General features: G+C 47.8%; 206 protein-coding genes, 4 tRNA genes, 1 other RNA gene and 10 pseudogenes (1 of these 221 cut by a window edge). 112 read left to right on the forward strand and 109 right to left on the reverse strand.

Translation table 11 applies throughout. The features are described 5' to 3' along the window. The first annotated feature begins 11 nt into the window (after nucleotides 1-11). Complete coding sequence (locus IQE94_RS00005) at nucleotides 12-449, forward strand: hypothetical protein (RefSeq protein ID WP_212721296.1); 438 nt, start codon at nucleotides 12-14, stop codon at nucleotides 447-449. A gap of 100 nt (nucleotides 450-549) precedes the next feature. After that, the gene (nadB, locus tag IQE94_RS00010) at nucleotides 550-2,229 is read left to right on the forward strand and encodes an L-aspartate oxidase (protein ID WP_212721298.1); all 1,680 of its coding nucleotides are present in this window, start codon (nucleotides 550-552) and stop codon (nucleotides 2,227-2,229) included. Between the two features lie 14 nt (nucleotides 2,230-2,243). Here the strand turns inward: nadB and hisA are convergent, their stop codons facing one another. After that, nucleotides 2,244-3,014 carry a 1-(5-phosphoribosyl)-5-[(5-phosphoribosylamino)methylideneamino]imidazole-4-carboxamide isomerase gene (gene hisA, locus IQE94_RS00015; RefSeq protein ID WP_212721300.1) on the reverse strand — a complete coding sequence of 257 codons (771 nt, stop codon included), beginning with the start codon at nucleotides 3,012-3,014 and terminating at the stop codon, nucleotides 2,244-2,246. Nucleotides 3,015-3,102: 88 nt separating this feature from the next. Beyond that, the gene (locus IQE94_RS00020) at nucleotides 3,103-3,486 is read right to left on the reverse strand and encodes a DUF4346 domain-containing protein (RefSeq protein ID WP_194017595.1); all 384 of its coding nucleotides are present in this window, start codon (nucleotides 3,484-3,486) and stop codon (nucleotides 3,103-3,105) included. Here IQE94_RS00020 and ilvC point away from each other — a divergent pair. From ilvC to ssrA, 3 genes are all read left to right on the forward strand, one after another. Beyond that, entirely contained in the window at nucleotides 3,455-4,621 is a 1,167-nt protein-coding gene (gene ilvC / locus IQE94_RS00025; RefSeq protein WP_370630492.1) for a ketol-acid reductoisomerase, read from the forward strand. The genes IQE94_RS00020 and ilvC overlap by 32 nt on opposite strands. A 106-nt stretch (nucleotides 4,622-4,727) precedes the next feature. Next, nucleotides 4,728-4,958 (forward strand): NifU family protein, encoded by a 231-nt coding sequence (locus tag IQE94_RS00030; RefSeq protein WP_190598882.1) that lies wholly within the window; start codon nucleotides 4,728-4,730, stop codon nucleotides 4,956-4,958. A 203-nt stretch (nucleotides 4,959-5,161) separates the two neighbouring features. Then, nucleotides 5,162-5,560: a transfer-messenger RNA gene (gene ssrA / locus IQE94_RS00035) on the forward strand. Nucleotides 5,561-5,582: 22 nt separating this feature from the next. Here ssrA and IQE94_RS00040 read toward each other — a convergent pair. Then, nucleotides 5,583-6,380 (reverse strand): radical SAM protein, encoded by a 798-nt coding sequence (locus IQE94_RS00040; protein ID WP_212721304.1) that lies wholly within the window; start codon nucleotides 6,378-6,380, stop codon nucleotides 5,583-5,585. A gap of 188 nt (nucleotides 6,381-6,568) precedes the next feature. Continuing rightward, entirely contained in the window at nucleotides 6,569-8,656 is a 2,088-nt protein-coding gene (gene fusB, locus IQE94_RS00045; RefSeq protein WP_212721306.1) for an elongation factor G, read from the reverse strand. A gap of 526 nt (nucleotides 8,657-9,182) precedes the next feature. Between fusB and IQE94_RS00050 the strand changes: the two genes are divergently transcribed. Then, entirely contained in the window at nucleotides 9,183-9,704 is a 522-nt protein-coding gene (locus IQE94_RS00050; protein WP_212721308.1) for a GNAT family N-acetyltransferase, read from the forward strand. Here the strand turns inward: IQE94_RS00050 and hisD are convergent. From hisD to IQE94_RS00070, 4 genes are all read right to left on the reverse strand, one after another. Then, nucleotides 9,701-11,005, reverse strand: coding sequence for a histidinol dehydrogenase (gene hisD, locus IQE94_RS00055; protein ID WP_212721310.1), 1,305 nt, complete (start codon nucleotides 11,003-11,005; stop codon nucleotides 9,701-9,703). The genes IQE94_RS00050 and hisD overlap by 4 nt on opposite strands. Nucleotides 11,006-11,040: 35 nt before the next feature. Then, on the reverse strand, nucleotides 11,041-11,391 hold the full coding sequence (locus IQE94_RS00060) for a YbaB/EbfC family nucleoid-associated protein (protein WP_190598043.1): 351 nt from the start codon (nucleotides 11,389-11,391) through the stop codon (nucleotides 11,041-11,043). 209 nt (nucleotides 11,392-11,600) lie between these two features. Further along, a complete protein-coding gene (gene grxD / locus IQE94_RS00065; RefSeq protein WP_010871706.1) occupies nucleotides 11,601-11,924 on the reverse strand; it encodes a Grx4 family monothiol glutaredoxin in 324 nt (107 codons plus the stop codon). Between the two features lie 128 nt (nucleotides 11,925-12,052). Next, a complete protein-coding gene (locus IQE94_RS00070; protein ID WP_223342447.1) occupies nucleotides 12,053-12,310 on the reverse strand; it encodes a BolA family protein in 258 nt (85 codons plus the stop codon). 260 nt (nucleotides 12,311-12,570) lie between these two features. Here IQE94_RS00070 and IQE94_RS00075 point away from each other — a divergent pair, with 260 nt between their 5' ends. The 4 genes and pseudogenes from IQE94_RS00075 to thyX all read left to right on the forward strand — a co-directional run bounded on the left by IQE94_RS00075 (nucleotide 12,571) and on the right by thyX (nucleotide 15,409). Further along, the gene (locus IQE94_RS00075; RefSeq protein WP_212721314.1) at nucleotides 12,571-13,293 is read left to right on the forward strand and encodes a 1-acyl-sn-glycerol-3-phosphate acyltransferase; all 723 of its coding nucleotides are present in this window, start codon (nucleotides 12,571-12,573) and stop codon (nucleotides 13,291-13,293) included. A 94-nt stretch (nucleotides 13,294-13,387) separates the two neighbouring features. Then, the gene (locus IQE94_RS00080; RefSeq protein WP_028948731.1) at nucleotides 13,388-13,525 is read left to right on the forward strand and encodes a photosystem II reaction center protein K; all 138 of its coding nucleotides are present in this window, start codon (nucleotides 13,388-13,390) and stop codon (nucleotides 13,523-13,525) included. 198 nt (nucleotides 13,526-13,723) lie between these two features. Further along, nucleotides 13,724-13,993 (forward strand): annotated as a pseudogene (locus IQE94_RS00085) (FAD-dependent thymidylate synthase); the annotation flags it as partial. Continuing rightward, nucleotides 13,991-15,409, forward strand: a complete 1,419-nt coding sequence (thyX, locus tag IQE94_RS00090) for an FAD-dependent thymidylate synthase (protein ID WP_223343180.1) — start codon at nucleotides 13,991-13,993, stop codon at nucleotides 15,407-15,409. The pseudogene IQE94_RS00085 and the gene thyX, both read left to right, overlap by 3 nt. Nucleotides 15,410-15,441: 32 nt before the next feature. Here thyX and IQE94_RS00095 read toward each other — a convergent pair whose 3' ends face one another. The 3 genes from IQE94_RS00095 to galE all read right to left on the reverse strand — a co-directional run bounded on the left by IQE94_RS00095 (nucleotide 15,442) and on the right by galE (nucleotide 19,213). Beyond that, nucleotides 15,442-17,049 (reverse strand): CocE/NonD family hydrolase, encoded by a 1,608-nt coding sequence (locus tag IQE94_RS00095; RefSeq protein WP_223342448.1) that lies wholly within the window; start codon nucleotides 17,047-17,049, stop codon nucleotides 15,442-15,444. 234 nt (nucleotides 17,050-17,283) lie between these two features. Then, complete coding sequence (locus IQE94_RS00100) at nucleotides 17,284-17,619, reverse strand: hypothetical protein (RefSeq protein ID WP_212721324.1); 336 nt, start codon at nucleotides 17,617-17,619, stop codon at nucleotides 17,284-17,286. 598 nt (nucleotides 17,620-18,217) lie between these two features. Beyond that, nucleotides 18,218-19,213 (reverse strand): UDP-glucose 4-epimerase GalE, encoded by a 996-nt coding sequence (gene galE / locus IQE94_RS00105; RefSeq protein ID WP_212721326.1) that lies wholly within the window; start codon nucleotides 19,211-19,213, stop codon nucleotides 18,218-18,220. A gap of 63 nt (nucleotides 19,214-19,276) precedes the next feature. On the opposite strand from galE, the gene IQE94_RS00110 reads away from it, so the two are divergent. Together IQE94_RS00110 and IQE94_RS00115 are read left to right on the forward strand one after the other, a co-directional pair. After that, nucleotides 19,277-19,888 carry a hypothetical protein gene (locus tag IQE94_RS00110; RefSeq protein ID WP_212721328.1) on the forward strand — a complete coding sequence of 204 codons (612 nt, stop codon included), beginning with the start codon at nucleotides 19,277-19,279 and terminating at the stop codon, nucleotides 19,886-19,888. Nucleotides 19,889-19,971: 83 nt separating this feature from the next. Next, the gene (locus tag IQE94_RS00115; protein WP_212721330.1) at nucleotides 19,972-20,292 is read left to right on the forward strand and encodes a DUF2605 domain-containing protein; all 321 of its coding nucleotides are present in this window, start codon (nucleotides 19,972-19,974) and stop codon (nucleotides 20,290-20,292) included. Between the two features lie 211 nt (nucleotides 20,293-20,503). On the opposite strand, the gene IQE94_RS00120 is transcribed toward IQE94_RS00115, so the two are convergent. Beyond that, nucleotides 20,504-20,686 (reverse strand): NblA/ycf18 family protein, encoded by a 183-nt coding sequence (locus tag IQE94_RS00120; RefSeq protein WP_194017426.1) that lies wholly within the window; start codon nucleotides 20,684-20,686, stop codon nucleotides 20,504-20,506. Nucleotides 20,687-20,772: 86 nt separating this feature from the next. Next, on the reverse strand, nucleotides 20,773-20,961 hold the full coding sequence (locus tag IQE94_RS00125) for an NblA/ycf18 family protein (RefSeq protein WP_212721336.1): 189 nt from the start codon (nucleotides 20,959-20,961) through the stop codon (nucleotides 20,773-20,775). Between the two features lie 234 nt (nucleotides 20,962-21,195). Between IQE94_RS00125 and IQE94_RS00130 the strand changes: the two genes are divergently transcribed. Next, entirely contained in the window at nucleotides 21,196-21,366 is a 171-nt protein-coding gene (locus IQE94_RS00130; RefSeq protein ID WP_223342449.1) for a hypothetical protein, read from the forward strand. A 177-nt stretch (nucleotides 21,367-21,543) separates the two neighbouring features. Here the strand turns inward: IQE94_RS00130 and IQE94_RS00135 are convergent, their stop codons facing one another. Both IQE94_RS00135 and IQE94_RS00140 read right to left on the reverse strand, forming a co-directional pair. Continuing rightward, a complete protein-coding gene (locus IQE94_RS00135; RefSeq protein ID WP_223342450.1) occupies nucleotides 21,544-21,780 on the reverse strand; it encodes a ribosomal protein L7/L12 in 237 nt (78 codons plus the stop codon). A gap of 95 nt (nucleotides 21,781-21,875) precedes the next feature. Next, the gene (locus IQE94_RS00140; protein ID WP_212721339.1) at nucleotides 21,876-23,552 is read right to left on the reverse strand and encodes a M14 family metallopeptidase; all 1,677 of its coding nucleotides are present in this window, start codon (nucleotides 23,550-23,552) and stop codon (nucleotides 21,876-21,878) included. A gap of 34 nt (nucleotides 23,553-23,586) precedes the next feature. On the opposite strand from IQE94_RS00140, the gene IQE94_RS00145 reads away from it, so the two are divergent. The 7 genes from IQE94_RS00145 (at nucleotide 23,587) to IQE94_RS00175 (ending at nucleotide 29,440) form a co-directional block, all read left to right on the forward strand. Next, a complete protein-coding gene (locus IQE94_RS00145) occupies nucleotides 23,587-24,582 on the forward strand; it encodes a glutaminase (protein ID WP_212721341.1) in 996 nt (331 codons plus the stop codon). An 87-nt stretch (nucleotides 24,583-24,669) separates the two neighbouring features. Beyond that, complete coding sequence (locus IQE94_RS00150; RefSeq protein WP_212721344.1) at nucleotides 24,670-24,912, forward strand: hypothetical protein; 243 nt, start codon at nucleotides 24,670-24,672, stop codon at nucleotides 24,910-24,912. Further along, the gene (locus tag IQE94_RS00155; RefSeq protein ID WP_212721347.1) at nucleotides 24,899-25,351 is read left to right on the forward strand and encodes an HNH endonuclease; all 453 of its coding nucleotides are present in this window, start codon (nucleotides 24,899-24,901) and stop codon (nucleotides 25,349-25,351) included. The genes IQE94_RS00150 and IQE94_RS00155 overlap by 14 nt, the downstream gene beginning before the upstream one ends. A gap of 77 nt (nucleotides 25,352-25,428) precedes the next feature. After that, nucleotides 25,429-26,268, forward strand: coding sequence for a prephenate/arogenate dehydrogenase (locus tag IQE94_RS00160; protein WP_223342451.1), 840 nt, complete (start codon nucleotides 25,429-25,431; stop codon nucleotides 26,266-26,268). A gap of 122 nt (nucleotides 26,269-26,390) precedes the next feature. Continuing rightward, a complete protein-coding gene (locus IQE94_RS00165; RefSeq protein ID WP_223342452.1) occupies nucleotides 26,391-28,025 on the forward strand; it encodes a cbb3-type cytochrome c oxidase subunit I in 1,635 nt (544 codons plus the stop codon). Nucleotides 28,026-28,081: 56 nt separating this feature from the next. Beyond that, nucleotides 28,082-28,678, forward strand: coding sequence for a cytochrome c oxidase subunit 3 (locus IQE94_RS00170; protein WP_212721354.1), 597 nt, complete (start codon nucleotides 28,082-28,084; stop codon nucleotides 28,676-28,678). A gap of 96 nt (nucleotides 28,679-28,774) precedes the next feature. Next, nucleotides 28,775-29,440: a Uma2 family endonuclease gene (locus IQE94_RS00175; protein ID WP_212721357.1), complete on the forward strand. Its 666-nt coding sequence runs from the start codon at nucleotides 28,775-28,777 to the stop codon at nucleotides 29,438-29,440. A gap of 54 nt (nucleotides 29,441-29,494) precedes the next feature. Here IQE94_RS00175 and hslO read toward each other — a convergent pair whose 3' ends face one another. Then, nucleotides 29,495-30,403: an Hsp33 family molecular chaperone HslO gene (gene hslO / locus IQE94_RS00180; protein WP_223342453.1), complete on the reverse strand. Its 909-nt coding sequence runs from the start codon at nucleotides 30,401-30,403 to the stop codon at nucleotides 29,495-29,497. Nucleotides 30,404-30,451: 48 nt separating this feature from the next. Beyond that, nucleotides 30,452-32,641, reverse strand: coding sequence for a catalase/peroxidase HPI (gene katG / locus IQE94_RS00185; RefSeq protein WP_223342454.1), 2,190 nt, complete (start codon nucleotides 32,639-32,641; stop codon nucleotides 30,452-30,454). Between the two features lie 399 nt (nucleotides 32,642-33,040). Between katG and IQE94_RS00190 the strand changes: the two genes are divergently transcribed. From IQE94_RS00190 to IQE94_RS00225, 8 genes are all read left to right on the forward strand, one after another. Further along, complete coding sequence (locus IQE94_RS00190) at nucleotides 33,041-34,417, forward strand: cytochrome c biogenesis protein (protein ID WP_212721382.1); 1,377 nt, start codon at nucleotides 33,041-33,043, stop codon at nucleotides 34,415-34,417. A 55-nt stretch (nucleotides 34,418-34,472) separates the two neighbouring features. Beyond that, nucleotides 34,473-35,759: an extracellular solute-binding protein gene (locus IQE94_RS00195; protein ID WP_223342455.1), complete on the forward strand. Its 1,287-nt coding sequence runs from the start codon at nucleotides 34,473-34,475 to the stop codon at nucleotides 35,757-35,759. A gap of 115 nt (nucleotides 35,760-35,874) precedes the next feature. After that, nucleotides 35,875-36,942, forward strand: coding sequence for a mechanosensitive ion channel family protein (locus IQE94_RS00200; protein ID WP_223342456.1), 1,068 nt, complete (start codon nucleotides 35,875-35,877; stop codon nucleotides 36,940-36,942). Between the two features lie 3 nt (nucleotides 36,943-36,945). Further along, nucleotides 36,946-37,839, forward strand: coding sequence for an IS630 family transposase (locus tag IQE94_RS00205; RefSeq protein ID WP_223342457.1), 894 nt, complete (start codon nucleotides 36,946-36,948; stop codon nucleotides 37,837-37,839). A 22-nt stretch (nucleotides 37,840-37,861) separates the two neighbouring features. Next, entirely contained in the window at nucleotides 37,862-38,011 is a 150-nt protein-coding gene (locus IQE94_RS00210) for a hypothetical protein (protein WP_223342458.1), read from the forward strand. Between the two features lie 400 nt (nucleotides 38,012-38,411). Further along, the gene (gene ilvB, locus IQE94_RS00215) at nucleotides 38,412-40,277 is read left to right on the forward strand and encodes a biosynthetic-type acetolactate synthase large subunit (RefSeq protein ID WP_212721401.1); all 1,866 of its coding nucleotides are present in this window, start codon (nucleotides 38,412-38,414) and stop codon (nucleotides 40,275-40,277) included. A gap of 170 nt (nucleotides 40,278-40,447) precedes the next feature. Beyond that, nucleotides 40,448-41,053: a Uma2 family endonuclease gene (locus IQE94_RS00220; protein ID WP_255611333.1), complete on the forward strand. Its 606-nt coding sequence runs from the start codon at nucleotides 40,448-40,450 to the stop codon at nucleotides 41,051-41,053. A 203-nt stretch (nucleotides 41,054-41,256) separates the two neighbouring features. Beyond that, nucleotides 41,257-42,732, forward strand: coding sequence for a S8 family serine peptidase (locus IQE94_RS00225; RefSeq protein ID WP_223342460.1), 1,476 nt, complete (start codon nucleotides 41,257-41,259; stop codon nucleotides 42,730-42,732). Between the two features lie 53 nt (nucleotides 42,733-42,785). On the opposite strand, the gene IQE94_RS00230 is transcribed toward IQE94_RS00225, so the two are convergent. The 3 genes from IQE94_RS00230 to sixA all read right to left on the reverse strand — a co-directional run bounded on the left by IQE94_RS00230 (nucleotide 42,786) and on the right by sixA (nucleotide 45,949). After that, nucleotides 42,786-43,955: a pyridoxal phosphate-dependent aminotransferase gene (locus tag IQE94_RS00230; RefSeq protein WP_212721407.1), complete on the reverse strand. Its 1,170-nt coding sequence runs from the start codon at nucleotides 43,953-43,955 to the stop codon at nucleotides 42,786-42,788. Between the two features lie 122 nt (nucleotides 43,956-44,077). Further along, a complete protein-coding gene (locus IQE94_RS00235) occupies nucleotides 44,078-45,271 on the reverse strand; it encodes a citrate synthase (RefSeq protein WP_212721410.1) in 1,194 nt (397 codons plus the stop codon). Nucleotides 45,272-45,454: 183 nt separating this feature from the next. Beyond that, nucleotides 45,455-45,949 carry a phosphohistidine phosphatase SixA gene (gene sixA, locus IQE94_RS00240; RefSeq protein WP_212721413.1) on the reverse strand — a complete coding sequence of 165 codons (495 nt, stop codon included), beginning with the start codon at nucleotides 45,947-45,949 and terminating at the stop codon, nucleotides 45,455-45,457. Nucleotides 45,950-46,003: 54 nt separating this feature from the next. Between sixA and IQE94_RS00245 the strand changes: the two genes are divergently transcribed. The 4 genes from IQE94_RS00245 (at nucleotide 46,004) to IQE94_RS00260 (ending at nucleotide 49,354) form a co-directional block, all read left to right on the forward strand. Further along, a complete protein-coding gene (locus IQE94_RS00245) occupies nucleotides 46,004-46,807 on the forward strand; it encodes an alpha/beta fold hydrolase (protein WP_223342461.1) in 804 nt (267 codons plus the stop codon). 48 nt (nucleotides 46,808-46,855) lie between these two features. Beyond that, entirely contained in the window at nucleotides 46,856-48,052 is a 1,197-nt protein-coding gene (locus tag IQE94_RS00250) for a saccharopine dehydrogenase family protein (protein ID WP_212721427.1), read from the forward strand. A 31-nt stretch (nucleotides 48,053-48,083) separates the two neighbouring features. Then, the gene (gene thiS, locus IQE94_RS00255) at nucleotides 48,084-48,299 is read left to right on the forward strand and encodes a sulfur carrier protein ThiS (protein ID WP_212721429.1); all 216 of its coding nucleotides are present in this window, start codon (nucleotides 48,084-48,086) and stop codon (nucleotides 48,297-48,299) included. 74 nt (nucleotides 48,300-48,373) lie between these two features. Further along, on the forward strand, nucleotides 48,374-49,354 hold the full coding sequence (locus IQE94_RS00260; RefSeq protein WP_212721453.1) for a ribonuclease Z: 981 nt from the start codon (nucleotides 48,374-48,376) through the stop codon (nucleotides 49,352-49,354). On the opposite strand, the gene IQE94_RS00265 is transcribed toward IQE94_RS00260, so the two are convergent. From IQE94_RS00265 to purU, 4 genes are all read right to left on the reverse strand, one after another. Continuing rightward, nucleotides 49,336-50,025: a helix-turn-helix domain-containing protein gene (locus IQE94_RS00265; protein WP_212721456.1), complete on the reverse strand. Its 690-nt coding sequence runs from the start codon at nucleotides 50,023-50,025 to the stop codon at nucleotides 49,336-49,338. The genes IQE94_RS00260 and IQE94_RS00265 overlap by 19 nt on opposite strands. Nucleotides 50,026-50,072: 47 nt before the next feature. Beyond that, complete coding sequence (locus IQE94_RS00270; protein WP_212721458.1) at nucleotides 50,073-51,284, reverse strand: pentapeptide repeat-containing protein; 1,212 nt, start codon at nucleotides 51,282-51,284, stop codon at nucleotides 50,073-50,075. A gap of 21 nt (nucleotides 51,285-51,305) precedes the next feature. Next, complete coding sequence (locus tag IQE94_RS00275) at nucleotides 51,306-52,307, reverse strand: glycosyltransferase (protein WP_223342462.1); 1,002 nt, start codon at nucleotides 52,305-52,307, stop codon at nucleotides 51,306-51,308. Between the two features lie 93 nt (nucleotides 52,308-52,400). Then, nucleotides 52,401-53,255: a formyltetrahydrofolate deformylase gene (purU, locus tag IQE94_RS00280; RefSeq protein ID WP_223342463.1), complete on the reverse strand. Its 855-nt coding sequence runs from the start codon at nucleotides 53,253-53,255 to the stop codon at nucleotides 52,401-52,403. Between the two features lie 178 nt (nucleotides 53,256-53,433). Here purU and IQE94_RS00285 point away from each other — a divergent pair, with 178 nt between their 5' ends. After that, nucleotides 53,434-54,138, forward strand: a complete 705-nt coding sequence (locus IQE94_RS00285) for a carbonic anhydrase (RefSeq protein ID WP_223342464.1) — start codon at nucleotides 53,434-53,436, stop codon at nucleotides 54,136-54,138. Nucleotide 54,139: 1 nt separating this feature from the next. On the opposite strand, the gene IQE94_RS00290 is transcribed toward IQE94_RS00285, so the two are convergent. The 5 genes from IQE94_RS00290 to ilvN form a co-directional block, all read right to left on the reverse strand. After that, nucleotides 54,140-54,910 carry a peptidase gene (locus IQE94_RS00290; RefSeq protein ID WP_212721469.1) on the reverse strand — a complete coding sequence of 257 codons (771 nt, stop codon included), beginning with the start codon at nucleotides 54,908-54,910 and terminating at the stop codon, nucleotides 54,140-54,142. Between the two features lie 26 nt (nucleotides 54,911-54,936). Continuing rightward, nucleotides 54,937-58,566: a HEAT repeat domain-containing protein gene (locus IQE94_RS00295; protein ID WP_223342465.1), complete on the reverse strand. Its 3,630-nt coding sequence runs from the start codon at nucleotides 58,564-58,566 to the stop codon at nucleotides 54,937-54,939. 243 nt (nucleotides 58,567-58,809) lie between these two features. Continuing rightward, nucleotides 58,810-59,364, reverse strand: a complete 555-nt coding sequence (locus IQE94_RS00300) for a glutathione S-transferase family protein (protein WP_212721487.1) — start codon at nucleotides 59,362-59,364, stop codon at nucleotides 58,810-58,812. A 100-nt stretch (nucleotides 59,365-59,464) separates the two neighbouring features. Beyond that, nucleotides 59,465-60,421, reverse strand: a complete 957-nt coding sequence (locus IQE94_RS00305; protein WP_223342466.1) for a hypothetical protein — start codon at nucleotides 60,419-60,421, stop codon at nucleotides 59,465-59,467. Between the two features lie 101 nt (nucleotides 60,422-60,522). Beyond that, nucleotides 60,523-61,041, reverse strand: a complete 519-nt coding sequence (gene ilvN, locus IQE94_RS00310; RefSeq protein WP_014407139.1) for an acetolactate synthase small subunit — start codon at nucleotides 61,039-61,041, stop codon at nucleotides 60,523-60,525. Between the two features lie 381 nt (nucleotides 61,042-61,422). On the opposite strand from ilvN, the gene IQE94_RS00315 reads away from it, so the two are divergent. From IQE94_RS00315 to chlG, 5 genes are all read left to right on the forward strand, one after another. Continuing rightward, nucleotides 61,423-61,611, forward strand: a complete 189-nt coding sequence (locus tag IQE94_RS00315) for a DUF3285 domain-containing protein (RefSeq protein WP_212721492.1) — start codon at nucleotides 61,423-61,425, stop codon at nucleotides 61,609-61,611. Between the two features lie 4 nt (nucleotides 61,612-61,615). Then, nucleotides 61,616-62,155, forward strand: a complete 540-nt coding sequence (gene ybeY, locus IQE94_RS00320) for an rRNA maturation RNase YbeY (RefSeq protein WP_212721504.1) — start codon at nucleotides 61,616-61,618, stop codon at nucleotides 62,153-62,155. Nucleotides 62,156-62,220: 65 nt separating this feature from the next. Further along, complete coding sequence (locus IQE94_RS00325) at nucleotides 62,221-62,751, forward strand: diacylglycerol kinase (RefSeq protein WP_212721507.1); 531 nt, start codon at nucleotides 62,221-62,223, stop codon at nucleotides 62,749-62,751. A 41-nt stretch (nucleotides 62,752-62,792) separates the two neighbouring features. Beyond that, the gene (locus IQE94_RS00330; RefSeq protein WP_212721508.1) at nucleotides 62,793-63,383 is read left to right on the forward strand and encodes an aminodeoxychorismate/anthranilate synthase component II; all 591 of its coding nucleotides are present in this window, start codon (nucleotides 62,793-62,795) and stop codon (nucleotides 63,381-63,383) included. Between the two features lie 109 nt (nucleotides 63,384-63,492). After that, a complete protein-coding gene (gene chlG / locus IQE94_RS00335; protein ID WP_212721510.1) occupies nucleotides 63,493-64,467 on the forward strand; it encodes a chlorophyll synthase ChlG in 975 nt (324 codons plus the stop codon). A 147-nt stretch (nucleotides 64,468-64,614) separates the two neighbouring features. On the opposite strand, the gene IQE94_RS00340 is transcribed toward chlG, so the two are convergent. The 4 genes from IQE94_RS00340 to IQE94_RS00355 form a co-directional block, all read right to left on the reverse strand. Next, nucleotides 64,615-65,442, reverse strand: coding sequence for an amino acid ABC transporter substrate-binding protein (locus tag IQE94_RS00340; RefSeq protein ID WP_212721512.1), 828 nt, complete (start codon nucleotides 65,440-65,442; stop codon nucleotides 64,615-64,617). Nucleotides 65,443-65,599: 157 nt separating this feature from the next. After that, a complete protein-coding gene (pipX, locus tag IQE94_RS00345; protein ID WP_212721515.1) occupies nucleotides 65,600-65,866 on the reverse strand; it encodes a transcriptional coactivator PipX in 267 nt (88 codons plus the stop codon). A gap of 154 nt (nucleotides 65,867-66,020) precedes the next feature. Beyond that, on the reverse strand, nucleotides 66,021-67,208 hold the full coding sequence (locus tag IQE94_RS00350; RefSeq protein ID WP_212721517.1) for an AI-2E family transporter: 1,188 nt from the start codon (nucleotides 67,206-67,208) through the stop codon (nucleotides 66,021-66,023). Nucleotides 67,209-67,255: 47 nt separating this feature from the next. Then, complete coding sequence (locus IQE94_RS00355) at nucleotides 67,256-67,681, reverse strand: hypothetical protein (protein WP_212721519.1); 426 nt, start codon at nucleotides 67,679-67,681, stop codon at nucleotides 67,256-67,258. 180 nt (nucleotides 67,682-67,861) lie between these two features. Between IQE94_RS00355 and IQE94_RS00360 the strand changes: the two genes are divergently transcribed. Then, nucleotides 67,862-68,185 carry a phasin family protein gene (locus IQE94_RS00360; protein ID WP_194018135.1) on the forward strand — a complete coding sequence of 108 codons (324 nt, stop codon included), beginning with the start codon at nucleotides 67,862-67,864 and terminating at the stop codon, nucleotides 68,183-68,185. A gap of 61 nt (nucleotides 68,186-68,246) precedes the next feature. On the opposite strand, the gene IQE94_RS00365 is transcribed toward IQE94_RS00360, so the two are convergent. Further along, nucleotides 68,247-68,319, reverse strand: a tRNA-Ala gene (locus tag IQE94_RS00365). Between the two features lie 26 nt (nucleotides 68,320-68,345). Between IQE94_RS00365 and IQE94_RS00370 the strand changes: the two genes are divergently transcribed. The 3 genes from IQE94_RS00370 (at nucleotide 68,346) to IQE94_RS00380 (ending at nucleotide 70,924) form a co-directional block, all read left to right on the forward strand. Next, complete coding sequence (locus IQE94_RS00370) at nucleotides 68,346-68,651, forward strand: hypothetical protein (protein ID WP_212721521.1); 306 nt, start codon at nucleotides 68,346-68,348, stop codon at nucleotides 68,649-68,651. Nucleotides 68,652-68,732: 81 nt separating this feature from the next. After that, nucleotides 68,733-69,830, forward strand: coding sequence for a patatin-like phospholipase family protein (locus IQE94_RS00375; RefSeq protein WP_223342467.1), 1,098 nt, complete (start codon nucleotides 68,733-68,735; stop codon nucleotides 69,828-69,830). Between the two features lie 422 nt (nucleotides 69,831-70,252). Next, a complete protein-coding gene (locus IQE94_RS00380; RefSeq protein WP_212721525.1) occupies nucleotides 70,253-70,924 on the forward strand; it encodes a hypothetical protein in 672 nt (223 codons plus the stop codon). A gap of 23 nt (nucleotides 70,925-70,947) precedes the next feature. Here the strand turns inward: IQE94_RS00380 and IQE94_RS00385 are convergent, their stop codons facing one another. The 3 genes from IQE94_RS00385 to grpE all read right to left on the reverse strand — a co-directional run bounded on the left by IQE94_RS00385 (nucleotide 70,948) and on the right by grpE (nucleotide 75,104). Beyond that, nucleotides 70,948-71,982, reverse strand: a complete 1,035-nt coding sequence (locus IQE94_RS00385) for an AI-2E family transporter (protein WP_212721528.1) — start codon at nucleotides 71,980-71,982, stop codon at nucleotides 70,948-70,950. Nucleotides 71,983-72,030: 48 nt separating this feature from the next. Continuing rightward, nucleotides 72,031-74,109 carry a molecular chaperone DnaK gene (gene dnaK / locus IQE94_RS00390; RefSeq protein ID WP_212721531.1) on the reverse strand — a complete coding sequence of 693 codons (2,079 nt, stop codon included), beginning with the start codon at nucleotides 74,107-74,109 and terminating at the stop codon, nucleotides 72,031-72,033. Between the two features lie 251 nt (nucleotides 74,110-74,360). After that, complete coding sequence (gene grpE, locus IQE94_RS00395) at nucleotides 74,361-75,104, reverse strand: nucleotide exchange factor GrpE (RefSeq protein WP_212721534.1); 744 nt, start codon at nucleotides 75,102-75,104, stop codon at nucleotides 74,361-74,363. A 220-nt stretch (nucleotides 75,105-75,324) separates the two neighbouring features. Between grpE and IQE94_RS00400 the strand changes: the two are divergent. The 5 genes and pseudogenes from IQE94_RS00400 to IQE94_RS00420 all read left to right on the forward strand — a co-directional run bounded on the left by IQE94_RS00400 (nucleotide 75,325) and on the right by IQE94_RS00420 (nucleotide 81,744). After that, a pseudogene (locus IQE94_RS00400) lies at nucleotides 75,325-77,350 on the forward strand (GspE/PulE family protein). An 82-nt stretch (nucleotides 77,351-77,432) separates the two neighbouring features. Then, complete coding sequence (locus tag IQE94_RS00405) at nucleotides 77,433-78,587, forward strand: class I SAM-dependent RNA methyltransferase (protein ID WP_212721538.1); 1,155 nt, start codon at nucleotides 77,433-77,435, stop codon at nucleotides 78,585-78,587. Nucleotides 78,588-78,712: 125 nt separating this feature from the next. Then, complete coding sequence (locus tag IQE94_RS00410; RefSeq protein ID WP_212721541.1) at nucleotides 78,713-79,144, forward strand: cupin domain-containing protein; 432 nt, start codon at nucleotides 78,713-78,715, stop codon at nucleotides 79,142-79,144. A 196-nt stretch (nucleotides 79,145-79,340) separates the two neighbouring features. After that, a complete protein-coding gene (ftsY, locus tag IQE94_RS00415; protein ID WP_212721543.1) occupies nucleotides 79,341-80,864 on the forward strand; it encodes a signal recognition particle-docking protein FtsY in 1,524 nt (507 codons plus the stop codon). Between the two features lie 7 nt (nucleotides 80,865-80,871). Continuing rightward, entirely contained in the window at nucleotides 80,872-81,744 is an 873-nt protein-coding gene (locus IQE94_RS00420; RefSeq protein WP_212721545.1) for a lysophospholipid acyltransferase family protein, read from the forward strand. Nucleotides 81,745-81,795: 51 nt separating this feature from the next. Here IQE94_RS00420 and plsY read toward each other — a convergent pair whose 3' ends face one another. Continuing rightward, nucleotides 81,796-82,464, reverse strand: coding sequence for a glycerol-3-phosphate 1-O-acyltransferase PlsY (gene plsY / locus IQE94_RS00425; protein ID WP_212721548.1), 669 nt, complete (start codon nucleotides 82,462-82,464; stop codon nucleotides 81,796-81,798). Between the two features lie 173 nt (nucleotides 82,465-82,637). Here plsY and IQE94_RS00430 point away from each other — a divergent pair, with 173 nt between their 5' ends. Beyond that, nucleotides 82,638-84,425, forward strand: a complete 1,788-nt coding sequence (locus IQE94_RS00430; RefSeq protein WP_223342468.1) for a GldG family protein — start codon at nucleotides 82,638-82,640, stop codon at nucleotides 84,423-84,425. 449 nt (nucleotides 84,426-84,874) lie between these two features. Here IQE94_RS00430 and psaJ read toward each other — a convergent pair whose 3' ends face one another. Both psaJ and IQE94_RS00440 read right to left on the reverse strand, forming a co-directional pair. Then, nucleotides 84,875-84,997, reverse strand: a complete 123-nt coding sequence (psaJ, locus tag IQE94_RS00435; protein ID WP_010872732.1) for a photosystem I reaction center subunit IX — start codon at nucleotides 84,995-84,997, stop codon at nucleotides 84,875-84,877. Nucleotides 84,998-85,097: 100 nt separating this feature from the next. After that, nucleotides 85,098-85,595: a Photosystem I reaction center subunit III gene (locus tag IQE94_RS00440; RefSeq protein WP_190597904.1), complete on the reverse strand. Its 498-nt coding sequence runs from the start codon at nucleotides 85,593-85,595 to the stop codon at nucleotides 85,098-85,100. A 310-nt stretch (nucleotides 85,596-85,905) separates the two neighbouring features. On the opposite strand from IQE94_RS00440, the gene tsaD reads away from it, so the two are divergent. From tsaD to IQE94_RS00460, 4 genes are all read left to right on the forward strand, one after another. Continuing rightward, nucleotides 85,906-86,952 (forward strand): tRNA (adenosine(37)-N6)-threonylcarbamoyltransferase complex transferase subunit TsaD, encoded by a 1,047-nt coding sequence (gene tsaD, locus IQE94_RS00445; RefSeq protein ID WP_223342469.1) that lies wholly within the window; start codon nucleotides 85,906-85,908, stop codon nucleotides 86,950-86,952. 187 nt (nucleotides 86,953-87,139) lie between these two features. After that, complete coding sequence (gene rimM, locus IQE94_RS00450; RefSeq protein ID WP_212721559.1) at nucleotides 87,140-87,685, forward strand: ribosome maturation factor RimM; 546 nt, start codon at nucleotides 87,140-87,142, stop codon at nucleotides 87,683-87,685. Between the two features lie 103 nt (nucleotides 87,686-87,788). Next, a complete protein-coding gene (locus IQE94_RS00455; protein WP_212722097.1) occupies nucleotides 87,789-88,718 on the forward strand; it encodes a UDP-glucuronic acid decarboxylase family protein in 930 nt (309 codons plus the stop codon). Between the two features lie 124 nt (nucleotides 88,719-88,842). Further along, on the forward strand, nucleotides 88,843-89,082 hold the full coding sequence (locus IQE94_RS00460; RefSeq protein ID WP_223342470.1) for a DUF4351 domain-containing protein: 240 nt from the start codon (nucleotides 88,843-88,845) through the stop codon (nucleotides 89,080-89,082). 50 nt (nucleotides 89,083-89,132) lie between these two features. Here IQE94_RS00460 and rsmI read toward each other — a convergent pair whose 3' ends face one another. From rsmI to IQE94_RS00490, 6 genes are all read right to left on the reverse strand, one after another. Next, the gene (gene rsmI / locus IQE94_RS00465; RefSeq protein ID WP_223342471.1) at nucleotides 89,133-89,972 is read right to left on the reverse strand and encodes a 16S rRNA (cytidine(1402)-2'-O)-methyltransferase; all 840 of its coding nucleotides are present in this window, start codon (nucleotides 89,970-89,972) and stop codon (nucleotides 89,133-89,135) included. Next, a complete protein-coding gene (locus IQE94_RS00470; protein ID WP_223342472.1) occupies nucleotides 89,972-90,193 on the reverse strand; it encodes a hypothetical protein in 222 nt (73 codons plus the stop codon). The genes rsmI and IQE94_RS00470 overlap by 1 nt, the downstream gene beginning before the upstream one ends. A gap of 73 nt (nucleotides 90,194-90,266) precedes the next feature. Beyond that, on the reverse strand, nucleotides 90,267-91,178 hold the full coding sequence (gene miaA, locus IQE94_RS00475) for a tRNA (adenosine(37)-N6)-dimethylallyltransferase MiaA (protein ID WP_223342473.1): 912 nt from the start codon (nucleotides 91,176-91,178) through the stop codon (nucleotides 90,267-90,269). 6 nt (nucleotides 91,179-91,184) lie between these two features. Continuing rightward, nucleotides 91,185-92,300: a Gfo/Idh/MocA family protein gene (locus IQE94_RS00480; RefSeq protein ID WP_223342474.1), complete on the reverse strand. Its 1,116-nt coding sequence runs from the start codon at nucleotides 92,298-92,300 to the stop codon at nucleotides 91,185-91,187. 56 nt (nucleotides 92,301-92,356) lie between these two features. Further along, nucleotides 92,357-93,268 carry a gamma-carotene 1'-hydroxylase CruF gene (gene cruF / locus IQE94_RS00485; protein WP_223342475.1) on the reverse strand — a complete coding sequence of 304 codons (912 nt, stop codon included), beginning with the start codon at nucleotides 93,266-93,268 and terminating at the stop codon, nucleotides 92,357-92,359. A 109-nt stretch (nucleotides 93,269-93,377) separates the two neighbouring features. Continuing rightward, nucleotides 93,378-94,280, reverse strand: coding sequence for a cytochrome c oxidase subunit II (locus tag IQE94_RS00490; RefSeq protein ID WP_223342476.1), 903 nt, complete (start codon nucleotides 94,278-94,280; stop codon nucleotides 93,378-93,380). Nucleotides 94,281-94,359: 79 nt separating this feature from the next. Here IQE94_RS00490 and IQE94_RS00495 point away from each other — a divergent pair, with 79 nt between their 5' ends. Then, the gene (locus IQE94_RS00495) at nucleotides 94,360-95,142 is read left to right on the forward strand and encodes a pantothenate kinase (protein ID WP_223342477.1); all 783 of its coding nucleotides are present in this window, start codon (nucleotides 94,360-94,362) and stop codon (nucleotides 95,140-95,142) included. Between the two features lie 43 nt (nucleotides 95,143-95,185). After that, on the forward strand, nucleotides 95,186-96,355 hold the full coding sequence (hpnI, locus tag IQE94_RS00500) for a bacteriohopanetetrol glucosamine biosynthesis glycosyltransferase HpnI (RefSeq protein WP_223342478.1): 1,170 nt from the start codon (nucleotides 95,186-95,188) through the stop codon (nucleotides 96,353-96,355). Here hpnI and IQE94_RS00505 read toward each other — a convergent pair. Beyond that, entirely contained in the window at nucleotides 96,345-96,806 is a 462-nt protein-coding gene (locus IQE94_RS00505) for a hypothetical protein (RefSeq protein WP_223342479.1), read from the reverse strand. The genes hpnI and IQE94_RS00505 overlap by 11 nt on opposite strands. Nucleotides 96,807-97,304: 498 nt before the next feature. On the opposite strand from IQE94_RS00505, the gene murA reads away from it, so the two are divergent. The 5 genes and pseudogenes from murA to IQE94_RS00530 all read left to right on the forward strand — a co-directional run bounded on the left by murA (nucleotide 97,305) and on the right by IQE94_RS00530 (nucleotide 101,788). Beyond that, a complete protein-coding gene (gene murA / locus IQE94_RS00510) occupies nucleotides 97,305-98,621 on the forward strand; it encodes a UDP-N-acetylglucosamine 1-carboxyvinyltransferase (RefSeq protein WP_212721577.1) in 1,317 nt (438 codons plus the stop codon). 107 nt (nucleotides 98,622-98,728) lie between these two features. Continuing rightward, entirely contained in the window at nucleotides 98,729-100,165 is a 1,437-nt protein-coding gene (gene fumC, locus IQE94_RS00515; protein ID WP_212721579.1) for a class II fumarate hydratase, read from the forward strand. Between the two features lie 56 nt (nucleotides 100,166-100,221). Then, nucleotides 100,222-100,359, forward strand: a pseudogene (locus IQE94_RS00520) (flagellar assembly protein H); the annotation flags it as partial. Nucleotides 100,360-100,468: 109 nt separating this feature from the next. Beyond that, nucleotides 100,469-100,864, forward strand: coding sequence for a helix-turn-helix domain-containing protein (locus IQE94_RS00525; protein ID WP_223343181.1), 396 nt, complete (start codon nucleotides 100,469-100,471; stop codon nucleotides 100,862-100,864). 84 nt (nucleotides 100,865-100,948) lie between these two features. Then, nucleotides 100,949-101,788, forward strand: coding sequence for a transposase (locus IQE94_RS00530; protein WP_255611392.1), 840 nt, complete (start codon nucleotides 100,949-100,951; stop codon nucleotides 101,786-101,788). 157 nt (nucleotides 101,789-101,945) lie between these two features. On the opposite strand, the gene IQE94_RS00535 is transcribed toward IQE94_RS00530, so the two are convergent. Both IQE94_RS00535 and IQE94_RS00540 read right to left on the reverse strand, forming a co-directional pair. Continuing rightward, nucleotides 101,946-102,599 (reverse strand): ribonuclease D, encoded by a 654-nt coding sequence (locus IQE94_RS00535; RefSeq protein WP_212721583.1) that lies wholly within the window; start codon nucleotides 102,597-102,599, stop codon nucleotides 101,946-101,948. A 38-nt stretch (nucleotides 102,600-102,637) separates the two neighbouring features. Further along, nucleotides 102,638-103,492, reverse strand: a complete 855-nt coding sequence (locus IQE94_RS00540) for a DUF3747 domain-containing protein (protein WP_249214020.1) — start codon at nucleotides 103,490-103,492, stop codon at nucleotides 102,638-102,640. A 312-nt stretch (nucleotides 103,493-103,804) separates the two neighbouring features. Here IQE94_RS00540 and IQE94_RS00545 point away from each other — a divergent pair, with 312 nt between their 5' ends. Continuing rightward, nucleotides 103,805-105,025: a 4-hydroxy-3-methylbut-2-enyl diphosphate reductase gene (locus IQE94_RS00545; RefSeq protein ID WP_212721595.1), complete on the forward strand. Its 1,221-nt coding sequence runs from the start codon at nucleotides 103,805-103,807 to the stop codon at nucleotides 105,023-105,025. Here the strand turns inward: IQE94_RS00545 and IQE94_RS00550 are convergent. Next, the gene (locus IQE94_RS00550; RefSeq protein WP_212721598.1) at nucleotides 105,008-105,646 is read right to left on the reverse strand and encodes a DUF3318 domain-containing protein; all 639 of its coding nucleotides are present in this window, start codon (nucleotides 105,644-105,646) and stop codon (nucleotides 105,008-105,010) included. The two genes, IQE94_RS00545 and IQE94_RS00550, sit on opposite strands and share 18 nt — an antisense overlap. Before the next feature lie 305 nt (nucleotides 105,647-105,951). Between IQE94_RS00550 and IQE94_RS00555 the strand changes: the two genes are divergently transcribed. Then, on the forward strand, nucleotides 105,952-107,148 hold the full coding sequence (locus IQE94_RS00555; RefSeq protein WP_212721601.1) for a class I SAM-dependent methyltransferase: 1,197 nt from the start codon (nucleotides 105,952-105,954) through the stop codon (nucleotides 107,146-107,148). 27 nt (nucleotides 107,149-107,175) lie between these two features. Here IQE94_RS00555 and IQE94_RS00560 read toward each other — a convergent pair whose 3' ends face one another. Next, entirely contained in the window at nucleotides 107,176-108,216 is a 1,041-nt protein-coding gene (locus tag IQE94_RS00560; protein WP_212722101.1) for a hemolysin family protein, read from the reverse strand. A gap of 105 nt (nucleotides 108,217-108,321) precedes the next feature. Here IQE94_RS00560 and IQE94_RS00565 point away from each other — a divergent pair, with 105 nt between their 5' ends. Both IQE94_RS00565 and IQE94_RS00570 read left to right on the forward strand, forming a co-directional pair. Continuing rightward, nucleotides 108,322-109,674, forward strand: a complete 1,353-nt coding sequence (locus IQE94_RS00565; RefSeq protein WP_223342481.1) for a four-carbon acid sugar kinase family protein — start codon at nucleotides 108,322-108,324, stop codon at nucleotides 109,672-109,674. Nucleotides 109,675-109,822: 148 nt separating this feature from the next. Beyond that, nucleotides 109,823-111,337, forward strand: a complete 1,515-nt coding sequence (locus IQE94_RS00570; protein WP_212721606.1) for a cryptochrome/photolyase family protein — start codon at nucleotides 109,823-109,825, stop codon at nucleotides 111,335-111,337. Between the two features lie 47 nt (nucleotides 111,338-111,384). Here the strand turns inward: IQE94_RS00570 and IQE94_RS00575 are convergent, their stop codons facing one another. Together IQE94_RS00575 and IQE94_RS00580 are read right to left on the reverse strand one after the other, a co-directional pair. Beyond that, complete coding sequence (locus tag IQE94_RS00575) at nucleotides 111,385-114,177, reverse strand: A-adding tRNA nucleotidyltransferase (protein WP_223342482.1); 2,793 nt, start codon at nucleotides 114,175-114,177, stop codon at nucleotides 111,385-111,387. A gap of 187 nt (nucleotides 114,178-114,364) precedes the next feature. Then, entirely contained in the window at nucleotides 114,365-115,144 is a 780-nt protein-coding gene (locus IQE94_RS00580) for a photosystem II S4 domain protein (protein WP_212721615.1), read from the reverse strand. 130 nt (nucleotides 115,145-115,274) lie between these two features. On the opposite strand from IQE94_RS00580, the gene IQE94_RS00585 reads away from it, so the two are divergent. Next, nucleotides 115,275-116,075, forward strand: a complete 801-nt coding sequence (locus IQE94_RS00585) for an ABC transporter permease (RefSeq protein ID WP_223342483.1) — start codon at nucleotides 115,275-115,277, stop codon at nucleotides 116,073-116,075. A 261-nt stretch (nucleotides 116,076-116,336) separates the two neighbouring features. After that, nucleotides 116,337-117,464 (forward strand): annotated as a pseudogene (locus tag IQE94_RS00590) (IS701 family transposase); the annotation flags it as partial. A 150-nt stretch (nucleotides 117,465-117,614) separates the two neighbouring features. Here IQE94_RS00590 and drmA read toward each other — a convergent pair. From drmA to IQE94_RS00645, 11 genes and pseudogenes are all read right to left on the reverse strand, one after another. Continuing rightward, the gene (gene drmA, locus IQE94_RS00595) at nucleotides 117,615-120,929 is read right to left on the reverse strand and encodes a DISARM system helicase DrmA (RefSeq protein ID WP_223342485.1); all 3,315 of its coding nucleotides are present in this window, start codon (nucleotides 120,927-120,929) and stop codon (nucleotides 117,615-117,617) included. Next, nucleotides 120,811-121,764 (reverse strand): hypothetical protein, encoded by a 954-nt coding sequence (locus tag IQE94_RS00600; protein ID WP_212721620.1) that lies wholly within the window; start codon nucleotides 121,762-121,764, stop codon nucleotides 120,811-120,813. Before IQE94_RS00600 ends, drmA begins: the two co-directional genes overlap by 119 nt. Then, nucleotides 121,716-122,534, reverse strand: coding sequence for a type IIL restriction-modification enzyme MmeI (locus IQE94_RS00605; protein ID WP_212721623.1), 819 nt, complete (start codon nucleotides 122,532-122,534; stop codon nucleotides 121,716-121,718). The genes IQE94_RS00600 and IQE94_RS00605 overlap by 49 nt, the downstream gene beginning before the upstream one ends. Beyond that, on the reverse strand, nucleotides 122,535-122,885 hold the full coding sequence (locus IQE94_RS00610; RefSeq protein WP_212721625.1) for a type II toxin-antitoxin system PemK/MazF family toxin: 351 nt from the start codon (nucleotides 122,883-122,885) through the stop codon (nucleotides 122,535-122,537). It abuts the gene before it with no gap. After that, complete coding sequence (locus IQE94_RS00615; protein WP_212721626.1) at nucleotides 122,885-123,157, reverse strand: ribbon-helix-helix domain-containing protein; 273 nt, start codon at nucleotides 123,155-123,157, stop codon at nucleotides 122,885-122,887. Before IQE94_RS00615 ends, IQE94_RS00610 begins: the two co-directional genes overlap by 1 nt. A 51-nt stretch (nucleotides 123,158-123,208) precedes the next feature. Continuing rightward, nucleotides 123,209-123,988, reverse strand: coding sequence for a hypothetical protein (locus IQE94_RS00620; RefSeq protein WP_223342486.1), 780 nt, complete (start codon nucleotides 123,986-123,988; stop codon nucleotides 123,209-123,211). Then, nucleotides 123,985-124,689 (reverse strand): helicase-related protein, encoded by a 705-nt coding sequence (locus IQE94_RS00625; protein ID WP_223342487.1) that lies wholly within the window; start codon nucleotides 124,687-124,689, stop codon nucleotides 123,985-123,987. Before IQE94_RS00625 ends, IQE94_RS00620 begins: the two co-directional genes overlap by 4 nt. Before the next feature lie 187 nt (nucleotides 124,690-124,876). Continuing rightward, nucleotides 124,877-126,004 (reverse strand): annotated as a pseudogene (locus IQE94_RS00630) (IS701 family transposase); the annotation flags it as partial. 24 nt (nucleotides 126,005-126,028) lie between these two features. After that, nucleotides 126,029-126,985, reverse strand: a complete 957-nt coding sequence (locus IQE94_RS00635) for a hypothetical protein (protein WP_223342488.1) — start codon at nucleotides 126,983-126,985, stop codon at nucleotides 126,029-126,031. Nucleotides 126,986-127,100: 115 nt separating this feature from the next. Beyond that, nucleotides 127,101-129,116 carry a DUF262 domain-containing protein gene (locus IQE94_RS00640; protein WP_223342489.1) on the reverse strand — a complete coding sequence of 672 codons (2,016 nt, stop codon included), beginning with the start codon at nucleotides 129,114-129,116 and terminating at the stop codon, nucleotides 127,101-127,103. A 161-nt stretch (nucleotides 129,117-129,277) separates the two neighbouring features. Next, nucleotides 129,278-129,874, reverse strand: a complete 597-nt coding sequence (locus tag IQE94_RS00645) for a rhomboid family intramembrane serine protease (protein WP_212721633.1) — start codon at nucleotides 129,872-129,874, stop codon at nucleotides 129,278-129,280. A 103-nt stretch (nucleotides 129,875-129,977) separates the two neighbouring features. Here IQE94_RS00645 and IQE94_RS00650 point away from each other — a divergent pair, with 103 nt between their 5' ends. Beyond that, complete coding sequence (locus IQE94_RS00650) at nucleotides 129,978-133,097, forward strand: DEAD/DEAH box helicase (protein WP_223342490.1); 3,120 nt, start codon at nucleotides 129,978-129,980, stop codon at nucleotides 133,095-133,097. Between the two features lie 240 nt (nucleotides 133,098-133,337). Here the strand turns inward: IQE94_RS00650 and apcB are convergent, their stop codons facing one another. Further along, entirely contained in the window at nucleotides 133,338-133,847 is a 510-nt protein-coding gene (gene apcB / locus IQE94_RS00655) for an allophycocyanin subunit beta (RefSeq protein ID WP_212721644.1), read from the reverse strand. 209 nt (nucleotides 133,848-134,056) lie between these two features. Further along, entirely contained in the window at nucleotides 134,057-135,256 is a 1,200-nt protein-coding gene (locus IQE94_RS00660; RefSeq protein ID WP_223342491.1) for a chromate transporter, read from the reverse strand. Between the two features lie 152 nt (nucleotides 135,257-135,408). Here IQE94_RS00660 and IQE94_RS00665 point away from each other — a divergent pair, with 152 nt between their 5' ends. Both IQE94_RS00665 and IQE94_RS00670 read left to right on the forward strand, forming a co-directional pair. Further along, on the forward strand, nucleotides 135,409-135,672 hold the full coding sequence (locus IQE94_RS00665; RefSeq protein ID WP_223342492.1) for a DUF3782 domain-containing protein: 264 nt from the start codon (nucleotides 135,409-135,411) through the stop codon (nucleotides 135,670-135,672). Nucleotides 135,673-135,708: 36 nt separating this feature from the next. Continuing rightward, nucleotides 135,709-135,987, forward strand: a complete 279-nt coding sequence (locus IQE94_RS00670) for a hypothetical protein (RefSeq protein ID WP_223342493.1) — start codon at nucleotides 135,709-135,711, stop codon at nucleotides 135,985-135,987. A 22-nt stretch (nucleotides 135,988-136,009) separates the two neighbouring features. On the opposite strand, the gene IQE94_RS00675 is transcribed toward IQE94_RS00670, so the two are convergent. From IQE94_RS00675 to IQE94_RS00695, 5 genes are all read right to left on the reverse strand, one after another. Beyond that, nucleotides 136,010-137,077, reverse strand: coding sequence for a sulfate/molybdate ABC transporter ATP-binding protein (locus IQE94_RS00675; RefSeq protein ID WP_223342494.1), 1,068 nt, complete (start codon nucleotides 137,075-137,077; stop codon nucleotides 136,010-136,012). A 73-nt stretch (nucleotides 137,078-137,150) separates the two neighbouring features. After that, the gene (gene cysW / locus IQE94_RS00680; protein WP_223342495.1) at nucleotides 137,151-137,981 is read right to left on the reverse strand and encodes a sulfate ABC transporter permease subunit CysW; all 831 of its coding nucleotides are present in this window, start codon (nucleotides 137,979-137,981) and stop codon (nucleotides 137,151-137,153) included. Then, nucleotides 137,968-138,828 carry a sulfate ABC transporter permease subunit CysT gene (gene cysT / locus IQE94_RS00685; protein WP_223342496.1) on the reverse strand — a complete coding sequence of 287 codons (861 nt, stop codon included), beginning with the start codon at nucleotides 138,826-138,828 and terminating at the stop codon, nucleotides 137,968-137,970. The genes cysW and cysT overlap by 14 nt, the downstream gene beginning before the upstream one ends. Nucleotide 138,829: 1 nt before the next feature. Next, complete coding sequence (locus IQE94_RS00690; protein WP_212721655.1) at nucleotides 138,830-139,123, reverse strand: NIL domain-containing protein; 294 nt, start codon at nucleotides 139,121-139,123, stop codon at nucleotides 138,830-138,832. 36 nt (nucleotides 139,124-139,159) lie between these two features. Continuing rightward, nucleotides 139,160-140,218, reverse strand: coding sequence for a sulfate ABC transporter substrate-binding protein (locus tag IQE94_RS00695; protein WP_223342497.1), 1,059 nt, complete (start codon nucleotides 140,216-140,218; stop codon nucleotides 139,160-139,162). A 228-nt stretch (nucleotides 140,219-140,446) separates the two neighbouring features. On the opposite strand from IQE94_RS00695, the gene IQE94_RS00700 reads away from it, so the two are divergent. Continuing rightward, nucleotides 140,447-141,232 carry a Crp/Fnr family transcriptional regulator gene (locus IQE94_RS00700; protein ID WP_212721659.1) on the forward strand — a complete coding sequence of 262 codons (786 nt, stop codon included), beginning with the start codon at nucleotides 140,447-140,449 and terminating at the stop codon, nucleotides 141,230-141,232. Nucleotides 141,233-141,296: 64 nt separating this feature from the next. On the opposite strand, the gene IQE94_RS00705 is transcribed toward IQE94_RS00700, so the two are convergent. Then, nucleotides 141,297-142,040, reverse strand: a complete 744-nt coding sequence (locus tag IQE94_RS00705; protein ID WP_223342498.1) for a hypothetical protein — start codon at nucleotides 142,038-142,040, stop codon at nucleotides 141,297-141,299. A gap of 117 nt (nucleotides 142,041-142,157) precedes the next feature. Between IQE94_RS00705 and IQE94_RS00710 the strand changes: the two genes are divergently transcribed. Both IQE94_RS00710 and IQE94_RS00715 read left to right on the forward strand, forming a co-directional pair. Continuing rightward, nucleotides 142,158-142,964, forward strand: coding sequence for an inositol monophosphatase family protein (locus IQE94_RS00710; RefSeq protein ID WP_223342499.1), 807 nt, complete (start codon nucleotides 142,158-142,160; stop codon nucleotides 142,962-142,964). Between the two features lie 328 nt (nucleotides 142,965-143,292). Further along, a complete protein-coding gene (locus IQE94_RS00715; protein WP_190598779.1) occupies nucleotides 143,293-144,045 on the forward strand; it encodes a response regulator transcription factor in 753 nt (250 codons plus the stop codon). Here IQE94_RS00715 and IQE94_RS00720 read toward each other — a convergent pair. Then, entirely contained in the window at nucleotides 144,038-145,465 is a 1,428-nt protein-coding gene (locus IQE94_RS00720) for a DUF3370 domain-containing protein (RefSeq protein WP_212721688.1), read from the reverse strand. The two genes, IQE94_RS00715 and IQE94_RS00720, sit on opposite strands and share 8 nt — an antisense overlap. A gap of 196 nt (nucleotides 145,466-145,661) precedes the next feature. On the opposite strand from IQE94_RS00720, the gene IQE94_RS00725 reads away from it, so the two are divergent. Continuing rightward, the gene (locus IQE94_RS00725; protein WP_212721691.1) at nucleotides 145,662-146,381 is read left to right on the forward strand and encodes a hypothetical protein; all 720 of its coding nucleotides are present in this window, start codon (nucleotides 145,662-145,664) and stop codon (nucleotides 146,379-146,381) included. Between the two features lie 87 nt (nucleotides 146,382-146,468). Further along, a tRNA-Leu gene (locus IQE94_RS00730) sits at nucleotides 146,469-146,554 on the forward strand. A 36-nt stretch (nucleotides 146,555-146,590) separates the two neighbouring features. Here the strand turns inward: IQE94_RS00730 and IQE94_RS00735 are convergent. Beyond that, nucleotides 146,591-147,457, reverse strand: a complete 867-nt coding sequence (locus IQE94_RS00735) for an SWIM zinc finger family protein (protein WP_212721694.1) — start codon at nucleotides 147,455-147,457, stop codon at nucleotides 146,591-146,593. Nucleotides 147,458-147,864: 407 nt separating this feature from the next. Here IQE94_RS00735 and IQE94_RS00740 point away from each other — a divergent pair, with 407 nt between their 5' ends. Then, nucleotides 147,865-149,358 carry a GAF domain-containing protein gene (locus IQE94_RS00740; RefSeq protein WP_223342500.1) on the forward strand — a complete coding sequence of 498 codons (1,494 nt, stop codon included), beginning with the start codon at nucleotides 147,865-147,867 and terminating at the stop codon, nucleotides 149,356-149,358. Here the strand turns inward: IQE94_RS00740 and IQE94_RS00745 are convergent. After that, nucleotides 149,327-151,252, reverse strand: coding sequence for a GTPase family protein (locus IQE94_RS00745; RefSeq protein ID WP_249214023.1), 1,926 nt, complete (start codon nucleotides 151,250-151,252; stop codon nucleotides 149,327-149,329). The two genes, IQE94_RS00740 and IQE94_RS00745, sit on opposite strands and share 32 nt — an antisense overlap. A gap of 168 nt (nucleotides 151,253-151,420) precedes the next feature. Between IQE94_RS00745 and IQE94_RS00750 the strand changes: the two genes are divergently transcribed. Further along, the gene (locus IQE94_RS00750) at nucleotides 151,421-153,538 is read left to right on the forward strand and encodes a TIGR00300 family protein (RefSeq protein ID WP_223342501.1); all 2,118 of its coding nucleotides are present in this window, start codon (nucleotides 151,421-151,423) and stop codon (nucleotides 153,536-153,538) included. A 205-nt stretch (nucleotides 153,539-153,743) separates the two neighbouring features. Beyond that, nucleotides 153,744-154,301: a hypothetical protein gene (locus tag IQE94_RS00755; RefSeq protein WP_194014973.1), complete on the forward strand. Its 558-nt coding sequence runs from the start codon at nucleotides 153,744-153,746 to the stop codon at nucleotides 154,299-154,301. 124 nt (nucleotides 154,302-154,425) lie between these two features. Here IQE94_RS00755 and recR read toward each other — a convergent pair whose 3' ends face one another. Continuing rightward, the gene (gene recR / locus IQE94_RS00760; protein ID WP_223343182.1) at nucleotides 154,426-155,046 is read right to left on the reverse strand and encodes a recombination mediator RecR; all 621 of its coding nucleotides are present in this window, start codon (nucleotides 155,044-155,046) and stop codon (nucleotides 154,426-154,428) included. A 192-nt stretch (nucleotides 155,047-155,238) separates the two neighbouring features. Here recR and IQE94_RS00765 point away from each other — a divergent pair. Together IQE94_RS00765 and bfr are read left to right on the forward strand one after the other, a co-directional pair. Next, nucleotides 155,239-155,486 (forward strand): annotated as a pseudogene (locus tag IQE94_RS00765) (DUF3146 family protein). Between the two features lie 189 nt (nucleotides 155,487-155,675). After that, nucleotides 155,676-156,146, forward strand: coding sequence for a bacterioferritin (gene bfr / locus IQE94_RS00770; protein ID WP_194014969.1), 471 nt, complete (start codon nucleotides 155,676-155,678; stop codon nucleotides 156,144-156,146). A gap of 141 nt (nucleotides 156,147-156,287) precedes the next feature. Here the strand turns inward: bfr and IQE94_RS00775 are convergent, their stop codons facing one another. From IQE94_RS00775 to murC, 3 genes are all read right to left on the reverse strand, one after another. After that, complete coding sequence (locus IQE94_RS00775; protein ID WP_223342502.1) at nucleotides 156,288-156,641, reverse strand: hypothetical protein; 354 nt, start codon at nucleotides 156,639-156,641, stop codon at nucleotides 156,288-156,290. A 21-nt stretch (nucleotides 156,642-156,662) separates the two neighbouring features. Further along, on the reverse strand, nucleotides 156,663-157,616 hold the full coding sequence (gene murB / locus IQE94_RS00780) for a UDP-N-acetylmuramate dehydrogenase (RefSeq protein WP_223342503.1): 954 nt from the start codon (nucleotides 157,614-157,616) through the stop codon (nucleotides 156,663-156,665). Between the two features lie 71 nt (nucleotides 157,617-157,687). Then, nucleotides 157,688-159,205 (reverse strand): UDP-N-acetylmuramate--L-alanine ligase, encoded by a 1,518-nt coding sequence (gene murC, locus IQE94_RS00785; RefSeq protein WP_223342504.1) that lies wholly within the window; start codon nucleotides 159,203-159,205, stop codon nucleotides 157,688-157,690. A gap of 253 nt (nucleotides 159,206-159,458) precedes the next feature. Between murC and IQE94_RS00790 the strand changes: the two genes are divergently transcribed. Together IQE94_RS00790 and IQE94_RS00795 are read left to right on the forward strand one after the other, a co-directional pair. Continuing rightward, entirely contained in the window at nucleotides 159,459-160,472 is a 1,014-nt protein-coding gene (locus IQE94_RS00790) for a type I glyceraldehyde-3-phosphate dehydrogenase (RefSeq protein ID WP_194021096.1), read from the forward strand. A 181-nt stretch (nucleotides 160,473-160,653) separates the two neighbouring features. Beyond that, the gene (locus tag IQE94_RS00795) at nucleotides 160,654-163,266 is read left to right on the forward strand and encodes a M1 family metallopeptidase (protein ID WP_223342505.1); all 2,613 of its coding nucleotides are present in this window, start codon (nucleotides 160,654-160,656) and stop codon (nucleotides 163,264-163,266) included. Nucleotides 163,267-163,440: 174 nt separating this feature from the next. Here the strand turns inward: IQE94_RS00795 and IQE94_RS00800 are convergent, their stop codons facing one another. Next, nucleotides 163,441-163,971, reverse strand: coding sequence for an IS630 family transposase (locus IQE94_RS00800; RefSeq protein WP_223343183.1), 531 nt, complete (start codon nucleotides 163,969-163,971; stop codon nucleotides 163,441-163,443). After that, complete coding sequence (locus IQE94_RS00805; protein WP_223342506.1) at nucleotides 163,931-164,335, reverse strand: IS630 transposase-related protein; 405 nt, start codon at nucleotides 164,333-164,335, stop codon at nucleotides 163,931-163,933. Before IQE94_RS00805 ends, IQE94_RS00800 begins: the two co-directional genes overlap by 41 nt. A 75-nt stretch (nucleotides 164,336-164,410) precedes the next feature. Here IQE94_RS00805 and IQE94_RS00810 point away from each other — a divergent pair, with 75 nt between their 5' ends. Further along, nucleotides 164,411-164,719: a hypothetical protein gene (locus IQE94_RS00810; protein WP_223342507.1), complete on the forward strand. Its 309-nt coding sequence runs from the start codon at nucleotides 164,411-164,413 to the stop codon at nucleotides 164,717-164,719. Nucleotides 164,720-165,050: 331 nt separating this feature from the next. On the opposite strand, the gene IQE94_RS00815 is transcribed toward IQE94_RS00810, so the two are convergent. Both IQE94_RS00815 and IQE94_RS00820 read right to left on the reverse strand, forming a co-directional pair. Beyond that, the gene (locus IQE94_RS00815; protein WP_212715537.1) at nucleotides 165,051-165,410 is read right to left on the reverse strand and encodes a type II toxin-antitoxin system PemK/MazF family toxin; all 360 of its coding nucleotides are present in this window, start codon (nucleotides 165,408-165,410) and stop codon (nucleotides 165,051-165,053) included. A gap of 1 nt (nucleotide 165,411) precedes the next feature. After that, a complete protein-coding gene (locus tag IQE94_RS00820; RefSeq protein ID WP_212715538.1) occupies nucleotides 165,412-165,666 on the reverse strand; it encodes a ribbon-helix-helix domain-containing protein in 255 nt (84 codons plus the stop codon). A gap of 346 nt (nucleotides 165,667-166,012) precedes the next feature. Here IQE94_RS00820 and psbB point away from each other — a divergent pair, with 346 nt between their 5' ends. From psbB to IQE94_RS00835, 3 genes are all read left to right on the forward strand, one after another. Continuing rightward, entirely contained in the window at nucleotides 166,013-167,536 is a 1,524-nt protein-coding gene (gene psbB, locus IQE94_RS00825) for a photosystem II chlorophyll-binding protein CP47 (RefSeq protein WP_212715539.1), read from the forward strand. Between the two features lie 252 nt (nucleotides 167,537-167,788). Beyond that, nucleotides 167,789-170,848, forward strand: a complete 3,060-nt coding sequence (locus tag IQE94_RS00830) for an FkbM family methyltransferase (protein ID WP_223342508.1) — start codon at nucleotides 167,789-167,791, stop codon at nucleotides 170,846-170,848. 319 nt (nucleotides 170,849-171,167) lie between these two features. After that, the gene (locus tag IQE94_RS00835; RefSeq protein ID WP_223342509.1) at nucleotides 171,168-173,219 is read left to right on the forward strand and encodes an FG-GAP-like repeat-containing protein; all 2,052 of its coding nucleotides are present in this window, start codon (nucleotides 171,168-171,170) and stop codon (nucleotides 173,217-173,219) included. A gap of 147 nt (nucleotides 173,220-173,366) precedes the next feature. Here the strand turns inward: IQE94_RS00835 and IQE94_RS00840 are convergent, their stop codons facing one another. Together IQE94_RS00840 and IQE94_RS00845 are read right to left on the reverse strand one after the other, a co-directional pair. After that, nucleotides 173,367-174,626: a glycosyl transferase gene (locus IQE94_RS00840; RefSeq protein WP_223342510.1), complete on the reverse strand. Its 1,260-nt coding sequence runs from the start codon at nucleotides 174,624-174,626 to the stop codon at nucleotides 173,367-173,369. A gap of 74 nt (nucleotides 174,627-174,700) precedes the next feature. After that, nucleotides 174,701-176,119 carry a glycosyltransferase gene (locus tag IQE94_RS00845; RefSeq protein ID WP_223342511.1) on the reverse strand — a complete coding sequence of 473 codons (1,419 nt, stop codon included), beginning with the start codon at nucleotides 176,117-176,119 and terminating at the stop codon, nucleotides 174,701-174,703. A 420-nt stretch (nucleotides 176,120-176,539) separates the two neighbouring features. Here IQE94_RS00845 and IQE94_RS00850 point away from each other — a divergent pair, with 420 nt between their 5' ends. The 8 genes from IQE94_RS00850 (at nucleotide 176,540) to IQE94_RS00885 (ending at nucleotide 186,918) form a co-directional block, all read left to right on the forward strand. Next, nucleotides 176,540-179,323: an FkbM family methyltransferase gene (locus IQE94_RS00850; protein WP_223342512.1), complete on the forward strand. Its 2,784-nt coding sequence runs from the start codon at nucleotides 176,540-176,542 to the stop codon at nucleotides 179,321-179,323. An 81-nt stretch (nucleotides 179,324-179,404) separates the two neighbouring features. After that, a complete protein-coding gene (locus IQE94_RS00855) occupies nucleotides 179,405-180,778 on the forward strand; it encodes an FkbM family methyltransferase (RefSeq protein ID WP_223342513.1) in 1,374 nt (457 codons plus the stop codon). A gap of 84 nt (nucleotides 180,779-180,862) precedes the next feature. Further along, nucleotides 180,863-181,645 carry a class I SAM-dependent methyltransferase gene (locus IQE94_RS00860; RefSeq protein WP_212715542.1) on the forward strand — a complete coding sequence of 261 codons (783 nt, stop codon included), beginning with the start codon at nucleotides 180,863-180,865 and terminating at the stop codon, nucleotides 181,643-181,645. 9 nt (nucleotides 181,646-181,654) lie between these two features. Continuing rightward, nucleotides 181,655-183,460, forward strand: a complete 1,806-nt coding sequence (locus tag IQE94_RS00865; RefSeq protein WP_223342514.1) for a hypothetical protein — start codon at nucleotides 181,655-181,657, stop codon at nucleotides 183,458-183,460. 258 nt (nucleotides 183,461-183,718) lie between these two features. After that, the gene (locus tag IQE94_RS00870) at nucleotides 183,719-184,063 is read left to right on the forward strand and encodes a group I intron-associated PD-(D/E)XK endonuclease (protein WP_249214034.1); all 345 of its coding nucleotides are present in this window, start codon (nucleotides 183,719-183,721) and stop codon (nucleotides 184,061-184,063) included. A 293-nt stretch (nucleotides 184,064-184,356) separates the two neighbouring features. Beyond that, nucleotides 184,357-185,550, forward strand: coding sequence for an 8-amino-7-oxononanoate synthase (bioF, locus tag IQE94_RS00875; RefSeq protein ID WP_212715544.1), 1,194 nt, complete (start codon nucleotides 184,357-184,359; stop codon nucleotides 185,548-185,550). 145 nt (nucleotides 185,551-185,695) lie between these two features. Beyond that, nucleotides 185,696-186,457, forward strand: a complete 762-nt coding sequence (map, locus tag IQE94_RS00880) for a type I methionyl aminopeptidase (protein ID WP_212715545.1) — start codon at nucleotides 185,696-185,698, stop codon at nucleotides 186,455-186,457. A gap of 5 nt (nucleotides 186,458-186,462) precedes the next feature. Continuing rightward, nucleotides 186,463-186,918: a thiol-disulfide oxidoreductase DCC family protein gene (locus tag IQE94_RS00885; RefSeq protein WP_212715546.1), complete on the forward strand. Its 456-nt coding sequence runs from the start codon at nucleotides 186,463-186,465 to the stop codon at nucleotides 186,916-186,918. A gap of 203 nt (nucleotides 186,919-187,121) precedes the next feature. On the opposite strand, the gene ribE is transcribed toward IQE94_RS00885, so the two are convergent. Continuing rightward, nucleotides 187,122-187,802: a riboflavin synthase gene (gene ribE / locus IQE94_RS00890; protein ID WP_212715547.1), complete on the reverse strand. Its 681-nt coding sequence runs from the start codon at nucleotides 187,800-187,802 to the stop codon at nucleotides 187,122-187,124. A 177-nt stretch (nucleotides 187,803-187,979) separates the two neighbouring features. On the opposite strand from ribE, the gene IQE94_RS00895 reads away from it, so the two are divergent. Continuing rightward, the gene (locus IQE94_RS00895) at nucleotides 187,980-188,249 is read left to right on the forward strand and encodes a hypothetical protein (protein ID WP_223342515.1); all 270 of its coding nucleotides are present in this window, start codon (nucleotides 187,980-187,982) and stop codon (nucleotides 188,247-188,249) included. 263 nt (nucleotides 188,250-188,512) lie between these two features. Further along, nucleotides 188,513-189,094 (forward strand): annotated as a pseudogene (locus IQE94_RS18775) (ABC transporter permease); the annotation flags it as partial. Here IQE94_RS18775 and IQE94_RS18780 read toward each other — a convergent pair. Beyond that, complete coding sequence (locus IQE94_RS18780; RefSeq protein WP_370630532.1) at nucleotides 189,080-189,166, reverse strand: hypothetical protein; 87 nt, start codon at nucleotides 189,164-189,166, stop codon at nucleotides 189,080-189,082. The pseudogene IQE94_RS18775 and the gene IQE94_RS18780 sit on opposite strands and share 15 nt — an antisense overlap. Before the next feature lie 868 nt (nucleotides 189,167-190,034). On the opposite strand from IQE94_RS18780, the gene IQE94_RS00905 reads away from it, so the two are divergent. Together IQE94_RS00905 and IQE94_RS00910 are read left to right on the forward strand one after the other, a co-directional pair. Beyond that, complete coding sequence (locus tag IQE94_RS00905; RefSeq protein WP_212715551.1) at nucleotides 190,035-190,508, forward strand: low molecular weight protein-tyrosine-phosphatase; 474 nt, start codon at nucleotides 190,035-190,037, stop codon at nucleotides 190,506-190,508. A gap of 101 nt (nucleotides 190,509-190,609) precedes the next feature. Beyond that, entirely contained in the window at nucleotides 190,610-191,575 is a 966-nt protein-coding gene (locus IQE94_RS00910; protein ID WP_212715552.1) for an ROK family protein, read from the forward strand. A 13-nt stretch (nucleotides 191,576-191,588) separates the two neighbouring features. On the opposite strand, the gene IQE94_RS00915 is transcribed toward IQE94_RS00910, so the two are convergent. From IQE94_RS00915 to IQE94_RS00940, 6 genes and pseudogenes are all read right to left on the reverse strand, one after another. Then, nucleotides 191,589-192,092: a DUF2062 domain-containing protein gene (locus tag IQE94_RS00915; RefSeq protein ID WP_223342517.1), complete on the reverse strand. Its 504-nt coding sequence runs from the start codon at nucleotides 192,090-192,092 to the stop codon at nucleotides 191,589-191,591. Nucleotides 192,093-192,210: 118 nt separating this feature from the next. Beyond that, on the reverse strand, nucleotides 192,211-192,798 hold the full coding sequence (locus IQE94_RS00920) for an NYN domain-containing protein (RefSeq protein WP_212715553.1): 588 nt from the start codon (nucleotides 192,796-192,798) through the stop codon (nucleotides 192,211-192,213). Nucleotides 192,799-192,948: 150 nt separating this feature from the next. Further along, nucleotides 192,949-193,497 (reverse strand): annotated as a pseudogene (locus IQE94_RS00925) (Uma2 family endonuclease). Nucleotides 193,498-193,549: 52 nt separating this feature from the next. Continuing rightward, nucleotides 193,550-193,819, reverse strand: a complete 270-nt coding sequence (locus IQE94_RS00930) for a helix-turn-helix transcriptional regulator (protein ID WP_194015132.1) — start codon at nucleotides 193,817-193,819, stop codon at nucleotides 193,550-193,552. 181 nt (nucleotides 193,820-194,000) lie between these two features. Next, entirely contained in the window at nucleotides 194,001-194,246 is a 246-nt protein-coding gene (psaC, locus tag IQE94_RS00935; RefSeq protein WP_002764973.1) for a photosystem I iron-sulfur center protein PsaC, read from the reverse strand. Between the two features lie 73 nt (nucleotides 194,247-194,319). Continuing rightward, nucleotides 194,320-194,520 (reverse strand): hypothetical protein, encoded by a 201-nt coding sequence (locus IQE94_RS00940; RefSeq protein ID WP_212715554.1) that lies wholly within the window; start codon nucleotides 194,518-194,520, stop codon nucleotides 194,320-194,322. 94 nt (nucleotides 194,521-194,614) lie between these two features. On the opposite strand from IQE94_RS00940, the gene IQE94_RS00945 reads away from it, so the two are divergent. Together IQE94_RS00945 and IQE94_RS00950 are read left to right on the forward strand one after the other, a co-directional pair. Beyond that, nucleotides 194,615-196,192, forward strand: coding sequence for an NAD(P)H-quinone oxidoreductase subunit 4 (locus tag IQE94_RS00945; protein ID WP_212715555.1), 1,578 nt, complete (start codon nucleotides 194,615-194,617; stop codon nucleotides 196,190-196,192). 292 nt (nucleotides 196,193-196,484) lie between these two features. After that, complete coding sequence (locus IQE94_RS00950; RefSeq protein WP_223342518.1) at nucleotides 196,485-196,739, forward strand: hypothetical protein; 255 nt, start codon at nucleotides 196,485-196,487, stop codon at nucleotides 196,737-196,739. A 65-nt stretch (nucleotides 196,740-196,804) separates the two neighbouring features. Here IQE94_RS00950 and IQE94_RS00955 read toward each other — a convergent pair whose 3' ends face one another. Continuing rightward, nucleotides 196,805-197,596, reverse strand: coding sequence for an HAD family hydrolase (locus tag IQE94_RS00955; RefSeq protein WP_223342519.1), 792 nt, complete (start codon nucleotides 197,594-197,596; stop codon nucleotides 196,805-196,807). A gap of 328 nt (nucleotides 197,597-197,924) precedes the next feature. On the opposite strand from IQE94_RS00955, the gene IQE94_RS00960 reads away from it, so the two are divergent. Next, nucleotides 197,925-200,615 (forward strand): phycobilisome rod-core linker polypeptide, encoded by a 2,691-nt coding sequence (locus tag IQE94_RS00960; RefSeq protein WP_212715558.1) that lies wholly within the window; start codon nucleotides 197,925-197,927, stop codon nucleotides 200,613-200,615. 265 nt (nucleotides 200,616-200,880) lie between these two features. After that, a complete protein-coding gene (locus IQE94_RS00965) occupies nucleotides 200,881-203,070 on the forward strand; it encodes a hypothetical protein (RefSeq protein WP_223342520.1) in 2,190 nt (729 codons plus the stop codon). Nucleotides 203,071-203,075: 5 nt separating this feature from the next. Here IQE94_RS00965 and IQE94_RS00970 read toward each other — a convergent pair whose 3' ends face one another. Both IQE94_RS00970 and IQE94_RS00975 read right to left on the reverse strand, forming a co-directional pair. Further along, the gene (locus IQE94_RS00970; RefSeq protein WP_223342521.1) at nucleotides 203,076-204,278 is read right to left on the reverse strand and encodes a DNA double-strand break repair nuclease NurA; all 1,203 of its coding nucleotides are present in this window, start codon (nucleotides 204,276-204,278) and stop codon (nucleotides 203,076-203,078) included. A 22-nt stretch (nucleotides 204,279-204,300) separates the two neighbouring features. Beyond that, nucleotides 204,301-204,813, reverse strand: a complete 513-nt coding sequence (locus IQE94_RS00975) for a hypothetical protein (protein WP_223342522.1) — start codon at nucleotides 204,811-204,813, stop codon at nucleotides 204,301-204,303. Between the two features lie 251 nt (nucleotides 204,814-205,064). On the opposite strand from IQE94_RS00975, the gene IQE94_RS00980 reads away from it, so the two are divergent. Further along, nucleotides 205,065-206,135, forward strand: a complete 1,071-nt coding sequence (locus IQE94_RS00980) for a Gfo/Idh/MocA family protein (protein ID WP_212715562.1) — start codon at nucleotides 205,065-205,067, stop codon at nucleotides 206,133-206,135. A 265-nt stretch (nucleotides 206,136-206,400) separates the two neighbouring features. On the opposite strand, the pseudogene IQE94_RS00985 reads toward IQE94_RS00980, so the two are convergent. Both IQE94_RS00985 and IQE94_RS00990 read right to left on the reverse strand, forming a co-directional pair. Next, nucleotides 206,401-207,545, reverse strand: a pseudogene (locus IQE94_RS00985) (IS256 family transposase). 118 nt (nucleotides 207,546-207,663) lie between these two features. Then, nucleotides 207,664-209,580: a PP2C family protein-serine/threonine phosphatase gene (locus IQE94_RS00990; RefSeq protein WP_223342523.1), complete on the reverse strand. Its 1,917-nt coding sequence runs from the start codon at nucleotides 209,578-209,580 to the stop codon at nucleotides 207,664-207,666. Between the two features lie 215 nt (nucleotides 209,581-209,795). Between IQE94_RS00990 and IQE94_RS00995 the strand changes: the two genes are divergently transcribed. Further along, the gene (locus IQE94_RS00995) at nucleotides 209,796-211,481 is read left to right on the forward strand and encodes a GTP-binding protein (protein WP_223342524.1); all 1,686 of its coding nucleotides are present in this window, start codon (nucleotides 209,796-209,798) and stop codon (nucleotides 211,479-211,481) included. A 137-nt stretch (nucleotides 211,482-211,618) separates the two neighbouring features. Here the strand turns inward: IQE94_RS00995 and IQE94_RS01000 are convergent, their stop codons facing one another. Continuing rightward, nucleotides 211,619-212,443, reverse strand: a complete 825-nt coding sequence (locus IQE94_RS01000) for a photosystem II manganese-stabilizing polypeptide (RefSeq protein WP_194014996.1) — start codon at nucleotides 212,441-212,443, stop codon at nucleotides 211,619-211,621. A 327-nt stretch (nucleotides 212,444-212,770) separates the two neighbouring features. Here IQE94_RS01000 and IQE94_RS01005 point away from each other — a divergent pair, with 327 nt between their 5' ends. Further along, nucleotides 212,771-213,046 (forward strand): hypothetical protein, encoded by a 276-nt coding sequence (locus tag IQE94_RS01005; protein WP_223342525.1) that lies wholly within the window; start codon nucleotides 212,771-212,773, stop codon nucleotides 213,044-213,046. A 73-nt stretch (nucleotides 213,047-213,119) separates the two neighbouring features. Here IQE94_RS01005 and IQE94_RS01010 read toward each other — a convergent pair. Then, nucleotides 213,120-213,191 (reverse strand) — tRNA-Gln (locus IQE94_RS01010). A gap of 230 nt (nucleotides 213,192-213,421) precedes the next feature. Further along, entirely contained in the window at nucleotides 213,422-213,865 is a 444-nt protein-coding gene (locus IQE94_RS01015; protein ID WP_223342526.1) for a hypothetical protein, read from the reverse strand. 107 nt (nucleotides 213,866-213,972) lie between these two features. Between IQE94_RS01015 and aroA the strand changes: the two genes are divergently transcribed. Further along, entirely contained in the window at nucleotides 213,973-215,316 is a 1,344-nt protein-coding gene (aroA, locus tag IQE94_RS01020) for a 3-phosphoshikimate 1-carboxyvinyltransferase (RefSeq protein WP_212715564.1), read from the forward strand. Between the two features lie 6 nt (nucleotides 215,317-215,322). Here aroA and IQE94_RS01025 read toward each other — a convergent pair whose 3' ends face one another. The 3 genes from IQE94_RS01025 to IQE94_RS01035 form a co-directional block, all read right to left on the reverse strand. Next, nucleotides 215,323-215,544 (reverse strand): hypothetical protein, encoded by a 222-nt coding sequence (locus tag IQE94_RS01025; protein WP_212715565.1) that lies wholly within the window; start codon nucleotides 215,542-215,544, stop codon nucleotides 215,323-215,325. Nucleotides 215,545-215,572: 28 nt separating this feature from the next. Continuing rightward, nucleotides 215,573-217,177, reverse strand: coding sequence for a radical SAM protein (locus IQE94_RS01030; protein ID WP_212715566.1), 1,605 nt, complete (start codon nucleotides 217,175-217,177; stop codon nucleotides 215,573-215,575). An 81-nt stretch (nucleotides 217,178-217,258) separates the two neighbouring features. Next, the gene (locus IQE94_RS01035; protein WP_212715567.1) at nucleotides 217,259-217,726 is read right to left on the reverse strand and encodes a hypothetical protein; all 468 of its coding nucleotides are present in this window, start codon (nucleotides 217,724-217,726) and stop codon (nucleotides 217,259-217,261) included. 218 nt (nucleotides 217,727-217,944) lie between these two features. Between IQE94_RS01035 and IQE94_RS01040 the strand changes: the two genes are divergently transcribed. Both IQE94_RS01040 and IQE94_RS01045 read left to right on the forward strand, forming a co-directional pair. After that, nucleotides 217,945-218,016 (forward strand) — tRNA-Asn (locus IQE94_RS01040). 112 nt (nucleotides 218,017-218,128) lie between these two features. Continuing rightward, complete coding sequence (locus tag IQE94_RS01045; RefSeq protein ID WP_212715568.1) at nucleotides 218,129-219,445, forward strand: DUF4236 domain-containing protein; 1,317 nt, start codon at nucleotides 218,129-218,131, stop codon at nucleotides 219,443-219,445. Between the two features lie 48 nt (nucleotides 219,446-219,493). Here the strand turns inward: IQE94_RS01045 and IQE94_RS01050 are convergent, their stop codons facing one another. The 4 genes from IQE94_RS01050 to IQE94_RS01065 all read right to left on the reverse strand — a co-directional run bounded on the left by IQE94_RS01050 (nucleotide 219,494) and on the right by IQE94_RS01065 (nucleotide 223,444). After that, a complete protein-coding gene (locus tag IQE94_RS01050; protein ID WP_223342527.1) occupies nucleotides 219,494-220,426 on the reverse strand; it encodes an isoaspartyl peptidase/L-asparaginase in 933 nt (310 codons plus the stop codon). 126 nt (nucleotides 220,427-220,552) lie between these two features. Next, nucleotides 220,553-221,848 (reverse strand): adenylosuccinate lyase, encoded by a 1,296-nt coding sequence (gene purB, locus IQE94_RS01055; RefSeq protein ID WP_212715570.1) that lies wholly within the window; start codon nucleotides 221,846-221,848, stop codon nucleotides 220,553-220,555. Between the two features lie 185 nt (nucleotides 221,849-222,033). Continuing rightward, complete coding sequence (gene ureB / locus IQE94_RS01060) at nucleotides 222,034-222,375, reverse strand: urease subunit beta (protein ID WP_249214035.1); 342 nt, start codon at nucleotides 222,373-222,375, stop codon at nucleotides 222,034-222,036. A gap of 112 nt (nucleotides 222,376-222,487) precedes the next feature. Continuing rightward, on the reverse strand, nucleotides 222,488-223,444 hold the full coding sequence (locus tag IQE94_RS01065; protein WP_212715572.1) for a 2-methyl-6-phytyl-1,4-hydroquinone methyltransferase: 957 nt from the start codon (nucleotides 223,442-223,444) through the stop codon (nucleotides 222,488-222,490). Between the two features lie 68 nt (nucleotides 223,445-223,512). Between IQE94_RS01065 and IQE94_RS01070 the strand changes: the two genes are divergently transcribed. The 3 genes and pseudogenes from IQE94_RS01070 to radA all read left to right on the forward strand — a co-directional run bounded on the left by IQE94_RS01070 (nucleotide 223,513) and on the right by radA (nucleotide 227,810). Further along, nucleotides 223,513-224,472: a DNA polymerase III subunit delta' gene (locus tag IQE94_RS01070; RefSeq protein WP_212715573.1), complete on the forward strand. Its 960-nt coding sequence runs from the start codon at nucleotides 223,513-223,515 to the stop codon at nucleotides 224,470-224,472. Nucleotides 224,473-224,774: 302 nt separating this feature from the next. Continuing rightward, entirely contained in the window at nucleotides 224,775-226,103 is a 1,329-nt protein-coding gene (gene urtA, locus IQE94_RS01075; RefSeq protein ID WP_212715574.1) for an urea ABC transporter substrate-binding protein, read from the forward strand. A gap of 193 nt (nucleotides 226,104-226,296) precedes the next feature. Then, nucleotides 226,297-227,810: pseudogene (gene radA / locus IQE94_RS01080) on the forward strand (DNA repair protein RadA). Here the strand turns inward: radA and IQE94_RS01085 are convergent. After that, a complete protein-coding gene (locus IQE94_RS01085; protein WP_223342528.1) occupies nucleotides 227,796-228,380 on the reverse strand; it encodes a pentapeptide repeat-containing protein in 585 nt (194 codons plus the stop codon). The pseudogene radA and the gene IQE94_RS01085 sit on opposite strands and share 15 nt — an antisense overlap. Nucleotides 228,381-228,621: 241 nt before the next feature. On the opposite strand from IQE94_RS01085, the gene IQE94_RS01090 reads away from it, so the two are divergent. The 3 genes from IQE94_RS01090 to IQE94_RS01100 form a co-directional block, all read left to right on the forward strand. Beyond that, nucleotides 228,622-229,026 (forward strand): IS630 transposase-related protein, encoded by a 405-nt coding sequence (locus IQE94_RS01090; RefSeq protein ID WP_223341982.1) that lies wholly within the window; start codon nucleotides 228,622-228,624, stop codon nucleotides 229,024-229,026. Nucleotides 229,027-229,033: 7 nt separating this feature from the next. Beyond that, the gene (locus IQE94_RS01095) at nucleotides 229,034-229,516 is read left to right on the forward strand and encodes an IS630 family transposase (RefSeq protein WP_249214025.1); all 483 of its coding nucleotides are present in this window, start codon (nucleotides 229,034-229,036) and stop codon (nucleotides 229,514-229,516) included. A gap of 84 nt (nucleotides 229,517-229,600) precedes the next feature. Beyond that, a protein-coding gene (locus tag IQE94_RS01100; protein WP_223341782.1) for an IS701 family transposase crosses the window boundary here: on the forward strand, nucleotides 229,601-230,686 show its 5' portion. Its footprint extends 225 nt past the window's final position; 1,086 of the gene's 1,311 nt are visible here — the first part of the coding sequence; its start codon is at nucleotides 229,601-229,603; the stop codon falls past the right edge of the window.

A 230,686-nucleotide genomic window follows, 5' to 3' on the forward strand; every position in this document is an offset into this window, starting at 1 on the left:
GAGCACCGGCCATGGGTTACTGCCGTTTTTTATCCGCTTGCTTTACTGGGATTTTACTTGCTTCCCCACTGGCGATCGCCCCTGCCTCTGCTGGCAAGATCCAGTATTGTTATCCGGTGGAAAAAAGCCGGACTTTAAGGGATCCTGGCAGTCATCCCCAGGCCTATGACGATGGCTATCGGGAAGGAGCGGCGGCGGCGAGGGAGAATAAGCCCTTTGAACCCCGTTCCGCTGGGGGAGAATTTGCCCGGGGATTTGAGGATGGTTATTACGGCAGAACCTATGGCGGCCAGCACAATGTGGTGCCTGATCGTACTGACACCTACACGACCAATCAGTGTCGAACCTATGAGTACAACGATGGTGATTCGGTGGAGCAGACCTTAAAACGGGTTTTGGATGACTTCCAACGGGATTTGCGGCGGGACTGGAATATTAATGTGAGATAACCATGGGGAATTTTGACCCGCTAACATTCGTCTCGCTCAGGGCCCCTAAGCTGGACTGAAACCGCTAATCTGGGAAGACAATCTTTTGGGAGTTGGGGATATGGGGGCAAATCAGTTCGATGTGGTGGTGGTGGGCTCTGGAGCAGCGGGCCTGTATGCTTGCCTTTGCTTGCCAAGCTATTACCGTGTAGCTCTCGTGACCAAGGCGGAACTGAAAACGGGAGCCAGTGATTGGGCCCAGGGAGGCATTGCGGCCGCCATTGCTCCAACAGATTCTCCCCAGGCCCATTATGAAGATACCCTGGCTGCTGGCGCTGGTTTGTGTGATGGGGAGGCGGTGGATTTTTTGGTGAACCATGCTCCCCAGGCGATCGCCGAGTTGGTCCAGTTCGGTGTTAGTTTTGACCGCCATGGCCAGGATCTGGCTTTAACTTTGGAGGCGGCTCATTCCCAACCCAGGGTACTCCATGCGGCGGATACCACTGGCCGAGCCATTGTTTCGACGTTGATGGAACAGGTGCAAGCCCGATCAAATGTGGAAATTTTTTCCCAGGCGATCGCCTTGTCTTTAAACATTGATCCAACAACGGGTCATTGTCGGGGTATTCAGGTTTTTTGTAATCGCACCATTGCAACTTTCCATTGCCGAGCGGTGTTGTTGGCCACGGGCGGCGGCGGCCAGGTTTTTGCCCAAACCACCAACCCCAAAGTTAGTACCGGTGATGGCATTGCCCTCGCTTGGCGATCGGGGGCCCAGGTGCGAGATTTAGAATTTTTCCAGTTTCATCCCACAGCGTTGACTAAACCGGGCGTGCCTCATTTTTTGATCAGTGAAGCGGTGCGGGGGGAAGGGGCCCATCTACTTGATCACCAGGGGAAAAGATTTGCTTTTGATTACCATCCCCGGGGGGAACTAGCTCCGAGGGACGTGGTTAGCCGGGCGATTTTCCAACATTTGGCTAATACAGAAGTTGACCCAACCCAGGCTACGGTTTTTCTGGATTTAAGCCCCATTGAGCCAGAACGCATCCAGCGACGGTTCCCCAATATCATTCGCCGTTGCCGCCAGTGGGGGGTGGACATTTTTCAAGAACCGATTCCCGTTGCCCCAGCGGCCCACTATTGGATGGGGGGCATTACCGCAGATCTTAATTGTCAAACCACCATTCCAGGGTTGTATGCGTTGGGAGAAACCGCTAGCACCGGGGTCCATGGAGCTAATCGCCTAGCCAGTAATTCTCTGCTGGAATGCATTGTTTTTGCTAGTCAATTAAGAAATTTGAGCCTACCGCCCTTTTCCTCGACTGCCCTCCCTATCAGTCAATCGACAGCGACGGAAATTCAGCTAGACACCGCCAATGACCTAGCCCTCCTAAACCATTGGCGCAGCGAACTGCCTCGCTTGATGTGGCAAACCGCTGGTATTTGTCGCCAAGCCGAAACCCTCCAAACGGCGATCGCCAAATTAGAAAAGTGGCAAGAACAATGGCAACAACTCAGCAGTAGTAAGCTTTTAACCCACCTACCAGAGGATCAGAAAATCAACTTAAACGGCCCGGGGTTGGAAGAATTTATACAACTGTGGGCCGAAACCCATAATTTGCTGGATATAGCCCAATTAATTTTGACCAGTGCTCTTTTTCGCCAGGAAAGTCGAGGAGGTCATTACCGTTTGGATTACCCTGACACCCAAGCCCAATGGCAGAGCCACACCGCCATCGAAAGCGACAAAGTGTTCCTCCAGCCTAGGCAAAATCAAGTCAGTGTCAATGAAATGTAAATGATCAACAAAAACTAGCCCAAACGGGGAAATTCCGACGGCGGTACATCTTGCCAGCGGCCGTTACCCACCGCCCGGATTGCTTCTTCCAATTGAATATCGCCAGTATAGAGAGCTTTGCCAATGATGACTCCGTTTACCCCCAGACTTTCCAGGCTGAGTAGATTCAAAAGGTCTTGTACTTGGCTGACTCCCCCCGATGCAATGACGGGAATGGTTAACTGACCAGCCAGTTGCCGCAGAGCTTCCAGGTTAGGGCCCTGCATGGTGCCGTCCCGGTGAATATCGGTATAAATAATTGCCGCTGCCCCTAGTTTTTCCATGCGCTGGGCCAATTCTCCTGCTTCCACTGTGGAGGTTTCCAACCAGCCCCTGGTGGCTACTTTGCCATTGCGGGCATCAATACCGACCACAATTTTGCCAGGAAATTCCGTACATAATTCCCCCACTAAGTCAGGATTTTCCACGGCGATCGTGCCCAGAATAACTCGGTTTACCCCTAAATCCAGTAATTGTTTCACCCGGTTTCTATCTCTTAAGCCTCCGCCTACCTGTACAGGAATGGTTAGGGCTTCAACAATATTGGCGATCGCCGTTAGGTTAATGGGCTGTCCTTCCTTGGCGCCATCAAGATCCACCAAATGTAAGCGGCTTGCCCCCTGGGCCTGCCACTGCCTAGCCACTGCCACCGGATCTTCGTGATACACCTGGGATTGGTCATAATCCCCTTGGTAGAGGCGAACGCATTTGCCCCCTAGCAGATCGATCGCCGGTAGAATTTCCATCACTTTAACCTCCTAGTTTTATGGACTCTTCACAGGTCTCTGTTCCCTTGGCCAATGGGATAACAGGGCACAAAGCCATTGATTTTAACTAATCTTGGACGTACTCTGCGCCCCCAATTAAAGCTAGTTCCGCCCGCATTAACTCCCGGCCTAAGTAAGCGGCATGGTTGAGCATGGTTACCGGACAGGGGTCTAACTCCTCAAAAATTCTCACGCACAACTCTTTAGCAGTGCGCCCCGTTAAAGTCAGAGTGGGCAGTCTTTTCTTTCCCCCTTGGCAGGCAATCACTTCCCCCGTTGCTGGATCCACCGCCAAACCCTGGTCATTAATGTCATTACTGTAGTGTTCTACCTTCAACACCCCCGCTTCCCGCTCCAGCATCACCAACCAATAGCCTGCCGGGTCTAAGTCAATGTGGCGACGGGAAAGTTGATCATCAATGGACTTAACAGTGTCGATTAGAGCAGGCATAAAACATAAAACAAATTACAAGGCACAGATTTTGATCCTACACCACTTCCGCTGCTTCCCGAGCAGAGTAAGCAGACCAGCATTTGCTATGATTAAAAGTTTGCAGAGCACCATTCAATCGCAGCAAGGAGATAGTTACATGGCTCGTATGTATTACGATCAAGATGCCAATCTTGACCTCTTAGCCGGAAAAACCGTGGCTATTATCGGCTACGGCTCCCAAGGTCACGCCCATGCGCTCAACCTCAAAGATAGTGGCGTTAACGTGGTTGTCGGGCTGTACAGTGGCAGTAAATCCGTTGCCAAAGCAGAAGGGGCCGGACTAAAAGTTTTATCTGTGGCTGAAGCGGCCAAAGCGGCGGATCTAATTATGATTCTCCTGCCCGATGAAGTGCAAAAATCCGTTTACGAAGCAGAAATCGCCCCCAACCTCGTTGCTGGCAACGTGCTCCTGTTTGCCCACGGCTTCAACATTAATTTTGCCCAGATTGTTCCCCCTGCCGATGTGGATGTGGTCATGGCCGCTCCCAAAGGCCCCGGTCATTTAGTGCGTCGTACCTACGAACAAGGCCAGGGAGTTCCTGCTCTGTTTGCCGTGTACCAAGACGCCAGTGGCCAAGCTCGAGACTATGCCATGGCCTACGCTAAGGGCATTGGGGGCACCAGGGCTGGTATTTTAGAAACCACTTTCCGGGAAGAAACCGAAACCGATCTTTTTGGCGAACAGGTGGTGCTCTGCGGCGGTCTGACTGCTTTGATCAAAGCGGGATTCGACACCCTGGTGGAAGCTGGCTATCAGCCAGAATTGGCTTATTTTGAATGTCTCCACGAAGTTAAGTTAATTGTCGATTTGATCGTGGAAGGTGGCTTGGCCAAAATGCGAGACAGCATTTCCAACACCGCTGAGTATGGTGATTTGACCCGGGGACCCCGCATTGTCACCGAAGAAACCAAGGCAGAAATGCGACAAATTCTCGACGAAATCCAATCGGGTCAGTTTGCCCGGGAATTTGTCTTGGAAAACCAAGCTGGTAAACCAGGCTTCACCGCCATGCGTCGTCGGGAATCGGAAGAACTGATCGAAGAAGTGGGTAAAGACCTACGGGCCATGTTCAGTTGGTTAAAAGACCGCTAATTACTTTTCTCTATCCTCAGCCCCGAGATTTTTGCCAGCTTTGGGCCCGGGGTTGACGTTAGGATGTTAATGGTAGTCAAAAATTTTTAGCTGAGGTTAGCGAGCGATGGAACTCACCCTAAATAATGTGGAAACGGTCTTGGATGAACTCCGTCCTTATCTGATGGCCGACGGTGGTAACGTCGAAGTGGTGGAGCTAGATGGCCCCATCGTCAAGGTGCGTTTACAGGGGGCCTGTGGAGCTTGCCCCAGTTCCACCATGACCCTAAAGATGGGCATTGAGCGCAAATTAAGGGAAATGATCCCAGAAATTTCTGAAGTTGAGCAAGTCCTCTAATAAAGGTTGAAGGGTCATCGTCCGAGTTCATGCACTCTCAACTTTTGATGGCTAAGTTCCATATTCCCGAACTAACCAATGATCTAATTAGTTTGGGCAAGGAAGCATTGTTGTTAGCCGTAATTGAGGCAGAGGCTGGAGGCGGTACTACTCCTTTTTGCCATTTGTCTAAAGAATGGTTTATAATCAAGAACACATAACAAGGGGCCGCAATGGTTTCGACAGGTTGGCGAAAGCTTGCCCGTGATGCAGGTCGAGAGTGAGTCTCCTCTCGTAAATCAAAGGCTCAAAACAAAGTAACTGCGAATAACATCGTCAGCTTCAAACGGGTAGCCGTAGCAGCCTAGTCTGTAAAAGCTACATTTTCTTGTCAAAGGCCGTTTACTTCTTTTCTGACTCCGTTAAGGATTAGAGGTTAACCCCAACGGATGCTTTGTTTGGCTCTTCTCTAGTTAGCTAAACAATTAAGACTTAGACTAGAGCATCCCACCATCAGGGATAATCGATGGTTCCCGTCCGAGGGCTAGAAGGACTAAACCTGTGAATGAACGGAAAGTTAATACCCAGTTTGGACAGCAGTTCAATTCTGCTCGGCTCCATTTACTGAAAGATTGTTCTGAATATCTAGAAAACCTTTAGGGGGGCACAGCGGACGGTAATGCCGGTGGCCCCGTTTATTTTTTGGGCCAAATTTTGTAGGGTCTGACCATGGACGCATTTGATTTGAGTTACAGGGCGATCGCCGTAGGGGTTACCAGTGTGATTGCCCCGGCCTTCCAGTTCCCGTTGGAGGGGTTTGGGTCTAGTGGGGGTATTGAGTTGTACCTCCCGGGGTTTAATTACGGACAATAGTTCTAAGTAACGATTTTCGGTGGCTTGGTCCCAGGGTTGCAGTACCATGGTTTGCACCGACAATTCCCCCGTAAATTGCTGTTGAAAGGCTTCAATACCGGTCAAAATTCCTTCTAGGCTAACGTTGGCGATCGGTCGGTTAATTTTTTGCAACTGGTTTGGCCACAGTCCATCTAGCTTGACGGAAACCTTATCTGCTAGGGATAGTTCCTCCCTTACCTGGGCATCATTTAACAATGTGGCATTGGTAAGTACCAGGGTTGGTCTACCAGTCAGGGTTTTAATGCCCTGGATAATTTCACCCAAGTTTTTGGCAAGGGTTGGCTCCCCACTCCCGCTCAGGGTGACTACATCCACTTGCCAGGGCGCAAATTTATCCAGTTCCGCCAAAATGTCGGCAGTGTCAACAAAAATCTGGCGATCGCCTCTGAGATGTTCAATTTCCCCCAGTTGACAGTAAATACAGTTAAAGGAACAGGTGGAGATTGCCCCAATGGGGTCAATGCCGAGGGAACGGCCATAGCGCCAGGAAACTACGGGGCCATACACCGTGGGAAAAATTACGTTCATCGGAAAAAGTTGAAATTAAGCAACCAGTAACAGCATTTTGCTCCAGGGAATTCAGTCTTTGCCTCCTTGGAAAAGGCCTTTGGTTCTTTGGCCATGGTACACGATGGTAGTAGAAGCAAAAATTGCACAAAAAAAGCCCCCGAAAATGAGGGCAGAATATTTTAGGACAGTCAAAGTCAAATATTGGACTAGGCGGCGGCTTGCCGTTCCTTGGCTTCTTTGATCACTTCCTCGGCCACGTTGGTGGGACAGGGAGCGTAATGATCAAACACCATAGAGAATTGACCCCGACCGGAGGTCATGGTGCGTAGGTCGCCAATGTAGCCGAACATTTCACTCAAAGGCACATCAGCTTTTACCCGTACCCCCATCACACCGGTTTCTTGGGATTTGATCATGCCCCGACGACGGTTTAAATCACCGATGACGTCCCCCATGTGATCTTCTGGGGTGAATACATCCACCGCCATGATCGGTTCCAAAATTTGGGGTTTAGCTTTGGGTAAGCTCTGACGATAACCAGCTTTGGCTGCAATTTCAAAGGCGATCGCCGAGGAGTCTACGGGGTGGAAGCCACCATCGGTGAGGGTAACTTTTAAATCTACTACGGGATAGCCCGCCAATACCCCTTTAACCACACTCTGGTCAAAGCCTTTTTGCACCGCCGGCCAGTATTCCCGAGGCACGTTACCACCAGTTACCTTGGACTCGAACTGGAAGCCAGAACCAGGTTCCCCAGGCTCCACGATGTAGTCAATTTTGGCATACTGACCAGAACCACCGGACTGCTTCTTGTGGACATAGGTGTCGGAAACAGTTTGGGTGATGGATTCCCGATAGGCCACCTGAGGTTTACCCATTTCCACTTCGACGCCGTGGGTGCGCTTGAGAATATCCATTTTGATATCCAAGTGCAATTCTCCCATCCCTTTAATGATGGTTTCACCGCTTTCTTCATCGGTTTCCACCTGGAAGGAGGGGTCTTCCTGCACCATTTTGCTCAGGGCCATGCCCAATTTTTCGTCCATGCCCTTTTTCTTTGGTTTGATGGCAATGGAAATTACGGGGTCGGGGAAGACCATGGGTTCCAACGTCGCTGGATTTTTGGGGTCACAGAGGGTGTGGCCCGTTTGCACATTTTTCATGCCCACGATCGCCACAATGTCGCCAGCCTGTGCGGACTCAATTTCTTCTCGGGAATCGGCGTGCATTTCCACCAAACGGCCAATGCGTTCCGTTTTACCGGTGGCGGTGTTGAGCACAGTGTCCCCTTTGCTCAGGGTGCCGGAATAGATCCGAGTGAAGGTGAGAGCGCCGAAACGGTCGTCCATAATTTTGAACGCCAAGGCCCGCAGGGGAGCTTCTGGGTCAACGATGGCAAAACTGCCGGTTTCTTCCCCTTCTAGATCCACTTCCGGTTGGGGAGGTACTTCCTTCGGGTTGGGCAGGTAGTCCACCACCGCATCTAGCACCAGTTGTACCCCTTTATTTTTGAAGGAGGAACCGCCATAGGTGGGGAAAAAGTCCAACTTGCGGGTGCCTGAACGGATGCAACGCTTGATGTCGTCGATGCTGATTTCTTCCCCTTCCAGGTATTTTTCCATCAAGTCATCGTCCTGTTCCACGGCCGTTTCGATCAGCATTTCCCGGTAGGTGGCCACGTCATCCACCATATCGGCAGGAACATCAGTGATTTCGTATTTTTCTGGATCGCCGGAGTCGTCCCAAATGTAGGCTTTTTCCGTCAGGATATCCACCACACCGACAAAATCATTTTCCGTACCGATGGGGAGGGTCATCACCAGGGGTTTGGCCCCCAGTACGTTTTCCACCTGCTTAACTACCCGGTAGAAATCTGCCCCGGTGCGGTCAAGCTTGTTGATGTAGATTAAACGGGCAACTTTAGAATCGTTCGCATAACGCCAGTTGGTTTCCGATTGGGGTTCCACACCGCCGGAACCACAGAATACCCCCACACCGCCATCCAGTACTTTGAGGGAGCGGTACACTTCAATGGTGAAGTCTACGTGACCAGGGGTGTCGATAATATTTAATTGGTGTTCTTTCCAAAAGCAACTAGTGGCCGCTGATTGGATGGTAATACCCCGCTCCGCTTCCTGATCCATGAAGTCCATGGTGGATTCGCCTTCGTGTACCTCGCCGAGCTTGTGGATTCTCCCGGTTAACTTCAAAATCCGTTCGGTGGTGGTGGTTTTACCCGCATCTACGTGGGCGAAAATACCAATATTACGGTAACGAGTGAGATCTTTTTCCATAGGAATTTACGTGTAAATTTAGCCAACAGCAAACAGAGGGGCGGTTGGATGTATAGGTTATGGGGTCGTGTTGTTTGACGGTCGGGGTTCTGGGCCTTAGCTAGACTTTATGCCACAACGACAGGCCAAAGGGGAGGCCTATTTAAAACAGCCACAATTGTAACAATTGTAAATTATATGTGCCCCAACGGAGTCTCCGGGGCGAGAAGGCGATCGCCGAACTTCACAAAAAATATGTACCAAAGATGTTTTTCCTTAAAACCTGATTTATCCTGATCAGCAAACTCGGTTGAATCTGGGTCAAGCCCTGACAGGTGAGCGCTTGATGGATGTGGAAGCAAAATTAGACAGGGCAAGGAATTTGCTCAATGAGTTGGGCAACGCCGTCTCGGGATTGGTAGGGGTTGCCCCAAATGCGTTAAAAGTAGCAAAGAAATCCTACCTAGTCACGATTTAGACGCTGGGTTGTATCTAATTTAAATACCCAATTGTCAGTCAACTTCCAACAAAAATCTTTGCCAAATTTATGACCTTAATGATTCGACCAGCGACCATTGATGATGCAACAAGCTTGGCTCAATTAGCGGCAACGACGTTTCAAGATACCTATGGTAAAGCCACCGCTTCCGCTGATTTGGAGGCCTATCTAGCCCAAACCTTTAATCCTGAAAAAGAACAAGAAATCCTAGCAGATGATCGGCAATGGTTGTTAGTAGCAGAATCTCAAGGGGAATTAGTTGGATATGTCCATCTGTTTGATCATTCAGCACCTACTATGGAGACTGAATTGGCAACCCCCACCGTCGAGTTAGTTCGTCTTTATTTACTGACAACGTGGCAACACCAAGGATTAGGCAATCAATTAATGCAGGCTTGTTTGGATTTAGCCCAAGCTCAAGCCTTTGCCAGTGTTTGGCTAAAAGTGTGGGATCACAATACCTCAGCGATCACCTTTTATCAGCGTTGGCAATTTCAAAAAAAAGGAGAAGTGCCCTATCCCGTCGGTAATGCTGTCGGTACAACTTGGATTATGGAGCGTTGTCTCTAAAGCAAATTTTCCCGTTCCCGTATGGCCAGGGCATGGGCGGGAAAATCTTCATAATCCGCTAGGGTAGTGACCGTTTCCTTCACCCCAGCAAAACCTTCCGCCGTTAAATAGGCCAGGGTAGAACGCTTGAGGAAATCAAACACCGACACCGCCGAATAGGAACGGGCAAAGCCCCCCGTGGGAAGCACCGCATTAACCCCAATGGCGTAGGTCGCTGCCGAAGAAGGAGTGTAATTACCCAACAAAATTTCCCCTGCATTGTCAATTTTCCCCACCAACTTGAGGGGGTCCGCCGTCAGCACCTGCAAATGTTCCGGAGCGTAATCGTTAATGAAATCCAAGGAAGCTTGCAAGCTATCAGTGAGCAAAATGCCACCATAGAAACCGAGACCATCTTCACAAAACTTTTTCCGCCAGGGAGGTAGTTTTTCCAGGTATTCCCCTAAATAGCCCAGCGCCTTTTCCGCAAAATTTTCACAGTGGGTCACTAACAGCGCCGCCGAGTCGGAGCCATGTTCCGCTTCTATCAATAAATCCAACGCCGCCAGCCTAGGGTCAGTGGTTTCATCGGCCAAAATGATCGACTCGCTGGGCCCCGCTGGTAAGCCCACATCGACAATGCCGGAGAGTAATCTTTTGGCCGCCGCACCATAGACGCTACAGGGGCCAATGAGCTTATCCACCTTGCTGACGGTTTTAGTCCCATAGGCGATCGCCGCTAGGGCCTGAACACCGCCCAATTTATATACCTCATCCACTCCGGCCATACGGGCAGTAACCAAAGAAACCGGCTCCACTTTACCTTCTTGATCTGGAGGGGTACAGACCACAATTTTTTTCACCCCCGCCACCCTGGCCGGCACCGCTAGCATCAGCATCATGGAAGGGAAAGCCCCCTTACCCCTGGGCACATACAAACCCACCGTAGGGAGAGGCGTAATTTTTTCCCCCGCAAATACCCCCGGTTCAATCTCCGCTAAGTGCATGGGGGCAGGCATCTGCCCAGCGTGGACTTTTTCAATGTTGCGAAAAGCATGGTTCACCGCCCGCCGTAATTGAGGGTCCACCAACTTTTCCGCTTCGGCAAATTCCGCTTCACTGACCCGCAAATTGTCCGCAGTGGCCCCGGCAAAGTCAAACTGACGGCTGTAATGCAAAACCCCCGCATCTCCCTCCGTCCTCACCTGCTCAATAACGTCCTTGGCGATCGCCAGTGCCTGGTCAATGTTTTGTTCCGAGCGACGTTTGAGTTGGTTTAATTGTTGGGGGGTAAGGTGCGAGAGCTTAAGAATACGAGTCACAGATCCCTCTCCGATTGGGGGCAAGGGCGGCGAACCTACATACCGGGTAAATTCAAACCGCTGGTTAACTCTTCCATTTTAGAGCGCATGGTTTCCGTGGACTCAGCGTAGGCCGCTTTCATTGCTTCAGTGATAGATGCCGATAGCCCTTCCACTCCTTTTTCGAGGGCACTGGGATCAATTTCAATACTGAGGGGTTCTTGGTTGCCGCTCATCAATACAGTTACCAATCCATCGGCACTTTTGCCAGGAATCTCCATTCTTTCCAGTTCTTCCTGGAGCACCTTGGCCCCTTCTTGAACCTGTTGGGCCTTTTGGAAAGCTTCCTGTAATTCCTTGATTTTACCGAGGCCGAATCCGAAGCCTTTGCCTTTACCTTGTGCCATGGGAATTGATTTCTAAGTAATTAAACAATAGTTGTAGTTGAACAAGCGGCAAAATTGCTGAGGTGCAAACAATGCCCCAGCCAAAGCCTGTCCGATTATATCCCACCGTCTCCGCCATCTTATTAGCCAACGGCAGGAGCAGGAAAAGCCCCCCATAAATGAGAGCTTCCCCCACGGCGATCGCCAGGAGCATGCACCGGAATTGGTATCTAGGAAGCCAAAGCCACTTCTAGCATTTCTTGCAACTCACCATTTTGATAGAGTTCAATCATAATGTCGGAGCCGCCCACAAACTCACCATTGACGTAAACCTGGGGGATGGTGGGCCAATTGGAATATTCCTTAATACCTTGACGAATTTCCGCATCGGCCAACACATCTAAAGTTTCAAACGGAATACCCAACATATTGAGAATTTGCACCACATTGTTGGAAAAACCACATTGGGGCATCAGCTTAGTGCCCTTCATAAAGACCATGACCTTATTGGCAGTGACTAATTGATCAATTCTTGCTTTCGTTTCCGGATTCATTTAGATAACTCCTCTTCAAGGACAGATTGGGATGTGTGCGAGTTTAACAACTTCAATGTTGTTTAAATATTGTCATTTTACCCCTCAATTCAAATTTATAGAGCCAATTTTCGCTGGAGGGGAAAAACCTAGGCAGTCTGACGAACCACGGCCCAGGCTTCTGGAGTAAAGGTTTTCAGCGCCAGGGCATGGATCGCTTCCGAAGCCAAAGCATCTTTGAGGGCACCATAGACCATTCGATGTTGTTTAACCCGGGATTGGCCGGTAAAGGCGGCGGAGACCACCACCGCTTCCAGGTGATCCCCTCCCCCCAGGTCATTGACCATCACTTCGGCATCGGGTAGGGCAGTTTGGATTTGTTGTTTGACTTGATCAAGGCTAATCATGATTATTTCTAGCAATGGGCCAGGGCACAGGGCGGGTTTGTTCCCTGAGGTAACTATCTAACTACTCTAACTGAAAGGTTCAGCCCCCAACATGATGGGGCAAATTTCGCTGTCCAACTGTTGTTTAACTGTCCCATGGCTCGTCCCCAAACCAGAATAGTTAATTTAACTTAGACATAGAGACCAAACCCTACGGTAAGCAATTTAGTACCACCATGTTAATTGCCCGTCAGAGGAAAAAACTAAATTCTTTTGCAACCATGACCCATTCTTCCTTGGCGATCGACCCGGCTGTCATTGGCCCTTCCCAGGTTTCTCCCTGGTTGATCAAATTGATTTATCCTCTGGGCACCAAGTTTTTGCATTGGTATTTTGGACCGATCGCCATCCATGGTCAGGAGAATTTACCCCCCAGTGGTCCGATCATTTTAGCCCCTACCCATCGTTCTCGTTGGGATGCCATTTTGCTCTCCCTAGCAGCCGGCCGGAATGTAACGGGGCGGGATCTGCGTTTTATGGTGGCGATGACGGAGGTACAGGGTCTACAAGGATGGTTTATTCGCCATCTGGGGGGATTTCCCATTGATGTGAAAAGGCCGGAAATCAGCAGTTTGAGCTATAGTGTACAGCTACTGCAAGCAGGGGAAATGTTGGTGATTTTTCCTGAAGGGGGCATTTTTCGCGACCACCACACCGTCCATCCCCTCAAACGGGGCATTGGGCGCATTGCCATGGAAGTTTGTAAGCAAAATCCTGACACCGACATTAAAGTTATCCCGGTGACCATTGCCTACAGTGACCCCTACCCAGGCAAAGGAACGGCGGTGGAAATTAATTTTGGCCAGGGCATCGCCGCCAAGGACTACGACCCCAGCACCATCAAGGCTAGCTCTCAAAAACTTACCCGTTGTTTGGCCCATAGAATGCAGAACCTTTACGGTTGCGAGAATGTCTCTCTGTACCAGGCGATCGCTGCTTCATAAATTTCGCAAAAACGGCTAATGGGAGAAGGGGCCATCGTGATAAGATTTACCGTAAATTAAGATTTTATTCTTTGTCAGTCAGGAAACTCAAATAATGGAAACAATTTATTTGCTCGCTAAATTGCCGGAAGCCTATCAGATTTTTGACCCCCTGGTGGACGTTCTGCCAATCATTCCCCTCTTCTTTCTGGCTTTGGCCTTTGTTTGGCAAGCGGCGGTTGGTTTTAAATAAATTGGCGATCGCCCCTGGGGCTTGTCATTTTACCTGGTCGCTTAAAAAAAATCATTTGACCACAACTAAGCTGATATCCCCAAGTTGTCCCCCGTTGGCCATAGCTGGGGAATTTTTTTGTGGGGGCAATTCTGCTTTTGTCCTGCCCTGACCAAGGCCAACGGTAAATCTCCTCCCCATAGTGGCCCTTTTTTAACCATGGATGTTCGTTTCATTTCCCTCACCAAACCCGAAATTGTCATTGACGGGGAGCCCCTTTCCCCTGAGGGCCTAATTGCCTATTGTGCTAGGGTTTCTAGCCCTAACCAGGAAAACCCTAACTACACTAAGCTCTTGCAATTTTGCATCCGGGAAGGCCATTGGAGCATTTTTGAAATGGTGGATATGACCCTGGAAATTACCACCACCCGGGCGATCGCTCCCCAAATTTTGCGACATCGATCGTTCTGTTTTCAGGAGTTTTGTATTGCTGGAGATAGTATGATTACGACCATACAACCGAATGGAATACCTAACTACATCCCAATTCAGAAGCTTTACGAGAGGCAGCACTGGGGCCAATATCAAAAATTACGAGTGCGAGTCTATGACGAAACGACAAAACAGTTTACGACTGCACCAATCAGAGAAGTTTTTTATACGGGAGTCAAGCCTATTTACGAAGTACTGCTTGAAGATGGCAAATCGATTAAAACTACGAAAGAGCACAAGTTCTTGACTCGCCAAGGTTTTTTGTCCCTTGAAGAGGCGTTGGGACTAGAAATGCGGGGCAATACCGTCACCTTGACTTCTCCCCAAGATTTAGCGGTCAATGGGATGCCTTGTCATCAAAATCGAGAATGGCTAGCAACAGCTAAGGCGAGGTCGATACAAAACCAAACAGGATTACAAGGAATAGCAGATGAAGCAGGAGTGACCATACATACAATTCGTAAATGGCTAAAGAAATTGAATTTATGCTTTACGAAACAAGAAATTAGTCTGTTGTTTGAACCGTGGAATAAAGGAAAAACAGGCTACAAGATTAAGCCTCGAACCCTGGAACAAAAAGAATATATGAAATCCATTACGCCTCGGGGTGAAGATCACCATGCCTGGAAAGGTGGGGGAAGTGCTGAACGAAAGGCAATTGCCAATTATTTCAACTCTTATCGACAAGTTATCTTTAAGGCATTCGATTATAAGTGCCAAATGTGTGGTAAACCATTATCTGAATTTGATCGAAAGGTTGATTTGCATCACATAAAGCTAGTCAGTGAATATCCAGAGCACGCTTATGACTTAGAAAATATTATCCCTGTACATCGGAAATGTCATATGGAATATCATGGCAAAACCTATGATTACAAGGCTTCAAGAGAAAAACATCGAGGCAACACGTTAGTCCCACGTTTCAAAAGTGTCGTTTCGGTTAAATACCTTGGCGAAATGCCGACCTACGACCTTGAGGTTGATCATCATTCCCATAATTATGTTGCTAATAAAATTATTGTTCATAACAGTCAACGCTATGCAAAAGCAACAACCTTTGAGACCTACGAAGCCCGCCGCCAGGATGTGAAAAACCGTCAAAATTCCCTGGATGACTTCGATGAAAACACCAAACAATGGTTCAATCAAGCCCAGGCTGACGTGTGGGAAAAAAGTTATCAACTCTATGAAGAGGCCCTAACTAAAGGCATTGCCAAAGAATGTGCCCGTTCGATTTTGCCCCTCAATACTGTCACTCGTTTGTACATGAAGGGTTCTGTGCGCAGTTGGATCCACTACTTCAGTGTCCGTTGTGATCAGGCTACCCAAAAAGAACACCGGGAAATTGCCTTGGCGGCCCGGAAGATTTTTGTGGAGCATTTTCCCACAGTGGCGGCGGCCCTGGAATGGTAGAGGCTGAGCAACACAGGAAACTCGCCATTAGATCAAGTCCCTGGAAGAATGGGCAACAGTAAATAATTTTCAGTGGTGCTGTTGGTGGTCAAAGCCAGGGTAATAATTTGTTGGTCAACTAAATTGGCAAAAACGGCCTTTTGGCCAGTGCCTGGGTTAACTCCATAGGCGGGAAAACTGGCCCCAGCTAAACTAATGCGTAGGCGATCGCCAATGGCTAAAGTCGCACAAATAGCCTGGAGTGGAATTGCCAACGTGGCTTGTTCTTCCACGCTAGTACAATAACCATGGCTGACGGCCCACACTTCCCCCCGATTGTTCACTTGGGACAAACTCACCGCCACATCAAAACTAGGGCGATCGGATGCCACGGTGAGAAAAATTTGAGGTACACCGCAGATGGTTAAACTTTCCTGCAAAGGTTCATAAGTATAGGTAAGCACATCACTGCGATCATCAATAGCACTTCTTTCCTTCACTCCTTGGGGATAACCGCTGTGTCCTCCTAAACTGGGTACGGGTCGCCAGGGATCATGAACCCAAACATCGCTAATTTCCTCTGCTAACTTTGCTGGGGCCTTTGTCGTCAAAGCACTACCTTGGGTGGTGCCCAAACCGGAACATTGCAAAAACCACCTTTGTTCAGTCCCAGGCCAGTCGGGTAAAAATCGCCACTGCTTGGTACCCAGGTCGAATAACTCCAACTTGGCCGGATTAAAGCGGGGTTCTTGCCCTTTGAGAAAATGGTCAAACCAGGCCAATTGCAACTGATCCACCCCACTGATGGCAGACTCACCATAATTTTGTCCCCCGGCCCGACTGCCCCAGGGAAAATGCCCCCAGGGCCCCACCACCATTTTTTGCTTGATATCACATCTTTCCAACTCTGCATATAAACGCAAATTGCCCCGCAGATGGGGATCAAACCAACCGCCAATTTGCAACACGGGAATATCAATTTTTTCCCTAATTTGCCAGCGTTGATCTGGCGATTGCCGGTGCCAATAATCCGACTCTGGAGGTTGACTAATCCATTGGTGGTAAAAGGAATCCGGGGCCAACTCCCCCAGGCGATCGGGGATGGCTGGTTGGCGATCGGTAAAATCGTAGCTCCTCGCTAGACGCATCAACTGTTGAAAACTTTTCCCATCCCCCCGACGTTTAGCCGAATCCGCCGCCAACTGTAGGGCCCAACCAAGGTTATTTTGTAAGCAAAAGGCTCCATTTTCATAACCCCAATCCTCGTACAAATCCCAGGCGACCATGGCCGGACAAATGGTTTTTAGGCAAGGATGGTGATTAGCGGCGGCGTAAAGTTGGGTCATGCCCTGGTAGGAAAAGCCATACATGGCCACGGAGCCATCACATTGGGGCAACTGGGAAAGCCAATCTAGGCAATCCTGACCGTCTTCCACCTCATAGGCAAACAGATCAAACTCTCCCTCCGAACTCCCTCGACCCCGCACATCTTGGATCACGACTAAATAACCCTGGGAAGCGTACCAATGGGGATGGGCGTAGACCAAAGTGGAGGCTAAACGACGGCCGTAGGGTTGGCGCATTAATAGGGCCGGCCATGGCCCGCCGGAATTGGGATAGTACAGATTGCTGTCTAAACGAATCCCGTCCCTAGTGACCATGGATTGGCAAATGGGTTTTATCAAACTCAAAGTAACAACAACAAAATAGGTTGAGGAAATTAAAGTTCCTAAATTTGTTCTCTGAACTCTTGCAACACTGGAGAAGACAAACCTTAGCCTTGTCTGATTGTTGACAAAATCAAAGTTATCAGAATGTTACGGCGAATGGACTCACCCAGCTCAATGGAAAATATTAGAAAATGGGCAATCCGGTTCAAACATTATCCTACGTTGCTAAAGCAGAGCTTCAAATTCTTGGCGGAGCACTTGGGTATTGGCAACCCGGGCCACCAGCAGAGTCGCCTCACTAAAACTAGCCATTTCCCGTCGCCAGGTTTGGATATTTGGTTCGTGGTGTAGCCAAAAGTTGACCATGGTTTTTACCACTGCATCCCAGTCCCAATCAGGTTTTTCGGGGATTAATTCCGTGGCTTGAATCAGGCCGTCCAAAGTGCATTCAGGACTACCCAGATAGGCCATACTGCGGCGGGGATTATTTTCCACCTCTTGTTGATAGTTAAAAAAGGTGAAAACTGGTGTTACCCCCAAAATGTCAAAGGTATAGTGCATAAAAAATTTCGCCTCACGGCAACAACAACAATGCCAAGGTTCCCCAAAGCTATGGGTCTTGGCCAAAATAGGAACTTTTCCCCAAGGGGACTGGGAAATCTAGACTCCCCGAGTCCAATTTTGTTGCCCTCAATGGTAGCGCGAAAATTTTTTGCTGGTGTGACAGCATAGAACTGCGTACTTAATTTATCAACAATTTGTCAACCTGGGACAAGGCGATCGCCATGGTGACTGCGTAAACAATTACTATCAGTTTTTTATTAGTCTAGTCAGGAAACTTTCAACTGAATCTCTAGAAGTCTTTGATGGCAAACCTTTTCGGATGTGTATTCAATCAAAAGTCTTGCCCTTATATTTGCCGTTGGAGGAATCTTGAAATTTTCGCCTGATGAGTATTTTATCGAGTAAAGCTAAACAATTGGCTCCCAAACTCAGGAAAGAGCGATATTTCCACTTCTGCTCTCTTTTTTAATGATATTTATTCTGAAAATCACTCAAACTTAAGAACTTTTGACATTTATTTTTTTGTTCCCACTACATGAACTAATAATTGAAAATTTCAATTTTTTAGACATCACTATCCCCATTGCTTTTTCTTTTAATCTCCATGACGCTTTTGGTGCCACCGCCAAGCGTGGTCGATAATGGTGTGTAAATCGGGGTATTGGGGATTCCAGCCCAGGACATGTTTAGCCTTTGCACTACTCCCCACTAGGATGGGGGCATCACCGGGGCGGCGGGGACATAGTTGATAGGGAATATCTAGTCCGGTGACCGTTTTAGCAACTTCGATCACTTGTCGTACGGAAAAGCCATTACCGTTACCGAGGTTAAAGATATTGCTTTCCCCTCCTCCTAATAGGTATTGCAAGCCTAATACATGGGCGATCGCCAAGTCGCAAACATGGATGTAGTCTCTGAGGGCAGTACCGTCGGGGGTGTCGTAATCGGTGCCGAAAATTGCCAGTTGGGGGCGTTTTTTCAAGGCAGTTAAGAGGGCCAGGGGGATAAGGTGGGTTTCAGGATTATGGTCTTCCCCTAAACGTCCCTGGGGATCAGCGCCGGAAGCATTGAAATAACGGAAGATGACTGATTTTAAGCCGTAGGCTTGGTCAAAGTCGGCCAAGATCTGTTCCACCATGCGTTTACTGGCGGCATAGGGACTGAGGGGATCGATGGGATGGCTTTCTGTCATGGGAATTTCCTTCGGCATGCCATAGACTGCACAGGTGGAGGAAAAGACAAATTTTTTGATATCCGCCGCTAGCATAGCTTCCAAGAGAGTGAGGGTACCCACGACATTATTTTGGTAGTAAATATCGGGCTTTTGCACCGATTCCCCTACAGCGATGAAAGCAGCAAAATGCATGACAGCGGTAATGTCCCTCGTGGCAAAAAGTTGGTCTAGTTTTTGCCGATCGCCAGTGTGTCCGACCACTAATTCCACCCCAAGGGATTGCACCAGTTCCCTGTGACCGTAGCTGAGGTTATCGTAGATAAGAACGTCAAAGCCTGCCTGTTGTAGGGCTAGTACCCCATGGGAGCCAATGTAACCCGCCCCTCCGGTGACCAAAATTGTTTGTTGCGTGGCCATTGTCGACTATTAACCCTAGCTGTTGCCTCGCCTAGAGCATACCATTCTTGACCTTAGCTTTTTATGCCATCTGCTTTTTCCCAGCCATCTGCGTCTATCTCCTCCGTTAATGCCCTAAGCGGCGATCGCCAGGAAATATTTCCCCTTTCGCCCCTGATTAAAATTACCCTGGTCAATCTCTACCTGGCCCTGACGGTCCCGTTGCCCATTTTGGCCCAGCTCACCCAAGGTAATACCGTCCTTACCCTGCTGTTGAGCGTTGGATTAATGGGGGGCTTAGGGGCGTTGGTGGCCGCCTTGGCGGAACAGGTAGTGCTCAATGGGGAGGTAATTGCGGTGCGTTATCCTCGCTGGGTACCCAAATTTTTTCGATCCGGTTGGCAATTATCTTGGTCTGATGTCACTGCGTTGAAATGCCGCACCACGGGCCAGGGTGGCTTAGTTTACTATTTCCTCACCCCAGCCCAGGACAAAGCCTATCTTTTGCCCATGCGGGTGGCGGGCTTTAATCGGTTGACCCAAATGGTGAGCGACCGTACGGGCATTGATACCCAAGATGTGCGCCCCCTCTCCCAACCATGGATGTACTTATTGCTACTACTGTTTACTCTGATGCTCTGGGGCGGTGAGTTGGCGATCGCCCTATTGCTTTGGAGTAGCCCTCCCCTGGCATAATCTCAGCAATTTTGGTTAAAATATAAACAAATGTAAAGGATACTCTCAGAAAACTTTATTTAACCAAAGCCCATTTCATTACTATGATTAATCCCCAACCGGACGAAAAGGAACTACTCAAAACCATCTTAGAACCCCTTTTGACGGACTTTGAGCACTGGTTTAGCCGCTCTTGCCAGCTATTAGAAAATCAGCGTTTGGCTTTTTTTACCCCGGAGCAACAGCAGGATTTGCTTGATCGGGTACGACAGGCACGGGATGAAGTGAGATGTACTAAATTAATGTTTCAAGCCACCGGGGAACAGGTGGGGGTTGAGTTTAGTGTCCTGGTCCCCTGGCATAATTTGGTGACAGAGTGTTGGCAGGTAGCCCAGCGCCATCGCCAGATGCAGGCGGCCTGCTAGGAAAGCAAAAAAGCGAAAGTCAATGTGGTGACAATGTTTAACAACATACGGTCAACGGTGAGGGGTGAGGGTTGTTGATTTTCAGTCATTGTTAACAGTCACCGTCGATTTTGAAACTCCTCTGTGGCTGGTCAAGCAAGGTGATCAGATTGTTTGATTTCGTCGAAGTTTTCCGTTACGGCCCTGCTTGATGCCGAAAACCAGAGTTGGACTAGGAGAGGAGGGAATTTTTCATCAAATCCCGGATCAGGTTATCCCGCACCATGATTTGTTGCATGGTTTCCAGTAAATAGTTAACGGTCTGCTCCCGGTCTAGTTCTTGATATTCCTGTTGCAAACATTGCAGTTGAAATTTCTGCTCTAAGGATAGGTTAAAGGCTTCGTTGTTGATCATGGCGATCGCACTCCTGAAAGAATGGGGCGGTCAAAAGTTGTGACTAATGGTTAAGATGGCAAGCTAAATTTTGTGCTTGACTGTGCTTAACCGAGGGGCTCTAAGGGAGCGTGGCGCATTAAGTCCCGGATGACGTTAGATTTAATCATCAACAGTCGGGAAGCCTGCACCAAAAGTTCCAGAGCTTGCTCCTGGCTGATGTCGGCGGCGGCGTCCTGCATGCGACGGAACTCAAACATCTGCTCAATGGTGAGGTCGAAGGATTCAGGTTTCATAGCTGTTGCCCTCCAAGGCGGTTACCTTTCTATTGTAAACAAATGTAACAAAAAGTTGACCTGATTAACAGTATCTGCCTATACAAGCTTGCCCAAAACGGCGGGCCAATCTAGCAACCCCGAGAAAAAAATGGGGTTTGAGTCCGCTGATCGGTCAAAATTGGGGGCACACTGCATATGTGGTCTGTTTTAGCAAGGGCTTTTAGAAAAAAATGCTCAACCTGAACATCTCCCTTGGCGATCGCCGATTATGACAGTGGTGATGAAGAAAAAACTTTACTCTGGCTTACAATTAATGGCTTACAAAAATTTTTCACCGACATTCAGGCAATATTTTTTTGGGTAATCGGTCTTATTAATTTTTCTAATCATTCCTTGTCTTTGATTTTGTTTTTGGCTTGTTGAATCTGGATTTAACTGCCCGCTTTTGAATTCGAGGTATCAATACAGACCCATCGACAATATTTTGATAATTTATTTCCTTTCAATGCATTGGCCGCCATGGTTACATCCGGGAAAAATGGTGGAGCGAAGTCCTACAGGGTCAGATTTGATGAGAATAATGCAGGGAAAAGGGCAAATTCAAATTTCCCGCTCCAATTTTTCCACCATCTCTTTGGCGTTCTTGAGGCCACAACCAGTCAGGGAGCGGCAAATTTTGATCGCTTCAATTTTCTTGCCTTGCCTTAGCAGTAACTTAATTTGTTCCTTCTCGCCACCCGACAGTTGCTGAATAATTTCTCTTGAACTTGAATTATTAAAATCTTTGCTAATTGTGGGTGAACCTCCTTGGAAAAAAATTGTTAATAAAAAAATCACGACTAACACTACCAATATCAAAACTACAGTCATGCCTGTCCCTCTTTTTCTGATTTATTAAGTTACTTGCAAAAGATTTTGCCATTGCCCACCCCCTAGGGTAAAACTAACTCTGTTTGCACCGTGCCAGCCCTCTCAGCTTGGGCAGTGATGGTCAACTTTTCTCCGGGTTGACCCTTAATTATCCAAGTCAAGTGGTAGCGATAGTCAATTCCATTGGCTAAGGAAGATTTCGCTTTATTAGAACGTCCTTCCAAGTGGGGTAATTCCTGGTGAACTTTACCAGTGATTAAGGCGATACTGTCTGGTTTTTCCAAACTAACTTGAATGGGACGTACCGCTTTCCTTTCCAGCGCTTTTTGACTGGTGTAGGTGGGCAAAAAACCTTGGTTTTCCCATTGCACTGTAATTTGGTAAATATTTTCTCCCTGGGCGGTAATTTCGGTTTTAGCCACTGCTAAGCAGGGGGACATCAGGGCATGGGTGAGGGCAAAGCGAAACTGTTGTTCACAAAGTCCGGGCAAAAACTGGGCCGGTGCATTTTGCCACATGGTTTTAAAACTCCAACCGCCAATTTCCACCTTACCCAGTTGGGAATGGTCAAAGGGTTGCCAATGAACAAAACCCTCTCCATTCAAGGCTTGATCATTCCATTGCATCAGCTTGTAATCGTCCTCTGGAGGATGCCAACGGAACCATTCGATTAAATCTTCTTTTTCAATGCCCGCCGCAGTGGGAGCATCCCAAAGTTCCACCGTAAAACCAAACCAACCGTAGTGATCATACGCATAATCATCCATTACCCCATAGATGACTTCCTTGGGATGGTAGCGAAAATCATGGTAGGCAGAAATACAGTTATAGCCAGTTAAAGCTTTGCCTTTTTCCCCCAGAATTTTGTACACATTTAAATCTTCCACGGGTAAATTTTCGTCCGCTTGGGAGGCGTAGGGCCGCAGAATCACGGCGGAATAGGTATGGTAGCTAATAAAACCGTTAATATTGCGATGCTGTTGCCAAAATTCCGCTTCTGCTCTGGTTTCTGGCTCAGAAAAGGGGAAATCCCCGGCCCCCTGCTGTTGTCCCTCCGGGGCCCATTGGTGGGGATAGTTGCGGTTAAAATCCAATCCTTCCTGGCTGGGGGCGAGGTCGAATTCATAGCCGTCATAGTTGCGGATCAGCCCCTCTGGCAACAAAGTGTAGTATTCGCCGCCAAATTCCTCTGGCGATCGCCCGATCATTACTCTGGGGTCTTGGTCAGAAATTTTCCAGGCGCCACAGGGATCGGGAAGGCGCATTTGCAAAATTAAACCATCACCGTTGACATCCTCGGGATATAAACCATCCCGTTCTTCCGGGTAGGGATAGGGCCGCACGCTGGAGCGTAACAGATAGGGGGTAGTTAAATATTTCTCCGCTCCATCCATGGCTAAGCGGGGCAGGACGTAGACGGTGTAGTGGTCGAGCAAGTGGGTAATTTGGGCATCTTGCCCATACTTGGTCATCAGTTGATGCAGACAATACAAAGCCACCGCTGACCCCGTTACTTCCCCGGCATGGGTGTTGGCATCGATCCAGTAGCCGGGTTTATGGCGATAGTCCCCTGTGTTCTGATTAGTGGCGATCGCCGCCCAAATATTTCTACTGGCATAGCTTTGGCCGATGACTTGCACCGTTAGCAAGGAACTGTAACTAGTTTGCAGTTGTTGCAAAAACTGGTCTATTTCTTTGTAGGTGAAATAGTGGCTGAAGTCGAAGGGGGGAACGGTCATGGGGGACGCAACGGATCGCAAAGGATGAATAACGATGGGGATTGGCTTAAACTCAGATCCCAAAGTCGTACACCATCAATCTATACCTAATACCATGGCGATCGCCAATTACAGAGCCATTACACCGAACCAGTGGCAAGAATGGGTGACAGCGGCCCAGTACCGAGCCCTCAACGGCAAGTTGCCCCAATACATTCCTCAGTTGGGCTTGGTTAATCCAGGCAATTTTGCCCTAGACATTGGCGACCAACACGGTATTATTTACGAAGCTGGGGATACTAACCTAACGTTCAGTTTGATGAGTGTGGTTAAACCCTTGCTCTGGCTGTACATACTTCATCACCGGGGTTGGCAGTGGGCCCAGCAAAAAGTTGGCGATCGCCCTTCGGATTTACCGTTTAATTCCGTGGAGCAATTAGAGCAAGATGGCGGTTATCCCCGCAATACCATGGTCAACAGTGGCGCTATTTGCTTAGCAGGTCATATCCCTGGAGCAACGGCAGAGCAACGGTGCAAAAACTTTCTCACTTGGTTAAACCACACCGCCCAATGTCAACTTTGGCTTGACCAAGAACTATTGGCCTCAGTCCATTCCCTACCCAATCCCCACAATCAGGCGATCGTCCATTTATTGGCAGAAAAAGGTTATGTGGAGGATGCGGCCCTAGCTCTGGAAGCCTATAACCAACTTTGTTGTTTGAGTGGTTGCCTCAAGGATTTATTCAAGCTAGGCCTAATGTTGCAATGTCCCCAGCCGCCGTTACAATTGGACACCACTGCCAGGGTCAAGGGCACCATGGCCAAAGCGGGACTTTATGAGATGTCAGAATCATTTTTTCAACGCACTGGCTTCATTTGCAAATCTGGGGTTAGTGGCTTAGTCCTGGCCTGTTTGCCGGCTCAGTCACCGACCATTTTTGCTTGCTATAGCCCCCCTTTGAATGAAGAGGGAAACCCTGTGGCTCCCCTGGCACTACTGGAGTTTCTAGCAAAGTTCATCTTTGGAAATTCAAGAAATAATCATGCCTAATCTAGTCTTGTTTGATGTCAGGAACGTTATAATTTGGCTAATTAAAAACAATAATAATTTGTTAGACAAGTTTTCGTGAGGTTTTAAATGATTACAACTTTTAGCAAACCATCTTCTCTAGTTCACGAAATTCATCTAGAAAAGGTCGGTAGCTGGAATTTATTTAAGTTTAATGAATCTTTACAATTACGAATGGAAGATCTTCTACAAAAGAAAAAATCCGACCAAATTACCGTCGAAGAAGTTGCTGAATTGGATGCCATTGGTGAGTTAGACCGTATTTTTACGCACATTAACGCAATGCTAGCAGCCCAAGATGTCAATCAGTGAAGATCTCAGACAGGCTATTCGAGAACGGGCAGGATATATCTGTGAATATTGTCATTCCTCAGAACGATTAAGTGCAAACAGATTCACCGTTGATCATGTAATTCCCAAATCTTTAGGTGGTTCCGACACGTTTGATAACCTTGCACTTGCTTGTCGTCGTTGTAACGAAAGGCGCTACAATTTCGTCGCTAGTATAGATCCACGAACTAAGAATATTGTTGCCATTTTTAACCCCCGCCAACAGAATTGGGCAGAACATTTTACTTGGACAAATAGAGGGATAATAATACAAGGAACCACGCCGACCGGTCGTGCGACTTGCATAAGACTCGATTTAAATGATACTCGTTATCCAGAGGAAGACTCTATCCGAGGAACGCGACTATTTTGGTTGAAAACGGGACTACACCCTCCCATAGATGATCCCTGCCGCGATTGAAGTAATTCGATAATTTTCCCGACCTGTTGAACTTTTTAATGGAGTTTAAAAAATCAATGGAGATGAACTGAAATCAAATGAAAATTGGTGTTGTTGGTTTAGGTTTAATTGGATCTTCCCTGGCGGGAGATTTGCGTCGTCAGGGCCATTATTTGGTAGGAGTATCCCGGCAACAAAGCACCTGTGAGAAAGCAGTAAAAAGGCAATTGGTGGATGAAGCGGGGCAAGATTTATCTCTTCTGCAAACAGCGAAAATAATTTTTCTTTGCACTCCGATCCAACTAATTTTGCCCACCTTGGAGAAGCTTATTCCCCACCTAGCTCCCACCGCCATTGTCACCGATGTAGCCTCCGTCAAAACGGCGATCGCCGATCCAGCAATTAAACTCTGGAAAGGCTTTATTGGCGGTCACCCCATGGCGGGCACAGCGGCCCAGGGTATTGACGGAGCGGAAGAAAATTTATTTGTCAATGCTCCCTACGTGCTGACTCCGACAGAACATACTGACCCGGAGCAATTAGCTTGTTTGCGTTCAGTGTTGGAACCCCTGGGGGTAAAAATTTACCTCTGTGCTCCAGAAGACCATGACCAAGCCGTAGCCTGGATTTCCCATTTACCGGTGATGGTCAGTGCCGTTTTGATCCAAGCCTGTGCTGGGGAAAAAGATGCGGATATTCTCAAACTAGCCCAAAATCTGGCCAGTTCAGGTTTTCGGGATACCAGTCGGGTGGGAGGCGGCAACCCGGAGTTGGGCACCATGATGGCCACCTATAACCAACAGGCCTTACTAAAAAGTTTGCAAGATTATCGCCGACAGTTGGATAACTTGATTACCCTGATTAGTAACCAACAATGGCCAGAACTCCATCGTCTTTTGCAGCAAACTAACGGCGATCGAGAAAGTTACATTAAGTGAACCCCCGGCGATCGCCGGGGGAATCGGAACCATAATTTAGAACAAATTTAGGAACAATGGGTGCCCACGGCATGGCTTTCTGTTAAAAATAAACAAGCACTGCCCTTTCCTGTTCAGAGCGCATGACCAACCAGCCCACCGCATCGGTTCCTTTTCAACGCCCCTGGCACGACTATCTCAAATTCAGTACGGATCATAAAGTCATCGGCATTCAATATTTGCTGATGTCCTTCTGCTTTTTTTTAGTGGCGGGATTATTGGCCATGATTATCCGGGCGGAATTGCTTACGCCCCAATTGGACGTGGTGGACCGTAGCCTCTACAACGGTCTATTCACCCTCCACGGCACCATTATGATTTTTCTCTGGATTTTTCCAGCCAATGTGGGATTAGCCAATTACTTAATTCCCCTGATGATTGGCGCTAAGGACGTGGCTTTTCCGGTGTTGAATGCGATCGCCTTTTGGCTAATGCCTGTGGTGGGAGTGTTACTGATTGGTAGTTTTTTCTTGCCTACTGGCGCAGCCCAGGCCGGCTGGTGGTCCTATCCTCCGGTGAGCATCCAAAATCCGTCTGGTAATTTCATTAATGGTGAATTTCTTTGGCTTTTGGCAGTGGCCACTTCCGGCGTTTCTTCCATTATGGGGGGGGTTAACTTCGTCACCACCGTCTGGAAATTACGGGCACCGGGGCTAACCCTATTGAAAATGCCCGTTTACGTCTGGACAATTTTGAGTGCCCAAATTTTGCAACTCTTTTGTCTGCCAGCCTTGACCGGCGGGGCGGTGATGCTATTGTTTGACCTCTCCTTTGGCACCACCTTTTTTGATCCCTTTAACCAGGGCAACCCGATTATTTATCAACATTTATTTTGGTTCTATTCCCACCCGGCCGTGTACGTCATGGCCCTGCCCGCCTTTGGGGTATTTTCGGAAATACTACCGGTTTTTGCCCGTAAACCACTCTTTGGCTATAAAACCGTCGCCATCTCTTCTTTTCTCATTGCTATCCAAGGCACCTTCGTCTGGGTACACCACATGTTTACCAGTGCCACCCCCAACTGGATGCGAATGTTTTTCATGGCTAGCACCATGCTTATTGCTGTGCCCACCGGCATTAAGGTTTTGGCCTGGACAGCCACGGTGTGGCGAGGAAGTTTGCGCCTAAAAACCCCCATGTTGTTTTGCTTAGGGGGAATTTTAATGTTCCTATTTGCTGGCATTACGGGCATTATGTTGGCTTCCGCCCCCTTCGATTTACACGTTAATAACACCTACTTTGTGGTGGGGCATTTCCATTACGTTGTCTTCGGCACCGTGACCATGGCCATTTATGGGGCGATTTACTTCTGGTTCCCGAAAATGACTGGGCGTATGTATAACGAAGCCTGGGGTAAGCTCCATTTTGCTTTGACTTTCATTGGTGCCAACCTAAACTTTTTCCCCATGCATCCCATCGGACTACAGGGGATGTTACGGCGCATTTCTTCCTACGATCCAGAATATACAGCTTGGAATGTGATGGCTAGTTTAGGAGCGTTCTTGCTGGGCATGTCCACTTTGCCCTTCATTGCCAATATGGTGGCATCTGCTTTCCAGGGTCGTCGGGTGGGCAATAATCCCTGGAATTCTTTAGGTTTGGAGTGGACCACCCCTTCACCGCCACCGGAGGAAAATTTCGAAGTTATTCCCACCATTACAGTGGAACCCTATGGCTACGATCGCCCTGTGGATTTGACCACCGAAGTAACAACGTAGTGTTGGTCTTTTCCGCCGTTGACCCTGTTAACTGAGCAAGCATACGAGGAAATCTTATGGAATCAGGTAATCATCTCCCCCATGTCGAACCGACGGAAGAGCAGGAACCGGATAATTTAGGCTTTGGTTTTCCCGTCTTTTTAATGTCGGAAAGTGTGGTATTTCTCAGCTTTTTTGTTACCTACACCATTCTGCGGCTGACCAATAAACCCTGGTTTCCCCCTGGGGTAGACGGTTTAGATGTGACTAGGGGAGCCATTAACACCTTAGTGCTAGTTACCAGTAGCGGGGCTATCATCTTGGCGGAAAAAGCCCTGCACCGTGGAGAAATGAAGTTGTTTCGCCTATTGTGGTTAGCCACCATAAGTCTAGGAATTGTTTTTCTTTTTGGTCAGGCGGCGGAGTGGGCAGGTATGCCCTTTGGCCTGGATGCGGGATCAGCGGGAGGAACTTTCTTCTTGCTGACTGGTTTCCACGGACTGCACGTTTTTACCGGGGTTTGCCTTTTGCTTTACATGTATTGGCGTTCTCTCCAGCCCCATAATTTTGATGGGGGCCATGAGGGGGTAACGGCGATCGCCTTGTTTTGGCATTTTGTCGATGTTATTTGGATTATTTTGTTTATTTTGCTCTATCTTTGGCCGGTGAATTAAGTCTTCGGACTTATTCAGACCAAGCATCCCGGAGTAGGATCAGGGTAAAAAGATTGTTTTTTAACAAGGATACAATTCCTAGGGAGAGGTGGTGATATGACGATTGATCTAGAAACTCGTCAACAACAAACTTTAACCAAGCCCAAAGCAGGTCATCTTATTCTGCTTGATCCGGTTAGTTGGAATACATTCAATCAGTTACTAGAAGAATTAGGGGAAAAACGAAGTCAAAGATTTGCCTATGACTGTGGAATTTTAGAAATTATGAGTCCCCTGGGTATTCACGAAAACAACAATCGCTTCATTGACGACCTTATTCGAGTGATCGCCGACGAATTAGGACTAAATCTGAAAAAGTTTGGCTCATTAACGTTAAAAAGTGACCGAACTAAACAGGGAGTAGAGCCAGATTCCTGTTATTACATAAAAAATGAACCCCAGGTGCGGGGCAAGCAACACATTGACCTCACAGTGGACCCTCCCCCCGATTTGGTGTTGGAAATTGATATTACCAGTGGCTCCTTGAACAAGTTCCCCATCTACAGCAATTTAGGCATACCGGAAATTTGGCGTTATGACTGCGATCGCCTGGCGGTATTTGTGCTTCAACCGGAGTCAGGGCAGTACGAGCCGGTGGATCAGAGTCCTACTTTTCCCTTTTTGTCCCTGGAACAAGTCCCTTTGGTAATTGAGCGCAGTTTGGCGATCGGAGAGACGGCGGCTCTGAAGGAGTTTCGCCAATGGTTAAGGGCCAATCCTTAACTGTTTTCTACCTTGCCCCCTAATCATTCGTTAGCTATTTTCATGCAGATGGGTTTAAATCTTTTCAGCCTTCTCCTGCTGGATTTCCCCAATTAACTGAGCTAGATGATGGCGATCGGCCTGGTAGACTTCACCGCAAAAATCACAGGTGGCTTCGGCCCCATTGTCCTTTTCTATCATATCTTCTAGTTCATCTTGCCCCAGCATTTTTAGAGCTCCCAGCACCCGAAGAAAGGAACAGCGACAATCAAACCGTAAAAGTTGCACTTCCGGCAAAATGGCCAGACCAAAATCCCCCAACAATTCTTGAAAGATATCTTTGAGGGATTTGCCCGAACGCAACAGGGGAGTGAAGCCAGTCAGGTGCCCCAGTCGGGATTCCAGAGCGGCAACTAAGGATTCGTCCCGGGCGGCCTTGGGCATTACCTGTAACAGTAGTCCCCCAGCGGCGGCTACCCCATCCTTGCCCACAAAGACCCCCAACAACAAGGCCGAAGGAGTCTGTTCGGAGGTGACCAAATAATGGGTGACATCCTCACCAATTTCCCCGGAAACTAACTCCACTGTGCTGGAGTAGGGATAGCCAAAGCCCACATCCCGCACCACATAGAGAAAGCCATCCTGGCCCACTGCGCCCCCCACGTCCAACTTCCCTTGGGCATTGGGAGGGAGTTCCACCGAAGGATTTTGTACGTACCCCCGCACGGTACCGTCTAAACCGGCATCTACCAACAGACCCCCGAGGGGACCATTACCACGGATGCGGATATTTACCCGGGATTTTTCCTGCTTCATGCTAGAAGCCAGCAGTAACCCAGCGGCCATGGTGCGGCCGAGGGCGGCGGTGGCAACGTAGGAAAGGCGATGGCGTTGGCGGGCTTCCTCCGTCAGGTTGGTGGTAATTACCCCCACTGCGCGAATACCTCCATCGGCGGCGGTGGCGCGGATCAATTGGTCTGCCATGGGTTGCTGAAATGTTGCCTGAATTTTGTGATGCTTCTATTGTGCCAACTAGCCCCTAGGGAGATCAAACCGGTCGGCATTCATCACTTTAGTCCAGGCGGCCACAAAATCATGGACAAATTTTTCCCGATTGTCGTCCTGGGCATACACCTCTGCATAGGAGCGCAGGATTGAATTGGAACCAAACACTAGGTCAACTTTGGTGGCAGTCCATTTCATTTCTTCCGTTTGGCGATCGCCGACTTCATAAAGATTGTTGCCCGCCGGCCGCCATTGGTAGGCCATGTCAGTCAGATTGACAAAGAAGTCGTTACTCAATACCCCCACCCGGTCGGTGAAGACACCATGGCTAGTACCTCCATGGTTGGTGCCCAACACCCGCATACCACCGATTAAAACAGTCATTTCCGGTGCCGTTAGCCCCATTAGTTGGGTGCGCTCCAACAGTAATTCTTCCGGTGACACCGCGTAGTCCTGTTTCAGCCAGTTGCGGTAGCCATCGTGGATCGGTTCTAGAGGGGCAAAGGATTCTGCATCGGTCATAGCTTGGGTGGCATCTCCCCGGCCTGGCAGAAAGGGAACAGTAACCTCAATCCCTCCATCAAGGGCTGCTTTGGCGATCGCCGCTCCTCCTCCCAACACAATTAAGTCCGCTAGACTGACTGGCTTAGCAAAATTAGCTTGGATATTTTCTAGCACAGCCAAGACTTTTGCCAATCGAGCCGGCTCATTACCGGGCCAATTCTTTTGGGGATCTAAGCGGATCCGAGCCCCATTAGCCCCCCCTCGATAGTCAGAACCACGGAAGGTGCGGGCATTATCCCAGGCAGTACAGACCAATTCGGCAACGGTGAGGCCGGAGGCGAGAATTTGTTGCTTTAGATCCTCAATTTCCCCTTCAGAAAGAGTGTAATCCACGGCGGGAATTGGGTCTTGCCAAATCAAATCTTCCTGGGGCACATCGGGGCCAAGGTAACGACTTTTGGGTCCTAAATCCCGATGGGTCAACTTAAACCAGGCCTTGGCAAATACCTCCGCAAAATAATCCGGCTCCCGATAGAAATGCTCCGAAATTTGTCGGTAGATGGGGTCCTTGATCATGGCCATATCGGCATCGGTCATGATGGGATTGTGGCGGATGGTTGGATCCTCCACATCGACGGGCTTATCTTCCTCTTTAATGTTGATCGGTTCCCATTGCCAAGCCCCGGCCGGACTTTTTTTCAGTTCCCACTCGTGGTTAAACAACATGTAAAAGTAACCGTTATCCCACTGGGTCGGGTGAGTGGTCCAAGCTCCTTCGATGCCACTGGACATAGTTTCTCTTCCCACACCTTTGCCGTTCCGGTTATGCCAGCCCAAGCCCTGCTCCACCACATCAGCCCCCTCAGGTTCTGGCCCCATAAGCTCGGCTTTACTGTTGCCATGGCATTTGCCTACGGTATGGCCCCCGGCGGTGAGGGCAACAGTTTCCTCGTCATTCATAGCCATGCGGGCAAAGGTAGTGCGGACATCCTGGGCTGTGCGCAAAGGATCTGGCTGGCCATCTACCCCCTCGGGGTTAACGTAAATTAATCCCATCTGTACCGCGGCCAAGGGATTTTCTAGACTTTCCCGGTTTTCACTGCCATAGCGATGGTCACTAGAAGCAAGCCATTCCTTTTCTGCTCCCCAGTAAATGTCCTTTTCCGGGTGCCAAATGTCTTCCCGACCGCCGGCAAAACCGTAAACTTTGAGCCCCATCGACTCGTAAGCCATGGTGCCGGCCAGAATAATCAAATCTCCCCAGGAAAGTTTATTGCCATATTTCTTTTTGATCGGCCAGAGCAGGCGACGGGCTTTGTCCAAATTGACGTTATCGGGCCAGCTATTAAGGGGGGCGAAGCGTTGGTTGCCAGTGGCGGCTCCACCTCGACCATCGGCAATGCGGTAGGTGCCAGCAGCGTGCCAGGCCATACGAATCATCAATCCGCCATAATGACCCCAGTCGGCGGGCCACCAACTCTGACTATCAATCATCAGATGGCGTAAATCTTTTTTGACGGCGGCCAAGTCGAGTTGTTGAAAGGCTTCCGCGTAACTAAACCCATCGTCCATGGGGTTTGTTTTCTGGTCATGCTGGTGCAATATGTCTAGGTTCAATCCATTGGGCCACCAGTTGAGGTTATTTTTCTGCTCGGTTGTGTTTGCTCCGTGCAGTACAGGACATTTACCGGCAGGTATTTGATCATTAGCCATGGTTTTTCCTTATTTGATTATGTGGGGATCAAGAAAACTTTTTAGATCCAACTAAACTCCCTGCCCTTCTCCCGGGGAAATACTTGCCTGTAAGGAAAGGTCTGGGAATCAGGGGTTACTTAGATTATTTAGACTGTGGTTCTTGATGGCGATAGACTCTTGGGTATTTGTTAGTACCTGCTGTTGAACTGATGGCAGACTAAAGTGATGAAAGTCTGGTTAAAATCCACCAAGACCATGGTGTTATATTCTCTCGGGTATAACCATTAGTCAATGAGTAAAATTTCCCAGAACGCTAGATCCTAGGTGTGATTGCAGCTTCCACTTTCAGGTTCGTTGCCATGGAGCCGGCGATCGGGGCACAATGATAGGGCTATCTTCAAAACTGTCGCCACTTTCATGACCCTTGCCAATCCTTCTCCTACCAACTTTTTGCAGCAGTTAGTTCGACAGTGCCTGAAAACCCTGGCGGATCTCCGTCTGGCGATCGCTCTTTTGCTGTTGATTTCCGTTTTTAGTATCAGTGGCACGGTAATTGAACAGGGGGAAAGTTTGAGTTTTTATCAACAAAATTATCCCGAAGATCCGGCTCTATTTGGATTGTTAAGTTGGCAGGTGATTTTACAATTAGGTTTGAATCAGGTCTATCGAACCTGGTGGTTTTTGGGCTTGCTAATACTTTTTGGCTCTAGTCTAACTGCCTGTACATTTAACCGCCAATTTCCTGCCTTAAAAGCAGCCCGTAGTTGGCAGTTTTATCACCAACCAAGGCAGTTTAATAAACTAGCTCTAAGCTTCTCTCTGCCCCATGGAGATAGAAACAAAATTGAAGATTTACTTCAGAATAGGGGATACAAAATCTTCCAAGAAGGTGACAGTGTTTATGCCCGTAAAGGCTTAATAGGAAAAATAGGTCCTATCATTGTTCACGCCGCCATGTTAATCATTTTGGGAGGAGCCATTTGGGGCGCATTGACAGGTTTTTTTGCCCAACACATGATTCCCAGTGGCGAAACCTTTCAGGTAAATAATATTATCGAAAAAGGTCCCCTTGCCGACAGCCAAATCCCCAAAGATTGGGGTATCAAAGTTAATCGTTTTTGGATTGATTACACAGAAGATGGAGCTATCGATCAATTCTATTCTGATCTGTCTGTGGTTAGCAGCGAGGGGGAAGAATTAAACCGTCAAACCATCTCCGTTAATCACCCTTTACGTCATCAGGGAGTTACTTTTTATCAAACCAATTGGGGCATTGCCGGAGTGAAAGTACAACTCAATAATAGTCCTGTGTTGCAACTTCCCATGGCCCCTTTACAAACCGCCAATGGTGGGCAGTTGTGGGGGGCTTATATTCCCACTAAAACCGACTTTAGCGAAGGTGCAGCCCTATTAGTTAAAGACCTCCAAGGTACGATGATCATTTATGACCAAGCGGGCAATTTGACGGATGCAGTGCGGGCTGGTTCTACGATGGAAATTAACGGAGTCAATATAACAATCAAAGAATTAGTGGGTAGCACCGGTTTGCAAATTAAAGCTGATCCGGGCATTCCCTTTGTTTATCTTGGTTTTGGTTTATTGATGGTGGGAGTAATGATGAGTTATGTTTCCCATTCCCAGGTATGGCTATTGAGTGTTCAGGGGGATGGTCAAGAGGAACTTTATTTAGGAGGAAGAACTAACCGGGCCCAGGTTGCTTTTGAGCGGGAAATATTGATGATCGCCGAACAAGGACAGGGAGAACTAAACAGCGGGATCAAAGTTAATGCTTAAGGTTAATCAATCTTGGCGGAACAGATTTTTTCTTGTTTTAAATTTCCCCAGGACGATGGGAGTAGTTCTGTTTACAGCAATATCTTTTTTAGCTGGCGGCTGTGGAACGGACATTACTAGCTACCCAGTATTTATGAGAAATTTTCAAGAATCAGTTCCCAGTGGAAATATTAATTCTGATAAAGGTACTTTGCTTATTTGGTTCGCCCTAGACTCTGCCTACCTACATGAGTCTCAAGTAGAACGCTATCATCAATACTTAGCAAGCATGGTGGAAGAATTTAAAAAAGCTTATCCCGGCGTTAAAATTAATTATAGATTTGTTGCCAGTGACGACCTTGTAGAACACTATCTCCACGACATTGACCACAGTTTTGGCCCCGATTTGGTTTTGACTAAAAATTTGTACTTAGGGCGCTTAATGGAACGCAACGCCCTATTTCCAATTCCCTACAATGAAATTGCGCTTGATAATTTTCGTCAGGATGCCCTCAGTCAGATGGAGTATGGAGGAAATTTGTATGCAATTCCCGTTACTTTAGGCACTCAAATCCTTTGTTATAACAAGAAAAAAGTCAAACAAGTTCCTAATAATTTAGATGAAATAGTTAGCCTTTCCCGTCAGGGCTATTCCTTTGGCATTACTTCAAATTTTAGTGATACTTTATGGGGATTAGGAGTCTTTGATGGCAAAGTTTTTAATCAAGAAGGAGAAGTAATTCTAAACCAGGGAGCTTGGAGTAAGTGGATGGAATTTCTGATTACCATCAAAAATGAACCAAACGTTGTTTTCATCCCCACGTCCTTAGCTACTAATCGGGCTTTTAGTGAAGGTAAATTAGCTTACATTACCTGTTGGAGCTTAGCTATCCCAGAACTAATTACCAGCTTAGGTCTAGAAAATCTGGGCATTGCTCCCCTGCCCGGTTTACCTGGAGCCCCTTCTTCACCCGCATTAACTGGTTTTTCTTTTGTTTTAAATCCAGCAAGCAATGACCAACAGCGCAGGTTAGCTCTAAAAGCCGCTACTTTTTTTACCAATACTGAACAGCAACAACAATGGATTTTAGAGTCTAGATCTGCAATTCCAGTTAATGTTCATGTGCAAATACCATCTAACCTTTTTAACATTCAAGCACAATTAAAAAAACAATCCTTGACTGCTAACTCCTATAGCATGGAAGAAATCAATAAAATAGAATTTATGTTAGATATTGGTGAAAGATTTTATACCAGTGTCCTTTCTGGGGCAATTACTTCCCAAGCAGCGGCCCAGGAAATTACGCAACAAACCAATCAGTACTTTGGTAAGCAAGCAGACCATGAATCAAAGCATCAGTGACCTTAATTTTTCCCCTTTAGAGTCAGTTTTCTTCAGTTTTTGGCATATGGGGCAACGGCCTTTGGTGCAGGGACAATTGGTCTTAATCTTGGGTGCTATGATCACAGCCTATACCATGGCTAAAATCGGCTGGTGGTGGTTAAAAAAAAGGTATCACTGTGCCCAACTCTTTTTAAATTATTCTCCCAGGCGATCGCCACTGGATTGCTTACTATGGGCTGGACACTTTTTTCTATCGCCATTATTTCTGTTTTTGCTGTTGCTATTTGTTCATACTATTTATCGACGACATAGCTATTATGATGGACTAATTGACCATACCATTATCTTAACATTAATACTTATATTCTATCGGGCTGTTATTTTTTTCGCTAGCTTTTGTTTTCCTATTCAACAAATTGAATATTATCGCTCCCACTTATTCCGTCCAATACTCTTTTATTTATTTGTAGCTAGCACAATTAATTTAGTAGAAGATTATCTTCGTCTGGTCAACACTCCATTTTTTGATGCTTTTCAAACCCCCGTTACCATTAGGAGTATTTTATTGATCACCTTTGGGGTTTATCTTTGGGTGATACTTTCCTCCTTAATTTGCAAAATAATCATTTATTTAATCTCCAATGGTAACCAATTTGATCCAGGCTTTATTCGAGCAGTTTCAGTGTTAATTAATTATGGTTTAATTGGCTTTGGTCTTTTTGGCATTTTAGGCTTTGTAGGCATTAATCCAGCTATTTTTGCCACGGTTACAGGGGGATTATCAGTTGGAATTGGTTTTGGACTAAAAGAAGTAATCAGTAATTTTGTCAGTGGAGTCTGGTTATTGATAGAAGGGGCTTTAAAACCAGGAGATGTAATTAATGTGGGGGGGGAAATGAGTCGAGTAGAACAATTAGGGATGCGGGCTGTCACGGTTAATATTATTCGAGATAATACTGATCGAATTATTCCCAATCAAGTCTTTTTTACGGAAGAAGTTAATACTTACACCGGTAGAAATCATCTTGTTTATTGTAGTGTGATTGTGGGGGCTAGTTATAAAGCAAATCCCCGTCAAGTCATTGATTTATTAATAGATTTAGCCACAGATAATCCTGATATTCTTCCTCAACCTAAGCCCGCCGCTTTTTTGTTAGATTTTGCCGATTCTATAGCAAAGATTGCTAAGATTAGGACATAATGTATGGAAAGAGTTAGGAAAAAAGCGATGCCAGCCCCCTACAGTGTAGATCTAAGAGAGAAAGCGGTAAGTGCAGTAGAAAAAGGAGAGAAGAAAAGCCATGTCTGCCGAACACTGAACATTAGTCGCAACACCTTAGACCTATGGATAAAAAAGAAGAAAGAAACAGGAAGTGTAGCCGCGAAGAGAGATTATGAGCGTGGTCCACGACCGAAAATAGATGATTTGGATAAATTCAGAGAATTTGCGGAGGAGAACGGTCATTTAACGCAAAAACAAATGGCAGAAAAATGGCCAGAGCCTGTAAGTAGAATAAGAATAAGTAAGGCTCTAAAGAAAATAGGGTTTACTAGAAAAAAAACTTATATTTACAGGGAAATAGAAGAGGAAGAGAGAAAGGCATTTGAAGATGAAATCAAGCAATATGCGGCAGAAAAACTGATTTATATGGATCAAGCCGGTCTAGATGACACTCTAGACTACCCCTATGGGTACTGTCATAAATCAGAGAGATTAAAGGCGAGCAAATTAGGACATAGAACCAAGAGAGTCAGCATAATAAGTTGTTGGTGGAATGGAACAACAATAGCTCCAATGATATTTGAAGGATACTGTAACGCTCAAGTAGTATGCACGTGGATAGAAGAAATGTTATTACCAGAGTTAATACCAGGTCAGATACTAATCATGGATAATGCAAGCTTTCATCCGAAAGAAAGAATAAAGGCATTGGTAGCAAAAGCTGGGTGTGAGGTTATATTTTTACCACCATATTCACCAGACTTGAACAAAATTGAGAAGTTCTGGGCGAGACTAAAACGTTATGTTTCCCAACTTGTTAGTAATGGAGAATCGCTGATTTCTGCATTGGATATAGCGTTGAGAGAACTGTCCTAACTATCTCGTCCTTTGCTATAGTATGAATTTTGAAATCAAGTTTTGGCTTGATAATCCCGTGAGTAGGAAAAAAGTTTCCAGTGAGCTACGCTGTAGAATCTGGCAAAAATTTAGGGAACTCGACATTGAAATTCCCTATCCCCAACGGGATTTACATCTCCGCACTGACTGAAATGATACTTTGAAACCCCGACATCAATAAGTATTGACTGAATTAGAACGTGTTTGAAAAGTCCCCCTGATCCCCAAAACTTGGGGGAAACAGAGGCAAAATCCCCCAGTATTGCCGGAGCTTTAGGGGGGCAAATCAGAGTTTATAAGCAACTTAATCAAAAGCAAAAAAATATGAACTGAGATATTCAATCAAAGAATGCCTACATAATTTTTGGGGCACCCATCCCTTTTGCACTGGTTGGGAGCTAAGTCCAGTCCTTCCATTTGGTTCAGACGTTTTTTAGTTCTCACAAAGAATTTAAGTCCCGTTAACTTTCCCTCCTTTGCCATAGGGAGCCCATCGCCGATTGGGTTAAAATTAAATGACTTAGCCTACGCTTCCTAAAGCGCTTTGTCCTGTGGTTGCATCAATCCCTAATCCCAAAACAAATTTCCTGAAAACTGTTCCCAGCCAACGACAGACTGGGGCTTACATCCTGATGGATAGCCTGAAACGTCACGGGGTCAAACATATTTTCGGTTATCCCGGTGGGGCCATTTTGCCCATCTATGATGAGTTGTACCGTTTTGAAGCGGCGGGAGAAGTTGAACACATTCTGGTGCGCCATGAACAGGGAGCTTCCCATGCAGCCGACGGGTATGCTAGGGCCACGGGTAAGGTAGGGGTTTGTTTCGGTACCTCTGGACCAGGAGCAACTAACTTGGTAACCGGCATTGCCAATGCCCATTTGGACTCAGTGCCCATGGTGGTCATTACCGGTCAGGTGGGTCGGGCCATGATTGGCAGTGATGCTTTCCAGGAAATTGATATTTTTGGCATCACCCTGCCCATTGTTAAACACTCCTATGTGGTACGTAGTGCGGCGGACATGGCCCGCATTGTCACTGAAGCTTTCCATTTAGCTAGCACCGGTCGCCCTGGGCCAGTTTTAATCGATATTCCCAAGGATGTGGGTTTGGAAGAATGTGAGTATATTCCCCTTGAGCCGGGGGATGTTAATTTGCCCGGTTATCGTCCCACAGTTAAAGGTAATCCCCGGCAGATTAATGCGGCGTTGCAGTTGTTAGAACAGTCCAAAAATCCCTTGCTCTACGTCGGAGGAGGGGCGATCGCCGCCAATGCCCATGCCCAAGTGCAGGAATTTGCCGAAAGGTTCCAGTTGCCGGTAACGACCACTCTGATGGGGATTGGGGCTTTTAATGAAAACCATCCCCTCTCTGTGGGTATGTTGGGTATGCATGGTACGGCCTATGCCAACTTTGCCGTTAGTGAATGTGATCTTTTAATTGCGGTGGGGGCGCGTTTTGACGACCGGGTAACCGGCAAACTAGACGAATTTGCTAGCCGAGCCAAGGTAATTCACATCGACATCGATCCGGCAGAAGTGGGCAAAAATAAAGCTCCCGATGTACCCATTGTGGGAGATGTACGCCATGTGTTGGAACAACTTTTACAGCGGGCCCGGGAACTGGATTATCCCACCCACCCCCATGCCACTCAGGAGTGGTTAAATCGTATTGACCATTGGCGGGTTGATTATCCCCTTCAGGTGCCCCACTACGAAGATAGTATTGCGCCCCAGGAAGTGGTGTATGAAATTGGTCGCCAGGCTCCCGATGCTTACTACACCACCGATGTGGGACAGCACCAAATGTGGGCGGCCCAATTTTTGAATAATGGCCCTCGCCGGTGGATTTCCAGTGCGGGTTTGGGCACCATGGGTTTCGGCTTACCGGCCGCCATGGGAGCCAAAGTGGGAGTGGGAGAAGAAGCGGTCATTTGCATCAGTGGGGATGCCAGTTTTCAAATGAATCTCCAGGAGTTAGGGACTTTGGCCCAGTACGACATCCAGGTTAAAACTATTATTCTCAATAACGGTTGGCAGGGAATGGTGCGCCAGTGGCAACAAACTTTCTACGAAGAGCGCTATTCTGCTTCCAATATGTCCCAGGGCATGCCGGACATTAATCTCCTCTGTGAAGCCTATGGCATCAAGGGTATTACCGTGCGTAAGCGGGAAGATTTGGCCCCGGCGATCGCTGAAATGCTAGCCCATAATGGCCCTGTGGTAATGGATGTGGTAGTCAAAAAAGATGAAAACTGCTACCCCATGATTGCCCCCGGCATGAGCAATGCCCAAATGCTCGGCTTACCGGAAGTACCAGTGCGGGACAATGCTCCCCAGATGGTGGAGTGCAACCATTGTCAGACTCAAAATCTCATCACCCATCGCTTTTGTTCCGATTGTGGCGCCAAGCTCTAACTAACTGGAAGCAAACCAGTGATAAAATCATCGGGAATATGGCAGGGAAAATTTTGGCAATTACTTTTCTCCTGCCTTTTTTGTTTTTATGCCAGTACCTTAATCAGTGCTTTGCCCAATAGTTTGACTTAAATAGCTTAACCATTGCTAACCCCTTGGAGATAGTAAGTATGCTTGCTTCTAGTCCCAATCCAACCCTGACCTTAGCTGACTTTTTGGCATTGCCCCATATAGACGACTCGCCAGCTTGGGAATACGTAAACGGAACTATTGCGCAAAAACCAATGCCTAAGACCTTCCATAGCCGACTGCAACTAAAACTAGCTAGCATGATCGATTTAGCAGGAGAAAGTAACAAAAATGTTTTGGCTTTCACTCAACTGCGGTGTAACTTGACTGAAAGATCAATAGTGCCGGATATTGTAGTTTTAGGTTGGGAGCATCTGCCGATTAATGATTCCGGAGAGCTGGAAAATCAAGCAATTAGTTTTAGTTTTGCACCGGATTGGGTAATTGAAATCCTTTCTCCCCAACAAAGTTTAGCCAAGGTGATGAAAAATATTCTCTATTGTTTAGATAAAGGTAGTGAGTTGGGTTGGCTGATTAATCCGGAAGAACGATCCATTTTAGTTCTTCTATCCCAGCAAGCGCCCCAGTGTTATCTTAGCGATGATCCGGAGATTAATAATGGCCAAGAAATTTTACCTGTGCTGTCCGGTTTAGACCTAAAACTAACCACGGAGAAAATCTTTTCTTGGTTAGAATTTTCCCGCTAATTGAGAATATTAATGTGAGCCAATGGCAGGAAACTTTGCTTCAACATAATTGCAGTCATCGATTGAATCAAACTCGGCCAATTAAGAAAATATTTGGGCTCCATTGGGCAATCCTATTCCCGGGAGTACTGCTAGCCAGTTCTGCAATTGCCAACGAAGTTAGCCCTAGTTACCTCACCAAAAAAGGCATCGAAAGCGATTCTTTGAATCAGTATCCCCATGATTTAACTGGTAATAAAATTGCCATTGGTCAGATGGAAATGGGTCGTCCAGTCCAATATCTTTGGGATAAGTTGGGCAGTTGGCAGCCTCCCTACCGTTTAACAGGAGTGTTTCATCTCAATCAAATTTCCTCCCGCAATCGTTTTTTTGATAGCCATGCCGGTATGGTGGCCCAAGCTATGGTTAGTCATGATAAGCGCTATCCGGGGGTGGCACCGGAAGCCCGACTTTATTCCACTGCCATGGGGCCGCTGGCGGAAAATTTGCAACCCCAGCAATGCTTGGCCGGGCAATTTGTCGGTCGTCAAGATGGGGGCAATCTCCGGGCAGTCAATTTGAGCTATGGGGAGTCGTTGGAGCGGGACACCAGGGGAAATCCGCAGTTGGATGGCAATGCGTTGTTAACTTTGTGTTTAGACTGGCTGACTCAACAGCAAAATTTACTCTTTGTGGTGGCGGGCAATCAGGGTACAGGGGGCATCGCTATTCCCACGGATAACTACAACGGTATTACCGTCGCCTATACTGTCCAGTCGCCCGATCGCCAAGGCCGTTATGACCGCATGGCCTTTACGAATTTAAGTCGGCAACCGGAAGGCATGGGCAAAAGAATAGTAGAACGGGAAATCAATCAGGGGGGACGCCGGGGAGTGAGCTTGGTAGCTCCTGGCAGTGATTTTTATCTGTACGACATCAAAGGCCAGGTGGAATGGGTCAGTGGTAGTAGCTTTGCCGCCCCTCTGGTAACCGGAACCATTGCCCTGTTGCAGGAATTTGGCGATCGCCAGTTATTAACTAATCCCAATAGTAGCCGCTGGAATTTAAATGTCCGCAGACCCCTGGTGATGAAGGCAGTATTACTCAACTCAGCGGTAAAAATTCGCAATGCTGGTTTGGGCACAGAATACACCCTCTACAGCAGTAAAAATCGTGATTGGCTAGGCACGGAAGCCTACCGAGATCCTACCCTACCGTTAGACCTGGAAATGGGGGCTGGTCAACTCAATGCCCGTCGAGCCCTGGAACAATTCCAGTCTGGAGCCCATGGGCCTGGGGAAAATTATCTCCCGGCGATCGCCTGGGACTACGGAGAAATACAACCGGGTCAAACTATTAATTACTCCCTATCCCAGCCCCTTAAAGGGGGAGAGTTTGCCAGCCTCACCCTCGTGTGGGAAAGACCAGTGCAATTGTTGGACATCAATGGTAATCAACAATACGACCTGGGGGAAAGTTTTCAGGGCCTGCCCTTAAGCAACCTAGACTTATTAATGGTTTCCCAAGACAATAATGGCTCGGTGGTTTGTGCTTCCCAAAGCAAAGTCGATAACGTGGAGCATTTTCTTTGTCCCATTGCTACCACTGGCAATTACACCATTCAAGTTAAACACCAAGGCGGTGGAGCCATGGCTCGACCAGAACAATATGCCCTGAGCTGGTGGACTGTTACTAATTGAAAGAACTCTTGGCCATGGGTAAATATCTTTAACTGGCAAAATTTTGGGGGCAATCACACCAAGGTGCTGACAAATTCTCCCAATTTAGCCAAACCCCGTTTAATGGTGTCCATATCGGTAGCATAGGAAAAACGCACGCAGTCATCGGCTCCAAAGGCAACTCCAGGGATCACCGCCACCTGCTGAGATTCCAACAACTGGGCACTGAACTCCAGGGAATTAAGCCCTGTTTTGGCAATGTCCACAAAAACATAAAATGCTCCTTTGGGGTTAGGACAACTTAGCCCCGCAATTTGATTAATCCCCTCCACCATCACCTGCCTTCTTTCTGTGAAGGCTTTGACCATGGTTTCCACACAGGTTTGAGAATTTTCCAGAGCGGCGATCGCCCCGTACTGAGCAAAGGTACAAACGTTGGAGGTACTATGGCCCTGGATGGTGCTACAGGCGTTGATCAAGGGTAATTCCCCCGCCAAGTAACCCACCCGCCAACCGGTCATGGAATAACTTTTGGCAAAACCATTGCTGATGATGGTGCGCCGGAAAATTTCGTCGTTGACCGCCCCAATGCTGAGGTGCTCCGTGCCGTCGTAGAGGATGCGCTCATAGATCTCATCAGAGACTACATACAAATGATCGTACTCTAGAATTACTTCTGCCAAAGCCCTAATTTCCCCAGGGGTATAGACTGCCCCGGTGGGATTGGAGGGAGAATTAAGCACAAAAAGCTTGCTTTTCGGGGTGATGGCCTGGCGCAGTTGTTCCGGGGTGATTTTATAATCCGTTGCCGCTGTGGTGTTGACAATGACTGGAGTTCCCTCCGCTAGGCGCACCATTTCTGGATAGCTGAGCCAATAGGGAGCGGGAATAATTACCTCATCCCCCTGTTCAATCATGGCCAGCATCAAGTTAAACAGGGAATGTTTACCCCCATTGGTAACTAAAACATTGGCCGCTTCATAAAGCAAGTTATTCTTTTCCCGTAACTTTTTGGCGATCGCCTGACGGAGGGCCGGTTCCCCGGCGGCGGGGCCATAGCGGGTTTTTCCCTCATCCAGGGCCAACTTGGCCGCCTCCACAATGTGGGGAGGGGTGGCAAAATCCGGTTCCCCAGCGGTGAAGCTCAGCACATCAATACCCTCGGCCCGCATTGCCTTGGCCTTTGCCGTGATTTCAAGGGTGATGGAAGGCACAACTTGGCTAACACGCTGGGTTAGTTGCATAATCAAAACATCCCTGGGGTAAACAACAGCAAAAAACGGCTAAGGCTAGTCAGACAAAGGATTTCAACCCCAGCAAGGGAACTGGAATTGAGTCGATTTAGTTAAACAAAATTAAGCTCAGTTTAAATAATCGCATTGGGGTCTTCATTGCGGGCCACGGAAACCACCCGTTCTGTCATGGGAACATAAGATAAGTTATGGTCGCCGATGTAAATTTGGGTAGGACGGTAGATTTTATTGACCGATAATTGTTCCTTCCAATGGGCCAACCATCCCGCCACCCTGGCGATCGCAAATAGGGGCGTAAACAGGTCAGAAGGAATGTCTAGCTTGCGGTAAACCAAACCGGAGTAGAAGTCCACATTGGGGTAAATGCCCTTTTGGCCGACGTATTCTTCCACAACTTTTTCTAACTCCACCGCTATTTCGTAATATTCGTCGTGGCCCATTTTGGCGAATAACTGCTCGGCCAAATCCTGCAAAATAATTGCCCGGGGGTCCTTGACTTTATAGACCCGGTGCCCAAAGCCCATGATGCGCTGTTTGTTGGCCAGGCATTTTTCCACATAGGGCCGGACATTTTCCACTGAACCGATTTCTTCAAGCATATTCAGCACTTCCTCGTTGGCTCCCCCGTGGAGTGGCCCCGCCAAGGTACCCACCGCCGAAGCAATGACAGCATAGGGATCCGTCAGGGTAGAAGCCGTCACCCGGGCGGAAAAAGTGGAAGCATTCATAGTGTGCTCTGCATGGAGGGTCAAACAGACGTCAAACACCTTAGCTGCAAAGGGATCGGGCTCCTTCTCCGTCAGCATATAAAGGAAGTTGGAAGCATAGTCCAATTTATCGTTGGGCTGAATTGGATCATTGCCTTCCCGGATCATGTGGAAAGCCGCCACCATGGTGGGAATTTTAGCCAACAAACGCACTACCGCCGCCCGGATGTATTTGGGGTCGTCCAAGGCCCGTCGGGCATAGAACAATCCCAAGGCCGCCGCTGAAGTTTGCAAAGCATCCATGGGGTGCCCCGTTTCGGGAAAGCATTTCATCATGTCCCGGATGTGGTACTTAATGCGTCGATGGGTGCGAATTTCGAACTCAAACTCTTCTATCTCTGCCTGGGTGGGCAATTTACCCCAGATGAGCAGATAGGCTACTTCAATAAAACTACTGGATTTAGCTAATTCTTCGATGCGAATGCCCCGATACTCCAAAATACCGTCGGTGCCATCCACATGGCTCACCCTGGATTTAGCGGCGGGGACTCCGGCTAGGCCTTCTTTAAACACTTCGCTATCAGTCATCATACAGTTCACCTATAACGGACAATGCCACTACTGTTGTTGCTTAGATTCGGATTGAGAAAAAAATTCGCCGGCCTGGGCCAGCCTGCCCCCATATCCATATTAAGGAATCTGAAGGAATTCTGGACATTTCCCTCTGCTCCCGGATTGAGCTGTTTACTGGCCCGACAAACTTCGATCCACTGTGGGCTCGATCTAGACTAGCCAACGGGGAGGAGTGAGCAAAAACAGTTGCCCCTCGCCCGGTTGACAGTCCCAAGAGGGCAACGTTAAACCAATAATGCCAGCTTTTTTAACAATTAATTTGCCTTGGGGGCTACCAAAAGTGAGATATTCGGCCCAGTTGGCTAGATCAGGCTGATGGCCCACTAGGGCAAGGCAACGGTGACTGCGGTGGCGATATTCTGCGGTTAAGTGGGCTACGCCTTGGGGAATGTCTTCTCCGGGGGCGAGGGGAGAAAAGCTTTCCAGTTGGGGGGCAAGGCCCTGGTCCATCAGGATCTGCGCTGTTTGTTGGGCTCGTACTAAGGGACTGGTGAGAATGAGGTCAAATTCCACTCCGATCGCCTGGAGGCGCTGGGCCACCCGTTGGGTCTTGTCTTTACCTTTTTTAGTCAACTGGCGATCGCCGTCGAGGATAGTGGGGGACTGTTCCTGGGCAATGCCGTGACGAATAAGATAAAGTTCCATAAAAATGATCGATAGAATGGGAAGGTTAAGTACAATGAGCCGGAAAACTTAAGCATGGAAAAATACAACATCCAAGTTTTAGGCAATGCTAATTCCGAGGAAACTCTGGTATTTGCCCATGGTTTTGGCAGTGAACAGACGGCTTGGCGATTGGTTTATCCGGCCTTCGAAGAGAATTATCGCATTGTTTTATTTGACTTTCCCGGTAGTAAACCTGCCAATAGCAAAAATTTTGATATTCAGAACTACAATTCCCTCAATGATTATGCCGATGATTTGATGGAGATAACCCACCTGGCCGGAGTGCGTCGGGGAGTGCTAATTGCCCATTCAGCTAGTTGCATGATCGGTGCTTTGGCCAGTTTGCGGGATCCGGATTTGTTTAAGGGCATGGTTTTCATCTGTGGTTCCCCCCGCTATCGGGATGATGGGGATTACAAAGGCGGTTTTAGCCAAGAAAAAATTGGCACAATTCTCAATGAAATGAGCCATAACTATGCTGAATGGATTCGCACCTATGCGCCAGCGGCGGTTAATGATCCCAACAAGCCGGAATTGGTGGAAGAATTTTCCCATTGTCTTCTGCAACTACGACCCGACATTGGTCTGGTGGTGTTTAGCCTCATTATCATGTCCGATTACCGCCGGGAGGTGGCCAAGGTGGAACTACCCACTTCAATTGTGCAACCACAGGAAGACATATTTGTCCCGGCCACAGTGGGGGCCTATCTTTACCGAACCATGAAAAACAGTGAGCTTTATTGGATTGATACCCCAGGCCATTTTCCCCACCTGGCCAACCCCACGGAAATTATCAAGGCGATCACCAGTTATTTGGCTGAATATGGATTTGTTTAACTGCTAAGATTTTGTCGGACAACTTTTGGGGCACTGGAGGGTTTAACAATGGCTAAAGTGATGATTGTGGGTGCCGGGGGCGTGGGCAGTGTGGTGGCCCACAAATGTACGGCCCTGGAGGATTTTACAGATATTCTTTTGGCCAGTCGCACGGTGGCTAAATGTGACCAAATTGCCGCCCACATTGGCTCCCCTAAGGTGAAAACCGCTGCACTGGATGCTTTTCAAGTTGCCGATACGGTTAAATTACTGCGGGAATTTGGGGCTGATTTGCTAATTAACGTAGCCTTGCCTTACCAAGATTTGGTGTTGATGGATGCTTGCTTGGCAGCGGGGGTGGATTACCTTGACACTGCTAACTATGAGCCCCCCGACGTGGCCAAATTTGAATATAGTTGGCAGTGGGCTTACCAAGACCGATTTAAGGATGCGGGATTAATGGCCCTGTTGGGCTGTGGTTTTGACCCAGGGGTAACGGGAATTTTTACCGCCTATGCCCTCAAGCACCATTTTGACGAAATCCATTACCTGGATATTGTGGATTGTAATGCGGGTAGCCACGGCCAGGCCTTTGCCACCAACTTCAACCCCGAGATTAACATTCGGGAAATTACCCAAAAGGGTCGTTATTACGAAGATGGCGTTTGGCAGGAAATTGCTCCCCTTTCTGTGCACCGGGACATTAACTATCCCCACATTGGCGATCGCCCTTCTTACCTGCTGTACCACGAGGAATTGGAATCCCTGGTGAAAAATATTCCCACCCTGAAACGGGCCCGCTTTTGGATGACTTTTTCGGAAGCTTACATTACCCATTTGCGGGTGCTGGAGGCGGTGGGCATGACCCGCATTGATGAAGTGGAATACCAGGGGCAAAAAATTGTACCGTTGCAGTTCCTCAAGGCTGTGTTACCGGAACCCGCTTCCCTGGCAGAAAATTATTCGGGGCAAACCTCCATTGGTTGCTATATCAAGGGGGTGAAGGATGGTCAAACTAAAACCTATTACATCTATAACAACTGTGACCATGCCGCCTGCTTTGCCGAAGTTGGCTCCCAAGCGATTTCCTACACCACTGGGGTGCCCGCCGCCCTGGGAGGACTGATGATGGTACAGGGCAAATGGAAGCAGGCAGGGGTGTTCAATGTGGAAGAAATGGACCCCGATCCTTTCCTGGAAAAGCTCGGTTCCCTCGGCTTACCCTGGCATGAAGTGATTAACGGCCCTTTTCCTTTTGATGATTAATTTTTAACGCAATTTTCAATGATTTCTTTCGATGACTTCTGAGCCCATTACCCTCCTCGTCAACGGCGATCGCCAAGTCGCTTCTAGCCCAGTCACATTACCGGATTTTCTGCAAAATCAAGGGTTTAACCTCCGTTTAATTGCAGTGGAATATAACGGCGAAATTCTCCATCGCCAGTTTTGGCCCGAAACCCAACTGCAAAACGGCGATCGTCTAGAGGTAGTTACCATTGTGGGAGGGGGCTAGCTTTTAGTTGGTAGGGGTATGGCAACGCCTAGAATGGTTCTTAGCCCCAAACTTTCTTTGTAGGCACTTTTTCTGTGGAAATTACTTTTCTTGGCACCAGCTCTGGCGTTCCCACCCGTAACCGTAATGTTTCCAGCATTGCCCTCCGTCTGCCCCAAAGGGCGGAAGTGTGGTTATTTGACTGCGGAGAGGGCACCCAACACCAGTTTTTGCGTAGTGAAGTCAAAATTTCTCAGTTGACCCGCATTTTCATTACCCATCTCCACGGGGACCATATTTTTGGGCTAATGGGCTTATTGGCCAGTTCTGGTTTAGCTGGTTCTGGGCAAGGTATCGAAATTTATGGTCCGGAGGGCTTAGCCGATTATTTAGAAGCCTGTTGCCGTTTTTCTAGTACCCATCTGGGCAAACGCCTTAAAGTCCATACTATCCGCAAAAATGGGCTAATTTACGAAGATAAAGAATTTCAAGTCCACTGCGGCCTATTAAAACATCGCATTCCGGCCTATGGTTACCGGGTGGAGGAAAAACAACGACCGGGGCGGTTTAATGTGGAGCAAGCGGAGGCTTTGGGCATTCCCTTTGGTCCCATTTACGGCCAATTAAAACAGGGAAAAACCGTCACCTTGGAGGATGGCCGCCGCATTCGAGGTCAGGAGCTTTGTGAACCAGCGGAACCAGGGCGGAAATTTGTTTACTGCACTGATACGGTCTTCTGTGAAGGGGCGATCGCCTTGGCCCAGGACGCAGATTTGTTGGTGCATGAAGCTACTTTTGCCCATCAAGATGCCCAATTGGCCTTTGACCGGCTCCATTCCACGTCCACCATGGCGGCGCAGGTCGCTTTGTTGGCCAACGTCAAGCAGTTGATCATGACCCACTTTAGTCCCCGCTATGCCCCCGGCAACCCCTTGCAATTGGAAAATTTGCTAGCGGAAGCTCAAGCCATTTTTCCCAATACTCGTTTGGCCAGGGACTTTTTAACGGTGGAAATTCCCCGTCGAAAAGCCGAGTCCGCCATCGCAATGTCAACCCCTCAGCCATCCCCTGCATAACCAACCTTGGCCCGATATAGTAAAGCGTCGTTGCGGCGGTAACCCACGTAACGCACCACTACCATTGTACCGACTTCTGGTCCTGATCCTGGGCCGATAAATTCATGGCAGTGGGGATCGTAGGGTACCATTTCCCCCACAACGGCGATCGCCTCTACTTGCCATTGTTGCAATAGGGTAGCGATGGGTTTAGTGAGGGGCAAAAGCTTTTGGGCGGGCCATTGGGGATTTTGTTGGGCGGCGGCGGCAGCGGTAGGCCATTGCAATAACCAAGGTTCAAGAATTTCCAGGGCTTGCTGTTGCCATTGATTTTCTAATTGCTGGGATTGACTGTTTAATTGCTCTTGCAGTCTGGCATATTCAGTTTCTAAAGCTTCAATGGTTTGCTTTGGAGACAAAAGTTCATCTTCCGATTCCGAAGGCTGATTTGTTTGAGCTTCCGGTAAGGGAATAGTCCCCCCCAACTGTTGCCACAGTTCCTCCAGAGTCATACCCAAGGCGATCGCCAATTTGACCATAATGCCCAAGGGAATTTGGGCTATCAAGCCCCACTCTAAACGGGAAAGATACCAACTCGAAGTCTCTGCCGCTTCTGCCAGTTTAGGAAGAGAAGGGTACCCCGCTTGCTGACACAGTTTTTGTAGATTTTCTCGGTAAGGAATATTACTCATGGGGAATTACTCTAAGAAATAAAAATATTTTTGAGATAAGTTGCTTTCTATTCAGAAGATGGCATCCTTACTCCATCTAATTGAGCGCCTTGTAAATTAACGCCATTTAAATTTGCTTTAGATAGGTCGGTGTTGGTTAGTTGACTAAGTTTTAAATTTGCACCACTGAGATCAGCACCATCAAAATTAGCCCCTCTTAAATCTGCATATAAAAAATTGCATCCTCTCAAATTTGCATTACAAAAATCTGCGCCCCTAAGTTTACTATTATTAAAATCAAGACCATTCAACATCAAATTCATAAACACGGCGCCGTTAAGCTCCATGTAAGTAAAACCACAATCAATTAACTTAGCTTCTCTGAAATCAGCACCATCCATATACATTAGAGTATTATCTGGTTTGACACCTATAATTGTGGCCTTCTGTAAATTAGCTTGACTAAAATTAACACCCGCATATAAATCTTTATCAAACCTACCTTTTTCATAACAAATAGTTGCTTCACGCAGATTAGCTCCACTCATATTCGCTGAATGTATCATTGCCCCAGTTAAATTTACTTTTCTTAGATTAGCCCCACTAAGATTGGCTCTATAAAGATTAGTGAAACTTAGATCTACATTCTCTAATGAAATTCCTGAGGTAATTAACAGTATTCCGTGTTTTTTTGGATTGATACTGGTGGGGAAAATTGTGTGTAAATCGTAAAGTGCTCCGGCTAAATCTACATTCTTCAAAGATGATGTTGTAAAATCTAGACAAGATTTTGGATGTGCGGGATTATAGCCTCTTAAATTAGCTTTCCTGAGAATAGCACCATCAAATTTAGCATTTTCTATTTTGATAAACTTATCTCTCGACTGAAATCCAATACCATCAAAATCAACTGCTTCCATATTGGCATTTTCAAAATTTGTATTGTTAAAAATACATTGACTAAACCTCACATATGCTAAATTTGCTCCAGATAAGTCTGCATCAGTAAAGTTTACATGGTTAATCTTTGAGCGGCTTAGATTAACCTTTCTTAGGGATGCTCCAGACAAGTTGCATTTGTGAATTTCTACATTGTATAAATCTACATTGTCAAAACATGATTTTGATAAATCCAAGTTATAAATATGTCCATGCTCTTTATATTGAATCTTACTCAAATCTGCATTAATTAGTAAACTCAATTCTTCATTGTTTTTGGTGTCAACAATATTGGATTCAATGATTCGATAAAATTCATTTGTGCTAATCGTTAGTTTCATGATTTTAAAAATTAGTTGTTTTTACGATTTACCAAGCTTTTTAATGATTTTTTTGATCAAAGTCTGGAATTTTAAAGTCATAATTTTCCTACGAGTTAAGGGCTCTATAGTCTGACTAAAACTAGGGTGATAATCAAAAAAATCGTTAATATCCAACAAAATTATTCTTAACTTTTCCAAAATATTTTCCCGACGGTACTCCGCTAACAAACTAGGATCTACCCTACGCCATTGTCTGGAACCGTTAATCACAGCTAAAATTCTTTGGCAATCATAATCTAGGGCATAGCCAGCAATTTTTTCACAATTAAATCCAGGATCTAGATAATCGGCCAGTCCCCCATTGACGCTGGAAAAAACATGACAGCCACAGGCCATAGCTTCCATTGGTTGTAGGCCAAAACCTTCACTTACTCCCTGTTGAGCCCAATATTCTGCCGAATCGTAAAGATACACTTTGGCCCGGTTAAACATTCCTGTTAAATCTTCGACGTAACTATCGATTACTTTTACATTGCATTGACTCTGTAAAGCAGGAATTAATTGCTTTAATAAATAGTGGGATGATTTGCGGGCTTGCACTAATACATCAATGTCCCGAACCAAGCCTAAATCACTAAAGTCTTCAGAAATATGGTTGGGCAAGTAATATAACAAGGAATGGGGGGATCGTTGTCCCCAATAACCCATGGTATTACGACTAATACAAACAATGGGTAAGGCTGTGGGCAAATTAAAACCATAGCCGGTGCTGTGGGCGTGGTAAATTACCCGATAGCCCTGCAATCTTTTCGCTAATTTAGGAATATCAAAGCCCCAACTAATCACAAAAATGACTTGACCTAGATCTCCTTGAGCTAAGATATCATCTAAAAAAAGCGTGTTTGGTTCCCGCTGTTTATAGGTAACAATGGTGGCCGGGTAAATTTCTTGTGCCAGCTTGATGGTTTTTAATTCCGCCCACAGACCACCACAGGCAAACTTGCCCCCTAATCCTGGTAATAAAAAATAAAGTTTACGCATTTAAATTTAAACTAAAAATATAAAAATTTGTATAAGGTAATGGAGTAGTGTTAGTTGATTTAATGGCAATTGCCACCGGAAAAGAGGTTTAATTTAAGCAAACACTACGGTGCGATTATCGTAAACAAGAATTCGGTGTTGCAAATGTAAACGTACAGCCCTAGCCAGTACCACCCGTTCTAAATCTCGACCCTTACGGATTAAATCCTCCACATTATCTCTATGACTAACCCTTACCACATCCTGCTCGATAATTGGGCCTTCATCTAATTGGGCAGTGGCATAATGGGCGGTGGCCCCAATGATTTTTACTCCCCGCTCATGGGCTCGATGGTAGGGATTTGCTCCAGGGAAGGCAGGTAAAAAAGAGTGGTGAATATTAATAATGTTAGGAAATTGACCAACAAAGTCGGTGGTTAAAATCTGTAGATATTTTGCTAACACCACCAGATCAATTTGATACTGTTTTAATAAAGCTAATTCCGCTGTTTCCTGGGCGAGCTTATTTTCTTTGGTAATGGACAAACAATGGAAATCAATGTCAAATTGGTCGGCAATAGGTTTTAGATTTGGATGATTGCTAATAATGAGGGGAATTTCACAACGCAACTCTCCCGATCGCCAGCGCCAGAGAATATCGAGCAGACAATGATCTTGCTTGGAAACCCAGAGGGCTAAACGGGGCAACTGGTCAGAAAAATGAATTTGCCAAGTGGCCTGGAGTTGCTCAGCTAATCGAGCCCAAGCGAACAACAACTCCGGACGGGATAGCCGAAAATTGTCCAACTGCCACTCTACCCGATTCAAAAAAAGCCCACTGGAGAAGTCCGTATGCTGGTCGGCGTGGATGATATTGCCCTGGTTTTGATAAATAAATTGGGCAATTTGGGCCACAATACCCGGTTGGTCAGGACAGGAAACAAGCAGTGTTGCGGTGAGATTTTGCATTAAAGACAACGGAATACAACCCGAGGAAGGTGAAACAATAGTCCACCCTGCCATTTTCCCACTTAGTGCCACCAGGGAATTTTTCTGACTATGATGGGGAAAATTGAAAAATTTGCCCTAGCTCAAAATACCTCAGTTTTTCTTAGTTGTTCTTCCGGATACTCCGCTAAATTACCCCATGGCTAAAATCCCTACTATTGATCGCCGTCAGTTAATCCAATACGGCGGAGCTTTTCTCGGCACTAGCTTGATGGCCGCCATACTGGGCAATCAAATGGCTGGTAACCCGGCCGCCCAGGCCCAGTCTGCTAACCAAACGCCCCAGCAACTGTTAACGCAATTGATGGAAGGCAATGGACGTTTTGCCGCACAAAAAAGGGTTAAGGCCAACCAAGACCTCTATCGTCTTGCAGAAGTGGCCCAAGGTCAAAGTCCCTTTGCTGCTATCCTCAGTTGTGCCGATTCCCGAGTACCGCCGGAGATTATCTTTGATCAGGGTTTAGGGGATTTGTTCATCTGTCGCATTGCCGGCAACATCGCCACTCCTCAGGAAGTGGGAAGTTTGGAATTTGGCACCTTGGTTTTGGGGGCAAAGGTGTTGATGGTGTTGGGACACCAAGGCTGTGGTGCCGTTAAAGCGGCCATAGATGGGGGAGAATTACCGGGACAAATTGCCAGTGTGATCGAAAAAATTGACATCGGCTCCGTTATCGATGACAGCAGTAATTCCGCCAGCGTCGTCATGGCCACTAAAGCCAATGTTAAACATCAAATGGCCGTACTTGAGCAATCTCCGGTGCTGGGCCAGCTAATAGCTGAAGAAAAACTAGTGTTAGTGGGAGCTTACTACAACCTTGATTCTGGCACTGTGACCCTGTTGTAGTTCAATCAATCAAAACATCCTCACCGAAATCGATTTGGTTGGCTTCCCATTCCACATTGGGCATGGACTCAAAGGCTTGGCGCACATAGGATTCCCACAGACTACGCATTTTAGCGAGGTAGGGATCCCCCAGGCGCAGTTGCAGAGTGTGGCGCACAGAGAAATGATTGGCCTCCACCATGGTCAGATTGATGGGGGGCCCAACGGAAATATTCGACTTCATAGTGGAGTCAATGGAAAGCAAGGCACATTTGGCCATGGCTTCCAGGGGAGTGTCATAGGTGATGGTGCGGTCCAGCAATGGTTTGCCGTACTTAGTTTCGCCAATTTGTAGGAAGGGAGTTTCCCTGGTGGCTTGGATGAAATTGCCTTGGGGGTAAATTAAGTACAATTCCTGGTGGGGTTCTCCCTTAATTTGTCCACCCAAGAGAAAATTACACTGAAAATCAATGCCATCTTTTTCCAGCCAGGGTCGGTCTTTTTCCTGCATTTCCCGCACCTTACTACCGATGTAGGTGGCAACCTCGTGCATAGTGGCAATGTTATGGAGATGTTCACCGTCGTCCCGCTGAATGTCCCGGTCAATCTGATGGAGTACCGCCTGGGTAATGGCTAAGTTGCCGGAGGTGCAAAGAATTAAAATCCGATCGCCGGGGACGGAATAATCAAATAATTTCTTGTAAGCGGAAGTGTAATCCACTCCAGCATTGGTGCGGGAATCTGCCCCCATGACCATACCAAAACGATTAATTAAACCCAAACAATAGGTCATAGCCAAAGTGTAATGATTTCAAGATTTCAATTGAAAGTAAGACAATTTTGCAACCAAGCGACAATTTCCCCCGCCGTAGTTTGGGATTCCCGCAACTGGAAATAGGGCAACACCGCAGTTTTTGGAGCCGGTGCAATACCCAAAATGGCGATCGGGCCATGGAAGGTGGCCAACTGCTGCCAGAGTTGTTCTAGGTCTAGGGGAGAGGGGCTGAACTGTTCAAATAACAACAGCAGGGGATGGGCTTGCTTGCGTTGTAGTTGATGCCAGTAGAACCGTAGCTTGGACAAGTTATCTGGGATAGCTCCATCAAATTCGGGACAATTTTGGTCAAGCATTTGATCGTAGATATCTACACTGGGATTATCCAAACTCAAAAATTGACTAGTATCAATCCAAATTACCTGACAACCATTCAGGGGAGCATTTTCCCCCTGCAAAGTTTGTGCCAAGGAGTAACGGAAAAAAGATCTTTGTTTAGAATTTTTCCCAGGAATACTGGTGCCGGAAACCGACAGGGGAGTTTGATGCCATGCTTGGTAAAAATCAGCATAGGTCATTTGTTGGGCACAGTACCAAAAAATTTGCCAATGGTCCCCCGAGTTTTCCCCCTGGGACTTGGCACATAGCTCCCGTAACTGATCGACCACCGTGGATAGCAACTTACGGGGCACAACCTTAATCAAGGCCTGGGTCGCATCCTGACGGACTCGATCTTCAGAATTTTCTAGCAGTAACCCCACCAGAGCTTGGGCCACCTCTCGATTGTTGGAGCCAATTTGAGCCAGGGTTTTCACCACCCCCCGGAGAATTTCCCCCTCGGTATTGGTGCCAACAACGCGGATCAGGGCAGCCAACACGGCGGGATTATTTTTTCCCACTAGAGCTAAATCTTGAGCGGCAGCTAGACGGATGCTTTCGTTATCGCTATTTTGCAGGAGATTAATCAGGGCCATGAGGGCAGAAAGATTGCCGGGATCAATGGTGGCTAAACTGGCGGCCGCTTGTCGTTGACCGTAGGCATCCTCCTTGTTACGCAATAGACGGAGAAGGGTATTAATGGCGATGGGATGGCCCGGGTCAAGGCGCCCCAAAATTTCGGCCCAAATTTGTAGATGCTCGCTGGTTGCCGTGTTTTCCAACAGATACACCAGGGATGGCAAAATACTGACGTTGTGGGGATCGACCTTCAGCAGAGCTTGGATGGTTTCATTGAGCAACCAGTCCCCTTCTTCACTGCGGGGTTGGGCCACGGCCCTTTCCACTAGGGTGGTTAGGGTGGCGATCGCCGTAGAATCTTCCTGGCCAATTTTGGCAAAGCTACTGACAATCAACCAACGGACAAAAACATCCTCCTCCGCCATTAGTAGATCTGCTAGGCTGGCCACCACCGGGGGCGATGGCACCCCCACTTCCCCCAAACTATAGATAGCCTGTTTTCGTAAAGGTAGGGGTTGATCTGCTTGGATATGCCGTTGTAAAACCACTAGGGCCGTAGGGTTTCCAGGGTCTATTCTTTCGAGACTTTCGGCCATCTGACAAAGAAATGCTCCGGGGGGATAAAGTCTAAGTTTTTGTAGCACACGGGCAATGACTAGGCTCTGGTTTTTGCCCACCACCTCCAAACATTGCAATACCTGACGATGGTGCAGCACCGATAATTTCGGGGAAAGTAAATCCAACAGAGCTTTAATCACTAACAAGTTGCCCCCGCCGCAATGGGCTAAGGTCTGGAGAGCTAAGCTGTAATCTTTTTGATCTGGGCGCAAGGCTGCCAAGAAAGTAGCGACCCCAGGGGAACTGGCAGGATCAATTAAAATCAGTGCCGAGGCAATGGCAAAGCGCAAACTAGACTGTCCGTGGAGGGCTAACTGTTGCTCTAAAACCCCGATCGCCTGGGGAAATCCCTGGCCCCACTGCCCTAGCCATTGACAACATTGGCCATATACTCGGTCATCTTCGGTGGTTTGCAGAATTTTGAGTAGGGCTTGGACCACCGGCGGACGGTGAGTTTCAGCCAAAAGCTCCGTAGCCCATTTTTGTTGGTTGCTATTACCTCCCACTGGGGTTAAACCTTGGGCTAATAATCTGGCCACAATCTCATCGGACTGGGCCAGGTCGGGGCATTCCCGCAGGGCCAGGGCCGCACTCTCCAAAGCCCTGAGTCCGTAGAAATTTTCCGGGCTACAACGGTCATCAAACTCTAACATTGCCTGGAGAAAAGCCTGTTTATTGGCTAGGCTGATATCTTCCCGTCCCCACCAAAAGGTCAATACACCCTGCCACTCCGGGGCGAAAATACGATACTGATGCCGATAAATATCGAGGAAAAAGTGCCAATCGGAGATTGCCAAGGCGGCAAAATAATCCCGAAAAGTATCATCGGCAAAGCCATAACCTCTTTCCCAAACGCCTTTACGCACAGCGGTCTTGGGCATCAGCCAGCCCAATTGCAACGCCGAACGCAACAGGGGGGAATCCTTGCCAAAAATTTTTTCTACTTCCGCCAGGGATAGGGGGCGATGGTCAGCTTGATTTTCTCCTAGCATTTGCTTAGCCAATTGCCCCAACAGTTGGGCCAACTCCTCTTGCTGGCCTGGTTTGCTGGAAGCCCACTCGCTCTGCCACAGGTAAAAAGCCTGAGTTAATTTGCGGAACAAAGCTCCACTGCTAACCGGAAAATCCCTCGGTTGATCCCGCCAAAAACGACAGCACAGCATTAAGTGCCGGGGCCGGAGCAAATAGGGCCGTAAATGACTCAGCAAAGGATTGGCCAACGCTTCCTTGAGATTGGTGGCTAGGGCATTGGGTTGGCCTTGGTTTTCCGATTGAGCCGGGCGATCGGCAGTGAAATAATCTTCAATGGCAATTTCCACATCCCTGGGATAGAGTAACGGCTCCAACTGATAACGGGTAAAACCGGCCAGTCCCCGGGGATCATTGCGCCTAGTATCTGGACGACAACTCAATAGCACTGGCGTCGTGGGCACTTCGGCCAAGCTATCCTTGAGCCAAGTTAGGCTTCCTTGGGCCGCAGACATTTGCTCTGGGTCGGTAAAGGTGTAATCAACTCCGTCTAGCACCAACCAAAACTGCCCCGCCTGGAGCCCCTGCTGTAAACTATCTCGCCAGGTCGTCGGGGAAATTTCCCCATTGAGGGTCATGGCTTCCTGTAACCAAGGGCCAAACAAATAATCTTTGATGCTCCGGTGTTTAAAGCGGGAGGGGTTAAGCCAGATGGGTAAGCAATGGGCTCGGCCCTCTTGGTGGCGTTGCCATAGACCCTGGGCAAAATGTTGTAAGAAAATTGTTTTTCCAGATCCCGCTTCCCCCACAATGGCTAAGTAACGGCTTTTTTCTCCTCCTTCGGCGATCGGAGTTAATAAACTGTCCAAAAATTCCAGGGGCCCATAGCTAATCTGGATGTTTTGTCCACTGGTCGCTTCGCTGGCAATGACCTTAAGGGAACGGGGAATGCGACCGGGTTTTTTCACAACGAATTCCGGCTGGGTTTGCACTGAAGTGCAGGGGAGGGCCCGGTAGAGCAATTGTTGACACACCGCAGGCCAGTCGGGGATGATCTGGTAAATTTCCTGGTTATTTCCTTGACTGTGGTGATTGTTCGCTGTCCCTGAAAGGCTGGAGGAGTGGACCATGGTAGTTGCCAACAAGGTGGGGAGGAAGCAAAGATTAGGGGCGATCGCCAGGGATTAAATTAAAAGTAAGATAAATTCCCTTTGGCATTCACTGTACCAAATCTACCTCCCTCCCAACCGTTGACTGGGGAAAATTGCCGGCGAATTTGGATTTCCGCCAACCATATAGTTCGTTTTAACTGCAGAGGCAGGCCATGATTGCGACCATCGGGTTGGAGTTCTTTTCGTTGGGCTGGCCAGGGGTCAGCGGGCACCAATGGAAGCTTGAAAGGCTGGCCGTTGCACCAAGCCCTGGACGTAGGCCGCCACCGCAGGATAGCCATCAAAGTTAAGTTTGAGCATGATGGGCACATAGGCCAAAATTGACCCCACCGCCACATCCACCACCGAAAATTTTTCTCCGAGGATAAATGGCGATCGCCCTAAAATTTCCTCCAAAGACTGCAACAGTCGGGGCATTTCCTTTTCCCGCACCGCTTCAATAAATAGACCATTGGCCAGGGTGGAATTGGCGAACAGGAGCCATTGGTTAACCACCGCTCTGGTTTGGATATCGGCGGGGATGGTACTGGCTTTTTCGGCTAAATAAAGCAAAATTGCGCCGGATTCCCAAAGGTAAAAGTCTCCATCGGCGATCGCCGGCACCTTACCAAAGGGATTAATGGCTAGGTAGGGAGCTTGGCGATGTTCCCCTTCCTTGAGGTTAACGTTAACGAATTCGTAGGGCAGGGATAATTCTTCCAAGTACCACTGGATAATGGAGGCTCGACTTTGGGGGGCACCGTATAGTTTGATCATGGTTTTTTCTCCGAGTTGATGCTGTTTAATCCTAGACCTAGATGTTGTAATGGCTTGGGAAACCGATACCCAGCAGAGTTTTGCAAAAAAGTTGATCGCCCTACGGAAGATTAAAAACCACCATATCCCGTCCCACCACCGGCGATCGGGCAATGAGATCTCCCCTTAGATCGTAAATCCATAGCCGTTGGAAGGAAAGCTTTTGGGCCCTCTGCCATAGGGCATCAAGGAGGGTTTGTTGCTGTTTGGGGGACAATTCTTGCCATGAATCCCCCACTGTCAAAGTCAAACGGCTGGCCAAAAAGTTTGGTTCAATGCGTTCCATCAACTGGGGCGGATAAAGTCCCTCTAAATCCACCAATTCCCGCTGGATCACCGCCAATAAACTCTGCTCCGGGGTTAGGGGGGCCAGGGGCAGGGGAGAAATGGCCACGGGAGCCGGAGGAGAGGGGGCTTCCAACACAGAAGGCAAACCAGTGTCTTTAGCTGAATCCGTTCCTTCTCCGGGCGTTACCCCAGGGCTTGCTGGTGCAGAATCGGCGATCGGGGCTGTCACTGGAGGTTGCTCTGACTCCGGTAGTAGGGCAGTCACCTTGGCCCATTGGGCCACCAACTGGTCCCAAAGGGGGGGCACATTAATGGCGGGAACCCCGATCCAGAGCACAACCCCCACCAAGATTCCTAACAACGCAGTGGCCAGGGTGGCTAAAATACTAAATTTTGCTTTCTTAGCCGGTTTAACAGACGGGTTCGGGGCGGGAGATGTAGTGGTCTGGTCGGCGATGGCATCGGCAAAAAAGTCATCCCATTGCTCCGTTTGGCGATCGCCAGGGAGGGGCCCTGATTGCAGAGGAGGGGGGGCAGAACTAGGGGTATTACTGACTAACACTGCCAATCGACTGGCCGTAGCTTGGAGGCGGTCAACGGCAGCCCGGGGAAGCTGGACGCTCTGTTGGGGATTAGCCTGTAACTTTTGGATTACTTGTTCAAGTTGCCCCAGGGTAGCTTCTAGTTGGGATGCGAGGGAGGGATCTGATGGAGAAAATCGATCAGCCATGGAGATGTTTGCAAATACTGGGCAAAGAGCTCAGGACAACCCTGGGGATAAAGTGATTGATGCCAGTTAACACTAAACGGTCAACCAAGGGAGGATAGGCCCTAAAACTTGGATTCCAGGGATTTCAGATATTCCGTGTTGACGCCGGACTCCCGCACCAACGCAATTTTGCCCGTTCGAGCCACCTCTTTAATGCCGAACTTGGCCAACATCTGGAGGATTGCCACCATTTTACCTGGGTCACCCACCACTTCGATGGTGACAGTGTCTTCAGAAATATCCACAATGCGGGCCCGGAATACCTGGGCCAGTTCAATTACCTCCGCTCGATTGGGGGCATTGGCACTCACCTTGACTAACATCAATTCCCGTTCCACACAGGGGGTTTCGGTGATGTCCTGCACTTTGATTACATTAACCAACTTGTAAAGTTGCTTGGTTAGTTGTTCGATGGTGTTCTCATCCCCTGGCACCACCATGGTGATGCGGGAAACGTCCCCCTGTTCCGCCGATCCCACTGCCAAGCTCTCAATGTTAAAACCACGACGGGCAAATAGTCCGGCAATGCGGGTTAGAACTCCAGCTTCATCTTCAACTAAAACAGAGAGGGTGTGTTTCATGGGGGGCAAATAAGGCAATCGCCGGTGGCCATTGGGGGAAAATTCCACCGGTCTGGGTCAAGGCCCAGTCGTGCAAAGTTAGTGAAATTTGTCGATAAATCCAGCCTTTTATCCTACCACGACCGCCGGACAACCTTGCATTTTGCAAAATTCCTCACTAGAGTTAGGTTGGCTGGGCATGTAGTCCGTTGAACCTTAGTTTTAATTTCTTTGCCTCTGGGACCAAATTCCGGCCTAATTGTGGTCACCGACAAAGGTATGTGGCTAGGCTCTACCACCGTAACAGCCCTTGAGTTGACCGAAAACTCCAACAAATAGGCTTACTTCAAACTACCCACCTCACCTAATTTGGCTTAGCCAATCCTTCGATATTTATCCACCATGAGTGATTTACCCACCTCGGAAGCACCAGAACTTACTAATCCGTCCCCGGCGGAACCATCACCAACCTACGTTAAGTTGGCCATGCGTAATATGGTGCGTAAAAAGGGCAAATCCCTGACCCATTTCTTTCTGTCCGCCAGTGCCCTCCTCGGAGTGCTGGTGGGGATTTCCTACCTAACTCGCTAAGGCCATGGCCCCTACCTCCCTCAACCAGATTGCGGTGGAACTAAGCCTACAAACTGATCTAACTGGTTCTGCCATGGCTGGCCCGTGGGTAGAAGATTTATTGGCCAATCCCTGGCAAGGGTGGTGTCAACATTGGCTAGATTGTCTGGCCGAGGCTTTGCCCCCCGCCCCCAGCTACGAACTCACCTTACTATTCACTGGTGATCGCCGTATCCAACAGTTAAATCGGCAATTTCGTCACCAGGATAAGCCCACCGATGTGTTAGCTTTTGCGGCCCTGGAAGTGGATTTCCCCTTAACAGAATCTGAAGAAATGGAGGAACCCCTTTATTTGGGTGATATAGTAATTTCCCTAGAACGGGCTGACCATCAAGCCAGGGAACGGGGCCATAGTACCAAATTAGAAGTCGTGTGGTTAACAGCCCACGGCCTACTCCATCTCCTCGGTTGGGATCACCCCGACGAAGCCTCCCTCACCACCATGTTGTCCCAGCAATCCCATTTGTTAAACTTAATCGGCCAGCATCCTCCCCTATTCGTCTAGAAACTTGTAACCCAGGTTACATAGGAGAATTGTCCTGTCGACTACACTGCTCGGAGTCGTAGCCAATGAAATCGGTATATCCCATGTCTTCCCCATCCTCGGCGGTTTTTGCTGATCAGGGTTTATCCGGCAAGGCTAAGCAGACCCAGTCCCCTCCTCCTCCCTTGGCATTGGTGGTGCCTGCCCCCAAGCCCGCTGCTAAAAAGCCGTTGAGAAAAAATGCCTGGCAGGTAGCCCCTAATCTGTTGGTAAGTTTTCGTTACGCTTGGGCCGGCGTTAGTTATGCCTTTGCCACCCAACGGAATTTTCGTATTCACACTTTCACAGGCACAGTGGTAATCACAGCTAGCTTTCTGTTGCAATTAGCCCCGATCGCCGTGGCGGTACTGGCCCTGACTTCCTGCCTAGTAATGATTTTGGAGTTGTTAAACACAGCCTTAGAATCGGTGGTGGATTTGACGGTGGGGCAGTCTTACCATGAGCTAGCTAAAATTGCCAAGGATTGTGCGGCCGGAGCAGTATTATTAGCGGCGATCGCCGCAGTGATAGTGGGGGGCTGTTTATTATTACCACCACTGCTATCCTTGATGGTCTAATCTAATCCCCATCCACATTTGACCGCAAAGGAGCATTCCAGTTGATTCTGGTTATAGATAACTACGACAGTTTTACCTACAACCTCGTTCAGTATTTAGGCGAATTGGGGCAGAAGTATGCCGTGGCCGAAGATCTACGGGTGTATCGCAACGATCAAATTAGCCTCGAAGAAGTTAAATCCCTCCAGCCCGATGCCATTGTCATTTCCCCCGGCCCTGGCCGTCCCGACGATGCAGGTATTTCCCTCCAATTAATCGAAAAGCTGAGCGTCTCCACGCCAATTTTAGGAGTTTGCCTGGGGCACCAGAGCATTGGGCAAGTATTTGGGGGTAAGGTGGTGGCCGCCCCAGAATTGATGCACGGCAAAACTTCCCAGATTTATCATCAACAACAGGGCATTTTTGCTGGACTGACCAGTCCTGTGCAAGCAACCCGTTACCATAGTTTGATTGTTGAGCGGGAGAGCTTACCGGAGTGCTTGGAGGTGACGGCGTGGTTAGCCGATGGCATGGTGATGGCTTTTCGACATCGGGATTATCCCCATGTGCAGAGCGTGCAATTCCACCCGGAAAGCATTCTGACCAAGGAAGGTAAACAAATGTTGGAAAACTTTCTCCAGAGTCTGGGCTAAAAAAATCTCCGCTTTAGAGGCACCCCCGCCATTCCGTGGCATTCCTAGCCCCAAGGGTGATAGGCTGGGTCAGTGTTTTTGGGTACGCTAGTCAACCTTTGAGTCATTTATGTCTGACACACAAAATACCGGCCAAAATCAAGCCAAGGCTCGGCAGTTACTGGGCATGAAAGGGGCCGCCCCAGGGGAAAGTTCCATTTGGAAAATTCGGCTCCAGTTGATGAAGCCCATCACTTGGATTCCCCTGATCTGGGGGGTGGTCTGTGGGGCCGCTTCGTCGGGGGGCTACATCTGGTCAGTGGAGGATTTTCTCAAAGCCCTCACCTGTATGTTGCTATCAGGCCCGTTAATGACCGGCTACACCCAAACCCTCAATGATTTTTACGACCGGGACATCGACGCCATCAATGAACCATACCGACCCATTCCTTCCGGGGCCATTTCTGTGCCCCAGGTGGTGGCGCAAATTTTAATCCTGTTGGTGGCGGGCATTGGTGTTGCCTACGGCTTGGATGTCTGGGCTCAGCATGATTTTCCCATCATGACGGTACTGACCCTGGGGGGAGCATTTATTGCCTATATTTACTCCGCGCCGCCGTTGAAGCTCAAACAAAACGGTTGGTTGGGAAACTATGCCCTGGGGGCTAGCTACATTGCCCTACCGTGGTGGGCCGGCCATGCTCTGTTTGGCACCCTCAACTCCACCATTATGGTCTTGACCCTAATTTATAGCTTGGCTGGTTTGGGCATTGCGGTGGTTAACGATTTCAAAAGTGTGGAAGGCGATCGCCAATTGGGGCTAAAGTCCTTGCCGGTGATGTTTGGCATCGGGACGGCGGCCTGGATCTGTGTGATCATGATCGACGTTTTCCAAGCGGGCATTGCGGGATACCTGATTTACGTTCACCAACAGCTTTACGCCACCATTGTGTTGCTATTGCTCATTCCCCAGATAACTTTCCAGGATATGTATTTTCTCCGTAATCCCCTGGAAAATGATGTCAAATACCAAGCCAGTGCCCAGCCATTCCTAGTTTTTGGTATGTTAGCCACTGGCCTAGCCCTGGGCCATGCAGGGATTTGAACTCTCTAACTCAAAGATTAAATCACGCTCAAAAAGCGTGCAATTCCAAGCCCAGGAAGCTAGCAAAAAAGTAGACCGGGCTTGGTTTTTCTATTCAATGGGGGAAATGATTGGTAAATTATCCCCTGGAGATCGCCTTCCTAAAACCTAAAGGGGATCAACCCGCACCACATTGGTTTGGTCAATGTTGAACCATTCCTGCAGTAGGTCATGGTTTTCCGTGCTGGAAATCACCTCGTCCACAAACCTTTTCCAGTCCCGGTCTCCCTGGGGCAGAATGCAAGCATAGAGTTCCGTGGTAATGGGTTGATAGGGCCCCAAAGCGTAATCAGCGGGGTCTTTACCCTGTTTCAGCAGTTCCCCCACCAATAAAATGCCGTCACTGACAACGGCGGTTACCTGCCCCTTATCCAATTGGGCAATGCCTTCCTCACGGTCTTTCACAGCTACCCACTGGGCTAGGGGATAAATCTGGGGAATAATGTCGAAGGTGGTGGTGTTTTCAATGTAGGCAATGGGAATCCCCTCCAGGGTGCCATTGATATTAAAACCATTCACACTGGGCTGTTTCATTAAAAACTTGGCCCCAGAAATAAAAAATGGCGCTGAAAAATCCACCAACTCCAAGCGGTCTTGGGTAATGGTGGTGGCTTCGCAAACTATATCTAATTCCCCACTGGCGATCGCCTGAAAACGATCCTGGAGGGTAACTGTATCTAAATCAACGGTGATGGTCTTGCCTGTCTCTGCCGCTAACTTCAGACCAATTAAGGCAATTAAATCAACTCCATAACCCTCTATGTCCCCATTGGCCAGTTGAAAACCAAACGGCACCGCATCGATGCGGGTTCCAGCCCGTAATTCCCCTGTGCGGGCCACCCTCTCCAACACCGTTTCCGCCTGCACCGGGGCGATCACCGCTAGGCCAGTGGTAAAGGTCAAAGCTAACCAAGTAACAGCACTTTTGAGCAACATAAATTTCAATCCTTAAATTTGTTTTACTTCACCAAGGGTTTATCCAGGCTCAGGGTAGCGCAATTAGTTTGCTTGGGCCCAGAAAAAATGCCCTAGGGGATTGAAAAAATGTTTTAGCAGAGCATAATCCCAGACAATGTAGGCGGAGAAGTCAGTTTTAAAAAGTGTTTTTATGCAACTTTGCCAATACTTCATAGGCTTTAAAATCCCCCGCCCGGCGTAAAAATCTCAGACGATTTTCAATTAGCAGTTTGGCGTCCGCCCTGGTAATCGGTTCGAACTGGGTATTGTTCGGCGTAGTTTTCACCAAAAAAAATAACCTTTGGGCATAAAGGGTAGTAAAAATTTCCTGATTATCATCCAAAAAACAGATCTGATACAAAAGCCCGAAGGTCGGATGGTTAAGGTAAATTTCGTTACTCATTGAGATCGGGGAGTTAGGGCAAGGACAAATTGCCAACCGAGATGGCTGTCACTGGCTAGAGAGTAATCTTACCCCGTCCTGTCTCTCCTTAAGCCCTTAGGCTCAATCAATTTCAAATTTGCTGTAGTTTTTGATACCAGGCAAACCTCCACATTCAGGGGCGGGGGGGTAAAGGACGCACTTCCTCCTGTCCCTTAAAATACAAAGGATCTTGATTGGGGTCTGACGCTGGCACCAAAGGCTTCATACTGCGGATTGCCCCTAGGGCCTCTTTAATCATCACCGCCGAAGGCACGGCAACTATCACCCCTAGCAGACCACCGATTCTGGCTCCGGTTAACAGGGAAATCAGAACCCAAAAGGGATTTAGCCCCGTCACACTCCCCAATACCCTAGGGGCAATGCCATTTTCCACAATTTGCTGAATTACCAAGGCCACCGCCAGCAGTTGCAATGCCATGCCAATGTCCCGCAGGGCCACCAAAAAAGTGACCAACACAATGCCAACGGAGCCACCAAAGGGAATCAGGGCCATCACCCCCACCGTGAGGCCAAATAGTAAGCCAAAAGGAACTTTGAGCAATAAAAAGCCAGAAATCAGTCCCAGGGCCATGCAAGTGGCGGAGACCAATTGACCGAGAAAATAGTTTTGGAAACTACGGCGCAGGGTATCGGAAAAAGGTTTTTGGAAACGCTTCGGCAACCAACCAATGATGCTTTGCCAAACGTCGTCAGTGTGGAGGAGCAAATAAAAGGTCAAAATTATCGTCAATAGCACGTCCAGCAAACGCACCACGGTGAAGACAGTCAGGCTCAGGGCTAAGTTGAGAGTGCTACCAGCCAGATTTTGTAACTCAGCGGCTAGGCGGCTATTAATTTGGGGAATGAGACCGTCAAAGTTAACCGGCCATCCAAGAATTTCTGCTTTTTGATCCAACAATACCAATTGTTTTTGCCCCGAATCGAGCCAATCCGGTAGGCGGGCCACCAGTTGTTGGGCCTGGGACAGGGCCAGGGGAATGAGGGTTACCCCCAGGGCAGTGAAAATGATTAGGGCAGTGAGGAAGACAAAACTGGCTGCCACAAAGCGTTTTGCCCCCTGTTTTTCTAGCCACGCCACTGGGTAATTGAGTAAAAAGGCGATGACGGAGGCAATTAGGCTGATGACAAAAAGGGATTCAAAATAGCCAAAAATGGAGGATAGGGCCCTGGCATTGAGCACCATCAGGGGCGCTCCCAGCACCAACACCAAGAGGCGGGTGATGGGGTTGAGGGAATTCCACCATTTGAACAGCCAATTTTGCGGCGGGGGACTGGGATGATTGTTGGCTGGTTCTGTCATAGTTGGCGATCTCGCAGAGAGCCTCGACCCAGTGGGTCGTAGGAGTGTCAAATCTTTAAGGTCTGGGGCCATTTAGCTTTGATTATTTCCCTCAATCTGGAGTGACAAAATTCTTGCCATTGGGGAGAGCATCGCCAGAAAAGGGTAGCTGAGCCCCCACAGGACAGGGAAAGCCCCAACAAAATAAAGGTGACTGGGGTAATGACCCCAATACTGAACCAAGAAGCAACGTGGAGCACCATTACGCCACAGGCGGCTAGGGTGGCAAAGTAGGTAGTATTAACTGACCAGCGGGGTCGGTCTAGGGCAATTAGAACGGCGCAAATGGTGGCGCAGAGTAAAATTGACGGTACCAGGGCGGCGCAAATGCCAACGCACTGGCCCCGGGAAAAATCAGCTAACCAAGTAATCAAATTCATACTCTCAAAAATAAATATTTCAGCGGCGATCGCCCATAAGACCGTGCCGCCCATTATATAGCAACAGCCCAGGGAGGGTGTGCCCGTAGACCGCTGGCAACCCAGAACTGCAAACTTAAAACGTTTAAGGTGGTTTTTGCTATGGTTGACGAGAAGGGCAAGGAGAAATTGGGTCGCCATTCTTCAGCTCAGCTCTCGACAAATTTTCAACTTTGTTCAACCCCGTAACCCTCCATGGATACAAACGACTGGCTAAAACAACTCTTGATGATCGGTGTGGGCACTACCACCCTAGTGGCGGAAAAACTCAGCGATGTGAGTGACCAATGGGTGAAGGAAGGCAAAATTAACGCCGACCAGGCCACCGCTTTTGTGGACGACTTGATGGGCCAAATCAAAAGCGAACAGGGACAAATTGAAGCAAACTTAGAAAGACAACTGCGCAATATGCTCCAGGATTTGGGACTACCCCGTCAGTCGGAAATGGACGAGTTGCGGGGAAGGATTGATCGTCTGGAGCGACAAATCCGTGACTTGGAAAATCAACGTTGGCGTTAACCCTGGGCGGGAACTATCTGCCCGGCTGGACAGCGGCAAAACCATGGCACGGTAGAGTTTATGGAGAATAGGGAACTCGAATCCCTGACCTCTGCGGTGCGATCGCAGCGCTCTACCAACTGAGCTAATTCCCCGAACTGACCCCCCATTTTAACACTCGATGTTGCTGTTCGTTATCTGTTTTAACTTTGGCCTAGCCCTGGGCAATATCTTCCTCGCAATTAGGCTTTATTTTGTCTATCGACAGTTACAGCGGCTCACCAAGCGCCTAGACCATTGGGAAAGCTGTTGCCATAACCTTTTTGCTCCGGCCCCTGCCCTGTTGAGCAATCTGGCCCAAAAAAACCGACAGTTACGGCAGCAGTACAATCTTTTGCTAAAGCGTTGGTCTGTAATCAAAGGGGTGCTACAAATTTGGCAGTTAGCCAGTCAGGGTCGCTGGTGGGCTAACTTGGTCAATGATTAGGAAAAAGTTTTATAAAAATCTCCTGGCACAGTTGAATAAACTTTCAGCAAATTAATCGAAGCCAAACCCATGAAACCCAAAGTGGCGATCGCCTGTCAGGGTGGGGGCAGCCAAACTGCTTTCACTGCCGGTGTGATAAAGGCTCTGTTCGAGAACAACATGCAAGATCACTTCGACATTGTGAGTTTGAGTGGTACTTCCGGAGGCGCTATTTGTGCCCTACTAATTTGGTATGCCCTCAAAAAAGGAGAAAATCCTGTCTGGAAAAGATTGCTTGATTTTTGGCTGGATAACAGCGCCCAAACTTATCAAGAAAGATTTTTTAATAATTTTGTCATTAAATCTCTGGAATTGACCAGCAAAGGTATATTTCCTCAGTATAGTGTTACTCCCTACTCTCCCCTAGCCCAAACTTGGTTAGCTTCAGCCACCCAAGGATTACGGAGTCGCTTTACCAATTTAGAAGAGTTGTTACAAGCTCATGTTGATTTTTCAGAACTAGAAACGTGGGGTAAGCAAATAGAGCCACCGGTACTTCTAATTGGAGCTTGCAATATTCTGACAGGAAAATTAGATAAGTTCAATTCTCGCCAGGAAGTCATAAGAATAGAGCACCTCCTTGCTTCAGCCTGTGTTCCAAATATTTTTCCCACCGTTGTTATTGAAGAAGGGGGTGAAAAAAAAGCTTACTGGGATGGATTATTTTCCGATAATCCTCCGATTCGTTCTTTATACAGGCAAGATTTTGTCGGTATTGAGAATATTCCCCAGGAAATTTGGGTGATTAAAATTAATCCAACCCAGGCCGATAAAATTCCCACTGATGCCGATGACATTGCTGATCGTCGCAATGAGTTAGAAGGAAATGTTTCTTTATTTCAAAGCTTAGATCAAATCGAATTTCTCAACTATCTATTTTTGAAAGGAGCATTTAAAGAAGAGTTTTTACTGGAAGCTGGCATCAAAGAGCCGTTGAAAATACCTAAATCTTTTCATGAAGATCCCGATCAACCCTATCATATACCAGTTATTGAAATGTCACCAGAATTGGCAAAAAAATTGAACTATGAAAATAAATTAGATCGTTGCCCAGAAAACATTAATCGGCTAATTGCTGATGGAGAAAAACAGGGAAAGAAATTTATCCAGACGAGACTTCAACAAATGAATATTCATTGATGATGAGCAAAAAATAAGATCTTTTGTTTAAGGAGCATTAAGACTAATCATTGTATTTCCTGTCGCTTTAATCCCTGCCCATGAACTAGCCCATATTCTTAATCGCTCCAATCCTCTGATCAGTCTAAAAAACCCTTGGTATTACTAGGAGATATTCCTTTATTTTCTATCGAAGCACCTTAAGAAAGTGTTTGAAAAGTACAAAGCTAGGTATTTATCCCCCTAAATCTCCTCACTAAAGCTCCGGCTTAAAAAGGGGGGATTTTGTGACATTTCCCTCCTTCCCAAGGGGGGCTAGGGGGAATTAGACAGCCAAAACTCAACTTTCCAAACAGGCTCTAAGGGAGATATTTATGACTTGATGTCAACCTTGTTATGATTATGGGTTTAATTCAAGGCAAACTAACCTGTAACTGTTGACAATGCTGAAAAAAATTTTTATTCTCCTCGTGCTATTGGCGATCGCCGGAGCGGGGCTGGGCTACTATTTTTGGCGCAGGGCAACCCAAATCCCAACTTGGTTTGAGGCGGAAACATCTACGCCATCCATTGCGACCCCGGCAAATTTTCTCCAGGAGAAGATTCGTCGGGAAGTGGCCCAAGAAAATAATGGCGATCGCCAGGAACCAGTTAGGGTCACCTTAACGGAAAAAGAATTGGGACAGGTTTTACAAGGGGAAGTGGGTCGTCAACTGAAGATGGAATCTGTACCCCGACTCCAAACCCAAATTAGGGGGGAATCCTTAGAAGTAGGCACGGTGTTGGACCCCCAAATACTGACCAATGCCCAACTATCCCCAGGGCAACAACGCATTGTCGATCAGGTTTTACCATTGTTACCCAGTCAAAATCAGCCCTTTTATGTCGGCATAGAAGGGGCACCTCAACTAGAAGCTGGGCAATTGATAATGACCAAAAATTCCCGCATTAAAATTGGTGAATTGAGCTTTAGCGTCGGGGATGTGGCCCAACGGTTAAACATTCCACCGGAGAAGTTAAACCAGTTACTGCAAGTAAATCTGGAGGAGTTAAATTTACAAGGCTTACAGATAGAAGATGGCACTGTGCAGTTGGAAGTTAATCCCCAGCGTTAATTTTTTCATTTCAGGTTATGGAATTAAATAAAATCATTGAGCATATCCCGTACAAAACTAGCAATGGGGATCGCCACTAAAATGCCCAATAATCCAGCCACCTTGGCTCCAATCATCAAAGAAAGTAAAATCCAGACGGGATGCACCCCAGTGACACGACCCAGTAATCTCGGGGCTAGGCCATTTTCCACCACCTGGTCCACCACAGTGGCGATCGCCAGGACTTTAATGCCCAACCAAATACTCTGAAAACTGGCAATAATACTGATTAAAACAATGCTAGTGCCTCCACCAAAAGGAAAAAAGGCCATAAAGCCCACAAACATACCAAACAGCAGGGCCAGGGGCACTTGAAAAATGCTCAAAGCGATAATTAAACTTACCCCCAGTAGGGCTGCCACGGTGGCTTGGCCAATGTAATAATTTTGAAAACTGTGGCGTAATCTTTGCCTTACCTTATGGCGCCAATCAATAGGTAACCAACGAAACATACCATCCCAAAATGTCTGTCCCCGCAGTAACAAATAGACGGTCATAATAAAAATAAAGCCCGCTTCCACTAAGCTACCTGCAGTCCAAATCAATAAATTTACTAATTGGTTAGTAATGGAGCGAATTTGGTTAGGAAACTCGCTGGACAGTTCCCGTCCCCAAGCACGAAAATTAGTGGGAATTTCCCATTGACTGCTTAAATTATCTAGGTTTTCTAGGTGGCGATCGCCCAGGGTATTAAGATGGGGTAAAAGCTGTAAAACAGTACGAATTTGATCTACTAGTTTGGGAATTATCAACAGACCAATCACTGCCAAAATAATCGCAGTAGTGAGCAACACCAATATCACTGCGTAGGGCAACTTCAGGCGGGGATATCGCTGCAGCCAACGCACCGGATAACCGAGGATGAAAGCGACCAGGTTGGCAATAATGAAAATTCTCAGGGGGGACTGAAAATAATCCAATATCTGCAGTAGCACCCAACCGTTGAGCAGGCAGAGGGGCAACGTTAGACCAATCCACAACCAACGGCGATCGCCAGGGGGCATACTGGGCCAATTCATCAAAAAATAAGATAGCTAAACAATCTCAGCGATGGTAATTAACCTAGACTAATCGATCGCTTCATAGTCACTGTAAATAGTTTCGTCCGAGTCAAAGTCAAACTCCTCCTCGTCATCTAAACCGTATACTGGAGCAGTTTCCACATAATCCATACCACCGGGATTGATGGTGCCATTGATCATGGTGCCCGGGGTCATGGTGATGGCAGGGGAAGTTGGAACCGCATTCAAGTTGGTTTCCAGCGGTTCAATCATTTGGCTCGCGCCACTGCTGGTTCCCTGAACAAAATTGGCAAATTCGTTACTACCAACCCCCTTGCCCTGTTGATATACTTCCGTACCAATCAGCAAAATAATCTGTCGGAATTCCTCCACCAAGGTCTGCAATTTCTCCACTGACGTATTGGGGGTTCGTAGGGCGATCGCCAATTGGTCCTTCTTCTGCTTACTGGAAGATTTGAGTTCTTCCCGCACCAGTTCGCCATTTTCCTGGAGTGTAGTCTCGTAGGTGTGGAAAAGGCTATCCGCTTGGTTCTGTAGTTCCATCATCCGCAGACGCAGTTGATCCTGGGCGGCATACTGTTCCGCCTCCTGGCGCATCTTTTCAATTTCTCCACCGCTCAAGCCACCGGTATGGCTAATGACAATACTCTGCTCCTTGCCTGTGCCCTGGTCCTGGGCAGAAACCTTGAGAATACCATTAACATCAATTTCAAAACTGACCTCAATTTGAGGCATTCCCCGGGGAGCGGGAGGAATCCCCGCCAGTAAAAATTTACCCAAGCTTTTGTTGTCCCTGGCCATGGCCCTTTCCCCTTGGATCACATGGATTTCCACCGACGTTTGCCCATCGATCGCCGTGGAAAAAACTTCTGATCGACTAGTGGGGATCGTGGTATTGCGTTCAATGATTTTCGTTGTCACCTCGCCCAAAGTTTCCAAACCTAAGGATAAGGGCGTCACATCCAACAGCAAAACATCTTCCACTTCGCCCCCAATTACCCCCGCCTGAATAGCTGCTCCTAAAGCCACCGCCTCATCGGGGTTAACGGAACGCTCCAACTGGCTATCGGGAAAAAACTCCTGGATAACCCGTTGAATGGCCGGAATACGGGTGGAACCTCCCACCAGAATTACCCGGTTGACGTTACTGGCTTTGATCTCACCATCGTCCAACGCCTGGGTGAGGGGAACCCTAGTATCCTCCAGTAATTGCTTAGTCAACTCCTCAAACTGACTCCGGGCAAGTTCCATCTCCAAATGTTTGGGCCCCGTCTCATCCGCTGTGATAAAAGGCAGGTTAATGGTCGTATTCAGCATGCTAGAGAGCTCAATTTTGGCCTTCTCCGCCGCCTCCCGCAGCCGTTGAATTGCCATTTTGTCAGTGCTCAGGTCAATATTTTCCTTTTGCTTAAAGGATTCCGCCATCCACTGGACAACACAATTATCAAAATCATCCCCCCCCAGGTGATTATTACCGGAGGTGGACAGCACTTCAAAGACCCCATTTCCCAACTGCAGTAGGGAAACATCAAACGTCCCCCCCCCTAAGTCAAACACCAAAATTAACTCTTCCGTTTCCTGCTTATCTAGTCCATAGGCCAAGGCCGCCGCCGTCGGTTCATTGATAATCCGCATTACTTCCAAGCCGGCGATCGTCCCCGCATCCTTCGTAGCTTGGCGCTGGGCATCGGTGAAATAGGCTGGCACCGTAATGACCGCCTGGGTAACCGGCTCCCCCAGAAACGCTTCGGAGTCCGCCTTTAGTTTTTGCAAAATCATGGCGGAAATTTCCTGGGGAGTATAGGACTGGCCCCGGATGGACACACTAACAGTATCGTCCCGCCCCTTGACGCAGTTATAGGGCACTCGAGAGCGTTCCTCCACTGTGTCGTCCCAACGCCGCCCAATGAATCGCTTAATGCTATACACTGTGTTTTCCGCATTGGTCACCGATTGACGCTTAGCCAATTGCCCCACCAATCTTTGGGAACCTTTGCTAAAGCCAACAATGCTTGGCGTGGTACGGCCCCCCTCCGTATTGGTAATCACAATGGGTTTACCCCCTTCCAACACAGAAGCACAACTGTTGGTGGTTCCCAAATCAATGCCAATGACTTTGCCCATAACTGCTGACCCCGAAAAACAATTGTTGACTTCTAAGTATTTTCTAGGAAAATTTAAGTCTTTTGATGCAAATTTAGACCATTCCGCCCCACTTGGTCATCCTTAGAACCAATTTTATGTTCACATTCCGTTCTGCCAATTCTCTAATGCTGAGGCGATCGGGGGGAACAGACAGGTCTCCAGATCTTGCCCAAAGACCAAAATCCCTGAAAAATGACCATGGTAAACCACTGCCCCCAGACCAATAAGCCCTAGGAGTTAGTGTCTTCTTCCCCGGACTCTACCCCCTCTTCCGGAGCCACTGCCACTTTAACCATGGAGTGACGCAGTACGATGTCGTCTAAAAGATAACCCCGCACTAATTCTTCAATCACCGTATCCTCAGGATATTCAGCGGTGGGTTCTCGGAGCATCGCCTCATGGTATTTGGGATCAAAGGATTTTCCCTCAGGACGCATGGGAGCTACCCCTAAACTTTTCAGGCTGTCCACCAGATTTTTGTAGACCCCTTGATAACTTTTGTGGATCAAATTTTCCCCGTCGGAGTTCGGCTTAATCTGAGTGCGAGCCCGCTCAAAATTGTCCACCACTGGCAAAAGTTCTGTGATAGTTCTCCCCTTAATAATTTTTGCTTGCTCTTCTTTTTCCCGTTGGGTGCGCTTGCGAAAATTATCAAACTCGGCAGCGAGGGCCACATAGCGTTTTTTGACGGAGTCTAGTTGCTCCGACTGCTCAGCCAATTCCTGACGATGGCTAGCCAGATCCTTTTGCAGGATGGCAATTATTTCTTCACTACTTTTTTCTTCCTCGACCTCATCCCCTGCTGGCCCAGCTTCCACATCGATTTCTGGGCTCTCCGACTGTTCCCCGGACTGTCCCTCTAACACGGCATCAGTAGGTTGAGGAGTTTCCTCCGGAGGAGCGGTGGGAATATCACCAGCCTCTGGGGAGACGGGGTTGGTTTGATTTTCGAGGGAAACTTGATCTTCGTTCATCGTATAAGGCGAAACCTAGTTGTACACTTTATCTAAGCGTAACTCGACCTGAAAAAAACTCCGAATTACAAATTAGTGGAGTTGTGACGATGTTATTTCAATTCAGGTGAGTTAGTGCAGCCATTTGACTAGACCAGGGGATTATGATTGGTAATAATCACCGATGGTCACCATTGGCTAGGGAATAGTTTACATTATACGAATCTGGGTAGGTCTTGCTATGACATCTTCCTCCTCTTCCAAGAAAAGCCGTGCCGTTGCCCTACGGAATTATTTTTCCCCCTTCGGTAATAAATTGGTGGCGGGGGGCCATGTGGATGCGGAACAGTTGCGACAGGCCCTGGTTCAGGTTAAGAAAACTGGACGATCTTTGCCCGAAGAGCTTAAGGCGGTCACTGGTCGGGAATTGTCTCCAGAACTACTAAGACAGTACAAAAAAAATCAGTTATTTGAGCTCAAAGTACTCTATGGCGTGGACAGTGTCGATCCGGAGGTTGCTCCAGTTGCCACCCAGCAGATGGCGGAGTTGATCGGCCGATTTTTCCCTTTGGATACCTGTCGGCGCTTCAAGTTTCTTCCCCTAGCCCAGCAGGATGGGGATCCTCCCAGTGTGTTGGTGGCCATGGTAGATCCCGATAACTTGGCCGCCCAGGATGAGCTGAACCGGATTTTGCGGGTCAAGGGTTTTGAGTTACGCCGTTTGGTGGTTACCCAGGATGATTTTAACCAACTCCTAGACCAGTATTATTCCATCCGGGATGAGTGGGAGGCGGCCCAGGAGAAAAAAGATCACGAAAGGGCCCTTGATAAACTAAATGATTTGACGGATATTGTCGGCTCCATCGACATGAATTTGTCCGAGGATAAGGATGACGTTGATAATGCGCTGGATTCTAACGACGCCAACCAAGCTCCGGTCATTAACCTAGTTAATAAAATTTTGGCTAAGGCTTTACAGGAGGGCACTTCCGATATTCACGTTGAGCCCCAGGAAGAAACTCTGAGAATTCGTTTCCGTAAGGATGGGGTTTTAAACCAGGCTTTTGATCCTCTGCCCCGGAAGATTACCCCCGCAGTGGTGGCCCGTTTCAAAATTATGGCGGACATGGACATTGCCGAAAGGCGATCGCCCCAGGATGGCAAAATTCGCCGTATTTACCAGGGTAGGAAAGTGGATTTCCGGGTTAACACCCTACCAAGTCGCTATGGAGAAAAGGTTTGTTTGCGGATTTTGGACAACTCCGCTACCCAACTGGGTTTGGATTTCCTGATTACTAACCCTGAAACCCTACAAACGGTGCGGGAGCTGGCCGCCCGGCCCTATGGCTTGATGTTGGTGACGGGGCCTACCGGATCGGGGAAATCCACCACTCTGTACTCTGTACTGGCGGAACGCAATAGTCATGAGGTGAATATCAACACGGCGGAAGATCCGATTGAGTATGCTCTACCGGGCATTACCCAGGTGCAGGTGATTCGGGAAAAGGGTATGGATTTTTCCAATATTCTGCGGGCCTTTATGCGCCAGGATCCCGATGTGATTCTGGTGGGGGAAACCAGGGATAAGGAGACGGCAAAAACCGCCATTGAGGCGGCTCTGACTGGACACTTGGTTCTAGGTTCTAACTACTCTCCACACCAATGATGCGGCGGGGGCGATCGCCAGGTTAGATGAAATGGGAGTGGAACCGTTTATGGTTTCTGGGTCGTTGCTGGGGGTGCTGGCCCAACGGCTAATGCGGAAGGTTTGTACGGAATGTCGGATTGCTTACCATCCCACTAAGGAAGAATTATCTCGCTTTGGGCTGTCTGCTTCCGGGGATGAAGTGGTTACTTTTTATAAAGCCAATACCCTTAGTCCCGATGAGATTCATTTGGCGCGGCAACAAGGCAGTTTATGCCAAAAATGCAGTGGTAGTGGTTATAAGGGCCGGGTGGGGGTCTATGAGGTGATGCGTAATTCTGAGCGTATTGCTGAGTTGATTAACCAAGGGGCCACCACTGATCGCATTAAAGACTGTGCAGTGGAAGAGGGCATGATTACCCTATTGGCCTATAGTCTTAATTTGGTGCAGGAAGGCTACACCACCTTAGAAGAAGTGGAACGGGTCACCTTCACCGATACCGGACTAGAGTCGGAAATGCGGGCTAAGCGCAAGAGTGCCTTAACCTGTCGTGTCTGTGCGGCGGAACTGCAACAGGAATGGCTTGATTGTCCCTATTGCATGACTCCCCGTTTTAGCTAAATGGCAGTTCAGGGGAGCGGGGACTTCGTTTAGTTCGTTGACTGTGGAGATGAGCAGTCCCTCCCATCCTTTACCATTTGCTATGCTAGATCTTAGTGCCCTTTCCGCAACAACTCGGCCCTATTTTGCCACCGTGGCCCGGGGGCTAGAGGAGATCGCCGCCCAGGAATTGAGTCAATTGGGGGCAGAACAGGTAAAGCCGGAATTTGCTGGGGTGGCATTCATGGGTGATAGAGCTTTGCTGTATCGCATTAACCTCTGGTCTCGGTTAATCTACCGGGTGCTGATGCCCATGGCCACGGTCAAAGCCTTTAACGCCCAGGATCTATACCGTAGTATCAACAAAATAGATTGGGATGAATATCTCAGCCTAGACCAGACCATACAAATTAACTGCACTGGGAAAAATCCCCAGCTTAACCATAGCCACTTCACCGCCCTCCAGGTGAAAAATGCCATTGTCGATCAACAGCGCGATCGCCATCAACGCCGCTCTAGTGTTGACCTGGAGCAGCCAGATATTGTTATCAATGCCCACATTCACCAAAACCATTGCCAACTTAGCCTCGACAGCACCGGCTTCAGTTTGCACCGTCGGGGTTATCGTCCAGCCATGGGGCAAGCTCCCCTCAAGGAAACCCTGGCTTCTGCTTTGCTAACCATCGCAGAATGGAACCCGGAACACCCCCTCTATGATCCCCTCTGTGGCTCTGGCACATTTCTGTTGGAAGCAGGGCTGCAAAGTTTAAACATTGCTCCTGGCAAATTCCAGCCTGGTTTTTGTTTCCAGCAATGGCCCGATTTTGACCAAGACCTCTGGCAATACCTCCTTGAGGAAGCTAAAGCCGGGGAAAAAGATACACTCCAGGCCCCCCTGTGGGGCAGTGATGGCGATCGGGAGGTAATTCAGGAGGCTCAAAGCAATGCCCAACAATGTCAGCTAGGGGGAAAGATCCATTGGCAACAACTCAATTTTGCCGACATTGAACCACCGGCCCCCGAAGGGGTGCTAATTTGCAATCCTCCCTACGGCAAGCGCATTGGCCAAGCAGAAGCTTTGGGAGATTTTTATCAACAAATAGGGGATGTGCTCAAGCAAAGATTTAAGGGCTGGACGGCCTTCGTTTTGAGTGGTGACAAGGCTTTGACAAAACGCATTGGGTTGAGAACCTCCGCCCGTTTTCCTATTAATAATGGTGGTCTACCCTGCACTCTGCTGAAGTATGAGCTTTATTGATTTTCCTGGCAAGGCGATCGCCAAAACTTTCTGGCAAAAAACATAGCCAATGGAAAAATTTGGTCGTGAATTGTGGCCCATGGCGCAAAATTAGTTAAGACCAGTAGAATCGGACCTTTACCGCCATGAAGTTTATCCCCAGCTTGTTTGCCCTGGCCACAGTCATTGTTTGTCAGCCCCGGGTTTTTGCTTTTGAGCCAGCGGAAACTATTAAAGTCGACACCATCCTCAAAACCGAAACTAGTTGGGATGGTCAACCCCTGGCTTATCCGGAAGGACAGGCGGAAATCACCGGCATGATCATCGAAATTGCCCCCGGGGCCGAAACTGGTTGGCATTCCCATCCGGTACCCTCCTTTGGGGTGCTTATGGAAGGAGAATTGGAAGTTACCCTCCTGGATGGTCAAAAAAAGTTAATTAAAACGGGGGAAGCCATTGCTGAGGTGGTCAATACAGTACACAATGGCCGCAACGTTGGTGACGGCCCTGTCAAGATTCTGGTGTTCTATGCGGGAGCAAAGGATTTACCCATAACGGTGAAAGAGCAGAATAATTAAACTCCTCAAGAAAACTGAAGTACCCATTTCCAAGGGTTAAATGGAAAAATTACCCCGGTTTTCAAACCCCATCTCCCCAGAGTAAGAAAAACCGATAAACTAGGCACAGTGGTCATCTAGCAACCATGGGGTTTCTTTCCCAGGGCGATCGCCTAGAATTTTGGCTTTTGGCCAGCTTCGTATTTTTCGGAAATGTATGTTTAATTGGTTCCGTCGTCAGTTTGGTAAAGATAATACTGTCCCCGAGTCTGCTCCCCCGGAAGGGGCGGAGGTTAGTCCTGAATTGGCACCGGAGGTAATGCAAGCAGAAGCGGAATCCCCCAGTGAGGAAGATGCCCAAAAGGTGGAATTAGCTACTACCGCCCCGGAGGAACCAAATCCCACCACTGCCAACCCGGACGATTATCTCCAATGGGCCAAGGCGGCATACCAAAATATTCAAGCCCGCAAAGCAGAAACCGTTGCCCCGCCGGACTCCCCTACAGAGACAACGGTGGAGGAGAAAACAGAAACGAATGAAGCGGAAGCTGATGTTATTCCCTTGGCATCTGGCCAACCATCGGCAACAGTGACGGCGGAAGATAGCCCCACTGCTCCGGTGAAAGAAGCAACGGGCCCCGCTTGGTTACAAAAATCCGATCGCCTGGAGGCATTAAAAGAAACGGCGGTGGAAGAGGCCACGGTGGCGGGCACTCTCACCGCTGAATCCATGGCCATTGATGATGACTTCATCTGGTCAGCGAAAGTTTTGGCGGCCCAGGGGCGATCGGCGGCGGACGTGTCCGCAGAAGAAATAGATTGGCTGAAGAAACTGCGCCAGGGCCTGAGCAAAACCAGGGTTAACTTGGTCAATCAGCTTAAGTCCATTGTGGGCCAGGGACCCCTCAACGAAGCGGCGGTGGAGGAAATTGAAGCCATATTGCTCCAGGCCGATGTGGGCATTGAAGCCACCGACTACATCATTACCACCCTCCAGGACAAGTTGCGGGAGGAAGCGTTGCCGCCGGAACAGGCCATTGAATTTCTCAAGGAAATTTTGCGTTCCATCCTCGATCGCCCTTTATTATCCCTACCCAGTCCTGAATTTGCCCCGGAAGCGGAAGGATTGAATGTCTGGTTATTAACGGGGGTTAACGGAGCTGGCAAAACCACCACGATTGGCAAGCTAGCTTTTATGGCTAAACAATCGGGCTATGAATGTGTCATTGCAGCGGCGGACACTTTTCGGGCGGCAGCGGTGGAACAGGTGAAAGTGTGGGGAGAAAGGAGTGGCGTCCCGGTCATTGCTAACCCTGGGCAAAACACTGACCCGGCGGCGGTGGTCTATGACGGCATTAGTGCGGCCCAGTCTCGTAACGTTAATCTACTGTTGGTGGATACGGCGGGGAGATTGCAAAATAAGAAAAATTTAATGGACGAGCTGGCTAAAATTCGTCGCATTATCGACAAAAAAGCCCCCAATGCCACCGTAGAATCCCTATTGGTACTGGATGCCACCCTGGGGCAAAACGGTTTACGCCAGGCGGAAGTATTTGCTGAGGCCGCTAAATTGAGCGGCGTGGTGCTGACCAAGTTAGATGGCAGCGCTAAGGGAGGAGTGGCCCTGGCGGTGGCCCAGCAGTTGAATCTGCCCATTCGTTTTATTGGAGCAGGGGAAGGCATTGAGGATTTGCGCCCCTTTTCCAGCTATGAATTTGTTGAAGCCCTACTAAACGGTTAATATTTTTGTGCTAAGAGCGACCAATGATCGATCGCCGTTTTTTGAGTCTAATCCTGCCCTGGATGGTTGGTCTTTGGGGGGACGGGATCCGGAAACCATCAAACAATTAATGCCTTTTTGGGAGTGGTTTTATAAATACTATTTCCGAGTGCAGACCAGTGGCTGGGAAAATTTACCGCCGGAACAGGTTTTGCTCGTGGGGTCCCATAATGGCGGCCTTTCTTCGCCAGACATGGTGATGATGATTTACGACTGGTTTCGTCATCAGGGTTTGCACCGCCCCGTGTACGGTTTGATGCATCCCACCGTTTGGAAAATGAGCCGTCCAATGGCGGAATTGGCCGTTAAAGTGGGGGCTGTCCAAGCTCACCCCAAAATGGCGATCGCCGCTCTGCAATCTGGTGCCAGCGTGCTGGTTTATCCCGGTGGAGCCCAGGATGTGTTTCGTCCTTTTAACCAACGCCACCAAATTTATTTTGCCGGTCGCAAAGGTTTCATCAAATTGGCTCTGAGACAGCGGATACCCATTGTGCCGGCGATAGCCGTTGGCTCCCACGAAACTCTGTTAGTTATGGGAGATTGCTATGACCAGGTTAAATATCTCCACAGCCTTGGCATGCCTTGGTTATTGGATGTTGATCCGGTGGTTTTTCCCATCTATTTGGGTTTACCCTGGGGTCTAGCGTTGGGCCCTCTACCCCATGTGCCCCTACCGTTAACTATGCACACCCGTATTTGTCCACCGATCTACTTTGAGCGTTACGGCAACGACGCCGCCAAAGATAAGGATTATGTGGAACATTGTTATCAACTGGTAAAAACTCAGATGCAAGAGGAATTGGATAGCCTGGCTGAAACCGCCAAAATTTTGCCTTGGTGAATCAAATTAACCCGATCGCACCAAGTGGGAAAATCTAACCATGCCCAATGGCTAGGCAACCCCTTTTTTCTCCGGTACAGAGGAAACTTTTTCTCCTAATTTTGGCTCTGTACCTTGTAGTATTCTTTCAATATTGTTGCGGTGACGAACGATCACATACATCCCGGCCAGCAGGGTAAAGGCAAGATAGGGCAGGGGTAATTGGAGAGCTAGTGCAATACCATTAACGGCGATCGCCGCCACAATGGAACTGAGAGAAACAATGCGGCTAAAGAAAATTACGGCCAAAAAGGTGGCCAAAGTGCCCAGGGCTAACCAAATATTGAGCATGAATAGCACCCCTAGGCTGGTGGCAACGGATTTCCCACCGGAAAACCTGAGAAAAATAGATTTGCTGTGCCCTAGCACCACCGCAATGGCCACCCCCAACGTTAGCCAATTTTGCCAATCCGCTGGCAAGGCCGGTAGCCAGTCGCGCTTGTAAATGGCCCGCACCAAGGCCACCGCCATCACTCCCTTACTAATATCAATGGCTAAAACGGCGATCGCCGCTGGTTTCCCAAGGGTGCGAAACACATTTGTGGCCCCGGTGGATTTGGAACCATGCTCCCGGATATCAATGCCTAATAACAATTTTCCCGCTAGGTAGCCGGTGGGGATGGACCCCATCAAATAGGTAATCAGAAACAAACACAAGCAGAGCAAAAGGGCGGTGGTCATGGCGGCGGCGAAAGGTAATCAGCATCAGCAAAGCTAACACCAATTATTTGCTGATCCGTGCCCAATGTCACCCAGTTTAAAAGTTTTGGTTAAGCTGGCCGGAACTCTGACCCCATGTATCGGCTGCCCATTTCGGTAAGATACGATACGGAGGATTCCGCATCACATAAACTATGGCTCGGCTTACTGCTCTATTTCGGACTTACGGGAAATATGCCTTTTTACCGGCGATCGCCTTTGGTTTGGCGGGGGGCATTGCCCTGGGGGTAACGGGGGTGATGAGTAAGTTATATCTAGGTTTGATGGGGATAGCGGTGATTTTTTTTCTCTTCTGGTGGACCTGGCTCTGGCAACGGTCCCAAGGTTTTCTCGGACGGCGATCGACCCAATCCAGCGCCAACGTCATTGCTTCCACCCTAGCGGTGCTGGTGATTTTAACCCTCATTAACTACATCGCCTTTCGCTATCCCTTCGCCTGGGATTTGACTGAAAATCAACGGTTTACCCTTGCTCCCCAAAGCCAAAGCCTAGTGGCAGAGCTAGAACAACCTCTGAAAGTCTGGATTTTCGATGATGCCCCCAGTGAACAGGATCGTAAGCTCCTGCAAAATTATCAACGTTTTAGCGATCAATTTAGTTTTGAATTTGTTCACCCCGATCGCCGTCCCAAGTTAGTGCAGGACTTTAATGTACAAAATAAGGGGGATGTATTTATTGAGTATGCCAATAAAAAGCAATTAGTACAAAACCTACTAAGCTTTCAACAACGGGAAGCCCTCTCAGAAATTCAACTCACCAACGCCATTGCCAAAGCCCAGCGGCAAGAAACACCACAAATTTACTTCGTCCAGGGCCATGGGGAATTGCCCCTCAATAACGAACCAGGGGGCGTTTCCGCCGCAGTGACAGCCCTGGAAAATCTTGGTGTGGCAGTCCAGCCTCTCAATGTAGTTACCGACGGGGGCATTCCAGTCGACGCTGATGCCGTGGTTATTGTTGGGCCAACTCGTAAGTTTTTACCGCCGGAAATTGCCGCTCTACAGCAGTACACCGATCAAGGGGGTAACCTGTTGGTGATGATCTCCCCGGAAGCCAATGTCGGCCTAGAAGACGTCCTTGAGCCCTGGGGTGTTAGTTTTGACCCCAGATTGGTAATTGACCTCTCTGGAGCTGGCAGTGTGTTTGGCCTTGACCCCACCGTGCCCATTTTTAATCGCTACGGCAACCATCCCATCACTGCAAAACTCCAAGGGGCGATCGCCATCTTTCCCCTGGTACGCCCCGTAGCCACGGAGGAAAAACCCCAGATCCAAGCCACCACCCTAGTGGAAGCATCGGATTTAATGTATGCCACCCAACTAATTAGTGAAGACCTGCAACCAAACCCGGAAACAGACTTGTTAGGACCCTTTGATGTGGCAGTAGCTTTGACCAGGGAAGGGAAAGAAGCCAGTTCAGCCAAGGAAATGGAGACAGACAATAATACTGAACCCGAAGAAATTAACCCCTCCCCTAGTCCCCCAGTTTCCCCCAGTCCTAGTCCCACCGCCAATGGCACCAATCAACCAGAGGCAATGCCAGAAAATGACGGCAATCAAGCTGGCGATCGGGAGGAATCACCGACCGGCGAAAACGAAGATAGTGGCAATGATCAGACCCAAACAGCCCAACAAAATGGCGACCCAGAGCTTCCCCCTGCCAAGATGGTGGTGGTGGGTAGTGCCGCCTTTGCCTCCAATGCGTGGTTTAACGAAGCTGTCAACGGCGATATTTTTCTCAACAGTGTGCAGTGGTTAGCGGAAAACGTCGACCAACCCCTTGGTTTGCGGGCCAAAGACCCCACCGATCGCCGTATTAATTTGGGGGTGCGGCGGGCTACGGTTTTAGGGTGGTTGACCTGGGTCGTTTTCCCCCTAATCGGCCTAGGGCTGGCAGTGTTTACCTGGTGGCGACAAAGGTGACTGTAACTAGCGCTCTTTTCCTCTATTCTATCTTCCCTTTTCTGATAAAAGAACGGTAAAACAAATCAAAATAGGGAAAATATAAGTCTCACCAAGACAGACAAAAACATCCATGGTGGGATAAAGAAAGGGGGTGGAAAAATATACTCAATAATATGAGATAAAAAATTCAGCCATTGTGCTACTTTAATTTGTTAAAGCCCTGGCTGACGATGATTTATAATCCTTAGCTATCGAAGAGTTTCTATTGTTTATTAACAAGCTTAAGAAGAGAATAATAGCCTTGTCAGACCAAGTATTTTGTCAAAATTATCTTCACTTTATCATCGAGATTAATAAAAAGGCGATATTTTTAGCAAAAAAATGGGCTAGGATATCAATCGTAAATCCTAGCCAAAGTCTTGTCTCAGTACACACAATGGTGAGAGAAATTCACTTGCCCAGTAAAACTAGGGGTGGAAAAGAAGATCGGGGTAAAAACGATTAAACTCGATCAAAATGCCAGCAGTGAAAGTCAACAAAGCCATAATCATGACCGGAGCTGTTGACAAAAAGGATTTCAAACCGTCCATAAATTGAGTCTCCAGAATTGGCAAAGATAAACAAAAAATAAGTTCAGAGTTAAAGGGGACTAGACATGGAGCAATAACACCAATCTTTCCCCTTCCATAACTAGCGAGGGGAGGTGGGGATTTCTGAATCCTTCATCACCAGTTTGCCAGAAGTATATTCTCCAGCAGCGGCCAGGGGCCAGAGGAATCCACCCAACATCTTTTTGATGGCTAGGGGGACATTGATGACCACTTCCTGCATTTCAGGATTTTTGCTTTCCCGAATTTCAATCAGGTAGGAACGACCAACCCAACCGATCCAGCCAGCAATGTAAAGGAACAAAATGCTAGGAATCAGAAAATCACCGGCATGGGTGAAACGACCGTCCACGATCAGGTGGGGATAGCCTTCGGGGCCACAGAGGGCGGAAGCATAACGTTCGGCCCGGATTTTGCCGGAGTTGGGGTCGTCGGTGGTGTTGAGGTAGTTCTGGGACTTAGCTTGGAAAGCGGGATTTTCGCTACAGGGGGTCAAATTGGCAAAATCGTCCGCCGAAGCGGTCGGGGCGAAATTAAACCAGAGTGTAAAGGCTAGGAGCAACGCCAACAAATGTTTCATAAAAATCGTTTCCTTGGTTAAACAAAAGACTAAAAAGGCGGCTATTGACAACTCCCTCACCCAGAGGCGTGGGATTCTTGCTTCCTTGGGTTTGTCTAGTTCCAGCTCATTTTTGTTCTGAAACCTTGGCCAGATTCCCCTCCACAAGCATCTACTTTAACGTCCACGATGTGCCCCACCGCAGACAAAACGGATCATAAACAAGCCAGTTGAGCAACCTGTTACCGTGATCCGGAGATCGTTAGCCGATAATAGGAAAGACAGGGCTAATAAACCGTCGTCTTTTGGATCAAACTCAAACTAGCAGAGAATGGCAATCATTTTAGCAATTGAAACAAGTTGTGATGAAACCGCGGTGGCAATTGTAAATAATCGTAACGTTTGCAGTAATGTGGTTTCTTCCCAGATACAAACCCATCAAGTTTTTGGGGGGGTGGTGCCGGAGGTGGCCTCCCGTCAGCATTTGCTTTTCATTAATGCCTGCCTCGACCAAGCTTTGCAAGGGGCTGGTTTGGGTTTGCCAGACATTGAGGCGATCGCCGTGACGGTGGCTCCGGGGTTGGCCGGGGCGTTGATGGTCGGGGTGACGGCGGCTAAAACGTTGGCCATGGTGCATCAAAAACCCTTTCTGGGGGTACATCATTTAGAAGGTCATATCTATGCCAGCTATCTCAGTCAGCCGGAGTTACAACCACCGTTTTTATGCCTATTGGTATCTGGGGGTCATACCAGTCTGATCCACGTTAAGGGTTGTGGCGATTATCGGCAATTGGGCACCACTCGGGACGATGCAGCAGGGGAAGCGTTTGACAAAGTGGCTCGTCTGTTGAATTTGGGTTATCCAGGGGGCCCGGCCATCGACCGGGCGGCTAAAAATGGTGATGCGGCCGCTTTTAAGTTACCCGAGGGGAAAATCTCCCTACCCCAGGGAGGATACCATCCCTATGACTCCAGTTTTAGCGGATTAAAAACTGCCATGTTGCGCCTCACTCAGGAACTAAAGCAAAGCCCAGAACCTTTCCCCGTGGATGATTTAGCGGCCAGTTTCCAAGATACGGTGGCCCGTTCCCTGACCAAAAAGACCATTCGTTGTGCTTTAGACCATGGCTTAACCACCATTACTGTGGGAGGGGGGGTGGCCGCCAACAGCCGCCTACGCTATCATCTCCAAACCGCCGCTGAGGAAAATCAATTACAGGTTTTTTTCCCACCTCTAAAATTTTGTACTGATAATGCCGCCATGATTGCCTGTGCCGCCGCTGACCATTTCCACAACGGCGATCGTTCTCCTTTGACTTTGGGTATTCAGTCCCGTCTATCGGTGGAGCAGGTCGGCCAGCTTTACACCTCTAATTAACCATTGCTCAGTGAACAATGGGGTTCTGTTTTAAAAAGCCTTTGGTTCCCCTAAGTTTCAGAGAAAACTAGATAAAAGATCCCCCATTGTTGGGGAGTCTAGAAGCCAAACTAAAACCTTGTCAACAGTCCCCCAAAAGACAAACGATGGCAGAGTCCGAGAAATTTTAACGAAACATCAAAAAAATATGATGCAAACCATGGAAACGGAAAATTGGCTAGAAATTGGTACTATTGTTGCGCCCCAGGGCATTCAGGGGGAAGTGCGGGTTTTATCCGCCTCAGATTTCCCCGCTAGATTTTTGACCAAGGGTCAGCGGTGGATTAGAAAAACAGCCCAGGAAACCCCCCAACCCCTCACGCTCAAAAAGGGCAAACAAATTCCTGGCAAAAACCTTTATATTCTTCGTTTCGCTGAAATTACCGACCGAAATCAGGCGGAAGCCTTGGTCAATTACCAACTATTGGTGCCCGCCACCGATCGCCTCCCGTTGGAGCCGGGGGAATTCCACATTACGGATTTACTAGGCTTAATTGTTTACGACCACGACAATGGCGATCGCCTGGGGATAGTGACGGATTTCTATAGCGCCGGCAACGATTTGTTGGGGGTAACTTTGGATAAAAGTCCAGACCAAGAAATGCTCATCCCTTTCGTTGAAGCCATTGTTCCCGTGGTGGAGCTCGCAGACCAACGCTTGGAAATTAAACCCATTCCGGGGCTATTGGATTGATCACAAACCGTTCCTTTGGGAGGGGCAAACATATTCAATTTTATTGATGCCCGGCCATTTACCAAATGCTAAAATGACGCCATTTGTACAAGTTGGGGTAAAGATGCGGATTTTGGTCACAGGGGGAGCAGGCTTCATTGGTTCCCATCTTATCGATCGCCTGATGGTCCAGGGCCACGAAGTTTTATGCCTGGATAACTTTTACACCGGCACTAAGCAGAACATTGTTAAATGGTTAGGCAACCCCAATTTTGAGCTCATTCGCCACGACGTTACCGAACCCATTCGCCTGGAAGTCGACCAGGTTTACCATCTAGCCTGCCCAGCCTCCCCCGTTCATTATCAATTTAATCCCGTTAAGACCATCAAAACCAATGTGATGGGAACTCTGTACATGCTGGGTTTGGCTAAACGGGTCGGGGCAAGGTTTTTATTGGCATCCACCTCCGAAGTGTATGGCGATCCCGATGTTCATCCCCAACCGGAAAGCTATCGGGGTAATGTTAATACAATTGGCCCGCGTGCTTGTTACGATGAAGGGAAGCGGGTAGCAGAAACCCTAGCTTTTGAATACTATCGAGAGCATAAAGTTGACATCAGAGTAGCAAGAATATTCAACACCTATGGACCACGTATGTTGGAAAACGATGGCCGAGTGGTGAGTAACTTTATTGTTCAAGCATTACAAGGTAAACCCCTCACAGTTTTTGGCGACGGCTCCCAAACCCGCAGTTTTTGTTACGTATCCGACTTGGTGGAAGGTCTAATGCGCCTAATGAATGGGGATTACATTGGCCCAGTTAATTTGGGTAATCCGGGGGAATATACCATTTTGCAACTGGCAGAAAAAATTCAGAGCGCGATTAATCCTGAGGCGGAGTTAATTTACCAACCCCTACCGGAGGATGACCCCAAACAGCGGCAACCGGATATTACTTTGGCAAAAAACTATTTGGATTGGCAACCGATCATCCCCCTAGATCAGGGCTTGACGATGACTATTGAAGATTTCAAATCTCGCCATCAAGGATGATTGATCACGATCGCCTCTTCAAGGAACTTTTAACAACTTTTTTGTAGAGTTCCTTTTTTAAAGAAACTATCGCTGAATTTTCCCCCCTGGAACAGGAGGACGTTATGCAGTTACAACCAGTTGGATGCTTCAGGGCATTGAACAAGGTATCGAACAGGGCATCGAACGTGGACAAAAATCTCTGCTACTCAAACAAATTAAGCATCGTTTTGGCGAATTGGATGAAAATAATCTGACGAGAATTGATAATCTAACTGTGCCCCAATTGGAACAGTTGGGAGAAGTGCTTTTGGACTGCTCTGATTTCGCAGAATTAGAACAATGGCTAGGGGCCCAAGCTGGAACACCTGAGCGAAAAATTTAGTGAATTTCCAGGGGTGGATGTTGCCATGGGGGTTGGCCAAGAATCAGGTTTCAGCTATCAGCTTCCAGTTCCAAACTGAGTTGATAAAGTTGCCGACGGGGCAGTTTAGTTTCCTCTGCCAATTGCCGACTGGCCTGGGAGCGAGTTAGCCCTTTCGCTATGAGACTTCTTAGTTCGTCCCGAAGATTTTCCTCCGAGAAGCTGGGCCTGTCGTCTGCTGGAGCCCCGGCAATTACCAAGCAAAATTCCCCTTTCGGTGTGTTTTCCGTGAAATAGGCGATCGCCGTTTGCAGATTCCCTCGCCAAAATTGCTCATGATATTTAGTTAATTCCCGAGCCACAGTTAAGTTCCGTTCTGCGCCTAAAACAGTCTGCAGATCGGTCAACGTGGTCAATAAACGGTGGGGCGCTTCGTAGAGGACAATAGTGCGCTGTTCCTGTACTAGATTCTGTAACAATTGCTGTCGAGACTGATTTTTCGTGGGTAAAAAACCTTCAAAAACAAAACGTTCCGTGGCTAAACCGGAACTAATTAAAGCCGCAATTAAAGCTGTTGCTCCGGGAATAGGTATCACCTCAATATTTGATTCTCCACAGGCCGCCACCAACTCCTGCCCTGGATCGGAAATGCCTGGAGTACCTGCATCACTCACCAAAGCAATGTTTTGTCCCTTTTGTAATTTGGCCAATAGCTCCTGGGTGCGGCCATGGCGATTATGGTCGTGGTAACTAATCTGGGGCGTGGTGATTTGGAAATGTTGTAATAACTTGCCCGTGTGCCTGGTATCTTCCGCCGCAATTAAATCAACCTCCTGCAGGATTTTGATCGCCCGAGGAGTCATATCGCCCAAATTGCCAATGGGAGTTGCCACCAGATAAAGAATGCCCATTAAAGCCCCAAGTTTTCCTGTTTTCTGGCCTTAAAAGAAGCCCTTAACCAAATGGTGCCGGAAATAAGGGAGGGAGCCAACACGAAGATAGTGCCGGTAATAATGGGATGTTGCCGGGCAGTTTCCGAGGAAAGCATCACTGCCAAAATGAAGGCGCAATAGAGAACCCCCAAAAGGGGGACTCCCATCACCAATAGGGCAAATTTCGTGTCCTTATCCATGGCCATAAGCGTAAAAGTCCTGAGAGGAAACTAGCAATAATGCCATTTTAAGAACTATTTCACCCCGCAATACTTAAAACATTCCTCTGTTTTCCTGGACTTGTACTAGTTTTGTCACCGAATCTAATAGGTTTCCCTGGTTAGCATCAAACCAATGGATGGCCGGATCCTTGCGGAACCAAGTGCGTTGACGTTTGGCAAATTGCCTGGTGTGGACAATGATGGACTCCGTCGCTTGGGGTAGGGATATTTGGCCTTGGAGATATTGTTTAATTTCGGCATAACCAAGGGTATGGAGCAGGGGTAATTTTTCCCCATATTGTTCTATTAAACGTTCGACTTCTTTCACTAAACCGGCCTCAACCATGGCATGGGTACGGTGGGCAATTCTCGGCTGGAGTTGCTCCGGTTCTAGCCCCAGGCCAATTTGTACAATGGGATAATTGGGGGGATTTTCCCCTTGGAGAACAGAAATGGGTTGCCCAGTGGTGTAGAAAACTTCCAAAGCCCTTAGGGTTCGCACCACATCAGGGGGTTCAATTTTGCTTTGGGCCATGGGGTCAACCTGACCCAACAGTTGATAACAAAAAGTTTGTCCCAAGTTAGCCAACTGTTCCCGTAGATCGGCCTGGGGTGGAACGGCGGGAATTTTTAACCCCCGAACGATCGCCTGAATGTATAAACCAGTGCCTCCCACCAGAAGAATGGGTTGGTTTAATGACGCAATTAACTCCTGGGCTTGCCGTTGATATTCCGCTAGGGTGAAATTTTCCGTTGGTTTACAAATGTCAATCAGGTAATGGGGCACCCGTTGGCAATCGCCAAGGCTGGGTTTAGCGGTGCCAATGTCTAATTCTTTGTAAATTTGCCTGGAATCGGCCCCCAAAATAACTGCGTTTAACCTCTGGGCTAAATCAAGGGCTAGTTGGGACTTGCCACTGGCGGTGGTGCCACAAATAACAATCAGAGGCGGAACTTTGGCCATGGGAAACTATCGGGCCAACAGGCGATCGAGATCCGGCACAGGCACCCATTGCTTTTCCCGATGGGCTTGGTGGGTCAAATCCATTAATAGTTGGGAGTAAACCCCATGGCGCAAAGATGGTGTAGGAATTTTTTTTTGGAAAATACTCTGTGCCCATTCATCCACCACCCGGACAACGGGGGCAAGGCGACCATCAGCAAATACCTTAGGAAAATCCAAACGCGTTGGTACCTTCAACTCCTGCATTGGTTCCCCGGCAGGATGGTGGAAAATTTTGAAACCATGGACGTAATCCTTGAGGTTGTCACTGCCCAACACCAAACTGCCTTTTTCGCCGTAAATCTCCAGCCAATGGCCCCGGCCACCATGGGCGACGGATGTGATATTTACTTGGCAGGGAACATCATTGTCCAAGGTTAAACTGATTAGCGCTGTATCCTCCGCTGTCACTGGCTTCAGACGGTTATTCTCCAATGGATCGGGGCGTTCGGCGATCGCCACACTCAAATTAGCGGCTAAACTCCTAGCCGGGCCAAAGAACCAATGGAGATAATCGAACGTGTGGGAGGCCAAAGAACCAAGGGCACCGCCACCTTTTTCCTGTTGGGCGTACCAATTCCAAGCTCGTTCAGTATTGGCCCGACTGCCCACCAGCCAATCCACTTTAATTAACCTTAGTTTGCCCAAAATTTCCCGTTCTAAAAGTTCCGCCACATATTGCCAAGCGGGCACAAAACGAAACTCAAAATCCGGCATCACCGTCACGCCCCGTTGCTGGGCGAGATGATATAACTCAATGGTTTCCCTCACCTGCAGAGTCATGGGTTTTTCCAATAACACATGCTTGCCCGCCAAAATTGCTTGCCTAGCCATCTCAAAGTGAAGAAAGGGCGGACTGGCCACGGTTACAGCTTTAATATCTCCATTAGCCAGTAACTCAGACAAATTATCGTAGCTATGGGGTAAACCGTGGGATTTAGCCACTCCCCTAGCCTTAGCCAAATCCCGATGGTAAATGGCGATCGCCTGGGTTTGGGCATGGTATTGCAGAGCCGGCAAATGGACAGCCTGGCCAAAACCCGTACCCAGGACGGCCACCGACAAAATTGGAGAGCTAGACATAAAACATGGTCAGGAAGACGAAAAAGTGACCCTAGGCCACTTCCCTACTGTACCAACTACTTGGCAGCGGCCAAATCCGATTTATCCTTTTCAATTACAGACTTTAAACGGGAAACGGCGGTGGAACGGGAATCTTCCCCAGCCCGACGGTAGAAATATAATGCTGGTGCAACGCCCAACAAAAAGCCGAGGAAAATGGGGGGATAAATATGGGCTCCAATACTCATCACCATGGCGAATCCGAAATTGCCTAGGTACATGGCCAGGGGGAGGGAGTAGTCAGCTTCGGGAATTTCAACTTTACTAACTCGCCAAATAATGGTCGCCACGATCATAAATATGGCCCCGGTGCAGAACCAACCGGCGAAGTTTTGATAGGGCATACCGAAAAATCCTCCCGGCACATCCCACACCCAAAAGGGCATAGTGGTTTGGCTCATGGCGGGGTCTAAAACAAAGTCCCAGGACATTAACAAAGTTGCCCCCACGGCGATCGCCGTCAACTCCTGGCCAAAACGGGGCAAATTACTGTGACGCAGTCCTGCCCTTACCAGGAGGTAGGAGCAAAATCCTAGATAAAACCAGGAAAGGGGAATGGTGAAGGGAACTAGACCAGCAATTTTGTAGCCTAAGCCCGATAGGTAGCGGTAGTAACCAAAGGGAAAACCGGTGCTAGTCCCCAACAGTTCGGCGGACACGGAAATGCCCAAGGCGGGAATCAAAAATCCGAGGGTAGGCAACAACCCCAAGGTGCGGAAGGCATAAACAGCCACAGCGGCAAAGCCCAGGATCATGTAAGCCACGCCACCACCAGCCATGGACCACTGGAAAGCTGTCTGGCCAATGGGAGGTAACTGGGCCACAAATTCTGGGTGGGGTAACACCAGCAATAGTCCGGCCAGACCAAAACCCATGGAGGCAATGTGCCCAATTAGTAACAGCCGCTCAATCCGCATTAGTTTTTCCATTCAGTCCCTACCGCTAAAACTACATTCAAATTCTAAGTCATTATAGTTTACAAATCTTTACTACCAGCGGTGGATTGCTGGCTCGGGATGACAACCTAATTCCCAGTCGTTATTTACGAGTTGCAGGGGAAACGGTGGGCCAACCACTTTTGAGGGGAGTGCCAGGGGTTTGGTTGAATTCATCCAGAGCTGGATTGGGCAATTGCCCTGGGGCGAGGGATTTTTGACTTTCTAACCAGGCTTGGTAATCGGACACAGATTGCACCACTACGGGAGCTGTCATCACGGCGAAGTAGGTGCCGCTAAATTGGGAGTCGTGGAGTTTATATTCCCCCAGGCGATTGGGGGTAAAACTAAATTCGATTTCCCGGTTGGGCACAATGTCCTGCTTAATACGGAAATTAGGCACGTAAAACCCGTGGAGCACGTCCGCTGAAGTCATGTTCAACGTTACCCGGCGATCGAGGGGCAAATGTAATTCATGGCTAGTCACCCCCGCATCACGATAGGTAAAAGTCCACAGCCATTGTTTCACTTCTACTCCAATTTTTTCGGGGTTGATATTGCTCCCCTGGGCCATGGCCAATTCCGCAGGAGGGCCGGCGGCGATCGCCTTTTTCCCTAGCAATTGAGGCACTTCTACCACAGGTAAGGGGCCGAGCACATTCATCCGTTGGTAGATGACGTAGCTGTACCAAGCAATCCAGGCCACCAAAATAATCGGCACCACTGTCCAAAAAATTTCCAAACGGGCATTACCCCGAATAGGTGCCCCCTGGGGATTTTGCAGACTGAATCGATGGAAAATAATGGAGTAGGCCATGGCCCCCGCTACTCCCAGAAAGACCACGCTACCAAGGCTAACCAAAAAACTAAATAAATCCCCCACAGGTTGTGCTTCCTGGGCGGCAGCAGGGGGTAACCATTGGTAAGCCCGTTGCCCCAGCCACAGACTAATTCCCAGGGTAAAAGCAACGTAAACTGCCAATAGGATGAGATTTTTGCGACTCATAGTTAATCACTCTGGTTAGCCGTGGTCTAATGGGAAAGCTAGATTAGCTCAGTCTGCCGGGGGCAGGCATTTGGTTACCGTGGAAACATTGAAGCCGGGTTTTGGTTTAGCCCTGGATAATGACAAGCAACAACCTTGGTTAGGCCTAATGATAGGCAACTCCCGTTTGCACTGGGCATATTGTAGCGGCAATACTCCCCTGCAAACCTGGGTTACAGATTACAGCCTCACTTTGGATCAGTTGCCGGTTTTGTTGAAGGAAGTGCCCTTTGTATTGGCGTCGGTAGTGCCGGAACAAACCAAAGTTTGGCAAGCATATCAACCCAGAATATTGACCCTAAAGGATATTCCCCTAGGTAATATTTACCCCAGCTTTGGCATTGACCGGGCTTTAGCTGGCTTGGGGGCGGGGCTGGTCTACGGTTTTCCCTGTTTAGTCATCGATGGGGGCACTGCCTTGACCATTACTGGTTTTGACCAAGATAAAAAATTGGTGGGAGGAGCGATTCTGCCCGGTTTGGGATTGCAATTACAAATCCTTGGTGATCGTCTGGCGGCCCTACCCAAGTTAGAGTTAGGCTCATTAACCCAGTTGTATCAGTTACCTGACCGTTGGGCTTTGGATACCCCCAGCGCCGTTTTTAGCGGTGTTACCTATGGAATGTTGGGGGCATTGCAAGGTTATCTTCAGGCTTGGCAAGCACAATTTCCTGGTGCCGCCATGATTATGACCGGAGGAGATGGCAAGATACTGCATGTTCTATTGGGGCAGCATTCCCCTAATCTTGCGGTGGCCCTGAATGACAATTTAATTTTTTTAGGTATGGCGGCCATACAACACGGTGATCGCCCCATCTGTTAGGGTTAGGGGTCGGCATTGTTCTAGCGACGGAAATTGGATCGGGGTGAATGTTGGCCAATGGCAGGAAATTTTGTCCTGGTTTTGTTTATTGCCCATAGCCGGCGGGATTGTGTATAACCTGCTGACGGTGGTTACCACCAAGATTTTTCTGGAAAGATCCCTGCCCAAGCAAGATTTCCAACCTGGGGTATCGGTGTTGAAGCCAGTGCGGGGTTTGGAAAAAAACCTAGAAGTTAATTTACGCACCATTGCCCAGCAGAATTATCCGGCCTATGAAGTGATTTACTGTGTGCAAGATCCAGAGGATCCGGCCCTGGCCGTAGTCAAAAAGTTGCAAGCAGAGTTGAGGCCAGAAAAAATCATTGTGGCGGTGGATCAGGTCGAACAGGGGGCCAACGGTAAAGTCAATAATCTCCTGGGGGGATTAAAACAGGCTAAATATGACATTTTGGTGATTAGCGACAGTGACACCCATTTGCGCCCCGATTACCTGGCAACCATAGTCAGTCCCCTGGCCGATCCCCTAGTGGGTTGTGTAACTACTCCCTTTAAGTTGACCCAAGCCCAAACCTGGTACGAAGCTTTAGAACTGCTAACCATCAACGCTGACTTTATACCCAGTGTTCTTTTTGCAGAAGTAACCGGAGCCTCCAAAGCTTGTTTAGGCCCTTCCATTGCCATTCGGCGATCGACTCTGGTCCAATTGGGGGGACTAACCGCCTTGGCGGACTATTTGGTGGAAGACTTTGAACTAGGCAAAAGAGTTTGGACCAGTGGCCTAAAAATGGTGTTATTGCCCTATGTGATTGACGCGGTGGTGGATTTAGAACAATGGCAAAGTTGGTGGAGCCATCAGATTTATTGGGATCAAAATACCTATCTAGCCCGTCCCGCCCCGTTTTTAGCCACTGTCATCATCCGTGCCGTGCCCTTTGCCCTTGTATTAAGCCTTTGTCGCTGGTCTGAGCCCTGGGCTTGGTTAATTTTGCTCATAACCCTAGTCATCCGTTATGGGACGGCGGCCATGGTTGCCCAGGAGTTGGGGGATGGGCCGACCCTCCGCTATTTGCCGTTATTGCCGCTGAGGGATTGCTGTGGCTTAATTTTTTGGGCCCTATCCTTTTCCCAACGGCAAGTGCTATGGCGCGGGGTGCCCTATCGTCTCACCAAGGGGGGCAAAATGGTGCTGACTTCCCCTAACCCTAAAAATTAAAGCGGGATGATTTGAGTCGATGTTGGCTAGCATTAGTCTTTGTGTATTGGCTAACCGAGGGGTTTCCCTTGGGATCAATTACTCCAGTGGCCGTTTTCCAAAGGCTACGGGGAGCGGGGGTAACAATGTAAATATTGGCTTCCTTGCTGACATAGTACCATTGCTTGCTTTGGCATTCCGGACACCAAAACTCCTCTAGCCATTCTCCGGTGAGGCTAACAGTGGGGCGATCGCCGAGGACAAGACTGGCTTTTTTATGGGTGTAGCCCCGGCTCCGTAGTTGGACAATTTGATCGGCGTAGAGTCCATGTTTTTGGCTGACGCTATCTAGGTAACAACCGTGGATAGGGCAATGGATGGGGCGGCGTTTAGACCTTTTCCGGTTGCGGGAACGTTTAGGGTGTCTAGTCGGGAGAAAAGTGATATTGGAAGAAAATTCTGAAGAACCCATAAATATATGACTGCTTAAAAAATAGGGCGTCGATCAGAGCGGCAATTTACCTCTCTCGTTCAGCTGAACTGTATCACAATCACCGCGATTTCGACCTTGTTGATCCGGAATAAGTTCAAGAATCATCGTTGCAGAACGTCAAATATGGCGTGGATTGTCAGATATGGGAACTTTTGGCACTTCCGTCCCAATCTATAGGCCCAGCTTACTCACCCTGCCCTGGGCGATTTGTAAACCGAATGTTACAAATTGACTTATCCGGTATAGGATGTTAAGCATATTTGCCTAGACAATTGGTTTTGACAGTGCTTGCTGAACAATCCCATCGGATGCTAAAAACACATTGGTTAATAAACATAATTTGTTGATCTTGTCTGGGTTGTCCTGGGATGGACGTTGGTGGGGTGTGGGCAACCATAAGTTGACAATTCCCCTGACAACGAAACCAAAGGACTGGTGTTAACTTTTGTCCCCTTTTGTTGGAGGTTGTGAAAACCCGTGCTCCAAGTTGCTACCCCTACCGCTACCGAAGAAACCCAGACGGTCATTGAAATTGAAGGTCGGGCCTCCCTACGGGGGGAAGTCCGCATTAGTGGGGCCAAAAATTCTGCTTTGGCCATCATGGCCGGCACCATTCTTTGTTCCGATGATTGTCGCCTTAGTAATCTGCCTGCCCTAGCCGACATTGACAAAATGTGCCAAATTTTGGCTGCCATTGGGGTCAAGCTGAAACGGGATGGCGATCGCCTGGTGGTGGATGCCCGTCAGGTGGGCCATGGCCCTGCCCCCTATGAGTTAGTCTCCCAATTGCGGGCTAGCTTCTTCGTCATTGGGCCTTTACTGTCTCGTTTAGGCATGACAAAAGTACCCCTGCCTGGGGGATGCGCCATTGGTACCCGGCCCGTTGATCTCCATGTGCGGGGTTTACAAGCCATGGGCGCCGATGTCCACATTGAACACGGGGTAGTCAATGCCAGCATCAAGGGCAATGGCCGTCGTTTGACCGGGGCTAAAATTTACTTGGATTATCCCAGTGTGGGGGCCACGGAAACCATATTGATGGCTGCCACCCTAGCGGAAGGGGAAACGGTCATTGATAACGCCGCCCGGGAACCGGAAATTGTTGACTTAGCTAACTTTTGCCGTTCCATGGGAGCCCAAATCCGAGGGGATGGCTCCAGTCGCATTATTATCAACGGGGTGGAAAAACTCCACAGTACCGACTTCCCCATTATTCCTGATCGCATTGAGGCGGCCACGTTTCTCTGTGCCGGGGCCATCACCCATTCCGAAATTAGCCTTTTCCCTGTGGTGCCAGATCACCTGGCCTCCGCCATTGCCAAGTTGCGGGAAATTGGCCCAGAAGTGGCGATCGATGCCCCTGATAGGGTGCGTTTGATTCCCCGGGATCTGCGGGGCACAGATATTGAAACCCTTCCTTACCCTGGTTTTCCCACCGATATGCAGGCCCAGTTCATGGCCCTGTTAGCGATAAGTGAAGGTAACAGTGTGGTCACGGAAACTGTATTTGAAAACCGTCTCCAACATGTGGCGGAGTTACAACGTATGGGGGCTAATATCAAGCTCAAAGGCAATGCGGCCTTTATTCAAGGGGCGCCCTTCCTGTCCGGCGCGCCGGTTATGTCCACCGATTTGCGAGCTTCCGCCGCGTTGGTAATTGCCGGGTTGGCCGCCGAAGGTAAAACCATTGTCCAAGGTCTGCGCCATTTGGATCGGGGTTACGAAGATATTGAAGGCAAATTGCGTAAGCTGGGGGCTAAGTTAACCAGGATTGAACAGCCCGTCAGTCTTTAAAGATTCTGTTGATTTGATGGGGGGACTAATGGGCGATCGTCTGTTAGTCCTTTTTGCTGATTGTTTGTCAGAGCATTGCCACTAGAAAAACATTTGCAAATTTCGCCATGGTAAATTCCCACCGTCTTGAAACCGATAGCATGGGTCTCTTAGAAGTGCCGGCCGATCGCCTATGGGGGGCCCAAACCCAACGCTCCCTGATGTTTTTTGGCATTGGGAGTGACGTGATGCCACCGGATTTAATTCGGGCCTTTGCCGTGCTGAAAAAAGCGGCCGCGATTACCAACCGGGATCTGGGTAAATTGCCAGGGGACAAGGCAGAGTTAATTATTCAGGCGGCGGATGAAATTATGGCCGGGCAGTGGTTAGACCATTTTCCTTTACGGATTTGGCAGACCGGCAGTGGCACCCAAACCAATATGAACGTTAATGAAGTGATTGCCAATCGGGCGATCGCCATGGTGGGGGGAGAATTGGGTAGTAAAAATCCTATCCATCCCAATGACCATGTCAATATGTCCCAGTCCTCCAACGACACTTTTCCCACGGCGATGCACATTGCGGCAGTGGAAGGTCTGCAAAGTAAATTAATTCCCAGTTTGCAAGCTCTGCGGGATAGTCTCCAAGAAAAAGGGAATAGTTTTGCTAGTATCATCAAAATCGGCCGTACCCATCTGATGGATGCAGTGCCCCTAACTTTAGGGCAGGAATTTTCCGGTTATGTAGCCCAGTTAGACCAGGGGTTAACCCAGCTTAATCATTGCTTACCAGGATTGTTAGAACTGGCCCTGGGGGGAACGGCGGTGGGCACCGGCTTAAATAGCCATCCCCAATTTGCCGAAAAAGTAGCCCAGGAAATTGCCCAGTTAACCGGCTATCCTTTCGTTTCTGCCCCCAACAAGTTTGCCGCCCTGGCCGGCCACGAGGCGATCGCCTTTGCCAGTGGCGTGCTGAAAAGTATTGCCACTTCCCTAATGAAAATCGCCAATGACCTACGCTGGATGGGGTCTGGCCCCCGCTGTGGCCTAGGGGAATTGGTGCTCCCAGCCAATGAACCGGGTTCTTCCATCATGCCGGGGAAAGTAAATCCGACCCAATGTGAAGCCCTGACCATGGTCTGTGTGCAGGTAATGGGCAACGATGCCACCATCGGCTTTGCCGCCAGCCAAGGCAACTTTGAACTGAATGTCTTTAAACCTGTCATCATCCACAACTTTCTCCAATCCATCCATTTGCTCAGTGATAGCTGTGTCAGTTTCCGGCAAAATTTGGTAACAGGATTGGAAGTAAACGAAGGCAAAGTCAAAGAATTTTTAGACAACTCCTTAATGCTAGTCACCGCCCTCAATCCCCACATCGGTTACGACAATGCTGCCCAAGTAGCCAAAACCGCTTTTAGTGAAGGCATTACCCTCAAACAAGCGGCGGTGCATTTGGGTCTATTAACTCCAGAACAGTTCGACGCTTGGGTAATTCCGGAGCAGATGATTGCCCCGATCGCCGATGAGCCCATTCATCCAACTCAAAATTTCCTGAAGCTTTAAACTGTCATGGGGCAGCTCTGGATTTTCATGCTGGCGATCGATGATAAATTACTGGGGTGTTTGACAACATCTGTAAATACCTCGCCGAAACCTTTTCCCAGAACCATGCCACCTGGCTTCTCGGAAAACCCGTTACCCTCACAGCCCTCAGTCCCAAGGAATTATCATTGGAACCCATCCGGGCCGACGCCTTAACAAAAATATGGCACGGGAATTCCCCTCCCTAAAGGAAGGGGATGTACCGAGAGCCTTAATTCCTTGCTAGTCTTGTGCTGCCGATAATCGGTAAGTCATTTTACGGTAATACTTAGAGCAACTAGGTTTCGCATTTATCCGACAGCAAAGCAGGAGCTACATTTCAGACGTAGCTTTGGGTGCTGTCGTTTTGCGTATAATTTTGCTCTAAACCTTGTCAATGAGACTTACAAGGAAACGGGGAAAGGATTGGGACGATTTGCAATCCAAAAGGCAATCACCGAACTCAAAAAAGAAGACGAATGGATGAGTGAGCCGTACTCGCAATGTTTGCAAGTGGTGGCGTTGAGCTTGTCCAGAACATTTATTAACTTTTTTGAAAGACGTGGGGACTATCCCCGGTTCAAGTCTAAGAGCCTGTTTGGAAAGTTGAGTTTTGGCTGTCTAATCCCCCCTAGCCCCCCTTGGGAAGGAGGGAAATGTCACAAAAGCCCCCCTTTTTAAGCCGGAGCTTTAGTGAGGAGATTTAGGGGGATAAATACCTAGCTTTGTACTTTTCAAACACTTTCTAAGCATTGGCGGCAATCCATTAGCTACCCCCAAAATGTCAAGGTTGTTGATAATGGCATCAAATTCCCAAAAATAGGAAAAGTTGATGTTGTTATTCACCGGGATATAGAAGAGGCAGTGAAGACTGTTACTGTTTCCATGAATGCCAAGGGACAATACTTTGCCTCTCTCTTAGTGGATGATGGTAACGGAATTCGCAATCAATCCGTGGACGGTAAAGCGGTCGGAATTGACCTAGGGCTAACTCATTTTGTCATTACCAGTGATAGCTCCAAGTTCAATAATCCCCGCTGGTTGAGCAAGCATGAGCGCAACCTGAAGCAAAAACAGAAACGGTTATCCCGCCGCAAAAAAGTTTCCAATAACCAGAATAAAGCTAGGCTACAGGTAGCGACTGTTCACGATAAAATTGCCCGTTGCCGGGAAGACTTTCACCATAAGCTATCACGCAGGATAGTAGACGAAAACCAAGTCATCGTGGTGGAAAATCTAGCTGTACGGAACATGATGCAAAACCACTATCTTGTCCAGTCCATTGGACAAGTGGGATGGGGTGAATTTTGCACCATGTTGAAATACAAGTCGGAGTGGGAAGGAAAGGTCTATGTTGAAGTGGATCGTTTCTTCCCATCTTCTAAAACCTGTAACGTTTGCCTAAACAGGGTTGCCAGCCTTCTCCTGGATATTAGGTTCAAATGCGGTACTAAACATGACCGTGATATAAATGCCGCACTCAACATCCGAGACGAAGGACTGCGTATTTTGACCTCTGGAACGGGGGATTCCGCCTATTGTCTAGCTGTAAGACAAGGTAGTAAAGGACGCAAGTCTTATACCACTTTGCAGGCTACTGGATAGGAAGCTCCCTCCTTTAGGGCGGAGTAGTTCACAATGCTCCTCGGTTCGCCCACAAGTTTCGGGGGTGACTAGAATAAACTCCCCCAGCATTGCGGTTGCTTTAGTGGGTCGATCAAGGAGGCAAACTGCAACTTTGCCAACAGGCTCTTAAGTTGGGCTAACCGGGCCCGCCATGCTCAAACACATTGCCATACATACCTAAATCCAGTGTTACCATCACCGGCAAACACTCAAAACACCGTTGGGCTAACCTTAAACGATCCTCTCTAGCGAGCATTGCTTCTAACTTGTGCCGTAGGGGAATCAAATAACGCACATCATTGGCGGCATAGGCTAATTGATCCTTACTCAAATTGGCAGCGTTGCCCCAATCAGAACATTGGGAAGATTTATCCAATTCCACTCCCACCAACTCCTGCACCAGCGTCTTGAGTCCATGGTGGGAAGTGTAGGTGCGGGCGATTTTACTGGCAATTTTACTACAAAAAATTGGATAGGTTTTAATGTCAAAGGTGTGTTTCAGTTGGGCCGTGTCAAAACGAGCAAAATGGAAGATTTTTGTTATGGCTGGGTCTTGCATCAGCCGGGCCAAGTTGGGAGCTTCCTCCTGGCCCTTGGCAATGCGTAAAGCCGTTACATTACCCTCTGGATCACAAATTTGCACCAAGCAGAGGCGATCTCGATGGGGATTTAAGCCCATGGTTTCCGTATCCACCGCAACTTCTTTGCAAGACAAAAGCTGCTGGCAAACGTCTTCGGGTAAATCGTAATCAAAAACTTGGAACTGATTCAAAATATCGGCAGAGGGCATGGTTAGCAACCAAAATCAATGAAGGAATAGTTAGTTTCCTAAGGGCGAAAATCCGCCGGGGTAGGGGTGCGGCGTCGGGGAGGATTGGGGGTGACTACGGGGGCTGGTTTGGGAGTAACGGTTTCCATTTCCTTGGCAACGGAGTTTTCTTCGGTCACAGTGGTGACACTCTCCTCTTCCACCACCATACTGGACTCTTTGTCAGCGGAATCTTGCTGCTGAATAATAATTTCTGTCTCGGTTTCTGTTACCTCCGTTATTCCTGTTGCCGTAGGGGGATTATCCTCCAGGGGCTGAACTGGTTCCGGGGCAATAAGCTCCTGTTTTTCCTGGGTGATTGGTTCTGGGGCCACAGGGCTAACGGCCGTTCCCCCGAAGATGGCCGCCTGGGTGCCACTGATGTAGTAGTGCCCTAAAACTTGACCTTCGTAGGTGCGTTTGGTGAACTGCCAGCCTGGATTGAGCTGTACCTGCATGAAGCCTGCGCCGATGCCTTTGGTGCTACCGACAATAAGTTCGGGGCCGCGGCCGTTACGGGAAGTGGCCACCAACACCAGTTCATTGCCCCTGGGCACAAGACGCAGTAGGTAATCCAAGCCATAGTCCTGGCCATCGATGCGGATGGAATAGCCGTTGCTGTCTGTGGCACGGCGACAGTGGCCAGTAAAGTCAAAGTTTAACAGCAGGGGATCCACCATGGCCGGCGCTCCGGGGGTGACGTCCCAACATTTATTTTTGCCGGGAATCTGCTCAATTACCAAAAGGTCGTATTTGGTGGTTTCGACGCCGTAGGGACGGGCCACCGCAATTACCTCAGTTTGCTCGATCGCCGTTTCGGTGAAGGTGCTAGCGGCGAGGGGAGTGAAGGGAGCTAGGGCAACCCCGACAGCCATGGCCAAGAAGGGGTGTGGGAAAAATTTCCAATTCATAGGGCAAATAGTCAACGTGGCATAGGATTGTTAACCCCATCAAGCCCGAAAATGTTCCCCAACGGAGCCCTGGAGAGACAGTCTACAGGTTGGAACAGACCGCCTGGGAACCAAGCTCAGTCAGGATTGCTGGCCCATTCTACCAAACAGGCCCACGGTGCTTTGCCCCTGTTCTGAAAATCGAGGAATGGCAATGTCCTTTGAGCTTTTCTAGCGGTTGGGGGGAGAGGATGTCAAAATGGAACAACATAATACAGGTGACATTCTCGTTTTTCTATGGATACCAAAGCTTTTAAACGGTCTCTGCACCACTCCGACAATTACCACCGCAAGGGATTTGGCCATGGGGAAGAGGTGATGGGGGTGATGAATACGGAATATCAAAGCCACCTAATCCAGGAAATTCGTCAGAATAATTACCGCCTGGAGCGGGGAGATGTCACCATTCTCTTGGCGGAGGCCTTCGGTTTTTGCTGGGGGGTGGAACGGGCAGTGGCCATGGCCTACGAGACCCGCCAACATTTTCCCCAGGAACGGCTTTGGATTACCAACGAAATTATCCATAATCCTTCGGTTAATCAAAGGCTAAGGGAAATGGAAGTGAATTTTATTGATGTGGTTAACGGAGAAAAGGATTTTAGTGGCGTGGCCAAGGGGGATGTGGTGATTCTGCCCGCCTTTGGAGCCAGTGTGGAGGAAATGCAGCTACTCAACGACCGGGGCTGTACCATTGTCGATACCACTTGCCCCTGGGTTTCCAAAGTCTGGAATTCGGTGGAAAAACATAAAAAGAAAGAACATACTTCCATCATCCACGGTAAATACAACCACGAGGAAACCATTGCCACTAGCTCCTTTGCTGGTACCTATCTAATTGTTTTAAATATGGCCGAAGCCCAAAGGGTTTGTGACTATATTCTCCACGGTGGCGATAAAGACGAGTTTTTAGCTTATTTTGCCAATGCCCATTCCGCTGGTTTTGATCCAGACCGAGATTTAGTTCGTTTGGGGGTGGCCAACCAAACCACCATGCTTAAAAGTGAAACGGAAATGATTGGCAAATTGTTTGAAAAAACCCTGTTGCAAAAATATGGCCCCACGGAGCTCAACAATCACTTTATGAGCTTTAACACCATCTGTGATGCTACCCAGGAGCGACAGGATGCCATGTTTGATTTGGTCAAAGAAGACCTGTCTTTAATGGTGGTTATTGGTGGTTTTAATTCTTCTAATACCACCCATTTACAGGAAATTGCGGTGGAACATGGTATCCCCTCTGTTCACATCGACAGCGGCGATCGCATTGGGCCGGGCAATCGGGTCGAGCATAAACCCCTAGGCAAGGATCTGGAGATGCTGGAACCCTGGCTACCAGACGGAAAAATTACGGTAGGCGTAACTTCCGGGGCCTCTACTCCCGACAAAGTAGTGGAGGAAGTGATGAAAAGGATTGTGGCGATTAAGGAAGCTCAACCCGTCTTAGAAATTGCGGGATAGGGTGGGATCGGAGCTGGCTTGGCTGTTGAGCATAAGGCGTAAGTTTTGACAGCGCAACAGTTCATTGAAGCTGAGGGTGCTACGGTTTTCAATCCGGGCGGTGTTTTCGATCGCCGTTAATAGGACCTGGATGGCCTCTTTTTGGTTGTAGCCCCGACGTACAGCCACCTTAAGAGCTTGGGCATCGGCCTCGATTTCCCGTTCATTACTTTGGTAACCCCGCCAAATTTGTTGGGCCGCCAAAGCCGTGAGGCCACCGGCCACGACCATACCGACACCATCCCTCTGCCAAAGTTGCACCCCTACGGCGATCGCCCCCGCCACGGTCAATCCCTGGTACAAATCAGGCTTGAACCAGCGAATATTAACCAAACGACAGACGATGCTCAGCATGAGTAAATCCCGTTCCTGGATGGTCAACTCCCACCAAAGACTGAAATTAATTTTCACCAGGCGATCGCCAAATTGCCAGGGCTTAGGAAAATCACAATCGATCACCCGGGACTGTTTCGGTTGAGCAAGGAGTTTGACTAGCATCCGCCCCGAAGCCGGCATCAACTCTTTTAGACGACGAATTTCCGTTTCTTGGTCACTGCCTTGATAGGTTCCCTGGCGGTTCATGGTGATTTAAATCTTAGCTAGCATTGACTTCAAGTCTGACACATACTTTCGACAACATTAAACAATAAATGTTGGCAATTATTATGGCAATGTTTAGCGGATTGTATGCCCTTTCCGTTTCAGCTTGACGTCAAGGGAACCGTTTTGGTGAACAATTAATGAACAATCGTCAAAAATCCGAGTCAGTGGCCTAAGCATTCCAGCCCTTTGCACTTTCAGTCTGACCTCTTTCTTCTTCCCCCTGGAGGAAAATAGCCAGTTGACCGATTGCCGCCACCTTGACTTTTCCCTGTTCCCCACCATCCATGGCCCAGAATATTCTCCCCGCTCTCCTTGACCACATCCGCCAAAGCCCCCAACAACGGCTCACTTTTGCGGAGTTTATGGAGTGGGTGCTCTATCAACCCGATTATGGCTATTACAGCAGTGGTCAGGTGGACATTGGCATTCGAGGGGATTTTGTCACAGCGATCGCCTTGGGGGCGGATTTTGGGGAACTGTTAGCTGAGCAATTTCTGGAAATGTGGCAACGGCTGGGGGAACCGGATCGCTTTGATCTTTTAGAATTAGGCGCCGGAACGGGGGCCTTTGCCCAAACAGTATTGGCCCAGGCACAAAAGCTACATCCCGAATTTTTCGCCGCCTTACAGTACCACATCATTGAGGAGTCCGCCGCTCTCCGCAGAAGACAAACTGATCTATTAGAGCCCTGGCGGGAAATCGGCAAAATACAATGGCAAACTTGGCCGGAGTTGGCCAATGACAGCTTAGTGGGCTGTTGTTTTAGCAATGAATTTTTCGACGCTCTCCCTGTCCATCGGGTGGGCATCAAACAAGGGGTTTTGCAAGAGCAATATATTGAGGCGGGGGCAACGGACTTTATCAGTGTTTGGGACGATCTTTCCACTGAAAAATTAGTGGATTACTTTGCCAGCTTTGGTTTGCAACTGACCTGCCCCCCCTACAAGGAGAATTATGAAACCGAAGTTAATCTGGCCGCCCAACAGGCCCTAGAAGAAATTGCACGGATTTTAGCCCAGGGGTGGGTATTAACGGTGGATTATGGCCATCCAGCGGGGAAATACTACCATCCCCAACGCTCCGGAGGTACTTTGCAATGCTATTTCCAACAACGGCACCACGACAATCCCTTTGTCAATTTGGGGCAACAGGACGTCACTGCCCATGTCAACTTCACTGCCCTGGAATGGTGGGGAGAATGCTATGGTCTGAACCGTTTAGACTTTAGCCAACAGGGGCCTTTTTTGATGAATCTTGGCCTTGGCGATCGCCTAGCAGACCTATCCAGTGGTCAGTATGATCTGAACGAAATTTTTTCCCGACGGGCTATTTTGCATCAATTAATTGATCCCAATGGCCTTGGTAAATTTGGAGTGCTACTACAGGGTAAGGAGCTAAATACCTCGATGAAGGAACCAACTTTGCGGGGTTTTAAGCCCCCAACGGCGTTAGAAATGGGAAATTTACCAATAGCGGGCTAGACGGCAAACTTTTCCAATCGAGAAATTCTAGGCAGCCAGCCCCCGTTGTTTCAATAGGGTTTGTCTTTTCTTACGGGCAATTTCCTGGAGGTCAATGTTTTTGTCGGTTTCATCGACAATTTCCCCCGTTAAAACTTCAATTACGTCCTCTAGGGTAACAACCCCCGCAACGCCGCCATACTCATCAATAACCACCATTAAATGTTCCCGTTTTTCTTGGAATTGTTTAAGTAATTTATCTGCCCTCATGCCCTCGGGCACAAATTGGGCTGGCCTGGCTAATTCACCAATGGTTTTATCACCTTCACCTTGGATTAAAGCAGTTAATAAATCCTGTTTGAGGGCAATACCTAGCACTTCATCGATATATTCATCAACAATCAAAATCCGGGTATGTTGGGATTGGATAATATCCTGTTGACATTCCCCTAGGGTTAGCTCTCCCAAAAGATAGGTGATAATCACCCTTGGGGTCATTAAATCCACCGCCATTAAGTCATTAAGCTGGAAAACCCGCTGAATCATTTGTTCTTCATCCCCCTCAATTACCCCTTCTTTATAACCAAGGGTAGCTAGAAACTTAATTTCAGCCTCGTTGGTGCTGGGCATTCTTTTCCCGTGGGTGAAGGGATTAGTAATCTGCTCAATTAACCACACTAAAGGAGTAAAAAGTAAAGTTAAAAACCTTAGGGGAATGGCGATCAACAGGGAGATGCTAGTGGCGTATCTCTCTCCTAGAGTTTTAGGAATAATTTCACCAAAAACAATAATCAATAGGGTCAATACCCCAGAAAAAACTCCCATCCAAGCATCTTGCAGGTGTTTGGCCGCCAGACTGCCGATGGTGATACTACCGACGATATTAAAGATGTTATTGAGTACAACTATGGTACCAATGGGACGATTCATCTTGTGGCGAATGGCCTGCAGGGCAACAGCGGAAGGATTATTTGATTGGGACAACTGCCGCACTTTGACCAGGGGCACAGAAAACAAAGCTGCTTCGGAACAGGAACAAATACCAGAACCTAATAAAACAACGAGAATAACCGCCAGAATTTCCAGCATAAAAGCCCAAAACGAATCTACCAAAATTATAGACCATGGCTATTTTCCCCTAGACTGGAGGCCTAAGGACAAAATCTTCACGAATTCTGCACATTTTTCTTTCCCATGGCTGACCCCACCAAAATCATTGTCATTGATGATGACCCTACCGGTTCCCAAACGGTTCACAGTTGCTTATTGCTGATGCAGTGGGATGTGGCAACTCTGCGGCGGGGCCTGCAGGATCAAAGCCCGATTTTTTTTATCCTCAGCAACACCAGGGCCTTGCCTCCAACGGAAGCGGAAGAGGTGGTGACGGAAATTTGCCGAAACTTAAAAGTGGCCCTAGCGGCGGAAACCGTCGATCACTACTTGGTGGTGAGTCGTTCTGACTCCACCCTGCGAGGCCATTACCCCTTGGAAACCGATGTGATCAACCGGGAGTTGGGCCCCTTTGATGCCCATTTTCTAGTGCCAGCATTTTTTGAGGGGGGAAGGGTGACCAAAGACAGTGTCCATTACTTGATTGTGGACGGTGAATTTGTGCCAGTGGCGGCAACGGAATTTGCCCAGGATTCGGTGTTTGGCTACCACCATAGTTATTTGCCCGATTATGTGGCGGAAAAAACCCAAGGTAAGATTGAGGCAGCCCAGGTGGAGCGCATCACCCTGGGGGATCTTAGTGATGCCGATAATGCTTCCTCGGATAAATCCCTCGGCGATCGCCTGATGGGTTTTACTCATAACCAGTGTGTGGTGGTGGACGGGGAAACCCAAAAGGATTTTGATCGGTTGGCGGCAAGTATGCTCATAGCTAGTGACCAGGGCAAACATTTTTTGTTGCGGAGTGCGGCCAGTATCCTCACTTCCCTGGCTAATTTGGGCCCCCAGCCGGTGGCTCCGGTGGCGATGGCTAGCTATAAACCGACCGACCAACCAGGGATAATTTTAGTGGGTTCCCATGTGCAAAAAACCACGGAACAGTTGATGACATTGCTCAAGGACGAAACGGTGCAGGGCATTGAAGTTCCAGTGCAACAATTGCGAGATAATCGTGACAGTGAAAGCGAAATTATTGCCAAAGCTTTAACGACGGTGAATGAAATTCGGGCCGGGGGCAAAACGCCAGTAATTTATACTAGTCGAGGGGAATTAAGTTTTGCTTCGGTGCAGGCACGATTAGATTTTGGCGTTACCCTGTCCCAACTGTTAATGAAAATTGTTCAACAATTGCCCCAAGACATTGGCTTTTTGATCAGCAAAGGAGGTATTACTTCCAATGATGTACTCAGCGTGGGCTTACAGTTAACTTCTGTGCGCTTGTTGGGACAGATTATTCCCGGTTGTTCCCTAGTGAGAACTGCCGAAGATCATCCCCGTTTTCCCCTTTTGCCGGTGGTGTTATTTCCCGGTAACGTGGGCAATGCTCGGGGTTTAGCCACGGTTTATGAACGTTTGTCCCAAAAGCCTAATTCGTGAGCCATTGTCCCGATTTACCCCAATCATTACCGTCAATTTCCCTACTGATAGCTTTTGAAGTAGGGCTCTTGTCATTGGTGATCGCCGGCCGTGGATAACAGCGACTTTACTACGCTACTTCGCCCGTTCCTCACACAAAATTACTGCTATGACCATTGGCATTTGGGTATTGGGAGATCAACTTTGGTCGGGGCAAGCGGCCTTAAATAGCTATCAAGATAATTGCTCACAAGTCCCCATTCTCCTGATTGAATCGGCAGAATTTGCGCGCCAACGCCCCTACCATCGCCAAAAATTAGTGTTGGTTTGGTCCGCCATGCGGCACTTTGCAGAGGAATTGAGGGCCGAAGGCTGGTCGGTTACCTATGAAATCGCCGAAGACTTCCTCACCCCCCTATACCATTGGCTCAAAACCCAGGGCATTAGCCATCTCCAAGTCATGACCCCCAGCGATCGCCCCTTTGCAACTTGGTTACGGTCTCTTACTCTGCCCTGTGAACTAACCCTATTGCCCAACAATCATTTTCTCTGGTCTAAGGAGGATTTTGCCTCTTGGGCTGGCGATCGTCAGCGCCTATTGCTAGAGGATTTTTACCGGGCCGGGCGCAAACGTTGGCAAATTTTAATGGCGGACGGCCAGCCCGTGGGGGGCCGCTGGAATTTTGATCAGGAGAATCGCAAGCCGGCCAAAAAGCACCTTTCTCCCCCCATGCCCCTCTCCTTTGTCCCCGATGACATTACCCAGCAGGTTATCGAACGGGTAGAGCAATTAAATTTGCCTGGTTATGGGCAATTATCTAGCTTTCAATGGGGAGTTAGCCGTCAAGACGCTCTGCAAGGGCTGCAATACTTTATAGATGTCGGTTTGAGTCAATTTGGTACCTACCAAGATGCCATGGTGATGGGGCAGAAAACCCTATGGCACAGTCTCATTTCTCCCTATTTGAATTTAGGAATGTTGACTCCGTTAGAAGTTATTGAAGCAGTTACCAATGCTGTTGCCACCCAAAATATTTCCCTGAACAATGTGGAAGGTTTTATCCGTCAAGTTTTGGGCTGGCGGGAATATCTGCAGGGCATTTATCAATGGGTAGAAGAAGACTACGGCCAGAATAATTGGTTTAATCACGACTTTCTTTTGCCCGAATTTTATTGGCAATCCAGCCAAACCAAGATGAATTGTTTAGCTACTGTTTTAAAACAGGTTGAACAGACGGGTTATGCCCACCATATTCAACGGTTAATGATCCTTAGCAATTTCTCCCTCATTGTCGGCGTCAATCCTCAACAACTCCAGCAATGGTTCCATGCGGCTTTCATTGATGCCTACGACTGGGTAATGCAAACTAATGTGTTAGGAATGGGGCAATTTGCAGACGGAGGATTATTGGCATCAAAACCCTATGCTGCTTCTGCTAACTACATCAATAAAATGAGTGATTATTGTCAACAATGTCCCTATAATCCCAAAGCCAGAACTGGCAAAGATGCCTGTCCTTTTAATTATTTCTATTGGGACTTTCTCGCACGGCATCAAGAAAAACTACAGCACACTGGGCGGATGGGCCTTATTTTGGCTAATTTGAAACGTATTGATCCAAAGGAAATGTCGGCAATACAGAAGTTGGCAGAGGACTGGCGCCAGGTTCATGTAAGCCCATAGCAAATTGCCAATCAAGACACTCCGGGAAGTTAAAACAATACCTGGAGTCAAACTTTTTCCGGTAAAGAATAATGGGCATTGAGCCAGGCTTCTTCCTGTTGCCGATCGCCTAATTCTCCGTCTAGACAAGCGTTTAATAAATCGGCCAAAATTTGCTTGAACTGAGGTCCTGGTTTATAGCCCAACGCTTTGAGGTCATGGCCAGTTAAAAATGGCGATACTTGACATAACTGATTGAAATAAAACCAAATTTGCTTTCTCAACAGCTTATGCCCCCTGGCGGCCACTAAAAATAAATAGGCACGGTCATAGCCTTTCAAAGTCTGGTAAATAACGCTGGCCCTGGGGCATGGCTGGGAACCCAAACCTTCGGCGATCGCCGTTTCCATTCTTTCCAGGTGAGCCAGTCCATCAATCATGGTCTTGGGTAACTGTAATCCCGTAGCAATTTTAATTCTTTCCTGCTGGGGTAAAGCCCCCAATAAAATCCCTAGTCGCAGTAACCAATGCTCCAATTGTCGTTCTGGATCTAGCCAGCGTAACCAACGGGACAAACAGCGCACTTGCCACCATAATTGCTCCGTTAGCTTTAGCTCTGGATGGAGGCATTTAAGAGCATCTAAATCCGCCAGTAACGTTAATGCCCCTTTCCAGTAGGGCGCTTTGAGAATAATGGACAACTCAGCCTTTAAACGGGTAGTTAAGGCTGGGGTGGGATGCTCCGTTAACCGCCAACGTTCATACACTCCACTAGCGATCGCATAACGGATATAGGTTTCCGTTTGGGGTTCCAGGTCAAAACCGAGGCGCACCACAAAGCGGACAGCTCGATAGATACGGGTAGGGTCTTCAATGAAACTATTGGCATGGAGCACCCGCACTTGTTGGTTTTGCAGGTCATTCATGCCACCAAAAAAATCCAGCAATTTGCCGGGGCTGGGATTGGTAAGACGGATGGAAAGGGCGTTGATGGTAAAATCCCGTCGGTATAAATCCTGACGAATGGAACTCGCTTCCACCTCCGGGTTGGCCGCTGGGTAGGGATAAAATTCCGTTCTGGCAGTGGCAATGTCTACCCAGAGGGAATCTAGCTGGGGATCTTTGTGCCAAAGTAACGCTGCCGTTTGAAATTCTCCATGCACCGATAACCTCGCGCCGGGATAGTCTCCCTGCAGAGCTTGGGCCAATTCCACCCCTGCCCCCACATCGGCCTTGGTATGGAAACCGTCCACCACCAAATCAATGTCTTGGAAGGCAATATTTTGGTGTTTTTCTGCACCCTGGGAATGGCGGAGCCACAGATCCCGCACTGCTCCTCCCACTAGATATAAATGCCAACCCCTAGCCTGAGCTTGGTGGGCCGCTATGGTTAGCAATTGCCAGGTGGCCGTCGGTAAATGGGTTTTGAGTAGTTGCAGTAGGCTGCCTTGGCCAAAATTCTGACCAGGAGTGGCCAGGCGATCGCCAAACCGTTCCGATTGCTCCTGTTTATCCTGCAATAATTGCCGCAACACATCGGTGCGGGTAACAATGCCCACCAGGGTATCCCCAGCCATGACCGGTAAGCGCCCCACATCGTCGGCCACCATAATGGCTTCAATGCGAGGCAGAGGAGTGTCAGGATCAATGGTTTTAACGTTACGGGTCATATAACCTTTCACTGGGGCATGGCTAAAGCCGTGGTGCAGAGCTAAATCCAAATCCCGACGGGAAATGATGCCCACCAATTTTTCCTCCTGGTTAACCACCGTCAAACCAGAATGGCCATAACGAAACAAAATCCTTTGGGCCTGCTCAATGGTGGTGTGGGGTCGAATAGTGCGCACCGGGGAAGACATAAAATCCCTAGCCAATAAGGGTTTGGGAATTTGTCTTTGCAAACCTTGGTAAATATCCGCCATAACCTCCGTGGGTTCAATATCTCGCAAATTCACCGCCGCCGCCTGGGCATGGCCACCACCACCATAGGGTTCCAGCAGTTGGGTTAAATCAGTATCGGGGATACGAGTCCGGCCAATGAGGGAAAAGCGTTGGTTATCAGTGGCTCCGGTTTTTCCTTGCTCTCCACTGCTTTTAGTTTTATCTTTACCTTTGTCGTAAACATGACCCAGCAATAGGGCGTCACATTCTGTCAGGGATAACAACCTTTCCGTGAGATGGGATAACCCCGGCACAAAACTTTCCGTGGTTAACAGCACCGAACCGAGCCAATAACCCCGTACCATTTCCTTACGGAGGTTTTGCATCGCTTCTGCAAACAAAAATTGTAGGGGAGGGGGAAATCCGGGGTCGGCGTACTCCCCAATCAAACGTAAATTGGCCCCCTGTTCCATCAACCAAGCCAGGGCCTTTACGTCCCGCACAGTGGTTTGGGTAAAGGTTAAACTGCCCGTGTCCACATGGATGCCCAAGGCCATCACGGAAGCTTCCACCATAGAAAGGTTGATGTCTGTCCTTTGTAATTTCTCCACAATTAAGGTCGTACTGGCTCCCACCGCTTCCAGTTCCAAAATATCCGCTTCAATATCCCTAGGACTGTTGAGGTGATGGTCGTAAATAGCAACCTGTTGCATATGGGGTAACGTTAACCAATCCGTCGCTTTGCCCAGGCGATCGCCTTGTTGATTATCGACAATGTAGAGAGAACGAATTTTATCGGAGTTAACGCTACGGAGTTCAATTAGGGGAAATTCGTTACGATGGAGCGCTAAAAATTGCCGCACCGTGGGATGGGAACCCCCAGTGAGCACAATGCGACTGCCAGGATGGAGTTTAGCTAGCCCTACCGCGGCTCCCAACACATCAAAGTCCGCCGTTTGGTGACAAAGGATTAAATCCATAGGTTTTCTGACAAAGGATGTATCCCAAATAAGCATTTTATTTACCCCACCGCCTTCGCCGGCTCAGGCACCTCCCCTGGTTAGGGGAGGCTGGGAGTTTTTTTTAAAAAATGGGATGGGCTCTCTAACAAACCTTGGTTAAAGCCAGATATCAACATGGCCTTTCGTTTCCAATTATTGAAACTGGTTAAATATATCGGGTCAATTGGATGCGATAACGTTCCTTTTTGGTGACCGTAATTTCGCCTATTTCTAGTCTACCTTTCCCCCGATAGGTAACTAAATCCCCCGCTTTGAGGGCATAGCTAGACTGGGTAACAGGCTTCCAATTGACTTGCACATTGCCCTGGTTGACAGCTTCGGCCATTTTACTGCGGGACAAACCAAACCCCGCTGAAGCAATGGCATCCAAGCGCAGGGAAGCTTCCACAGTGGTCATTTCTTTGGTTTTGGGGGGGCGAATTTTTAACTCTTCCGGCGTAATTGCCTTAGCTTTAACCGGTACAGTGCGCACCTGGGTTAGATGGAGACTGACAAATTCCGCCACCTCCGGCACCACGATCGCCTGGGCACCCCGTTCTCCCAACAAAATAATGTCCCCCACTTTTTCCCGCACTAACCCCGTGCCTAACAACGCCCCTAAAAAGTCCCGATGACTGGCGGGATCAAAGAGAAAATTACCAGCCATATCCAATACAGTTAGGGGGATTTGTTCCGTTTCCAGGGGTATCTCCGCCCTAGCAATGGCCACTCTCTGTCGTTCCGCTTGGGGATACCCCCCCCAGGGTAGAAAATGTAATTCCGTTAGGGAACCAAAACGGGTTTGAATTTCTGCAATCAGAGGGGGCGCACAAAAATCCGTCACCACCACTTCCCACGTACGAAGGGCCTGTTCCGCCTGGTCAATTACCCTGGCGATCGCCTCCCGGTCTTGGGTTCCCTTCAATAAAGCTTCTCTTGGTAACATCGAGCAACGGCATTAGCTAACAAATCATTGTGGTAATTTTGATGACCAGTTTGTCAAGGGGCTACAATGCGCCTATGTGTTCGCTTTTAAAGGCAGAAACAATTGCCTTCCTATTCTTCGACCCCTGGCAATGACCCAATCAATCATCTTGGCAGAATTAGGCTCCTGGCTCCGGCGATCTGGACAAGCAATTTTATTGTTGGGCAACACTTCTTTTCAGCTTTTTACCGGCAGAATTGATGGGCGCAATACCACTCAACAGTTAATGTTTGTGGGCCCCGCTTCCTTACCTATTACCCTGATTACCGCTGCCGTCATCGGCATGATTTTCACCATCCAGGTGGCCCGGGAATTTCTGGCTTTTGGGGCAGGTAGTGCGGTGGGAGGAATTTTAATGTTAGCCCTGGGGCGAGAACTATGCCCGATTATGACAGCGGTGGTGGTGGCGGGGCGAGTCGGCTCAGCCTTTGCGGCAGAAATTGGCACCATGCGGGTAACAGAACAAATCGATGCTCTCTATATGCTTAATACCAACCCAGTGGAGTATTTAGTTATTCCCCGGCTCTTGGCCTGTTGCATTATGGTGCCCACCCTTAGTGTGCTGGCATTAGTCACCGGCATGATGGGAGGGGCGATGATTTCCAGCAACGTTTACGGCATTGCCAACCAGGTATTTTTTGAATCAATACAGACCTTTGTGACTCCCTGGGATATCTTTTGTGGTCCCATCAAGGGCATTGTGTTTGGCGTTTTAATCGCCATCATTGGTTGCAACTGGGGCTTAACCACCAGGGGCGGGGCTAAAGGAGTGGGGGAATCCACCACCGCCGCTGTGGTAACTTCTCTGTTAGCAATTTTTGTGAGTAATTTTCTGATGTCTTGGATTATGTTCCAAGGCAGTGGTTCCGGTGCCGTGCTAATGGGTAATTAAGCGTTTAACCCAGGCGATCGCCTAGGCGGAGGAAATCGCTACAGGAAGAGACATGATCAACCGTGTGCTTTATGTGGAAATGGATGGATCACTCTTCTTTGAACCTATGCCAAGCTGAAACTTAGGGAATTACAACCACAGTCAGGCATAGGCGATCGCCATACCAAAATGCAAAATCCACACTCACTCTCACACTATCCCTCTTCCGTCAGACTGAGGGAATTAAAATGGAGATAAAAGGCTGAAAAGCGCGGAGGGAGAATGACAAAGACAAGAGAGGCGAAAAAGACAGTACAGTATGTAGACACATATAGTGAACTGTATAAAGATATATTTCCAGAAGTGAGGTCTTATGAGTCATTTAAATATATCATTGTGGGAATATTAAGTGATATAAAAAGAAAGAGTTTACCTGCAATAGCATCATCACTAGGGTTGAAAAATGAACAGGGATTACTGCATTTCATGACAGATTCTCCTTGGGAATTAAAAGAATTAGAAAAAAGAAGATTAAATATTATCTTAGAAGTTTTAGAAGGAAGAGAAATAATAGTAATAATAGATGAAACAGGAGACCCCAAAAAAGGGAAAACAACAGATTATGTAAAAAGACAATATATTGGAAATTTAGGAAAAATAGAAAGCGGTATAGTGTCAGTAAATGCCTATGGTTACTGCAATGGAGTAACGCTTCCTCTAGAATCAAAAGTATTTAAACCAAAAGAAAGATTAAAAGAGGGAGATAAGTATAAAACAAAGCCGGAATTAGCAGTAGAGATAATAAAAGAACTAGAAGAAAGTGGTTTTAAAATAAAAAGAGTAGTGTCAGATAGCTTATATGGAGAAAGCCATAGCAATTTTATCAGTGCCGTAGAGGAATTAAAAATAGAATATGCAGTGGGAGTCCGGAGCAATCATGGGGTCTGGCTTCCAAAGGAAGCTAAAGTAAGGGCAAATAAGTGGAGGAGGTTTGAACATATAAGATGGGATGGAAAACAGGAAGATAGGTATATCAGAGAAATAGTTTATGGCAAAAAAAACGCAATAAGATATTGGGAAATTAAAACAGAAACAGAAAAAGAGGAGGAAAAAGCAGGATGGTTTGTAATGACTCGAATACCAGATATTAAATATAAAGAAGTTGTCAGAATATATGGGGTAAGGTCATGGATAGAATATGGATTTAAGCAATGCAAAAGTGAATTAGGATGGGCAGATTTTAGGGTAACTCATTATGAGCAAATTCAAAAATGGTGGGAATTAGTGATGTGTGCATATTGTATGATTTGTTTTTATGATGAGAATTTTAATCCGACTCTAAATTCAACGTCAAAGTATCATCAAAAGCATGAAAAATGGGATAAAGAAGAAGGGTGGAAAAAATGGCTAAACAACCTACGATTAGTGATCTCTGTATTTAATGCAATAAATCTTATCAAAAAGTGGTTAAAAGTATTTCCATTTGCCCATGTTTTGGATGAGTTAACTAAACTTTACAACAAGATTGATAAGCTAGATCGATTAAAGTATTTGCTAAATTCATGGAATACATTCTATTCTTCTTCTGCCTAGATTGATGAAAGAGGGATATTCCGCTGTATTTTTTGGTTGGCCACAGGCCACCATTAAACCTAACCGCCGCACATCTACCCCAACGGAAATCATGTTGGTGGCCAGAATTACATCGAGGGGACGACTTTTTTGGCGAGATTGCCCCTGGGATTTTTGATCCTTTGTAACTGTCAAGGATTTCACCTCAAAAGGCTGTTCCAGGGCATCTAGGATTTTCGGGATGTCGGTGGAGCTTTTACGGGAAGTTAATTCCTCAATGCGGTTAAGGTAGCGTTTTGCCAGTCCCCGTTCATCCATTTTGCTCAAACAGGTGGTGATGTCATCATCCACTAAACGACGGGTGCCTCCTAACTCCCGTAGGGAATTGAAATAGCCCACTAGGGTCATCCAAGCATCGGCATTGTACCCTTCGTCCATTAGCTGTTGGGCGGCAGATAGGGCCACCAGATAGACCCGAATCAAAGCGGCTTTTAGACGGCGACTGGGGGCACAAATGCCCAAATATAATCGACCCGGATAATCCTCACCGGGGGGACGTTGACGGGAAAAGAAGTTGTCTTCAATGGCGATCGCCTGGGGAGGGAAAATCGCTAGTTTACGGGCAAAAAGATGATGAACTTGAATAGGAGCTTGGCGAATAGTGGCGGTGGAAGCAACGATTTTGGGTCGCACGTTTTTACCCTCCACTTCCCAAGTACAGAGGGCATCGATCGCCGTTTCATAGAGGCCCACTAAACTACCCAGGGGGCCACTGATCAAATGTAACTCGTCTTGAATGATTAGATCCGGTGGTCGTAGGGAAGGATGGGGTCGAGTTTTAGCGGCGGGTAATTTGCTGGTTTTGGGATGGCTGTCACTGTCTTCCAGATCAGGACAGCGGAATCCATGGCGATCGCAGTAACCATTGACTTTGCCGAATAGCATTTGGATTTTGCCATTCCAGGGCATCTGGGCAAATTTATCCACTGTGGCAATGACTAGGGCCGGTAGGCGGCGATAGATTTCCTCATCCACCGTAATAATGGGCAACCCTTCATGGGGGGACTTTTTACGACTGAAGAGACATTTACCCAACTTGTCACCACAGTAAACCAAGGTTCTGCCTTGATCCTTTTCAAAGGATTTCACTTCAATGTCTCGACCGGCATTAATTTCTGTGCCGCACCAAGGGCAATTGGTGAGTTGATGGGGAGTGCCGGTATTGCCGCTGTAACCCTGGCCCTTTTCCTGTTTGATGGCTTCTTCACTTTGCTTTGTCCAGTTGGGGGTGCTGTTGTTGCCCACCCATAGCCCGATGCGAAAGGGTTCCTGGCCCCATTTTTTAGGATTTTCTCGCCGCAGGTCTTCACAGGCACAAATTAAAGTGGTAGCTCGTTGGAATTGTTGTAGGGTCAACAACCGCAGGGTATAACGCATCAACACTGCTATCCCATGTTCTCCATCATGGCCCGCTACGGTTCCTTGGAGTCTTCTAATAGCCAAGGTATAGGCAGTTAATCCTAAATAGGCTTCCGTCTTGCCACCCCCGGTGGGAAACCAAAGTAAATCACATAAGCCCTGGCGATCGCCGTGGCGGTCGGGATGGTGCAGATCCGTGAGACTGGGCAGGTTGATCAAAATAAATGCCAATTGGAAGGTGCGCCAACTATGGTTTTTTTCTTGATCTAAGGAATCTAGGGTGACTTTTTTTCCCTGGCGTATTTGTTCGGCATACATTCCCCGTACCCTTTGTTTGGCCATAGCCCCATTCATAAATTGAAATGCTTCCACTGCCTGGGCATTGGTTTCGAGGAGTTCTATGCCAGCTCGGATGCGTTCTAGGGCCTGTTGGCAATTGCCCAAATTATTGGCGGCGGCGGATCGATAGCTGGGAGGATCTGAGGGAAGTTGAGTGGTTAATTGTTGTTGTTCCCCCAACCATTGCTCGTAGGCGGTGACGAGGGGATAAAGGATGGGGGGCAGGGCTTCTGGCTCCACTTTGGCTAGCACTTTCATATCGAGGATTAAACCCTTCAAGCCCGGAATTTCGATCTCATCGGGGGGTGTGGTTTGGGGGACTTCATAACGGGGTATAACGCTGGTTTTGAGGCAATGGGCACGGGTTTTATCCTGGGGGTCAACATCAGTATGAATACTCGTATTGTGACCAACGGCAAATTCTTGGATATTGCGGTAGAGCAGTTGGAGTGACTGTTGCTCGAAACGGACGCTATCGTCGAGTTTGGTACTGGCGGGGAGGGGTTTACGGACAAAGATTGAGGTTTTGTCGGGGCTAGTAATTTTAAGTTCCGGTTGAAATAACCAGGCTCCATCCCGATTTTTTTCCGGTTCCAGTTGGCGATTCTCTAGAAAGACAGTGACAATCCAATCATCTTTTAAGCGACGGCTTTTGAGGGTAACAACAACTTCCGGTGCGTCTTGAGGGCAGGGAACCCAATCTGATTTTTCTGTCCTTTCTTGCAATGAAAAGACCTTTCTTGCCTCCATGGGGGTACGCACCCAAACGGTTTTAGGATTGCCTGCTTCGGTGGTGATACTTTTACTTTCTTCCCTCTCATAGCGTCCCCACTGGGCATGGATCTGAATTTCTGATGCTTGCCCATCAACACAAAAACTTAGCCCCAAGGAATAAGGGAAAAGACTACTGGGAGGGGCTATGTCCTCACTGTCCCCATCGTCGTTGCTCTTTTTGCCGGTGGCGGCGAGGCTATCCTGTTGGGCGGGGTCATCTTCTTTGATTTCGGTGCTTTTCTGACTCCGTTTACGGGGGGCGATCGCCCCGACTAGGTATCTTTCGGTGAGGCTCGGTTCGTCCACTTCTTCAAATTCACCGCCGGTAGGCCCCAACAGATCTTTGTAAATCATGGTGACGAGGCGATCTCGGATCTGATTTGGACTGAGGACTTTGGAAGCAAGGACAGAGTTTTCTTTCTCTGGGTCTGTATTCTGGGCAGGAATAAATTCAGTATCAAGTAGTTCTGATTGCCCACTTTTGTTATTGGGTTGAGCAGGAACCAATTTTTCTTGAAAAAGTTTCCCTTGGGATGATGACTTAACCGACTTTGATGATGATGGTGGTTTTTCCGGCGGCATACCAAGGATAGCCAAAAGCCGATTGGCAAGCTTTTCCGAAAGACTATCTCCCCCTAGTTCAGTGATTGCTTCAGCATCTAACCCCTGTATCAAAAGAGCTAGATGGGTATCCTTCACTTCTTCGACTAAACTCCAATTCAGTTGGGCTGTTCCATGGAATTTGGCATTTCCTAGACGGCGGTCTCGCACCCGTCGGCAAAATTAGGGGGTAATCGTAGGTATCAAGGCGAATCAACTGATAAAAACGCTTAATGCGGTGCCACAACTGGGGATCATTGCCACAGCGCACCAGATAACGGGATTCCTCGTAATGAGAAAGGGTTACTTCCGCCCCCACTAACTTTTCTAAAGCCTTAACACTGCGCCCTGTTTCCTTTTTGAGAAAAGTCAATAACGGCTCTGACCCCTGGATTGCTAACTCCTCCAATACTTCCAGGGCAATCTCCGGCTCCTTATTCTTGGTGCCCGCCAACCCCAAAATAGTCGTTTCCGCCCGCACCGCCTGGTGGTCTAATAGACCCTCATAGACATGGCCAATTTGCTCCACCTCAATGGTCTTAAACGATAACCGTCGGGATTCAACCCCCATGCCCGGTACCTTGATTTGTAGAATTTGTAATGACTCCAACAAATGCAGAACGGTGCGATTATCTACCTGAATCGGCTTCTGCCTAGTGCCAAACCGTCCTTCCAAAAAAGGAAACTTGTCCGGGTTAAACAAATCACCTCCCCTGGCCGGAATTGCTAACAGGTCGTGGTAGGCTCCCCCATGTACCGCCCGAAACAAAGCCAATAACCGACACCAGGCATCATAATTGCGTTCGAGGATTTCCTCCCCATACTGATCCGCAAACTCCCGTAGCCCCTGCTGTAGGGTAGAAACTGCATAATTTTGGTCATAGCGTTCAGCACTGATGCCCGTTTGCAGTAATAGCCCCCGCTCCTCCGCACAGAGAAAAAATACCAGGCGCATCATCACAAAACAGGCCGCCTCATACAACTCCTGGGTTGTCCGCCCCGCCAATAACCCCCCCTGCAAATCTCCATTGAGGCGATCGAACTTTTGAGAATTTCCACCGCTTTCCGCACCTGGAACCCAAGCTGATCTGTTACCTCCTGCTGGCTGTCCTTACTGCGGTCAAACAACAGGGGCAGGGTTTGCTCTGGATTGCCAAAAAACCGCCCAATGCCCAACAGCGATCGAAATGACCTAACTGTGATTTTTTCCTCTACCCAGAGATTGCCATACCAAGAAACCTGGGTGGCACTGGCTCCCCTGGGGGCATGGATCAGCATCCACTGTTCCCCATTGGTGAGTAACCCCAACCGCTGATTGGTGCCCCGCAATAACTCGATCATTTGGGTAGCTGGGGACGCAGACCAACCCGCTTTTTTCATCGTCCCTTCTAACTTCTGTTGGGGGGCTACCTGCTGAATTAATAACAACGGCTGTTCCGTATCCGGATCCACCAACAGGCGATCGGGACTGAGAGTAAGTTGATGTTCCGCCAGGGTTAACTTGCAACTCGGGGGAATTTCCTGCCCACTGCGTAAACATTCCGCCGGATATTCCAAAGTATTTTGCAAAACCCAATCAATCCAAACCCGATGGATGGCGGGATCTCGTTGGCTCTCCGTCCATTCTTGGTAAGCTTGTTTCAGTAACCGATAATGTTCCGCGTCGTGGGCCTCTAGTCCCTGGGGAAAGACCTCCAACAACACTTCCAGGCTCAAAAATGGGCCAACAATTTCAGTTAGGGCAAGCCATTCGGCATGGTGGCGGGCGGTACTCATTTAACTTTGTCCAGGTAGATCAAGGGCAATTAACAAAGCCTGTTCCAGTTGACCCAGGGTTATGGCGGGCAAAGTGCCCCGCAGTCTGAGTAAACGCTGTTTCGATAGCACCCTGACCTGATCTGCCATGGCGATCGAATCATTGGTTAAACCGGCTTCCCCAGCTCGGATCAATACTTGGGTGGGGTAAACCTTTCTAGGGGGACGGTGGGTAGTGCAGGGCACAGCCAAAACCACAGGACTATTGGTATTAATGGCGTCACGACTAACAATAATTACCGGGCGAGTTCCCCCCTGTTCAGATCCCTCCACGGGCTCAAGGCGGGCATCAAACACTTGTCCCCGTTGCATTATGGGTTTTCCTCTAGCAACAAAGCTTCCCAACTGGCATTGGCAAATTCCCTTTCTATTTGTAGAACCTCTGCTTGATATTCTTCGTCCTCGGCCATTTCTGCCAGGGCCGCATCAACTTCGGCTCTTTTCAGGGCCGCTAGTTCATGTTGGAGTGCTTTAGCAATAAATTGATTGCGACTAGGAGCTTTACCTTGACTAACAATCTTGTCGGTTTCTGCCAACAATTCTGCGGGAAGGGCTAGGGTGGTTCGCACGGTGGAGTGGGCCATGATGTTAAATCTGATGCGCTTAATATCATCACTATAACTTTTGAAGCGAGTCTAAAACACCTTGGGCGGCACCAAAAAGGCGATCGCCAGGGGAAATAAGCGGGCTGTGGGTTGGGCATAGCGTTGCCGGATCAACTCCTGTTCCTTAGCCAATTCCACCGGGATTTGTTCGAGTCGTAATTGTAAGCCCTGGCGGTTGCGCTCAAATTGATCTTTTTCCAGAGAACTAAATAAATCCAACTGTTGGGGTTGACTGGCGGTTTTTAGCTCCTGTTCGATGCTCCGTTGCAACTCAGTCAAGATCGCCTCAATGTCCCCGAGTTCCTGTTGTTCCCTCTCCTGCAATTGCTTTTGTAAGGCCTCCTGGCGATCGCCCATGCGTTTTTCCAAACTGGCTTTGAGGGGTTGAGAGTAGGTATCCCAAAGCTGAACTAGGGATTTAGTAACAGCATCGGGCACAGACTCAGGAGTCGCCGCCTGTAAAAATTGATTCAATTCCAACACATTTAACCGCCGAAATCGCCCTTCCCGAATCACACCCCCCGCTGTAATCACCTCCTCGTTGAGCCGTTGTTGGTCACCCCCTAAAATCACCAAACGACCATAGGCCACCAGCACGGGAACTTCACTCAATCGACTGGGAATTTGTTGCACTGTCACCCGATGGAGTTTTTTGACATCCCCCCGTGACCACACTTCCGCCCGCAGTAATTGCAGATACAATTGTACTAAAAGATGGTTTAAATGGGCCAAGCCTTGACTAGCCACGCTCCAACTGCCCGTAAAGGCGGGTAAACGGTATAGCCCTGGTTCTTCTGGGACAGCCATCAAAGGGGCTGTTGGGCCAACTGCAATCCCACCTGGACGACTTGCAAAATATTGGCTGGATCGAGGCGGAGATCCTGTCGGGTCTGATCCAACTTTTCCTTGAGTTTGGCTATTTCATCCTGCACCTTGCGCTCAAATTTTAATAACCGTCGTAGGGGTTCCGATTCCCGTTCCGCTTGAATCGTATCTAGTTGCACCCGTTGCCCCAGCATGGCTTCTTCTACCTGGGCGGCAATGACTGGCCCTACTTTGCCTAAGTCTTCCCGGATGGTGTTGATTTTTTGGGCCGCCCGCATCAAAAATTCCAAGTCTCCTTCCAATTCCCCCGGTTTACAACCCTGGGTGGCTTGGTCTTGATAACCTTTGCCGACAAAGTGGTAGATCAACACCTCCTTCGCTTTTTGCCCATGGCGATCGATCCGCCCGTTACGTTGCTCCATGCGGTTGGGATTCCAGGGAATTTCGTAATGGATTAGTTTGGAGCAATGATTTTGCAGGTCTAACCCTTCGGAAGCGGCATCGGTAGCCAAAAGAATCCGCACGGGGGCAGTATCAGGATGGGCTTGGAAAGCGGCTTTGATTTTTTCCCGTTCATCGCTGGCCATGCCCCCATAGAGAATCATTAGACGGTCTGCTTCCCCCAACCCTTGACTGAGTAGCAAGTCCGCTAACCATTTTTGGGTGGCACGATATCCCTCTTTCATCAATCTAGGCAGAAGAAGAATAGAATGTATTCCATGAATTTAGCAAATACTTTAATCGATCTAGCTTATCAATCTTGTTGTAAAGTTTAGTTAACTCATCCAAAACATGGGCAAATGGAAATACTTTTAACCACTTTTTGATAAGATTTATTGCATTAAATACAGAGATCACTAATCGTAGGTTGTTTAGCCATTTTTTCCACCCTTCTTCTTTATCCCATTTTTCATGCTTTTGATGATACTTTGACGTTGAATTTAGAGTCGGATTAAAATTCTCATCATAAAAACAAATCATACAATATGCACACATCACTAATTCCCACCATTTTTGAATTTGCTCATAATGAGTTACCCTAAAATCTGCCCATCCTAATTCACTTTTGCATTGCTTAAATCCATATTCTATCCATGACCTTACCCCATATATTCTGACAACTTCTTTATATTTAATATCTGGTATTCGAGTCATTACAAACCATCCTGCTTTTTCCTCCTCTTTTTCTGTTTCTGTTTTAATTTCCCAATATCTTATTGCGTTTTTTTTGCCATAAACTATTTCTCTGATATACCTATCTTCCTGTTTTCCATCCCATCTTATATGTTCAAACCTCCTCCACTTATTTGCCCTTACTTTAGCTTCCTTTGGAAGCCAGACCCCATGATTGCTCCGGACTCCCACTGCATATTCTATTTTTAATTCCTCTACGGCACTGATAAAATTGCTATGGCTTTCTCCATATAAGCTATCTGACACTACTCTTTTTATTTTAAAACCACTTTCTTCTAGTTCTTTTATTATCTCTACTGCTAATTCCGGCTTTGTTTTATACTTATCTCCCTCTTTTAATCTTTCTTTTGGTTTAAATACTTTTGATTCTAGAGGAAGCGTTACTCCATTGCAGTAACCATAGGCATTTACTGACACTATACCGCTTTCTATTTTTCCTAAATTTCCAATATATTGTCTTTTTACATAATCTGTTGTTTTCCCTTTTTTGGGGTCTCCTGTTTCATCTATTATTACTATTATTTCTCTTCCTTCTAAAACTTCTAAGATAATATTTAATCTTCTTTTTTCTAATTCTTTTAATTCCCAAGGAGAATCTGTCATGAAATGCAGTAATCCCTGTTCATTTTTCAACCCTAGTGATGATGCTATTGCAGGTAAACTCTTTCTTTTTATATCACTTAATATTCCCACAATGATATATTTAAATGACTCATAAGACCTCACTTCTGGAAATATATCTTTATACAGTTCACTATATGTGTCTACATACTGTACTGTCTTTTTCGCCTCTCTTGTCTTTGTCATTCTCCCTCCGCGCTTTTCAGCCTTTTATCTCCATTTTAATTCCCTCAGTCTGACGGAAGAGGGATATTCCGTAAAAATAATCACCCGCTCCTTTGACCATTGGCCATTCGGTCGCAAATGGGCTTCTAGCCACCGTAATAGTTCCTGGGCCTTGCTATCACTACGTCGAGAGGCCTGTTCTGCCCACTGGGTTAATTGGGTCAATGAAGCTCGTTCTGCGGGGGAAAGGGCACGGAAGAGAGAACTGGTTTGACTCAAAACATCATCGGTGGTTTCCTCATATTGGTTATCATCCCCGAACTCCTCCTCCACAGCTTCTAGTTGTCGTCGCAGTAGCCCCTCCGTAGGTTGACTCAGACGTTTGACCTTCCCCCGCCTATTTTCCACGGTGTCAATATGTTTCAGTAAAGTCGTCAAACAAGCCTGGGGACTAGAAAATAACCGTTTTTTCAGCAGCTTCAAGACAAATTCCGTGGCGGTTTTCTCCAGGCGACTCTCTGCCCCTTGCCGTCGCAGTTGGGTATATTCATTCAATTGCCGATTGGCTTGCCGTTCTGCTTCGTCATAATCAACGGTGATCGCCGCTAAACACCTTTCGGGAAAACGGGGGGTTCCATCCCATTTGGGAGGTAGATCTCGCTTCAAACGCCGCACCATAATTAGGTGTAATTGCTTGGGGTCAAGTTGGATTTCCCTGGCAAACCGTTGGGAATCTAGCAGTTCTAGCAGAGCGGTAAAGCTCTCGGGATAACCATTATGGGGAGTTGCGGAGAGAAATAATTTATGTTCGCAATGGGGCACCAAATATCGATTTGCCGCTGTCCTTTGGGAATCCACTGCATATTTACCCCCGGCCGCCGGAGCTACGTTATGGGCTTCATCGACAATCAATAGGTCAATTCTGCGGGGATAGAGGGATTCCCCTTCTCTTGGCAGGGTTTCCCGCAACAGTTGCAATGGGCGATCGCCGATTTGAAACACTTTTTAGGCAATCAACCGGCGGAAGATGATGTCACCCTATTGATTCTTAAGCAAAAGTAGTTGTCTATACCTATTCCACTACTGCAACGACTTGTTATGTGGATTTGACAAGTGCTCAAACTAATGGTTTTTGGACGAGCTTTTTATTGAATTCCTGAGTTTCAACGCTCCAATCTTCAATTGATAGCTCAGCCGTTTCTATTGCTTTCATGCAGAACATATAAATGTCCTGAGCTGACAAGTTAACTTCGATAAAAGCCCCATTATGAAGCTTTCGTGTACTACGAAAACTTTTTTCATCCCATCCTATGAAGCGAGGAAATTGCTCCATTATCTCTTTGAAAGAATCGGGCTCTAAATCAGCAATTTTATTCAACGTAGTTTCTACAACATCTCGCCAGCTTTTTACAACGCATTCCTCACCAAAACAAAAAAGAGTTTTTGGGATAGTTCCTTTTAAGCTACCCGACTGAGAAAGTTGTGCTGATTCCTCACCAAAGTAATTCCAAATTTGTAGGGCAATATCAGCAAGATGCTCTGATCTTTCCTCAATATCTTTTCTAAGCCAGAATGTTTTGGATTGAAAATATTTATTTAATTCCAAGTGACTATTTTTAAAGTGCTCTTTTTTTTGTTCAAAAGTATCGTTAGAAAGTTCTGGATTATATGCAGTAAGTGTTAAATTACCTATTGTATGACGGAGAAGTTCATGTGTTATAGACCAATCTTCTCCCAAATTTTCTTTCCAGACCTCATTTAGAGTTTGCGGCATAATATGTTCAATGGAAAGACCTTCAAAAGGAACTTGTTCTTTGTGTCGAAAGAATTCCTCGATAGATTCGAGCATAAGTTTGCATTTTTCGGAACGATTACCACCATATAATTTCACATCAACTAATCTAGCTCTAAACTCTCTATCTTTAGGATAATCTCGATTTTGAAGGGTCAACTTCAGTCTCTCAACAAAATTATCAGAAGCAATATCAGCACCTTTCCTTACCTGTGAATAGAGTAGAGCAAAAATTCTGTTTAATCCTCTTGTCTGGATATTACAAACAAATCGGCGGAGAATGAAATTTTCGAGAACTTGAAGGACGGAAACGAATTCTTGCTCCGTAATTATATTTTTCATCCAATCATCATAGCAATTCAAGAGAAACGGATAAACGGTCGCAACTTCTAAGCGATTTATTCTACAAAGGTATTTACGGACAAGTTCCTTAGGTTCTCGCTCTGGATTCAAAAGTCTTGAATAGTATTCGGAATAGATGCACAAATTTTTCAAGTAAGAGAGTGCATCATTGTTGCTAATTCTATCTTTGATCTCAAAATAAATCTCATTTTGTTTAACTTCAACGCCAGTTTTAGTTAAATAGTGACGAATAAATTCTGTTAAGTTATCATTCAGCAAATCTTGCATTGGCTGCCAATATTTAGCATATACAGATTCTTGAGAGTCTGTATGAATTCGCATAAAAAAATAGTTGCGAATCAAATCTGCCTGAGTAAGAGGTCTTCCTTTTGCATTAAGACTCTCAAAAACCAAATAGGGATCATCATCGGAACTAAGAACTACACTAACAAGAGAAAGATTACTACAAATAACTCTTTTAATTCTTTGAAGTTCTAGTGACAATTTACTCTGTCGAATTTTCTTTTCAAAAAAATGATAACATTCTAAAACATTGCTTTCATTCACTTGATCTTGTAGATGTATTATTTGATGAAATGCTACACGATCTACTTGCGTAGGTTGTAACTTATAATAATCGGAACCTTTTTTATAGGGATTAACTAAAATAGTATTGTCAATTTCTGCTGCTAGCTCTTCTTGTGATTGTTTTGCGGCATCCCTTAGTGCAGAGAGCAATATAAAAACAGTGGTCAATCTTTGCTGTCCGTCAATCAACAAGTACTTACTAACGCCTTCGGGTACGGATATGGTAGGCATAGTGACAATAGAACCCATAAAATGAGGACGAGGATTATCCGCCTTACAGAGTTCTACAAGATCATTCCACAATGCTTGCCACTCAGACTTTTTCCAGCTATATGGTCTTTGAAAGAGAGGGACAACGTACTGCTTTGTCCCCTCAATGATTTGCTGTAGCTTGGTTTCTGATGCTTGCATCTACTTCTATTTCTTTATAATTTTGACTACACTGACGAGCGCCATATTATGCTTTATAGATACTACTCTGTGTTAAGACTTAATGCCAATCACGTAGAAATAATGCAAATGTCTGTCACGCGCCAAGGTCATGACCGATCAGTGAGAATTTGCTGCATGTTCTAATTTTTGCCGTAGTAGTGTTTTTCCCTGGCAATTAACCAAGCGGCGATCGCCCCACCGATGAAGCCGAATAAGTGGCCTTGCCAAGAAACCCCCGGCCGACCGGGTAGTAAGCCCCAGAGAGCACTGCCGTAGAGCACTAGGACAATAATGGACAGGACAATAGAAGCCAGATTTTTTTGGAACCAACCCCGCAATAATAAAAATCCCAGGTAACCAAAAATCAGAATGCTGGCTCCGACGGTGACAGTGTTAGGGGGCGCGATCAACCAGACCCCCAAGCCTCCCACCAGCATGGTGATAACGGTCACAATCCAAAAGTCGCTCACTTCCTGGAGCATCACCAACCAAGCCAAAATGACAAAGGGAACGCTATTAGCAATTAAATGACCAAAGTCGGCATGGAGAAAGGGGGCAAATAGGATTCCCCTCAGACCTTCCAAGGAGCGGGGGTAAATGCCAAATTGGTCCAGGCTACCCCGAAAAACAAACGCATCCAAGATTTCTAGGAGCCAAAAAACGGCTAAAAAACTGACAATAATCGAGAACTGACTTTGCAGGGTGGCCCGCAATGGAGTTTGGGGACTTTGGCTCATGGTAATCAGAAAGAGCGATGGCTGAGGCTAGGGGGACAGGAACCCATCCCTGATCAAGGATAACCAATCACCCTAGAATGGGACAGACCAGAAACTAGATCCTATGGCGACTATCCACGGTAATTGGCAACCTTCCCACGGGGAAAACGGCGGCAAACTGTTTCTTTGGGCGGATACCTGGGGTACTACCATGCCAGAAGCCACTGGCGATCGCCATCCCTTTGCGTTGGACGTGCCGGCCTTGGTTCAAGCTTGGTCTAATGTGCCTCTGGCTTTTCCCCCACTGGACAAGGTCACGGAGCAAACTTTAACGCTGCATTTACCGAGCCATCGTCAGCAAAACATCCCCCTGCCCTTTGTGACAGGGCAAGACCCCGTGGCCATGGATGCGAAATACCTCCACTGGCGATCGTGGCAAGTTACCGGGGTGAGTTTGACTCCCAAGCAAACGTTGACGTTGCTACAATCCATTCCCCTGGGAGGCCAGGTGCTAACCAGCTTGGGATCAGAATTTTATTTTTACGGTCAACTGCACCGCTGGTGTTTGGATTTAGTTCTACGGGGCAAATTTGTGCCGGGGCTGGGACAAATGGGGCAAGACGGCAGTTACTACGCCCAATGGATTCCCATCCTCGATAGCATCCAAGACCAAACCTATCTGGCCCAATTTACCCAGAGAGTCCCTCCCTGTGCCCTGGCCCTGACGCCCAAAACCCAAGCGGCCCAAAGGATAGTGGTGGATTTACTCCAACAATTAGTCCAAGCCCAGGTGGAGGCCACCAGTCCCACCATTGGTAATGCCAAAGAAGCTTGGTTAAATAGTTGGCTCAAGGGCCTGACCCAGCCGGAGCAAACTTCCCTGGGTAGCGGTAAAGCTCTGCAACGTTTAGCCACATCCTTAGACCACTGGTATCTGCCGGTCCAGGGTTATCTAGGGCAACAAAACAATCAAGCCCTAGCTCAACGACAATGGCGGGGCGCCCTGCGGTTACAGCCCCCAGTGGACGGCGCTGGCGGCATTTGGCAGTTGGAATATGGTTTACAAGCCTTGGATGATCATAAATTCTGGTTACCGGCCGCTTCCCTCTGGGCCATGACCGGCGATCGCCTAGTGTGGCAGGGACGGAGAGTGGATCAAGGGGCAGAAAGTTTACTGCGGGGCTTGGGGGTAGCGGCCCAAATCTATGAACCCATTGCCGACAGTTTGGCCCAACGGTGTCCCACAGGATGTGAACTAGATGCCATCCAAGCCTATGAATTTATCCTGGCGATCGCCCATCAGTTGCGAGACCGGGGGTTGGGGGTAATCCTCCCGGCGGGTTTAGAACGGGGCGGCACCGCTAAACGGTTGGGGGTCAAGGTAGTAGGGCAAGTGCAACGACAAAAAGGCCAACGGCTGACCCTGCAAAGCTTAATTAACTACGACCTACAGTTGATGATGGGCACCGGGGACAATGCCCGACGGTTAACCACTGCAGACTTTGAAGGTTTGCTGGCCCAAAAATCTCCCCTGGTGGTGTTAGACGGGGAATGGATTACCCTGCAACCAGCGGACGTGCGGGCCGCCAAGACCATTCTCCAGCAACAACAATCCGCCCCTCCCCTAACGGTGGAAGATGCCCTACGCCTCAGCATTGGCGATTTGCAGACCGTATCTAAGTTGCCAGTGACCCAATTTGCCGCCCGGGGCATGTTACAGGAGTTGATTGATACCCTCCGCAATCCCCAGGGAGTGGAGCCCATTGCTACCCCACCAGGTTTTCAGGGCACCCTGCGGCCCTACCAAGCCCGGGGAGTGGGTTGGTTAGCCTTTTTGGAACGCTGGGGTCTGGGAGCCTGTTTGGCAGATGATATGGGTCTAGGTAAAACTCCCCAACTACTGGCTTTTTTGCTCCACTTAGCCGCTGAGGACATGCTGGTTAAGCCAGTGCTGATCGTTTGTCCCACATCGGTGCTGAGTAATTGGTGCCACGAAATTAATAAGTTCGCTCCCCAACTGCAAACCGTCTTGCACGACGGCGATCGCCGGAAAAAAGGGCAACCGTTGGTCAAACAGGTCAAAGACCAGCAAATTGTTCTCACCAGTTACGCTTTGTTGCAACGGGACTTTAGCAGTTTGAAATTGGTGGACTGGCAGGGGGTGGTGCTGGACGAAGCCCAAAATATTAAAAATCCCCAGGCTAAACAATCCCACGCGGCCCGGCAATTGCCAGCGGGTTTTCGCATTGCCTTAACGGGGACTCCGGTGGAAAATCGACTGACGGAACTCTGGTCAATTTTGGAATTTTTAAATCCCGGTTTCCTGGGCACCCAAAGCTTTTTCCAACGGCGCTTTGCCAACCCCATCGAAAAATTTGGCGATCGCCAGTCCCTGTTAATTTTGCGTAATTTGGTGCGACCGTTTATTTTGCGACGCCTGAAAACAGACCAAACTATTATCCAAGACCTGCCCGAAAAACAGGAAATGACCGTTTTCTGTGACCTCTCCCAAGAGCAGGCCAATTTATATCAACAATTGGTGGAGGAATCCCTCCAGGCGATCGCCGACAGTAAAGGCATTCAACGCCATGGTTTAGTTCTCACCCTATTGACCAAACTCAAACAGGTCTGTAACCATCCCGATTTATTGCTGAAAAATCCCGCCATTACCCATGGACACCACTCCGGCAAACTCATCCGTCTGGCGGAAATCCTCGAAGAAATGATCAGCGAAGGCGATCGGGCGTTAATCTTCACCCAGTTTGCCAGTTGGGGCCATCTGCTCAAACCCTATCTGGAAAAATACTTCAACCAAGAGGTCCTCTATCTCCACGGAGGCACCCCCGCCGCCCAGCGGCAAGCTCTGGTGGAACGATTCCAGCAGGATCCCAATAGCCCCTATTTATTTATCCTTTCCCTCAAGGCCGGCGGCACAGGGCTTAACCTCACCAGGGCTAACCATGTGTTCCATGTGGACCGGTGGTGGAATCCAGCGGTGGAAAACCAAGCCACGGATCGGGCCTTTCGCATTGGCCAAACCCGCAACGTCCAGGTACACAAATTTGTTTGCACGGGCACTTTGGAGGAAAAAATTAACGCCATGATGGTCGACAAACAACAGTTGGCGGAACAGACAGTGGACGCAGGGGAAAACTGGCTTACCCGTTTGGACACTGATAAGCTCCGTCAGTTATTAACTCTATCGGCCACCCCGGTGGATTACCAAGCCGAAGCGTCCGATTGATTGATGAAAGCACAAAAAAATACAGTAGGGAAAATTGATCTCCTACTGTGGCCCTCGGTTTAACTTGAGGTCGAGTTATACCAAATCTTAAAATGATAGATACGATTCAGAATTCCCCCGCCTATCGGCTTCCCCCCTTACCAAGGGGGGCTAGGGGGGATATATCTTGATCCGTCGCTAGAATTTAACGAATTGGTATTATTTATTTTGCTAAGGCAATTTCCCTGCTTAGAAAAATTGCTAGACAGAAACTTCGCTTAATTCCCTGGTCATGTGGTCAAAGGGAGAGGCAATGAAATCTGCGGTGCTCAGATTGGTTTCCTCCGCCATGGCTTCAATCATTTCCTTCATGATCTGAATACCACGCACGGTGGGCCCAATGGGTACCCCGAGGGAATTGTAAGTTTCCCGCAGTCCTTGCAGAACCCGCTCATCTAGCACGTTGTTGTCCCCTGCAATGAGGGCATAACTGGCATAGCGCAGGTAATAGTCCATATCCCGCAAACAGGCAGAAAAACGACGGGTGGTATAGGCATTACCACTGGGGCGGATTAGTTCGGGGATTTCTTCAAACAATTGGGCGGCGGCCCGTTTGACGATGGTGGCCGAATTTGCGTTAATCATGGCGGCGGCGGCAATCCTAGCCGCACCGGACTCAAAATAAGCTTTGAGCTCGTCCATGGCGTTCCGGTCTAGATAACGACCGGTCAAATCATAGTTTTTTATTAAAGTGGTAACCGCGTCTCGCATTTAAAAGGTTCTCCCAACGGCAGTTTATAGTTAAGGGGCTTGGGCAAGCCATTTTAGTTCTCCTACCTATCATTATTTCCGAGTGAACGCAAGTCAAGGGAGCCCTTAACCCTGCAATAAAACTACATATTCCGGCCGTCAGGTCCTTAAATTTTTGCATTGTTCTTGCTCTGATTCGCCGGATCTAATGGCTATAAATGATAGATCTATTAACTGATTGGTATGCTTTGCCCAATTAAGCCCACGAGGGCGCCAAAGACCACTAACCAATGGGAACTGATGGAAAATCGTCCCAGGGCGATCGCCCCCAGCAGCGCTAAGCAGATAGTCAAAGGATCAATTAGAACAGAACGGGCCAAACCAACGGTGGTGACCACCATTAAACCCCAAGCCCCGGCATTAACACCATCGAGAAAAGCCCGGAAAATTAATGACTTTTGCAGAACATTAACCCAGGGATTAACCAGGGCCACCAGTAAAAAGGAAGGTAGAAAAATTCCCACCGTAGCGGCGATCGCCCCCGGGTTGCCGGCCAGGAGGTAACCAATAAACGTTGCTGTGGTGAATAGCGGGCCTGGGGTAATTTGGCCAATGGCGATCGCATCAAGGAGTTGTTGGGAAGTTAGCCATCCCAGACGATCCACTAGATCAGCTTGCAAAAAAGCAAACAATACGTAACCGCCGCCATAAAGTAGACAACCGATTTTAAGGAAAATACCAAACACAGACCAGGCATTGATGCCGCTGACGGCTAACACCGGAGAAGCATTAAGTTGACCCAAGGGCAAAAAAATCAGCGGTAAAGACTGGAAACGTCCCCGCCCCATTTGGATCAATACCAGGGCTAAACCGGCCAGCAGTAACAGTAAAATTTCCGGCTTACCCCAGACTGTGCCCACCATCACCAACACCGCCGCCCCGATAGCAAGGGGAGTTTTTAACGCCTTTTGCCCCAGTTTGCATAACGCTTGCCCGATCAGGGGAATAATCATGGGCTGAATGCCGTAGAGCATATTACCCACCGCTGGCACTGATTGGTAGTGAACATAGGCGATCGCCAATAACCAAACCACCACCATGGCCGGCAGAATAAAGGAAACTCCAGCAATAATCAAACCGGCCCATTTACCCCGTTCATAGCCCAAGTGGATGGCCAACTCGGTGGAATTTGGCCCGGGGATGAGATTAGTTACCCCGATCAGATCCAAAAATTTCCCGTGGCTGAGCCATTGTCGCCGCCGCACCACTTCCTCTTCCATCATCGCAGTGTGGGCCGCAGGGCCGCCAAAGGAAAAAAGTCCTAAACGGAAAAATAAAAGGCCTAACTCCTGCAATCTTTGCCGTTTTTGCAGAGGCGTTAAAGTTCCATAATCCGCTTCTAAGGTTTCCATCGGGGGTTTATTACTCACGGTTAATAACCAACGAAAACCATAATAAAACTTCACCCTAAGGCAACTACTGGTTAATGTATCTAGGTTGGCAACAGCAAGAAATAATTCTTAATTACTCCCAGTCTGTCATTCATTAAAATAAAGCAAGATTAAAGTAAATTTAAGTAATCATGGCAACAACATCAGATGAAGTATGGCAACTCCTCGGAGAGTTAGTCCAGACACAAAAGGAAACGGAACGACTCATGAGGGAAAAAAGTCAAGAAACAGATCGCCGTTTTCAGGAGACCGATCGCCAAATCCAAGAATTGGGCAAACAAATTGGTGGTCTGGGCAAAAAATTTGGCAGTTTTACCGAAGGGTTGGCCCTGCCTTCTATGGAAACTATTCTCTATGAAAAATTTGCCATGGAAGTTGTAACCCCCAGCGTTTGAGCAAGTAAACAGGGCAAACATATTGAACTTGATGTCATGGCCTATGCCAATGGGGATGTGAAAACCGCCATTGTAGTAGAAGTCAAAAGCCATGCCCGCCCAGAATCCATCGGCCAATTAATCAACCATCTCCAGCGATTTCGGGAATTTTTCCCCGAACATCAGGACAAGAAACTCTATGGCATTTTCGCCGCGGTGGATCTTTCCAATGCCCTCAGAGAAGAGGTATTAAAAGCCGGGCTGTACGCCGCCCGTATTCGCGACGAAATTTTTGAACTGGATACCCCTGCTACTTTTCAGCCTCGGGTTTGGTAATGTCTTGACTCCATGTTAAAAATCAAATGCCCGTACCATAAATAAAATGGGTGGAAGCAGCGGAAGAAGCTCCAGCAAAAACCTTAGCAACCCGGGGCTTAATAAATACTTTTTGTCCAACTTTCGGATTAAGTTGTTGCCGTTGCTCTCGGTTCAGGTAAGCAAGCACAGTGGTGTTGTCCGTTAACAGTACCTCCACCTGTATTTCTGAACCCAGGTGAATAACCCTTTTGATGGTGCCCGCCACGCTAGCGTCGTCCGCTTCCGTTAATAGTTCAAAGTCGTGGGGCCGAACAAACACAGGGTCTTGATGCCTATTATCATTGTGGTGGGGTTCAAAAGCGTGGTAGTTAAACAGAGATGCAGTGCGGGGCAAAACGTTAACTTCACCAATGAAACTCATCACAAAGGGACTAGCGGGATTTTCATAAATTTCTTCCGCCGTGCCCACCTGTTCGATTTTGCCGTTACTCATAACCACAATTTCATCGGCCACTTCCATGGCTTCTTCCTGGTCGTGGGTAACAAAAACACTGGTAAGGTGTACTTCATCGTGTAGTTTCCGCAACCAACTCCGCAGTTCTTTGCGAACTTTGGCATCCAGAGCTCCAAAGGGTTCATCCAATAGTAAAACCTGGGGTTTTACGGCTAAAGCCCTGGCTAAAGCTACCCGTTGCCGTTGCCCCCCGGAGAGTTGGGAAGGATAGCGGTTTCCCAGCCCTTCTAATTGAATGAGGGAGAGTAATTCTTCCACTTTTTCTTTGGTTTGGGCCTTGGTAAATTTACGAATATCTAAACCAAAAGCAATGTTTTGACGAATAGTTAAATGTTTAAACAGGGCATAGTGCTGAAAAACAAAACCAATGTTGCGTTTGCGAATGTCCACATGGGTGGCATCTTTACCATTAATAATAATCTGTCCTTGATCCGGGGGTTCCAATCCGGCGATCGCCCGTAGTAGGGTAGATTTTCCAGAACCAGAAGGCCCCAGTAAAGCCACTAATTTACCATTGGGAACTTCCAGATTAATATCTTTCAGTGCAGTAAATTCTCCAAAATTTTTGGAAACTTTGGTGATTGTAATACTCATGGAAATTACCTCAAATAAATAAAAAAAACAAGTTAGAACGTCAAAAAAGGGAGAAAGGATTATTGCCAGAAAACTATACGGATCGATGGTGTCCTGTGCGTCGCTCCACAATCTCCTTTAACACTAGGGTCACCACGGCCAATAGAGCTAAAACCACCGCCGCCCCAAAGGCCGCTTCTGTTTGATAGTTCTTATACTCTTGCTCCACAAAAATAGGCAATGTACTGGTTTTACCCAAAATACTGCCGGAAACCACCGCCACTGCGCCAAATTCCCCCATGGCCCTAGCGTTGGTTAACAGAACCCCATAAAGTAAGCCCCAACGGATATTGGGCAACGTCACTCGCCAAAAAATTTGCCAATCTTTTGCCCCTAAAGTGCGGGCGGCCTCTTCCTGTTCCGGCCCTAGTTCTTCTAGTACAGGAATCACTTCCCTCGCCACAAAGGGCAAGGTGACAAAAATAGTGGCGATTACCATGCCGGGCACAGCGAAAAGTAGTTGTACATCGAGGGCGCTAAACCAACTACCAATCCAGCCATTTTTGCCGTAGAGCAGAACAATCATTAGACCAACTACCACGGGGGAAATGGAAAAAGGTAAATCTAACACACTTAAAAATAGGGCCCGACCGGGGAATTGATTGCGGGCTAGAACCCAGGCGGCACAAAGTCCAAACACCGTGTTCAAAGGGACAGAAATCAGGGCCATCACAATGGTCAATTGCAGGGCGGACTGAAAATTACGATCGCCCAGGGCTTCTATAAATGGCCCCACCCCTTTATGAAAAGCTTCATAAAAAACGGCGATCGCCGGCAAAAGTAAAACTAAAACTAAATAAAATAAAGCCAGGGCAATCAGTAAATGTTTAACTTTAAAAGTTTTCGGTAAATTAATCGTTTGCATAACGACGCCCCCATTGTTGCAGTAGGTTAATAATTAACAATAAAATTAGGGAAACAAATAGCAGTACCGCCCCAATTACCGTTGCCCCTGGATAATCATATTGTTCCAGTCGCTCAAACACTAGCACTGGAGCAATCAAATCCCTAAAGGGAATATTAGAAGCAATTAAAACCACTGAACCGTATTCCCCCACTGCCCTGGAAAAGCCCAAAGCAATCCCCGTTAAAATCGGTGGAATTAAAGGGGGAAAAATCACCCGCCAAAAGGTTTGAAATTCCGTTGCCCCCAAAGACCAGGCCGCTTCCTCTGCTTCCTCTTCCAATTCTTGTAGAACCGGCTGTAAAGTCCGCACAATAAAGGGTAGGGAAATGAAAACCATCGCCACAAATACCCCCGCACGGCTGAAAGCAATTTTGATGCCAAAGGGGGCAAAAAATTGACCGACCCAGCCGGTTTGACTGTACAAAGTGGCCAACACCAAACCAGCCACGGAGGTGGGTAGAGCAAAGGGTAAATCCACCATGGCATCAACAATTTTTTTACCGGGAAACTGGTAACGCACTAACACCCAGGCAACCAACGTTCCCATCACACCGTTGATAATCCCCGCCGCCAGGGCGGTCAGAAAAGTGACGTTGTAGGTGGAAATAGCAATGGGGGTGGTGGCAATTTGCCAAAATCCTTCAAAGCCTAAGGAAGCGGATTTAACTAAGAGAGCCGCAATGGGTAATACCAGAATTAGTAACAAATAAATAATTGTTACTACCCAGGGTACAGAAATAGATTGCCAAAAATTAAACTTAGAAAGCTTTTTGAGAAGGGGGGATAAACTAAGATTTGTGGTCATGTTACCAGCCGTCGGACTCCTGGTCTAAAACTATGGTGACTTGCAATTCCTCTAGGTACGCTAAGGCATCATTAATTGCCTGGGCATGGCCAATTAAAGTTAATTTAAATTGACCTTGACCACCATTTGTGCCTAAAGTGGCCGCCAGGATATTTACCTGGAGTTTATAGCGGCTAACCAGTTGGGTCACGATGGGTTCCTGCCGATAGCTTACGGGAATAGTTAGGTAAAGGGTTACTTCGGTGGTTCGTTGGGAACTCTGGATATTGAGGTGGGAGAAAGTTAATGCTTGCATGGGTTAATTAGCCTTAATCAAAACTGCTTAGAATTGTTATTGTTTACCAATTTTGATAATAATTTGGTCGAAAATACCCCCTTCATCGAAGAATTCTGCTTGGGCTTTTTTCCAGCCGCCAAACTCTTCAATGGTGGCTAAGTTTTCAACTTTGGGATATTGGCTAGCAAACTTAGCTAAAATTTCTTCATTCACAGGACGAAAGCCAGTTTCGGCAAAAATTTGTTGCGCTTCTGGGGTGAACAAATATTGCACAAAGGCATCGGCCACTTCCCTGGTTCCTTTTTTATCGACATTGGTATCCACAACAGCCACCGGGCCACTAATGGAAACATTGAAATCCTGGGGAATAATATAGGGTTGCTCTTCCCCTTTTTGTTTGGCTAACAGCACTTCGTTTTCATAATTGAGCAAAACGTTGCCCTGACCCTGTTTATAAAAAACGTCGGTGGACTCCCGAGCATCTTTTGGTAATACTGGTGCATTGGCTAAAACCTTGCCAGCAAAGTCAAAGGCTTGCTCTTCTGTGCCTCCGGTTTTGGTCACTGAACCCCAAAGGCCGAGGAAATTCCAACGGGCTCCCCCGGAAGTTTTCGGGTTAGCGGTAATAACTTTCACTTCAGGGTTAGCCAAATCTGACCATTTTTCCACTTTGATGTTGTCCGATGCTCTGGTCACAAAGGCGATGACGGAGTTGGTCACAATCGATCCATTGGGGGCTTCCCCTTCCCAACCGGGTTGAATTAGCCCGGCACTTTCAATTTTTTGCACGTCGGAACTGAGGGCCAGGGCAACAATATCCGCATCTAGCCCATCCACCACGGCTCTAGTCTGACTACCGGAACCACCATAGCTTTGTTCAAAAGTCACATCTTGGCCGGTTTTGGTTTTCCACTCTTCTGTGAATTTAGGAATGATTTTTTCAAAGGCATCCCTGGTGACGGCGTAGCTCACCAAGGTCAAATTCGCTGGAGCTTGACTGGCATTTTCCCCTGACCCGGGCTCGGTGGTGGCGGTGTTATTGCAAGCGGTGATACTGCCCATCATCAAAACGGCGATCGCCGAAAATCCCCAACCAAAAGCAGATCGAGCCATCGTTAACTCCTTGAAATTGTGACCTGTGTGTAACTTTGATAAATCATACTTGAATTTGAAATGTTTTATAATTTATTTTCAGAGTGTACATAAAAATATTTCGCTCGTATCGTCAGCGTGTTGTTATCGGTGTGAATTCTCCGTTCTGCCGGGATTCGGTCTGTGTCATGATTGAAGTGGGATTTGCCCGACCGTGAACTGGGGCACTGGAAGTTATCTCTGAGTTCTATGGCTAAACGATCGCCTGCTTTATCCCCTGCCCTGCCGGAACGATTAGTACAAGAAAGCTATCTTTTTCGGGGCATGGACCTCCCATCAGTGGCGGATTATCTTGCTTCAGCAGAACTTAAAATTGAAAAACTATTCTCCAATCGCCCCATTTACACCGCATTTCTGCCCGACCAAACCCTGGATAGTCTTTATGTGATGTTGGATGATGGTGTCGTCATCACCCGCAGTACTCCCCTAGACCGCATCATTGCCATTAACTATGCCGGCAGTTGCTTTGGTTGGCGTAGTTTGCCCTTTAGCTATGGTTTAGCCAGTAAATCTTTCCCCTGTTCCGTCGAGGTTTATAAAACTACCCACGTCATTAAAATTCCCCTGGCCACCGTTCAGGAAATTTATGAAAATAGTGAAGTTTTTCGGGAACGGTATCGTTTTCTATTTGAATTACAACAAAAATTTGAATATCATCTGCTCAATTGCAGCACCTATCCCCCCCAAGCGGTGGCGAGTTTACTGCGGGCGTTGATTTATCAAGAAAGAGAACTGGGCAACCAACCCGATCGCCAGGGGAATTATATTTTCGATTTGCCCATTGATATGATCGCCAGGGCTTGCCAGCTCAATCAAAGAACGGTGGAGCAGGTGCTGAAGGGTATGCAAAAACACCATCTGATTGCCATTCCCAAGGGGGAAAAGGAAGATCTAATTCAAATTCTGGCCCCGGAAGGACTCAAGGAAGTGTACAGTGCCACCCGGGAAAAGGTTAACTGGTGGCCCTTGAAATAAGGACTAAGAAGTTAACAGTAATGGCTAAATTGTTACCCGCACAACTCAACCGGTAGGAGCCGCATCATTCAATCGCTTGCCGTTGCCTTTGTCGTTGGGGAATGGATAAAGGTTCTTGGCGAATGGGAGATTGTCCGCACTGCTGGAGCAAATGCAACGCTACCCGTTGTAGGGCCGGATCCTGTTCAATATCTAAAAAAGCTTGGAGGTATAGGGCCAGTTCCCTCGGGTTCGGAGAGTCTGGGCTGGGCTGATTTTGCCATTGTTGTAACTGACGCAGGGCAATTAATTTCTGCAGGCGATCGCCGTGGGCCAGGTAATGCAAACAACGGTCAAAATCGGAAACTGGAGCAGTGAGTAACTTGGGGGCAGTCATTTTTTGCCGTTGCCAGAGTAAAAGCCCCACCGTAGCGAGGGAACCCAAACCCTGCAAAATAATGCCCGTGGCTAGCCAAGGGTTTTCTACTTCCGACCAAACCATGGTGGCCATGTAGGTGCCGACCGCAGTTAACCCCCCCCCACCGCCGGCAATGGTCAATCGACCTTGGGGCCCGGAAAAAAACTGGTGCCATTGTTTGGCTTGGAGTTCCTGGTGATGGGTCAAAAGCCAATAGACCAGCCGCATACTACCCACCCCTAGGCCCGTGGCAAGCATCAGTCGCCATTCCGTTGCCCAGAGCATAGTTGCCAAAAAAGCGCCCCCACTCCAGGGGCCCCAACGGTATAGCCAGCGGTAATCGCTCAAACGAAGGCCTAGGGCTGTAACCTCCTTGGGGGAAAGCGGCAAAAACTGACTGGGTGATTTCACAGTCTTAGCCGAATTTTTGGAGGGAAACCAAACCTGGGTCACAGCAAATTCCTGCGATGTGTGATGATGGCCATATTGCCCTTGTCAGGCAGTCTATTTACTATATCAAGATTCGACATGGAGACTTTTTGGCCAGAGGTTTTGAGCTTTTGTCAGTCCACGACCAAGGCGATCGCCACAGAGTTGGTGGCCCAATCCGCCAGAATCCCTGCCCAACGCAAAGCCGATGGTAGTTTGGTCACCGCCGCTGATCAATGGTCTGACCAGGAGTTGCGTCAGCGCATTGCCGCCCAATTTCCCGACCATGGGGTGCTGACGGAGGAAACGGCCCACATTTTTCCCGCTAACGATTGGTGTTGGATTGTCGATCCCATTGATGGCACCACCAATTTTGCCAGGGGCATTCCCATTTGGGGCATTTCCCTCGGTTTACTGTACCGGGGGACGCCGGTGTTTGGCTTCCTCCATTTTCCTCTACTACAGCAATCCTTTTGGGGCTATTGGCTAGAAAACTCCGGCTTAACAGGTCCCAGTGGTGCTTTTTTGAATGGAGAACCGATCCAGGTGAGCGGGGCCGAGCCTAGTCAAAATCATTTGTTTAATCTTTGTGCCCGCAGCGCTGGCATTTTAACCAATCCCTTTCCCTGCAAATTGCGCTTAATTGGTGTGAGTAGTTACAACATGGCCCTGGTAGCCCTAGGGGCAGCCCTGGGAGGGACGGAAAAAACACCCAAAATTTGGGACATTGCTGGGGCCTGGCCGATCCTGTTGGCCGCCGGAGGAGAATTTCTCTGTCTCCGACCTGAACCGTTGTTTCCCCTCACCCCAGGGGAAAATTATGGCGATCGCCCCTATCCCTGCATCACCGCCAGTGGTCGGGAACTAATGGAACAATTCAAACCCCTAGTTTTAGCTGTCCAGTGAAAGTATCCCTGAATAGGTTTTAAAAAAACAGATTCCTCAGTTTTGGGGCAAAGTAAATCAAATTCCCCTAGTCTTGCGATAGCTTTAGTGGATAGATTGAGGGGATAAATTAGAAATTTTAGGCTCTCGAATATTGTTTCTATTAACCATTAGCCTTTCAAAAGTTCATCGTTTATTGACGGAAATGGTACAGACAAATAACATTATGACGAGCAAATTCTTTATATTTTTTGCAGATTTGCTCCCCTAGGCAGGTAACTGTTGTTACAAAGCCTTGACATTGACTTTGTTAGATTAGCAAGGAACTTTCAGTCAGGGGTCTAGATCGGTGAATCCAGTCTACATATCAGTCGTAGAGGGTAACCCCCATCTCCGCTCTCTATTAAGCTGGCATCTGCAGCAGAGCGGCTACCTTGTCCAACAATGTAGCGGTTTTCACCAGGCCCGCCAGGCATTTAATAATCAATTACCTACCCTGGCCGTGATCGATTCCGACCTCACCGATGGGGATGGCATTGAGCTTTGCCGTTGGTTATATCAACAGCACCAATCGATGATTTTTATTCTTTCCGCCAAGGACACAGAAAAGGATATTGTTCATGGGTTAAAGGCGGGGGCCGATGATTATTTGACCAAACCCTTTGGTATGCAGGAATTTTTAGCCCGCATAGAATGTTTAATTCGCCGAGTCCGCACTGTGGCCGCCCCTTTATTGTTGGATTATGGCGTACTAAAAATAGATTTGGTACAGCGGCGGGTGGAATACCAGGGTAACTTTGTTGATCTTACCCCCCAGGAATTCAGTTTGCTCTACGTGCTTACCCAGGCCGAAGGTAGTGCCCTCAGCCGCACAGAATTGCTCCGCCGGGCCTGGCCTGAGGCGATCGATAACCCCCGCACCATCGATACCCATGTCCTTTCCCTCAGGAAAAAAATTGAGACAGACCCCAGGCAACCCAGCCTAATCCAAACCGTGCGGAATGTGGGCTATCGTTTCAACTCCTCCATTTTAGAAGAGAAAAAAGTAGTGGCGGAGAAACCCGTTTCCCTTTCCCCCGCCGGGGTTTCTGTACTTACCTAGGGGAAGACAAACTGCCGTAATAAAGCTCCTCTGTTTTGACCGTCAACACCTGGGGAGGGGTAGCATCGGGGGGATACATTAAGTCCACCGTCACTTGTCGTTGTTCCCCTGGTTCCATATTCAAGGTAATTAGGGGATTGCTCATTTCCCCCCGCCTTTGGGTAAGGTGAAAGAATCTTTCCTGGGGTTGGTTTTGGCTATCGGTGTAGCTGACCCTAACCGTACCCCGGAAAAAGACTTGGCCGGTGGGTTGGCGGATAAAGAATAGGCGATCGTTATATTGATCTTGTTTGATCGGAGTTTGCAGGGTGAGGGAAACGCTCTGTCGGTTATTAGTGACGTTTTTCAGGGGTAACTGCAATTGATAATGCACTCCATAGTTCCCGTGGGCTAGGTAGGCCGTGTCGGGGTAGCGAGCCAGCATGGGAGCGCTCTGTACCTGTTGGGTAGCATAGGTGCCCACACTAACGGTGCTGAGGGGATAGGAAAAAGCTCTCCCCCGTTGGGGAATACTGAGGAATTGAGTCTTGGGATTGTCCACTAGGGTGGCTTGCCAAGAAGCGCCTTGGGAAATACCGGCCACTCTGCCATAGATGGGGGTGCGGGGAGCCCCAGGGCGAATTTGGTCGGGGGGAGTGGGGGCCAAATCCCTGGGGTAAGCTAGATAGCCGCGGTATAGCATCGCTTGCCAATTGTCTAAGGTAGGAGGGCGGTAGGTCACCGTGGGGGTGGGCAGGTTAGCACCGGCGCTCGCAGTATCCACCACTGGAGCATATTCCGGCACGGCAAACATTGCGAGGTTAGCCATGTAAACAGGGCCGTCACTCTGGAGCCGGAGATAAGTAGACCTGGCACTACTGCGATTGATGGCCAGGGAAAATAACAATCTAGTGTGTCCTGGGGGAATAATAATCTGACTAGGAAAACCGGCCTGGGTGTTACCCCGCAGTAATTGACTCATTAGTTTAGAGCCGGGGCCGGAAAAGAATTGTCCGTGGGGATCTTCTACGGTGGGGGCCAGATTAATAAAGGGGGCATCAGGGCCAGTGAGGTAACTGCCACCCTGGAGAATGCGGACAGTGATGGTTCTGTCGGTGGGGTTGCCCATTAACACTCCTTGGTAAAGGGTGCGGGAATCCCTTGGCCGGGCGATGTGATGGGAGAAGAAGTCAAAACGACCGTTGAGGGCTTTGTTGAGGTGGGCGTTGGGGTAGTATTTCCGGTCGGTGGGAAAGGTGGAAAGTAAAATTCCTTCCCCTTCTACTACTTCTGGACTATTACTGTTAAAAACGGGTATCTGGTCTAATTGCCCTGGTAATGGTCTTATTTCCTGCGGCTGGACAATATAATCTGCTTGAATTGGCTGGATGGGGGCGGTGACGATTTGAGCCAACATCATGGGGGAAAGCAGTGGGATCATAATTTGTCCGCTGAAATAAAGAATTTGACAGGCTGTTGGAGGTCAAAGGAAATTAACTTCTACTTAGAGTGCTATTTGGAACTTGTCTTGTCAAGTTGCCGTCTCGGATTGTTTGGCTTTCCGGAGACAGAAGCTGTGGTTTTTCACCGGAGACCAATGACCAAATTCCTGGGTAGGAACACTTGATGGAGGAGCCATGGGGGCATTGTTTCGTAGTTGCTTGAGCTTTTGGCCTGCTAACTTTGGGCTCTTGTTGGCGATCGCCAGTGGGGGAATGGGGGGGCAAGCCTGGGGACAGACGCCGCCGGAGGAAAACCCGTTGGATTTGGAGCCGGCCCTGGTGGAAAATAGCCCCACTTTGCAACGATGGTGGGACGAAACCCCGGATTTGTTTGAGCAAAATAGCAATGATCCAGCTTTTCTAACTAGGGTGCGCTTGGGTTATAACTATTTTCCCGACGATGATCAATCCAGTGGAGCGGCGATCGGTGTAGAAGACCTATTCATTGGTCAATCCCCTCTGAGCTTGAGCGGCGATTACTACACCAATTTTGCTGGACAACAGGGGGGCGGGGGCAATCTGCAATACTATCTTCTGCCCCTGGGTTGGTATGTAAATGTTACTCCCCTGGTAGGTTACCGGGCGATCGCCCAAAATGACTACCACAGTGAGGGGATTAATGTGGGGGGCAAAGTGGTTTTAGCCCTTTCCCGCACTGGAGCAGCGGATATTAGTTTTAGTCAAAATTTTGTTGCCCCTGGCGGCACCGCAGAAGTGGGCATTAGCACCCTTTCTGTGGGCTATGCGTTGACTCCCCAATGGCGTTTGGCAACGGATTTGCAACGGCAAAATTCCCCCGCTTACCGGGAAAGTCGTTTTGGTGTTTATCTGGAGTGGCAACCCCAACCACGCTAGCTCCACTGAAAATCTTGCCATACCGGTGGAGGAAACTTTCTGTGGTATGATGCTTAATCGCCGATGGATCGGCGTGCCCCAATTGTTGGGGGTGTGGCGGAATGGTAGACGCTGCGGATTTAAAATCCGTTGAGCCTTATAAGCTCGTGAGAGTTCGAGTCTCTCCACCCCCATTAAAGGTTTCTCTGTTTTCCCTTTGTTAGGGCTAGCTAGTCACCGGCCCCCATCATCTGTCCTAGGGTAGCTTGGCTGGAGGCTTGGTAAATTTGCGTCAATGCCTGTTTAATTTCCCTGGCCACCTCATAATTTAAGGGCAGATCCCCTAGGCGTTCAATTTGCTGCATGGGGTTATCCGGTGGGGCGATCGCCGTTAATTCCGGGGCCAATTCCCCTCGATACTGCCAAAATTGTTCGATGGCTTGCTGTTGCTCTGCCTTAGTTTGTTTTTGGGGCTTGGCGGTTGTTGCCCCTTCTTCTATATCAATGGCGATCGCCGTAGAATCATTGCAAAGATCTGGGTCATAGCTGGCCAATTGAGCTGGACTAAGGTGTCGATAACAACTCAACTGCTCCAACAACTCACCCCGACTCCGACCCCGCAGACGAAAAATCACAAAGGGGTCCTCTTGGAAGTGATCTGCCAATTGGTAGTACACCGCACCGATATGTTTACAGGGATTAGCCTTATCTGGACAACTACAACGGGAATGAACCTCCCCCAGGGTGAAGGGGAACAAATTTAGCCCATTTTGGACAAACACCTGTTCGATGCTAGGAGGCATGGCTCCACTAAGCAATTGGGCCGCATACAGAGCTTGTTCTGCCAAGGTAGCCACCACATAATGCCAATCCTCATCGCTGAAGCAATCCAACCCCAAAGTAACCTGGTATGGATCCACTTCTGTGCCTTGCACCAGGGCAGTTAGCTTACTCTCCACAAACTGCAAACTAAGGACATTACCCTCCCTGGCATAATTCCTGGCCCGTTCGAGGCGCTTTTTAAATCGGTAGGAATCTAATAGTTCTAACCATCGATCCACCCACCATTGTCGTTGTTCAATCTGCGTTGCTACCATAGTTCAGTAATTTTATACGTCCTAACCACAAGCTTTTAACGAAAGTCATTGCTAGCATTGACATCGACTTTCCCCTCACCATCCTATACTTCTTTCTTAGGAAATCATGAACCCACTCCTGTTGACGGAATAAATCACCCTACACTTCTCCCTGGGGGATTGCCATCTAAATGGAGTTACACCATCATGGATATAGAAAATGGGTTCTGGGCAACAGTTAACTATTAACGCCCAACATCACAAAATGTTCAGCAATCAATATAGTCATGGCTCATTTAACAGAAAGTGGAAAAGAACCATAGACTTAAATGATTGTTTTACCGACTTGACAGGAGTTTATGTCATCCCGTTCTTATTCTAGTCAGTTATACGGATATGGATTAAGTTGTACCTTAGATGGATTATCTATGGTGGATCGACGGGCCCAGAGACAAAAAAAACTCTCGGAGTTGGGCCTGCTGACCAATGGAAATAATACTTTTTTTGAAGAAGCCACCCAAACCCTTGCCCAGAGTCTGGGATTACCCATTTGTATAGTGGGTTTGATGGTGCAGGACGAGATTCACATTGCTTCTGCGGTGGGCATATGTAGCTTGGGCGTGAATGATTCCCTGGTGGTTTCCCGGCGCTTACAGCGAAATGAAGCTTATTGTACTATGGTGGTGGATAGTGCCATGCCGCTCGTGGTTAATGATGCTTTAGCAGAACCATTTTTTATCCAGGGGGAGTTGTACCAACGTTATGGTATTAGGTCTTACCTAGGCACTCCTCTGCTAACCCGAGATGGTGTGTGCCTCGGAACCCTAGCGGTGCTAGACTTTTGTTCCTATGATTTTACGGAGCAGAATGTGGCTCTGCTTAATATGACTGCCCGTTGGTGCATGGGGGAAATTGAACACCAAGCTTGTCTCGGTGCCAACCAGAGGCAACATGACCGCAATTCAAATGATATTGGGTTGAATTTGGTTACCATGGGGGGCAATGATATCTATTCCTCTAAGGGGAATAACCTAAATAAATTGCATACGTCAGGGCGATCGGCCCATTCTCCAGAGGCAGTCAAACTGCAATTGGTTCCCCATTACCTGATCCGTACCCAGCGGGACCTCACTGCGGTGATCGGCATGGCTAGTGTTGTACGGGACGGGGTTTTTGGCGACCTTAATGAGAAGCAAAAACAGTATCTAGAAATTATTCACCAGAGTGGCCAACGGGTTAACCAAGCCATTGAGGAAATTATTGAACTGGAGCAAATTAAACCCGATCGCCAGGGCTTGAGAATTGTCGATGTCAATCTGGCCCTACTGGGGGAGTATTGGCGCGATAAAATGGCCGCCGTCCTCGGTCAAAATCGGCTTGCCCTCAAACTTTCCCTGGAATCGGGGTTAAGATACTGGCCCCTAGATAAAATCAAAGTCAGACAGGGAATTTACTATCTGTTACTGAGTTTGTTGGACCAGGGGGTAACGGATGGCACACTGCGTATCCACGCTTCTGCCGGTCAAGAGTATTTACACTTAGCTATTTGGGTTGATTTGCCCCAGGGCCGGAACCTGCCCCATGTACCCCTAGAGAATTTACTCACAGAAGGGGAAGCCAACCAGACAGAGGTAAATATTCAGTTAACACTAGAACATTTAGCCCTAAAACTTCAGGGCCATAACCAGGAAAGTCAGGGCCACCATTGCCAACAAATTCTAGCTTTAACCCTCAGTTTTTATTTCATCAAAAGCCATCAGGGACACATTACTTTGCAGGGCAGTGCCGAGCGTGGTTACTGGTATTGGGTACAGTGGCCCAAAATATCGGCCGAAACCACCGCTGATTATAGTGGACACAACCTTTTACCGTTAATACATCCCCCCTCACTCAACCTAGCTCACAATAATGGCGAAATCTGACCCCCAACTGCTCCACTGTTAAATTTTGCGTCCAATATTCCAACAAGGCATGGCCAAAAGCCCAAGCATTGCGATCCGGGGCCACCGGATTGTCTAGCAATAGGGGCCATAGGGTCAGTAAATCAAAGGTTGTGTCATCGTTATCCGCCGCCAATAAATTAAATAGGTCATAGGCTAACTGGAGCTTGCCCAACACCAATGGCAGTTGCTCAATGGGAATTTGCTCCGCCAGTAGATAGGCCAGGGCTGGGGAACCGGTGGTCAAACTAGAAACAAATTGCAACACTGGACTTTTTAACAGAGCTGTCACCCCTTGGGTAGTGGTCATTTGCAGAGCATAACGGTCAATGATCCGGGCCGCCGCCAGGGAACGGGCCTCTAGGTTACGCAAAAAGCGGGCTAGTCTTTGTTGTTGGGCTGGGCTGACCACAGTCACTAGGGCCACGGAAAGTTCTGCCAGGCCCCAGGGCGATCGCCCTACCGTTTCATCCCCACTCACAATGGGCAAAATTTGTTCACAATACTGGCCCAATTGCTCTACCCGATATTGCACCGCTTCCCGAATTGATTTTTCCTTAGCCTGATCTCCTGATCGCCAATCGTAGGGGGGTTGCCATTGCCGCACAGGGCGCAGTCGGTCCACCTGGGTTACCAAGAGGATTAAAGGTCGTTCTCCTGCCAGGGTTTGGACATCCTTCACAAAGTCCGCATCCATCTGCAAAGCCGGATCCAAAGCGGGATTGAGCAACAAAATGACGTCGGCCCGTTGGGCATAGTCCAACACCAATTGTCTTAAGTCCGACTGTTGCCCCTGCTCATAACCGGGACTGTCCCAGAGGAACAGGGTTTGGCCGTCCTTAGTTTGCCATTCATACTTAGTAATTTCCGTGGTGCTGGGTAGTAAATCCGTTACCGCCAAATTAGTTTGAAAGAGGGCATTAATGAGGCTACTTTTCCCCGCCCCAGTGCGTCCCACCAATAAAATATTGACCGGCTGTTGCTCCACTTCCTGGGGGGATTGCCCCTGGGACAAAATATTTTGCAAAGTCTGGCTTTTGGCCTTCACTAGCCCCGGAACTGGGTTACCCCCACTGGCAAAATTGTCCGGCAAATTACCACTGACCGGATTATACAAGGCGATCGCCTGACGACAGAGGGTACGTAAAGTCGCTTCCCGCAGTTGTTGACTAAGATTGACTAACAATTGTTGGGTAGCCTGCTGACTGCTTTGTTGACTGGCTAGCCGAGCCGCCGCCGCCACCGGATTGAGCACCCACTGACCCCAGTACCACACCTGCCAAATTTTTTTCAGGGATGGTTCTAGCTTCTGGTAAACCTCGTAGGATTGATACACCTGGGCCAAAGAGACTTGATTGAGGGTGGGGGAAAGGTTGGCAACCCAGCGGTCCATATCATCCACCGTGCCCCGGATTAAACCATAGGCATCCGGCACATAAATATTTAGTAAAGGGTATTTAACTTCCGGGTAATAGGTCTGGGCCACTGCTGTCACCACTTGTTGACATCTCTGCCAAAACAAGGGCCAATCCTGCCACACTGGCACGTCTTGGCGGGAAGCTTGGAGAATCTTGTTTAACGCTTGCTCGATTTTCTCCACGGTAACGTCCGTCGTGGGTGCTCCCAGGGAAACAGCGGGGAAAGATGCTTCCCCATTGGGGGCTGCCAGAGGAGCTGTCCACCGCACCAACAGCCAGCGCCAGCCCAGGAAAACTAGTACCACCACCGCCCAAATCCAGTTCAAGTGCCAAGCATTAATTTGCCAACTGGCCGCCACCAACAAAAAGGTTATTACCCCCGCAATGGGTAACACTAAAACCACTCCCTGCCAGGGGCGGAGACGGACATTGGCGATCGCCATGGGGGCTCTCAACAAAAAAACATTGTCCCCATGGTATGGGCCCAGGGGCAAAGTTTCAACAGGGGTACCGTGATAGAATGGAAGGTTGGATTCCGCCTGCCTGGAAAGCTGATTTACGACCTTACTCCAACCAGGATTTGTCTCTAGATATACTTGCAAACCAACTTTTTTACTTCTTCAACCATGGCTGACGATATTCGCATTTTGATGTGCCCCCCCGACCACTACGACGTGGACTACGTAATTAATCCTTGGATGGAGGGCAATATCCACAAATCCTCCCAGGAGCGGGCCGTAGAGCAATGGAAAAAACTACACCAGACCATCAAAGAATGCGCCATTGTGGACTTGGTGAAGCCAGCAAAGGGTTGGCCTGATATGGTCTTCACCGCCAATGCGGGGCTGGTATTGGGAGAAAATGTGGTGCTCAGTCGCTTTTACCACAAAGAACGCCAAGGGGAAGAACCCTATTTCAAAGCTTGGTTTGAAGAAAATGGTTTCACTGTTTACGAACTGCCCCAGGATTTGCCCTTTGAAGGGGCCGGGGACGCCCTGTTTGACCGGGAAGGTCGTTGGTTATGGGCCGGGTACGGTTTCCGCTCCGAACTAGATTCCCATCCCTACATTGCCAAATGGCTGGATACGGAAGTCGTTTCCCTGCGGTTAATTGACGAGCGTTTTTATCACCTTGATACCTGTTTTTGCCCCCTGAGTGGTGGTTATTTGCTCTATTACCCCCCTGCCTTTGACGCCTATTCCAACCGGGTAATTGAAATGCGGATTCCCCCGGAAAAGCGGATTATTGTTGAAGAGCTAGATGCGGTTAATTTTGCTTGCAATGCAGTCAATGTTAACGACATCATCATCATGAATTTGGTCAGTCGAACCCTAAAGGATAAGTTGGCGGAGGCCGGCTTCACGGTGCGGGAAACTCCCCTGACGGAATTTTTGAAAGCGGGGGGAGCCGCAAAATGTCTGACCCTGCGGGTAACGGAGCCTATTCTGGAAGATGTCCATGCCAACGTTTCCATTGAAAGTCGGGTAATTCGCATGGAAGGCCATTTGCTCGATGCCGGCATCCTCAACCAAGCTCTGGATTTAGTGGTGGAAAACAGCGGTAGTTTCCGGGTGTTGAACTTCAATTTGGGGGTAGAGCGCAACAGTACCTCCAGCGCGGAAGTCAGGGTTTCGGCCCCCTCCCACCAGATTATGGAAGAGATCATGACCGAACTGATTGATCTCGGCGCAGTGCCACCTCCCCAGGAACTCTGTGATATCAACACCGAAACGGTAACCCAATGGGGGGTCGCTCCGGATGATTTCTATGTCAGCACCATTTATCCCACGGAGGTACGGGTTAATTGCGAATGGGTCCAGGTGACAGGACAACGGATGGATGCGGCCATTGTGGTCACTAGCAATCCCCCTTCGGCCCGCTGTGTCCTTCTTCGGGATCTCCAGGTCGGAGATCGGGTCATGGTGGGGGTCGAGGGTATCCGTACCATCAAAAAAGTGGAATCCCATGACGGCGGAGCCCGCAAAGAAAATAAAGAGTTTGCCTTTATGGCGGCGGGGGTTTCCAGCGAGCGTCGGGTAGAACTTTTGGTAGAACAAATTGCCTGGGAAATGCGGCAAATCCGGGACCAGGGAGGCAAAATTGTTGTCACTGCGGGGCCTGTGGTGATCCATACCGGCGGAGCCCAACACCTTTCCCATCTGGTGCGGGAGGGCTATGTCCATGCCCTGCTGGGGGGCAATGCGATCGCCGTCCATGACATTGAGCAGGCCACCATGGGTACGTCCCTGGGAGTGGATATGCAACGGGGCATCCCAGTGCGGGGGGGGCACCGTCACCATCTGAAAATCATTAACACTGTGCGACGCTACGGTGGTATTCGTCAGGCGGTGGAAGCGGGGTTTATCACCAAGGGGGTGATGTATGAATGCGTTAAAAACAACATTCCCTATTGTTTAGCTGGCTCCATTCGGGATGATGGCCCCCTGCCCGATACGGAAATGGATTTGGTTAAGGCCCAGGGTTGCTACAGTGAAATGATCCGGGGTGCAGATATGATTTTGATGTTATCAAGCATGCTGCACTCCATTGGCGTGGGCAATATGACTCCTTCGGGAGTGAAAATGGTCTGTGTGGACATCAATCCCGCTGTGGTAACTAAGCTCAGCGACCGGGGCTCGGTGGAATCCGTCGGAGTAGTCACCGATGTGGGTTTATTCCTCAGTCTTCTGGTGCGACAACTGCAACAACTCACCAGACCCTATAGCCTGAACGAAACCTTTTAACCGCTGTCCTAGTCTTCGGCCCCAGGGCGTTGTCTGCGGGCCCAGGGCTAGTAAATTAGAAATATCAAAAAGTAGGTAAAAAAGTTTTAAGGGATGGGGTCAAACCTTCCCCGTCTCCGAGGAACTATATTATACTTTTAGCGTCGGGGTCTGGATTTTGGCCCTAGCTAAAAATTGATTTTCGTGATTCACAAGCGAGGTTATCGTGTTAAACAAATCTGTTCAAACCCTCTCTGGAGTTTTGCTTGCTGCTGCGGCCCTAGGTTTTGCTGCCCCCGCCCAAGCTGAGCCTTTTCAAACCAAGGGTAACATTTTATTGAGCCAGCTTCCTGGCCATGACATGTATGCCCCCATCAACGAGCAAATGAGCTTCGATGGGCTGGCGATCGGTCGGGTACGGGGTAAGGTTGGTAGTATCATCCAAGTTGAACTGTTGCCCTATGGTGACTTCCCCGGTTATATCGAAGTGAGCGACAACAGCCGCATCTACCACTGGGACGGCGCCGGTGCTGCTGAACCCGGTGATGACGTTTTGCTCCAGCCCGTGTTCGATGACAATGGTAACTATATCCGTACTGATTTCTATTCTGCGGCCCACCCCACTTGGTTGACCCGTTTGGATCTCAAGGAAGTTCAAGAAGTCACCATTTCCGAAATTAACTTCCAATCCTCCGAACCTGTTGGTTTGCCCCCCGTGACCCGGTCCGCCCCTGCTCCTGTGGCCCCCGCCCCTGCTCCCATGCCCATTCGTGGTCTTTGGTAAGCCGTCGGGTTACGCGATGAACTTATTTTACCGGCTTGTTTAATAGCCGGACTTAGTGTCTACATTCTCCTAAGCGTTGTGTTCACAGCGCTTTTTTTGGCGATCGCCATTTCCCTGCAAACAACTAAAGTTCCCGTCGTCCTTCTAGGGCCCGAGCCAGGGTAACCTCATCGGCATATTCCAAATCTCCCCCCATGGGTAAACCAAAGGCAATGCGGGTAACTTTGGTAAAGGGTTGGAGTAATTTACCGAGATATAAAGTGGTGGTTTCCCCTTCCACGCTGGGACTAATGGCTAAAATCACCTCGGCAATTTCCGGCTGACTAACCCGATGTAATAGGGGTTGAATGGTCAACTGCTCTGGGCCGATGCCGTCCATGGGGGAAATTACCCCGCCTAACACATGGTACTTGCCCCGAAATTCCCTGGTTTTTTCCAACGCAATCACATCCCTGGGATCACTGACCACACAGATAACGCTGTTATCCCGTTGGGGATGGCGACAAATGTCACAGACGGGCTCAGCGGATAAATGGAAGCACACCTGGCACTGCCCCACCCGTTTTTTAGCGTCGAGAATGGCTTGGGCTAAGTTTTCTACCTCCGCATCGGGGCGCTTGAGGAGGTGTAGGGCAAGACGTTGGGCCGTTTTAGGCCCCACACTGGGAAGCCGTTGCAATTGTTCAATGAGACGGGCTAGGGGAGGAGTGTAAATGGGGCCAAGACCTCCTGGTGCGAGGGAAATTTTACTAGTGGGGACAAATAAATAGCCTTGGAAACCGGGAGCTGATGGGCAATGGAATCGACGGCCACCTTCCACATATATTGTGCTACGCTATCGCCAATTATCGGCAAAACTTTCCAGGGTAATGTTTTATTTAGCCTAGATAGACTACCCGTTTGAACTTTATCCATTCCTTGTCCACCCGTATTTTCTATGCCTCAAACTAAAGCCCACCTGAGAGTGATTACCCATTCCTGGCCCGGAGGTTTTCTGGCGGGGGAAGTGCGGGCTGGGGACTATGAGTGGCAATTTCACTGGAATTTTCGGGGGGGAAATTGCGAGTACAGCCTTCCCTCGGGCGATCGCTCATTTTTGAGCCCCTGGGACGTTTTTTGGAACGCACTGATTATCAATTGGAACCAGGGGGTGATTATGAATTCATTCTCCGCAGTCAGCTTTAGACAAGCACAAAAAAGCACCCCAAGCGCTCAATATCAAAGCCAGAAAAAGAGTACTGACAAGTTCAGCCCTACGTCCTAGCGCTCCTTCGTCAGCAGGGAGGCTAAAATTGGATTAGCCCGATCTATTTTCTGGGTAGATTTGTGGCTAGGATGTTCTATCCACTGTCCATTCTTGCAAGGAATTTGATTATGAAAGGTAAACCCGCCGTCCTCGCCCAACTTCATAAGCTACTGCGTGGAGAGTTAGCCGCTAGGGATCAGTATTTCATCCATTCCCGTATGTATCAGGATTGGGGTTTGGAAAAGCTCTATGACCGGATTAACCACGAAATGCAGGATGAAACGGCCCATGCCAGCCTGTTAATTGAGCGCATTCTCTTTTTGGAAGATACCCCAGACCTTTCCCAACAGGATCCAATCCGGGTGGGGAAAACGGTACCGGAAATGTTGCAATACGACCTGGATTATGAGTATCAAGTCATTGCCAACCTGAAGGAAGCAATGGCGGTATGTGAACAGGAACAAGACTATCAAAGTCGGGATCTGTTGCTGAAAATCCTAGCAGATACGGAGGAAGACCATGCCTATTGGTTGGAAAAACAGTTGGGACTCATTGAAAAAATTGGTCTCCAAAATTATTTGCAATCTCAAATGAGCTAGGTTTGATTGCTTTTGAGCAATGATGGCCCCGCCAATCTCCCGACTCCAAGGCCCCGATGGCCTTTGGTGGTTTAGGTTTACTCCTCCACGGCCACAGCGTTTGCAAGTCAAGCCCTAAGTCACTATTAACTAGACAAAAAGTCAGGGTCGGCCCCATTCCAACCAGCGAATTGCCAATTTTTCCTCCTGTTGGTGAACGATAACCGACACAGCTTCGAGAAAGTCTTCCCCTTCAAGGGAAACATAGACCCAGGCTAAATCGTTAGCTTCCATGGGGGGATATTGCCACTCGGTTAGGAGGCATTCTGCCATGACGATCGCACTGTGGATGGAGCCAGAACCATAATCGATCATGCCCTCCACATCGGCTTGTAGAGTTGAGGGGGAATACTGTTGTTGGAGTGCAGGGCAGAGCAGGCCGTGGGACCCATCATAATCCCCCTGGGCGAGGTAATTGCCAAATTGTTGAGCAATGTTAATGGCCGAGTTAGGCATTTGATAACATTTTAATGATCTTTAACGAGTGAAGTCTCCCAACATTTTCACTTCTGGCTCTAACAAAATGCCATGGTGTTTTTGCACTTCTCCTTGTACATGGAAAATGAGGTCAAACACATCCTGGGCTTTAGCGTTGTCGATATTAACAATGAAGTTGGCATGACGTTGGGATACCTCTGCCCCACCAATGCGGTAGCCTTTTAGTCCCAATTCTTCGATTAGGCGGGCAGAGTAGAGAGGAGTGGGATTGCGAAACACACTGCCACAGTTGGGTTTGTCGTAGGGCTGAGTACTTTTGCGCTGATGGAGATTACTGGTGGTGCGGGCCATGATTTCTTCCCTGGTAAATCCTGGTTTTAACTGAAAGGTGGCATCCACCACTAGGCGTCCGCCCAAATGTTTTTGCAAATTGGAAGTGCGGTAACTGAAGCCTAGCTTTTCATTACTCAAAATTTCCAAACCGCCGTCGGGGTGCATTACCGTAGCTTCCACCAAGGTTTCCGCAGTGCATTGATTGTGGGCCCCGGCATTCATCACCACTGCGCCCCCCACTGTACCGGGAATACCCACGGCCCACTCCAGCCCCTGCCAACCTCGTTTTGCGGCCTGCCAACCTACTTTGGCGATCGGCTCCCCAGCGGCCACGGTAATTAAACCTTGTTCTTCATTAAACTTGCTTTGTCGCAGATAACGGGTACTAACTACTAACCCGCCAATGCCTTGGTCACTGATCAACAGGTTGGAGCCGGCCCCCAAAAAGGTTAACGGTAAGTCCTGGTTTTGGAACCAGGTCAATACAGCGGCCAAGTCCTCCAGGGAACGGGGCGCCGCATACCACTCCGCTTTACCTCCCACCCGATAGGTGGTGAATTCCGCCAGACTTGTGTTGGGTTGAATAATAGTTCCTGTCCCCGCCAAGGCGATCGCCGGTGGTTCCATGGGAGTGGGACGGGTAGCGGGGGAAATAATCATGGCGGTTAGTCCGGAAAATTAGCAGGACAGAGAAAAATGGTCGCAGATAACCCTAGGTTAGCTTGCTCAGCCTAGGCACAGGCGGCTAACACTGGTGCAATCTGCTGATTGAGGTTGCCCGCCCCCAAAAATAGTGCCAAATCACCACTTTTTAGAACTTTAGGCAAAAATTCCCTCAATTCCGTCAATTGGGGCTGGTAAACCACATGGCCATGGTATTGTCCTACGGCCTTAGCCAAATCTTCCCCCTGGACGTTGTGGGGATTCTGTTCCCCGGCACTATAAATATCGGTTAAGACCACCAAATCTGCATCCTTAAAGGCAGTGGCAAATTCCGCCATAAAGGTGTGGGTCCGGCTGTAGCGATGGGGCTGGAAAATGGCCACTACCCGTTCATATTTTCCGTGGGTTACCTTTTGTCGGGCGGCGGCCAGGGTTGCCAGTAGTTCACTGGGATGGTGAGCATAGTCGTCAATGAAGGTAATTCCATTGCAATAACCTTTGCACTCAAAGCGACGTTTGGCCCCATTAAAGTTGGCGATCGCCTGGGCAATAACAGGAAAATCTAAGTCTAGTAAACGGCCCACCGCCACTGCGGCCAAGGCATTACTAATATTATGGTCCCCCGGCAAAGTCACAGTCATGGTACCCAAACAGACTCCCCGTTCCCACACTTCTACTTCGTTACCATGGGCTTGACGCTTAATTTGCCGGGCTTGGTAATCCGCTTCAGGGCGATTTTCCAGACTGTAGGTGATGCTAGGGGAAAGGTGTTGTCGTACTACGTCACAATCGAGACAACCGATCAGGGTTTGGCAATGGGACTCAAAACTATGAAAAATTTCCACAACCTCGGCCAAGGTGGAGTAATGGTCGGGATGGTCTAATTCGATGTTGGTAACAATGCCGATCTCTGGATGGTGTTTGGTCAAGGAGCCATCGGACTCGTCCACTTCCGCCACCAAATATTCCCCTGAACCAAGGTAGGCATTACCCTGCCAAGCATCCACCTCACCGCCCACCACAATAGTGGGGTCCAGTCCAGCTTCCTTTAACACATAGCCAATTAAGCTACTGGTGGTGGTTTTGCCATGGGTACCCGCCACCCCAATGCCCCGGGATTCCGCAATCATAGCTGCCAAAATATCGGAGCGGTGATAGATGGGACAATTTTTGGCGATCGCCCCTTGGTATTCCAAATTGCCTTCATTAATGGCAGTGGAGCACACCACCTGGGGCAGACAATGGGTTTGGTAGCGGCCATTGCCGTTGACGCCGTTACTGGCTGATTCGGCGATCTGCTCTAGGGTCAAACTTGCCCCGGAGGAACCAGTGGGCAAAGCCACCGCCGGGTTAACTTGCAGGGATTGAAAATAGTCTAAATTTTCCGGAACCTGTTCTTGGAAGATTTTTGCCCCCACCGACTCCAGGCGATCGGTAATATGGGTACGGCGCAGATCGGAGCCCGACACAGGGAGATGGCGTTTTGCGAGGACGTAGGCCAGAGCCGACATACCAATGCCCCCAATTCCTAAAAAATGGAAGGGACGACCACTAAAATCCACAGCACCCACAGCAACGCTCCTCACAAGCCATAAATGTTAACGTCTACAATCACCTGCCGGTTCACCGCACCTGCAATTGAGCGACATCATAACAAAAACTCTACCCCCAGGCATAGACAAAACCTAGAGTCCACGGTAGACAGCGACGGAGAGGAGGAGAAAAAGATTCCCACCCCCCTTTTAAATTCAGGATCTAAGTGTTCAGGCAATAGGATATGATTGGTGTCATTAATAATCTTTAAATGTACTGAGCTAAAACAGAGAGGGCAAGACGAACGTGACTAGAGTAGCAATTAACGGATTTGGACGGATCGGACGCAATTTTCTCCGCTGCTGGCTGGGGCGCACCGATAGCCAGTTGGAAGTGGTCGGCATCAACGACACTTCCGATCCCAGAACCAATGCTCACCTTTTGCGCTACGACTCCATGTTGGGTAAGTTGGATGCGGACATCAGCGCCGACGAAAACTCCATTACCGTCAATGGCAAAACTATTAAATGTGTTTCCGACCGGAACCCCCTAAATTTGCCCTGGGCAGAATGGAACGTAGACCTAGTCATCGAAGCCACCGGTGTTTTTGTTACCCATGAAGGGGCCACTAAGCACGTTCAGGCCGGCGCCAAAAAGGTTTTAATCACTGCCCCCGGTAAGGGTCCCAACATCGGTACCTATGTGGTAGGGGTCAATGCCCACGAGTACAAACACGAAGAATACGAAGTCATCAGTAACGCTAGTTGTACTACCAACTGCCTCGCCCCGATCGCCAAGGTAATTAACGATAACTTTGGCATTATCAAAGGCACCATGACCACAACCCACAGCTACACCGGGGACCAACGGATCCTCGATGCTAGCCACCGGGATTTACGCCGGGCCCGGGCCGCCGCTGTTAACATTGTGCCCACCTCCACTGGTGCCGCCAAAGCAGTGGCCCTGGTAATTCCTGAACTGCAAGGAAAATTAAACGGCATTGCCCTGCGGGTGCCTACCCCCAACGTTTCCGTAGTCGATTTAGTGGTACAGGTAGAGAAAAATACCATTGCTGAACAGGTTAACGGGGTGCTGAAGGAAGCCGCCACCACTGGCCTGAAAGGAATTTTAGATTACACCGATTTGGAACTGGTCTCCAGCGACTTCCGGGGCACGGATTGCTCTTCCACGGTGGATGGTAGCCTCACCATGGTAATGGGCGGTGACATGGTTAAAGTAATTGCTTGGTACGACAACGAATGGGGCTATTCCCAACGGGTTGTCGACTTGGCTGAAATTGTGGCTAAGAATTGGAAGTAGATTATCCGACTGGGTTATGCGCCTGTCCCCCCATGACTGACAACTGACATAATGAACCATTTTGCCCAATCCTCCTTTCCCCAGGGGGATTTTTCTTATCCATGCCCATGCTTGTCAGGGAAAGACTTTCAGGGTTATGGTTTGAGGAGTGTCTTCTCCTTACCCCGGCGCAAATTTCCCCATGTCGTTTTTAACCTTTGATACTGAGTCCAACCAACGGAAAAGTTTTGAGTTGCCTGGTGCTAAGCCCCACTACAACCCCGATCGCCCTGGGCAGGTAAATCATATCTTTTTGGACTTGAAAATCAACTTGGCAGAACGGCACTTACAGGGGGTTTGTCGCCTTACCCTCACGCCGGTGCGCCCTGGTATTCAACAATTGGTGTTGGATGCGGTGGATCTGAAAATTGCCTGGGTCTTGATGAAAGGAGTAAGTCAACATTTTGACCATGACGGCGATCGCCTAACCATTGACCTACTGCAACCGTTGGCCGCTGAGCCGGTGACCCTGGAAATTCAGTATGAATTGAAAAATCCCCGCCGGGGCATCTATTTTATCCAGCCCGATCGCCATTATCCAGAAAAGCCAGTGCAGGTCTGGACTCAGGGTGAAGATGAGGATTCCCGTTACTGGTTTCCCTGTTTCGACTATCCGGGGCAGTTGGCCACGTCGGAAATACGGGTGCAAGTGGCTAAGCCCTATCGGGTGATTTCCAACGGCAGTTTAATTGAGCAAAAAGATTTGGGCAATGAACAGGTTTTCCATTGGTCCCAAACCCAAATTCACCCCACCTATTTAATGACCCTGGCGATCGGTGATTTTGCAGAAATAGCAGATAGTTATGGTGATCTGCCGGTGCGTTATTACGTCGAGAAAGGTCGGGAAGATGATGGACAACGGAGCATGGGCAAAACCCCCCGTATGATTGAATTTTTTAATAAAGCCTTTGGCTATCCCTACGCCTATCCTAATTATGACCAAGTTTGCGTAGCGGATTTCATTTTTGGGGGCATGGAAAATACTTCTACTACCCTGTTAATGGATCGTTGTTTACTGGATGAACGAGCGGCATTGGATAACCGCAATACGGAAAGTTTAGTCGCCCATGAACTAGCCCACCAATGGTTTGGTGATTTAGTAGTTATTAAACATTGGTCCCACGCTTGGCTCAAAGAAGGTATGGCTTCCTACGCCGAAGTTTTGTGGACAGACCACGAATATGGCAAGGATGAGGCGGCCTATTACCTGTTGGGGGAAGCAAGGAATTACTTAGCGGAAGATAGTTCCCGTTACCGCCGTCCCATTGTCACCCACGTTTATCGAGAAGCCATCGAACTTTACGATCGCCATTTGTATGAAAAGGGAGCCTGTGTTTATCACATGATTCGCACAGTATTGGGGGACGAGTTATTTTTTAAAGCCGTCCATACCTTTGTGCAGGACAATGCCCACAGCACCGTGGAAACCATTGATTTACTGCGGGCCATTGAAAAAGCAACGGGTTTTAACCTCCTTTGGCTTTTTGATCAGTATGTTTTCCGGGGTGGCCACCCGGAATTTAAAGTTAGCTATAGCTGGGACAATGACAATAAATTAGCCAAGTTAACCATTACCCAAACCCAGGCTAAGGCGGATAGTAACCATAAAGACTTATTTAACTTGAAAATTCCCGTTGCCTTTAATTTCTTGGAAGCAGAAAAAATTACCACTCAAGTAATTCCCTTACAACTCAAAGAACGGGAGCAGGTCTTTTATTTTCCCCTCCACCGTAAGCCTGATTTTGTTAGCTTTGACCAGGGCAACAATTTCTTGAAAACAGTGGAATTAGCCTATCCGCTGGCGGAATTAAAAGCCCAATGCACCCGTGACCCAGACCCGATTTCCCGTATCCAAGCGGCGATCGCCATTGCTAAACAAGGAGGCTTAGAAGCAGTGGAATTTCTGGGGGAAAGACTACAAAAAGAATCTTTCTGGGGAGTGCGAGTAGAAATCGCTGAACAGTTGGCGGGCATTAACTTGGACCAAGTGGGCACCCTATTGAGCCAAGGATTGGCAAAGAATGACCACCCCAAGGTGCGACGGGCAATCATTGCTTCTTTGGCCAAGATCAAAACCTCTGCCAGTTACGAAGCGATCAAAAAGTGTTTAGCCCAAGGGGAAGCTAGTTACTACGCAGAGTCAGCGGCGGCTAGTGCCCTTGGTGCTTTGGGATCTGGTCTGCTCAAGGACAACGAAGGGGAAATTATCGAACAATTAACAGCCGTGTTGCAAACCCGCCCTGGTTGGAATGAAGTGGTGCGTTGTGGGGCGATCGCCGGTCTGAGTCAATTGACCACTTCCCCCCAAGCAGTGGATACGATTTTGACCTACACCGCTAATGGTGTGTCCCAACCTCTGCGACTGGCCTCCATTCGAGCTTTAGGAGCCGTTTCCGTTGGGCAATCCCCCGAAAAACTGACGGAAATTCTAGAGCAACTAACAGTGATCGCCCAGGAGGAATTTTTCCTTACCCAGGTTTCTGTTACTGCTGCCCTCGGTCAAATGGAAACCCCCAAGGCGATCGGTATTTTGCAGAATCTCGCCAACCAAACCCCGGATGGTCGGGTACGGCGCATGGCGGAAGAAGCAGTGAAAAAAGTCCAAGCCAAAATCGGCAGTGACGAAAAAATTAAAGACCTTCAAACTAACCTAGAAAAACTTCAGCAGGAAAATCAGGATCTCCAGAGTCGCCTTGCTAAATTAGAAACCCAGTTTGCCCAGACTTCCTCCAATAAAGAAAATCAGCAGGATTAACTGTTAGCCCCATTTAGGTTAGCGTAGGAGCAAAAAGACTACTAAAATAATCTTGTCTAACAACCGCAGTCTACAATACTATGGCTCTAATAAATTGTCAGGAGTTTAACAGGGAATATAGCGACACAGCTAAAGCCTGTCCTCATTGTGGATTTATAGCAAAGGACGAGATAGTTAGGACAGTTCTCTCAACGCTATATCCAATGCAGAAATCAGCGATTCTCCATTACTAACAAGTTGGTAAACATAACGTTTTAGTCTCGCCCAGAACTTCTCAATTTTGTTCAAGTCTGGTGAATATGGTGGTAAAAATATAACCTCACACCCAGCTTTTGCTACCAATGCCTTTATTCTTTCTTTCGGATGAAAGCTTGCATTATCCATGATTAGTATCTGACCTGGTATTAACTCTGGTAATAACATTTCTTCTATCCACGTGCATACTACTTGAGCGTTACAGTATCCTTCAAATATCATTGGAGCTATTGTTGTTCCATTCCACCAACAACTTATTATGCTGACTCTCTTGGTTCTATGTCCTAATTTGCTTGCCTTTAATCTCTCTGATTTATGACAGTACCCATAGGGGTAGTCTAGAGTGTCATCTAGACCGGCTTGATCCATATAAATCAGTTTTTCTGCCGCATATTGCTTGATTTCATCTTCAAATGCCTTTCTCGCTTCCTCTTCTATTTCCCTGTAAATATAAGTTTTTTTTTCTAGTAAACCCTATTTTCTTTAGAGCCTTACTTATTCTTATTCTACTTACGGGCTCTGGCCATTTTTCTGCCATTTGTTTTTGCGTTAAATGACCGTTCTCCTCCGCAAATTCTCTGAATTTATCCAAATCATCTATTTTCGGTCGTGGACCACGCTCATAATCTCTCTTCGCGGCCACACTTCCTGTTTCTTTCTTCTTTTTTATCCATAGGTCTAAGGTGTTGCGACTAATGTTCAGTGTTCGGCAGACATGGCTTTTCTTCTCTCCTTTTTCTACTGCACTTACCGCTTTCTCTCTTAGATCTACACTGTAGGGGGCTGGCATCGCTTTTTTCCTAACTCTTTCCATACATTATGTCCTAATCTTAGCAATCTTTGCTATACACCAAAAAAAGCAAACCGAAGGGGATGTTCTGGGCCTTTCTTGTTAACAATCTCCATAGCACTTGCAATCTTTACTATGATTGTGGCGTTGTCCGGTAATCAGACCGAAACATCACCTTCTGGTTCTCTTCCAAATCAAGAATCTAGTCCATCAATAGAAAATCATACTGTCCAATCAGATTTTGATTGGTTGAAAGGCGGTACATTACATAATTCGACGGTGCTTGAGTGGAAAAATGGTAGTTATGAAAATAAGCTAGCAACCGCTGCTGATTGGTTAGCAAGTACGATTTGGAAAAATCATCTAAACTCAGCTTCAGATTTTGATGTTTTAAAAGAGAAGACCTAATTATTGGTTGTTGGTGTTGACTACATAATTCAAGATCAGGAAATTGATTCTTTGAAAGTGGTCGAAATCTCAACTGCTGTGATCCTAAGCACTCCTCAGTTGAATCCTAATCCATAGTCTCCTCACCCTACCGACATATCACTGAGCAACTACATCATGTGATGGAGTAATAATTTGATTTTCTTGGTACTATAAAACTTTGGCTACGATCATGTTGTGAGATCCAACCCGAAAATTGAAGAGGATAAGAAGGAATTTAACTTAAGACCTCAGATTAATTATTCTTGCCAATGCCAACGGCGATCGCAATTTTCTCCCAAACGGCATGGCTTCAAAGAATAAAAACGCCAATTGCTATTTGAACTGCCTTTTGAATTTGCTCTAAAGCGATAGAAGAAATTGCACCATAGGGGCCTTGCTCTAAATGAATTTTACGGATAGCAGAAATATTGTCGCAGAGAGCCAAGGAATCTTTGCTGAGACCACCTTCCCCCTGGGGAATTAAGATTCGGGTTGGCGTTATTCCCCCAGAAAGATCACTGGAAAAAGGGACAACCAAAACACTGCTGGAAAACTGATTACGAACATTTAAGGAAATTACCACCGCTGGGCGTTTTTTAGTATCACCGAGGGACTTTAAAGGGCGAATTAGATAAATTTCACCCTGATGGGGATAAAGTGTCTCCCCCATATCAAATGCCTTCGGATAGGTTAATATGCTCTATTTCGCTCTGGGCAAAATCGGCCCAATCTTGATCGAATTTTTGAGATTCCTGGGACTGTTGCTGATAAAAAACCAACAATTGCTCTTCAAGATGACGTTGATACCAAAGTCGTAATCCTTCTTCCACCGCCGTAGAACGGTTTTCAGTTAGACGATCAATGTTTTTCAAGAGGGCAACATCAACGGTAACGGAAATACGTTGCTTGTTCGCAGTGCAAGACATTTGTGGGACTCACTGGATTACTTTTTATATGATATTTTATCATATTAATCAGATTTGACAGTGGCGATCGCCAGTACGTTATGGGGGCAAGGTAGGGCTAACCACACCCTTCCCAGCGCCTTCAAACCCTTTGCCCATCCCCTGGGCATCTTGCAGAAATCTTGGCCGCTCGTTACAATCCTTCAAAATATTCTCACTTTGTAAGGGATAATGGATAAAACTTGACTCTGTCCGTCTTGTTCGGTTAACACAACCTATAGACAAGGGTTTTATTTACCCAACGCAGAATAAAAATTAAATCGTCTTTTAAGACACAAAACACTATTCGTTACTAGAAGGAGCGTCAATGGGACTACCTTGGTATCGCGTTCATACAGTTGTCCTGAATGATCCAGGGCGACTCATCTCTGTCCATTTAATGCACACAGCCCTTGTGGCTGGCTGGGCTGGGTCCATGGCTCTCTATGAGTTGGCCATTTTTGACTCCAGCGATGCTGTGCTCAACCCCATGTGGCGGCAAGGCATGTTCGTTTTGCCCTTCATGGCCCGCCTCGGTGTCACCAGTTCCTGGAATGGCTGGAGCGTCACCGGAGAAACTGGTTTGGATCCCGGTTTCTGGTCCTTCGAAGGAGTAGCCGCCGCCCACATCGTCCTTTCTGGTCTGCTGTTCCTGGCCGCCGTATGGCACTGGGTTTTCTGGGACTTAGAATTATTCGTCGACCCCCGTACCGGTGAATCTGCCTTAGATTTGCCGAAAATGTTTGGTATTCACCTTTTCCTCTCCGGTTTACTCTGCTTTGGCTTTGGTGCCTTCCACCTCACCGGTGTTTGGGGCCCGGGCATGTGGGTTTCCGACCCCTATGGTCTGACAGGCCATGTACAACCGGTGGCACCGGAATGGGGACCGGCAGGTTTTAACCCCTTCAACCCCGGCGGTGTAGTGGCTCACCACATTGCCGCTGGTATTGTTGGTATTATTGCTGGTCTTTTCCACCTCACGGTACGCCCCCCCGAACGCTTGTATAAAGCTCTCCGCATGGGGAACATTGAAACCGTATTGTCCAGTAGTATTGCCGCGGTATTTTTCGCCGCTTTCGTTGTGGCCGGTACCATGTGGTACGGTAACGCCACCACTCCCATCGAACTTTTTGGACCTACCCGTTACCAGTGGGATAAGGGTTATTTCCAAGAAGAAATTCAACGGCGAGTTGATAGCCAGTTAGCAGAAGGGGCTTCTTTATCTGAAGCCTGGTCTACCATACCTGAAAAGTTGGCTTTCTACGATTACGTTGGTAACAGCCCCGCCAAAGGTGGTTTGTTCCGTACCGGTGCCATGAACAGTGGCGATGGCATTGCCCAAGAATGGATTGGTCACCCAGTCTTCAAAGATAAAGAAGGTCGGGTGCTGGATGTCCGTCGTATGCCCAACTTCTTTGAAACCTTCCCCGTCATCATGACCGATGAAGATGGAGTGGTGCGTGCCGACATTCCTTTCCGTCGTTCCGAGTCTAAATTCAGTGTGGAACAAACCGGTGTTACCGTCAGCTTCTATGGTGGTGCCTTGGATGGCCAAACCTTCAACAATCCTAGCGATGTGAAGAAATTTGCCCGGAAAGCCCAATTGGGTGAAGCCTTTGACTTCGACACTGAAACCTTTAACTCCGATGGTGTGTTCCGCACCAGTCCCCGGGGTTGGTTTACCTTTGGCCACGCCGTCTTCGCCTTGCTGTTCTTCTTTGGCCACATCTGGCATGGTTCCCGTACTCTGTTCCGGGATGTATTTGCTGGAGTTGATCCTGGTTTGGAAGAGCAAGTGGAATTTGGGGTATTTGCTAAAGTTGGTGACCTTTCCACCCGGAAAGAAGCCTAGGTTCCCCGAGGCCTTGAGCTAAAAATTAAGTTTTTGAGAATACCTACCTTTGCGGGGTTAACTCAATAACAATTTGACATTTACAGAAACTATTTCTATGGCGATTTCTTCTACGGGAGAAGTCGCTTTTTGTTGTTGTTTTTCGATTATTGATGGTCTTACCAGTGTGCTATGATTCCAGGGTCAAAGCCCGTGGTAAGCAATTGAATTTTGTTGCTTTTACTGATTTTTTAACAGCCCTTAATTATCACCATGGCCGAATTAGCCGGATTAACTGAGAATTACTACACCCTGCAACAGGAGCTAGCCGATGCCCTCCAAGCCCTTGGCCGTAGTATTCACTCTTTGGAAAGGGACATAGTTATCAGCCATTGTGAAATTAATGCCGACCATGGGGTGGGGGTGTTACTACAAAGACTTTTTCCCAACTCAGATGAGCTATTGACAATTCGCTCCCATGATCTTTACGGCGGGCAACAGGAGTTTGGCGATCGCCATTTTTTGGTGCAGGGAGAAAATTTTGTCACCATTGCCCAACAAGTGCAATCACTTTTGCAATATTACGCTCCCCGAAGACTTTTATCGGTACCCTATTTCCCAGAGGATTACCGAATTTCCATTGCCCTAAAGCGACTGTATAACTGTCCATTGTGTGTTTTCATTATGGACGATCAAAATATTTACTCTCCCCAGGTGCCCGATAGTTTGGTAGAGGAATTATTGTACCGAGCCGATATTTGCTTGGGCATTTCCCGTCCCCTCTGTGATGCCTACGAAGCCAAATTTAAGCGTAAGTTTTGGTTTGTGCCTCCAGTGGTGCAGGGGCATTTGATCCAAACTGAGCAACCCCAGAGCTGGGACAGATCGCCGAGTGAGCGTCAGGGGGTGATGATTGGCAATGTCTGGAGTCAACAATGGTTAGATCAACTGCGGTCTTTGTGTCGAACCACGGGTGTAAAAATTGATTGGTATGGTAACCCCAACCGGGATTGGCTTAGTTTTACCGAAGCGGAGTTGGGGGAAGACGGCATTAACTTTAAGGGCTTTGTGCCGGAAGATGAGTTGATTAATCTCCTCCGAACTGCTGATTTTGCCGTTATTCCCACAGGCATTTCTGATCAAAGCGGCGATCGCCCAGAGTTAACAAAATTAAGCCTGCCTTCCCGCAGTTGCTTTATCACTGCCACTGCTAATTTGCCGATCTTGGTGGTTGGGAGTGCTGAAAGTGCCGTGGCCCAATTTGTCCAGAGCCAGGGCATTGGTGCTGTCTGTGCTTACCAGCCGGAGGACTTTTCCGCCAAAATTGATTACTTGTTAGAGAACCAAGGGCGTATGCGCCAACAGGCTTTTAAGCTTGGGAAAAACCTCAGTGCGGACGGCATTGCCCAATGGATTTGGGATTCCCTTGCCCAAGGTCAAGCTATGGATGCACGTTTTGAAGCTCAACAAAAACCGGTCAAGATCATCGATGCCAGTGTAGTCATTACCCCCAACGAAGTCACCTATCGCCACGGCACAGGAGCTTTGATCAAACGGGTATTTCCCAATGATGCCCAAATTATTTCTGTGCGTTCCGAGAACCATTACGGCGGTGATCATAACTTCGGCATCGAGTCTTACCATCTTCCCCAGCAGGGCTGGAGTCGTAAACAAATTTTCACCAATATTGCCCAGATTTTCGCCGACCATGAAGTTAGTCGGATTTTTTGCGTGCCCTATTACAGGGAGGATGTGCTGACGGCGATCGCCATTAAAGAATTGTTTGGGGTGCCCCTGGGCATTTGGATTATGGACGACCAGAACGTAGCAGTTAACAATATCCCCGACGATTTAATGCGGGAGTTTTTGGAAAAGTCCAATGTGCGCTTTGCCACCCATCCAGAACTGCGGGATGCCTATGAAAATAAATTTGGTTTGAAGTTTTGGATTTTGCCAGCAGTGGTGCCCCATGGGTTGATTAAAACGGAAATTTTTCAGCCCCTAGAGGAGAATTGTCAACAAAAACGGGGAGCCCTCCTGGGCAGTATCTGGAGCCAACAATGGTTTGCTGAACTTTGCCACAGCACGAAGGAAGCTGATGTGCAATTGGATTGGTACGGCAACTCCAAATATTATTGGCTGACAGAATCTAATGAAGATTTACAGGTTAAAGGTATTTATGCCCAAGGACTTTTTCCCGAAGATAAATTGGTGGAAAAACTACAGGAATACCCTTTTGTGGTGGTTCCCACTGGCACCATGGATGAGTGGGACGACCAGCCCCAGCTATCTCAACTTAGTTTACCGGGAAGGATTTTATTTGCCCTGGCCACATCTAACACGCCGATAATTTTGATGGGGAGTGAAAAAACCTCCGCCGCTAGTTTTATTAATCGCTTTCAGATTGGCGTGGTCTGTGACTATACCCCAGAAAGTTTTGGGGCTGCAGTAGCCGAAGTGTTAGATCCTCAACGTCAAAGAGTTCTTAGGGAAAATGCCGTGGCAGTGGCAGAAAAATTTGGTGATCAAAATATTGATAGTTGGATTTGGGATTCCCTCGCTGAAGGACAAGCCGTCGATGACCGCTTTGAATCCCTATTCCGGCGATCGCCGATTGACTTAGTGCATTTCATTGAACCTCCAGTACCCAGCCTGATCTACAAGGATTACGCCCAGGTGTACCAAGTTATGCGACGCTTAAAGGTCAACCATTATCACCCTGATTTTGTCATGGATGTGGGGGCTTCCCACGGCATCTGGTCTCACACTGCTAGTCAACTGTTTCCCGAAGCCCGATTCATTTTGATTGATCCTTTGATTAATCGTTATGAACAGGCTGCCCGCAACTATTACCTGAAGAACATTCCCAAAGCTAAGTTTTTAGAAATTGCCGTCTCCGACCAATCGGGCCAGCTCAGTTTTCAGGTTTCCCCCGATCTTTACGGTAGTTCTCTGCTCACTCCCGCCGATTTTCGGGACTATGAAACGGTGACAGTGGCGGTCAAAACCCTAGACCAGGTGGCCGAGGAAGAAAATCTTCAAGGGCGGGGTATCCTCAAACTGGATGTGCAATGCGCCGAACATATTGTCCTGGCCGGGGCAAAAAATTTCCTCGAGCAGGTGGATTTAGTGGTGGCAGAACTTTCCTACGTCCGCTATGACGAAAATGCTTTGGTTTTTTTAGAGATGCTTAATCTCTTGGATCAATTGGGTTTCCGCTATTACGATGAAACCGGTGAATGGCGATCGCCCATTGATGGTACCCTATTGCAGAAAGAAGTGGTGTTTATCCGTCAGGATTTCTTGGTACCTGAAACTAGCCGCAAAATCTAGCTTTTTTTCTGGTTCTTCTATTCTGTTTAAGTTTTTTCTTCTTTTTTTTTGTGATTCTAATTTCCAATCTCGACAACAAAACAAAATAGAACAATTAATTAGGGTTGAGGTTAAGATTCATGAAGATAATCCTTGCAGCTTGTGGTTATAGCAACTAGTATAGGACTCAACCCTGATTAGAAATTTTTGCTTTTCAGCGATCATCGCCCGGAGACTTAGGGGCTGATTTTGTTAGGGGTGCCATTGGGGGAAAAAACGGTAGACAACCTGACAATGAAAACAATTCTCTCAAAAAAACATTAAACGGATTCAAATCACCATGAAAAATTTAATGGAAAAAACCCGACATTCGTTATTATCATCAACAATAGACCAGAGAAATACACTTGTTGTTTTTGATGAACGGGTTCAAGACTTAGATACTCTGTACGACGCCTTATTACCCGGCGTTGTTGCTCACACACTAAATAGTCAGACCGATGCCATAACAACTATTTCCCAGTTATTGGCAGAAACAGGGGCAACTAAACTGGCGATCGCCGCCCATGGTGAACCTGGTACAATTTTTCTTGGCAAAAATCCATTAAACTCTCAGCAATTGGCGGCATATTCCCGTCTTTTAATGGAGTGGGGAATCAAGGAAATTGCCCTCTACAGTTGCCAAGTCGCCCAGGGCAATATTGGTAAACAGTTCGTTCACCAGTTGAGTGAGTTAACCGGCGCAGTCGTCTCAGCTTCAGCAACGAAGACAGGGTCTAAAGAACTCGGTGGTAATTGGTTGTTAGAAGTAACAACAGGTGAAACATCAGAACAATTGACTTTTAATCCATCGAGTTTAGATAGCTATCAGGGCATTCTCGATCGTTTTGACCCCTTCGTCACTTTCGATACAGGCATTAATCCTATCGCCGTAACATTGGGGGATTTCAACGGTGATGGCTTTCTGGATATCGCTACGGCGAAAAATAATGAAAATGTATCGTTGCTGTTGAGTAATGGTGATGGCACGTTTAATTCTCCAACTTTCGTAAACCTAAGCATAGGAGGTACTAATCCCTTTGCTATTGCCGAAGGAGATTTTAACAATGACGGCAACCTAGACCTAGTGACAGCGAATCGCAATAATAATAGCGTGTCGGTTTTGATAGGCGATGGTAGTGGTATTGGTAGTAACTTTACTACAACCAACTTCAATGCCGGAGTCAACCCTATCGATGTAACCGTAGGAGATTTCAACAACGATGGCAATCCAGATATCGCTACGGCGAAAGATAATGAAAACGTATCGATATTATTGGGTAATGGCAATGGCACGTTTGGCCCCCCAGGCTTTACTTTCCTAAGTATAGGAGGGACTAATCCCTTTGCTATTGCCGAAGGAGATTTTAACAATGACGGCAACCTGGACTTAGTGACAGCAAATCGTAATAACAATAGCGTGTCGGTTTTGATAGGCGATGGAAGTGGCGGCTTTACTCCGACCAACTTTAATGCCGGAACCAATCCTATCGATGTGACTTTGGGAGATTTTGACAACGACGGCAACCTGGATATTGCCACGGCGAAAGATTCTGGGGCAGGGGTATCGATATTGTTTGGTAATGGAAACGGAACGTTTACTGCTCCAATTTTCCTAATTACAGGAGGTACTCCTTCCTCCATAGGTGCAGGAGATTTTAACAACGACGGCAATCTAGACATTGTCACAACCAGCAACAGCAATAGTAATGTCTCGTTACTATTGGGCAATGGCGATCGAACATTTGAATCTGCCGCTAATTTTGCTGTAGATAGTGGACCTAACTCCATAGCTGTGGGGGATCTCACTAACAATACCCTAAGCGATGTGGTGACAGTGAGTCAGGGACAAAACACTGCGTCAGTCCTGATTAATGACAACCCCGCCGACCTACTTAATTCCCCATTCATCCGGTTTCAAAACACAAATCAACCCGGCACCTACTTGTTTGTTAATCAGGCAGAGGCCGCCGCTATTCGCAACAACCCTAGCTTGAGGCAGTTCGTAGAGGAAGGGGTTGCTTTTCAGGTTAGTCAACAAAAAACAGATCCACTACAACAAGGATTCTTCCGTTTTCAAAATACCAGTCTCCCTGGTACCTACTTGTTCGCCAATGAAGGAGAGGCTGCAGCTATTCGTAGTAACCCCAACTTGAGCAATTTCGTAGAAGAAGGCCTTGCTTTTTATGCCTATGGACCAGGCACAGGCAACGGCACCGCTGATTTCACTCGTTTTCAGAGTTTAGGCGTTCCCGGCACTTATCTCTTTACAGCTCCTGGGGAAACTGCTTCCGTGATAGGAAACCCCAATTTTGTCCAGGAAGGTATCGCTTTTTCTGCCGCTCTTGGTTAATTTAATTTAGTTAGCTAAAAATTAACTTCATAATCTTGTGTAAAACCCTCATTTCCAGAGGGTTTTGTCTTATTTAATGACTGACACAAATTCCAATAACTGTTAATTTTAGAGTTGAGGGGGGGAGAGCCTTTCTAACAGTTGAGCTTACTCTCCTTTAAAAATACTTTTGAGAGCAAACCATGCAGTGCGTAGTTTCCAAAATTTACTGGATTCCATGGCAGCCATCTCGGCTGTAATGATATTAATTTCCCCCTTTAGCAGATCAATATTTTTACTTAGGGCAGAAATTTTTTCGTGATGGTTTACATGCTCTAAATCGCCAAGGTATAGGCTGCCTATATCGTGCTGGATGGAATTGTTGAGTTGCAACCAGTCAAAAAATGAACGCTTTCGAGTTTTAGTATCATAGGGATTGGGAAAAAGTTCTTGTAATTTTTTGCTGTAACGGTACAGAATTCTTGCTTGATTAGAAATTGATTCACCGTTGTCAAAGAAATTATAAAAGGACTCTAGATTGCCATATTTTAGACTGTCCATATCGATAGATTTTTTTTGATACCATTGTAATAACGAGCCCGAGACATCATTAACAACATCATGTTTATCCGACATAATGCTCTGGGAACTAGAGAAATGATAAAAAACTAGAGGAGATTCGTTGACAAAAATTTCAGTATTAACATCCCCTGTTAAGATTCGGTTACTTAAATTCCAGTTAGCCACATTACATCCCGGATCTCGAATAACATAGAAGTCTTCAAAATATGATGGCACAAGATCTATCCAACGCTGATCGGTATAAATGCCATTGGCAGGATCAATGAAGCATAAATTAAGACATCTGTCAGACCACCAATCTATAAATTTATGACCTTCTAGACTAGCTTTAACACCAATAAAACCAAGATTGAAGATCCCGTGTCTGAGAATAGCTAACTCATTATCCCTAATTTTCTCTTCTGTTTTTTCTGGCTCAAGCTGATGAGGCGTCAGCAGGATGCTATTATCTTCCAGATGATCTAATATACCATCTAAGCTAGAGAAAATAGCTGTGTCAGGATCCAAAAAAATGATCTTTTGACATTCACTATAAGTCGAGAAAATTTTACGGAAGGCCAATGGCTTAACTGCTGTACACATTTCTACCACCGAATGCTTAAAAGCCCATTGAGGAAAATTATCTATATCAAGGCTTTCTATGAAAATTACCGAATCAAAATATTCATCTTGTAAATCAAAAAAATGAGGCAACTTATCAGATAAAACTAAATGAAATGTAATTGAATCATGGAATTTTTTGACTGATTCAGCTAGCACCCTTGCCTTGGGAATGTAACAACTAGTACAGCTAGTAAAAACATGCACTGTGTTATTTAAATCATTTAGGTTTTTCTGACTATTCATAGAATGATACAAAAAAATGTCGTTTGTTAGGGAAATAATAGCAGTTTTGAGAAATTAAACTGACATCTGGTAGTTTAGAGGAGTTTTTTCTTAATATCAAACCATAATTCCCTTAGCTTCCAAAACTTACTACTACGCATAGCATTTATCTCTGATTCCAGGAGTTGTTTAGATAACAGAAGTTCACTAATTTGATGTTCTTGATTTTGTATATATTGATTTTTATCATTCAGATTTTCGTTTAATAAGTTTAGTTTCACAGTATTTGCTTGTTGATAGTCATCAATTAATAACTTGAATCTTTGATTTAGTTTATGTTTTTCATCGCCACTACAGGACATAGAGATGACAGAAGCATAAAACTCTAGCAGTTTCTCGGAATTTTTACTCCAGTCTAGATAATTTTTAGCATATTCAAGGCCACCTTGAATTATTTTTGAACGAATCTCTGGATTATCCATTAAAAAATCAATGGTCTCAACTAGGGAATGACAATTAACATCTGACAAAATAAAAGAGTTGACAAGGTGAGTAAGATAATTGGCAATATTTGTTCTAGGAAGTATAACAGGTTTTCCCATAGCGAGGAACTCCGGTATTTTGGATGGGAAACGATAATCATTAAACTCATCTGGCCCTCCAGGCTGTACTAATATATCTGCAATGGATAAAATCGCAGGGATTTCTTCTCTCTTTACCCATCCCATTTCCCTGACATATTTTTTAACCCATAAATCATTCTCACCTAAAAAATCCAGGTTATTGTCTATACCAGTTCTTATTAGCACTGTTTTTTTTCCAGCCCGATTTCTAGCACCGATAGCTAGGTAAAGTTCTCTTACCTCTTCTTGGTTAGCTAAGTGCACATTCCCGGTATAACAAATAATTGTCGATTCCTCGCTAATTTCTAGTTTTTCAAGCAGATCTAAATCGGGTAGACGAGGATAAAATTCGAGGGTATCAACACCGGGAAAAAGATTTAAACAGGAGATATTAGGCTCAATAAAATCCTTAAGCTTCTCAATGATAATTGTGACTCCATCAGCTGTATTCAGAAAATCCTTGTATTTTTGAGGATGGGAGAGATTATGGGGTAAAAGCTTTTCTGCATGGATATCAAAATTATCCAGAGATATTCCCAGGAATCGACTGGTTACGCATTCTTCGTTATCTTCTAAATGAATAATAAGGGCAATATCATATTGGACTGATAGTTGGCAGCAAAATTTTCTCACATGTTCCCGAGGAGTCCAACAATGAACAATTCGAGGAGGAAAACCATTTTTAAATTTACTAGGCAGTTGCTTCATTTGCTTGTAGTCAACCACTGAATACAAACAATTAGGCATTTCCCTGACTGAATCTTGGTTATAGGGCACAGCAACAACACAATCACATCCAAGCCTTACCAATTCATTTGCATAATGATGAACATGCACTGCACTATTGGCGGGAAAGTCAGAATGGGAAACTAATAAAATGTTATGGGGCATGGTAGTGGTTGCAAGAAGTCGCTTACAATGGTTTCGATACACTCTTATAACCTGTGGCTAGATGCACTTAGATATCGGAAGAAAATAGGATTATGGTAGAGAGAGAGTCCTAATCCCCTTGTTGCCGAAATAGGTGAAGGATGTCTAGTTTTTTTAAGGTTGAGTCACCCTAATTACTTTAGCTTATTAATGTCTGAAATTTCCAACAATTTTTACAACTTACAACAGGAATTGCTTGGGGCTTTGTTAGCTCTTGAACGAAGTATAAAATTCAAAAAAATTGACTTAATTGTGGGTTGTTATGAAATCAATAGCCCCCATAACACAAAAACTGTCCTTAGGAACATTTTTAATTTTAGCACGGATACACTTAAGCTTTCTTCTCACGATTTTGATTTTGAGTCAGGGGAGATTCTTTCCGTGCAAATAGTACGAAAATTGGATCACTGTATTCCTCGGCGCCTTCTCTGCATTCCCTATTGCCCTGAAGACTATTATTTAGCATTAGCAGTTAAACGTCTTTACAACTGTCCTTTATGTGTACTGATAACAGAGGACACGTTTATTTCTTTTGATAATAAAGAAAAAGAATTAGGATGGAAATTGTTTAATCAAGCAGATCTTTGCCTAGGTGGTTCTCCACAATTATGTGAAGCCTATGGCAGTAGATTTAATCGTAAGTTTTGGTTTTTCCCTCCGGTAATAGAGAGAAGAATAATTAAAACTGAAGTTCCGAATATTGATGATCATAATCTAGCGGAATATAAAGGGATCACTGCTGGTGATAATTGGAGTCAAGAATACTTAGATAAATTACGTAAGCTTTGTAGTTCTACAAGCATAGAACTAGATTGGTATGGTGATCCTAATCGCCAGTTGTTAATGTTTCAAGAGGAAGAAATAGCAAAGGATGGAATTAAATTTAAAGGAAAAATATCAGAAGATGAGTTGGTTATTCTAATGCGTTCTGCCAACTTTGCTGTGATCCCTACTGAGAGCTTTGATAACCATGGCAATAACCCTGAATCAACTAGTCTGAGTTTACCCTATCTTCTCTGTTTGATCACCGCCGCCACCAATTTACCAATATTGGCATTAGGAAGTCCTGAAAGTGTGGTTGGTGATTTTATCCTAAGTAATAATTTGGGTTTAGTTAGTAGTTATCAATCTTTGGAATTTTCTCAAAAATTAAATGACATCCTACAAATTGATAATCAGAAGAATATACGGCGGCGATCGCTACTTTTAGGGCAAAATCTCAGCGCTGATGGCGTGGCTGAATGGATTTGGGACTCTTTGGAGCAAGGCTCCCCCAGGGATTATCGTTTTGAAAAAATCCAAAATTTAGTCAAGGTCATCGATGCCAGTGTGGTTATTACGCTCAATGAGGTTACCCCTCGCCATGGTACGGGAGCCCTGGTACGCCGAGTTTTTGCTGATGATAGTCAAATTATTTCTGTCCGTATGAATAATGACTATGGAGGAGACCATTGCTTTGGTGTTCAATCCTATCATTTTCCCCATTATGGCTGGACTCGTAAGGATATTTTCATCAATATTGCTGATATTTTCGCTGACCACGAAGTTAGTCGAATCTTTTGTGTCCCTTACAGTACTGCAGATGTGCTGACGGCGATCGCCATTAAAGAATTGTTTGGGGTGCCCCTGGGCATTTGGATTATGGACGACCAAAACGTAGCAGTTAACAATATCCCCGACGATTTAATGCGGGAGTTTTTGGAAAAGTCCAATGTGCGCTTTGCCACCCATCCAGAACTGCGGGATGCCTATGAAAATAAATTTGGTTTAAAGTTTTGGATTTTGCCAGCGGTGGTGCCCCATGGGTTGATTAAAACGGAAATTTTTCAGCCCCTAGAGGAGAATTGTCAACAAAAACGGGGAGCCCTCCTGGGCAGTATCTGGAGCCAACAATGGTTTGCTGAACTTTGCCACAGCACGAAGGAAGCTGATGTGCAATTGGATTGGTACGGCAACTCCAAATATTATTGGCTGACAGAATCTAATGAAGATTTACAGGCTAAAGGTATTTATGCCCAAGGACTTTTTCCCGAAGATAAATTGGTGGAAAAACTGCAGGAATATCCTTTCATTGTGGTTCCCACTGGCACCATGGATGAACGGGATGATCAACCCCAATTCTCCCAGCTGAGCTTACCTGGACGGATCTTGTTTGCCCTGGCCACATCTAACACTCCAGTAATTTTGATGGGGAGTAAAAAAACCTCCGCCGCTAGTTTTATTCATCGCTTTCAGATTGGCGTGGTCTGTGACTATACCCCAGAAAGTTTTGGGGCTGCGGTGACCGAAGTGTTAGATCCCCAACGTCAAAGAGTTCTTAGGGAAAATGCCGTGGCAGTGGCAGAAAAATTTGGTGATCAAAATATTGATAGTTGGATTTGGGATTCCCTCGCTGAAGGACAAGCCGTCGATGACCGCTTTGAATTCCTCTTCCGGCGATCGCCGATTGACTTAGTGCATTTCATTGAACCTCCAGTACCCAGCTTGATCTACAAGGATTACGCCCAGGTGTACCAAGTAATGCGACGCCTAAAGGTCAACCATTACCATCCCGATTTTGTCATGGATGTGGGGGCTTCCCATGGCATTTGGTCCCACACCGCCAGCCAACTGTTTCCCCAAGCCCGATTCATTTTGATTGATCCTTTGATTAATCGTTATGAACAGGCTGCCCGCAACTATTACCTGAAGAACATTCCCAAAGCTAAGTTTTTAGAAATTGCCGTCTCCGACCAATCGGGCCAGCTCAGTTTTCAGGTTTCCCCCGATCTTTACGGTAGTTCTCTGCTCACTCCCGCCGATTTTCGGGACTATGAAACGGTGACAGTGGCGGTCAAAACCCTAGACCAGGTGGCCGAGGAAGAAAATCTTCAAGGGCGGGGTATCCTCAAACTGGATGTGCAATGCGCCGAACATATTGTCCTGGCCGGGGCAAAAAATTTCCTCGAGCAGGTGGATTTAGTGGTGGCAGAACTTTCCTACGTCCGCTACGACGAAAATGCCCTGGTCTTTTTAGAGATGCTCAATCTCTTGGAACAGTTGGGTTTCCGTTATTACGACGAAACTGGCGAATGGCGATCGCCCATTGATGGTACCCTATTGCAGAAAGAAGTGGTGTTTATCCGTCAGGATTTCTTGGTACCTGAAACTAGCCGCAAAATCTAGTTCATTTCAACTTACTTTGCCCAGATAATGTCTCTAGTTTATCTTTCTTGCTGATACTACTCTCCATCTTTCTGTCATCTAATGCTCAAGCAACTGCTAAAAAACAACCGTGCCATCCAACGAATCAAATCCCTAAAGGATCTTGTACTGGAAAAATTAGACTACCTCCGAGAAGCAACGGATTACGTCAAAGATGTCAGTCTACAGAATCGCCAGGCGATCGGAGCATTTACAGAGCAACAGACTCAAAATGCTAATCAAATCATGGAGAGCCAAATCTTCTTAATCAAGTCTGCCCTAGACCAGGTTAAGACATTGCAATACTTGATAGAGACCGGTCAAGAGCGGCAGATAATCTTTGAGAGGATGATGGCAGAACATCATGGAGAAATTGAAAATGTTTATCAAGAATTCAAAAAAATTAGAGAAGAAGCTCTAAGAAGTGATCAACTGGTCCACCAAGAATTTAGAAAAATTAGAGAGGAGTCTGAAAGAAGCAATAGTTATATCCACCAAGAATTTAAAAATATCAGAGGAGAAGCTGAAAGTCATCAGAAGTTATTAACCGTTCAGTTTTTGAAATTGCAAGAAGAAAATCAATCCCAGACTGTTTTTGTCCGGGAGAACCTAGCTCAGATTGCCGCCGATGTCCATGATCAGAAATTTAAAGTGATCACCGACCCCAGCTATTTCCAGGCGATCGACATTGAGCTGATGCTCTATCTCTACTCCTATCTTCCCCACCGACGGGCGATCGATGTGGGGGCCAACCGAGGTGATGTCTCCGCTAGACTATTGCAGACGGGCTATGAGGTCTATGCTTTTGAACCTTTTCCGCCAGTTTTAACCCAATTACAGCAAAGATTGGGACAAAATAGTAATTTCCATGCCTTCAGTTATGCCTTGGGTTCTGCCAATGAGACCAGGGATTTACATCTGGTGGTGGATCAAACGGAAGATAAAACCTTTGACGATGCCAGTTTTTATAGCAGTTTGACCCGCCATTCCCTCGCTGAAGGCTTGGCCTTCCAGGACAGTGTTGCAGTAGAAGTCAAAACCATCGCTAGTTTGCATGAAGATGGAATCCTACCCGATGATATTGGCTTAGTCAAAATTGATGCAGAGGGCTTTGACCTAGAAGTTATCAAAGGCATGGGAGATTTTCGCTACCCAGTGGTGCTAGCGGAATTTTGGGATCCCACTTTTCCCTTTGGACAAACAGGAGCCATAAACCACCTAAAGGATCTAGTGCCAGCTATGCGGCAGAGAGATTACCGCTGGCATATCGTCATCTATCGCATTTGGGGACAGCACGAGGTCAGTTATTACTGCAACTCGGACTATTCCTTGGAAAATTCCTGGGGCAATGTTTTCTTCTTCCAGGATTACGAAATCTTTAGTCAGGCATTAAAGTGGTGTAACGCAATTATGCCTGCCACCTATTTTGCTGTGTAACTTGTCTCTAAGTGGAGCAAAAAAAGCATTCGGTAGTCATAGTCGACAAAGTTATTCAGAGTTCCACGGACTACTGGTTGTTCTATGCTACTACTCCAAGATAACTATTCTTATCTCTCGAAGCTGGGTGAATTTAAGCGATTGCAGGGAGAAATTCCTGGTTTTTTCCTAGAACAGAGTGCGGCTCTCTGGGATGCTTTGCTAAGTTTCCAAAATACCCATGGTATCCATGGCAATATGCTGGAAATTGGAGTTTATAAAGGTCTATCAGCTTTGATGTCCTCCCTTCACCTCAAAGAAACAGAGGAATTTGTCCTGATTGATTGCACCAGGCATATTGAAGATGCAGAGGTGAATCTTACTCCTATTCTCGGTGCCAGGGGCAAGTATATTCAGCGACCTTCTTATCAAGTGACAGCGGGCGCCCTTGGTGATTTACGTTCTACTTGTCGTTGGCTCCATATTGATGGGGAACACACAGGTAGGGCTGTGATCAATGACCTTGAATTATGTGAACAACTACTGTCAGACGACGGCATCATAGTCCTGGATGATTTTTTTAATCCCATTTATCCACAGTTGGCAGAAGCACTATTCATTTTCTTGAATCAAAATCCTTTCAAATTGTCAATGGTTTTATGTGGCTGGAATAAGGCCTATCTTGCTCGACCAATGTTTGCCATCAACTACCGTCATTTTATTCGCCAGAAGTTGGCTGATGAACTCCACAACAGAGAAATTCATAAGTTTGTGATCACGAAAACCGCTACTCTAGACGAATCAACAGCTTTTGGTATCTGTGAACAGAGATTTGTAGACAGAGATTACTATGGCTTGGACTCCGACCCCGATTTTTTACCTGCTTAGGTGATTAATATGAGTGCTCAAAAAAAAGAAGAAGCTCCAAAAAATAAATTTATTACCTCGATTTTGACTTTTAGAATAGAAGTTGTTTCCCCATACTTATTCTTATTAGTATTGACGTGGAGCGCTCATTTTTTATTAATAAAAGATTTTGGACTTTACGAGGATGATTGGGGTTTTACTGCCACGGCGATCGCCAATGACTTTACCCAAAATTGGAACCGTCTATATGGTGCCATTACTAGTTTTTGGCAGGGTCGCCCAGTGCATATGGCTTTACTCACCTTTATTCCCTTTTGGGGAGCTAAATTTGGAGGTATTCAGACATTATATATAATTGGTTTTGCTATTCTCGGTTTTAATACGTGTCTGTGGTTTGCCTTTATACGTCGAATTACCTGCAGTGGCTATGGAGCATTGATCGCCAGTCTATTTTTCTGTCTCTACCCAGCGGACACAACTTTTAGCTTTCTTCAGCATCTTTTTGGACTACAAACCTCTTTATTGTGCTTATTGTTGGCCTTTCATTTTTATATTACTATTTCTTATTCAAAAATATTTACTTTTTGCTTGAAGGGGATTAGTTACTTATTGGCAATTTTATCTTTACTTAATTATGAAAGTTTATTTTTGGTTTTTTTAACTGCTCCTTTATTTCGTCCTCATCAAATAACTCAAAAACAAAAAAATTATCATTTCTTCATTGTTTTAGCCATTGGTATTAGCTATTTTTTACTTCGTCGTTGGGCTGGAGAATCGAGAGCTAGTAACATGGGAGTTGTTAATGCATTACAAAAAATTGTTCAACAAATCACATTAGGTCCTTTAGTTTCCCTTGGCTCATTTATTCTCCGTCCTGCACAGGTTTTGAACGAACTATTGGGACAATATTGGTCAGTTTTACTGATTAGCTCACTGCTATTTTTGTTTATTTTAATAAACCTATTCAATTCTCGCTGGGGACAAGTATTGCGATCCAGTGATAATCCTGATTTTAATTCCTGGAAGCGCTGGTTAATAGTGGGCTTGATGATGACAATTCTAGCTTACCCTTCAGCCCTACTCCTATCTGTGACAGCCATTGATGGCCGTGATTCTCGAGTCCATTTTTCTGCTTCCTTGGGTACAACCCTTATTTTTACTTGTCTTTGGATTTTGCTTTTACTTACTGCCCATAGATGGCGGTTTAAACAGTACATAATAATATCGATTTTATCCCTGCAATTAGGGTTTTTATTCACTTTTTGTTTAGATGTTCAACACCAATATCGCCTGAGCTGGCAATCTCAACAGACTTTTATACAGGACGTAATCTCCTTGGCACCGGATCTACAGGAAGGCACAACAATTTTATTGCAGGCTCCAGGTTTAGTGACAGGAAAGCAAATTAATCCTTTTGATTGGAGCTTACCTTGGGTGCTAGAATCCGTGTATTTATTCCCTTCGGACTGGGAATTTGTCCCAAGAATTTATCGAGTCTATTCTGAAACTAGTTTTCCTACATTTTGGCAAGAACACATTGTAAATGGAAACGAGCTTATCCTATCTCCAAACAACCCAGGTTTATACTTTTATTTCCCTTGGGAGCCAGAGCGAGTTATCAGCGGAGAAAACATAATTTTGCTAGTGCGGGAAAACGATAAGTTAGTCCGTAAAGACTATATTGAAGGCAGATCGGGACAAAAAATTGTCCTTAAGCCAAAACCACAATCCACTTTGCCGCCGAATTTTGCGACTACGCCCATATTTGATCGTCTAATAGCATCTAGTTGTGACCATTGCCGCCAGGGATCTCCCATTTACTTTGAAAATCCCTAAAATTGGCACTCTCCAGTGCATGGCCCGTGGGGTGAATCTGCCAGGAAAAATAAAGTTTGGCAAAAATCGCCCCTATCAGTTATGATGTTTGAAGCGACGCGGGATAGAGCAGTCTGGTAGCTCGTCGGGCTCAAGTCGCAAGATGTAAACCATGAGCACTAAGCTTAAGGGTGACATTGCAGAGCAGACCGCCATTCTTCATGCTTTGAGGCTTGGCTGGGGGTTCTGAAGCCATTAGGAGACCGTCTTTCTTATGATCTGGTCTTTGATGTCGAAGGAGTCCTCTTGAAGGTGCAGGTTAAAAGTTCCTGGTTCAGCGAAAAAACTGGCAACTATGTTGTTGACAATCGTAGAACAAGGACAAACAGACAAAACATTGTTAGATCTCCCTATGGTGAGAAAGACTTTGATTTTGCTGTTGCCTACGTTGAAGAGCTTGACCTGTTCTATGTCTTTCCGGTTGATGTCTTTATTAGTTACGGTAGTGAGATTCACCTGGTCGAAACTGATAAACGTCAGAGAAAACCAAGGTCGTTCGATTACCGAGAAGCTTGGCATCTCATCTTGCAAAAAGGGGCTGCGCAAAGGGAGACCTCTGCGTGATTATCTCTCAAATTCGGGGAAGCCTTTCAAATGGTAATCCCGAGCCAAACCTAGGACCATGAGATATTTCTAGGAAGGTGTAGAGACTTGATGGGAGACACCCTAACAGGAAAGCTGAGGGTGAAGGGAAAGTCCAGACCACAAACTGACAAGGTCAGGCAGTGAAAACTGTAGTTGGTAAGCATAACCCGAAGGTCGGTGGTTCAAATCCGCCTCCCGCCATTAAAAAAAAGAAAAAAAACTCCCCCCTCCAGACAATGGTTGGGGGGTTTGTTTTATTCAGTCTAAAGTTTATGGCTACTGACTCCACTGCCTACACTTGGTTAGGCGATGCTCTAGAAACTATTCAGCGGGCCCATTGGCATCGTCATCCCCAGAGAATTATCCAGGGGCCAGGGCCGAAAATTGAATTGGAGGGGCAACGGTTAGTTAATTTTGCTAGCAATGATTACCTTGGTTTAGCTAGCCATCCTGACCTAAAAGCAGCGGCCACTAAGGCGATCGCCGAGTGGGGGACGGGGAGTACGGGGTCCCGGTTGTTGAGTGGTCATCGTCAGCTACACGAAAATTTAGAACAGACCATTGCCCACTGGAAGGGAACGGAAGCGGCTTTGGTGTTCAGTTCTGGATATTTGGCTAATTTGGGCACCATTACGGCGTTGGTGGGTAAGCGGGATTTAATTTTGGCGGACGAATATAACCATTCCAGCCTCAAGCGGGGAGCACAGTTGAGTGGGGCCAAGGTAATCAACTATGACCATGGGTGCCCAGAAGTTTTGACCGCTCTGTTGGTTCAACATCGAGACCATCACCGCCGTTGTTTGATCCTCAGTGACGGGGTGTTTAGTATGGATGGCGACCTATGTCCCTTGCCCCAATTAGTGGCGATCGCCGAAGAATTTCAAAGCATGTTGCTAGTGGACGATGCCCATGGCACCGGCACGATGGGAAAAACGGGTACAGGCTGCCGGGAGCATTTTCAGTTACCAGTGGGGGATTGGATTCAGGTGGGAACCCTCAGCAAAGCCCTGGGGAGTTTGGGAGGTTATGTAGCCGGCAGTGCTGCCCTAATTGATTTTTTGCGGAATCGAGCTGCCACCTGGATTTATACCACCGGCCTTTCCCCCGCCGACACTGCCGCTGCCCTGGCCGCCATTAAACTCATCCAACGGGAACCGGAACGCGTTGCCCAACTCCAGCACAACGTTGATTACCTAGCCAAGGGATTAGAAGGTTTAGCAACATCAAACTTTCGGCGATCGCCAAACAATGCCCCCATCCTCTGGGTAGGGGCCGCCAACCCAGCCAACGCTCTCGAAATGGCTAAGTATTTGCGAGAACAGGGAATTTTTGCTCCGGCCATTCGTCCCCCCACCGTTCCCCACAGCCGACTACGTTTTTCGGCCATGGCCACCCACAACCTAGGGCACATTGACCAATTATTGGAAGCGCTGGATCGCTATTACCTCCATCAGAATTCCCCTTGACGGTGAACCTTTGTCAGCCGACCCACTTACTCCTTGAATATCACTTCCCTGCCGTGGGAGAGTGAAGTCAGTCAAGGTTTTGGTTAAACTTAAAATAAAACCAGAAATATCTTTTAATTTTTTACAGTAAGAGTAAGCATTATCAATGGGCGACACTATTACCCTCCTTTCCCGCCGAGAAATAGAAAAAATGCGGCAGGCGGGCCAACTATCGGCGGCCCTACTTGATCACCTAGCGCCAATGGTGCAACCGGGCATAACCACCCTAGATCTCAACGACGAAGCGGAAAAATGGACAAAAGCTCACGGAGCCATCAGCGCCCCCCTTGGTTATAACGGTTTCCCCAAATCTATTTGCACCAGCATCAACGAGGTTATCTGCCATGGCATCCCCCACCGCAAACGGGTCTTGCAGGAAGGAGACATCATCAACGTTGACGTTACGCCAATCCTGGACGGCTATCATGGCGACTGTTCCCGCACCTTTTTTGTCGGTACCCCCAGCCCAGTGGCAGAAAAACTGGTCAAAGTGACCGAAGAATGTCTACACCTAGGCATTGAAGCAGTTAAACCAGGCGGCAAAATTGGTGATATTGGAGCTGCTATCCAAAAGCATGCCGAAGCCCAGGGGTTTTCAGTGGTTCGAGATTTTGTCGGCCACGGCATTAGCAAAATTTTCCACACCGCCCCCCAAATTCCCCATTACGGCAAAGCGGGCAAAGGTAAACGGTTACGCCCAGGCATGGTATTCACTATCGAACCCATGATCAATGAAGGCACCTGGGAAGCGGTGTTACTAGATGATGGTTGGACTGCCATTACCAAAGACGGTAAGCTTTCCGCCCAGTTTGAGCACACCATTGCCGTCACTGAAGATGGAGTGGAAATTTTGACCCTAGGGGAGTAGATTCAGTGAAAAATTGGCAAATTGAACTTTTATACGACGGTGAATGCCCCCTTTGCCTCCGAGAGGTTAATTTCCTGCGTAATAAAGACCGGGGCCGGGGTTTGGTTAATTTTGTGGACATCGCCCAGGCGGATTACAATCCCCAAGACCATGGCGGCATCAGCTTTGAGGATGCCATGGCCCGCATTCATGCGGTGAAGGCCGACGGAACAGTAATCAAAAATGTGGCCGTTTTTCGAGAAGTGTACAAAGTGCTAGGTATTGATTGGCTGTATGCTCCCACCCGCTGGCCCATCATTGGTCCCTTGGTGGACAGAATTTACGACTTTTGGGCCGATCGCCGTTTGAGCTGGACAGGACGGCCGAGCTTGGCGGAAATTTTAGCCCAGAGGGAAAAGGGCATGTGTGCAAATGGTGGCTGTGCATTGCCCGTTGCCGGTGGTTCCGAAGTTGTCCACTAAGAATTTCCTTCACTTGAGCTAAATTTTGGAAAGATGTCCATACACTCTCACTATGCTCAATGTGGCCATAAAAATGTTGTCAAAAGTGGAAAGTGACGGTGTATTGCACCGATAACTGGAGGCCCTATCAACAACTACTGGATCACAATTTTTTAGAGAGATTTTTGGGAAAATCTATCGCTCTGAACTTTGCGAGCATAATCTTAGCCATAGCCATTTTCATGTAAAAAAGCTAGGTCGATATCTTTCGCCTGACCCATTACCTGGCCTCTGGACAAAAATCGGGCCGCATATTTACCCAAAATATCCCCCTCCAAATTGACCCAGTCCCCCGGTTGCAGTAACTGTAAATTGGTTTCGCTATAGGTGTGGGGAATAACGGCCACGTTAAACCAGTCTTCGCCACAGTCCGCCACTGTTAAACTGATGCCATTGACGGCAATACTGCCCTTAGGAACGAGGTAGGGAGCTAAATATTGTTGCCATTGCCCCTGTAAACTGCCCACTGCCCCAAAGCTGAGCAGCCAAGCATTATCGGTTTGTTCATTGCTCAATAATTGCCCCACTCCGTCCACATGGCCAGAGACAAAATGTCCCCCCACTTTTCCCCCTACCCGGAGGGAAGTTTCAATGTTGACCGCTGTGCGTCTTTCCTTGGCTCTGCCTAGGGTAGTACGTTGCAAGGTTTCCGGAGAAACGTCCGCTAAAAATCCCTGGTGGGCGATCGCCTCTACGGTGAGGCAAACTCCATCCACTGCAATGCTGTCCCCCAGGGAAATATCTCCTAAAACCCGTTGAGCGTCGGCAGGGGCCAGGGTAATTTCCAGGCGATCGGCCCGCTGGGCAGAAAGATAACCGAGGGATTGGATAATACCAGTGAACACAATGGCAATAATTTAGGGGAACAACCACCATTGTCCCAGGTTGAGCTAGATTGCGGCACAATTAGCCAAAACCCTTGGGTGCCATGGGCTTGGGATGGATATTGTTCTCCTCTCCGACCCCAGTAAATGGTCAATGCGCCTACAATGGTTACTGTTCTTGCCCGTTGAAGAGATAATATGGCTGATAATCCGGAAAAAGACGCATTCCTCTATCCCAAGGGTAAATATTATGGGGATTTCAAGCCGGAAAAATTGGTTTTTAATGCAAATTTACAGGAATTTGCTCAAAAGGTAAGCGTCATATGTAATCTAGAGACCGCAGGTAAAATCGAAACCATGGAAGCCTATGAGAGAATCAAGCGACTTTGGAAAAGTTTGAAGGAGAGCAAAAAAGAGTTGGGGATTGGGCAAGATCCTTTCAAGCCCGACGAACCGCCTCACAGTTAGTTTTTGGCCTCTGGGGATTCCCCGATTAAATAACCCAGCTTTATCTCTGTGTTTGATTCGCCGTGTTTAATTTTTTGACCACTTCCCCTGCCTCGCCCAAAATATCCCTCAATATTTGGGTTCTGGTCAGTTTGCTGATCGCCGCTTGGATTGCGGTGCCAGTGATTTTCGTTTTCCTGGGCATTTTTTCCTGGCAGGGAGAAATTTTTACTCATCTCTGGGAAACGGTCCTGGGGGAATATATTCGTAATTCCCTGGCTCTGATGGTGGGGGTAGGGACAGGGGTTTTTGTTTTGGGAGTAGGAACAGCCTGGCTAGTTACTATGTGTCGTTTTCCCGGTGGCCGCTGGCTGGAATGGTCTTTGCTATTGCCTTTGTCTGCCCCGGCTTATTTGTTGGCCTACGGCTATAGCAATCTCTTGGACTATTACGGCCCTGTGCAGACCCTAATGCGGGCCATTTTCAGTTGGGATTCGGCCCTTGATTATTGGTTTCCCAATATCCGTTCCCTCTGGGGGGCGATCGCCATTTTGGCCTTGGTGTCCTATCCCTATGTTTATCTTTTGGCCCGCCTTGCCTTTTTGGAACAGGGAATTTGTACCCTAGAAGCTAGTCGTTCCTTGGGTTGTAATCCCTGGCAAAGTTTTATTCGAGTTGCTTTGCCCCTGGCTCGACCGGCGATCGCCGCTGGTTTAGCTTTGGTGATGATGGAAACTTTGAATGATTTCGGCACAGTGCAATATTTTGGCGTTAATACCTTCACCACGGGCATTTATTCCACTTGGTTTGGCTTTGGCGAAAGACAAGGGGCCACCCAACTGGCCGCCTTTTTAATGATTTTTGTCTTCCTGTTGGTGGTTCTGGAGCGTTGCTCCCGCCGCCAGGCCAAGTTCTATCAATCCAGTAGTCCCAAACAAAATTTACCCCGTTACCAACTCCGGGGCTTAAGGGCGATCGGAGCCTTAGCTTTCTGTCTTTTTCCTTTCCTCCTAGGCTTTTTGGTGCCCGCCAGTTATCTTCTATACCTCGCCGTTTCCTATGCCCAGGAAGTTAATAACAATAACTTTTTCCAGTTAGCTTCCCACAGCTTAATTCTCTCGTTCCTCACCGCGGCGATCGCCTTAGTAATTGGTTTAATTCTCGTCTATGGCCAACGGTTGAGCCGTCAACCCCTGACCTCCTTTGCCGTTAAGGTCACTTCCATGGGATATGCCATTCCCGGTTCCGTCATTGCAGTGGGGGTGCTGATTCCGGCGGGTAACTTTGACAATTGGCTAGCGGGCTGGTGGGAAAGGATTTGGGGCGTAAACATTGGTCTCCTCCTGAGTGGCACCATTGCAGTTTTAGTCTATGCCTACCTTGTGCGCTTTCTGGCGGTGGCCATAGGTTCCCTGGAAGGTAGTTTGGGCAAAATCAAACCAACTTTGGATGATGCGGCCCGTAGTTTGGGTAAAACCCCTAGCCAAATTCTCTGGCAAGTACACACCCCCCTCATGACCGGCGGCTTGCTCACCGCAGTGATGTTGGTATTTGTGGACGTAATGAAGGAATTGCCCGCTACTTTGGTAATTCGCCCTTTTAACTTTGATACCCTCGCGATCCGGGTTTACCAATATGCCTCCGATGAAAGGCTCATTGAAGCCGCCGCTCCTGCCCTAACCATTATTCTGGCGGGGATGTTGCCGGTGATTTTCCTCAGTGTGCAAATTGCCCGTTCCCGCCCCAACGAGGGACAAATTTGACGGATAATTTGTCTCAATTCCTTTTAATTTCAACTTTTTGGCTATGAAATTATTATTTGTTTGTTTGGGGAATATTTGCCGATCGCCAGCGGCGGAAAATATCATGAACGCCCAGATTGACCAAGCAGGCTTAGGGGCAAAAATTGTTTGTGATTCTGCGGGCACGTCCAGCTACCATGTGGGGGACTCACCCGATCTTCGCATGACAGAAAGTTTAAAAAAACGAGGTTATCGGGTACAGGGGAGAGCTAGACAGTTTTTTCCAGAAGATTTTGCCGAATTTGACTTGATTTTAGCCATGGATCGGGATAATTATCGTAATATTCTGGCCCAAGACCGTCAGGGGAAATATCAAAATAAGGTAAAAATGATCTGTGACTATGCCGAAAACTTTGCTGACCGGGAAGTTCCCGACCCCTATTACGGCGGGCAAGCCGGTTTTGAGCATGTGATTGATTTGCTAGAAGATGCCTGTGATAATTTGCTCACCAGCCTGGATAAGGAGTTGGTCAATTAACTCCCATCCCATAGCTCATTCGGTTACAGGGTTTCCCTTGGTTGGTCTGGGAGAATTGGAGGCCCATTCAGGTATGGCGAACTCGTTCTGGCATTGCTCCCATGGGGGTAAAATTAGCAAGCTTTTCCCAATTTTTCATTAATGGCATGAGTTCTCCCTCTCCCACACACCGCGAGGTCATTGGCATTGACATTGGTGGTTCCTCCATTAAGTTTGGCCGTTTCCTGAGCAATGGAGATTGCACCGAGTCCTTGGTTTTGCCCACTCCCCAACCGGCTTTGCCCAAGGCAGTCTATGCCCAGTTAGCCCATGGCATTGACCTATTGAAAAATTCAGCTTGTGTGGCGATCGGTGTTGGCATGCCGGGACCGGCGGATGCGGCAGGACGGGTGGCCCAGTTAGCGATTAATTTACCCCAGTGGCACGACATTCCCTTGGCGGATTGGTTGGAAAACCATGGACAGTTACCGACAGTGTTGGAGAATGATGCCAATTGTGCTGGTTTGGGGGAAGCTTGGCTGGGAGCGGGAAGGAATTACCGCAATTTTATTTTGCTTACCCTGGGCACAGGGGTGGGGGGAGCGGTGTTTTTGAATGGCAAATTGTTTACGGGCCCCCAAGGAGCAGGGGGAGAATTGGGACTAATTTCCATTGAAACAGAGGGCTATCCTTGTAACAGTGGTAATCGAGGTTCTTTAGAGCAACATGCTTCGGCCCAAACCCTACGGCGGGAAATGAATCTGACGGGCCTAGAGTTGGCCCAATTGGCCGCCAAGGGAGATGCGGAGGCGATCGCCTATTGGGAGAAGTTTGGCCAACGGTTGGGCATGGGGATTGCGAACCTGGTCTATGTCCTAACCCCGGAGGCGGTAATTATTGGCGGGGGTCTGAGCGCTAGCTCCAGTTACTTTTTTCCCTCCATGACATCGGAAATTGAGGAAAGGGTGCTTTTCCCTTCCCGCCGGGGCTTAAAAATTTTGGTGGCCCAACTGGGGAACAGGGCTGGCATGATCGGTGCGGCTCGCCTAGCCTGGCAAAAGTTGGTTTACCGCACTGACGGTCCTTGAGCTATATAAGAACCTAACGACCACGACTTTTCGATTTCTGCTTACGGATTGCAATCCAAGTGAAGCTCCTCAAGCCAAAGACATAGGCCGTTAAGCCCACTCCAGCGCCCGCCACCAAGGAGCCCACCAAAAGGGCGATCGCCGCATCGCCGCCATACTTCAACAATTCCGTTGACTGCCAGTCCAACTCATTGAAGGGGACCCCCTCCCGTTGCAACAGCAAAAGCCCGAGGCGGTAGTTAAACCAGTAGATAGGTACGTAGGTAAAAGGATTGCTAATCCAAGTGGCCCCCGCCGCCACAATCTTATTACCCCTTAGAGGAATGGCCAACACCAAGGCGATCGCCGTTTGCAAACCAAAAAATGGAAACATCCCGGCAAAGGAACCCACGGCCAAACCCCGGGCCAGGGCATGGGGGGTACTCTGCAGTCGTAATAACTTGACGTATAGATAGCGGATTTGTCGTTGCCACAGGCGCCAGTGGCCGGCTTTACGGGGGGGAGTCAAGTTAACCAAGGTGCTTGAGGGGGAGGATAAGGAGTGGGGAAGATTATCAGTTATTTTAACCAAGATGTTGCGAAATTCCCCATCATCCAACCGGGTCGGGGCAGAGATTCAATCTTTAATTTCCCGACTAATCAACGCCGTAACGCCATTGACTAAGCTTTTCCCGCACCGATGGGTCTAATTTATGCACCCAACCCCGTTGCTTTTCCCCTAACGGTTTGCCCTTTGGCGATCGCCGTTGACTCTTTTTGCCGTAATGCTTGGCCTGTTGGCGAATTTGGGCCCGACTCTGATCCACTTCCTGGGCCAAAAGATGGGCCGACATCCATTCAGCACCGTAACCCACCACTGTTAACTGCTGGGCCCGGTCAGAAGTAGCAACAATCACCCGACCGGGATACTCATAGCTGTGACGACAATAATGGGCACAACGCTTTTCAATGAACGTGTCGGCGGTCTGGAGCCAGGCGGTGTAGTGGATGGAAAGGTGGGGGCTGAAATGCTCTTGGCTAGCAGGGCTTTGTTGGTACTGAGCATCGAAAACCACTTGGGTTTGATAGCCCTGGTGACTGCTGTAGCTGATCAGTTCATCAATCAGGGTTTGCCTGGCCATTTCCAGTCCAAAGCTTTCACGGGTTTGTTTGAGATGATTCCACTGGCCGATGATGTTGTAGCCATCCACCAGCAGGAGTGCGTTGTAATTGAGGGGCTTCATGGTGCAAGGAGAAGGTCATATATTAAAGGAAAAACAAAGTAATCAAAACATCAGCACCAGACCAGCCCGGCAGAGAATCCCCTGGCAATCACCGTGGCACTGTAGTTAGAAAAGCTTGAAGAATCTAGATTTTAACAAAATTTACAAAAATTAAATTTTTCTCCCAACACTGATGTGGAAATCCCCCGCAAAGGTTGGAACCGGAACAATTTCAGGTAGTTTTTCAATCACTTGAACTTGCTTGTCACACCTATAAACCAGTATGGTTTGCTCCTTTGGATCCATAAGCCAGCCCATCTGGGTTCAATGCTCCAGACAGTACAAGATATTTTTAATGACTCGGACTGGACTTTGGTCAGGGGAAAGAATCTCAATATTTCAATCAGGAGCCAAGTCAAACAGATCGGCAATTTCTCCCGAAGGATCACGGGGAATCAGGTCTTGGGTAAACACGGCAATGTCCGGCACAATGGAGCGATCACCAAAGGTACAGTGCAGTTCCGAAAGGGCTAATGCCCGACGTTGGGGGATGAAAATCTGATTTAAGCTTGCCGACAATAAGGTTTGTAGGAGACTATGCTTGCCTTTGGGTGTCGGTTTTTCTCGGACAGTACCATTGATGTATTCTTGGGCTGGTTCACTCTCTGGTAATGCCATGAATTCTACTAGAGAGAATGTTTTTACTGGAGTAATAGCCATGGCTTGATTTCTTCAGGAAAAATGACCAACGAATCAAACACACCACCCCAATCTAGGACACACTGCCCTCGCCCGGCAGTACACAGCAGTTGACATCATTCAGACAAACCTTGCCCCATTGCAGGGCCCAGCGCACCAACTCCACCCGATTTTCCGTGTTGGTCTTGGTCAGAATATTACTGACATGGTTATCCACTGTTCTTTTGCTAATCTCCAAACGCTCTGACACCTCCTGGTTGGTCAGGCCGATCGCCACCAGGTCTAAAATTTCCAATTCACGATCCGATAGGGACGCAGGGGGTTGATAGTTCCCGGCCAGCATGGGTGATTATCCTCAGGTATATTTACTCAGTCGGTAGACTATATTCTATGGTAATCCCCCCGTCAAGCCTAGCTTTAGGCAAATAAAAAAGAAGACCCCAGGGGCCTTCCCAGCTCAGAAGCTGTCAAATTTCGATCAAAAGTTGGAATAATGGCGGGGCTAGTTACCAGACCGAAACGATCTAGTAAGCTAAACCCATACTGCGGGTGGTTTCGGCACCCAAATAAACTCGGATACTTAAAAAGTCTGTGGGACAAGCGGTCTCACAACGTTTGCAACCAACACAATCCTCGGTTCTAGGGGAAGAGGCGATCTGAGCGGCTTTACAACCATCCCAGGGCACCATTTCTAGAACATCGAGGGGGCAAGCCCGGACGCATTGGGTACAACCAATACAGGTATCGTAAATTTTTACACTATGGGACATTGACTATCGGCTCCTTAACCGAGGGTTCTCCGTAAAGTCGAAAAAAATAATATTGTCAGGATTATGGGCTAGTTTACCCCAGACCTGAATTTCCTTCCGGAAAAAACGCCATAACTTTAAATTCTGTTACATCTCTGGCGCAAATCTGACTAAATAACCAAGCAAAAGCTCTCCAGTGGGGTTCAAACCCTAGGCAAAGCAAATCTTGACCATAGAAAAAAACCTGGGTACAAACCAAAGTTAGCGGGGCGGCGATCGCCATTTGCCTGCCCACAACTTACAAAAAGTTAGAAAAAATTAATCTTTTCTGCGGGCCCGGCCGGAAAAATCCCTGCTAGATTATTGTCTGTAAAGACTATCTGGGTAGTATGAGCACTTTTCCCTGGCTGACCACGATCATCCTTTTGCCGATTGTGGCGGCTTTATTCATTCCCATTATCCCTGACAAGGACGGTAAAACCGTTAGATGGTATTCCCTGACGGTGGGGCTGGTTGATTTCGCCCTCATCGTTTATGCCTTCTACAGCGGTTTTGACCTGAGCGAACCGGGATTGCAATTGGTGGAAAGCTACACTTGGTTACCCCAGATTGATCTCAAATGGTCGGTGGGGGCCGATGGCCTGTCCATGCCCTTGATTATTCTCACCGGTTTTATTACTACCTTGGCCACCATGGCCGCTTGGCCGGTCACCTTAAAGCCCAAATTCTTTTATTTCCTCATGCTATTGATGTATGGGGGACAAATTGCGGTGTTTGCGGTGCAGGATATTTTGCTCTTTTTCCTAGTGTGGGAATTGGAGTTAGTGCCGGTGTACCTGATTCTCTCCATTTGGGGAGGCAAAAAACGTCTCTACGCAGCCACCAAGTTTATTCTCTACACGGCGGGGGGGTCTTTATTCATCCTGTTGGCAGGACTGACCCTGGCTTTTTACGGCGATGTCAATACCTTTGATATGTCGGCGATCGCCGCTAAGGACATTCCCGTTAACCTGCAATTGTTGTTATACGCTGGCTTTCTGATTGCCTACGGGGTTAAGTTACCGATTTTTCCCCTCCATACCTGGTTGCCCGATGCCCATGGGGAGGCCACCGCTCCGGCCCACATGTTGCTGGCGGGCATTCTGCTGAAAATGGGGGGTTATGCCCTCCTGCGGATGAATGTGGGGATGTTGCCCGATGCCCATGCGGTATTTGCGCCGGTGTTGGTGATTCTGGGGGTGGTAAACATTATTTATGCCGCCTTTACTTCCTTTGCCCAACGGAACCTGAAACGAAAAATTGCCTATTCTTCCATTTCCCACATGGGTTTTGTGCTGATCGGCTTAGCATCGTTTACAGACCTGGGCATGAGTGGAGCCATGTTGCAGATGATTTCCCACGGTTTGATCGGGGCTAGTTTGTTCTTCATGGTGGGGGCCACCTATGACCGCACCCACACCCTGATGCTGGATGAAATGGGGGGCATTGGGCAAAAAATGAAAAAGGGTTTTGCCATGTGGACAGCCTGTTCCCTTGCTTCCCTAGCTCTACCGGGGATGAGTGGCTTTGTGGCGGAATTGATGGTGTTTGTAGGTTTTGCCACCAGCGATGCCTATAACTTGGTTTTTCGCACCATTGTGGTTGTGCTCATGGGAGTTGGGGTAATTTTGACCCCAATTTATCTGCTCTCCATGCTCCGGGAAATGCTCTATGGCCCTGAAAACGAGGAACTGGTCAACCATACCAATCTAGTGGATGTGGAACCGAGGGAAGTGTTTATCATTGGCTGTCTGCTCGTTCCCATCATTGGCATTGGTTTCTATCCCAAGCTCATTACCCAAATTTACGATCCCACCATTAATCAATTGGTGCAAACCGCCCGGCGATCGGTGCCGAGCTTGGTGCAGCAGGCCAGCATTTCTCCCTTGGAAGTCAACGCTTTACGGGCCCCCACCATCGGTTTTTAAATCATATTGTAGAGAGCAAACGTTTGAATCACAACGTGGGGGAGATCTGTTTATTCTCCCCCAAATTTTTCTCACTCCCTGTTCAAAGAATTAGGTTGTTGGACGTTTTCACCTTGTGGCTATGGGGGATTTTTTTTAATATGTTTCCAGGGCCCACGTGGAAAATCACCATTACTCCTGATGCTCCGCCACTTTTTTCAGCAAGTTTGTGTTACGCTTGGCTAGAAAAATCGGTTAACGTTTCAAGACCTTTTCTAGTACTTCTAATACCCCCCAGGACAAACATAAATCCATGAAAAATATCCCTGCAATGGTTGGTGGCAGCTTGATTGTTGGTTGCTTTGTACTGTTTGGTGGAGCTATGCCCACTATGGCCCAGGAAGTTGAATGTGAAGCCTATGAAGAAGATGGCGTCGGGGTTGCGGTTTGCGTTGATGACGAGGGGAATACCGCCGTTAGCGCCGTTGATGACGAAGGTAACCAGGTGACCATTGTGGAAGATGAGGAAGGCGACGAATATATGGAAATTATTGAGGTTGAAGAGTAGATTGGCCTCCGCCTATTTTGTTAACGGCAATGGGTAGGAAGACCCGCTGATTGCAGCAGGGTAGTTCACACTTGCCATTGGCCAAAGGGGCAGGACAATTGCCGTAGGGATAGTAGATGAAAACGCTGGTTATTTTTGGCGGATTCCCTGGCAGTGCTGGTGTTATAACCCCAATCCGCCAGGAATAAATTGCTTTGTCCCAAGACAGGTTGGTCAGCAACGGTTTGTAGAGTGGTTAACATATCCTCCACAAACCAGAGTTGGTCACTGGAATAATTGTGTTTGACCAGTAGTTGTTGCAGAGTCTTATATTTGGGCTGTTTAATTTCCTTGCCGATAATTTGACCAAGGGGAAAATTCACCTTTTGGTTTTGGAGTAACTGTTGCACAAAGCGGCGTTCCTTGGTGGTGACAATATAAAGCCATTGGGGGTAAGGGGATTGGAGCCAATGGTTTAATTGCCCAATTACCCCCGGATAAAAACGATGCAGCTCCAACCAATAAGCCAAATCATTGTTAATGTAATTGTCCCGCACCTGGTCTAGGGCTGGGGCTAGCTGGGTTTTGCTAATTTGTTCTTGGTGTTGTAGCGTCTGGGCAACGGTGGGCCATGCTCTCTCAATCGTTGCTGGGTCTATGCCCGTAGCCAAAGCTTGCAGCAATAGGGGCATTTCCCACCCTGTTTCGATCACCGGTCTGAGACGATAAAAGTTATCCTTTTGGCGATCGAGCTTTTCTGGCGGTAGATTTGGCCAGATTTGTCGACAAACCTGACGACTAGTTTGAAAATATTCCTGCAAACCGTCACAGATGACACCGTCAAAATCTAGGACTAGCAAATGGGGAAATTTTTCCATAGATTTATAAGGGGAGTATCTAACGGATTCACTACTGCATTATTGACGATGTTTTGCCAGTCTTAGGATTAATGCCAACATTTTCTCGGTGCTCTCCTCAGCCCCCCCTAGCCTAGCCTCAGGAATGCCTACGGAATTGCTAAATAGGGCCATTCAATCAAGTTCTCCTACACAAAAGTTAACAAAGCCCCTGTAGCGTTCCGAAACGTTCTACCCTAGATGCTGATTCACTTTTTTATGATGAACCTTTAAATAAGCCTTGGCCGGGCGGCTTTTTCCCTCGTTTTAAGGCGATCGCAATTTTGTTAATGGGAGATAATGAAATCCAATGAGTGTTAAGGCAAGTGGTGGCAGCTCACTAGCGCGACCCCAACTCTACCAAACCGTTCCAGTCTCCGCTATCAGTCAAGCAGAGCAACAGGATCGCTTCCTAGAAGGGTCAGAACTAAACGAGTTAACAGCGTATTTTCAATCCGGTTCCCTGCGCCTAGAGATTGCAGAGACCCTAACCCAAAATGCCGACTTGATCGTCTCTAGGGCCGCCAATCGAATTTTCACCGGCGGTTCCCCCCTCTCCTACCTGGAAAAGCCCGTTGAGCGGCAACCTGCGTTGGTGGGTGCCTCCAGTGATAGTCGCAACGGCAGTGTTACCTACGCCGAAAGCAACGGGGGCGGTGGTCTCTTTGGGGGACTCCGTTCCGTTTTTAGCAGTACTGGCCCCATTCCCCCTGGTTTCCGTCCCATTAACATTGCCCGGTACGGTCCCAGCAATATGCAAAAATCCCTCCGGGACATGTCCTGGTTTTTGCGCTACACAACCTATGCCATTGTTGCCGGGGACCCCAACATTATTGTGGTCAATACCCGGGGACTGAAGGAAGTTATTGAGAATGCCTGTTCCATTGATGCCACCATTGTGGCTATCCAGGAAATGCGGGCCGCTTCCGCCGACTATTTCCGGGGCAATGCCCAAGCCAAAGAGATTGTCCTGCAATACTTCGACATTCTCTTGAGTGAGTTCAAAGCCCCCACCCCGTCCAACAAAGTACGCCAAGGGCCCTCCAACGATATCCAAGGTTTGGAACTCCCCCAGAGTTATTTCAATGCGGCGGCTAAGCGGCAAAAATATGCCATGAAGCCCGGTTTGTCTGCGTTGGAAAAAAATGCGGTCATTAGAGCTGCCTACCGCCAAATTTTCGAGCGAGATATTACCAAAGCCTACAGCCAATCTATTTCCTATCTGGAGTCTCAGGTACGCAATGGCGATATTTCCATGAAGGAATTTGTCCGTCGCTTGGCCAAATCTCCCCTCTATCGCAAGCAATTCTTCGAACCCTTCATCAACAGCCGGGCTTTGGAATTGGCCTTCCGCCATATCCTCGGCCGGGGTCCCAGTTCTAGGGAAGAAGTGCAGAACTATTTTGCCGTCGTTTCCAGTGGGGGTTTACCAGCTTTGGTGGACGCTCTAGTGGATTCCCAGGAGTACTCCGATTACTTTGGTGAGGAAACGGTGCCCTACCTGCGGGGCTTGGGGGTTGAGGCCCAGGAATGCCGCAATTGGGGCATGCAACAGGATCTGTTTAGCTACAGCGCTCCTTTCCGCAAAGTTCCCCAATTCATCACCACCTTTGCCCAGTATGATCGCCCATTACCGGATCAACATGTGTATGGTTCCGGCAATGATCCCCTGGAAATTCAATTTGGGGCCATCTTCCCGAAAGAAACCCGCAACCCCAGCAAGCGTCCTGCACCTTTCAATAAGGACACTAAACGGATCTTGATTCACCGGGGGCCGGCGGTTAATAACCAAGTAGGCAATCCTAGTGCGGTAGGGGAATTTCCCGGCAGTCTCGGTGCAAAAGTATTTCGTCTCAACGGCGGTTTACCCGGTGCCAAAGTGGGCAAAAATACCGGCACCAGTGTCAAATTTGGGGAAAGTTCCACCCAAGCCTTGATTCGGGCGGCCTATCGCCAAGTGTTCGGTCGGGATCTCTATGAAGGGCAACGGCTCTCTGTGGCGGAAATTCAACTGGAAAATGGCGACATTAGTGTGCGGGAATTTATCAAACGCCTGGCTAAGTCGGAATTATTCCTCAAGCTTTACTGGGCTCCCCACTATGTCTGTAAGGCGATCGAATATATGCACCGTCGTCTCCTGGGCCGTCCCACCTATGGCCGTCAGGAAATGAATCAATACTTCGACATTGCTTCCAAACAGGGCTTCTATGCTGTGGTGGAGGCCATGATCGACAGCAAAGAGTACAGTGATGCTTTTGGGGAAGACACCGTTCCCTATGAACGTTACCTCACCCCTGCTGGTCTGCAAATGCGTTCTGCCCGGGTTGGTTCTATTCGGGAAGACATCGGTCAACGGGTAGATAAGGAAGTGACCCCCCGCTTTGTGGAATTGGGTCAGGTTTCTTCTGTACGCACTGAACCAGAAATTTCCTACCGTAGCAACCAAGGGGTTACCCGCCAACGGCAACAAACCAAAATCTTTAAGTTGGTGTCCACCTACGATAAGGTTGCGGTTAAAAATGCCGTCCGGGCCGCCTACCGCCAGGTGTTTGAGCGGGATCTGGAACCCTACATTATCAATTCTGAGTTCACTGCCCTGGAAAGTAAGCTCAGCAACAATGAAATCAACGTTAAGGAATTCATTGAAGGTTTGGGTACTTCGGAGCTCTATATGAAGGAGTTCTATGCACCTTACCCCAACACCAAAGTAATTGAGATGGGCACCAAGCACTTCTTGGGCCGGGCTCCCCTCAATCAAAAGGAGATCCAGCAGTATAACCAAATTTTGGCCAACCAGGGTCTGAAGGCCTTCATTGGCGCCATGGTGAATAGCATGGAATATCTACAAACCTTTGGTGAAGACACGGTGCCCTATCGCCGTTTCCCCACTCTGCCCGCGGCCAACTTCCCCAATACGGAGCGGCTGTACAACAAGCTCACCAAGCAAGATAAGGAATTGGTGGTCCCTAGCTTCACCCCAGTGGTTAAGGTGGGGGGTTAAGGACAGATTGCTTCACCTTAGCCATCTCTGATTAGTTGATTGATTGTTCTAACCTAGCTAGTACTCTGCACTGGCTAGGTTTTTTGTTGGGGAGGATTGGGCGGTCCGATTTTCATCCTGGAGCATGAAGCACTGAATTGACCAAGGGGACAAAATAGCCAAAGGCTGACAAAGACTTCCCAAAAGTGAATTGTATGGACAGTTCTATTGGTTATGCTGTGAGGGATGGTAATGATTATTGGTCGCTTTTGACCCTCCCCTTGCTATGGCCTATCCGTTGTATGTCGCATTTATTTGGCATCAACACCAGCCTTCTTCCCAGTCCTACGGCATGGTGGGCGCAGGTCATGGCCGCTATCAGTGGCCCTGGGCGCGATTGTACGGTGTGAGGGACTACGGCGGGTTGATCAAACTCTGGGGAAGATATCCAACCCTACACCAAACAGTAAGTTTAACGCCCTGTTTACTAGCCCAATTGGAGGACTATGCCCAGGGTCGAGCGATTGATCGCCATTTAGCCCTCACCCTGAGCCCGGCAGAAAAGTTAAGCCCAGAGCAAAAGGTGGAAATTCTGACCACTTTTTTTGAAGCTAATCCCCGCACACAAATCTTCCCCCAGGAGCGTTATCAGCAGTTATACGAACAACGTCAGAGGCAAGGGCTGAATTGGTGTATATCCCATTGGCAACCCCAGGATTTTAGCGATCTACTGGCCTGGCATAACTTGATTTGGTTTGATGCCCTCACCATTGCTGAAGATCAGGAAGTACAGGATTGGTATTTTCGGCAAAAATCCTTCACCCTAGGCGATCGCCAAAGAATCATTAGTAAACAACGGCAAATTATTCAGGGTATTATCCACCTCCACCGCCAATTACAGAACTCTGGGCAGTTGGAAATTATCACTAGTCCCTACGGCCACCCGATTTTGCCCCTGTTGGCGGATAGCAATATTGCTCGCACTGTCCAGGCGGCCCTGGCCCTACCGGATCCCCGTTTTTGTTGGTCGGAGGACGGGGTCAGACAATTGCAACGGGGTAAACAATACTATCGGCGCACCTTTGGACGGGAATCCCGGGGTTTATGGCCACCGGGATTGGCGGTTAGTCCTGCCATGGTGCAAACAGTGGCCCAACTGCGTTTTGAGTGGTTATGTGCCGATGAGTCCGCCCTAGCTCAAAGTTTGAGCACCAGTGCGGAACGGGCCGGTTGGCTAAATTCCGTCTATCGAGTGCCCACGGAGGACGGGGAGTTGGCCATGGTATTTCGGGACCAACAACTATCAGATTTGATTAGTTTCCACTATGGTCGTTACTCTCCTTCCCAAGCGGCCCAGGATTTAGTTGAGCGACTTTTGGCCCGTAGACAAACCCAGGAAACTTCCCAACCCAGACTGGTGACCATTGCCTTAGAGGGTGATGTTACCTGGAATAGCTATGACCAGAATGGCTTTGCCTTTTTGCATCAGTTCTATCAGCAGTGTGAACATTTGAGCCGCCAAGGGCTACTGCAGTTGGTGACTGTGTCTGAATTTATTGACCAGTTTCCTCCCACCAGGGTGTTGGCTGGGCACAATGGCATTCCTATTCCCTTGGTGGGTTCCTGGAATGGGGGCGATTTCAGTAAATGGATCGGTCAACCAAGCCAGAACCAAGCCTGGGATTACTTGATTGACGCGAGGCAAACCCTAGCAAGTCATCCTGAAGCCACGGAAGAAAATAATCCCGAAGCTTGGCAAGCTCTCTACGGGGCCGAAAGCTCCGATTGGTTTGAGGCTTTTGGCCAAGATCATTCCCAAAAAATCCTCAATTCTGAAGCCCTATTCCGCCAACATCTGATCCGGCTCTACCATGCCCTCAATGAAACTTTGCCCGGTTATCTACAGCATCCTTTAATTGATCAAAATAGCGATCGCCCGTTGGGAGGCCATCTCTATCCCCACTGGGATAATTTAACTAATTTAATTCCTTGGCAGGTAGCCCATAACTTGCCGGTGCAAGGGGGAAAGGAGTTCGTGCAACAAATCTACTATGGCCACGATCGCCAACGGTTGATCCTCCGGCTAGACTTCCAGCGACTGTTACCGGAGTTACATCCCGATGAGCTCCATCTGGCCTGGTATTATCCCTATTTGCCCCATGGCCATGCTCCCCTGGCGATCGCCGCCCTGCCGGATCAAGTACCGCTAAACTATTACTTCCACCACCATTGCCGCATTAATCTCCACCATCTCCAAAGTCACCATGAAATTGCCGTGGGCCCCAACCGCTGGCATCCCAACCCCCAACGGCCGCAATTGGTACATCAAGACGAAATTTTGGTGGTGGTGATCCCCATGACAGCCTTACCCGAAACTAGGCCCGATCGCCTCCATTTGTTGCTTTTACTAGCTGAACAAGGGGAATTTATGGCTAATTTGTCGGGGGAAAATCTGTTGGAGTGGACCCTATCCTAGCCCCCCTAAACCACTGTGTTTCTTTTCCGTGCTTCCTTGTAGGAAGGCCCCACACTACGCAGTCCGGTTTTAATCAGTTGTTGTTCTAACAGAGCGAAAAATCTGCGGCGATCGCCACCCCGCACCACCGCCTGATTGTGAGCCTCCGCTAGAGCCACGGGATAGCCAAAACCCTTTTCTATCTGACTGAGCACAATGGCCAGAGACTGATTGAGCAACTCTGAATCTTCCAGCAGCCAAGCGGGAAATTCCACCCTGGCCACCTCCGATCCTCCATGGATGTAACAAAAACAAACTCGCTGTGCCGGAGCATAGGCTTCTAGAATGCGGGCATTACTGCTCCAGATGGGGCCCCGTTCCCCCGGAGCGAGAAACTCTTGCCACAAACTGCTATCCCGCAGAGGATCAAAAATCTGACAGGGGGTTTTCCGTTCCTCTGCCTGACAGCCTTCACAATGGCTGACACAATTGGGGCTTTCGTGGGGGCAAGCTTGGAGCCGTAAAAGGTTAATCGACTCCACACTCCTGGGGGCACTAATGTAACTCACTAGGGGAATGCGAGCTTGGCGCAACGTTTCCCAGGCGGCCAAAATGGGGTCAAGGATTTGATTTCTGGCTTCCTGGGGTAAACTTTCCAAAAACCAGTAAATTAGGGAGCCGTCCACCATGGCCAGGTTGGGATCGCTGTGGGCCCCTGGGGGACTGACCCAACGACAAGCTAGGGCTGCTAACCGTTCTGCTTCCAACACTGTGCGGCGGTGCCCCAACCATTCCTCGGTGCGAATGCCCCAACGGCGGGAGGCATATAAATCCTCAGGGCGAAAATACACTTCCGGCACACTGTCCAGTAGGGGATGCAAATTTTGCCCGTAGTGGAGCATTACCCGGCCAATATTGAGTAGATAACAGTAGGCAATTTCATGGTGGGAAGGGGCAATCTGGGAGCCATCCGTGGCAAAAACACTGTGATTTACCTGTGCCTCCCCAATGACGACCCTCGTATCCAACGGCTCCAAAGGCCTGGCCACCGCAAAAAAGAGGCGATCGCCCCATTCCGTTAATGTGTTGAGTAAATGGGGCTGGTGCTGTTGGGCTTGGAAAAATAACTCCTTAGCCCTTTCCAGGCGTTGATAGCCGGCGGTGGCTTCCTGGCGGAAATGTTGCCCCAGGGCTGGCATTTGACCAGCTAATTTGGTGAGGTCAAGCATGAAGGGGAGGCAAAATTAAGGGCTAGTAGAAGAAAATCGCCCCGGTGGGTTGCAGATTAATGGAACGGTGGCCGTAAAATCGTTCTTCTATGTTGACATCCCCCTTCGTCACCGTAATCACCGCCATATTATCCTCCCCGACCATTTGGGTGCGGGCATCGACGGGAACAGTAAATTCAAGCACAAAAGACTGTTCTGGAGTGCTGGGGGTGGCATTGTCTGGATAGACCATGATGTAAGCATTATTGCCAAAATTTTCTAGCATGGCCGATTCTCCGGAGGCGACCACCGTGGGGGGAAACGATTCTAGATTAGTGATGTCGTAGTCTAGCGCCAAATCCGTTTCATTCACGAGCTTAACCTTGACTGGTCTTTTGGGATCAAATCTGCCAATGGGTTGCCAAAAACCGGGCTGATAGGTGGTGGCAGGGGGATCCTGCGCTTGAACTCTAGCAGTGTAAGCGGTTGGAGTCAGACCAACAAAAGCCATTGCCAGTAAAGTCAGGGAGGTGGTTAGGGGACGACTATTAAACATAGGGCAATTCCTCGAGCAAGTTTGGTGAAGTTTTTTGATCAAATCACCAAAATCATTGCAAGCACAACCATTGGGGTCACTTTTAGCCCCGGTCTAGAAAATTGGCAACAATCTCCGATGATCTGGTTTTTGCCCAGGGAAAGAAGACAAACACGGCCTGTGCTAGTATCTAAGGCATGAATTTTCGTGAAGTTAATTATAACAGTCAGTATTTTGCGGCTGGCTAGGTGTTTAGGAGTGGCAACAGCATCATGACGAGCCATCAGCTCAACGGGCAACGGAGTTACCTTCAGCCGATCCGCATCGGGGTGATTGGGGTGGGCAATATGGGACAGCACCATACCAGGGTTCTTAGCCTGATGAAGGATGTGGAGTTTGTGGGCATTGCTGATGTCAATGTGGAGCGAGGCCTAGACACCGCCAGCAAGTATCGGGTGCATTTTTTTGAAGATTACCAAGAGATGTTGCCCCATGTGGATGCGGTTTGTGTGGCGGTTCCCACCAGACTCCATCACGATGTGGGTATGAACTGTTTGCAGAATAATGTTCATACTCTGATCGAAAAGCCCATTGCCGCTAGCATTGCCGAAGCAGAATCCTTGGTCAATGCCGCCGCCGATGCCAATTGCATTCTCCAAGTGGGGCACATTGAGCGCTTCAACCCCGCCTTTTTGGAACTGACCAAAATTCTCAAAACCGAAGAATTATTGGCGATCGAGGCCCATCGCATGAGTCCCTATTCTCAGCGGGCCAACGATGTCTCCGTAGTGTTGGATTTGATGATCCATGACATTGACCTGTTGCTGGAATTGGTGGGTTCGGAAGTGGTTAAACTGTCCGCAAGTGGTAGTCGGGCTTCTGGCTCAGGCTATTTGGATTATGTCACCGCGACGTTGGGCTTTTCCTCCGGCATTGTGGCCACCCTCACCGCCAGCAAGGTTACCCACCGCAAAATTCGTTCGATCGCCGCCCACTGTAAAAATTCCCTCACCGAAGCGGATTTTCTCAATAACGAAATTCTTATCCATCGCCAAACCACCGCCGATTGGAGTGCGGATTATGGTCAGGTGTTGTATCGCCAGGATGGATTAATTGAGAAAGTTTACACCAGCAACATTGAACCCCTCCACGCTGAATTGGAACACTTTATCCATTGTGTGCGGGGAGGAGACCAACCCTCTGTAGGAGGAGAACAGGCCCTCAAAGCGTTGAAATTGGCCAGTTTAATTGAAGAAATGGCCTTGGACAGCACTGGCTGGAATGCCTTGGAAGCGGCTTCGGAGTATCAAGATGCCACCTTAGCCCTGAGTGCCGGTATTTAACCCAAGTTAAGCAAAAGTTCCTTGGCACTACCATTTTTTTCAGGGGCAATATTTCATCAGCCAGGGACAGACCTGTGGGTGTTGGGTTTAGTACTTAGTCCAATCTACTGCAACGGAGAGTGTACTAGCCTGGAAGCAATCTCATCGGCGATCGCTTCCACATCGTAAGCCTCATCGTTGGAAAACACCACAATCGAAAGGCTAGGTGTTTTGTAATGGCGGTAGTAAGTGCGAGAGTGGTCTAAATTTTGTGTAAAGAGGAAAATTAAAGAGAAAAGCGTTCAGGAAAAAGAATAGCAAAATGGAAAGCAGCAGCTCGCCAATCTCGGATAGGGCGTTGCCATTTTTTAGTGAAGTTCCTCATGGCTAAATGTAATAGTGTAAAAACAGAATCTTCGTCGGGAAAAACGGCTTTGGTTTTAATTACTTTACGTAAAGAAGGGTTCATGGACTCAATAGCATTGGTGGTATAGATTACCCGTTGAATTTCCATGGGATAGTCAAAAATGGGAATGACATGCTCCCAATGACGTAGCCAGATTTGAGTGATAGCGGGGTAAAGTTTGTCCCATTTCTGGGAAAAAGCATCCAGAGCCGCTTCAAATCTAGTCGCCACTGCCTTGGGGTCTTTCCAGGGGACAGAGTTAAGGCAATTACGCATCAAATGGACAATACATAGTTGGTTGGACTTAGGTTTGGGGATAAACTGCCTCAATCGCCTCAGGGAAGCCCCTTAAGCCATCACAACAGGCAATTAGAATATCCTTTAGCTGCCGATTCTTGAGCTCTGTCAGGATTCGTAACCAAAATTTGGCTCCCTCGGCTTCTGCTTCCCCAGTCCATAGTCCTAGTAGCTGTTTGTCTCCCTCCCGGTCAATACCCAACGCTGCATACACTGCCCGTTTGCTCACTCGACCTGAGACTTTGATGTTTACATACAGTGCATCTAGGTAAACAATGGCATACACCTCCTCTAATGGACGAGATTGCCAGGCTTTAACTTCCTCCGTTACTGAATCTGTCACTTCGCTAATCAAGCTGGCTGACACCTTTGCCCCATACAATTCCTCCAGTTCGGCACTTATGTCCCGAGTACTCATGCGCCTGGCATACAACCCCAGAATTTTTTCGTCCGTTGATGTTCGGGTAGGCACTAACACTGGCTCAAAGCTACTCTCCCTGTCTCGAGGGATTGCTATTTCCATTTCACCCTGGTTTGATTGAACTGTTTTCCTTGAATAACCGTTCCGACTATTGCCCTTTTCTTCTTCTTTCTGGTTATTTGGTTATTCAGTTGTTTTAGTAGTCTAGTCCTGACTCTCCCAGAATTTCTTCGGGGGTTTTATGCTCTTCTAGCAACTCATCTAGTAACATATCGACGCGATTCGGTTCTTGTTTTTTACGTACCATTGGGGTCTCCTTTTTTTGATTGGATTTTACTCCCCTTACACAAAATTCTGTTCAGTCCCTCCCATTAACTGATGGTGCTTTCCTGATTTACATAATACATAAGATGATTCTTTCACAACTACTTTTGCTTAAGAATCAATAGGGTGACATCATCCTCTTGGGGTTGATCGCCCAAAAAATGCTTCAGATCGGCGATCGCCTGGTGGCGGATTTCCTCCGGGGTCTGGTGTCGGTGCAGGGAAAGTACTGTTTGCAACCGCTCTATGCCGTAAAATTCCCTCTTACTATTCATTGCTTCGGTGATGCCATCGGTGTAGAGCACAGCCAAATCACCACTGTTTAAGCTAATTTCCCGCTCTGTCACAAAGGCACTAATATCCTGTTCCAAACCCAAGGGAAAGCCCAATTCAAAAGTGTCAATCTGTTCTGTTTCCCCGGTACTGCGGATAATTAACACCTCCTCATGTTGTCCACTCAGACGGATTAGCCCCGCTTCATATTGCAACAAACTTAAGGTCATATTTTTAGAAGACCCCATGCGTCTGGTGTTTTCGTAGATGGTGCGGTTCATGACGCTCAACAGTTTGACCGGATCTGTCACTCCATGTTCTAACAAAGTCCGCAGGGCAGTTTGGGCCATAATCATCACCAAACTACTTTCCAAATCGTGGCCGGTAACGTCGCCAATGCTAATTCTGACTTGGCCATTGGTTTGCAACACATCGTAATAATCTCCCCCCACTTCCGTAGCTGATTCCATAAAACCGGCAATTTCTAGCCCGGCCACTGCTGCCAATTCCTGTTCTGAGGGCATTAACATCTGTTGCAATTGTCGGGTGATGTCAATTTCCGCCTCTAACCGTAAATTTTCGTCCTTTAATTTCTCTGTCAGGCGACAGAGGGCATCGGCCACCGTGTTAAAGGCGTGGATCACTTCCGCCATTTCATCCTGGGTTTGTAATTCCACCGCTTTAGTTTGACTGCCCGCCACCATTTTTTCCGCCGCACTGCTCAAACTAGCAATGGTAACCATGACGCTGGCATAGAATCCCCAAAATAAATAGGCGGCGATCGCCAGGGTCGCCAAGACAAAGGTGCTGAGGAGCCATTGCCGTTGCTGGAACCGTTGAATACGCTCGGAAAGTAGTTGGTCTAATTCCGGGCTGAGCATCCGCCAAAAATGTAAACTGTTCAATAAACTCCATTGGCTCTGCTGGCTTAAAGCGGGGTCATCGAGCTTGATTTGTCCTGCAATTATTACCCTAGTTAAACTTTGCTCCAATGCTTCTAGGGCTTTGGCCAGACCATGGAGACCATTACTCACCCTCGGTTGTAGTTGTTGGTTGGCATTGTGGGTGAAGGCCACCCCGAGGTGCTTGATTAAACTTTCCCTGAGCTGGGTCAACTGAGCTTTAATTACTAGTAATTGGGACTCCTCTGTGGGGGAAAGGCCGGAGCCGGAGTGGGAAGCAATGATGGTACCTAGTTGAGCCAGATCCGTTTGCAGTTGGGGTAATTTGAGCAACAGGGCTTCCATCAGGTAATAACTATCCAAATCCGGATCGAGGATCAGGTTGGATTGGTCTCCCACTTTGGTGCGTAGCACGGCGATCGCCTGGAGAATCTGTTCTGGGTTTATTTCCTGGGCCTCTGCGATGGTTAATAAAGCCTGTGCTAGGACACCATAGTCCGTTGCTGTGCCCAACTTTTTGCCCCAACGGTTTTGGGCCTGGGCCAACTGCTCAGCGGGGAACTGCCAATGGCTTGACTCCAGAGGAGTGAGGGGTTCTGTCAGCACTGTTTGTTGCAATTGGTGCAGAGGACGAAGGTAAGCCAAGCCCTGTTGCTCCAGTTGGGCAAACTGAATTTGACCCTGAATTTCGGAAAGTAGCAGGAAAATAGCTAAACCCAAGGGAAGCAAAAAGCAAACACTAATCAGGGCAAACTTTTGGGGATAATGTAAGCGATTAATCAAGCCCACCGCTGGCTTGAGCAGTCTTTGGTCCACAGTTACCAGCTCCATAGTTTTTTCCATCACTGCAAGAAAACTCTTTTTCAAGACTACCCAGGAGCAACTCTAGCCACAGCAGGGTCTTTCCGCTCCCAACGCTAGCATAATCCTGGAGCCATCATTATCCAGGAAAAGCTATGGCCAAACCTCGTTTACGCCAATTCTTTGTCACTGCTTTACCACTGTTATGATCAAATTTCAAAGTCAAGCATTGTCTTGGAGTTTTTCCCTTTTTGCCCATGCCCTTGCCCCGTCTACTGACTATTGTCCTCGCTGTGAGCTTCATTTTGGGGATGGTGATTTGGCTCATTGATGCCATTCTGCGGCTCTACTCCCAGGTGGCTTGGACTTCCCCTTTTTTGGCTAATATTGTCATTTTGCTAGTGATTGGGGTGCTGGCCCTGTTAATTGCCACTTTTTTTTACTATTTCAGCCTAGCCAACCAGCCCAAGGATAGTACCGCTAAAAAACGGCGACGCATTAAATTACCAGAGCAAAAAAATGAAACAGCGGCGGCTAATCTACAAGCAGTGCGGCGGCAGATGCAACAAATTCAAGACCAGGTGGCCCAAAAAGCTTTGCTGGAAAAAACCCGCTTAATCGAAGCCCAGTTGCAACGGGGGAATTTGAACCTGGTGGTGTTTGGCACAGGGGCGGCGGGTAAAACGTCTTTGGTTAATGCCTTGTTAGGACAAATTCAGGGGGAAGTGGCCCCCACCATGGGCACCACGATCGCCGGGGAGAAATATTACCTTTACCTGGATGGGGTCAGTCGGGACTTGGAAATCACCGATACACCGGGCATTTTGGAGGCAGGGGTCCGGGGTACCGAACGGGAAACAGCGGCTCGGCAATTGGCCACGGAGGCGGATCTACTTTTGTTTGTGGTGGATAATGACCTGCGCCAATCCGAATATGAGCCCCTGAGAGCATTGGCCAAAATTGGCAAACGATCTTTATTAATTCTCAACAAAGCAGATCTTTATCCTCCAGAGGAATTAGCAATGCTTTTGCAGACCCTACGGCAACGGGTCAAAGCCTTTATTCCTCCAGAAGATGTGTTGGCGATCGCCTCCCGACCCCAGGATGTGGCCATTCAACCGGGATTGCTGATGAAGCCAGAGCCAGAAATTGAGCCTTTAGTCAAACGTTTAGTCTCCATATTGCGTAGTGATGGGGACGATTTGATGGCGGATAATATTCTTTTACAATCCCAACGACTAGGGGATGAAGCTAGGCAAATTATCGAACAACAACGGCAACGGGAAGCAATGAAAATCATTGACCGCTATCAGTGGATTGGGGCCGGGGCCATTGCCGTTACCCCCCTGCCGGTGATTGATTTGTTGGCCACTACGGCCATCAACGCCCAAATGGTGGTGGAAATTGGTCGGGTCTATGGCTGTGAAATTGACGGCGATCGGGGTAAAGAATTGGCGATTTCCTTGGGCAAAACCTTTGTGGGGCTGGGTATTGTCAAAGGAGCGGTGGAATTGATGGCCCAGGCAATGCAGTTGCAACTCACCACCTACATCATCGGCAAAGCAATCCAGGGGGTCACCGCGGCCTATCTAACCCGCATTGCTGGTAAAAGTTTTATTCAATATTTCCGTCAGGATCAGGATTGGGGCGATGGCGGTGTGGCCCAGGTGGTGGAACAACAATTTCAACTCAGTCGCAAAGATGAATTCATTCAAGCCTTTGTGAAGCAGGCGATCGCCAAGGTGGTGGAACCCCTAGAAGATTTTTGGGGTAAAGAGACTACTGAGCATGCCCCAGAACAGCTAGAACTTTTGCCAGAATTACAGGATTTAATACCCTTAGAAGAAGAATTAATCGAAGCCACCTTGCCAGAAGCCAAGGTTTACCAAACCCGCTATGCCGACTGGGATAGCCCCCGGCCCCAACGTCAGGATGACTGGTAATTAAACCATGGCAAAGGAAGAACGTAAAAATCAAAAACACATAAAACATAAAAAAGACGACCACCCCAACGGCGATCGCCAAATCATTCAGCTCGTCAAAGCAACCAACTAAAACCAGTCAGCTACCAAAGCAAAAATCAAGTATCGGTGTCAACCCGACCGTAGAAAATACCCCGGACTTTCACATCAAGGGGTTCCTTCGCACCCAAATCAGTGTCGGAAGGCTGTTCACTTTCAAAAATACCGGCAATTTCCCCAGTGGAACCGTCAACTTGGGTCACCTGCAAGGAAAGGGTCCCTTTACCCAGGGGAGTTTCCTTCTTATTGGTGCTAAAGTTGTCCGCCGCTGAAGGCAGAGCCACCGCGTTGTCATAGCCAGTGTACAGACCCCGGGCTTTAGGATCCAAGAAGCCAGCTCCCCGGTAGGAAGGTACATTGAAATCACCGACAAAATCCGTGGAACTGTTGATGGAAGTGAAACCGGGCTCCGTTGTGCCAGTGAAACTTTTCACTGTGAAAAAGAAAGGTACCTCTTCACCACCGGGCAGTAACACAGTAATCGGTTGGAAATCAATCCCATCCTTTTCCTTAAAAGTCAGCGTGCCATCGGCGGCCACGGCAATGGTGCCTCGGATCTGTTCCAGGCTGGTGGTTTGACGGGTCAAGACCTTACCTTTGACGTATTCAGGCTTTTGGCGTTTATTAATGGGTTCTTCCTTAACAAAGTACTCCTGGGGCTCCATGCAGAAGTCGGAAACAAAATATTTACTATTAGGTTCCACCTCGATGGTGCCTCTGGTGAAGGAAGAAATTTCAGGGCAAACGTTAGCTAGGCCCGTATTTAGAATGTCATCGTAGGTAAGCTGGCTCTTATCAACCGCAAAGGCACTGCCGCTATATAAAAACGTTAGTAGTCCAAAGCAGACTGAAAGCAAAGCCACAATAGACGGACGAAACCTCATGGTTTAACCTCGCTTAAGTCAATCTCAAATTTTTTGTCTTTTTCAGGCCTTGTCCGGCTCCAGACTTACACGGATGCAACCCTAGGGATTATGGACAAAATAGGCATATTTTAACGAGATCCACTCTACCAAACTTTCGTTACCTTACCAGTCATCTGGCGGGAAGGGACATTTCTCCAGAGGGTCGTAGCAAGGCTTTGGCCACAAACCACTATCATTTGGGTTGGTGTTTGTTTGCGAACAGCCCATCTGCCTAACTGAGCTTTATTGGAATCAATGGAATCGATCAACCAAAAATTATGTCTAACTCCCGAGTTAGAAGCCCTCATGACTACTACCGAAGCCCTGGCGGAAGATTACCAGGACGACCATGACCGTTTGCTACAGCTCCTCAGGGTTTTGGAAGCTCTCCACCGTCGCATTCGCATCGACTATTTTGAACCGGCCTTGCCCAATACCCGTCGGGGTTTGTATGGCCTACTGAGAGACATAGAAGAAAGTGGCGGCTGGCCCTACATTGAGCGGGGTAAGCTGAGTCATTTCATCAAGAATTTACAGGAAAGCCTGGAGCAGGAGGTTGAATCCCTGGGGGAGATAGATTAATAAGGCTAAATACTTTGCCCCAGGGGCAACGGTGACGTGGGGAAGTACGGAAAGAATCCGTATCGCATTAGAACTGGGGTGCTAGGATTCGAACCTAGGAATGGCGGGACCAAAACCCGCTGCCTTACCACTTGGCTACACCCCATTGATTAACCTTTGTTATTCTACCAGCACTATTCCGAGTTCTGTCAAGCTCCCCTGAAAAATTTGCGCCGAGGGTGGGAACAAGAATTTTGGACTGGTGCCCCTGGCTGAAAAAATTGCCCCATGGTCAACTATAGTCAGATGGATGGGGGCGAAAGAAAGCAATCTGCCTCCCGGAGTTAATGGGAGACAGTGCCCCACCCAGGGAAACGAATCGATCAACCTAATCAATTAAAAAGTACCCAGGGGAAAACCAGAGCCTGTTTGCTTGGGTTCTCCAGAAGAACTGCGTTGCCAATCATTTTCTTCTTTGATTTGGCTACTGCGGTCATTGATACTCAGGGGAGGGGTATTGGTGTCGTTAATTTCCAACAGAGTTTGGGAATCATTGCCCATATTCTGCTGGGGAAACCAATCTTCTACTTGACGATCCTGGAGACCATCGAGGTCGTTAATGTTGCCTGTGGCCGGTAAGTCTTCGGGGAAAGGTTCCACTGGGTTATAGGATTGGGCTGCAACGGTGACGGGAAACCCGATCACAAAAGCGGTGCCGGCAAGCAGGACTAATTTCCACGGGGAAGGATGGTATTTCATTGATTTGGCCTCTGGTCTGGCAATGGTTTCTAGGCGATCGCCTGTCAAGGCTAACAAATTGTTCGCCTTTTCACTGACCATGGTAACGATGTTTTTTGCTTCCCTGACTAATCCAGGAAAATTTGGCGGGGGGCAGAAATGCCAATACAATCTATCTTGGTCTTCCCTACCCCTAATTTGTTCCCTCCATGGCCTTGCTTTCCCTCAGCAATTATCAATCCCACCAACGTTTAACTATTAATCCTCCTTCCCAAGGGGTTGCTTTGACCGGCCGCCTGCGGGTACCGGGGGATAAGTCCATTTCCCATCGAGCCTTGATGTTGGGGGCGATCGCCACTGGAGAAACGATCATCGAAGGACTATTGTTGGGGGAAGATCCCCGTAGTACGGCCCATTGTTTTCGGGCTATGGGAGCGCAAATTAGTGAACTGAATTCGGAAAAAATTATCGTTCAAGGTCGGGGTCTGGGACAGTTACAGGAACCTAGCACCGTTTTAGATGCGGGTAACTCTGGCACCACCATGCGGTTAATGTTGGGCTTGCTGGCGGGGCAAAGGGATTGTTTGTTCACCGTCACCGGCGATGATTCCCTCCGGCACAGGCCCATGTCCAGGGTAATTCAACCCTTGCAACAAATGGGAGCAAAAATTTGGGCTAGGAATAACGGCAAGTTTGCCCCCTTAGCAGTACAGGGCAGCCAATTAAAACCAATCCATTACCATTCCCCTATTGCTTCAGCCCAAGTCAAATCTTGCCTGTTACTAGCGGCGCTGACCACCGAGGGGGACACCACTGTCACGGAACCGGCCCTATCCCGGGACCACAGTGAACGCATGTTGCAGGCCTTTGGGGCAAAGTTGACCATTGATCCAGCAACCCATAGCGTCACTCTCCATGGCCCAGCGCACTTGACCGGGCAAAGGGTAGTGGTACCAGGGGATATTAGCTCAGCGGCCTTTTGGTTGGTGGCGGCATCTATTTTGCCTGGGTCGGAATTGTTGGTGGAAAATGTGGGTGTTAACCCCACCCGTACAGGGGTGTTGGAAGTGTTGGCCCAGATGGGGGCAGACATTACCCCGGAAAATGAACGATTGGTAACTGGGGAACCAGTGGCGGATTTGCGGGTTAGATCCAGCCGTCTCCAGGGCTGTACCTTTGGCGGCGAAATTATTCCCCGACTGATTGATGAAATTCCCATTTTGGCGGTGGCGGCGGCCTTTGCTGAGGGCACTACCCGCATCGAAGATGCCGCAGAATTGAGGGTGAAAGAAAGCGATCGCCTGGCGGCCATTGCTTCGGAGTTGGGCAAAATGGGGGCCAAGGTCACCGAATTTGATGATGGGCTGGAAATCGAAGGGGGAAAACAGTTACAGGGGGCAGAGGTGGATAGCTTGACGGATCATCGCATTGCCATGGCTTTGGCGATCGCCGCCTTGGGGAGTGGGGGGCAAACAATCCTTAACCGGGCGGAAGCGGCCGCTATTTCCTATCCAGAATTTTTTACCACCCTGGGGGAAGTTGCCCAAGGATAAATAGGCTTAGATGATTTCTTCATATTGGTCTAGATTGGGGGCTGGCAGGATCTCCATTTCTTCTGCGATTGTGTCTAAACTGGGCGCAGGATATGCACGGCGTTCTTGGGTATAGTCCCCTGCTCCAAGGTTAAAATGCTGTAAAAAACGAATAGTTTCAACGGGACCTAAGCTACTCAGAAGCGCTTGGTAGCCATCATTTATTATCTGTTGCTGGGTTTTAATCATTGCTTTGTTCTTAAGGATTGGAGAAGAATCAAAAAAACTCTTGGGCGGTTTGTAAATGTTTTACCAACGTGGTTTGGGGCAAAGGCCCCAGTAAATGGTGCCAGGGGAGTTGATCTGTAACCGACCAATCTGCATGAACCGTATCGTTCAAGCTGGGTAATTGTCCCTTTAACTCCTTAAAAGCTCGCTTAAAACTGCCCAACGTATCTCCATAATGGCGGGTGAGTAAAAGCAATGGGGCCAAACGGCGATCGCCACGGGAAATTAAAGCTTGCATCACTGACCAGTTATAACTTTCGGGGCGAAAATCAATGCCCAGGGGCCGCAGTTTTTTTTGCAAAAATTGTAGACGCTCTTTGGCTTCTGGGTTGACTCCATACCATTGGAACGGGGTGTGGGCCTTGGGGACAAAGGTGCTACAGCCAAAGGTGAGACGTAAACCGGGGGCGACTTTTTTCACTTGCTTTAATAAAGCTACTGTTGCCTCCACATCTGACCTTGTTTCTCCTGGTATCCCCACCATGCCGTAGAATTTCAGCCCCTGTAATCCCCCCGCCTGGGCCCGTTGAGCAGCAGTGAGAATTTCCTCATTAGTCAGTTTTTTATTGATAATTTGCCGTAGCTTTTCCGAACCGCTTTCAATGGCAATGGTGAGGGATTTTGTGCCCCGCTTAGCTAAAGTTTGGGCTAACTTTTCATCCACCGTATTGGTTCGCACTGAAGCAATACTGAGCCGCACATGATCAAATTCGGGTTTGCCTAGGTAATCTAACAATTGGCCAAATTCCGGATGTTGAGTGACCGAAGCTCCCAATAGCCCCAGGCGATCGCTCACCTGTAACCCCCTTTCAATGGCGGGCAGTAAAGACTTTTCCGTATCCGCGGGCCGAAAGGGTAACGTTAGATAACTAGCCAGGCAAAAGCGACACATTTCCGGGCAACTGCGTACCACTTCCACCATGAAAATATTTTCCCAAGCGGCTTTTTCCGTCACCACCGTCGAAGCAGAGAGGACATTGCCCCGATAGGTTTGCTTGCTTACCTGGGCCGGAATGGCGGTGGCGCTGGGATGGATGTAGCTAATTTTCCCCTCAGCCGATTCGTAACCGACCTCGTACAAACTGGGCACGTAAATGCCAGGAATTTGGGCCAGTTTCTCCAATTTTTCCTCCCTGGAACAGGACCGTAGTGCTTGATAGCCATCAATGAAATCTGGCAGTAAATTTTCCCCGTCCCCCAGCAAAATTAGGTCAAAAAAGTCAGCAAAGGGTTCCGGGTTAGCTGTCAGCACCGGGCCACCCCCAAATATTAATGGATCCCCAGGGGCCCGCTCCCTAGCCAGCAAGGGGATCTGCAACTGTTCCAACAGGGTCAAAATATTGCTGTAGTCCAACTCCCAGGAAAAAGAAAAGCCTACTAACTCTGGCGATTGGGGTAATGTTTCGTGGGCATCGGTGAACAGACGACTAACTTCTACGTCCGACCGTTGGGCTAAGGTTGACCAAATTACTTGATACCCCAAACTGGTAATGCCCACACTATAGATATTAGGAAAGGCAAAAATTAATGGCACCGCATCGGCTTGGGGAGAAGCAGGGGTAAACAGTAGCTTTTCGGCCTGGGCTTGGTGCATAAAATCAGAATACTTAGTTAAGTCAATGGCAGATCAAAAATATGGCCACGGCGATCGCCAGGAGGTCAGGAGTTAGGGGAGTTAATGGTAAATTTCCAAATGCAAAACGTAATGGCCCAAGCACTCCTGGGCGGCCCAGAGTTCGTATTCCACCCGCAAAAATTCCGGTAATGGGGAACCCTGCAGGGTAATGTCCCTAGTGTAATTCCGTAACTGGAAGGAATCGCTCAGGTGTCTTTCCTGTTCATTGAGCCAATAGCGGCTAATGCCATAAACTCCCTGCTCCCAAAAATGACGATAGGAAAATTGACTATTGCCCTGGCGAGTCAGCACAATGCGCCGGGGAGAAAGTTCTAACCACAGAAGTTGGGCTGTGGATGACCCCTGTTGATCCCTGCCGGGACTTTGCTCCTGTTCTTGGTGCAGTAGGAGATGAAAGCGGTCCAAATCCTTTTGATAGAGGGTAGCGGCGGTCTCCAGGGTGGAAAGAATGGGCAAATCAGTGGAAATGAGCGATAGGCAAACCGGACGACGGTGGTGGGTCAACATAAAACTTGACGGGTGAGGAGAGAAAAATCAGGCTGTTCAGCCATGGAATGGCAAACAGGATTCTGCTTCAGCATAGCGGTCAACATTGGCCCCCTGCCATAGGGTCCTGGGACAAATTGGGCTCAAGCTGGGAGTGTGCCCAACAATTTGAGATTTTTTTAAAAAAGGGCTTGTGTAAACGAACTTGTAGTTGCTATGATGTTGAATCGTTGAGTCAATCCTCGGTAGCTCAGTGGTAGAGCGGTCGGCTGTTAACCGATTGGTCGTAGGTTCGAATCCTACCCGGGGAGTTCTGTTTTTGTAGGCTAGGATGTCATATTTCTTTGAGCCAGTCGGTGTTTATGATGACTCCGATGACACTCTTCTCGAAATCCTGATCAGACTTTGTTGGATGGTGAGTAAATGGGGCTCCGATTTAGAAAATCTATAAAAATAGCGCCTGGGATAAGGGTCAATCTGAGCAAAAGTGGAGCCAGTCTGTCTATTGGAGGCAAAGGCTCTACTGTAAACATAAGTAGCCGGGGAGTTCGTACAACTTATAGCATCCCTGGCACAGGGATAAGCTACGTCACACAAACATCTTCGGGTAGGAAGACAAGCAATATATCTTCAAATAATAGGTCTGCATACCAAGAATTAATTAAACAACAAAAAGAACAGGAAAAGCAAAGACTATCTCAACAAGCTCAAGATTCCTATGAACTCTTCAAAGAGCAAATAGAATTGATGGCAAATATACTAAAAAATAGAGAGAAAGATCCCTTTGATTGGGAAAGTATTTCTGCTTCAAGGGGAGAATATGTTCAGCATACTTATGTGCCACCTGATTTTATAGAACCACAAAAAAAATTTTCAAAAGATACAATCAGCCAAGAAATAAGAAATAAAAATTCTAGATCTTATATTACATACTTCTTAATTAGCTTGGGCTTAATTCTTTTATTTAAAAATTATTTAATTTCTGTTGTTGTTTTGATTCTAGGGCTGGCAAGCTATTTCTTTGAGAGAAATCGATTAAATAACTTATCTGACCAACATCTACAGTCTAGATTGCTAGAAGAAGAAGAAAGTTTTAATCGCAGTAGACAGAAAATCTATGAAAGTTATATTGGTAAAATTGACTTGGAGCAGAAGGCCCACGAAAATGATGAGCAAACTAAAAAGAAAGTTTGGGATCAGGAAGAAAAGTATAGACAAAGACTAAGAAGTGCTGTGGCGATCAATAACCCGGAACCACTTACTGAACTTCTTGAAATCGAGCTTTCTAATGAAGACCTCCCAGTTCCACTTGTTTTTGACATTGAATTTATCAGTATTGATTCGGTCTCAATTTTTATGGAAATTCCTGAGTTAGATGTAGTTCCAGAGGAAAATATGTTTCTGACTAAAACTGGAAAACTTTCTACCAGAAAAATGGCTCAAAAAGATAGACTTAAACTTTATTCTGATGTTTGTACTGGCTTAACATTACGCTTAGTATATGAAACATTAAGGGTCATTTATTGTGTAAACACAGTAGAAGTATATGGATCAACTGAGCAGGTAAACCCCGCTAATGGACATAATGAAACGATTATATCCCTATACATAAAAATAACAAGGGAAAGCTTTGATAAGCTAGACTTAGATTCTTTGGATCCAACATCAGCATTTATGAGTTTGAATGGCGTCTTTGCGTGCAACAAGAAGGGAGTGCTACTACCTTTAAGAAATATATAAATTAAAGAAGGATAATAAAAATATTTCTTAAGTTGGAGGACTTATAGTTTAAGCTTTGCCGTAGTGATCCCTATCGGTTAGTTCCAACGTGTCGCTGATCGCCGTGCCGGTGTGGTAGGCCGCCAAGAGGACGGGACAGGTTTTTCCCCAGGCAATATGGCCCCGATGATCCAAGGCGATCACCCCTAGGTCAGTGTTATTTTCCAAAGCTTCGGCGATGGATTTTTCCATGGCTTGGTCCAGATTTTGGCCGTCTTTGACCCGGATCACCACCTTGGCGGCTAAACACTCATTGATAATGTCTTCCCCCACTCCGGTACAACTAACCCCAGCAAAACGGGTGGCATAGTTCCCTGCTGGCATAGCGGAATCACTCACCCGGCCAATGCGCTCTAATCCCTTGCCCCCAGTGGAAGTGCCTGCGGCAATTTTACCGTTACTATCCAACGCCACTACCCCAATGGTGCCCTTTCTTGCTTCAATGCTCGCGGTGGGATCGGCAATTAATCGAGCCATTTTTTTACGCACATCTTCCCCCCTTTCCTCCATCCATTCCTGGATACGAAAGTCAGTGGCCGGGTCATAAATGGGCAGTTGCATTTCTCTGGCCAAATCTGCTGCCCCATAGTCAGACAAAATCCGATCCGTTTGAGCCTGTAAAAATTGGGCCATTTGGATTGGGTTTTTAATGCGGGAAACATTAATTACTCCACTAAAATTCTGGCGATCGCCGTCCATTAATGAGGCGCTCATGCGCACCTGGCCGTCGGACTGGAGTACGGAACCAGTTCCAGCATTGAAACGGGGCTCATTTTCCAGCAGTTCACAACCCTGCACCACCGCTTCCAGGGCACTGCCCCCCGCTGTTAGCGTTTCGTACACCGCCGCCACAATTTGACGTAAAGACTGGCGCACAGTGGTCAAGCCTCCCTTATCGTCGAGGGAACTGGCACCGCCATGGATGATTAATTTGGGGGTCATAGAATTTCAGGTAAGGGTGTGAGTGAAGAGAAGAACAGATCAGCGCCAACGGACCGCAGATGGGATAAGCCACCGTTAGTGATTATGAGTCGGAGTCAGAAGAGAAGACAGATCCCAACGTCTAAACTAAATATCCAAACGGCTGTAAATTTCCGCCAGGTTAGTCAAATGTTGTTGGGGGTCAAAGCATTGGTCAATTTCTTCGGCAGAAAGTAAGGCTTGTACTTGGGCATCAGCTCGCACTAACTTTTCAAAATCTCCCCCTTCCGTATTCCAGGCTTGGTGAGCGGAACCCTGCACCACTCGGTAAGCTTCCTCCCGGTTCATGCCTTTTTCCACTAGGGCAAGCAAAACTTTTTGGCTAAAAATCACCCCGCCATAAACGTTCATATTGCGTTTCATATTTTCGGGGTACACCAACAAATTTTTCACCAAATCGGTGGTTTCCTTCAGCATAAAATGGGTCAGAATACAGCAGTCGGGAAAGGCGACCCGCTCCACGGAACTGTGGGAAATGTCCCGTTCATGCCAGAGGGCAACATTTTCCAGCGCCGCCACTGCATGGCCCCGGACCAGGCGGGCCATCCCCGTTAACCGTTCTGAACGGATGGGATTGCGCTTGTGGGGCATGGCGGAAGAGCCCTTCTGGCCTTTAGAAAAATACTCCTCTACTTCCAACACATCGGTGCGTTGCAGGTTGCGAATTTCCACTGCAAATCGTTCTAGGGAAGCGGCGAGCAAAGCCAATTGTTGTACGTATTCCGCATGGCGATCCCGGGAAATAACCTGGGTGGAAGCCGTGTCTGGTTCCAATCCTAATTTCTGACAAGCGATCGCCTCCACTTTGGGGTCAATGTTGGCATAGGTACCCACGGCACCGGAAATTTTCCCCACCGCAATGGATTGGGCCACCCGCACCAAACGATCCCGATTTCTTAAGACCTCCGCTAGCCAACCGGCCAATTTAAATCCAAAGGTGATGGGCTCAGCGTGGATGCCATGGGAACGGCCCACCATGACGGTGTAGCGGTGTTGTTGGGCTTGGTAACGAATAGCCTGAATTAGTTTTTCCAACTGCTCTAAAATCAGGTCTAAGCTAGCCACCAACTGCAATGCCAGGGCTGTGTCCAACACATCAGAACTAGTTAACCCTAAGTGAATGTAACGGCCCGCATCCCCTACATACTCATTGACATTGGTTAAAAAGGCGATGACATCGTGACGTACTTCCGCCTCAATTTCTAACACCCGTTGGGGATCAAATTTGGCTTTGGCCTTGATTTCGTCCACCGCTGACTGGGGAATGTAACCCAACTCTGCCTGGGCTTCACAGACGGCAATTTCCACGTCTAGCCAGGTTTGTAGCTTGTAGGTGTCCGTCCAAATTTTGCCCATTTCAGGCAGGGTGTAACGTTCGATCACGGGGCCAGTTCTCCAAATAACCGCTTAATTTTACTATTTGGCGGCAACCATCGTCAGATATTGGCATTCCAACTGCTAGGGCAAGAATGATCACCGATCCAGACTGAGCAATTATGTCTTCCCCGTTAGAGGCGAAGCAAAAGTTCAGCAGTCAACAAAAATAAGTGGCGATCGCCTAGGTTAACCTAACCTTTTTTGCCGGGTTTAACTGGTTCTAAAGGGCCGTTCACTAGGCCGTTGAAACCATAGATTTCCCGACTACCAGCGTAGGCCACCAAATTTACGTTTTTTTCGTCCCCCGGTTCAAAGCGTACCGCCGTTCCTGCGGGAATATCCAGCCGCATGCCCCTGGCTAAATCCCGGTCAAATTGCAAGGCAGCATTGACTTCGTAAAAATGGTAATGGGAACCTACTTGAATAGGGCGATCGCCAGTGTTGGCCACATTGACGCTGCAGGTGGGACGGCCAGCATTTAGTTCTAGGTAACCTTCGGGGGTAATGATTTCGCCGGGAATCATAGTGGCAATATGGTTAGTTGAGCTATGGGTATTAATCGATTAGCTTAGGGCTGCCAAGCGAAAAATAAGATACTCCCCAACAGTAACCCTAAAAACAGATCCGTGCCCATAGCATAGTTTTTTAAGCTTCAGTGGCATTTTTTCGCACCGCCTTAAACATGCCAAAGCGACAAAGCCCTACCCCAAAGGCAAGGCGCATTAACAAAATAGTGGGCACTTCTCGCACCGATTTGACAAACCCAGGCAAGCCATATTGCAACCAGCCCTGGGGCCGGATAATGCCCTGCCAGATGGTGTCTAACCAAGCAGGGAGGGTGGGGACAGTCCAATCAGCAGTGGTCACCTGGCCGTCCACTAACCCAGTGGCTTCGAGGTTTTCCGCAAAACCTTCAATGCTGGCAAAGGCGGGGTGAGACCATTGATCCAACAATTGTCGCATCACTGGTTTTTCCCAAAGGTTTAACGGCACCTGGCGATCGTCCCGTTGATTCCAATCCGCCACTACCAAAATTCCCCCTGGTTTGAGCACCCGCATTAACTCCTTGGCAAAGACGGCTTTATCGGGCATATGGGGCCCCGCTTCCACTGACCACACCACGTCAAAGCTAGCGTCTGGGAATGATAAAGCCATGGCATCATCCACTGCAAACTTGGCCGTTACATCGGGGGGAGTTAATTCCGTAGCCCGTTTGACTTGCTGGGGGCTAATGGTGATGCCTGTAACGTTAAAACCATAATCTTTAGCGAGAATGCGACTGCTACCACCAATGCCGCAACCTACATCCAACACGGTGGTGCCTGGGGGAAGTGTATTCAAGCCTCCCCACTGGGCCATGGCATGGACAAAATCGATTTTTGATTGGATAAAATCCTTGGCCACCGGGGGATCGTCATAATGGCCGAGGTGGATATGGTCGCCCCAGTAATATTCCAAAATGCCGTCCTCCGTCCATTGGTCATAGGCGTTGGCCACGGAATCCGATGATTGATAGCCCCGGGCGGTGAATAAATATAATCCAGCGGCGATCGCCAGGGAGAGGGAAATTAGGCCAGCGGGCAGAAGCAAAGACTCGGGCATGGAATAGTTAAAAGAGCAGGGAAAGTTAAGTATTAATCTTGTTTAGGTTAACAAAGTTGGGCAGGGCCATGAATCGCTTCCAATCCATCCTTGGCCAAGACCAAGCCATTGCCTTACTACACCAGGCGATCGCCCAGAAGCGCATTGCCCCAGCCTATTTGTTGGTGGGTCCCGATGGGGTAGGCAAAAGTTTAGCCGCCAAGGCCTTTGGGGAAACCTTATTAATGGGATGGGGATCTGAACCCGATCGCCAGGAACGTTTTTTTGCCGGCAATCATCCTGACTTACTGAAAATAGAGCCAACTTTTCAACATCAGGGCAAACTATTAACCGCTTACGAAGCCGAGCAAGCCGGGCTCAAACGAAGGGCGGCTCCCCTAATTCGAGTAGAACAAATTCGAGAAATTAATCGTTTCCTCAGTCGTCCCCCCTTGGAAGCGGACAGAGCCGTTATCCTGATTGAAGAAGCCCAAGCCATGAATGAAGGGGCGGCCAATGCTTTACTAAAAACCTTGGAGGAGCCAGGACGGGCCACTTTGATCCTGCTGGCCCCCAGCGTCGATGCCCTCTTACCCACCATTGTTTCCCGTTGCCAGCGCATTCCCTTTTATCGTTTGGAGGAAGATGACATGGCCAAAATTTTGCAAAGGCTAGGCCGTCAGGAAATCCTTAATCACCCTGAACTTTTGGCGATCGCCCAGGGTAGTCCCGGCATTTTGTTTGAAGCCTGGGAACAGATGCAAAGTATCTCCGCTGAACTGCGGCAAAAGTTAATTCACCCCCCCGTCGATCCCCTGGCGGCGTTTGATTTGGCCAAACTGGTGGACAGTAACCTCGACAATGGTGCCCAACTCTGGTTGGTGGATTATCTGCAATACCATTACTGGCAAAGCTACGGCCAACGGCAATGGCTAGAAATTTTGGAGAAAGCCCGTAAATATCTAACGGCCTACGTCCAGCCCCGTTTGGTGTGGGAATCCACTTTCCTTACCCTCTATCGTCTAGAAAACCATGGCGATCGCCAATAATCAAGATTGTTCCCTTTGAACGGTTCCAATGCCAAACCTCCCTGACAATGGGAGCAAAACCGGCCAAAAATACGTTTAACCAGGGAAAGAAGGTATCCTATGCTACATAACTGTTTCTTAACCTGCTCGTAGTATGGGGTCTTATTTGTTTCCGGTGAACCTATTCTCGGAAATGGCTTCCCTTGTTGACCTAAATAAACTGCGGATAAAAACTTTTTAAGAGCACTGTTTCCGCCCAATAACTCCTCTCCACCAGCCAACAAGCATATTTAGAATCCTTACGAGGTAATAATTTTTCGCGTATGACTAACCCTTTTGGAAGACGTAAATTTTTGCTGTATGGATCAGCAACCCTAGGCGCCAGTCTATTGCTCAAAGCCTGTGGTGGTGGGACAGAACCGACCACTGAACCCACCGACACCCCCACAGAAGGAATGGCCCCCACCGGGGAACCGGTCAAAGTTGGTTTGCTCCACTCCCTCAGTGGCACCATGGCCATCAGTGAAACCACCGTAGTGGAAGCGGCGGAACTGGCGATCGAGGAAATTAATGCGGCCGGTGGAGTATTGGGTCGGCCAATTCAGGCCATCAAAGAAGATGGTGCTTCCGATTGGCCCACCTTTGCGGAAAAAGCAGCGAAGTTGATTGACCAAGACAAAGTAGTTAACGTCTTCGGTTGTTGGACTTCCGCTAGCCGTAAAGCAGTACTGCCCGTATTTGAAGCTAAAAACCACATGCTTTGGTACCCGGTACAGTACGAAGGGCAAGAATGTTCTAAAAATATTTTCTACACCGGTGCCGCTCCTAACCAGCAAATTGAACCAGCGGTGGATTGGTTGTTGGAAAACAAGGGGAATAAGTTCTTCCTAGTGGGTTCTGATTATGTGTTCCCCCGCACTGCCAACACCATTATCAAAGAGCAATTAAAAGCCAAAGGTGGCGAAACCGTTGGGGAAGATTACCTGCCCCTGGGCAACACTGAAGTTACCCCCATCATCACCAAAATCCGGGAAGCTCTGCCCGATGGTGGCGTAATTTTCAACACCCTGAATGGGGACAGTAACGTTGCCTTCTTCAAACAGATCCAATCTGCTGGTTTGACCCCCGACAAATATCCGGTTATGTCCGTGAGTGTGGCGGAAGAGGAAGTACGACAAATTGGTAAGGAGTACCTCCTTGGTCAATTTGCTTCTTGGAACTATTTCCAAAGCGTGGATACCCCCGCCAACCAGAAGTTTGTGGCCGCCTTTAAAGCCAAGTATGGTGAAGACCGGGTGACCAATGACCCCATGGAAGCGGCCTATATTTCCGTTTACCTCTGGAAAGCCGCGGTGGAAGCGGCTGGAGATGTGGGTGAAACTCCCGAAGGGCTAGAAAAAGTCCGGGCGGCGGCGATCGGTCAAACCTTTGACGCCCCAGAGGGCATGGTGACCATGCAACCCAACCACCACATTTCCAAAACTGTCCGCATCGGGGAAGTTAACGACGAAGGTCAGTTCACCATTGTTTGGTCTAGTGAAGGCCCCGTTGATCCCATCCCCTGGAACCAATTTGTACCGGAAACCAAAGGTTTCACCTGCGATTGGACCCGAACCGACGTGGAAAATCCCGGTAAGTTCAAAGCCAGCTAGGTTGGCATCGTTTTTAACCGAGTAAATAGCCATAACACTGATCACTGTTTGATGGTTTGAGTTATTAGGGCCATTGGTCACATTGATTTCCCCTTGGCGGGATCTGAATGGGCCAGTGGTTTTTTCTTGCTTCTTGCTCGATTTGGGGTGATTAGGTCAAGATAGGGCCCTAAGTTTATTCTCCTTGGCACCCATGGCTAAAGCCCGGACAAAGTTTGTTTGCTCTGCCTGTGGAGCGGACCATGCCCAATGGTTTGGCCGTTGTCCTAAATGTCATGAGTACGGCACTCTACAGGAAGAGTTGGTCAATGCTACTTCTAGCGGTACTAACCGCCGTAGTTTAGGGGCAAAAAAATCCGGTTCTTCCAGGGTAAAAACTGGGCAACCCCAGAGGGCTTTAACGTTTTCTCAAATTCACCAGGAAAATCAAGGACGTTTTCCCTCTGGCTATGGGGAGTTAGACCGGGTTTTGGGGGGGGCATTGTCCCTGGGGCGTTAATTTTAATTGGGGGAGACCCAGGCATTGGTAAATCAACTTTGTTACTCCAAGTGGCTTTCCAGTTGGCCACCCGCTTGCCAAGGATTTTATACGTTTCAGCGGAGGAGTCGGGACAGCAAATTAAGCTCCGGGCCACCCGTTTAGGTATTACCCAAACCGTCAATGCTAGCGACAGCAACATTACCGAGGAAAAACTTCCCCATGACGGTAATTTATTTGTTTTGCCAGAAACTAATTTGGAGGATATTTTGCGGGAATTGGAAGCCCTGCAACCCCAGGTGGCCATCATTGACAGTATTCAAAATTTATATTTTCCTGCCCTTGGTTCAGCTCCGGGTTCCGTTTCCCAGGTGCGAGAATGTACAGGTTTATTGATGCAATTGGCCAAACGGGATCACATTAGTTTATTTATTGTGGGCCATGTCACAAAGGAAGGGGCGATCGCCGGGCCGAAAGTATTGGAGCATTTGGTAGATACGGTGTTGTATTTCCAGGGCGATCGATTTGCGTCCCACCGTTTACTCAGATCAGTTAAAAATCGTTTTGGAGCTACCCAAGAAATTGGCATTTTTGAAATGGTGCAGTCGGGGCTGCAGGAAGTGCTCAATCCTTCCCAATTATTTTTGGGCAGTCGGGAAGAATTTATGTCCGGCACTGCCATTACGGTGGCCTGTGAAGGAACTAGACCCCTGGTGGTGGAATTACAAGCTCTGGTTAGTCCCACCAGTTATGCTTCCCCCCGACGATCAACTACAGGGGTAGATTACAATCGCCTTTTGCAAGTTCTTGCTGTACTGGAAAAACGTCTGGGGGTACCCCTTTCTAAACTAGATGCTTACCTGTCTGTGGCGGGGGGGTTGGAAGTGGAAGAGCCGGCGGTGGATTTGGCCATGGCGATCGCCTTAGTAGCCAGTTTTCGGGATCGGGTGGTGGATCCGACCATGATTATTTTGGGAGAAATCGGTTTGGGGGGTCAAATTCGCCCCGTTTCCCAGCTAGAAATTCGTCTTAAGGAAGCCGCCAAACTAGGTTTTAAAAAAGCCATTGTGCCCAAAGGTCAAACCGGGATTGAATCCGCTGGTATCAAGCTCATTTCCGTGGGCAAAGTCTTTGCGGCGATCGCCGTTGCTCTACCAGCCAACGAAAATGCAACGGATCAAGGCAATGGGGCAGAAGCCAAAATGGGCAATGGCTCAGGGACAAAATAGAGTCTCTTTCGTTTCTCGTCCTGTGACTGGATTGGTTCCCGTTGCTAGTCCACAGAGGTAATCCTCCGTGTCGGGTCTTAAAATAATGTCCGTTAGGTCTGCCCCTTCAATGTCCACTTCTCCAAACTTAGTATTGGTGCCAAAAGACCCCTCCAAACGGGCATTGCGGAGATTGGCATGGGTCAGACGGGCGGACTCAAAATCTACGCCCCGGGCATCGGCCCCTTCTAAAATGGCACCGTCCATATTGGCAGAAAAAAACCGTGCTCCTTGCAGATTAGCTCCGGTGAAGTCTGCCCCTCGTAAATTGGCATGGTCAAAGATAGAACCACGTAGATCTTGATGGGAGAAATCTGCCCCCACCAAGTTACCCCGGTTATAGTCTAGGGCAAAACTAGGGCTAGCTAGGACGACCATAGTTAGGATAAAAGTGGTAACTAATAAGCCAGCCTGAACCGCGGATCGCCACCGGCCAAAGGGCTTTGGTTTTTCCCTGTAAACCCTGGCGATCGCCTTCCATGGGAATAGATTATGGGCGAAAAATTTTTGACAAATCATTAAAAAATTCATTAATATCTGGCTCCCATAGCGCTTACCTTTTTCCACTATACATCAGCGCCCAAGAGCCTGTTTGTAAAGTCTGATTTCGCCCCCTAAATCTCTTCACTAAAGCTCCGGCAATACCGGAGGACTTTGCCTCTGTTTCCCCCCAAATTTGGAAGGTCAGGGGGGCTCTTCAAACACGTTCTAAGGGCAAGTTGCCCAAGTTTTAGTTTTTATAGCAAAGATTGCTAAGATTAGGACATAATGTATGGAAAGAGTTAGGAAAAAAGCGATGCCAGCCCCCTACAGTGTAGATCTAAGAGAGAAAGCGGTAAGTGCAGTAGAAAAAGGAGAGAAGAAAAGCCATGTCTGCCGAACACTGAACATTAGTCGCAACACCTTAGACCTATGGATAAAAAAGAAGAAAGAAACAGGAAGTGTAGCCGCGAAGAGAGATTATGAGCGTGGTCCACGACCGAAAATAGATGATTTGGATAAATTCAGAGAATTTGCGGAGGAGAACGGTCATTTAACGCAAAAACAAATGGCAGAAAAATGGCCAGAGCCTGTAAGTAGAATAAGAATAAGTAAGGCTCTAAAGAAAATAGGGTTTACTAGAAAAAAAAACTTATATTTACAGGGAAATAGAAGAGGAAGAGAGAAAGGCATTTGAAGATGAAATCAAGCAATATGCGGCAGAAAAACTGATTTATATGGATCAAGCCGGTCTAGATGACACTCTAGACTACCCCTATGGGTACTGTCATAAATCAGAGAGATTAAAGGCGAGCAAATTAGGACATAGAACCAAGAGAGTCAGCATAATAAGTTGTTGGTGGAATGGAACAACAATAGCTCCAATGATATTTGAAGGATACTGTAACGCTCAAGTAGTATGCACGTGGATAGAAGAAATGTTATTACCAGAGTTAATACCAGGTCAGATACTAATCATGGATAATGCAAGCTTTCATCCGAAAGAAAGAATAAAGGCATTGGTAGCAAAAGCTGGGTGTGAGGTTATATTTTTACCACCATATTCACCAGACTTGAACAAAATTGAGAAGTTCTGGGCGAGACTAAAACGTTATGTTTCCCAACTTGTTAGTAATGGAGAATCGCTGATTTCTGCATTGGATATAGCGTTGAGAGAACTGTCCTAACTATCTCGTCCTTTGCTATAGCCCTCTTCCGTCAGACTGAGGGAATTAAAATGGAGATAAAAGGCTGAAAAGCGCGGAGGGAGAATGACAAAGACAAGAGAGGCGAAAAAGACAGTACAGTGTGTAGACACATATAGTGAACTGTATAAAGATATATTTCCAGAAGTGAGGTCTTATGAGTCATTTAAATATATCATTGTGGGAATATTAAGTGATATAAAAAGAAAGAGTTTACCTGCAATAGCATCATCACTAGGATTGAAAAATGAACAGGGATTACTGCATTTCATGACAGATTCTCCTTGGGAATTAAAAGAATTAGAAAAAAGAAGATTAAATATTATCTTAGAAGTTTTAGAAGGAAGAGAAATAATAGTAATAATAGATGAAACAGGAGACCCCAAAAAAGGGAAAACAACAGATTATGTAAAAAGACAATATATTGGAAATTTAGGAAAAATAGAAAGCGGTATAGTGTCAGTAAATGCCTATGGTTACTGCAATGGAGTAACGTTTCCTCTAGAATCAAAAGTATTTAAACCAAAAGAAAGATTAAAAGAGGGAGATAAGTATAAAACAAAGCCGGAATTAGCAGTAGAGATAATAAAAGAACTAGAAGAAAGTGGTTTTAAAATAAAAAGAGTAGTGTCAGATAGCTTATATGGAGAAAGCCATAGCAATTTTATCAGTGCCGTAGAGGAATTAAAAATAGAATATGCAGTGGGAATCCGGAGCAATCATGGGGTCTGGCTTCCAAAGGAAGCTAAAGTAAGGGCAAATAAGTGGAGGAGGTTTGAACATATAAGATGGGATGGAAAACAGGAAGATAGGTATATCAGAGAAATAGTTTATGGCAAAAAAAACGCAATAAGATATTGGGAAATTAAAACAGAAACAGAAAAAGAGGAGGAAAAAGCAGGATGGTTTGTAATGACTCGAATACCAGATATTAAATATAAAGAAGTTGGCAGAATATATGGGGTAAGGTCATGGATAGAATATGGATTTAAGCAATGCAAAAGTGAATTAGGATGGGCAGATTTTAGGGTAACTCATTATGAGCAAATTCAAAAATGGTGGGAATTAGTGATGTGTGCATATTGTATGATTTGTTTTTATGATGAGAATTTTAATCCGACTCTAAATTCAACGTCAAAGTATCATCAAAAG

Origin of the sequence: Synechocystis sp. PCC 7339 (genome assembly GCF_019924095.1) — a bacterium.
Classification (GTDB): Bacteria; Cyanobacteriota; Cyanobacteriia; order Cyanobacteriales; family Microcystaceae; genus Synechocystis.

Bases quoted from the DNA above. Each gene is read 5' to 3' on its own strand.
- IQE94_RS00690 (WP_212721655.1), bottom strand. From the start codon at position 139,123: ATGCAAGCATTAACTTTCTCCCACCTCAATATCCAGAGTTCCCAACGA.
- IQE94_RS00700 (WP_212721659.1), top strand. From the start codon at position 140,447: ATGGCTAAACGATCGCCTGCTTTATCCCCTGCCCTGCCGGAACGATTA.
- IQE94_RS01030 (WP_212715566.1), bottom strand. From the start codon at position 217,177: ATGCACCAAGCCCAGGCCGAAAAGCTACTGTTTACCCCTGCTTCTCCC.
- cruF (WP_223342475.1), bottom strand. From the start codon at position 93,268: ATGGAAAAACTAATGCGGATTGAGCGGCTGTTACTAATTGGGCACATT.
- IQE94_RS00605 (WP_212721623.1), bottom strand. From the start codon at position 122,534: ATGAGTACCGCCCGCCACCATGCCGAATGGCTTGCCCTAACTGAAATT.
- IQE94_RS00750 (WP_223342501.1), top strand. From the start codon at position 151,421: ATGGCTGACGATATTCGCATTTTGATGTGCCCCCCCGACCACTACGAC.
- tsaD (WP_223342469.1), top strand. From the start codon at position 85,906: ATGGCAATCATTTTAGCAATTGAAACAAGTTGTGATGAAACCGCGGTG.
- IQE94_RS00540 (WP_249214020.1), bottom strand. From the start codon at position 103,492: ATGGCTGTCGGGGTTGCCCTAGCTCCCTTCACTCCCCTCGCCGCTAGC.
- IQE94_RS00005 (WP_212721296.1), top strand. From the start codon at position 12: ATGGGTTACTGCCGTTTTTTATCCGCTTGCTTTACTGGGATTTTACTT.
- thiS (WP_212721429.1), top strand. From the start codon at position 48,084: ATGACTTCTGAGCCCATTACCCTCCTCGTCAACGGCGATCGCCAAGTC.
- bioF (WP_212715544.1), top strand. From the start codon at position 184,357: ATGGCTACTGACTCCACTGCCTACACTTGGTTAGGCGATGCTCTAGAA.
- IQE94_RS00385 (WP_212721528.1), bottom strand. From the start codon at position 71,982: ATGAATTGGCCCAGTATGCCCCCTGGCGATCGCCGTTGGTTGTGGATT.
- sixA (WP_212721413.1), bottom strand. From the start codon at position 45,949: ATGGAACTTTATCTTATTCGTCACGGCATTGCCCAGGAACAGTCCCCC.
- IQE94_RS00710 (WP_223342499.1), top strand. From the start codon at position 142,158: ATGGAGACTTTTTGGCCAGAGGTTTTGAGCTTTTGTCAGTCCACGACC.
- IQE94_RS00050 (WP_212721308.1), top strand. From the start codon at position 9,183: ATGACCTTAATGATTCGACCAGCGACCATTGATGATGCAACAAGCTTG.
- cysW (WP_223342495.1), bottom strand. From the start codon at position 137,981: ATGCAAACGATTAATTTACCGAAAACTTTTAAAGTTAAACATTTACTG.
- IQE94_RS01085 (WP_223342528.1), bottom strand. From the start codon at position 228,380: ATGAATTTTTTAATGATTTGTCAAAAATTTTTCGCCCATAATCTATTC.
- IQE94_RS00100 (WP_212721324.1), bottom strand. From the start codon at position 17,619: ATGCACTATACCTTTGACATTTTGGGGGTAACACCAGTTTTCACCTTT.
- IQE94_RS00110 (WP_212721328.1), top strand. From the start codon at position 19,277: ATGCCATCTGCTTTTTCCCAGCCATCTGCGTCTATCTCCTCCGTTAAT.
- IQE94_RS00805 (WP_223342506.1), bottom strand. From the start codon at position 164,335: ATGGAAAGAGTTAGGAAAAAAGCGATGCCAGCCCCCTACAGTGTAGAT.
- ybeY (WP_212721504.1), top strand. From the start codon at position 61,616: ATGGCCCCTACCTCCCTCAACCAGATTGCGGTGGAACTAAGCCTACAA.
- ilvN (WP_014407139.1), bottom strand. From the start codon at position 61,041: ATGAAACACACCCTCTCTGTTTTAGTTGAAGATGAAGCTGGAGTTCTA.
- IQE94_RS00470 (WP_223342472.1), bottom strand. From the start codon at position 90,193: ATGGATAAGGACACGAAATTTGCCCTATTGGTGATGGGAGTCCCCCTT.
- IQE94_RS00585 (WP_223342483.1), top strand. From the start codon at position 115,275: ATGACCCAATCAATCATCTTGGCAGAATTAGGCTCCTGGCTCCGGCGA.
- galE (WP_212721326.1), bottom strand. From the start codon at position 19,213: ATGGCCACGCAACAAACAATTTTGGTCACCGGAGGGGCGGGTTACATT.
- IQE94_RS00650 (WP_223342490.1), top strand. From the start codon at position 129,978: ATGGCGACTATCCACGGTAATTGGCAACCTTCCCACGGGGAAAACGGC.
- pipX (WP_212721515.1), bottom strand. From the start codon at position 65,866: ATGAGTAACGAAATTTACCTTAACCATCCGACCTTCGGGCTTTTGTAT.
- IQE94_RS00905 (WP_212715551.1), top strand. From the start codon at position 190,035: ATGAAATTATTATTTGTTTGTTTGGGGAATATTTGCCGATCGCCAGCG.
- IQE94_RS00430 (WP_223342468.1), top strand. From the start codon at position 82,638: ATGGCTCGGCTTACTGCTCTATTTCGGACTTACGGGAAATATGCCTTT.
- IQE94_RS00060 (WP_190598043.1), bottom strand. From the start codon at position 11,391: ATGGCACAAGGTAAAGGCAAAGGCTTCGGATTCGGCCTCGGTAAAATC.
- IQE94_RS00840 (WP_223342510.1), bottom strand. From the start codon at position 174,626: ATGAATAGTCAGAAAAACCTAAATGATTTAAATAACACAGTGCATGTT.
- IQE94_RS00735 (WP_212721694.1), bottom strand. From the start codon at position 147,457: ATGGTAGCAACGCAGATTGAACAACGACAATGGTGGGTGGATCGATGG.
- IQE94_RS00990 (WP_223342523.1), bottom strand. From the start codon at position 209,580: ATGGAAAAAACTATGGAGCTGGTAACTGTGGACCAAAGACTGCTCAAG.
- IQE94_RS00725 (WP_212721691.1), top strand. From the start codon at position 145,662: ATGGGGGCATTGTTTCGTAGTTGCTTGAGCTTTTGGCCTGCTAACTTT.
- IQE94_RS00295 (WP_223342465.1), bottom strand. From the start codon at position 58,566: ATGGTCCACTCCTCCAGCCTTTCAGGGACAGCGAACAATCACCACAGT.
- miaA (WP_223342473.1), bottom strand. From the start codon at position 91,178: ATGGCCAAAGTTCCGCCTCTGATTGTTATTTGTGGCACCACCGCCAGT.
- IQE94_RS00190 (WP_212721382.1), top strand. From the start codon at position 33,041: ATGACCCTTGCCAATCCTTCTCCTACCAACTTTTTGCAGCAGTTAGTT.
- IQE94_RS01065 (WP_212715572.1), bottom strand. From the start codon at position 223,444: ATGCCCGAGTCTTTGCTTCTGCCCGCTGGCCTAATTTCCCTCTCCCTG.
- IQE94_RS00125 (WP_212721336.1), bottom strand. From the start codon at position 20,961: ATGAAACCTGAATCCTTCGACCTCACCATTGAGCAGATGTTTGAGTTC.
- IQE94_RS00115 (WP_212721330.1), top strand. From the start codon at position 19,972: ATGATTAATCCCCAACCGGACGAAAAGGAACTACTCAAAACCATCTTA.
- IQE94_RS00250 (WP_212721427.1), top strand. From the start codon at position 46,856: ATGGCTAAAGTGATGATTGTGGGTGCCGGGGGCGTGGGCAGTGTGGTG.
- IQE94_RS00945 (WP_212715555.1), top strand. From the start codon at position 194,615: ATGAGCACTTTTCCCTGGCTGACCACGATCATCCTTTTGCCGATTGTG.
- IQE94_RS00580 (WP_212721615.1), bottom strand. From the start codon at position 115,144: ATGTTACCAAGAGAAGCTTTATTGAAGGGAACCCAAGACCGGGAGGCG.
- IQE94_RS00845 (WP_223342511.1), bottom strand. From the start codon at position 176,119: ATGCCCCATAACATTTTATTAGTTTCCCATTCTGACTTTCCCGCCAAT.
- aroA (WP_212715564.1), top strand. From the start codon at position 213,973: ATGGCCTTGCTTTCCCTCAGCAATTATCAATCCCACCAACGTTTAACT.
- IQE94_RS00080 (WP_028948731.1), top strand. From the start codon at position 13,388: ATGGAAACAATTTATTTGCTCGCTAAATTGCCGGAAGCCTATCAGATT.
- IQE94_RS00270 (WP_212721458.1), bottom strand. From the start codon at position 51,284: ATGAAACTAACGATTAGCACAAATGAATTTTATCGAATCATTGAATCC.
- IQE94_RS00980 (WP_212715562.1), top strand. From the start codon at position 205,065: ATGACGAGCCATCAGCTCAACGGGCAACGGAGTTACCTTCAGCCGATC.
- IQE94_RS00965 (WP_223342520.1), top strand. From the start codon at position 200,881: ATGGCCTATCCGTTGTATGTCGCATTTATTTGGCATCAACACCAGCCT.
- fumC (WP_212721579.1), top strand. From the start codon at position 98,729: ATGGTAAATTCCCACCGTCTTGAAACCGATAGCATGGGTCTCTTAGAA.
- IQE94_RS00165 (WP_223342452.1), top strand. From the start codon at position 26,391: ATGACCAACCAGCCCACCGCATCGGTTCCTTTTCAACGCCCCTGGCAC.
- IQE94_RS00835 (WP_223342509.1), top strand. From the start codon at position 171,168: ATGAAAAATTTAATGGAAAAAACCCGACATTCGTTATTATCATCAACA.
- IQE94_RS00775 (WP_223342502.1), bottom strand. From the start codon at position 156,641: ATGCCTAACTCGGCCATTAACATTGCTCAACAATTTGGCAATTACCTC.
- apcB (WP_212721644.1), bottom strand. From the start codon at position 133,847: ATGCGAGACGCGGTTACCACTTTAATAAAAAACTATGATTTGACCGGT.
- psaJ (WP_010872732.1), bottom strand. From the start codon at position 84,997: ATGGACGGTTTGAAATCCTTTTTGTCAACAGCTCCGGTCATGATTATG.
- IQE94_RS00340 (WP_212721512.1), bottom strand. From the start codon at position 65,442: ATGTTGCTCAAAAGTGCTGTTACTTGGTTAGCTTTGACCTTTACCACT.
- IQE94_RS00440 (WP_190597904.1), bottom strand. From the start codon at position 85,595: ATGAAACATTTGTTGGCGTTGCTCCTAGCCTTTACACTCTGGTTTAAT.
- IQE94_RS00610 (WP_212721625.1), bottom strand. From the start codon at position 122,885: ATGCAACGGGGACAAGTGTTTGATGCCCGCCTTGAGCCCGTGGAGGGA.
- chlG (WP_212721510.1), top strand. From the start codon at position 63,493: ATGTCTGACACACAAAATACCGGCCAAAATCAAGCCAAGGCTCGGCAG.
- IQE94_RS00615 (WP_212721626.1), bottom strand. From the start codon at position 123,157: ATGGCCCACTCCACCGTGCGAACCACCCTAGCCCTTCCCGCAGAATTG.
- IQE94_RS00645 (WP_212721633.1), bottom strand. From the start codon at position 129,874: ATGAGCCAAAGTCCCCAAACTCCATTGCGGGCCACCCTGCAAAGTCAG.
- IQE94_RS00670 (WP_223342493.1), top strand. From the start codon at position 135,709: ATGGCCTATGCCAATGGGGATGTGAAAACCGCCATTGTAGTAGAAGTC.
- cysT (WP_223342496.1), bottom strand. From the start codon at position 138,828: ATGACCACAAATCTTAGTTTATCCCCCCTTCTCAAAAAGCTTTCTAAG.
- IQE94_RS00315 (WP_212721492.1), top strand. From the start codon at position 61,423: ATGAGTGATTTACCCACCTCGGAAGCACCAGAACTTACTAATCCGTCC.
- IQE94_RS00275 (WP_223342462.1), bottom strand. From the start codon at position 52,307: ATGCGTAAACTTTATTTTTTATTACCAGGATTAGGGGGCAAGTTTGCC.
- IQE94_RS00640 (WP_223342489.1), bottom strand. From the start codon at position 129,116: ATGCAAGCATCAGAAACCAAGCTACAGCAAATCATTGAGGGGACAAAG.
- IQE94_RS00535 (WP_212721583.1), bottom strand. From the start codon at position 102,599: ATGCCCTCTGCCGATATTTTGAATCAGTTCCAAGTTTTTGATTACGAT.
- IQE94_RS01045 (WP_212715568.1), top strand. From the start codon at position 218,129: ATGGGGCTCCGATTTAGAAAATCTATAAAAATAGCGCCTGGGATAAGG.
- IQE94_RS00960 (WP_212715558.1), top strand. From the start codon at position 197,925: ATGAGTGTTAAGGCAAGTGGTGGCAGCTCACTAGCGCGACCCCAACTC.
- IQE94_RS00695 (WP_223342497.1), bottom strand. From the start codon at position 140,218: ATGGCTCGATCTGCTTTTGGTTGGGGATTTTCGGCGATCGCCGTTTTG.
- IQE94_RS00170 (WP_212721354.1), top strand. From the start codon at position 28,082: ATGGAATCAGGTAATCATCTCCCCCATGTCGAACCGACGGAAGAGCAG.
- IQE94_RS00350 (WP_212721517.1), bottom strand. From the start codon at position 67,208: ATGACAGAACCAGCCAACAATCATCCCAGTCCCCCGCCGCAAAATTGG.
- IQE94_RS00675 (WP_223342494.1), bottom strand. From the start codon at position 137,077: ATGAGTATTACAATCACCAAAGTTTCCAAAAATTTTGGAGAATTTACT.
- IQE94_RS00355 (WP_212721519.1), bottom strand. From the start codon at position 67,681: ATGGGCGGCACGGTCTTATGGGCGATCGCCGCTGAAATATTTATTTTT.
- IQE94_RS00200 (WP_223342456.1), top strand. From the start codon at position 35,875: ATGGCTAAAATCGGCTGGTGGTGGTTAAAAAAAAGGTATCACTGTGCC.
- IQE94_RS00950 (WP_223342518.1), top strand. From the start codon at position 196,485: ATGAAAAATATCCCTGCAATGGTTGGTGGCAGCTTGATTGTTGGTTGC.
- grxD (WP_010871706.1), bottom strand. From the start codon at position 11,924: ATGAATCCGGAAACGAAAGCAAGAATTGATCAATTAGTCACTGCCAAT.
- IQE94_RS00970 (WP_223342521.1), bottom strand. From the start codon at position 204,278: ATGCTTGACCTCACCAAATTAGCTGGTCAAATGCCAGCCCTGGGGCAA.
- IQE94_RS00895 (WP_223342515.1), top strand. From the start codon at position 187,980: ATGGCTGATAATCCGGAAAAAGACGCATTCCTCTATCCCAAGGGTAAA.
- IQE94_RS01015 (WP_223342526.1), bottom strand. From the start codon at position 213,865: ATGGTCAGTGAAAAGGCGAACAATTTGTTAGCCTTGACAGGCGATCGC.
- IQE94_RS00820 (WP_212715538.1), bottom strand. From the start codon at position 165,666: ATGTCTTGCACTGCGAACAAGCAACGTATTTCCGTTACCGTTGATGTT.
- bfr (WP_194014969.1), top strand. From the start codon at position 155,676: ATGAAAGGTAAACCCGCCGTCCTCGCCCAACTTCATAAGCTACTGCGT.
- IQE94_RS00380 (WP_212721525.1), top strand. From the start codon at position 70,253: ATGCTGAAAAAAATTTTTATTCTCCTCGTGCTATTGGCGATCGCCGGA.
- IQE94_RS00220 (WP_255611333.1), top strand. From the start codon at position 40,448: ATGCTTGCTTCTAGTCCCAATCCAACCCTGACCTTAGCTGACTTTTTG.
- plsY (WP_212721548.1), bottom strand. From the start codon at position 82,464: ATGACCACCGCCCTTTTGCTCTGCTTGTGTTTGTTTCTGATTACCTAT.
- nadB (WP_212721298.1), top strand. From the start codon at position 550: ATGGGGGCAAATCAGTTCGATGTGGTGGTGGTGGGCTCTGGAGCAGCG.
- IQE94_RS01035 (WP_212715567.1), bottom strand. From the start codon at position 217,726: ATGTTGACCCACCACCGTCGTCCGGTTTGCCTATCGCTCATTTCCACT.
- IQE94_RS00195 (WP_223342455.1), top strand. From the start codon at position 34,473: ATGGGAGTAGTTCTGTTTACAGCAATATCTTTTTTAGCTGGCGGCTGT.
- IQE94_RS00545 (WP_212721595.1), top strand. From the start codon at position 103,805: ATGGATACCAAAGCTTTTAAACGGTCTCTGCACCACTCCGACAATTAC.
- hisA (WP_212721300.1), bottom strand. From the start codon at position 3,014: ATGGAAATTCTACCGGCGATCGATCTGCTAGGGGGCAAATGCGTTCGC.
- hslO (WP_223342453.1), bottom strand. From the start codon at position 30,403: ATGGCAGACCAATTGATCCGCGCCACCGCCGCCGATGGAGGTATTCGC.
- IQE94_RS00370 (WP_212721521.1), top strand. From the start codon at position 68,346: ATGTTGCTGTTCGTTATCTGTTTTAACTTTGGCCTAGCCCTGGGCAAT.
- IQE94_RS00405 (WP_212721538.1), top strand. From the start codon at position 77,433: ATGCTAGATCTTAGTGCCCTTTCCGCAACAACTCGGCCCTATTTTGCC.
- IQE94_RS00070 (WP_223342447.1), bottom strand. From the start codon at position 12,310: ATGATTAGCCTTGATCAAGTCAAACAACAAATCCAAACTGCCCTACCC.
- IQE94_RS00155 (WP_212721347.1), top strand. From the start codon at position 24,899: ATGTCAATCAGTGAAGATCTCAGACAGGCTATTCGAGAACGGGCAGGA.
- IQE94_RS00570 (WP_212721606.1), top strand. From the start codon at position 109,823: ATGACCATTGGCATTTGGGTATTGGGAGATCAACTTTGGTCGGGGCAA.
- IQE94_RS00020 (WP_194017595.1), bottom strand. From the start codon at position 3,486: ATGCCTGCTCTAATCGACACTGTTAAGTCCATTGATGATCAACTTTCC.
- IQE94_RS00930 (WP_194015132.1), bottom strand. From the start codon at position 193,819: ATGCTGGCCGGGAACTATCAACCCCCTGCGTCCCTATCGGATCGTGAA.
- IQE94_RS00505 (WP_223342479.1), bottom strand. From the start codon at position 96,806: ATGGGTTCTTCAGAATTTTCTTCCAATATCACTTTTCTCCCGACTAGA.
- IQE94_RS00210 (WP_223342458.1), top strand. From the start codon at position 37,862: ATGAATTTTGAAATCAAGTTTTGGCTTGATAATCCCGTGAGTAGGAAA.
- IQE94_RS00575 (WP_223342482.1), bottom strand. From the start codon at position 114,177: ATGGATTTAATCCTTTGTCACCAAACGGCGGACTTTGATGTGTTGGGA.
- ilvC (WP_370630492.1), top strand. From the start codon at position 3,455: ATGGACTTAACAGTGTCGATTAGAGCAGGCATAAAACATAAAACAAAT.
- IQE94_RS00205 (WP_223342457.1), top strand. From the start codon at position 36,946: ATGGAAAGAGTTAGGAAAAAAGCGATGCCAGCCCCCTACAGTGTAGAT.
- IQE94_RS00175 (WP_212721357.1), top strand. From the start codon at position 28,775: ATGACGATTGATCTAGAAACTCGTCAACAACAAACTTTAACCAAGCCC.
- fusB (WP_212721306.1), bottom strand. From the start codon at position 8,656: ATGGAAAAAGATCTCACTCGTTACCGTAATATTGGTATTTTCGCCCAC.
- dnaK (WP_212721531.1), bottom strand. From the start codon at position 74,109: ATGGGCAAAGTCATTGGCATTGATTTGGGAACCACCAACAGTTGTGCT.
- IQE94_RS00665 (WP_223342492.1), top strand. From the start codon at position 135,409: ATGGCAACAACATCAGATGAAGTATGGCAACTCCTCGGAGAGTTAGTC.
- IQE94_RS00455 (WP_212722097.1), top strand. From the start codon at position 87,789: ATGCGGATTTTGGTCACAGGGGGAGCAGGCTTCATTGGTTCCCATCTT.
- IQE94_RS00625 (WP_223342487.1), bottom strand. From the start codon at position 124,689: ATGAAAGAGGGATATCGTGCCACCCAAAAATGGTTAGCGGACTTGCTA.
- IQE94_RS00830 (WP_223342508.1), top strand. From the start codon at position 167,789: ATGGCCGAATTAGCCGGATTAACTGAGAATTACTACACCCTGCAACAG.
- IQE94_RS00325 (WP_212721507.1), top strand. From the start codon at position 62,221: ATGAAATCGGTATATCCCATGTCTTCCCCATCCTCGGCGGTTTTTGCT.
- IQE94_RS00095 (WP_223342448.1), bottom strand. From the start codon at position 17,049: ATGGTCACTAGGGACGGGATTCGTTTAGACAGCAATCTGTACTATCCC.
- IQE94_RS00955 (WP_223342519.1), bottom strand. From the start codon at position 197,596: ATGGAAAAATTTCCCCATTTGCTAGTCCTAGATTTTGACGGTGTCATC.
- IQE94_RS01025 (WP_212715565.1), bottom strand. From the start codon at position 215,544: ATGATTAAAACCCAGCAACAGATAATAAATGATGGCTACCAAGCGCTT.
- IQE94_RS00285 (WP_223342464.1), top strand. From the start codon at position 53,434: ATGGCTAAAATCCCTACTATTGATCGCCGTCAGTTAATCCAATACGGC.
- IQE94_RS00855 (WP_223342513.1), top strand. From the start codon at position 179,405: ATGCTCAAGCAACTGCTAAAAAACAACCGTGCCATCCAACGAATCAAA.
- IQE94_RS00075 (WP_212721314.1), top strand. From the start codon at position 12,571: ATGACCCATTCTTCCTTGGCGATCGACCCGGCTGTCATTGGCCCTTCC.
- IQE94_RS00245 (WP_223342461.1), top strand. From the start codon at position 46,004: ATGGAAAAATACAACATCCAAGTTTTAGGCAATGCTAATTCCGAGGAA.
- IQE94_RS00410 (WP_212721541.1), top strand. From the start codon at position 78,713: ATGAAGTTTATCCCCAGCTTGTTTGCCCTGGCCACAGTCATTGTTTGT.
- psbB (WP_212715539.1), top strand. From the start codon at position 166,013: ATGGGACTACCTTGGTATCGCGTTCATACAGTTGTCCTGAATGATCCA.
- psaC (WP_002764973.1), bottom strand. From the start codon at position 194,246: ATGTCCCATAGTGTAAAAATTTACGATACCTGTATTGGTTGTACCCAA.
- rimM (WP_212721559.1), top strand. From the start codon at position 87,140: ATGATGCAAACCATGGAAACGGAAAATTGGCTAGAAATTGGTACTATT.
- ftsY (WP_212721543.1), top strand. From the start codon at position 79,341: ATGTTTAATTGGTTCCGTCGTCAGTTTGGTAAAGATAATACTGTCCCC.
- IQE94_RS01090 (WP_223341982.1), top strand. From the start codon at position 228,622: ATGGAAAGAGTTAGGAAAAAAGCGATGCCAGCCCCCTACAGTGTAGAT.
- IQE94_RS00860 (WP_212715542.1), top strand. From the start codon at position 180,863: ATGCTACTACTCCAAGATAACTATTCTTATCTCTCGAAGCTGGGTGAA.
- IQE94_RS00550 (WP_212721598.1), bottom strand. From the start codon at position 105,646: ATGAACCGCCAGGGAACCTATCAAGGCAGTGACCAAGAAACGGAAATT.
- IQE94_RS00300 (WP_212721487.1), bottom strand. From the start codon at position 59,364: ATGATCAAACTATACGGTGCCCCCCAAAGTCGAGCCTCCATTATCCAG.
- IQE94_RS00230 (WP_212721407.1), bottom strand. From the start codon at position 43,955: ATGCAACTAACCCAGCGTGTTAGCCAAGTTGTGCCTTCCATCACCCTT.
- IQE94_RS00290 (WP_212721469.1), bottom strand. From the start codon at position 54,910: ATGACCTATTGTTTGGGTTTAATTAATCGTTTTGGTATGGTCATGGGG.
- IQE94_RS00120 (WP_194017426.1), bottom strand. From the start codon at position 20,686: ATGATCAACAACGAAGCCTTTAACCTATCCTTAGAGCAGAAATTTCAA.
- IQE94_RS00555 (WP_212721601.1), top strand. From the start codon at position 105,952: ATGGCCCAGAATATTCTCCCCGCTCTCCTTGACCACATCCGCCAAAGC.
- IQE94_RS01000 (WP_194014996.1), bottom strand. From the start codon at position 212,443: ATGAGGTTTCGTCCGTCTATTGTGGCTTTGCTTTCAGTCTGCTTTGGA.
- IQE94_RS00460 (WP_223342470.1), top strand. From the start codon at position 88,843: ATGCTTCAGGGCATTGAACAAGGTATCGAACAGGGCATCGAACGTGGA.
- IQE94_RS00795 (WP_223342505.1), top strand. From the start codon at position 160,654: ATGTCGTTTTTAACCTTTGATACTGAGTCCAACCAACGGAAAAGTTTT.
- IQE94_RS00480 (WP_223342474.1), bottom strand. From the start codon at position 92,300: ATGTCTAGCTCTCCAATTTTGTCGGTGGCCGTCCTGGGTACGGGTTTT.
- IQE94_RS00030 (WP_190598882.1), top strand. From the start codon at position 4,728: ATGGAACTCACCCTAAATAATGTGGAAACGGTCTTGGATGAACTCCGT.
- IQE94_RS01050 (WP_223342527.1), bottom strand. From the start codon at position 220,426: ATGACCCCCAAATTAATCATCCATGGCGGTGCCAGTTCCCTCGACGAT.
- IQE94_RS00145 (WP_212721341.1), top strand. From the start codon at position 23,587: ATGGGGATTGGCTTAAACTCAGATCCCAAAGTCGTACACCATCAATCT.
- murB (WP_223342503.1), bottom strand. From the start codon at position 157,616: ATGATTATTTCCCCCGCTACCCGTCCCACTCCCATGGAACCACCGGCG.
- IQE94_RS00910 (WP_212715552.1), top strand. From the start codon at position 190,610: ATGGGGGTAAAATTAGCAAGCTTTTCCCAATTTTTCATTAATGGCATG.
- IQE94_RS00560 (WP_212722101.1), bottom strand. From the start codon at position 108,216: ATGCTGGAAATTCTGGCGGTTATTCTCGTTGTTTTATTAGGTTCTGGT.
- map (WP_212715545.1), top strand. From the start codon at position 185,696: ATGGGCGACACTATTACCCTCCTTTCCCGCCGAGAAATAGAAAAAATG.
- IQE94_RS00360 (WP_194018135.1), top strand. From the start codon at position 67,862: ATGGATACAAACGACTGGCTAAAACAACTCTTGATGATCGGTGTGGGC.
- IQE94_RS00865 (WP_223342514.1), top strand. From the start codon at position 181,655: ATGAGTGCTCAAAAAAAAGAAGAAGCTCCAAAAAATAAATTTATTACC.
- IQE94_RS00150 (WP_212721344.1), top strand. From the start codon at position 24,670: ATGATTACAACTTTTAGCAAACCATCTTCTCTAGTTCACGAAATTCAT.
- IQE94_RS00720 (WP_212721688.1), bottom strand. From the start codon at position 145,465: ATGATCCCACTGCTTTCCCCCATGATGTTGGCTCAAATCGTCACCGCC.
- IQE94_RS00920 (WP_212715553.1), bottom strand. From the start codon at position 192,798: ATGAAGCCCCTCAATTACAACGCACTCCTGCTGGTGGATGGCTACAAC.
- IQE94_RS00160 (WP_223342451.1), top strand. From the start codon at position 25,429: ATGAAAATTGGTGTTGTTGGTTTAGGTTTAATTGGATCTTCCCTGGCG.
- rsmI (WP_223342471.1), bottom strand. From the start codon at position 89,972: ATGGGCATTCTTTATCTGGTGGCAACTCCCATTGGCAATTTGGGCGAT.
- IQE94_RS00815 (WP_212715537.1), bottom strand. From the start codon at position 165,410: ATGGGGGAGACACTTTATCCCCATCAGGGTGAAATTTATCTAATTCGC.
- IQE94_RS00305 (WP_223342466.1), bottom strand. From the start codon at position 60,421: ATGGCTGATCGATTTTCTCCATCAGATCCCTCCCTCGCATCCCAACTA.
- IQE94_RS01070 (WP_212715573.1), top strand. From the start codon at position 223,513: ATGAATCGCTTCCAATCCATCCTTGGCCAAGACCAAGCCATTGCCTTA.
- IQE94_RS00995 (WP_223342524.1), top strand. From the start codon at position 209,796: ATGCCCTTGCCCCGTCTACTGACTATTGTCCTCGCTGTGAGCTTCATT.
- urtA (WP_212715574.1), top strand. From the start codon at position 224,775: ATGACTAACCCTTTTGGAAGACGTAAATTTTTGCTGTATGGATCAGCA.
- IQE94_RS00975 (WP_223342522.1), bottom strand. From the start codon at position 204,813: ATGTTTAATAGTCGTCCCCTAACCACCTCCCTGACTTTACTGGCAATG.
- IQE94_RS00140 (WP_212721339.1), bottom strand. From the start codon at position 23,552: ATGACCGTTCCCCCCTTCGACTTCAGCCACTATTTCACCTACAAAGAA.
- IQE94_RS01005 (WP_223342525.1), top strand. From the start codon at position 212,771: ATGACTACTACCGAAGCCCTGGCGGAAGATTACCAGGACGACCATGAC.
- grpE (WP_212721534.1), bottom strand. From the start codon at position 75,104: ATGAACGAAGATCAAGTTTCCCTCGAAAATCAAACCAACCCCGTCTCC.
- purU (WP_223342463.1), bottom strand. From the start codon at position 53,255: ATGCAAAATCTCACCGCAACACTGCTTGTTTCCTGTCCTGACCAACCG.
- katG (WP_223342454.1), bottom strand. From the start codon at position 32,641: ATGGCTAATGATCAAATACCTGCCGGTAAATGTCCTGTACTGCACGGA.
- IQE94_RS00740 (WP_223342500.1), top strand. From the start codon at position 147,865: ATGGTGGATCGACGGGCCCAGAGACAAAAAAAACTCTCGGAGTTGGGC.
- IQE94_RS00565 (WP_223342481.1), top strand. From the start codon at position 108,322: ATGGCTGACCCCACCAAAATCATTGTCATTGATGATGACCCTACCGGT.
- IQE94_RS00265 (WP_212721456.1), bottom strand. From the start codon at position 50,025: ATGAGTAATATTCCTTACCGAGAAAATCTACAAAAACTGTGTCAGCAA.
- IQE94_RS00040 (WP_212721304.1), bottom strand. From the start codon at position 6,380: ATGAACGTAATTTTTCCCACGGTGTATGGCCCCGTAGTTTCCTGGCGC.
- IQE94_RS00490 (WP_223342476.1), bottom strand. From the start codon at position 94,280: ATGAGTCGCAAAAATCTCATCCTATTGGCAGTTTACGTTGCTTTTACC.